Annotated in this window: 160 protein-coding genes, 1 pseudogene and 1 riboswitch; of the genes and pseudogenes, 67 read left to right on the forward strand and 94 right to left on the reverse strand. The window is 61.6% G+C overall.

Going from position 1 to position 166,541, the window contains the following annotated elements; genetic code table 11:
* Positions 1 to 306: 306 nt before the first annotated feature.
* Positions 307 to 873 (reverse strand): recombinase family protein, encoded by a 567-nt coding sequence (locus tag FQP90_RS12645; protein ID WP_144650918.1) that lies wholly within the window; start codon positions 871 to 873, stop codon positions 307 to 309.
* 608 nt (positions 874 to 1,481) lie between these two features.
* Here FQP90_RS12645 and FQP90_RS12650 point away from each other — a divergent pair.
* Together FQP90_RS12650 and FQP90_RS23440 are read left to right on the forward strand one after the other, a co-directional pair.
* Positions 1,482 to 1,823 (forward strand): response regulator transcription factor, encoded by a 342-nt coding sequence (locus FQP90_RS12650; protein WP_280115975.1) that lies wholly within the window; start codon positions 1,482 to 1,484, stop codon positions 1,821 to 1,823.
* A 601-nt stretch (positions 1,824 to 2,424) separates the two neighbouring features.
* The gene (locus FQP90_RS23440) at positions 2,425 to 3,054 is read left to right on the forward strand and encodes a hypothetical protein (protein WP_208760001.1); all 630 of its coding nucleotides are present in this window, start codon (positions 2,425 to 2,427) and stop codon (positions 3,052 to 3,054) included.
* Positions 3,055 to 3,367: 313 nt separating this feature from the next.
* Here FQP90_RS23440 and FQP90_RS12660 read toward each other — a convergent pair whose 3' ends face one another.
* The 6 genes from FQP90_RS12660 to FQP90_RS12685 form a co-directional block, all read right to left on the reverse strand.
* On the reverse strand, positions 3,368 to 4,519 hold the full coding sequence (locus FQP90_RS12660; protein WP_144650924.1) for an ROK family protein: 1,152 nt from the start codon (positions 4,517 to 4,519) through the stop codon (positions 3,368 to 3,370).
* Between the two features lie 195 nt (positions 4,520 to 4,714).
* Positions 4,715 to 5,644 carry an ABC transporter substrate-binding protein gene (locus FQP90_RS12665; protein ID WP_144650927.1) on the reverse strand — a complete coding sequence of 310 codons (930 nt, stop codon included), beginning with the start codon at positions 5,642 to 5,644 and terminating at the stop codon, positions 4,715 to 4,717.
* An 85-nt stretch (positions 5,645 to 5,729) separates the two neighbouring features.
* Positions 5,730 to 7,085, reverse strand: coding sequence for an aspartate aminotransferase family protein (locus FQP90_RS12670; RefSeq protein ID WP_144650930.1), 1,356 nt, complete (start codon positions 7,083 to 7,085; stop codon positions 5,730 to 5,732).
* A gap of 29 nt (positions 7,086 to 7,114) precedes the next feature.
* Complete coding sequence (locus tag FQP90_RS12675; protein WP_144650933.1) at positions 7,115 to 8,254, reverse strand: phosphotransferase; 1,140 nt, start codon at positions 8,252 to 8,254, stop codon at positions 7,115 to 7,117.
* Positions 8,255 to 8,283: 29 nt separating this feature from the next.
* A complete protein-coding gene (gene solA, locus FQP90_RS12680) occupies positions 8,284 to 9,432 on the reverse strand; it encodes an N-methyl-L-tryptophan oxidase (protein WP_144650936.1) in 1,149 nt (382 codons plus the stop codon).
* A 48-nt stretch (positions 9,433 to 9,480) separates the two neighbouring features.
* Positions 9,481 to 10,155: a haloacid dehalogenase type II gene (locus FQP90_RS12685; protein ID WP_144650939.1), complete on the reverse strand. Its 675-nt coding sequence runs from the start codon at positions 10,153 to 10,155 to the stop codon at positions 9,481 to 9,483.
* 1,037 nt (positions 10,156 to 11,192) lie between these two features.
* Between FQP90_RS12685 and FQP90_RS12690 the strand changes: the two genes are divergently transcribed.
* From FQP90_RS12690 to FQP90_RS12700, 4 genes are all read left to right on the forward strand, one after another.
* Positions 11,193 to 12,470, forward strand: coding sequence for an MFS transporter (locus FQP90_RS12690; protein ID WP_144650942.1), 1,278 nt, complete (start codon positions 11,193 to 11,195; stop codon positions 12,468 to 12,470).
* Complete coding sequence (locus FQP90_RS12695) at positions 12,439 to 12,816, forward strand: ArsR/SmtB family transcription factor (RefSeq protein WP_144650945.1); 378 nt, start codon at positions 12,439 to 12,441, stop codon at positions 12,814 to 12,816. Before FQP90_RS12690 ends, FQP90_RS12695 begins: the two co-directional genes overlap by 32 nt.
* A gap of 46 nt (positions 12,817 to 12,862) precedes the next feature.
* A complete protein-coding gene (locus FQP90_RS23310) occupies positions 12,863 to 13,009 on the forward strand; it encodes a hypothetical protein (RefSeq protein WP_167510478.1) in 147 nt (48 codons plus the stop codon).
* 515 nt (positions 13,010 to 13,524) lie between these two features.
* On the forward strand, positions 13,525 to 14,775 hold the full coding sequence (locus FQP90_RS12700) for an Nramp family divalent metal transporter (RefSeq protein WP_144650948.1): 1,251 nt from the start codon (positions 13,525 to 13,527) through the stop codon (positions 14,773 to 14,775).
* A 16-nt stretch (positions 14,776 to 14,791) separates the two neighbouring features.
* Here FQP90_RS12700 and FQP90_RS23835 read toward each other — a convergent pair whose 3' ends face one another.
* The 9 genes from FQP90_RS23835 to FQP90_RS12730 all read right to left on the reverse strand — a co-directional run bounded on the left by FQP90_RS23835 (position 14,792) and on the right by FQP90_RS12730 (position 18,554).
* Positions 14,792 to 14,995 carry a FeoA family protein gene (locus tag FQP90_RS23835; protein ID WP_306439410.1) on the reverse strand — a complete coding sequence of 68 codons (204 nt, stop codon included), beginning with the start codon at positions 14,993 to 14,995 and terminating at the stop codon, positions 14,792 to 14,794.
* The gene (locus FQP90_RS23870) at positions 14,907 to 15,197 is read right to left on the reverse strand and encodes a hypothetical protein (RefSeq protein WP_368666120.1); all 291 of its coding nucleotides are present in this window, start codon (positions 15,195 to 15,197) and stop codon (positions 14,907 to 14,909) included. The genes FQP90_RS23835 and FQP90_RS23870 overlap by 89 nt, the downstream gene beginning before the upstream one ends.
* Positions 15,107 to 15,466 carry a metal-dependent transcriptional regulator gene (locus FQP90_RS23840; protein WP_306439411.1) on the reverse strand — a complete coding sequence of 120 codons (360 nt, stop codon included), beginning with the start codon at positions 15,464 to 15,466 and terminating at the stop codon, positions 15,107 to 15,109. Before FQP90_RS23840 ends, FQP90_RS23870 begins: the two co-directional genes overlap by 91 nt.
* Before the next feature lie 9 nt (positions 15,467 to 15,475).
* Positions 15,476 to 16,099 (reverse strand): copper resistance CopC family protein, encoded by a 624-nt coding sequence (locus tag FQP90_RS12710; protein WP_244296754.1) that lies wholly within the window; start codon positions 16,097 to 16,099, stop codon positions 15,476 to 15,478.
* A gap of 25 nt (positions 16,100 to 16,124) precedes the next feature.
* The gene (locus FQP90_RS12715; RefSeq protein WP_144650954.1) at positions 16,125 to 16,823 is read right to left on the reverse strand and encodes a DsbA family protein; all 699 of its coding nucleotides are present in this window, start codon (positions 16,821 to 16,823) and stop codon (positions 16,125 to 16,127) included.
* Positions 16,823 to 16,993 carry a hypothetical protein gene (locus tag FQP90_RS24000; protein WP_439898653.1) on the reverse strand — a complete coding sequence of 57 codons (171 nt, stop codon included), beginning with the start codon at positions 16,991 to 16,993 and terminating at the stop codon, positions 16,823 to 16,825. Before FQP90_RS24000 ends, FQP90_RS12715 begins: the two co-directional genes overlap by 1 nt.
* Positions 16,994 to 17,101: 108 nt before the next feature.
* Complete coding sequence (locus tag FQP90_RS24005) at positions 17,102 to 17,359, reverse strand: cation transporter (RefSeq protein WP_439898654.1); 258 nt, start codon at positions 17,357 to 17,359, stop codon at positions 17,102 to 17,104.
* A 50-nt stretch (positions 17,360 to 17,409) separates the two neighbouring features.
* Positions 17,410 to 18,231, reverse strand: a complete 822-nt coding sequence (locus FQP90_RS12725; RefSeq protein WP_144650956.1) for a cation diffusion facilitator family transporter — start codon at positions 18,229 to 18,231, stop codon at positions 17,410 to 17,412.
* On the reverse strand, positions 18,228 to 18,554 hold the full coding sequence (locus FQP90_RS12730; RefSeq protein WP_144650959.1) for an ArsR/SmtB family transcription factor: 327 nt from the start codon (positions 18,552 to 18,554) through the stop codon (positions 18,228 to 18,230). Before FQP90_RS12730 ends, FQP90_RS12725 begins: the two co-directional genes overlap by 4 nt.
* Before the next feature lie 735 nt (positions 18,555 to 19,289).
* Here FQP90_RS12730 and FQP90_RS12735 point away from each other — a divergent pair.
* The 6 genes from FQP90_RS12735 (at position 19,290) to FQP90_RS12760 (ending at position 24,272) form a co-directional block, all read left to right on the forward strand.
* A complete protein-coding gene (locus FQP90_RS12735; RefSeq protein ID WP_144650962.1) occupies positions 19,290 to 19,499 on the forward strand; it encodes a heavy-metal-associated domain-containing protein in 210 nt (69 codons plus the stop codon).
* Positions 19,496 to 20,467 (forward strand): heavy-metal-associated domain-containing protein, encoded by a 972-nt coding sequence (locus FQP90_RS12740; protein ID WP_208760002.1) that lies wholly within the window; start codon positions 19,496 to 19,498, stop codon positions 20,465 to 20,467. Before FQP90_RS12735 ends, FQP90_RS12740 begins: the two co-directional genes overlap by 4 nt.
* 64 nt (positions 20,468 to 20,531) lie before the next feature.
* Positions 20,532 to 22,850 carry a heavy metal translocating P-type ATPase gene (locus FQP90_RS12745; protein WP_144650964.1) on the forward strand — a complete coding sequence of 773 codons (2,319 nt, stop codon included), beginning with the start codon at positions 20,532 to 20,534 and terminating at the stop codon, positions 22,848 to 22,850.
* Positions 22,851 to 22,964: 114 nt separating this feature from the next.
* On the forward strand, positions 22,965 to 23,240 hold the full coding sequence (locus FQP90_RS12750; protein WP_144650967.1) for a hypothetical protein: 276 nt from the start codon (positions 22,965 to 22,967) through the stop codon (positions 23,238 to 23,240).
* A gap of 130 nt (positions 23,241 to 23,370) precedes the next feature.
* Positions 23,371 to 23,637 (forward strand): YHS domain-containing protein, encoded by a 267-nt coding sequence (locus tag FQP90_RS12755; protein WP_144650970.1) that lies wholly within the window; start codon positions 23,371 to 23,373, stop codon positions 23,635 to 23,637.
* Between the two features lie 305 nt (positions 23,638 to 23,942).
* On the forward strand, positions 23,943 to 24,272 hold the full coding sequence (locus tag FQP90_RS12760; RefSeq protein ID WP_144650973.1) for a metal-sensitive transcriptional regulator: 330 nt from the start codon (positions 23,943 to 23,945) through the stop codon (positions 24,270 to 24,272).
* Between the two features lie 1,025 nt (positions 24,273 to 25,297).
* Here FQP90_RS12760 and FQP90_RS12765 read toward each other — a convergent pair.
* The 3 genes from FQP90_RS12765 to FQP90_RS12775 are packed head-to-tail and all read right to left on the reverse strand — an operon-like array spanning position 25,298 to position 30,327.
* Entirely contained in the window at positions 25,298 to 27,112 is a 1,815-nt protein-coding gene (locus tag FQP90_RS12765; RefSeq protein ID WP_144650976.1) for an ABC transporter permease subunit, read from the reverse strand.
* Between the two features lie 9 nt (positions 27,113 to 27,121).
* Complete coding sequence (locus FQP90_RS12770) at positions 27,122 to 28,621, reverse strand: ABC transporter substrate-binding protein (RefSeq protein ID WP_144650979.1); 1,500 nt, start codon at positions 28,619 to 28,621, stop codon at positions 27,122 to 27,124.
* 26 nt (positions 28,622 to 28,647) lie between these two features.
* Positions 28,648 to 30,327: an ATP-binding cassette domain-containing protein gene (locus FQP90_RS12775; protein ID WP_144650982.1), complete on the reverse strand. Its 1,680-nt coding sequence runs from the start codon at positions 30,325 to 30,327 to the stop codon at positions 28,648 to 28,650.
* 313 nt (positions 30,328 to 30,640) lie between these two features.
* Here FQP90_RS12775 and FQP90_RS12780 point away from each other — a divergent pair, with 313 nt between their 5' ends.
* Positions 30,641 to 31,897 (forward strand): MFS transporter, encoded by a 1,257-nt coding sequence (locus tag FQP90_RS12780; protein WP_244296769.1) that lies wholly within the window; start codon positions 30,641 to 30,643, stop codon positions 31,895 to 31,897.
* Positions 31,894 to 32,301 carry an ArsR/SmtB family transcription factor gene (locus FQP90_RS12785; RefSeq protein ID WP_244296755.1) on the forward strand — a complete coding sequence of 136 codons (408 nt, stop codon included), beginning with the start codon at positions 31,894 to 31,896 and terminating at the stop codon, positions 32,299 to 32,301. The genes FQP90_RS12780 and FQP90_RS12785 overlap by 4 nt, the downstream gene beginning before the upstream one ends.
* A 34-nt stretch (positions 32,302 to 32,335) precedes the next feature.
* On the opposite strand, the gene FQP90_RS12790 is transcribed toward FQP90_RS12785, so the two are convergent.
* From FQP90_RS12790 to FQP90_RS12800, 3 genes are all read right to left on the reverse strand, one after another.
* The gene (locus FQP90_RS12790) at positions 32,336 to 33,055 is read right to left on the reverse strand and encodes a GntR family transcriptional regulator (RefSeq protein ID WP_167510479.1); all 720 of its coding nucleotides are present in this window, start codon (positions 33,053 to 33,055) and stop codon (positions 32,336 to 32,338) included.
* Between the two features lie 320 nt (positions 33,056 to 33,375).
* Positions 33,376 to 34,026 (reverse strand): GntR family transcriptional regulator, encoded by a 651-nt coding sequence (locus FQP90_RS12795; RefSeq protein WP_144650991.1) that lies wholly within the window; start codon positions 34,024 to 34,026, stop codon positions 33,376 to 33,378.
* Between the two features lie 210 nt (positions 34,027 to 34,236).
* Positions 34,237 to 35,340 (reverse strand): cation diffusion facilitator family transporter, encoded by a 1,104-nt coding sequence (locus FQP90_RS12800; RefSeq protein ID WP_144650994.1) that lies wholly within the window; start codon positions 35,338 to 35,340, stop codon positions 34,237 to 34,239.
* Positions 35,341 to 36,031: 691 nt separating this feature from the next.
* On the opposite strand from FQP90_RS12800, the gene FQP90_RS12805 reads away from it, so the two are divergent.
* Positions 36,032 to 36,178 carry a recombinase family protein gene (locus FQP90_RS12805; protein ID WP_280115976.1) on the forward strand — a complete coding sequence of 49 codons (147 nt, stop codon included), beginning with the start codon at positions 36,032 to 36,034 and terminating at the stop codon, positions 36,176 to 36,178.
* A gap of 36 nt (positions 36,179 to 36,214) precedes the next feature.
* On the opposite strand, the gene FQP90_RS12810 is transcribed toward FQP90_RS12805, so the two are convergent.
* A complete protein-coding gene (locus FQP90_RS12810; protein WP_144650997.1) occupies positions 36,215 to 36,634 on the reverse strand; it encodes a hypothetical protein in 420 nt (139 codons plus the stop codon).
* Positions 36,635 to 36,968: 334 nt separating this feature from the next.
* The gene (locus FQP90_RS12815; protein WP_144651000.1) at positions 36,969 to 37,547 is read right to left on the reverse strand and encodes a recombinase family protein; all 579 of its coding nucleotides are present in this window, start codon (positions 37,545 to 37,547) and stop codon (positions 36,969 to 36,971) included.
* Between the two features lie 344 nt (positions 37,548 to 37,891).
* On the opposite strand from FQP90_RS12815, the gene FQP90_RS12820 reads away from it, so the two are divergent.
* The 5 genes from FQP90_RS12820 (at position 37,892) to FQP90_RS12840 (ending at position 40,712) form a co-directional block, all read left to right on the forward strand.
* On the forward strand, positions 37,892 to 38,488 hold the full coding sequence (locus FQP90_RS12820) for an RNA polymerase sigma factor (protein WP_144651004.1): 597 nt from the start codon (positions 37,892 to 37,894) through the stop codon (positions 38,486 to 38,488).
* Positions 38,485 to 39,225, forward strand: coding sequence for a peptidase M56 family protein (locus FQP90_RS12825; RefSeq protein WP_144651007.1), 741 nt, complete (start codon positions 38,485 to 38,487; stop codon positions 39,223 to 39,225). The genes FQP90_RS12820 and FQP90_RS12825 overlap by 4 nt, the downstream gene beginning before the upstream one ends.
* 151 nt (positions 39,226 to 39,376) lie before the next feature.
* Positions 39,377 to 39,799, forward strand: coding sequence for a hypothetical protein (locus FQP90_RS12830; RefSeq protein WP_144651010.1), 423 nt, complete (start codon positions 39,377 to 39,379; stop codon positions 39,797 to 39,799).
* 7 nt (positions 39,800 to 39,806) lie between these two features.
* Entirely contained in the window at positions 39,807 to 40,280 is a 474-nt protein-coding gene (locus FQP90_RS12835; RefSeq protein ID WP_244296756.1) for a hypothetical protein, read from the forward strand.
* A gap of 225 nt (positions 40,281 to 40,505) precedes the next feature.
* Positions 40,506 to 40,712, forward strand: coding sequence for a hypothetical protein (locus FQP90_RS12840; RefSeq protein ID WP_244296757.1), 207 nt, complete (start codon positions 40,506 to 40,508; stop codon positions 40,710 to 40,712).
* Positions 40,713 to 40,738: 26 nt separating this feature from the next.
* Here the strand turns inward: FQP90_RS12840 and FQP90_RS12845 are convergent, their stop codons facing one another.
* Both FQP90_RS12845 and FQP90_RS12850 read right to left on the reverse strand, forming a co-directional pair.
* Entirely contained in the window at positions 40,739 to 41,380 is a 642-nt protein-coding gene (locus FQP90_RS12845; protein WP_144651012.1) for a PIN domain-containing protein, read from the reverse strand.
* Positions 41,381 to 41,418: 38 nt separating this feature from the next.
* On the reverse strand, positions 41,419 to 41,877 hold the full coding sequence (locus FQP90_RS12850; protein ID WP_144651015.1) for a helix-turn-helix domain-containing protein: 459 nt from the start codon (positions 41,875 to 41,877) through the stop codon (positions 41,419 to 41,421).
* A gap of 503 nt (positions 41,878 to 42,380) precedes the next feature.
* Here FQP90_RS12850 and FQP90_RS12855 point away from each other — a divergent pair.
* Complete coding sequence (locus FQP90_RS12855; RefSeq protein WP_144651018.1) at positions 42,381 to 43,838, forward strand: FRG domain-containing protein; 1,458 nt, start codon at positions 42,381 to 42,383, stop codon at positions 43,836 to 43,838.
* A 422-nt stretch (positions 43,839 to 44,260) separates the two neighbouring features.
* On the opposite strand, the gene FQP90_RS12860 is transcribed toward FQP90_RS12855, so the two are convergent.
* From FQP90_RS12860 to FQP90_RS12880, 4 genes are all read right to left on the reverse strand, one after another.
* The gene (locus FQP90_RS12860) at positions 44,261 to 45,547 is read right to left on the reverse strand and encodes an AlbA family DNA-binding domain-containing protein (protein ID WP_167510480.1); all 1,287 of its coding nucleotides are present in this window, start codon (positions 45,545 to 45,547) and stop codon (positions 44,261 to 44,263) included.
* A gap of 526 nt (positions 45,548 to 46,073) precedes the next feature.
* Positions 46,074 to 46,844 carry a ParA family protein gene (locus FQP90_RS12870; RefSeq protein WP_144651028.1) on the reverse strand — a complete coding sequence of 257 codons (771 nt, stop codon included), beginning with the start codon at positions 46,842 to 46,844 and terminating at the stop codon, positions 46,074 to 46,076.
* A gap of 1,149 nt (positions 46,845 to 47,993) precedes the next feature.
* On the reverse strand, positions 47,994 to 49,919 hold the full coding sequence (locus FQP90_RS12875) for a MarR family transcriptional regulator (RefSeq protein WP_144651031.1): 1,926 nt from the start codon (positions 49,917 to 49,919) through the stop codon (positions 47,994 to 47,996).
* Between the two features lie 111 nt (positions 49,920 to 50,030).
* Positions 50,031 to 50,264, reverse strand: a complete 234-nt coding sequence (locus FQP90_RS12880) for a hypothetical protein (RefSeq protein WP_144651034.1) — start codon at positions 50,262 to 50,264, stop codon at positions 50,031 to 50,033.
* Between the two features lie 629 nt (positions 50,265 to 50,893).
* Here FQP90_RS12880 and FQP90_RS12885 point away from each other — a divergent pair.
* Genes FQP90_RS12885 through FQP90_RS12895 form a run of 3 tightly spaced genes read left to right on the forward strand, consistent with a single transcriptional unit; the run spans position 50,894 to position 52,707 of the window.
* Positions 50,894 to 51,343: a hypothetical protein gene (locus FQP90_RS12885; protein ID WP_144651037.1), complete on the forward strand. Its 450-nt coding sequence runs from the start codon at positions 50,894 to 50,896 to the stop codon at positions 51,341 to 51,343.
* Positions 51,340 to 51,786, forward strand: a complete 447-nt coding sequence (locus FQP90_RS12890; RefSeq protein ID WP_144651040.1) for a hypothetical protein — start codon at positions 51,340 to 51,342, stop codon at positions 51,784 to 51,786. The genes FQP90_RS12885 and FQP90_RS12890 overlap by 4 nt, the downstream gene beginning before the upstream one ends.
* Positions 51,787 to 51,792: 6 nt before the next feature.
* A complete protein-coding gene (locus FQP90_RS12895) occupies positions 51,793 to 52,707 on the forward strand; it encodes a hypothetical protein (RefSeq protein ID WP_244296758.1) in 915 nt (304 codons plus the stop codon).
* Here the strand turns inward: FQP90_RS12895 and FQP90_RS12900 are convergent.
* Both FQP90_RS12900 and FQP90_RS12905 read right to left on the reverse strand, forming a co-directional pair.
* Positions 52,704 to 53,855 carry an alpha/beta hydrolase family protein gene (locus FQP90_RS12900; protein ID WP_144651043.1) on the reverse strand — a complete coding sequence of 384 codons (1,152 nt, stop codon included), beginning with the start codon at positions 53,853 to 53,855 and terminating at the stop codon, positions 52,704 to 52,706. The two genes, FQP90_RS12895 and FQP90_RS12900, sit on opposite strands and share 4 nt — an antisense overlap.
* Before the next feature lie 187 nt (positions 53,856 to 54,042).
* Entirely contained in the window at positions 54,043 to 54,378 is a 336-nt protein-coding gene (locus FQP90_RS12905) for a winged helix-turn-helix domain-containing protein (protein WP_144651045.1), read from the reverse strand.
* 366 nt (positions 54,379 to 54,744) lie between these two features.
* Between FQP90_RS12905 and FQP90_RS12910 the strand changes: the two genes are divergently transcribed.
* The 10 genes from FQP90_RS12910 to FQP90_RS12955 are packed head-to-tail and all read left to right on the forward strand — an operon-like array spanning position 54,745 to position 65,919.
* A complete protein-coding gene (locus FQP90_RS12910; RefSeq protein ID WP_144651048.1) occupies positions 54,745 to 55,818 on the forward strand; it encodes a M23 family metallopeptidase in 1,074 nt (357 codons plus the stop codon).
* Complete coding sequence (locus tag FQP90_RS12915; protein ID WP_144651051.1) at positions 55,818 to 56,351, forward strand: hypothetical protein; 534 nt, start codon at positions 55,818 to 55,820, stop codon at positions 56,349 to 56,351. Before FQP90_RS12910 ends, FQP90_RS12915 begins: the two co-directional genes overlap by 1 nt.
* A 41-nt stretch (positions 56,352 to 56,392) precedes the next feature.
* On the forward strand, positions 56,393 to 57,574 hold the full coding sequence (locus FQP90_RS12920) for a MinD/ParA family ATP-binding protein (RefSeq protein ID WP_144651054.1): 1,182 nt from the start codon (positions 56,393 to 56,395) through the stop codon (positions 57,572 to 57,574).
* A gap of 13 nt (positions 57,575 to 57,587) precedes the next feature.
* Positions 57,588 to 57,932 carry a hypothetical protein gene (locus tag FQP90_RS12925; protein WP_144651057.1) on the forward strand — a complete coding sequence of 115 codons (345 nt, stop codon included), beginning with the start codon at positions 57,588 to 57,590 and terminating at the stop codon, positions 57,930 to 57,932.
* 3 nt (positions 57,933 to 57,935) lie between these two features.
* Positions 57,936 to 58,718 (forward strand): hypothetical protein, encoded by a 783-nt coding sequence (locus FQP90_RS12930; protein WP_144651060.1) that lies wholly within the window; start codon positions 57,936 to 57,938, stop codon positions 58,716 to 58,718.
* Positions 58,699 to 60,594: a hypothetical protein gene (locus FQP90_RS12935; protein ID WP_244296759.1), complete on the forward strand. Its 1,896-nt coding sequence runs from the start codon at positions 58,699 to 58,701 to the stop codon at positions 60,592 to 60,594. The genes FQP90_RS12930 and FQP90_RS12935 overlap by 20 nt, the downstream gene beginning before the upstream one ends.
* A 27-nt stretch (positions 60,595 to 60,621) precedes the next feature.
* Positions 60,622 to 62,184 (forward strand): hypothetical protein, encoded by a 1,563-nt coding sequence (locus tag FQP90_RS12940; RefSeq protein WP_144651062.1) that lies wholly within the window; start codon positions 60,622 to 60,624, stop codon positions 62,182 to 62,184.
* Positions 62,181 to 63,821 (forward strand): ATP-binding protein, encoded by a 1,641-nt coding sequence (locus FQP90_RS12945; protein ID WP_144651065.1) that lies wholly within the window; start codon positions 62,181 to 62,183, stop codon positions 63,819 to 63,821. The genes FQP90_RS12940 and FQP90_RS12945 overlap by 4 nt, the downstream gene beginning before the upstream one ends.
* A complete protein-coding gene (locus FQP90_RS12950; RefSeq protein WP_144651068.1) occupies positions 63,818 to 65,542 on the forward strand; it encodes a type IV secretory system conjugative DNA transfer family protein in 1,725 nt (574 codons plus the stop codon). Before FQP90_RS12945 ends, FQP90_RS12950 begins: the two co-directional genes overlap by 4 nt.
* A complete protein-coding gene (locus FQP90_RS12955) occupies positions 65,539 to 65,919 on the forward strand; it encodes a DUF4913 domain-containing protein (protein WP_144651071.1) in 381 nt (126 codons plus the stop codon). Before FQP90_RS12950 ends, FQP90_RS12955 begins: the two co-directional genes overlap by 4 nt.
* A gap of 73 nt (positions 65,920 to 65,992) precedes the next feature.
* On the opposite strand, the gene FQP90_RS12960 is transcribed toward FQP90_RS12955, so the two are convergent.
* The 4 genes from FQP90_RS12960 to FQP90_RS12975 all read right to left on the reverse strand — a co-directional run bounded on the left by FQP90_RS12960 (position 65,993) and on the right by FQP90_RS12975 (position 68,960).
* Positions 65,993 to 67,018: a DUF808 domain-containing protein gene (locus tag FQP90_RS12960; RefSeq protein ID WP_144651074.1), complete on the reverse strand. Its 1,026-nt coding sequence runs from the start codon at positions 67,016 to 67,018 to the stop codon at positions 65,993 to 65,995.
* A 138-nt stretch (positions 67,019 to 67,156) separates the two neighbouring features.
* The gene (locus tag FQP90_RS12965; RefSeq protein WP_144651076.1) at positions 67,157 to 67,600 is read right to left on the reverse strand and encodes an SRPBCC family protein; all 444 of its coding nucleotides are present in this window, start codon (positions 67,598 to 67,600) and stop codon (positions 67,157 to 67,159) included.
* Positions 67,597 to 68,259, reverse strand: a complete 663-nt coding sequence (locus tag FQP90_RS12970) for a hypothetical protein (RefSeq protein ID WP_144651079.1) — start codon at positions 68,257 to 68,259, stop codon at positions 67,597 to 67,599. The genes FQP90_RS12965 and FQP90_RS12970 overlap by 4 nt, the downstream gene beginning before the upstream one ends.
* A complete protein-coding gene (locus FQP90_RS12975) occupies positions 68,256 to 68,960 on the reverse strand; it encodes a hypothetical protein (protein WP_144651082.1) in 705 nt (234 codons plus the stop codon). The genes FQP90_RS12970 and FQP90_RS12975 overlap by 4 nt, the downstream gene beginning before the upstream one ends.
* A 57-nt stretch (positions 68,961 to 69,017) precedes the next feature.
* Here FQP90_RS12975 and FQP90_RS12980 point away from each other — a divergent pair, with 57 nt between their 5' ends.
* The 7 genes from FQP90_RS12980 (at position 69,018) to FQP90_RS13010 (ending at position 75,833) form a co-directional block, all read left to right on the forward strand.
* Positions 69,018 to 69,659 (forward strand): TetR/AcrR family transcriptional regulator, encoded by a 642-nt coding sequence (locus FQP90_RS12980; RefSeq protein ID WP_144651085.1) that lies wholly within the window; start codon positions 69,018 to 69,020, stop codon positions 69,657 to 69,659.
* A gap of 660 nt (positions 69,660 to 70,319) precedes the next feature.
* Positions 70,320 to 71,681 carry a hemolysin family protein gene (locus tag FQP90_RS12985; protein ID WP_144651088.1) on the forward strand — a complete coding sequence of 454 codons (1,362 nt, stop codon included), beginning with the start codon at positions 70,320 to 70,322 and terminating at the stop codon, positions 71,679 to 71,681.
* Entirely contained in the window at positions 71,674 to 72,714 is a 1,041-nt protein-coding gene (locus tag FQP90_RS12990) for a hemolysin family protein (RefSeq protein WP_144651091.1), read from the forward strand. Before FQP90_RS12985 ends, FQP90_RS12990 begins: the two co-directional genes overlap by 8 nt.
* A gap of 265 nt (positions 72,715 to 72,979) precedes the next feature.
* On the forward strand, positions 72,980 to 73,255 hold the full coding sequence (locus FQP90_RS12995) for a hypothetical protein (RefSeq protein ID WP_144651095.1): 276 nt from the start codon (positions 72,980 to 72,982) through the stop codon (positions 73,253 to 73,255).
* Positions 73,256 to 73,265: 10 nt separating this feature from the next.
* The gene (locus FQP90_RS13000) at positions 73,266 to 73,532 is read left to right on the forward strand and encodes a hypothetical protein (protein ID WP_144651097.1); all 267 of its coding nucleotides are present in this window, start codon (positions 73,266 to 73,268) and stop codon (positions 73,530 to 73,532) included.
* A 92-nt stretch (positions 73,533 to 73,624) separates the two neighbouring features.
* Entirely contained in the window at positions 73,625 to 74,794 is a 1,170-nt protein-coding gene (locus FQP90_RS13005; RefSeq protein WP_144651100.1) for an ATP-binding protein, read from the forward strand.
* A complete protein-coding gene (locus FQP90_RS13010) occupies positions 74,787 to 75,833 on the forward strand; it encodes a PD40 domain-containing protein (RefSeq protein WP_144651103.1) in 1,047 nt (348 codons plus the stop codon). The genes FQP90_RS13005 and FQP90_RS13010 overlap by 8 nt, the downstream gene beginning before the upstream one ends.
* 62 nt (positions 75,834 to 75,895) lie before the next feature.
* Here FQP90_RS13010 and FQP90_RS13015 read toward each other — a convergent pair whose 3' ends face one another.
* On the reverse strand, positions 75,896 to 80,800 hold the full coding sequence (locus FQP90_RS13015; RefSeq protein WP_144651106.1) for a DUF4082 domain-containing protein: 4,905 nt from the start codon (positions 80,798 to 80,800) through the stop codon (positions 75,896 to 75,898).
* Positions 80,801 to 81,252: 452 nt separating this feature from the next.
* Between FQP90_RS13015 and FQP90_RS13020 the strand changes: the two genes are divergently transcribed.
* From FQP90_RS13020 to FQP90_RS13035, 4 genes are all read left to right on the forward strand, one after another.
* A complete protein-coding gene (locus FQP90_RS13020) occupies positions 81,253 to 81,639 on the forward strand; it encodes an ArsR/SmtB family transcription factor (RefSeq protein ID WP_144651109.1) in 387 nt (128 codons plus the stop codon).
* Positions 81,636 to 83,588 (forward strand): heavy metal translocating P-type ATPase, encoded by a 1,953-nt coding sequence (locus FQP90_RS13025; protein ID WP_144651112.1) that lies wholly within the window; start codon positions 81,636 to 81,638, stop codon positions 83,586 to 83,588. Before FQP90_RS13020 ends, FQP90_RS13025 begins: the two co-directional genes overlap by 4 nt.
* Positions 83,585 to 84,097, forward strand: coding sequence for a signal peptidase II (gene lspA, locus FQP90_RS13030; protein ID WP_144651116.1), 513 nt, complete (start codon positions 83,585 to 83,587; stop codon positions 84,095 to 84,097). Before FQP90_RS13025 ends, lspA (FQP90_RS13030) begins: the two co-directional genes overlap by 4 nt.
* Before the next feature lie 431 nt (positions 84,098 to 84,528).
* Positions 84,529 to 84,972 (forward strand): hypothetical protein, encoded by a 444-nt coding sequence (locus FQP90_RS13035; protein WP_167510481.1) that lies wholly within the window; start codon positions 84,529 to 84,531, stop codon positions 84,970 to 84,972.
* An 81-nt stretch (positions 84,973 to 85,053) separates the two neighbouring features.
* Here FQP90_RS13035 and FQP90_RS13040 read toward each other — a convergent pair whose 3' ends face one another.
* From FQP90_RS13040 to FQP90_RS13065, 6 genes are all read right to left on the reverse strand, one after another.
* The gene (locus FQP90_RS13040; protein ID WP_144651119.1) at positions 85,054 to 85,668 is read right to left on the reverse strand and encodes a copper resistance CopC family protein; all 615 of its coding nucleotides are present in this window, start codon (positions 85,666 to 85,668) and stop codon (positions 85,054 to 85,056) included.
* 74 nt (positions 85,669 to 85,742) lie between these two features.
* A complete protein-coding gene (locus tag FQP90_RS13045; RefSeq protein ID WP_208760003.1) occupies positions 85,743 to 86,351 on the reverse strand; it encodes a hypothetical protein in 609 nt (202 codons plus the stop codon).
* Positions 86,352 to 86,452: 101 nt separating this feature from the next.
* The gene (locus FQP90_RS13050; RefSeq protein WP_144651122.1) at positions 86,453 to 87,142 is read right to left on the reverse strand and encodes a DsbA family protein; all 690 of its coding nucleotides are present in this window, start codon (positions 87,140 to 87,142) and stop codon (positions 86,453 to 86,455) included.
* Positions 87,142 to 88,059 carry a cation diffusion facilitator family transporter gene (locus tag FQP90_RS13055; RefSeq protein ID WP_144651125.1) on the reverse strand — a complete coding sequence of 306 codons (918 nt, stop codon included), beginning with the start codon at positions 88,057 to 88,059 and terminating at the stop codon, positions 87,142 to 87,144. Before FQP90_RS13055 ends, FQP90_RS13050 begins: the two co-directional genes overlap by 1 nt.
* Positions 88,056 to 88,433 carry an ArsR/SmtB family transcription factor gene (locus FQP90_RS13060; protein ID WP_144651127.1) on the reverse strand — a complete coding sequence of 126 codons (378 nt, stop codon included), beginning with the start codon at positions 88,431 to 88,433 and terminating at the stop codon, positions 88,056 to 88,058. The genes FQP90_RS13055 and FQP90_RS13060 overlap by 4 nt, the downstream gene beginning before the upstream one ends.
* A 70-nt stretch (positions 88,434 to 88,503) precedes the next feature.
* Entirely contained in the window at positions 88,504 to 90,600 is a 2,097-nt protein-coding gene (locus tag FQP90_RS13065) for a cytochrome c oxidase assembly protein (RefSeq protein WP_144651130.1), read from the reverse strand.
* Positions 90,601 to 90,814: 214 nt separating this feature from the next.
* On the opposite strand from FQP90_RS13065, the gene FQP90_RS13070 reads away from it, so the two are divergent.
* The 5 genes from FQP90_RS13070 to FQP90_RS13090 all read left to right on the forward strand — a co-directional run bounded on the left by FQP90_RS13070 (position 90,815) and on the right by FQP90_RS13090 (position 96,117).
* Positions 90,815 to 91,240 carry an ArsR/SmtB family transcription factor gene (locus tag FQP90_RS13070; protein WP_144651133.1) on the forward strand — a complete coding sequence of 142 codons (426 nt, stop codon included), beginning with the start codon at positions 90,815 to 90,817 and terminating at the stop codon, positions 91,238 to 91,240.
* Positions 91,241 to 91,285: 45 nt separating this feature from the next.
* On the forward strand, positions 91,286 to 92,254 hold the full coding sequence (locus tag FQP90_RS13075) for a cytochrome c oxidase assembly protein (protein ID WP_144651136.1): 969 nt from the start codon (positions 91,286 to 91,288) through the stop codon (positions 92,252 to 92,254).
* Entirely contained in the window at positions 92,251 to 93,882 is a 1,632-nt protein-coding gene (resB, locus tag FQP90_RS13080; RefSeq protein WP_144651139.1) for a cytochrome c biogenesis protein ResB, read from the forward strand. The genes FQP90_RS13075 and resB overlap by 4 nt, the downstream gene beginning before the upstream one ends.
* Positions 93,872 to 94,729, forward strand: a complete 858-nt coding sequence (locus tag FQP90_RS13085; protein WP_144651142.1) for an SURF1 family cytochrome oxidase biogenesis protein — start codon at positions 93,872 to 93,874, stop codon at positions 94,727 to 94,729. The genes resB and FQP90_RS13085 overlap by 11 nt, the downstream gene beginning before the upstream one ends.
* Before the next feature lie 389 nt (positions 94,730 to 95,118).
* Positions 95,119 to 95,292: riboswitch (cyclic di-AMP (ydaO/yuaA leader) on the forward strand.
* Positions 95,293 to 95,295: 3 nt separating this feature from the next.
* Positions 95,296 to 96,117, forward strand: coding sequence for a M23 family metallopeptidase (locus tag FQP90_RS13090; protein ID WP_144651145.1), 822 nt, complete (start codon positions 95,296 to 95,298; stop codon positions 96,115 to 96,117).
* A gap of 31 nt (positions 96,118 to 96,148) precedes the next feature.
* On the opposite strand, the gene FQP90_RS13095 is transcribed toward FQP90_RS13090, so the two are convergent.
* The 9 genes from FQP90_RS13095 to FQP90_RS13130 all read right to left on the reverse strand — a co-directional run bounded on the left by FQP90_RS13095 (position 96,149) and on the right by FQP90_RS13130 (position 103,286).
* The gene (locus tag FQP90_RS13095) at positions 96,149 to 97,579 is read right to left on the reverse strand and encodes a TrkH family potassium uptake protein (protein ID WP_144651148.1); all 1,431 of its coding nucleotides are present in this window, start codon (positions 97,577 to 97,579) and stop codon (positions 96,149 to 96,151) included.
* A gap of 123 nt (positions 97,580 to 97,702) precedes the next feature.
* Positions 97,703 to 98,359, reverse strand: coding sequence for a vitamin K epoxide reductase family protein (locus FQP90_RS13100; RefSeq protein WP_144651151.1), 657 nt, complete (start codon positions 98,357 to 98,359; stop codon positions 97,703 to 97,705).
* Positions 98,360 to 98,403: 44 nt separating this feature from the next.
* Complete coding sequence (locus FQP90_RS13105; protein WP_144651154.1) at positions 98,404 to 99,015, reverse strand: TlpA family protein disulfide reductase; 612 nt, start codon at positions 99,013 to 99,015, stop codon at positions 98,404 to 98,406.
* A 43-nt stretch (positions 99,016 to 99,058) separates the two neighbouring features.
* The gene (locus FQP90_RS13110) at positions 99,059 to 99,808 is read right to left on the reverse strand and encodes a cytochrome c biogenesis CcdA family protein (RefSeq protein ID WP_144651157.1); all 750 of its coding nucleotides are present in this window, start codon (positions 99,806 to 99,808) and stop codon (positions 99,059 to 99,061) included.
* Positions 99,809 to 99,811: 3 nt separating this feature from the next.
* Positions 99,812 to 100,309 (reverse strand): signal peptidase II, encoded by a 498-nt coding sequence (gene lspA / locus FQP90_RS13115; RefSeq protein WP_144651160.1) that lies wholly within the window; start codon positions 100,307 to 100,309, stop codon positions 99,812 to 99,814.
* Complete coding sequence (locus FQP90_RS23315; RefSeq protein ID WP_167510482.1) at positions 100,306 to 100,458, reverse strand: hypothetical protein; 153 nt, start codon at positions 100,456 to 100,458, stop codon at positions 100,306 to 100,308. Before FQP90_RS23315 ends, lspA (FQP90_RS13115) begins: the two co-directional genes overlap by 4 nt.
* 3 nt (positions 100,459 to 100,461) lie before the next feature.
* Entirely contained in the window at positions 100,462 to 100,851 is a 390-nt protein-coding gene (locus FQP90_RS13120; RefSeq protein WP_244296760.1) for an ArsR/SmtB family transcription factor, read from the reverse strand.
* Between the two features lie 75 nt (positions 100,852 to 100,926).
* Positions 100,927 to 102,162: a ZIP family metal transporter gene (locus FQP90_RS13125; RefSeq protein WP_144651163.1), complete on the reverse strand. Its 1,236-nt coding sequence runs from the start codon at positions 102,160 to 102,162 to the stop codon at positions 100,927 to 100,929.
* Positions 102,159 to 103,286: a multicopper oxidase domain-containing protein gene (locus FQP90_RS13130; RefSeq protein WP_244296761.1), complete on the reverse strand. Its 1,128-nt coding sequence runs from the start codon at positions 103,284 to 103,286 to the stop codon at positions 102,159 to 102,161. Before FQP90_RS13130 ends, FQP90_RS13125 begins: the two co-directional genes overlap by 4 nt.
* A gap of 82 nt (positions 103,287 to 103,368) precedes the next feature.
* Here FQP90_RS13130 and FQP90_RS13135 point away from each other — a divergent pair, with 82 nt between their 5' ends.
* Positions 103,369 to 104,043: a metal-dependent transcriptional regulator gene (locus FQP90_RS13135; protein ID WP_144651166.1), complete on the forward strand. Its 675-nt coding sequence runs from the start codon at positions 103,369 to 103,371 to the stop codon at positions 104,041 to 104,043.
* A gap of 193 nt (positions 104,044 to 104,236) precedes the next feature.
* Here FQP90_RS13135 and FQP90_RS13140 read toward each other — a convergent pair whose 3' ends face one another.
* The 5 genes from FQP90_RS13140 to FQP90_RS13160 form a co-directional block, all read right to left on the reverse strand.
* Positions 104,237 to 105,112, reverse strand: a complete 876-nt coding sequence (locus FQP90_RS13140) for a F510_1955 family glycosylhydrolase (RefSeq protein WP_144651168.1) — start codon at positions 105,110 to 105,112, stop codon at positions 104,237 to 104,239.
* A gap of 85 nt (positions 105,113 to 105,197) precedes the next feature.
* Complete coding sequence (locus tag FQP90_RS13145; protein WP_144651172.1) at positions 105,198 to 105,815, reverse strand: DUF305 domain-containing protein; 618 nt, start codon at positions 105,813 to 105,815, stop codon at positions 105,198 to 105,200.
* Positions 105,816 to 105,963: 148 nt separating this feature from the next.
* The gene (locus FQP90_RS13150) at positions 105,964 to 106,458 is read right to left on the reverse strand and encodes a DUF6153 family protein (protein ID WP_144651175.1); all 495 of its coding nucleotides are present in this window, start codon (positions 106,456 to 106,458) and stop codon (positions 105,964 to 105,966) included.
* Positions 106,459 to 106,554: 96 nt separating this feature from the next.
* The gene (locus FQP90_RS13155; protein WP_144651178.1) at positions 106,555 to 108,711 is read right to left on the reverse strand and encodes a copper-translocating P-type ATPase; all 2,157 of its coding nucleotides are present in this window, start codon (positions 108,709 to 108,711) and stop codon (positions 106,555 to 106,557) included.
* Positions 108,712 to 108,774: 63 nt separating this feature from the next.
* Positions 108,775 to 108,990, reverse strand: coding sequence for a heavy-metal-associated domain-containing protein (locus FQP90_RS13160; protein WP_144651181.1), 216 nt, complete (start codon positions 108,988 to 108,990; stop codon positions 108,775 to 108,777).
* Between the two features lie 323 nt (positions 108,991 to 109,313).
* On the opposite strand from FQP90_RS13160, the gene FQP90_RS23320 reads away from it, so the two are divergent.
* The 3 genes from FQP90_RS23320 to FQP90_RS13170 all read left to right on the forward strand — a co-directional run bounded on the left by FQP90_RS23320 (position 109,314) and on the right by FQP90_RS13170 (position 111,581).
* The gene (locus FQP90_RS23320) at positions 109,314 to 109,463 is read left to right on the forward strand and encodes a hypothetical protein (protein ID WP_167510483.1); all 150 of its coding nucleotides are present in this window, start codon (positions 109,314 to 109,316) and stop codon (positions 109,461 to 109,463) included.
* Between the two features lie 548 nt (positions 109,464 to 110,011).
* Entirely contained in the window at positions 110,012 to 110,887 is an 876-nt protein-coding gene (locus tag FQP90_RS13165) for a sulfite exporter TauE/SafE family protein (protein ID WP_144651184.1), read from the forward strand.
* Between the two features lie 118 nt (positions 110,888 to 111,005).
* Positions 111,006 to 111,581, forward strand: coding sequence for a hypothetical protein (locus tag FQP90_RS13170; protein WP_167510484.1), 576 nt, complete (start codon positions 111,006 to 111,008; stop codon positions 111,579 to 111,581).
* Between the two features lie 108 nt (positions 111,582 to 111,689).
* Here FQP90_RS13170 and FQP90_RS13175 read toward each other — a convergent pair whose 3' ends face one another.
* A complete protein-coding gene (locus FQP90_RS13175; RefSeq protein ID WP_144651187.1) occupies positions 111,690 to 112,028 on the reverse strand; it encodes a hypothetical protein in 339 nt (112 codons plus the stop codon).
* A 237-nt stretch (positions 112,029 to 112,265) separates the two neighbouring features.
* The gene (mobF, locus tag FQP90_RS13180; protein WP_144651190.1) at positions 112,266 to 116,678 is read right to left on the reverse strand and encodes a MobF family relaxase; all 4,413 of its coding nucleotides are present in this window, start codon (positions 116,676 to 116,678) and stop codon (positions 112,266 to 112,268) included.
* A gap of 404 nt (positions 116,679 to 117,082) precedes the next feature.
* On the opposite strand from mobF, the gene FQP90_RS13185 reads away from it, so the two are divergent.
* The 4 genes from FQP90_RS13185 (at position 117,083) to FQP90_RS13205 (ending at position 121,019) form a co-directional block, all read left to right on the forward strand.
* Complete coding sequence (locus FQP90_RS13185; protein WP_144651193.1) at positions 117,083 to 117,517, forward strand: hypothetical protein; 435 nt, start codon at positions 117,083 to 117,085, stop codon at positions 117,515 to 117,517.
* 159 nt (positions 117,518 to 117,676) lie between these two features.
* A complete protein-coding gene (locus tag FQP90_RS23655; RefSeq protein ID WP_244296762.1) occupies positions 117,677 to 118,039 on the forward strand; it encodes a cupin domain-containing protein in 363 nt (120 codons plus the stop codon).
* Between the two features lie 402 nt (positions 118,040 to 118,441).
* Positions 118,442 to 119,938, forward strand: coding sequence for a CoA-acylating methylmalonate-semialdehyde dehydrogenase (locus tag FQP90_RS13200; protein WP_144651274.1), 1,497 nt, complete (start codon positions 118,442 to 118,444; stop codon positions 119,936 to 119,938).
* Between the two features lie 37 nt (positions 119,939 to 119,975).
* Complete coding sequence (locus FQP90_RS13205) at positions 119,976 to 121,019, forward strand: NAD(P)-dependent alcohol dehydrogenase (protein WP_144651195.1); 1,044 nt, start codon at positions 119,976 to 119,978, stop codon at positions 121,017 to 121,019.
* A gap of 540 nt (positions 121,020 to 121,559) precedes the next feature.
* Here the strand turns inward: FQP90_RS13205 and FQP90_RS13210 are convergent.
* The 6 genes from FQP90_RS13210 to FQP90_RS13230 form a co-directional block, all read right to left on the reverse strand.
* Positions 121,560 to 122,414 carry an MFS transporter gene (locus FQP90_RS13210; RefSeq protein WP_280115974.1) on the reverse strand — a complete coding sequence of 285 codons (855 nt, stop codon included), beginning with the start codon at positions 122,412 to 122,414 and terminating at the stop codon, positions 121,560 to 121,562.
* A gap of 76 nt (positions 122,415 to 122,490) precedes the next feature.
* A complete protein-coding gene (locus tag FQP90_RS23775; protein ID WP_306439412.1) occupies positions 122,491 to 122,790 on the reverse strand; it encodes an MFS transporter in 300 nt (99 codons plus the stop codon).
* A 562-nt stretch (positions 122,791 to 123,352) separates the two neighbouring features.
* Entirely contained in the window at positions 123,353 to 124,714 is a 1,362-nt protein-coding gene (locus FQP90_RS13215; protein ID WP_208760004.1) for an aspartate aminotransferase family protein, read from the reverse strand.
* Positions 124,715 to 124,740: 26 nt separating this feature from the next.
* Positions 124,741 to 125,886, reverse strand: coding sequence for a phosphotransferase (locus FQP90_RS13220; RefSeq protein WP_144651197.1), 1,146 nt, complete (start codon positions 125,884 to 125,886; stop codon positions 124,741 to 124,743).
* Between the two features lie 185 nt (positions 125,887 to 126,071).
* Positions 126,072 to 126,743, reverse strand: a complete 672-nt coding sequence (locus FQP90_RS13225) for a GntR family transcriptional regulator (RefSeq protein ID WP_144651200.1) — start codon at positions 126,741 to 126,743, stop codon at positions 126,072 to 126,074.
* A gap of 131 nt (positions 126,744 to 126,874) precedes the next feature.
* The gene (locus FQP90_RS13230; protein ID WP_439898655.1) at positions 126,875 to 128,356 is read right to left on the reverse strand and encodes an ABC transporter substrate-binding protein; all 1,482 of its coding nucleotides are present in this window, start codon (positions 128,354 to 128,356) and stop codon (positions 126,875 to 126,877) included.
* Between the two features lie 410 nt (positions 128,357 to 128,766).
* On the opposite strand from FQP90_RS13230, the gene istA reads away from it, so the two are divergent.
* Together istA and istB are read left to right on the forward strand one after the other, a co-directional pair.
* Complete coding sequence (gene istA / locus FQP90_RS13235) at positions 128,767 to 130,443, forward strand: IS21 family transposase (protein WP_011691636.1); 1,677 nt, start codon at positions 128,767 to 128,769, stop codon at positions 130,441 to 130,443.
* Entirely contained in the window at positions 130,440 to 131,255 is an 816-nt protein-coding gene (gene istB, locus FQP90_RS13240; RefSeq protein WP_011691635.1) for an IS21-like element helper ATPase IstB, read from the forward strand. The genes istA and istB overlap by 4 nt, the downstream gene beginning before the upstream one ends.
* 52 nt (positions 131,256 to 131,307) lie before the next feature.
* On the opposite strand, the gene merA is transcribed toward istB, so the two are convergent.
* Positions 131,308 to 132,750 carry a mercury(II) reductase gene (gene merA / locus FQP90_RS13245; RefSeq protein ID WP_011691634.1) on the reverse strand — a complete coding sequence of 481 codons (1,443 nt, stop codon included), beginning with the start codon at positions 132,748 to 132,750 and terminating at the stop codon, positions 131,308 to 131,310.
* A gap of 172 nt (positions 132,751 to 132,922) precedes the next feature.
* Here merA and FQP90_RS13250 point away from each other — a divergent pair, with 172 nt between their 5' ends.
* A complete protein-coding gene (locus FQP90_RS13250; protein ID WP_031216440.1) occupies positions 132,923 to 133,312 on the forward strand; it encodes a heavy metal-responsive transcriptional regulator in 390 nt (129 codons plus the stop codon).
* 512 nt (positions 133,313 to 133,824) lie between these two features.
* On the opposite strand, the gene solA (FQP90_RS13255) is transcribed toward FQP90_RS13250, so the two are convergent.
* The 11 genes from solA (FQP90_RS13255) to FQP90_RS13305 all read right to left on the reverse strand — a co-directional run bounded on the left by solA (FQP90_RS13255) (position 133,825) and on the right by FQP90_RS13305 (position 145,585).
* Positions 133,825 to 134,952, reverse strand: coding sequence for an N-methyl-L-tryptophan oxidase (gene solA / locus FQP90_RS13255; protein WP_144651205.1), 1,128 nt, complete (start codon positions 134,950 to 134,952; stop codon positions 133,825 to 133,827).
* Between the two features lie 2 nt (positions 134,953 to 134,954).
* On the reverse strand, positions 134,955 to 135,722 hold the full coding sequence (locus FQP90_RS13260; RefSeq protein WP_144651207.1) for an amino acid ABC transporter ATP-binding protein: 768 nt from the start codon (positions 135,720 to 135,722) through the stop codon (positions 134,955 to 134,957).
* Positions 135,719 to 136,615 (reverse strand): amino acid ABC transporter permease, encoded by an 897-nt coding sequence (locus tag FQP90_RS13265; RefSeq protein WP_144651209.1) that lies wholly within the window; start codon positions 136,613 to 136,615, stop codon positions 135,719 to 135,721. The genes FQP90_RS13260 and FQP90_RS13265 overlap by 4 nt, the downstream gene beginning before the upstream one ends.
* A 44-nt stretch (positions 136,616 to 136,659) precedes the next feature.
* On the reverse strand, positions 136,660 to 137,583 hold the full coding sequence (locus FQP90_RS13270) for an ABC transporter substrate-binding protein (RefSeq protein WP_144651211.1): 924 nt from the start codon (positions 137,581 to 137,583) through the stop codon (positions 136,660 to 136,662).
* Positions 137,584 to 138,261: 678 nt separating this feature from the next.
* Positions 138,262 to 138,924 (reverse strand): GntR family transcriptional regulator, encoded by a 663-nt coding sequence (locus FQP90_RS13275; RefSeq protein WP_144651213.1) that lies wholly within the window; start codon positions 138,922 to 138,924, stop codon positions 138,262 to 138,264.
* Positions 138,925 to 139,042: 118 nt separating this feature from the next.
* Positions 139,043 to 140,449: an NAD(P)/FAD-dependent oxidoreductase gene (locus FQP90_RS13280; RefSeq protein WP_208760005.1), complete on the reverse strand. Its 1,407-nt coding sequence runs from the start codon at positions 140,447 to 140,449 to the stop codon at positions 139,043 to 139,045.
* Between the two features lie 30 nt (positions 140,450 to 140,479).
* Positions 140,480 to 141,214 (reverse strand): SDR family NAD(P)-dependent oxidoreductase, encoded by a 735-nt coding sequence (locus FQP90_RS13285; RefSeq protein WP_144651215.1) that lies wholly within the window; start codon positions 141,212 to 141,214, stop codon positions 140,480 to 140,482.
* 50 nt (positions 141,215 to 141,264) lie between these two features.
* Positions 141,265 to 142,371 carry an alanine racemase gene (locus tag FQP90_RS13290; protein ID WP_144651217.1) on the reverse strand — a complete coding sequence of 369 codons (1,107 nt, stop codon included), beginning with the start codon at positions 142,369 to 142,371 and terminating at the stop codon, positions 141,265 to 141,267.
* Between the two features lie 113 nt (positions 142,372 to 142,484).
* Positions 142,485 to 142,973, reverse strand: coding sequence for a RidA family protein (locus tag FQP90_RS13295; protein ID WP_144651219.1), 489 nt, complete (start codon positions 142,971 to 142,973; stop codon positions 142,485 to 142,487).
* Between the two features lie 42 nt (positions 142,974 to 143,015).
* Positions 143,016 to 143,702, reverse strand: a complete 687-nt coding sequence (locus tag FQP90_RS13300) for a haloacid dehalogenase type II (RefSeq protein WP_144651221.1) — start codon at positions 143,700 to 143,702, stop codon at positions 143,016 to 143,018.
* 395 nt (positions 143,703 to 144,097) lie between these two features.
* Positions 144,098 to 145,585 carry an NAD-dependent succinate-semialdehyde dehydrogenase gene (locus tag FQP90_RS13305; protein WP_144651223.1) on the reverse strand — a complete coding sequence of 496 codons (1,488 nt, stop codon included), beginning with the start codon at positions 145,583 to 145,585 and terminating at the stop codon, positions 144,098 to 144,100.
* 488 nt (positions 145,586 to 146,073) lie between these two features.
* Between FQP90_RS13305 and FQP90_RS13310 the strand changes: the two genes are divergently transcribed.
* Complete coding sequence (locus FQP90_RS13310; protein WP_244296763.1) at positions 146,074 to 147,183, forward strand: AAA family ATPase; 1,110 nt, start codon at positions 146,074 to 146,076, stop codon at positions 147,181 to 147,183.
* Between the two features lie 204 nt (positions 147,184 to 147,387).
* On the opposite strand, the gene FQP90_RS13315 is transcribed toward FQP90_RS13310, so the two are convergent.
* From FQP90_RS13315 to FQP90_RS13345, 8 genes and pseudogenes are all read right to left on the reverse strand, one after another.
* A complete protein-coding gene (locus tag FQP90_RS13315; protein WP_144651227.1) occupies positions 147,388 to 148,272 on the reverse strand; it encodes a sugar transferase in 885 nt (294 codons plus the stop codon).
* 977 nt (positions 148,273 to 149,249) lie between these two features.
* The gene (locus FQP90_RS13320; protein ID WP_144651229.1) at positions 149,250 to 151,937 is read right to left on the reverse strand and encodes an ATP-dependent DNA helicase; all 2,688 of its coding nucleotides are present in this window, start codon (positions 151,935 to 151,937) and stop codon (positions 149,250 to 149,252) included.
* Positions 151,938 to 152,188: 251 nt separating this feature from the next.
* Positions 152,189 to 152,812: an ImmA/IrrE family metallo-endopeptidase gene (locus tag FQP90_RS23660; RefSeq protein ID WP_244296764.1), complete on the reverse strand. Its 624-nt coding sequence runs from the start codon at positions 152,810 to 152,812 to the stop codon at positions 152,189 to 152,191.
* 303 nt (positions 152,813 to 153,115) lie between these two features.
* A pseudogene (locus FQP90_RS23875) lies at positions 153,116 to 153,355 on the reverse strand (helix-turn-helix domain-containing protein); the annotation flags it as partial.
* The gene (locus tag FQP90_RS13330; RefSeq protein WP_144651231.1) at positions 153,355 to 154,179 is read right to left on the reverse strand and encodes a hypothetical protein; all 825 of its coding nucleotides are present in this window, start codon (positions 154,177 to 154,179) and stop codon (positions 153,355 to 153,357) included. The pseudogene FQP90_RS23875 and the gene FQP90_RS13330, both read right to left, overlap by 1 nt.
* Before the next feature lie 562 nt (positions 154,180 to 154,741).
* Positions 154,742 to 154,996, reverse strand: a complete 255-nt coding sequence (locus FQP90_RS13335) for a ParB family protein (protein WP_144651233.1) — start codon at positions 154,994 to 154,996, stop codon at positions 154,742 to 154,744.
* A complete protein-coding gene (locus FQP90_RS13340; protein WP_144651235.1) occupies positions 154,993 to 155,211 on the reverse strand; it encodes a hypothetical protein in 219 nt (72 codons plus the stop codon). The genes FQP90_RS13335 and FQP90_RS13340 overlap by 4 nt, the downstream gene beginning before the upstream one ends.
* A 72-nt stretch (positions 155,212 to 155,283) precedes the next feature.
* On the reverse strand, positions 155,284 to 155,772 hold the full coding sequence (locus FQP90_RS13345; RefSeq protein WP_244296765.1) for a single-stranded DNA-binding protein: 489 nt from the start codon (positions 155,770 to 155,772) through the stop codon (positions 155,284 to 155,286).
* Between the two features lie 126 nt (positions 155,773 to 155,898).
* Here FQP90_RS13345 and FQP90_RS13350 point away from each other — a divergent pair, with 126 nt between their 5' ends.
* The 4 genes from FQP90_RS13350 to FQP90_RS13365 all read left to right on the forward strand — a co-directional run bounded on the left by FQP90_RS13350 (position 155,899) and on the right by FQP90_RS13365 (position 159,425).
* Positions 155,899 to 156,987, forward strand: coding sequence for a tyrosine-type recombinase/integrase (locus tag FQP90_RS13350; RefSeq protein WP_244296766.1), 1,089 nt, complete (start codon positions 155,899 to 155,901; stop codon positions 156,985 to 156,987).
* Between the two features lie 22 nt (positions 156,988 to 157,009).
* Positions 157,010 to 157,309 carry a helix-turn-helix domain-containing protein gene (locus FQP90_RS13355; RefSeq protein ID WP_244296767.1) on the forward strand — a complete coding sequence of 100 codons (300 nt, stop codon included), beginning with the start codon at positions 157,010 to 157,012 and terminating at the stop codon, positions 157,307 to 157,309.
* Between the two features lie 398 nt (positions 157,310 to 157,707).
* The gene (locus FQP90_RS13360) at positions 157,708 to 158,994 is read left to right on the forward strand and encodes a hypothetical protein (RefSeq protein WP_144651239.1); all 1,287 of its coding nucleotides are present in this window, start codon (positions 157,708 to 157,710) and stop codon (positions 158,992 to 158,994) included.
* Positions 158,991 to 159,425: a response regulator transcription factor gene (locus FQP90_RS13365; RefSeq protein ID WP_144651241.1), complete on the forward strand. Its 435-nt coding sequence runs from the start codon at positions 158,991 to 158,993 to the stop codon at positions 159,423 to 159,425. The genes FQP90_RS13360 and FQP90_RS13365 overlap by 4 nt, the downstream gene beginning before the upstream one ends.
* 147 nt (positions 159,426 to 159,572) lie before the next feature.
* Here FQP90_RS13365 and FQP90_RS13370 read toward each other — a convergent pair whose 3' ends face one another.
* From FQP90_RS13370 to FQP90_RS13400, 7 genes are all read right to left on the reverse strand, one after another.
* Entirely contained in the window at positions 159,573 to 159,848 is a 276-nt protein-coding gene (locus FQP90_RS13370; protein ID WP_144651243.1) for a hypothetical protein, read from the reverse strand.
* Positions 159,849 to 159,913: 65 nt separating this feature from the next.
* Entirely contained in the window at positions 159,914 to 160,189 is a 276-nt protein-coding gene (locus FQP90_RS13375) for a ParB family protein (protein ID WP_244296768.1), read from the reverse strand.
* On the reverse strand, positions 160,176 to 160,958 hold the full coding sequence (locus FQP90_RS13380; protein ID WP_144651244.1) for a single-stranded DNA-binding protein: 783 nt from the start codon (positions 160,956 to 160,958) through the stop codon (positions 160,176 to 160,178). The genes FQP90_RS13375 and FQP90_RS13380 overlap by 14 nt, the downstream gene beginning before the upstream one ends.
* Positions 160,959 to 160,963: 5 nt before the next feature.
* Complete coding sequence (locus FQP90_RS13385) at positions 160,964 to 161,230, reverse strand: glutaredoxin family protein (protein WP_144651246.1); 267 nt, start codon at positions 161,228 to 161,230, stop codon at positions 160,964 to 160,966.
* 438 nt (positions 161,231 to 161,668) lie between these two features.
* Positions 161,669 to 162,010 carry a hypothetical protein gene (locus FQP90_RS13390; RefSeq protein WP_144651248.1) on the reverse strand — a complete coding sequence of 114 codons (342 nt, stop codon included), beginning with the start codon at positions 162,008 to 162,010 and terminating at the stop codon, positions 161,669 to 161,671.
* A gap of 272 nt (positions 162,011 to 162,282) precedes the next feature.
* Positions 162,283 to 163,617, reverse strand: a complete 1,335-nt coding sequence (locus tag FQP90_RS13395) for a ParB/RepB/Spo0J family partition protein (protein ID WP_144651250.1) — start codon at positions 163,615 to 163,617, stop codon at positions 162,283 to 162,285.
* Between the two features lie 253 nt (positions 163,618 to 163,870).
* Entirely contained in the window at positions 163,871 to 164,167 is a 297-nt protein-coding gene (locus FQP90_RS13400) for a hypothetical protein (RefSeq protein ID WP_144651252.1), read from the reverse strand.
* A gap of 315 nt (positions 164,168 to 164,482) precedes the next feature.
* On the opposite strand from FQP90_RS13400, the gene FQP90_RS13405 reads away from it, so the two are divergent.
* Positions 164,483 to 164,710, forward strand: coding sequence for a hypothetical protein (locus FQP90_RS13405; RefSeq protein ID WP_144651254.1), 228 nt, complete (start codon positions 164,483 to 164,485; stop codon positions 164,708 to 164,710).
* Positions 164,711 to 165,003: 293 nt separating this feature from the next.
* Here the strand turns inward: FQP90_RS13405 and FQP90_RS23325 are convergent, their stop codons facing one another.
* Together FQP90_RS23325 and FQP90_RS13410 are read right to left on the reverse strand one after the other, a co-directional pair.
* Positions 165,004 to 165,150 carry a hypothetical protein gene (locus tag FQP90_RS23325; RefSeq protein ID WP_167510488.1) on the reverse strand — a complete coding sequence of 49 codons (147 nt, stop codon included), beginning with the start codon at positions 165,148 to 165,150 and terminating at the stop codon, positions 165,004 to 165,006.
* A 184-nt stretch (positions 165,151 to 165,334) separates the two neighbouring features.
* A complete protein-coding gene (locus FQP90_RS13410; protein WP_167510489.1) occupies positions 165,335 to 166,354 on the reverse strand; it encodes a DUF4192 domain-containing protein in 1,020 nt (339 codons plus the stop codon).
* Between the last annotated feature and the right edge of the window lie 187 nt (positions 166,355 to 166,541).

The raw sequence follows: 166,541 nt of genomic DNA on the forward strand, positions 1-166,541 counted from the left end.
CCTCTCCCCCGCCGTTGTTTTGGCTGCTGGCGAAGCTTGCGGAGCTGTGCCCGACGGAGGCCTGTCTACCCTTGGGCAAGGGTCGGGAAATTCCCGGAGGAAATCAGCGACGCAGGAGCGCCGGAGGGAATTTCACGGCACGCAGGCCCCGACGAAGGAGGGGCTAGACGGGCCGGAGCGGGCACGTACAATCCGAAGGACAGCAGCCAAAAACAAGAAAGACGCTTCTACAGCCCGAGCGCAGCGAGGACCGATTCCCGGTGCGGGCTGCCGCACCGTCAGGCTCCCACATCTGGGATGGGTTGGTCAGCTGCCGCCGGTACCAGGGCTCAGATGCCGGTAGATGGTTCCGCGGGAGACGCCGAGCGTCCCAGCGATTTCCTGGACCGTATAGATCCTTTCGTCGTACATTGACCGGGCCTGCTTGGCTTTTGTCGGGGTCATCTTGACCCCGCCTCCGCCCGTGCGACCTCTTGCCCGCGCAGCCGCCAAGCCGTCCTGGGTTCGCTCCACGATGAGGTCGTGCTCGAACTCAGCGATCGCGGCGAGAAGATGGAAGAACAGCCTGCCACCAGGTGTGGTCGTGTCGATGCCTTGGGAGATGGCCTTCAATCCAACCCCATGGTCTTGGAGCCACTCGGCAACGTCTTTGAGGTTCCTTACAGACCGGCCGAGACGGCCGAGCTTGGTCACGATGAGGGTGTCACCCGGACGGAGATACTCCAGAGCCGCATCAAGTGAAGCCCTCCTGGCCAGCACACCTGAAGCCTGGTCGATGAACATCTTCTCGCAGCCGGCGGCTACCAGCGCGTCTGTCTGGCTGTCGGGGTTTTGATCCCGTGTGGAGACCCGTGCGTATCCGACCTTGGCCACGGCGACAATGTATCGCGAACGTCCGTGGCAGAACATAGCTCCGGACACTGGCCATGGAACACAACACCCCGGACGGCGATGCGGTCCGGGGTGTTGTGTTGTGAACGGCCGTTCCCGGTACGGGTGAATTTGGTCGACTGCTACGCTTTGGATGTCCCGCCGGATTCTCTGGTTGCCCCAATTTGCCCGCGGGATACTCAAATCCTCGACAGCCCAGCCCTCCCGGGTTCTAAGCAGTCCAGGCCAGAGGACGGCGTCTTCAAGAGCTCGTCATTTCGCCCCTCTGGAGCGTGCGGCCCTTAACGCCGCGCTACCATTCGTAGTCATTGGAGTCGCTCTCGTGGTCCTTCGGAGCGATCCGGCGCATCTGCGAATCCGCAACGTTTGACTTCCACAACAAACATCGGCGGTGGTACTTCGGTTGCCGCCGCCGATGTCTTCCAGCCCTACACCACGGTGCTCTGTGCTAGCGACCAACGGGCGGGGACAGAAGTAACCGTCGACTCGGGCCACGGATAAATGACATACTCACCGCAAGCCGGTACTCGTAAAATAGGTGGCTACTCCGGGAGAGCGACGCCAAATGAAGTCGCGGCACCTGCCTGGTCATCGAAGATGACCAGGACATCCAGAACCTGCTGGTTCTGATCCTCAACTTGGCCGGATTCAACGTCCAGGCCGAGGCCGCGGGCAACGGTGGCCTCCTCGCTGCGCAGAAGCTGACCCCATCCCTGATCACCCTGGATCTGGGTTTCCCCGACCAGGACGGACACGATGTGGCCGTGCAGATCCGGAAGCTGACGCAGGCACCCCTCGTGGTGATCACCGCCTTCGCGGATTCCGATGCTGAACTTGCGAGCATGCCCTCCGGTGCCACCGCTTACCTGGCCAAACCCTTCCGAGCGGCCCGGCTTCGCGAGCTCATTGACCAGCTCTTCTCACCACAATGACGCAGCTTGGAACGAGTTGCTCTCGGGCGATCCCTGCCGTGGTGGTCGGAAAGGACAGCCACAAAAACGGCAAGACTCCTTGAGCCGGCGTGACTCACAAAAACTGACGTGCCTGGCGGCACTGTCATACCGTCGATCTGGTCGCCGGTTCAAGGTCCGTCAAAGAATGTCGAGCCAGGCGGCCATGACTTCATAGGAGCCTGATTCGACCAGTCCCATGACCGTTTTATCTGCCCACCTGGCCCGCGCCCCATTCATGAGCCATTGATCTCGGCTGAGGGGCAACTTACATCTTGGCAAACGAAACAATCCGAGCCATCGCCGGTATCGACACCCACGCCGACACACACCATGTGGCCGTCATCAACTAACATGGCAAACCCATCGCGGACAAGGAATTCCTGGCCGTGGGATCCGGATGCCGGAAGATCGTAGACTTCATCACCAGCCACGGAACGGTCACCGCTGTGGGCTTCGGGGAACAGGATCCTATGGGGCCGAGCTCGCCAGGACCTTGCGCGCGGTGAGGGTCTTTGTGTGCTGGAGGTGAACCGCGCGAACCGGGCGGCGCGCCGGCTGATGGGCAAGTCCGATCCTTTGGATGCCTATCAGGCAGCTCAATCGGTACTCGACGGCCGGGCGAAATCGGTTCCCCAAGGCCAAGGACGGTCCCGTTGAATGCCTGCGAATCCTGCGTGCGGGGCGCACTTCGGCATTGAAGGCCCGCACCGCAGCCATCAATCAGATCAAAGGGCTCCTGGTTTCGGCCCCGGACAAACTCCGAGCAAAATACCGGGGGCTCGGAACCTCAGCGCTGATCACTGCCCTGCAGCGCACCCGTCCTTCGGGGCATTTGGCTGACTCCGTGTTTGTGTGCCTGCTGACGTTGAAAGCCCTGGCCGCCCGCTGCCAGTCTCTCTCCGCAGAAATCGCCACCGCCGACGCCGAGCTCCAGGAAATCATCGACACTTACGCGCCGATGATCTGTGACTTACCGGCGTCGGCACCGAAGTTGCCAGTCAGCTGCTGGTCGGGGTCGCCCCCATACCCGCGTCCTCGGGCAAAACCACCCGCCACCGCCTCAGCAGAGGCGGCGACCGCAACGCCAACCACCCTCCATTTGGTCGTCCTGGTCCACATGGCGTCGCGCCCGCGGACCAAGGACTACGTGGCCAAACGCACCGCCGTAGGCAAGGGCAAACGGGAAATCATGCGCTGCCTCAAACGCTAAGCCGCCGCGAAATCTTCCGACAAATCACCAACCCCCAAGCGGCACCAGACACACCGACCTGCGCCACGCGCACCAAACTCAGCGTCACTATTACGACCGCTGCCCGCGAACTTGGCCTTTGGCCTTCCGTCATATCGCGACTGGAGCGCGGCATCATCTGTAGAGACGACCTCGCGTCGACCTATCGTCAATGGCTGACCGAGCAAGAAACTGAGTCAACGAAGCTTTCTCAGCAGATGGCCGGCAGCGGCTGGCATGGATAAGTGACGCGGGTGCGCCGATGGTGTGAGGAAGATGCTTTACTTCTTGCCTACTACGGGCTTTGGCTCTCGCGACGGGCCTCGAGCATCGATTCCCGGAGCCGGGAATGGGCCAGGGCCAGTCCGGCCTGCGCCGCTCCCCGGGCCACCGATAGTCCGATCACTTGGGGCACGACCCTGATCTCCGGGACGGTGGGAAGGCTTTGTGCCAGTCGGCTGCGTGCCTCGGAAAGGACTTCGTCCACGAGCGGACTCAGGCGACCCACAAAATAGACGGACTCCGGGTCCAGCGTAACGGCAACGGCACCGACTGCGGTCACGATCGCTGTCGTAAATGCTTCCATCACTTCCGCGCGGGACGCCTTTTCCTGCGGCTGTGACCAGAGCGCTTCGACGCCTTCCAGGTCCAGTCCCCGTCCTTGTGCGAATTGGAGGATGCCCGTTGTGCTCAGCAGTCCGTCGAGGGTCTCGTTGCCAACGCCGGAGAAGAGGACACCACCCAGATCACCGAAGGCAGGGCTCCGCCCTTTGGCGATCTCATGATCAGTACAACCAGCGAAGCTCAGCACCGTACTGAGCATGAACAAAGCAGCATTTCCTATGCTCGCATCATCCTTCAGGATCCCCCGTAATGATGCGTTTGCATCGCTCTCAACGGTCACGGGAGCCTTCAACCGTTCTTCAATGGCACTCTGGAGACGTGAATCCAGGAAAATCTTCCTTGATTCTGGTGTCCCGGACCGGGTCGTGCCATTCAGGACACGGCCGGGCAACGCGGCGACGATTTGGCGCAATGGCCCCTCTGCGGAATCACTGGTCTCCACAATCAAGTCCACCAGCCATTCGGCAGTGGTTCCAACATCGCCCCCCTCGAGGCTGGGGACAATTATGTGCCTGACCTCGCGACCTCTCAGGTCAGTTACGAGGACGCACGTGGTTCGCGTCCCGAAAGCGATACCGACAATGTGCCCCGCCGCGCCGGGGACATCCAGAAACGTGGAGGGCCGGCCACGGCGCACAACGGCATCGACTCCCTGCTCAACGAGGAAACCGTCAAAAAGAAGCTCTTCCACCTTCCGGGACACCGTCGCCTGACTCAAACGTGTCATTTCGATCAGCTTGGTGCGCGTCAAGGGCGCCTCTGAAAGGACCGCATCAAGGACCGAAGCCTTGGTGTAGTCACGTGCCGTGGGGATGCTGCTCATTTCACAACCTTAGTGAGAGTTCAGACCTAACCCGGGACGTGAGGAGCTGTCCAGTATTCGTTGATGGGGTTAATGGCTTTTTCGTTGCGCGTTCGTCGGCAATCGCTGGTTTCGGCCAACGGCCAGTACGCCCCGGCAGGGCAACAACCTGCCGGGGCGTACGGGTCATTTGGGGCGTCGGCGCGCCCACTGGTCCTAGCGGATGGTGGCTTCGGTGATGGCGGATTCGCCCAGGCCCCAGTACTCCAGGGATTCCTTGTATTCCGACGTTTCCAGCACGGACTGGATGGCCTTCTGCAGCGCCGGTGTCAGCGGTGATCCTTTCTTTAGGCCCATAGCGACGCTGGTGTTCGTGCGGGTATCCATCCTCGGCTGCAGGATGTTGAAGTGGCCGGGCTGCTGGTCGTTGGCCCAGGCCAGGGCGCTGGCGTCGTAGAAGACCCCGTCGATCCGCTTGGAGTCCAGTTGGGTCAGGGCCTCCTGGACGTTGGGCAGTGTGATGGCGTTGATGGCAGGCTGGCCCTTTTCCTCGCAGGTCCATTTCGACACGTTCGGCAAATGTTTGAGCTGCTGGGTGGAGCCCTTGGTCACGCCAATGTTCTTCCCGCACAGGGTTTCGTTGGTGAGTTTGAGCGGGTTGTCCTTGGCTACCGCCACGGCCGAGCCGCCCTTGAGGTAATTGATCATGTCCAGGACCTTCAGCCGGTCTTCGGTGGCGGACATGGTGGTGGCGGTGAAGTCGTACCGGCCGCCGTCGATACCGGGAATGATCGTGTCGAACGCCGTGTTCTCGAACTTCAGCTTCAGGCCCAGCTTCTTGGCCACCAGGCGGGCGAGGTCAGGGTTCACCCCGATCGGGGTGGTGTTGTCCTCCGCGAGGAACGTCATCGGCGGGGACCTCAGATCCATCGCCACCGTGATTTCGCCCTTGACCTTGTAGGACTCGGGCAGCAGCGCCACCGCGGCTGGGTCCGGCTGGATGCCTTCTGAAATGTCACGGGTGTTCTGCGTCTTCGGGATGTCCGCGTCCTGGGTGCTCGTTGCTGCCGTGCCGCCACAGGCAGTCAGGGCCAGCAGGACCGCAAGCCCTGCAGCCGCGGCCTGGATTCTGTTTCTGGTCTTCATGGTGCCACCCTTCAATGGGTTCCGCGGATGTAATCCGAAGAATGAGTGAGCTTGTTCAACAGGATTCCACCGGGCCCATTCGGGCCTAGCGCAGTGCCTTGAAGGCGCGGCCCATTGCTTCGAGCAGGCGATCAGCATCGTTGCTGGAGAAGGGCATTGGGGGGCGGAGTTTCAGGACGTTGCCCTGGGCGCCGCAGGCGGAGATGAGGATCCGGTCTTCCCGGAGGACGTTCACGATTCCGGCAGCGGCTTCCCCGTCGGGTGTGAGTGTGGATTGGTCCGTGACGAGGTCGACTCCGATAAAGAAGCCGCTGCCGCGGACTTCTGCGACCTGGTCAAGGCCCTGGCTGAGGTCTTTCAGCCCGGTGATAATTTTTTCGCCGACCTTGTGGGCGTTTTCTATGAGTGATTCCTCGCGGATCACGTCCAGGACGGCCTGAGCTGCCGCGATGGCTACTGAGTTTCCGCCGAAGGTGTTGAAGTAGCGGATGTTCTTCCCAAACTCCAACAGCAGTTCGGGCTTGAAGATTGCTGCCGCTACGGGGATGCCGTTGCCCATGGGTTTGCCTATGGTCGCGATGTCCGGGACGATTCCGTGGCGTTGGAAGCCCCACCATGCCTCGCCGGTGCGGCCGAAGCCCGGCTGGACTTCATCGGCGATGTACAGGCCGCCCACAGCATGGATTTCCTCAACGATGGGACCCAGGAAGCCTGCAGGGCCGGTGAAGACACCGTCGGAGGAGAAGATGCTGTCGGCGATGAAGGCCGCCACTCCGATGCCGTGCCGGTGTAGATCGGCAATGGCGGCACGCACCTGGTTCCGCAGGTGATCCTCCAGGGACCCTTGATCCAATGGGTATCGCAGGGAGTCCGGGGGGTCGATGACCCGCACGTTCGCGCCCAGGGGCACGCCGATGCCCAGGGACGGTGAGAAGGACGCTACTTCGGTTGTTAGTCCGTGGTACGCGCCGGAGGTGACGATGATGCCCTGGTTTCCGGTGGCGTATTTGGCGACGCGCATGGCGAGGTCGTTGGCTTCGGATCCGGTGCAGGTGAACATGACGTTGCCCAGCTCGGCTGGGAACGTGGAGAGGAGCTGCTCGGAGTATTTGAGGATGGATTCCTGGACGTAACGGGTGTTGGTGTTCAGCGTCTGCATCTGTTCGTGGACGGCGGCGATGACACGCGGGTGTGCGTGCCCGACAGAGGGGACGTTGTTGTAAACGTCGAGATAGTCATTTCCATCGCGGTCAAACAGTGTCACGCCCTTGCCGCGGACGATTTCCAGGGGGGTGTCATAGAAGAGCCGGTAACTCGGTCCCAGGCTTTGGTCCCGGCGCCGGATGTTCTTCTGCATATGTTCCGGGAGTTCATCGAGGCGGTTGGGATCAAAGCCATTGATCATGGCTCTGGATGGCTTGCGGATTTGGGAAGTGTCCATGGTTTCTCCTTGAAGGCTGTGAGTCTGGTTCAGGATGTGAAAGGAAGTCTTGGTGCAGGGGCGGCGGCCGTGGCGGCGAGCCGGTCCCAGTCAGGCTTGGAGTGGGAGATCAGATAATCGCGCCGTTGCGGCAACTGGCTTGCCCGCCATTGCGTGATCAGGGCTCGCAGGAGCAGCCGGGCCTGCGCTGAGACGATCAGGGCTTCCAGCTCGTGGTGGGGCAGCGGGCGGATGTTCCGGTAGCCCTCCATGACGTGCAGGGCCTGTTTCCAGGGGCTGGCCGGGTCTGCTCCCAGAAGGTTGGCCATGGTGACGCCGGTGTCGAAGATCACGGGTGTCCGCACGACATCGCCGAAGTCGATAATCCCTGTCACGTAGTCCGACCTGTCCGGATCTACAAGGATGTTGAAGGGACTGAAATCCCCGTGGACGACCTGAGAGGTCAGGGTGTCCAGAAGCGGAACTACAATATCGTCGAACCGGTCGAAAATTTCCTCGGCCAGGGAGCGTTTTTGCTGTGCGTCTACATGGTCAAGAAGCGGCCGCATCCGGTGAAAGTGCTTCAGGTCCCACAGGAGCAAACGGTCGGCACGCGGATGATCGAAGTCCTGTAAGGCAAGGCCCAGACGGGCAAGGCTCGAGCCCACCAATTGGAGCTGACCGGCTGACGCCTCGTGAGTGGCCAGCAAATGTCCAGGCATGAATCGCATCACCCGAAGTACCCGGTCAAAGGGCCCTTCAGGTGCCGGGATGAGGACCTGAGGATCTCCGCCGAGGCTCCTGACTAGACGCTGGACCGGAAGTTCAGGGGCAGTCCGCTCCAAATGGACCATGCATGCCGTCTGAAGCTGGACGATAGCCGGATCCTCATCCGATGGTGACACTTTCACCAGATAGGTTTCACCTCCGTTCCGGAGACGGAAAGTCTCGTCCTTTTCGGTGGGAATCCGGATCAGCTTCCCCTTCAGGCCGTAGAACTGCTCAAGGAGCACCAGAACAGTGGAGTCAGCGAGCTGGGACTGCTCTGCCAGCAGTCCACTCTCCAATGCGATTGCCTCAATAAACTCTGCGTCGCTCTTGGCGCCCGAGGCTGCCTGAGCGCGGCTGGTGACCCCTATGGTCTGTGCCGGTCCAGTTCGAAGTGCGGTGGGGTCAAAGGAGGGGCCCATCTCACCCTTTCAATGGTTGAAGGAGATACTCAGGAGGCCGGCCGTCGTAGGTTGAAGCGCTCGGGCCGGACGAAGTCCAGGCCCTCGAAGGATCGTTTGCCGAGGGCTTCGTGCGCGGCGATCTCGCCGAATCCGGTGGCGTTCTTGAAACCACCTCCGGAGAAGCCTGTGGCGCAGTAGATCCTGCTCGATTCTTTGAGCCTGCCGAGTAGGGGGTGGCCGTCCGTGGTGAAAAGTTCCGGAAAGGCGTCCGATCGGACGATGCTCGGGAACAGGCCGGGGAAGAACTCCGTGACGGTTTCGATGGTCTCGCTAGTTTCCCCCGGAGTCAGTTCCCTGGGCACGGCGTCCGGGTCCCGTATTGGTCCGCCGCGGCCGTCCAGGGTTGCCTTGACGGTGACCCCGTCCACGGCGGGCGCACCATACATCGAGCGGTCCTCGTGGATCCGGATGAAGACGGGGAACTTCTCGGGGCTGAATCCGGGCCCGTCTTTCGCGACGAACCAGGACAGGAAGACGCGCTTGGTCTGCGTTGCTGCCTTCAGGTAGTCGGGCATCAGCCGCTGGGACCAACCGCCGGAGGAGACGATGACGTTCTCGAAGGTCCAGCACCGTTCGCCGGAGGTGATGACAACGCCGTCAGCGGTTTCGGTGATGTCATCGATCGGGGTCTTGGTGTGGATTGTCGCGCCGTTTGCCTGGGCGGCCGCGACCGCCGCAGTGACGGCACGGTCGGTGCGCAGGGCACCAGCGTGCGGGTCATAGACGGCAATGTCGTCCCGGCGGAGGTTGTGCTGTGGATAGCGTTCGGCCATTTCCTCGCGGCTGAGGATTGCGTGCTCGGCCCCGTTCATGCGGGTGGTTTCCAGCAGCGCCGAGAGGTAGGAGCCGTTAGCTGCTCCGATCGAAATCCCGCCGCAGCGGGTCAGGATGTTCTGGCCGGTTTCGGCTTCGAGTTCAGCCCAGAGGCTGCGGGAGCGTTCCAGAATGGGGTAGTAGTCAGGGATTCCGCGGTAAAGCATGCGGAACAGGCGGGTGTCCCCGCCCGCGGCGCTCCGGCCGTGGGCGGGAGACGCGGCTTCGAACCCGGTGACGGAGCCGGACAGGCGCGACGCCTGCCACAATGCCATGCTCCCGATGCTGCCCAGGCCGATCACGGCGAGTTTGCCATCGGTCATCTGAATCACCTTTTCATCTTCAAAGACGCTTCGCCTCAGGAACCGGGTTTAGAGACCGAGGTGCTTGTTGATCTCGTCCAGGGACTTAACAGAGTTGTAGTCGTACCCCCCGGTAATCGGGTCATACCCACGGTCCAGCACCCAGAGGTTACGGAAGCCCATGTCGTGCATCGGATGCATGTCGTACCGCGTGTGCGAGGCGATGTGCAGGAAGTCCTCCGGCTTGGCGTTCAGGGTATCAAGCATGTACTCGAAGGCCTGGTAGCGAGGCTTGTAGGCCTGGGCCTGCTCAGCGGTCAACACGGCGTGGAAGTCAGCGCCGAGCTTGGGAATGCTGATCTCCAGGAAGCTGTCGTCGGCGTTAGACAGAGCCACCAGCTTGTAATTGTCGCCCATGAGCTTCAGCGGAGCCGGCACGTCATCGTGGGCACCAAAGCTGCGTACAGCGTCAGCGAAGTCTGCGCCCGCACCAGGGGTCGGGCCAATGCCAAAAAACTTGCATACCCGGTCAAAGGAATTCTGGAGGATCTGCTCGTAGGGCTTGTAGTCGCCACAGACCTCGTCAAACCGGTAGCCGCGGAACACCTTCTTGAACGCAGGCCACTGCTCTTCAGGCAAACGGCCCGCAAGTAGCCGGCGGGTTGTGGAATCAGTGTCCCAGTTGATCAGTGTGCCGTAGATATCAAAAGAGATGTACTTCGGCCGGAGGTTCGTGTCTGCCATGATTCGTCCGTTCATAGTGGTGTTGGGGGAGGGAGGGGGCCTCGGTCGTTTGTCAGCCATTTACATTCGTTTGGCCGAGAGGGGATATTTTGATTCCCTATGAATCTAAATCCCCAGACTGTCAATTGTCAACGATTTTCTTTGGTGATGTTTTGGTAGGCTCCACCTGTTGCACCGGAGTTACCTCATATCGATCGGGAGCAAGCAGGTTTTATGGCTCGCGATCTAGCAGTCCCGACCTACCGCAACGAAGGTTCCTGCGGCCCCGGCTGGCCCCTGTTCTCTGAACTTCCAGGGTGCAGGAAGAGAAGTAGCCTCGGTGGTGCGGATAAGGAACCTGTACCGCGCTGCCATTTTCAATTTGACGCCTATAAGAGCATCGTCGTAGACACATCAGGGCCAGGGTGTCCGAAGCTTTGCGACGGCGCGCCCTGGACCCAACTGCCGGCCATGAAGCGAAGCGGAATGGACGCCTAAAGGGGTGCGAGCCCTGCGAGCATGCTTGTTCTCTGAGTGTTGTCAGAGGGGGTTGGTACGGTGGCCAGGCCCCGCCTGGTTTCCTCAATGCCAGGCGGGACACTTGTGTCAGAGGCTAGTGGTGGGTAGTGGGGCTGAGAGACTTTCTGAGCAGGCGCCGCACGACGGCGGGCTCTTCCGACCTGGAGGCGTCGTGGGTTGAGCTGCGGGAGACCGTCGACGAGTCCAAGGTGACGAACGTTCAAAGGGTGTTATTTCGCTGGGAAGCCTAAATGCGGCGCCTGGAGTCCGGGGAAACCCTGTACAACGCCGAGAATCGCCCAGGAACTCCCGCCGGCAATCTTGGCCCGACTCACCGGCCTGAGCACCAGCAATGCCATCAAATGGGCCGAACTGGTAGCAGCAAGCAACAGCCGCTACGCAGCTTCCCTCATCTCAGAACGACGGCTGACGCCTGCCCGCTCATCCGGCCACCGCATTGCCCGGGAAACCGATCCACACTATCTTTAAGTGCATACACGTGCACATATGCACTTGGCGCGGATGAGACGGGGTTTTCGATGTTGTCAGTATTGCGGGACCGAACCTACCGGAGGCTGTTTTCCGCCCAGGTCGTGGCCTTGATCGGGACGGGCCTGTTGACGGTCGCGTTGGGGTTGTTGGCGTTTGATCTGGCCGGCAGCAATGCCGGTGCGGTGATGGGGACGGCGCTGACCATCAAGATGCTGGCCTATGTGGGATTCGCTCCCGTCATCAACGCTTTGGTGGCGCGGCTGCCGAAGAAGCCGGTGCTGATCGCTGCGGACTTGGTCAGGGCAGCCATGGCTTTGTGCTTGCCGTTCATCACGGAAGCCTGGCAGATCTACGTGGTGATCTTCCTGCTGCAGTCGGCCTCCGCGACGTTCACTCCCGCTTTTCAGTCCCTGATCCCCACGGTGCTCAAGAAGGAACGGGACTACACCCATGCCCTGTCCTTGTCCCGGCTGGCCTATGACATGGAAGCCTTGGTCAGCCCCGCAGCCGCGGCGTTGTTGCTGACACTGGTCAGTTACAACAACCTGTTCCTGGGCACCGTGTTCGGGTTCCTGTTCTCGGCCACGATGGTCGCCGCCACCACCCTGCCCAAGACCGCCGACGACATCGGGACTTCGGGATCGCTCTGGCACCGCACCACCTTGGGCGCCCGGATCTTCTGGAAGAACCGCCGCCTGCGGTCCCTGCTCGCCTTAAACCTGGTGGTCGCCGCGCCGACGGCGTTGGTGCTCGTCAACTCGGTGGTTTACGTCCGCGACGTTCTCCACCGGCCAGCGACCGATCTTGCCCTGGCTTTGGCCTGTTTCGGGGTCGGGTCCATGATCGTGGCCATCACTGCGCCGCGGGTGCTGGAACGGTTCGGGGACCGGGCCGTGATGCTCACTGGCGCGGCACTGATCCCGGTAGCCCTCGCTGGGGCAGCGGCAGTCACGTTCCTTGCGACACCGGAGTCCGGTTTGTGGTGGCTGCTGGGGCTGTGGTTCCTGCTCGGCGCCAGCAATTCCACCATCCTGACCCCGTCTTCGCGATTGTTGCGGGATGCTTCCACCGAGGCGACCAGGCCGTATGTTTTCACCGCCCAGTTCTCCCTCTCCCACGCCTGCTACATCATCGCCTACCCGCTGGCCGGGTGGCTTGGAGCAGCCGCAGGTTTGGGCTGGGCAGCGGCGGCGCTGACAATTCTTGCGATACTAGGCAGTGCAGGTGCATTCCTGTCCTGGCCCCGGCAAGACCTCACGCCGGTCGGGGAACCCGTCACGAAGGAGCCAAACGTTGAGCAGCCAACCGAGCAGCCCGTTCCCTGACGCTCCCGAGACGCCCTCGCTGTTCCACCCGGTCACCCCCGGACCGGAACTGCTGGAGAGCGCTGCCGGTACCTTGCGGATGCTGGCAGAACCAACCCGTCTGCACCTGCTCTGGCAACTCGCCCAAGGCCCGAAGTCCGTTACCGAACTCGTCAACGAAGCACTCGTTCCCCGGACGGTGGTCAGCCAGCATCTGGCCAAGCTCCGGCTCAGCGGACTGGTCAATACCCGCAAGGACGGACGGCACGTGATCTACTCCCTGCACGACGGCCACCTGCTGCGCCTGATCCAGGAGACCATCAACCACGCCGATCACCAGATCACCGGCGAACCCACCCACGACTAACCTCCACAGGGCACTCCCGCTTCAGCACACTGCGAAAGGCAGTATCATGCACCGAGGCGCGCCCCTGCGCGCCTGCCTGATCAGCGCCGCGACTCTTGGCTTGGCCGCGGCCGCGCACACCGCTGCCGGAGGGAACCTGCCCGAGATACCGGTCCTGGTCCTGCTCGCGGTCCTGGCCCTCGCACCGTCTTGATCTGCTCATAACGAGTAGGCCCAGGCAAATAGCGGTCGTTATCGTCGTGAAACGGTACCGCCACCGCCATAGAATGAACGCCATTGGCCCAGTGATCAGGCCGATGTCGGGGAGCCGAGTCTGTTTACTCATAGATTTTTGCTGCAAGAAAGCATCTGGCCGAAGAGCTCCCAAGAGGGCGCCTCGGAAGCGCAGCGAAGGCCCGATTCCTGGTGGAGCGCAGCGGAACGTGGCTTTGGGACGGGTTGTGCCCACTGGGGGCAGGTCTAGCCCTCCGCACAGCTCAAGGCTGTCCCCTATTGGCGTGCAAGCCGTCCTAGCTCGCCTCGGCGGTACTGGCGGACCTCCATGTAGCTTTCCTGCGAATAGCCTGGTCGTTCCTAATCTCACGCCGCAGGATTAGCCGGTGCTTCAGGCCACAAGCCTCAGAAATGGGCTTACCGAAAAAATATTTTTCGGTATGCCTAACTTTCAGTTATCCTCGTATCAGACCGCCCCAAAGACGAGGATCAACGATGGCCGCACCCACACTCCAAACACAACCCAGCACCGGCAAAGTCTGGTCACGGCTGTTGCTGCTCGGCCCGGCCTTCGTGGCCGCCATCGCCTATGTGGATCCCGGGAACGTGGCCGCGAACCTGACCGCGGGCGCCAACTACGGCTACCTGCTGGTGTGGGTTCTGGTCGTAGCCAATGCCATGGCGGTCCTTGTCCAGTACCAGTCAGCGAAGCTGGGCCTCGCCACCGGGTTGAGCCTTCCGGAGATTCTCGGCAAACGGCTCGGGAGGAGACGACGTCGCCTGTACTGGGCGCAGGCTGAGATCGTTGCCGGGGCAACGGACATGGCAGAGGTCATCGGCGGCGCCGTTGCCCTGAACCTGTTGTTCGGCCTTCCCCTGCTCGCCGGTGGCCTGATCATTGGAGTCGCGTCCATGGTGCTGCTCGCACTGCAAACCCACCGTGGGCAGAGATCCTTTGAGTACGCGATCCTGGTGCTACTGGGGATTATCGCTGTCGGGTTCGTGTCCGGGTTGTTCGTCAACCCGCCTGACGGCGGGGCCGCTTTGGGTGGTCTTATTCCCCGCTTTGAGGGCACAGACACGGTCCTGTTGGCAGCGAGCATGCTCGGCGCCACGGTGATGCCGCACGCGATCTACCTGCACTCGGCCCTTGCCCGGGACCGTCACGGGTTCTCCGAGGACCCGGCCGTACGGACGAGGCTGATCCGGGCGACCCGGTTCGACGTCGTCGGCGCTCTGCTGCTGGCAGGTGTCGTGAACATTTCGATGCTGCTGCTGGCCGCTTCGAGCCTCCGCGGCATCGAGGGAACAGACACGATCGCAGGCGCTCATGCTGCCGTCACTTCGGCCCTCGGTCCGGCCCTCGGCGTCATTTTCGCCATCGGGTTGCTGGCCTCGGGCCTGGCGTCGACGTCGGTGGGCTGCTATGCCGGTGCGACCATCATGGGCGGGCTGTTGAAGATCCGGATCCCGCTGCTGACCCGCCGGGTGATCACGCTGATCCCGGCCCTGATCATCCTCGGCGCCGGTCTCGAGCCGACGCTCGCGCTGGTGTTGAGCCAGGTGCTGCTCAGTTTCGGCATCCCGTTTGCCCTGATCCCGTTGATCCGGCTGACGGGCAAGCGGGAGGTCATGGGCATCCACACCGATGGCAAGGCTCTGAAGATCGCGGGATGGACGAGTGCGACGCTGATCGTGGGCCTGAACATCGTGCTGATCACCCTAACGCTCAGCGGCCAATCCTGACACCATTCAGGCAGAATCACACCCTGGACGCTGGTTTGTTTTCGACCCACAGGGCATCGGCTGCATCGTCGCCGAGAGTGAGATCTTCGGTTGCTCCGTTGACGTGGACTGTCGTTCCGGTGCTGAACGCCTTACGGTCCCGCACGGCGAGCCACGCCCCGTGATCGGCGAAGTATCGCAGCATCTCGGCGCTGCCATCGGAAACCCGGCGAACGACCATGTCCTGCCCCCTTCGGTGGCGCTGAGCCTAACGGCATCCAGGGATTCCATGCGCTGCCCGGGGGTCGGGATCGAATCGCCATGGGGATCATGCAAAGGATGGCCGAGGAGCTCATCGATCCGTGTGAAGGTACCCGATACCGCGATTCCAGGACTTCGGCTTCGTGATGGACTTCGTCCCAGCGGTAGCCAAGATGCTCCACGAGGAACGTCTCCAGCAGTCGGTGCCTGCTCCTTGCCCTGCCGCGGTAAGTTCGACACGGCCGTAGCGGGCGTGGGTCAGCAGTCCCTGCGTTGCGTATTTGCGGATTCCTTCGGAGGCCGTGGACGCAGTGACACCCAGTCGTTCAGCGATCAGGCCAACAGTGATTGGATCATCGGACCACTCCTTTGCAGACCAGATCAGCTTCACGTAGTCCTGCGCGACCGCTGTTAGGTCTGAGGCCCGCACGGCAGGGGCCTGGCTGCTCACGGTCATTCCTTATCGTTCGTTCCGGCGGGACCTCTGGGAGAAGAAGAACCCGGCGACAACGATCAGGACTACGGCCGCGACTGTGGGGCCATTGCTGTCATCCGGGCGGACCCTCTCTGCTGCGGCTAGCTGTGTGGCCGTCGTCGTTGGTGTGGCCGCTGCTGTCTGGCCCGGCTGGGCTGTTGCCGTGACCGCGGGGGTGGGGTCCTGGACGGTGAAAGAGTAGCTTCCTTCGATGGGGTGCCCGTCGGAGGACACTGCCCGCCAGAGCACTGTATAGGGGCCGTTCGCACCCTTGATGACAGTCGTGGACAGAGTCGCGCCGGACACTGTGACCTTGCCGTCGCTGATCGTTGCGCCCGTGCTGTCGCTGATCGTTGCGCCCGTGCTGTCGGTGACCTTGATAACGGACGTGGTAAGGCTCGCGGCGTCGGTGGGAGGCTCCGACAAGGTCAGGGAGACCGTGGCTGGTGCGGCGGTGACGGTGGTGTCTTTCGCCGGCGTGGTGGAGGTCAAGGAGTCGTGGGCCTGCGCGGGCGCTGCAGCAAGAGCCGGGAACGTGGCAGCTGCTACCAAGGCGAGGGCGAGGCGGACCCGGCGGGCCTTGCCGGCGGTCCTGGTGGGGTTATTCACGGTGGCTCCAGTAGCTAGTGGTGGTCTATTTTGCGGCGTCATCGAGGAGCTGGCGGAACTGCTCCTCGGTATTGAGGGCGAGCTTTTTGCCGTCAAGGAAGAACGTCGGGGTGCCTGCGACGCCAAGGGCGGTGCCATCAGAGACATCCTTGCGGATTCGTTCCTTGGTCTTTTCGTCAGCGATGTCCGCGTCGTAACGGGCCATGTCCAGACCGAGGTCCTGGGCGTAACCGCGGAACACGGCAGCCTGGGAGTCCTGCTTTTCGCCCCATTTGGCCTGGGTCTCGAACATCACGGCGACCATCTGTTCGTACTTGCCCTGCTGGGCCGCGGCTTCGACGGCCAGGGCGGAGGTGCCGGAATTGCGGTGTCCGGGCAGCGGGAAGTAGCGGTGCACGAACGTGATCCGGTCCCCGTATTCCTTCTTCAGTTGCTCCACCAGCGGGTTGGCCGCCCGGCAGGCCTCGCACTCAAAGTCGAGGAACTCCACGAGCTGGGCTTTCTCGGTGACCGGGGCCGTGATGCGGTGGCTGTCGTCACGGACCAGCTGTCCCCCGTCCGCCGGTGCGACCACCGGGGCGGGGGCTGGTTTGGGGGCCGCGAACACGGCGAACCAGATGGCCCCGGTCGCAACGACGGCAGCGATCAGGATCCATATGACGATGCGGACCTTCTTGGCGGTATCGGCGGCGGGCCGTTGGGGTTTGGGTGGTGCCTGTGTCATCAGTGGTGGATGCTTTCCTGGTCGCGGTGGGCGGCGGGTTCGATCTGGAAGGTGGAGTATTCGATGCTAACGTCGAAGTGTTCGCGAACCTTGGTCAGGTCCCGGCCCGAGGCGAGTACGAGCAGCCCGACGGCGTTGCCAGCCAGGCCGATGATGCCGAACCACAGCATCGTGGAGCCGCCGACTTCCGGGGGCTCGAAGAGCCTGCGGATGCCTTCGACGATGACGAAGCCGCCAACGCCCAGCAGGAGGGCTGCCTGCCCGGCCGCGGCGATGATCTATGCGCGTTTGTAGCCCCAGGTGCGTTTCAGCATCGCGGGTTTCAAGGCCAGGGACGCGGCAATCAGCGCGATGAGCAGCCCTGCCGAGTCGGTGAACATGTGCCCGGCATCGGCCAGCAGCGCCAAGCTGCCCGTCAGGGCCGCGCCGATGATCTCGGCAACCATCACCGTGAACGTGATCGCGAAGACAACAATGAGTTTGCCGCGCTGGCTGAGAGCGTCCGCGGCGCCGTGGGAGTGGTTGTGCCGGCTCATCGGGATTGCCTTTTAGAGCAGGCGGGAGCCTTGCGACAGGTCCGCACGGCTCAGTCTTCCCGGCGGGTCAGGGTGCGCGGGTGTGCCCTATCTGTGTCGGACTGGCATCCAGCGCAGCAGGCGTCCCCGTTTGCCTCGGTCTTGGCGGCAGGTGCGGCGAGGAGCTGAATATGGGTGGTTTTGCCTTGCTCAGCCGGTGCGCAGCAATCGTCCGTTTCCGTCCCGTGGCTTTCAGTGCCTGCTCCGGGAACGGTGCAGCACACGTCACCGCGCCAGGCGTTGATCCCCTCACGGACCGCGATCGCTGCGATAACCAGTGCGGCGCCGGCGTCAGCCCACCACCATCCCAAGGTACTGTTCAGAACTAGGCCAACCAGCAACACAGCTGACAGGTAGGTGCACAGCAGCGTCTGCTTGGAATCCGCCACGGCGGTTTTGGAGCCGAGCTCGCGTCCCGCTCGGCGCTGGGCCCAGGACAGCACCGGCATGATCGCAAGGCTCAGTGCCGCGATGATGATTCCGGGGGTGGAGTGCTGGGCTTCTCCCCCACCTGTCAAGGACCGGAGAACATCGATCGTGACGAACGCGGCCAAGGCGAAGAAGGAGATGGCGATGATCCGCAGCGTCAGGTGCTCACGGCGTTCAGGGTCCTTCGCCGAAAACTGCCAGGACAACGCAGCGGCCGAGGCCACTTCGACAACAGAGTCCAGGCCGAACCCGATCAGGGCCGAAGAGTCCGCGACGCCGCCAGCCCACAGGGCCACGACCGCTTCGATGACGTTGTAAGTGATGGTCGCGGCCGCGAACAGGCGAATGCGCCGCATCAGGACAAGCCGGCGCACCGGCGCAGGAGCCTGCAGGGTAGCACTCATACCAGGCACGTCCCGTCCGGGGCGCAGCAATTAGGGTCAACCGCCAGAACCACGCCAATCAGGTTCTTGATGGCATGGCCCAACCGCGCATCAGCGAGTTCATACCGAGTTCGTCGCCCATCCGGGACCGCAATCACAAGCCCACAACCACGCAGACAGGTCAGGTGGTTGGACATTCTCTGCCGGGACACCCCGATCGAATCCGCCAAATCGGACGGGTATGACGGTGCCTCCGTAAGAGCCAGAAGAACCTGGGCCCTGGTCGGATCCGAGACCGCATAGCCAAAACGTGCCAGCACCGGGGCGTGGGTGAGAGTTTCCATAACCAAACAGTACAGAGATCGATGTATTCACGCAATTCTGTACCAGATGCCGGCCTTCCCCCGCAAGCAACGCTGTAGTTGCTTCAGCGCTCCTCCTCGCGACTGCATGTCCAACCAGCCCCGACGTGGCTTGTTGACTCTCGACGTAATCACGGCCTCGTAAGTGGCAGGCCCGCCGAGTGTTCAGCAACGCGTGTCCAACTTCGTGCTGGTTTTCCTTGCGACGGGTCCCTGCAGCTGATCCAAGGTTTCCACCCTGCGTCGCCGAGGGTGCGGTACGCGATGTGAAGCTACGCTTCAGGTCCTGCGCCAGTGTTGATGTCGCGTTGCTCCAGAACGGTGATGAGGCTTTTCGGCTGCAGTGGTGAATCTGTCGGGTGCCGGTCGGAGGTCCTCCGGCCAGGCGCTGACAGCTATAGGTTCGGCGCACATGATGCCGCTTCCAGGGCGCGGGGGCCGGCTGGGCGGCATTAAGCGCGGTTTGCCGCTGATTCGGCCGGCCCGAGCGCTGTCGGCGATCACGACGATTTCGGCCCAGCTCGTGGACCAGGGCTACAGCCGCCAGCCGCCAGACCGAGCGCACCCACGCCGGCTTCCCATCTGCATTTACCCCGCCTCTCAAAATTTGGAAATCTAGCGACTGGACACTACTAGACGGCTATACCCCCTAGGGGTATAGTTGCCCAAATATACCAATACCCCCTATGGGTATATTGGCAAGTTGAGGAGATATCAATGAGCACCAGAACGTACCGGGTGTCGGGGATGACATGCGGGCATTGCGAGTTGTCTATCCGTGAAGCGGTGGGCCAGATGGCAGGCGTCCAAGCTATCGACGTGAGTGCCAAAACCGGCACGCTCGTCGTAACGAGCCATGCTGAGCTGGATGACGCGGTTGTCGCGGCTGTCGATGAAGCAGGCTACGGGGCGGTGCCTGTTTCGTGAGGGTTCCCGTAAAGCTTGGTCTTTTTGGTGCGGGGCTTGCTGCGCTGTTCGCGGCTTCATTTGCTACGGCTGCCGTGGTGGTCCCCGTACAGGCCGGGGGCGCTTCTCCGCCGTCAACTGCTGAGCAGGTCGTGGACAACAGCGTCGTTCAAAAGACTGCAGCGGTGACCGGGCTGTCGATGGAGCAGGACGGGTTCGTCCTGAAGGTCGTCACTTCTCCCGGCACAACAGCCCAGGCGGGGTCGCTTTCACTTACTATCGCTGATTCCGGCGGCGAGACCGTCACCGATTTTCAGGCTTCCCATGACAAGAAGCTGCACCTGATTGTGGTTCGCACGGACGGCACCGAGTTCCGTCATGTCCACCCCACGATGGATGGCCGGGGCGTATGGTCGCTGCCTTGGGAGTGGAAGACCGCCGGGACGTACCGGATTTATGCGGACATCGTACCGGCAGCAACCGGCCAGAACATCACCCTTACCCGCCTGGTCCAGGCGGGTGGAGAGTTCACCCCCGCCCAGCCGGGGCCGGTCTCCTCAGCGGACGACGTGGGCGGCTTTGAGGTGGCACTCACCGGCACGTTGAGTGCCAGCGAACAGGCCATGCTTAAGGTCACGGTGACCCGTGACGGCAAGCCGGTCACCACACTGGAGCCGTACCTGGGCTCATACGGGCACCTTGTAGCCCTGCGCGAAGGGGACCTGGCCTACCTTCACGTGCACCCCCAAGGTCAGGAACCCCGGCCCGGCACTGTTTCCGGTCCCGACGTGGAGTTCATGACCGAGGCGCCGACGCCGGGTCGTTACCTGCTCTATCTGGACTTCCAGGTAGAGGGAAAGGTCCACACCGCGGAATTTGTCCTCGACGCCAGCGGAGCCGTTGCCGCTCAGCCAGAGGCTCCGCGCGAAAGCGCCGGGCCCACCCAATCCGCAGAACCAGGTAAATCCGCCGAGCATTCCGGCCACTGACCACGACACAGACACGCCCCTGGCCGCACCCATGACCAAGAAGCGAAATTCAAGAAGGGACCCCATGTCTGCATCATCGTCCCCGCCGCAAGGGCCGGGCAACATTATCGAACTCGAGATCGGAGGGATGACTTGTGCCTCGTGCGCGATGCGGATCGAGAGGAAGCTAAATAGGCTCGACGGCGTAGTCGCGACCGTGAACTACGCCACCGAAAAGGCGAAGGTCACGGCCCCTGCCGGCTTGGACGCCCGTGCGCTGATCGCCGAGGTTGAAAAGAGCGGTTACTCAGCGGCGCTGCCCGCCGCGGAACCGGCACGGCAGGCCAACGGCGATGCGGGGCAGCCCGACATGGAACTCCAATCGCTGCGGAACCGGCTGTTCGCGTCCATCGCACTGTCCGTGCCGGTCATTGCGATGGCGATGATCCCGGCGCTTCAGTTCAATTACTGGCAATGGGCGTCCCTGACGCTGGCGGCCCCGGTAATCGTGTGGGCGGCATGGCCATTCCACAAGGCGGCCTGGACGAACCTGCGACACGGCGCGGCGACCATGGACACGCTGGTCTCTGTCGGCACGTCGGCTGCCCTTCTGTGGTCGATTTTCGCGCTGTTCTTCGGAACCGCCGGGACGCCGGGAATGACGCACGGGTTCTCGTTGACCATCAGCCACTCTGACGGAGCAGGGAACATCTACCTGGAAGTCGCCGCGGGCGTCACCATGTTCATTTTGGCCGGGCGTTACTTCGAAAAGCGCTCCAAGCGCCAAGCCGGGGCGGCGCTGCGTGCACTACTGGAGCTGGGCGCCAAGGAGGTAGCGGTTCTACGCGACGGGACCGAAACGCGGATCCCGGTCGAACAGCTCGCCGTCGGTGACGCGTTCGTCATCCGCCCCGGCGAGAAAATTGCCACTGATGGAGTGATTGTCTCAGGCAACTCGGCGGTGGATGCGAGCATGCTCACCGGCGAATCAGTTCCGGTCGAAGTCGAAGTGGGCGACGCCGTGACCGGAGGGACCGTCAACGCCGACGGCCGTCTGGTCGTGCGCGCCACCCGGGTCGGTTCGGACACACAGCTGGCACTGATGGCCAGACTCGTGGAGGAGGCACAAACGGGCAAGGCCGAGGTCCAGCGCCTTGCCGACAAGGTCTCCGGGATTTTCGTGCCAATCGTCCTCGGCGTCGCCGTCGCCGTGCTTGGAGCCTGGATCGGTGCCGGCTCCCCGGTCAGCGCCAGTTTCACGGCCGCCGTCGCGGTCCTCATCATCGCTTGCCCCTGCGCCCTCGGACTCGCAACACCAACCGCGCTCCTGGTCGGCACCGGTCGGGGAGCCCAACTGGGCATCCTGATCAAGGGACCGGAAATACTCGAGTCCACCCGCAAGGTCGATACGATCGTTCTTGACAAGACCGGAACCGTCACGACCGGCAAGATGACCCTGCTCGACGTGTTCACCGCAGATGGAACGTCCCACGCGGACGTGCTGCGGCTGGCTGGAGCCTTGGAGGATGCCTCCGAACATCCGATTGCCCAGGCGATCGCCAAAGGCGCAACGCAGCGGATCGGCGCCCTTCCGGTGCCGGAGTCATTCACGAACCTCGAAGGCAAGGGCGTCCAGGGCATCGTCGAAGGGCACGCCGTGCTCGTGGGGCGTGAGAGCCTGCTGGCGGATTGGTCCCAGCACCTCCCTGGACCGCTCGCCCACGCCAAGGCCACGGCCGAATCTGCAGGCAAGACCGCAGTCGCGGTGGGCTGGGATGGCCAAGCCCGCGGCGTGCTCGTCGTCGCTGACGCGGTCAAGGCCACCAGCGCCGAGGCCATCGCCCAGTTTAAGGAACTTGGGTTGACGCCGGTGCTCCTGACTGGTGACAACCGGACGGTTGCCGAGCAGATAGCCGCCGAGGTCGGAATCACCGAAGTCTTTGCCGAAGTGATGCCCAAAGACAAAGTCGACCTCGTCGCCCGCCTGCAGTCCGAAGGCAGGGTCGTTGCCATGGTCGGCGACGGCGTCAACGACGCCGCGGCCCTCGCCCAAGCCAACCTTGGCCTGGCGATGGGAACCGGGACGGACGTAGCGATCGAAGCCGCGGACATCACGCTTGTTCGCGGGGACCTCCGCTCGGCAGCCGATGCCATCCGGCTCTCCCGCAAAACCTTGGGGACAATCAAGACGAACCTGTTCTGGGCCTTCGCCTACAATGTCGCGGCCATTCCGCTGGCCGCGTTGGGACTGCTGAACCCAATGCTCGCGGGAGCCGCCATGGCCTTCTCCAGCGTGTTCGTGGTCAGCAACAGCCTCCGCCTCCGGTCCTTCAAATCCAAGGCCGGCACCACGGGACCCACCGCGGCGCCCAGGACTCCCGTTCGGCAGCTGCAGGACGCCTAAGCAAAATCGTGGCGAACCCGCCCCACCATATAGTCCGGCGGATCCCGGCGACGTAACAAACGAGTACCCACCTCGACCAACGAATCACAGCTAAACAACCACTAAGGAGAAACCATGTGCACCAACCACAACCACGATGAGGCCACAGACACCCCGGGCACTGCCCCGGACCGCGCCGATTCCCCACACCACACCCACGCCGCCCGGCCGGACCGGGATCCCAGCGACCTGGCCGAATGCCCCGTCATGCCAGGGAACATGGTCAGTAAATCTGAAGCCGATGCAGATGGCATGTACCGGGACTACAACGGCACCCGACACTACCTTTGCTGCGACACCTGCGTCGCCCTCTTTGACTCCGACCCCGCAACGTACGCCAAGGCGGCCTAACCGACAACGGTCACACCCGGACAGTGTGCCGGGAGGCGCTCGATCGCACTCCAGGTCTCTGTGCGGCCACTTGAGACATACCCCGCGCATGACACATACACTCCCCCGTTCCTGAAAGGAAACCTATTCCATGAGCAGCAGCTGTTGCAGCACTAACGCCCGCGACAACGACCAGACCCGCCCCGCGGCCATGCCGCCGCAGGCCGGGCACCTCCTCAACCCCCGCAGCGATGATCTCGCCGAATGCCCCGTCATGACCGGCCGGCAAGTCGTCAAAGCCGATGCCGAAGCCACCGGCCTCTTCCGTGACTACGAAGGTAACCGCTACTGGTTCTGCTGCGCCGGATGCGGTCCGCTCTTCGACTCCGACCCGGCCCGGTACGCCACACTCGCGTGAATACTCCGGGGTGGTGCCGGGCTTCGACCGGCACCATCCTGGCATCAAGGACCCTGTTGGGCCCGATAGCTCCCCGCCTTGCCGGTCATCACCCGCACCCCACCATCATCGGGGGAAACTGTTCGCGGACCACCGGCAGTCCCCTGTGTTTGGCGTGCTCTTGCCGCTGAAGGCACGACGTGCTGTGGCCTCTGTTGCTGCCCGGCTCGGCACTGGACCTCGGCGCTCTTCTGCCCGATGAAGTGCTAAAGCGCTGACTCTGCAACCATCGATACAGAAGCGCTAACAACAAAAACAAGGACATCATGGAAACCGCAACATCCGCCGAGGACGCAGCCGAAGAGTGCCAGACCGCGCACGGCTACATCGGTGACAAAAGCAAATACCTCGCCCGCCTCAAACGCATCGAAGGCCAGGCTCGCGGCGTCCATCGCATGATCGATGAGGACACATACTGCATCGACATCCTCACGCAGATCTCGGCACTCACCAAAGCACTCGAAGGCGTCGCTCTCGGTCTCCTCGATGACCATCTCAAGCACTGCGTCATCGACGCCGCGAAGCTCGGCGGCGAAGAAGCAGATGTCAAGATCAAGGAAGCATCCGACGCCATCGCCCGGCTCGTACGGTCCTGAATAGTTTGCCCCGGATTCCTTCCGTCGGCAGGGGCCGTGAATGGGGCATGCCTCGTAGAGCGCCGGAGTGCCGATCAGCGCCTCCAGCAACGGGGCGGCAAAGCCCGTGGGTGGCATGGGCTTTGCGTGCCAGGGGCAACCGGTCCGTCCGCAGCCGAGCATGCTCAATCAGCAGGGGCCATCGAGGTCTGGCTACCAACATTCCCAGGAGACCCCGCACGTGGAAACACAGCAGGCACACCGCAGTGGGCTGTGGGGGGGTACTGGGGGCTCCGGGATAGCGCCGCGGGAACGCTCCGCCAGCGGGGCACGGGCCGCGCCGCAGGAGCGCGACGTTCCATGACACGGGACTGCGGTGCCGACAGGCTGCCAGGTCTCGGGCATTGCCAGGGGACGCACCTGCCGCAGGGCCCCTGCCCTCCGGATACACAGCTATCTGAGTGGACGCAAGGCCCATCGCCGGCGGCGGGGCCGAGCAAGAATTTTCAACCTCCGGGTAATCGTTCCACGTGAGCCGATGAGCGGACCCGGGGGTCCGGTAGGCAAGCATCTGAAGAAGGCCCTTCACTCAGTGTCTCCCCCTCCCGGTTTGCCCGCCAGGGCCAGGGTGCCGCGTGAACGTGCGCGGCAGAAAATCCCTGACCGTAAGCGAAACGGCATATGACGAAGACCTCCGAAACGAAAATGGTCCATTTGGCAGGCCACTCACGCTTCGGAGGTCTTCTTTCCCCTCCGTTCCTCCCCACATCAACAACACTGACGTTGGGAGATCCGAAACCTAGTCCGTTTCCGGTCCGGTACAGAATTGGCAGTTGTCTTCGCAGCCGGACCTCTGAGACACGGTCCGCTGTGTCGAAATGCTGTTTTCCATTACTTTCCACCTCTCGTACTGCGGCACTGTCCGGCAACAAAGCCGTTCACGTACCCTTGCTTGCTGATGTCTGCCCTTTTGAAGGGGTCGTTCGTGATGATTCTGGTCTCGGTTTCTTCGCCCGGATCCGGGTACACCATGCGTGGTCGTGGAGCTACCGGGTGGCTCGTTTCCGCTTGAGCCAGCCTCTGGTGTCGACGGAGAGGCTGGATAGGGAGACAGCGAGGATGGACAGGAGTACGAGGGCCAAGCCGGGCACGAGGACTACCAGTGGTGACCGTTCCACGTAGGGCATGCCTTCGGAGAGAATCAAACCCCATTCAGGGTGGGGTGGCTGTGGTCCGAGGCCCAGGAATCCCAGGAGGGCGAGTGCCAGGGCAATACCCGGCAGACGCAGCATGGCGTGCCGGAACACTGGCCCGAAGACACCGGGAAGCACGTAGCGCAGCATGACCCGGATGGGGCCGACTCCGAGGACGGGGGCAATTTTGACGTGCGACTGGGCTTTGACTTCGGTGACCAGGGCCGCGGTGTGCGCGGCCAAGGGTGCCCAGCTGACGGCTGCTACGGCGACGGCGGCTCCGAGGGTGGAGGTTCCCATGATGGAGGAGACGATGATGCCGGCAATGATTGGTGGTGCGGCGTTCGTGATCTCGATGGGTCCGGTTGCCAGGTTGGGGAACATCCCAATGGCCAGACCGAGCAGAAGACACAGTACGGCTACGAGGAGTGCGATTCCGATCGTTGACACGGCGCCGTGCGAGATGCGCGCCAGCACGTCACGGCCGCTGGAGTCCGCCCCCAGCGGGATGGCCAGCGAGGGGAGCGCGAGGCGTCCGTGCGTGGTTGCGAACGGATCCCGCGGTAAACCTGCCAGAACAATGACCAGCAGCAGGCCCAACGCCGATGCTGGAACGATCCACGCGCTCCGCCGGCTCGCCGCGGCGGGAACAGACGTCGGGACTGACTTGGCGCGAAGGGCCGGCCCAAGGATCAGTTTGCGGACCATGCCGGCCCCGACACCCAGGACCGCTGCGAGGACCATCAAGATGATGACACCGGTCTGCAGGGTCGGCATGTCCTGAGACCTGGCCGCGGCGAGGGTTGCCCGGCCGATTCCGGGTATGGCATAGACCTGCTCAACGGCAATGGCTCCGCCGGTAAGCCCTACTAACACCAGTCCGATCGGTGAGGTGATCGAGGGCAGGCTGCGCCTGGAGACAGCCAGTGCGATGCGCAGCTGGGAGAAGCCGGACACGGACCAGGTCGCCACCCAGCGTTCAGTGAAGGTCGCTGAGAGTGCGTCGGAGAAGAGCCTGCCAAGGTAGCCGCCTCCCGGCAGTCCCAGTGCAAGGGCAGGCAGGACCACATAGGAGAGGCCGTTCCAGCCGTAAGGAGGGAACATTTTGAGAATGACGGCTCCGAAGACCAGCAGCAGGGCCGCGAGGAGGAACTCGGGCATGGAGGTGAATGCTGCTGCGAGGGCACCGGAGGTCCGGTCGTTGCGTCCGTTGAGCCCCCGGCGGAAGGTTGGAATGCTCAGCAGTAGCGCCACGGTGACGGCGACGACCAAGGAGAAAGCCATCAGGGTCAAGGAGACGGACAAGGCCTCAAGCATGCCGGGCAGAACGGGCTTGCCGTCTGTCCAGGAGTTTCCCCAGTCGCCCACAAAGACGCCGCTGAGCCAGTTCCAGAACATGACGAGGGGTCCGTCGGCGAGCCCGAGTTCCTCCCGGATTGAGTTCAGCGCCTCCGGGGTGGGCTCCATCTCCGAATAGCGGGAACGCAGGATGGAGAGGGCTATGTCGCGGTTGGAGAGCGCAGGCAGGATGCCAAGCATGAAAACGATGAGACCAAAGGTCAGTAGCCTGGAAGCACCAGGGATCCATGCAGGGATTCTGCGATCGCCGTGGCCGTTGCGCCGGCTACGGCGAAGCGCGGGAGTGACACTGACTGGTACTGCAGCCATGACGGTCCCTTATTCCTTGGTGGTTTCTGCGGTGATCAGGCCGCGCTCACGCGGGTCCAGGACCAGGTTGGAGACAGTCTTCGCCTTGCCCAGAAGCACGCGTTCGTGCAGCACGGGAAGGGCAGCGTCCTTCTTCAGGATCAGCGCTTCTGCGGCCATAATGGCCTCCCTCCGCTTCTCGCCAAGCTCGCTTGCGGACGCGGCACTGATGACTGCATCGATCTCCGGGTCGCACACCTGGGAGATGTTGAAGGAACCCTTGCAGGAGTAGTCACTGGTCAGGTACGTAGCGGGGTCCCCGGTGTCCTGAACCGTCGCCCTGGACAGGAGGACCATGTCGAAGACCCCGGCCATCATGTCTTTCTCCATGTTGGCGTATTCGCGCACGTCCTGCTCCACGACAAATCCGGCGGCCTCAAGCTGCTGCTCCAGCAGGACTGCGGCCTCGGGCAGTTCGGGACGGGCCGTATACGTTGCCAGGGTGATCTTCTGCCCTGCCGGGGCCGCGGGTCGTGCGATGGAATCCACGTCTCCGCGGATCTCCGCAGCCCACTTCAGTGCCGGCCCCAGCAGGCCTTTGGACTCATCGGCCCGTCCCTCATACACGTTCTGCACGATGCTGGCCCTGTCAATCGCGGCGCGGGCAGCGGCCCGGAGGGCAGGATCAGCGAAGGCGCCCTTTTCGTTGTTCAGGTACAGCGTGCTGGTGCGGGGCATCGGCACCTCGTTCACCAGATCCTGCGGGAGCAAGGAGACCTGGGAGACCGGGAGGGCTTCGACGATATCGGCGGTTCCTGTGCGTAGTGCTGCCGCTCGCGCCGCGCCGTCCGGAACATAAGATACGTCAATGCCGGAAAGTTTCGCCTTTTCGCCCCAATAGTCCTCGAAACGGTCCAGGGCGGCAGAAGATGAGCCGTTGGTGGTGACGATCTTGAAAGGACCGGTGCCCGTGCCCACCGGCGTAACCGTCCCGTCAGGCAAATACGCCGCGGCGGAGAGGATGGACAGCTGCGGGCTGGTGAGCCTGTTCATCATGAGGGGGTCGGGGGTGCCGGTAGTGATCGTTACCTCACGATCACCGGTAGCCTCAAATTTCACCTCCAGCCCGGTCAGGACGCGCAGCTTAGGCGAGGCATTCAGCGCTTTGTTCAGTGAGGTGACGACGCTCTCAGCCGTGAGCGGGGTTCCGTCGTGGAACTTGACGCCTTCGCGGAGGGTGAGGACCCATTTGAGGTCCCCATCCTTCTTCCATTCCGTGGCCAGCAGGGGCTGGGCCTCGCCGTTGTCATCGAGGACGGTCAGGGTTTCGGCCGCGCTCCAGCGTGAGAGCTTGAAGGCGTCCTCGGAGTACGGGCTCAGGTTGGCCATTGGAGCGGCGAGCATGGCCAGGCTGACACGATTGGAGGAGGCTTGTGCTGATGTGCCTTCCCCTGCGAAACATCCGGTCAGGGTCAGGGCGGCTCCCATTGTAAGGGCGCCTGCGGTAAGGAGGTGGCGGGTGCGGGGCATGAATGAACGCATTCTGGGGGTACCTTTCAATTGGCAAGCGTTGCGAGTGTGGGACCGTCCGCCGCGCCGGGGTTCTCCGGTGCAGGCAGTACGGGGATGGCTCCGACAAGTTCACGGGTGCGGGGGTGCTGCGGGTTGGCCAGCAGGGCCAGGGTGGCGCGGTCTTCGATGACTGCGCCGTCATGCATGACCACTGTCCGGTGACAGAGGCTGGCGACCATGGACAGGTCGTGGGAAACGATGAGGAGCCCGGTGCCGCGTTCCTCGGCAATCGAGCGGAGGAGTTCGATGACTTGTTCGCGCATGGGAAGGTCGAGGCCGGAGACGGGTTCGTCGGCGAGCAGGAAATCGGGTCGGGTGGCGATGGCCCTGGCGAGGGCAACGCGTTGGGCCTGCCCTCCGGATAGTTCGCTGGCGCGTCGGTCCAGGTATTCCGGGCCGAGCCCAACTGACTCCAAGGCTTCCCGCACGGCTTGCTTGCGATCAACGTCAACGTTCAACCGGATCAGCGGCTCGGCTACCAGATCCTTGACGGTCATTCGGGGGTCAAGGGATCCGGCCGGATCCTGGGGCACATACTGCACACGGCGGCGGTACCAGCGCAGTTCCTTCAACGGTCCCGGCTCTACCTCACTGCCGGCGCAGCGGACGGAACCGGTATCGCTGCTTTCCAATGCCAGCATCAGGCGCAGCAAGGTGGTCTTGCCCGAGCCGGACACACCGACGATGCCGACCCGTTCGCCTGCGTCGATCTTCAGGCTTGTCTGCCCGAGCGCGACGCGCTCGACCCTTTTCGCGAAGCGATGTTGCCGTGGCATTTGATAGGACCGGCTGACACGGTCAATGTCGAAGAATGCGGGCTCCGCGTTGGTACCGGATACAACCGCGTTCGAATCTACGGCTTCAGTGGAGGCAGAAAATTCCTGCAGGTAGGGTGCGATGGTCGCTGCCCGGGCTGCCCGGATGAGATTCCGGGAATATGGGTCACGGGGGTTTGCCAGAACATCGCGGAGCAGGCCCTCCTCGACGATCCGACCGTCGCGGAGGACTACGGCGTCGGTACACAGTTCCGATGCCACCGCGAAATCGTGGGTGATGAACAGCAAGGCCGGAGACTTCTCGCCGGCGGTGAACTTGTTCAGCACTTTGAGGACCTTTGCCTGTGTCACGACATCCAGCGCGGTCGTCGGTTCATCGGCCACCATCAGCCGTGTGTTGCACGCCAGGGCCAGGGCGATACAGACGCGCTGCCGTTGGCCTCCTGACAGCTCTGAGGGGTAGGCAGTAATCAGCGTCGACGGGTCAGGCAACCCCACTGCCTCGGCCAGCTCAAGCGCTGCAGCACGGGCGTCCGTGGCGTCGAGGCCACGATGCCTGCGGAGTGGCACAACCATCTGGTCCACCAACCGGACCAATGGATTGAGCGCCACTGCCGAATCCTGAAAGATCATAGCTACCCGGGCGTTCTCGGGACGTTTGGGGGCCGGGACGCCGAGGACTTCATGGCCGTTGATCCGGATGCTTCCGGTCGCAACCGCATTCGAAGGCAACCGCCCAAGGACAGCGCTTGCCGTCATGGACTTACCGGAGCCGGATGCACCCAGCAGACAAAGCCGCTGGCCCGCTAGGACCTTGAAACTGAGCCCGTCCACGATGGTCTTGCCGCGGATGGCAATCCGCAAGTTGGAGATTTCTAGACTTGCCACGTCGAACCCTTCGTTAGGGATAAAAGCGTGACGCGCATCACGGGCGCGCCCTTTGCAGCGAGCTTAGGACCGCCGGTGTAGTATTGTCAACAATCCGACGATAAAGATTTTTGATTACTTTATTCTGCCCCTTCCAACGAGCCCTGACTGGAGACTAAGGGCGGGCCTCCGCGCGGTGCATTCGCCACTGCCCCTGCCGCAATCTCTCCATTTACTGCTGCCGTACTGACACGTGACTCCTGGACGGCGCATATTGCCGGTCTACAGAAATTCATTAGTTGCGTATTTACGCAACTAATGTGATTCTGTGAGTATGCTCACCACATTGAGGAATTCCCGCTTTCGGCGCCTGCTCGTTTCCCACGTCCTCGCCCTCTTGGGAACCGGTCTGGCGACCATCGCTCTTGGCTTTGTGGCCTTCGACCTGGCTGGTGATCAGTCCGGATCCGTGCTCGGAACGGTTCTCGCCATCAAGATGCTCTGCTTCATGGTGGTCGCACCGCTCGCGGCGGCAGTTCTGGTCCGTTTCCAGCCCCGCACTGTGATGGTTGGCTCGGACGTGCTGCGGGCCGCCGTCGCCCTTGGGCTCCCCTTCGTGTCCAACGTCTGGCACGTCTACGCCCTCATCGTGGTGCTGTACATCGCATCGGCCGTCTTCACTCCGACGTTCCAGGCGACCATTCCACGGGTGCTCCCCGATGATCGGGACTATGGGAACGCTCTCGCCCTGTCCAGACTGGCCTACGACGTTGAGGCGTTGATGTCCCCGGTGCTGACCGGGATATTGCTTCTGGTCATTCCGACCCAGCACCTGTTTTTCGGCACCGCCCTGGGCTTCGCCGCGTCTGCGCTGCTCATCGGTTCGCTAGTGCTTCCAAAGGCCCTGCCCTCGGAGAGCCGCGATGCACCTTTCATGAAGCGCCTGACCCTGGGCAGCAGGCTGTTGTTCGCCACGCCTGCCCTGCGGGGAATTTTTGCCCTTCAACTGGCTCTTGCGGGCAGCGGGAGTTTTGTCATGGTTCAAACGGTGGCAATCGTCCGGGGTCCGCTGGGTGCGGATGCAACGGCTGTCGCTCTCGCATTGGGGGCGATGGGCGCAGGATCAATCTGCGGCGCACTCAGCTCACCGGCGCTTGTGGCGCGCTTGGGTACCCGTCGTGTCCTGCTCGCTGCAGGGGTTTTGGTGAGCTTGCCGCCCTTTGGTGTGCCGTTGGCGCTTTCGATCGACGGCGCTTCAGGCCTGGCCGTGCTGGCGGCTCTGTGGTTTGTCCTGGGGATCGGCTACGCCGGCGTCCTGACGCCTGTTGGTCAGGTGATCCGCGCTGCGATCCCCGAGCCTGAGCTCCCTGCGGTCTTCGCCGCCCAGTTCTCGTTGGCCCACGGATGGTGGCTCCTCTGCTACCCCCTGGCCGGTTGGCTCGGCGCCCTGACGTCACTCGGAACGGCTGCCGTTGTCCTCGCTGGCATCTCCCTGGTGGCCGCCCTCGCGGCGTCATTCATCTGGAGAGATATGACGCGGGGGCACTTGGTCGGCGATGATGACAGAATGACCGAGGACGCCCGCCCGTGAGCCACGCCAAAAAACCATCGGCAGTCGATACACAGACCATGGCCGAATCCACGCCGTTGGCGGAGGTTTCGTTGCCGTCGGATGCCGATCTCGATGGAGCGGCGGAGCTGGCCCGCCTCGTTGCTGACAGGACACGTCTGGCGATCCTTGCGCTGCTGGCCCAACGTGAACTGTCCGTTGGCGAAATTGCCCAGAAACTGCAGCGCCCCATGGCCTCCGTTTCGCAGCATCTGGCAAAGCTGCGCATCGGCCGCCTGGTCAGTTCACGGAGGGCCGGGACCACTATCTACTGCGCACTGGCCAACGAACACGTCGGTGCCCTGGTGACCAATATTTTGGAACAGAGTGAGCATACGCTCTATGACCGGCCTCCCCACCATGAGGGGCCCCATCAGGCTGGTTGAAGAACCACTGCCGTCAGGGCTGGAGTGGGGCCCGTCACTGGGCTGTGGCCGCTACCGGCCCGTGGTGGTCCCGGGATCGCGCTTCGAGAGTTCCTGCCAGATGATCTTCCGCGCCTGAGAGGTGGCGGTGGAAGGCTGCGTGGATTTCGTTCATTGAACCGGCGGCAATCAGTTTTGCCATGGCCATGTGATCATGGCTCAAGGTGCTCGGTGTCGGGTATGCCCGTTCCGGGTTGATCATGCAGATCAGGGATTCGGTGGCCAGGGTGGTGTAGGCGCGCAGTAAGCGGGAATTGCCAACGCTGGCAACAAGCGTGGTGTGGAAGTCTAGGTCCAGGCGGGAGACCCGAGCCCAATCCCCCGTCGCAATGGCGGCCGGGAGCTGCGAGGCGATTTTGACCAGCGCGTCGGATACCTCCTGGCGTCGTTGCGCTGTTTGGGCAGTAATGATTTCCGCGGCGCCGATCTCCAGCATTTCCCGGACACCATAGATCTCATCAACGTCTTCGTCGGTCAATTCGATCACGAAGACGCCCCGGTTAGGCCTGCTGATCAGCAGACCCTCCTGACATAGACGGTTCAGTGCCTCCCGGACGGGTCCGCGGGAGACACTGAGTTGGCTCGAGAGGAGGGCCTCATTGATCTGCTCCCCGGGTACGAAATAACCTTCCACGATCCGGTCGCGAAGCTGATCCGCGATTATCTCGGCGGTCGATTTTGGCGTGATGGCAGAAAGGCCTACTTCTTTCTTCATCTCGTCTCCCATCCCTTTTCTTCGCCCCCGGCCCCGGTTTCCGCGGACCGACGAGTGGCACCAATAGTTCAGAAGCCATCAACCCCAAGGCTACCGCCCGTCGCCGCATCCGAATCATTGACCCGACAAGGCTCCAGAGGATTCGGCGTGCCAGTCCCCCGTACGCCTCCGTTCCCAACCTTAAGGCTTTACCCTGCTGAAATATTCCACCACCGAACGACCGGCATTCAGATGCCGCCGTGTCGGCTTTACGTATTAGCCTCCCAACGGCCGGGGAGCCTGGGAACATGACGACTTGAAGACGGGAGATCTGATGGTCTTCAGGGCGCAGAGAGATGCTTGCGAAGGACAGAGCGGACCTCATCCATGGAACCAGAGGCAATCATCCCCGCAATCGCCAGGTGGTCATCCCTCCAAGCACCTGGTGTCGGGTAGGACCCTTCGAGGTCCCTCATGCATATCAGTGACTCAGCGGCCAGAGTGGTATAGGCGCGGAACAACCGCGAGTTCCCGGCCTCCGCGACGAGCTTCGTATGGAATCGAAGATCCAAACGGCAGATGCTCGCCCAGTCCCGGGCAGCCGTAGCCTCGGGCAGCAACATAGCAATCTTCACCAACCGGGCAGAGACTTCCTGTCTCCGTTTGGCCGACCGGGACGTGATGGTCTCTGCGGCAGTGAGCTCCAATAGTTCTCGGGTCCGGTAGATCTCGCCTACGTCATCCTTCGTCAGCTCGATCATGAACAGGCCACGATTGCGTTTGCCCGTAAGTAGCCCCTCCTGGCTCAGACGCTGAAGCGCTTCCCGCAACGGCGTCCGGGAAAGGTTCAGCTGGCTCGCCAGGTGCACCTCATTGACCTGTTCCCCCGGCGTGAAGTGACCAGTCAGGATCAACTCGCGAACCTTGTCCGCGATTTCCGCCGAGCCCGTCGATTCAGGCGTGATTGCCGGCAGTCTTTTTACTCTCTCCATGTCCTATCCTCCTACCAACGCAGGCGGTATGGGCCCGGTCTGCGGGAGCGGTTTCTGCTTGTCACGACCTTGTCGGTGGTTAGCTCCCGAGAAACTGGGCCCACCGGGCAAATGGGTCGCCCCGGCCGCTGTGCCCCGCTGACGGATCCCGTCTGAGGGAACAGGTGATGGGGAAGCCTCCTTCGGGAAAGATTGGTGGGGCGCGTCACCTCAGGCATGTACTGCCTGCTCATGGGAGACGTGGTCCTGAGACTCAATCTGCAGGGTGCTGTGGCTGGTGTCGAAGTGTTCCCCGAGGCAAGCGAGGAGTTCATCAAGCAGAGGTTCGGAGCCGTTTGAGGCAATCGTGTCGTCATCCACGACAACATGGGCGGAGAAAACGGGGACACCCGAAGTAATGGTCCACGCGTGCATGTCGTGGACATCCAGCACGCCGGGGACGCTGAGGAGGTGCGCACGCGTTTCCTCCAGATCCATGTCCTTCGGAGTCGCCTCCATCAGCACATGCACAACGTCTTTGAGAAGGCTCCACGCCCTAGGCAGGATCAACAAGGCAATGGCGATCGAAGCGATCTGGTCCGCCAACATCCAACCCGTGAGCCAGATGATGATGCCGGCGATGATGACGGCTACCGAGCCCAGGAGGTCACCCAGAACCTCCAGGTACGCGCCGCGCACGTTGAGGCTTTCCTTCTGGCCGGACTGAAGAATCAGCAGTGAGACAAGGTTAGCTACCGCACCGATGATCGCCGCGAACAGCATCGGCCCGGCTTCCACCTCAACTTCCGTGCCTAGGCGTTTGACCGCCTCTACGAAGATCATGATGGCGATCGCAGCAATCGCGATGCCGTTAATGAGCGCGGCGAGAACTTCGATGCGCTGATACCCGAAGGTCCTCTTGGCGGTGGCCTTTCTCGTCGCGATAACACTGGCGATCAGGGCGATGAAGACCCCCGTGGCGTCGGTGAGCATGTGACCTGCGTCGGCCAGCAGTGCCAGGGAGTTGGAGATCATCGCTCCTACCACCTGAATCAAGAAGATTGACGCAGTGATGCAGAGGACGATGATCAGTTTCTTGCGGTGCTTCCCGGTGGCCGTGGTGTGGTCTCCCAGACCGTGGCTGTGGCCATGGTGTCCGTGGCCATCCTCCTTGACCTTCGGGGCTCGATGGCCGGCACTGAAAGCCCACCCATGATCGTGGTCCCCGTGATCATGGTCGTGACCGTGGTCAGCGTGGCCGTCGTTGTTGTCAGTCCCGGAAGGCGTCTTGCGTCCCTGGGGCTCTGGAATCGAATTTTTTCGAGATGAAGTCATACGGGAAAGATAGCACCATCGTAAGATTGTTGACAATCCTCATGAACCTATTTCTCATGTTCGTTGCCGAAGAGTGCACAAGCTCGAGTGCATGCGCCTTAGGCGTCATTGATGTGCCCAAGGACCGCGTCCCAGCCCGCGTACGCGAACTCGATACCCTTCTTCTGCAAGTCGGCCGCTCCTCTTCTGGTTCAGCAGAATCCACAGAACCCCTGCAATAGGTTCGGCCCGCTCCGGCTCTTGCCATCCGGGCCGGCAGCGTGCCATCCAGACACTCGATGCCGCCGTCCCTGGGTGGCTGGACGGAATCACGCTCAACGTCGAACGTCACTGGCAAACGGGCCAGTGAATTCGTCGAATGGGTCAAAGAGAACGGCAGACAACCGCACCGGAGCTCCTGGGATAGCAATGAACGGACGCGGTCTGATTGCATCGCGCGTCAAAAAGTACACGCGAAGAAGATCGAATACCCGACCCGAATCAGGGAGCTGGATGCCCTCCTACCCGGATCGGACCGAACTTCTTAACTCCCATGCGCATTGACGACTGGTGGTGCTACCTATCGGTGTACTCACCATTGCATCTGAACCTCAGTGAATCTGCGTAATCTTGTTGTCCCGCATGTCATTCCAAAAAACGGGCCACAATCGGCTGTCACAGAGGCGACTTTCGGTACGGTTCGAGCACGGAAATCGGATATGCGCGGGTCTCCACGGTTAAACAGGATCTCAGCCGGCAATTGGACGCCTTAGCCGCGGCAGGCATCACGAAAATCTTTTCCGACAAGAAGTCCGGGGCGACCAGGAACCACCGGCGACGGCCAGATCAGCTACGTTGAGGCCGAGGGAGTGGCGTGTTCCTCCTCTGCGCCGGTCTAATCTTTCCCGAACTGTTGAATTTTGAGGAACAAGCGCCCCATTAGTTCTGTCAGAGCTGCATCAACGTATGGAACGAACGGTGGGTCGACGTACCAATCTGCGTCGCCGAACGGGAACCAACTGGGCGGCGGTTCGGTTCCTTCGGGGATCGTTCCGCTTCTTCCTGCGTTTCCGAAGTGGAAGACTACGATTCCTCTATCGTCTGCCGTGCGAAAGGTCATCCAGTTTGAGACGGGCGCTCCGGCTGGATGGTCCAGGAGCGTCCTGTATTTCCTTGCCTTCTCCAGGACACTGCACGATTCCTCAAACTCTGGCTCGAGCTCAGCGAAGTGTTTCAGGAACTTCTCCATGCTTCGGACGGGAGGATGACCGAAGACCTCAGGAAACAGGACGACTACGCCTGCAAGCTTCGACACGGTATTATAGACGGATTGGTAAAGCTCTCGTACAGGTCGTAGATCATGTGCTGGGCCTCTCCAGTCGGAACGAGTGGAGGCGTCTGCGGCTGCCAGGCTCCCACAGCCTTCGTGACCTGGACACGCTTTTTTGCGATCCGGTGTGCGGATTCCATGTAGTTCCGTATCGACTGACGTTGCTTCGCATTCAGGCGTAGCTGAGACAGTGCCTCTTCCCATGCCTGGATATACCGCCCGTTCAACAGAGCAAGCTCTGACTCGGCCTTAACTTTTTGCGGCGCTGGAAAATCGCTCAAGGGTGTCTCCTCCGGTTGCTGCTCTGCGTCGGTGGACGTCATGCGTTCATGCTCAAGTAACGGTAGACGGTCGCGCGACTGGCGCCGATGATCTTTCCGATGTCCGATGGCTTCAGCCCGCGGTCCCTCAGTTCACGTGCCTTCCTGACCTTCTCGTGGTCAGTAGTAACCTCTCGACGGCCAGCCATGCGTCCGTTTGCGGCTGCTGCCGCCATGCCGGCCTTGGTGCGCTCGGAGAGTTGGTCTCGTTCGAGCTGGGCGAAGGCGGAGATCATGGTGACCATCGCCTGGGCCATCGCTCCCCCGACCTCGCTGGCCGGGTCAGTGGCGATGCCATCCCTGAGGGAACGGAACTTGATGCCCCGGGATTTGAAGGCATCAAGGAGCTCGAGCAAGTTGCGGGTGTTGCGTCCCAACCGGTCCAGCTTCCACACCACGACTTCATCTCCTGGACCGAGACGGTCCAGCATCCGGTCCAGCTCTGGACGGCTCACCCTGGTCCCGCTTATCCCTTGATCTTTATAGATACGCTCGCACCCAGCAGCTTCCAGTTCGCGGATCTGCAGATCGGTATTTTGGTCGGCCAGGCTGACGCGGGCGTATCCGAGGCGTGCCATACTTCTCCGTCTTATCAAAGGATATATTTTAATGTTTTGAGAATACCTCAGTGAGACACTTTGTTTGGACAGGCGAGGCCTCAGAAATCTGCGGGTTGAGATCGCCTTCGATGTCTAGCTCAAGGGTTCTTATCAAAGGATCCATTGATGAGATGGCCAAGAGAGTGCGACAAGTTGCGGAACTCCGCCGGGCATCGCTCAGTTCCTCGAGAGGTTTTACGGACATGCTTTGGGCCGCCGACCCCTGACGATTCGTGGGCCGCATGAATGGCGCGTTCGTCCTGCTCCCAGAAAAAACATTCTCCAATGTGTAACCATCCGTGGTGTCCCGGACAATACAGGGCATGGAGAACGTTCAGCTGGGGGATGACGTCCTGTGGGCGGACAGCTTGAAGGGTGACGCCGAGGCGTTCGGTCATTTATACGACCGGCACCGCGGTCGCGTCTTCCGTCACGCTTATCGCTTGGCCGGCGGACGGCACGACGCCGAAGATGCCACGGCGGCGGCTTTCCTTGAGTTATGGCGCCGCAGGGACCGCGTAAGGCTGATTGAGGGGTCGATCCTCCCGTGGCTGCTGGTGACGACGACAAACACTGCTAGGAATCTTCAGCGCGCAAAGGTCCGTCACCGGAAGCTCTTGGACGCAATTCCCCGGCGCGCTGAGGCCGAAGCGGAACTGGATCCCGCCCATTTGCACCACGACCTTTCGTTGAATGACGAGGTCGCGCAGGCTTTGGCTGTCTTGAAACCATTGGACCTGCGGCTGTTCAGCCTTGTCGTGTTCGAAGAGTTGCCTCTGCCGGCCGCAGCTGAAGCGGTGGGGATTTCCCCGGGGGCGGCCAAAGTCCGCATGCATCGTGCCCGCCAGAAACTGAAGGCTGCACTGCCCCGGTCGTTCCATCACGTTCACTCGCCAGCATTGAAAGGAGATCCGTCATGAACGACGTTCGCATTGATCCGCAGTTCGACCAGGCGCTCCGTGAGGTACTTCTTGCTCAGGTTCGAACCAGCTCAAAACCACAGAACCAGAAGCGGCGGTGGCTGTTGTTCGCCGGCGCTTTGGCTGGCGCAGGAATGCTGGGCGGCGTAGGCGCCGCTGCTGCGGGATTCTTTACCCTTCCCGGGGTCCCCACAACCACTGTCCTGTCCTCCCCATCGACTGCCGCTTACAGCGGCACAGCAACAGCTGACCTTGGGCCTGCTCCGGAAGGGGCGACAGGTATCGAAGTCGAACTGACCTGCCTCACCGTCGGTAAGTTCACTTTCCCGGATGGTGCCAATCTCACCTGTTCTTCGGCTGATCTGGGAACACACGGTGCCTGGTCAAAGTACGTCGTGCCCTTAGGTCCTTCAATACAAGGGGTCACCATCATGACCGATTCAGGAAACAGGTGGCAGATCAGTGCCAAGTACATCTCGCAAGTTGCCACCGAGTGGGAAGTCAACGCAAAGGGTGAGACCTATGGCGTTGAGGTGCCAGGGCGTGGAACCCCCGATTTGCTGGCAGTCATTGCAACCAACGGGGCAAAGGGCTACGCCTACTCGGATCAGATGAAAGGTACTGATCCGGCGGATCCAGAGGAAGCGGCCAAGAACCTTGCTAAACCGCAAAGGGAAATTCCGGTTTTCCTCAGTGATGGCACCACACAAGTAGGCGTGTTCATGGCACAAGGCTGATAAGAAATATTTGCATTATTTGATAGCCATTCCGAAGCCCTCGCTTTAGAAAAAAAATCCTTTCAATATCAATTAGGTGGGGGCAATGGAACATTCTGGCATAACTCGCAACAATCACTCTTCTGCGCGATTTCGCAAGCGTGTAATAGTAATGGTTACAACTTTTATTGCCGCTTTCGCCGTCATGTTTGGCGCCCAATCGGCCTTGGCGTACGGGGCGGTGTACGGCCAGATCAACAACTACTACGTGGCAGGCCACTGGTACGACTCGTATCCCATTATCTACACAGAGCCTCAGTCGTACGCTGTGGCCGGCACCATGAGTTCATTCTCCGGTGGGGGTACGTACACCGGATGGGCTGGAGCCAGGGGTCGCTTGTTTACCCAAGATAACTATCTGAGCTGCGAAGGACTAAATATGTACAATCCCTCCCCAGGGACTGTAGCCAATGCCAATTCGTGCAGTCGATACCAATCCTATAACTGGTACAGCTGGGGTGTTGCCCGGGGCTGGACCGGCAGTGGATACAACGACTTCTACACATTCAAGTCGGTTCTTCAAGGAAATTGGTAGGGAAATCATGAAAATTCTGAAAATGTCCAAGCGTGGCTATGTGGTTGCCGTCAGTTTGTGTGCGGTTCTGGGACTGGGAGCCGGCGCGTCCGTGGCTACCGCGGCTGGTGGCTTAGCCCCCTCCAACTTGGCTTCCGAAACAAAGCCGGCACCGGAGTACCCGAGGAACGCTAACGGCAACACCTACGGGTTCGCCATAGATTCCGTATCGCCAGAAACTGAGCCCGATCTCATCGCAGCCCTCACGACCGACGGCAAACGAGGCTACGTTTCGAAAGCCGAGCTGGATGTCGCCAACGGCACCGCAGCTTCACGAGAGTTCAGGACTCCCGAAGACGCCGTGAAGTGGACGGAAACCGAGGGTCGAGCCGACCGGTCGATACCCGTTTACGAATCCGACGGTAAAACGGTGATCGGAGAGTTCACCGTGGCGGGTTCGGACACTCAAAAGGCCAACCAGGCACTGACCGAACTTCGTTGAACGAAATGTATTGGGGGTGGCGGGTGTGGATTTCCTTCATACCCCGCCATGGGTATGAGCACTCGACGCCGCTCCGAGTTCCGGTGCTCGCACCCAAGCCGATTCGTTGCCTTGGCTGCGCGTATATCTTGGGAACCGATCCATTGCTGAGATAACTCCTGGATGGACCCTCGGCGAGATCAGCGTTACTACCTCGCTGCTGTAGAGCTTGAAGGCGATAAGGCTATGGCATTCCTCACCGAAGCCTGCGCACTGGTTCGAACGGGACGCCTGGTGGGAACGGCTCCGGACCGCCGCGGTAGAGGTGGGAATATCGTGGATATTGAATTCTGGAGAGCCCAAGTGCGCCTCAGCGCCAACTCGGCTCTGCGGCCCCTCCTGCTGTACCACGACCCTGCAGCTCCTGGCTGCATGCTGGAATCCATCTGGTGATGCGAGGTCAGCGTTCCGGGGAGTAGTCAGCTTGGAACCGAAGCGTCTTCTTCGGACTCCATGGGTTCATGTGGTGCGAGGATCTTCATATCCATGTGCTGCAAGTGCTCTCTCACTCTGGCAGCAAACTTCGGCGCTTCGGCCTTTTTCAGACGAAGGGGGAGATCGACGCCTTCATCTGAAGAGCACTTCTGGTGGTAGTAGCGTAGCTGTGATTCGGTCACAGCCCGGACTGCCTGCGGGGCCGCGTCATCAACGAGAACCAAGAAGTCGTCCGGTTCATAGATTTCGTACGGCAGATCATCGCTGTAGGGAAAGTCTTTGCCGTTCTTGGTGACAAGTATGTCCACAGCTCCGTGAACGGCGGCGGCGTGGACGTGGGCGTCTCCGATATCGGGATATGTCAACGCCGTATCGATCTGGTAGCCGGTGATCTGACCACCAGTGAACGCCGCCTCGAACTGCCGGCGAAGGCCGCCTATCTGCTTCTCAGACCACAAAGGGTTGTTTTTCCGGAGGTGATACAGGGTTTCTACCATGATGTCCTCGGTCCACACGACTGTGAATAGACTTGGCGCCTCGCACTGCAGAAGGCCGATCCAGTCGCGCAGCGTCCGGGAGTAGAGGATGTTTGCGTCCAACAGGACGATGGTGACCGCCGAGCTCATGAACTGCACTTTACAGCTTCGGCGGTCACCAGTCCGGTTTAGTCTTCGGCTCCCAGTTCGTCTTCAAGAGCACGAAGTCCGTCGAGGCCCTGGCGACGCATCGCTGCCCTGGCATCCCTGTACTTATGAACATCCTCAGTCAGTACGCGGGTGTGTGATCCGACCTTGTGCGCAGGCAGTTCATTCTTGCTGATCAACTGCATCAGAGTCGGGCGGGAAATTCCAAGCATCTTGGCCGCAGTGGTTGTGGTCAGCTCTTTGGGAAGCGTACCGATCGTCACGGTCGCACCCCGACCCATAGCCTCCACAACCTTGCCCAAGAGCGCAGTCAACTCCGCTGGCGCTTCCACAGATTCTCCTGCGGCATTTTTAAGTGACAGGCTAAGCGACTCGTTGGTCTTTTCACGCAGCCTTGCAACAAGTTCCCGCGCTTGAGCGCTCTCTTGTTCCGTTGTGGCGACGACTGTCTTTTCAGTTCTATCCAATAGTGCGGACATGATTCGCCTCCCTCGGCGTACTTTCCATAACTTTCCCTTAGACTAGGACACTTTCACTTATAAGTGCAAGTGAGTGTGAGTAACTGAACACCCGCAAGCGCAGGGCTGTTGGCGAGGAGGGCCTTTACCACAACTCTATCTACGCTCTTTTTCGTGAGCCTGTGCCAGAAGGTCCGCTTCACATGCCAAACCCGCGCACGAAGCTCTCCGCGCAGGCATGGGCACGGGTATGCGATTCTGCCTCACGAACTCCCCCGCCTGGTGCACAAGAGGCACTTCAAAGTGACAGGACTTAGTGAGACAACGATCTAGGGAAGGACTACCGAGATTCAACGCTTCCGGCGCGAGTGCCAGGCGTCCTGCAGGCATAGGCTGCATGCCTCATAAACCTTTAGTTTATTGAGACACTCCTCGCTCGAAGTGAACGTCCGAGACGCTCGAAATACTCGCCGGACACTACGAATGGATTATCAGGCGAGCAAACCAACCATTAGGGTCAAGCTGTGAATGACGACGACCTGATCCCAGGGGACGACATAGAGCCAGAGGACGACGGGCACCAGGACGACACTGACGCGGAGGACAACACGGACGCAGAGCCCCCTTCTGCGGTAAGCCGCACCTCGGTGCCTTCCTCTGGACTCAATGCACTCAACTCCTATTTTGGCAGTGACTACTTCAAGAGCATTGCTGGCTTCGACGAGCTGTTCAAACCAGGCGGAGCCTGGAACGCGATGTTCGGTAACGCAACAAAGGGACTCGTCACACCAGAGCTACTCGAGACATTCAGCCGGTTAAATATTGGCGAGGGGACGACGCAGAGGTTACTGGAGGAGTTCGGGTCAATACCGTTCGCATCCATATCCAAGAATCTCGCCGCCGGGGCAGCACTCAACTACCCCAGCTACAGGCCCTCACTAACGAAGGGTGGCACCGCGTACTCTCCGGAGATGAACAGCCCGGCTGACTACTTCAGTCCTTGGGAAGGAGTGATCGGAAATTTCGCCGATCTGCAGGTGGCAGTCACGACAATCCTCAACCACCACCAAGGGACAACGTTTCTGTGGAGGGGGCAGCAGAACGCGGAATGGCCTCTACACAGCTCACTTTTCCGCGCAGTGTGGAAGGCGAAGGGAGTACGGGATCCCGGCCGGCGTCACAGAAGTAGCGAACCCTTCCCTACTGATCAGGACCTTCAAAAGGCTGAAACCCGCATTCTGGCCGCCATCAGGGAGCATTGGAGGTTCGACGACACCAGCGCTCTCTCGACGTTTGCCCGGTTGCAGCACTTCGGTGCCCCTACGCGGCTGCTCGATGTGTCGCGTAACCCTCTAATCGCGGCATGGTTCGCTACTGAAGAACATGCTGAGGCCGAGATCGAGGAAGCCGACGCACGCATCTTCGCGCTTGCAACCACACGGGTGGCCGCTACTCCGGAGCAACGTCATAGGGACTTCGAAGCAAGCCGAATCGACCTCGAAACCGCTGCCCTCTTCAAACCCTTTTGGGATGTAGACGGGAACGCTGACGGGATAGAGGACAGCGGGTTCGGGGAATGGGGCACGGGCCGGATACGGCGTTTCTGGATACCGCCGCACTACGAAGCCCGTATCGCGGCGCAGAATGCAGCCTTTATCCTCGACGGCGTCCCCGTCGATTCCCCTGACCTCGAAAAGTACTACCCGAAGGGCCGCGGGCACACAGGGTCATGGCGGCTGGCTGATCGCCTTGCCGCTTCCTCCATCAGCGTTCGCTTCTCTAAACCTCGCCCTGGAGCGGGCTCGAACATTGCAAAGACGATGCCACCTAGCTATACCTTCCGCATCACAGCCGAGGCTAAACGTCAGATCAGAATGGAACTCGAAGACCGGTACTCATACAACAAATCCACGATTTACCCTGATATTCAAGGTGCGGCCCAAGCAATCAGGAACGATCCAGACATCTTCAAAGATCTATAGAGGCCAGAGAGTTCACCAACGCCCGCTCCGTGCCCCGGTCTAACGCAGGACTGACCATGAGATCGGGCAGCCGATTCGAGTTCTCGGAGAACGCCAACGGCGCGGTATGTTGTCGCGGCTTGCGGGGACGATCCCGAAAGACGTGCTTACCTTGAAAGGTCACTTACCCCCAGAACGGACATCAGAAACGGCCGTTCCCCTCTTTTGACCAAGTTTGATATCGCGCTCGAGTTCTGACCGAGCCGGTGGAGGCAATTCGCCTATTCCAGCGCGTTGGCGCTACAGAGGTCAATAGCGGTCGTTTTTGATGAGTCGGTCGGAACGGCCACCCCCATCAGTTAATCCTGGGAAACGCCGAGTAGCTCCTGCCGTCGTTTTCGCATTAGGAGAGACTCGCAGCTTAGGTTTGGGACCGGAGGCCCCTAGCGGATGGACCCTCCGTCAAGGTTGCTTTCCTGTATGCCTTGGAGAAGATCGAGTGTCACGCCAGTCCAGCCGAACTGCTCAAACAGTTCTTTTGCCGCGCCCGCAGCCAAGGGACGAGTGCCGGAGACCACCACTTCATCGGTGATAAGGATTTCATCGCTTGTCCAGCTATTCGAGGAGTATGTGTAGTCCTGGTGGAACCCTCCGCGACGTGGATCGGCTACAACGAGCTTCATGTTCGCGACATTTACTGCCTCGAAACGGACGACCAGAGGCTCGGCAATGGCCAGCCTACTCTTTAGCCGTGACGCAAACTCAAGGGCCTCGGTGAAGTGCAAAACGGCGAACCAGACTGGGATGTTCCCTGACGTCTCCGCGTCGCCACCAAAAGAATCCCAGTCATTGGGCCAGTCCCCTACCGCCCTGAAATCGGCGAAAAGGCCGCTGGTGTAAAACCGCCATCCTTCGGTGTGATGCATCGAGGACGATTCCTCGCCGATGAAGTCCTCACCGTTCCGCGGGTCGTTCACGTAGGGAAAGGGCCAGCCCCGTAGCCTCACGGCTGAGTCCAACGCGGACGACTTCAGTTCGCGACGGGGGATCTTGCGGGCATCGAAGGACTGCGGGTAGATCAGATGCCTGAAGTGGGCCACGGAGGTGACATGGTTCAGTTCAGCTGCAGCGGTCGCAGCATCGATCTGCTCCTGAAACTTTTCCTTATCCGTCGGGGCGCCTGTCCAAAGCACACCCGCGCCAACAGCGGTTTCCCTGAACCGTCTAAGACCCTTTTGAGTCGCGAGATCGAGTACTTCCCTCATCTCGTTGTGCGTGTGGTAAATAGAGCTTTCGGGCTTGCGGAGGGAACGCGTGTATAGCTGCCCCAGCACCAAGACGCCAGGGTACTCCTTCACACAAAGAGATGGGATTTCACTGAATTCGCCCACTTCAACTACAACGACAGGTTTCCCATTCGGATGCTCCCTAACCTCAAGACGGAGGATCAAAGGCGGATCGCAATAGCGGTTGAGTTGGTCGGCCACAGCATCCAAGTTGGTCCACTGATCCAACTGCTCCTGGCTTAAACCCGGGCTGTCGGCGGGGCTACGGTCATTGATGCCGAGCACAATGTTCCCGCCATCACGCTGGTTCGCCAACGCGAGGCCGGCCCTGGCCACGAGTGCAACATATGACTTGTCTGAGAGGCTTCCGCCGGCCTTAAACTCAACATTTCTCGTTTCATGACCGACGGCAATGACAGCCGCGAGCTCTTCATTACTCAACATGAGACGCAGTCTATTCACCATTTATCGACGCGTCCCGCCCATGGTCCGGATCCGTGAGCGTTTCGCCACCCACACCTGGATTCCCATGCATTGCCTGTCACAGGGAACCTTTGCCCGGTTGCGCTCAGATTTCCAGCGGAAGACTTCAACTCAGCCGGAGCAAGAACAAATATGTCCAGATAGATTTATTAGCGACGAAGCCTCTCCCGCAAGGCCTCGTCCAGTAGATCCGTAATGGTGATTCCGTACTTCGTCGAATATGCGTCCAATTCGTCACGAAGGCTAATCTCTATCTTCGATGAGAATGGTTCCATCCGGCGCTTACCTCTCGGCCGTCCAGGGCCGGGACGCCTTGGTTCGAGATCAGCGTGGGCCGACTCCGTCTGGACGTTTGCTTGCGCAGCGGTGACCGGAGAAGCCTCCCCCTGTTCCACAGTTTCGGTTCGTTTCTCCGCAGAAGTTAGAACTTCCACGACGTCGGCGACTGGTGCTTTGCGAATCGACGATTTGCGCTCCAAGGCCATAATTAGTTCACCCCATCCAAGTAGCGCGCATGCGCAACAAATTTTTCAGTCATGATTGCCGCGCCCCGGCCGGCGAGCTTCGTGAGCGGCGAGCGTGTACTGACGGAGTCCTGCATCGCCGTTCGGAGAGGAAGATGAGGCTCCCTTACGTCAACGCCGTAGGTGCTCTCTAGCTCTCCGATTTGGAAGGAGTGTTCGGACGTGAGGGGTGAACTCGTCTTATTGATGATGATGCCCAGGAATTCCAGCTGAGGATTCAAGTGCGGAAGCGACCTGACCTTCTTCACCGTGTCGAGGAACTCCGTCACGCCCTTCACGGAGAAGGCCGCTGGTTCAGTGACCGCAAGTACACGGTCAGCCCAAATGAGTCCGTTCAACGTCAGTCGCCCAAGGGCTGGTGGAAGATCTATGAGGATGTGGTCGTATTGTTGAAGCTCGTCCGCCCCATACGCTGCGGTCTTGAGTCGCATCTCGGGCGTTAGCAGAGCTTCCGACTCAAGTCGCGCCAGGGACTCAGAACTTGGGATCAGGTCAATACCCGGCCATGTAGTTTGCGTGATGGCTTGCCCGAGGGTCCCAGCCTCTCCCCCGTACAGCACATCGAAGACGTCAAACTCGCCAGCCCCTTCGAGGGCTTCCGTTACATTGGATTGTGGGTCGAGGTCAATTACCAACACGCGCTTTCCAATCAGACGCAAGCCGGTGGCCAGGCCGAGTGTCACTGACGTCTTGCCCACACCGCCCTTGCGGTTACCTATGGCCGTAATTCTCATACTGGTCCTCCAAAGCCCGCCGGATATTGATGGAGATCCATCAATACATCAGTCATTCAATCCAGACATCAATCTATCAAGCAATCAATACATCACGCAATCCATCAATACATCAAACAATCTTTCTGTCATGACATAATTATTTATTGACTAGCACTGTTTCGCCCACCTACCCAAGACCCGGGGGGCGTTGAGGAGCTGCACCTCGCCCCCCTCTTGGGCGAATGATCAGTTCGAACCAAAAAGACCGAAGCCCCTGAAACGGCACCTCTGTCGGCTTCCTATGGGCTCAAAATAGTGCGGTGTCAACGAAACTTGACAGCGAAGGGCGAAAGTATCAATCAATCTTTCTGTCATGACAGAATTATTTAATCGAAGATCACTACTACTTGTGAGCTCCAGCTACATCTCAAGGGCGGAGGCCTCAGTAGCCACGGTTCCTGGGAACGGAACAACATGTCGTAAGCCTCTGTCGCCTACAACCCGTAAAGTGGGGGATCGTCAACAAAACCTGACAGATAGGAAGACGGATGGAATGGGATCTGGGAGACGGATTCCACTGCGGACGGCTTGGGGTTGTTTTGAACGATGGGCGGCTGGGGTCCAACCACGAACATGACGAAATGATCAGCGTCCAAGGAATCACTGGTCGACACAAACGAGACCCGCACAGGCCGGGCTATGAGCTGGTGATGGAAGCCGCGGCCGCAGGTTGGCAAGGTACCTGCGAATGCGGCTGGACTGGTAGACAGTGGCAGCGCGTCCTGGGGGTAGGCAGAACCGACATGGCTAGATATCGAGCAAAAGCACTGATTGGATCACCAGCTATACCGCCATTGTCGGTAGAAGAATCCATCCTGAGCGAATGGCAGAAACACGTGCAGGCTTGGGCACTCCAAATGGCTGCTCGCAGTTATGACCGGGCAGCTGCCCGTCTGCACGAGGCTGTCAACGCTGCACGGGATTCCGGTCTGACATGGGCCGATATAGGCGCAGAAACTGGAATGTCACGCCAAGCAGCTCATCAACGATGGAACCGAGCTGGATAATCCTCCTCAGAAGGAGCTGCACGACCAATACAAACCAATGGCGTTCTGCCGCCGCCTGCCTAACGATTTCGTCGTCTGAGACCTGTGATCTCGATCCGGATTACATCGCTCTGGTGAAGGCCATATCAGCTAGGGTCCATTCGTCAGGTGGTCCTTCGTAGGCTTCCCATGGGTAATCTTCAGTGGGGGATAGGAGTTCCGCTACTGTATTCACATTTCTCGAAAGCCACTCGCGCCATATGACCCGCTCGATGCGGTACCTCTGTAGCTGGCCTGCTATAGACTCGAGCACTCCAAAGTATTCAGCGAGTTCCTGGAGGGACGTCGACGCGATAACTCTCCAGCATCTCCCACCGTTCCTTGACACCATGTTCCAGGCGGCCAAGATCTCAAGACCCTCACTCACAGCGGTCCTGGACAGCTTTGTCTGACTCACCAACTCCGTGGTGGTCAATCCGGGGGTGCGCTCCAGTGCTTCGTAAACAAACGCTGCCGGCAGGCCCAGTTCCCTGAAGACGGGTCTGAGCGCATGGATCTTTCCCTTTCGCCAAGACAGATCTTCGGCGCCTGACCGAAGGCCTTCAGGAATCGTCAACATGTACAGGTCGCCTTTAGTCCCTCGTCCGCGCTCCACCAAGGTCACCAGAGGATCCTTTTCAGAACGGAGAGCCCTCAGGTGGGAGCCTACGGTTGTGTGGTCAAGACCTGTCGCCACGGCGATTGACCGATCACCGAACTCAACGAACCGAGAAGCCGTCATGTGAGCGGCTGCCCCGAGAGCTCTTAGAACCACACGCCGAGCCAAGCCACTGCGGGAGCTAGCGTATGCGGGCTCTCTTAGTCGCAGTGCGTTTTGCCAAGTCCGCAGGTAGCGGTGCTCACTGTTGGCATCTAAGTTAGGCGCGGATCCTAGTGGGGGCTGTGTATTTGGCTGGCTTGTGGGGGATCTACGTGCATTGTTATTCCCTGCCTCTTTGATCTGGTTTTTTCGCAGGTAGGTGATCGCGTTTTTCCAGTCTCGCTTCAGGGACGGAAGCCTGTGGATGGAAGGGTAGCGGGCATAGAAAGACGCGAGTCCGGGCCAAACACCCTGGAGGACTCGCCGTTCTACATCGATGAGTTTCATGCCCGCGGCGGCCGCCGCTGTCAGGACTGCCTGACGTGCTTCTGAATCTGAGGCGTACCGGTTCGCGTCGTACAGGCCTGATAGCGCCATCTGCTGCATAGGCCTGGACATCCGACCGGCCATTGGCGGTACTTCAAAAGCTTCGCTGTCTGCCGCCAGTGGCTGCTCCAGTCTCAGCCCCCGTACGCCGGCGATTTCGTCCTTTAGGTCTGCACGAATTGTTGCCCATACTTGTTCCTTGTTTGGGCGTCTCGCAACGTCGTAGGCCATGCTGAGGCTCATGGCGAGTTCCTGATACCCGCCACGCTTGTGCGGTGACCCAGGGGTTCGCATGCAGCCGTGAAGCATGTTCTGGTGCGGCGTCTTGTCCAATGTGCGGTATCGGGTGCCTAATGCCTCGACAACATCGCGTGCTTCAGAAAAGGCAATCCGTTTTTCCAGTGGTATGTATACGTGCCGTCCGCCATTGGGCGAATGATCTTCAATCCACCGAGCCCCACAGCTGTGCAACCACGTTTGAAGAGATTTCACATCGGCTTCTACCCAGTCGATGCCCGCAATCGACGAGTCGAAGTCAAGGAAGATTGCCGAGCAGCTGCCGTCTTTGCCGAAGATCCGGACGGCCGCAGGAAAAGTGGGGAGGGCCTCAGTCAGAGCTCGTTCGTGCTTCTGGGGGTAGGTCTTACCGCCGTCCCGGGAGAGGCGAATGCGGGGTTGACCTGCGAGAAGAGGCGTCAGCGCAGCCCACACCTGAGCGGCGTTGGAGGTCTGGGATGGCTCCTGAGACACGCCAGTAGCGTCGGCTGCTGGCAGCACGAGAGCGTGCTGTTGTACGATGATTTTGTTCCTGTTCAGGGAATGACGAAGGGCCGATCCTGCCAGATCGGTTTTGCTACACAAATGAAGGCCTGTTAAGGACTTCCATACGATTTACGATCTGTCTGCCGGCAAGCTATCCGGATCGTGAATCTTCAGCTTCGAAGGCCCGCTAATGGCGGGCCTTCCTTGTATCTACGAGGCCATACGGATCGGGAGTTCATCCTGCTGAGCGAACTGACCCAGCAAAGCCAAATCTTCGCGCAAGGACCGGTCGACTGCAGAGGCAACATAGTCGGTGACAGTCATGCCTTTTGCGGCGGCGATCATGTGAACGTCCTCCGCGGTCTTGGCCGGCGTGCGGAAGCCAATGTATTTGCGGAGGCCCTTGCTGGGCCGACCGCCTCCACGATTGATTACTGCGCTCATTGTCAGGTCCTTTGAATCTCGCACAACCAAGGGTTGCAGCTGGTTCATCGTTGGTGCCACGTGCAGTCGATCGAATTTCTGTTTACAGCTATCGACTGACTCGAACCTAGCACCGCGCCGAGTCTCATCGGGGGATTTGTTTACAGAAAACGGCCCTGCGTGTCGCCGCCCTCTGCTTGTGAAGCTGATGGCGGGCTTCAGCCTTGGTGCGGGTGAACGTCCGGTCCGTCTATTCACGCACATACGCCCGGCGGCCAGCCAGCCGGGGCGGGGAAAGAAAACATGACTGGGCGGGGCTCCATGCAACAGCGTTGGGGGTGCCCGCGGCAGCCGTCCCTTGAGTTCAAGCCACGCCATCCTTTCGTTCCCCACGACGAGCGTCCGCCGAAACCCGGTTTTCAGTGAACCTGGTAGGTGCCCGTACGGGTTCCGGCGGCATCGACTTGAATTCCCCCAAGAAACTCAAGTACGCGACAGCCTACATACATGCTCCGCACATGCACAACTCAGTTGTTACTCATGGCCTATACGCTATGAATGACATCGGGTAAAGTTTTGTGTCGGCTGTCCGCCTGCTCTATATAGCGGTCGCATCGCAAGCAGCTGACCTTGGCTGAAGGAGCTTTGAGATGGCAAATGGGGGTCGTAGCGTGTTCCTTACGCAACAGCAGAAGAAGGAGCGCCTGGCGGATCGTATGGGCATCCTGGTGGATATCTGGGAGTCCGACAACAACGCGGCGCTTACGTACAATCACGTGGAGGAAGCACTTTCTGCCAACGGGATCCATCTGTCGCGGACACGGTGGTCATATTTGATCAATGGCACTGGCAGCCTGGTGACCGATCAGGGACTTCTGAGGGGCATCGCAGAGTTCGTTTTTGGTGTGCCGGCCAGCTATCTTGTTGATCTCAACAGTGAGACTCCTCCCGAGGTGGAAGCGCGGATGGACTTCCTTGTGCAGATGCGCAAGCTCAAGGTGAAGAACTTCGCCGCGAGGAACCTGGGCGCGACGTCGCCGGAAACACTGAGGATGATCACGAGGATTATCGACTCGTCGATGAACGGTGAGGATGAATGACTCTCCCACCTGTACAGGACAAGGTTCGGGAGTTGTGCGGTGACGGCACGACGTCGATGAAGGAAGTCGTCGAACGCCTGACCGTGATCTGCGAGAAGCCGATCAATCTGATCGAGTACAACGAGTCCTGGGGTTCCCTGACGGCGTTCAAGGCCGAATTTGAGGATCGCATCAACGTGTATTTCCCCCCGCAGAAGTCCCAGCAGTACAAGCTTCATTGCATCTATCACGAGCTCGGACACATCTACCTGGAGAGCCTTCAGGTTGCCCTTGCCCTGCCGGATCTCTCTGGAGAGATGCTGAGGGAAACCGCGGACGCGATTAGCATCACCTGCCGGTCGGTTCCGAATCACCCTGTCGAACGGTGGGTTGAGGATTTCGCGTTCGAGATGTCGAAGAAGACGCGTTCACGCAGCTCGTCCGATCTTGATCCTTTCCTCTGATAAACCATGAAACTGTTGCTCTTTGGGCTGCTGAGCGCCCTATGCCTCCTTCGGATCCCCTCGGTGGTCAAGGTCGCGGAATCCCGGGCCTCGTGGGTGGCATCGATCTTCGGGCTCGCGGCACTCTATGTTTTGGGAACGGTTACACCGTTGGAGGATATTGACCGCTACCTCGGTGGCATCAATGTGACGAACCTGCTCCAGGCCGTCTTCGCGCTCCTGGCAATCTTCTTCTTCAATGACAGCGTGCGGCGTCTGGCGAACGTACCCATAGTCAGATGGACCTATTACGCGCCGTTGCTGAGCATTCCCATCATGGTTGCCAGCTTCAGCCTGATTCAGGACAAAGCTCCAACGGCCGCGGACTTCATCGATACCCGCATGGACCAGCTCGCTACCGCCGTGTACAGCGGCATATACATGCTCGCGCTGTTGTTCACCGTCCTCAGGATCATCTACATGCTTCGGCACAAAGCCAAGGGACTGTACGCCACATTCTCAGCGGGCCTGCTGGTGGTTGCGGCCGCCGTTTCGTGCCACATCACATACGTGGTGCTGTTCTATTTCTCGCCCTGGGACGCCCTAGCCCGGGATATCGGTGCCTGGTTTGACCGCCTTTTCTATGTAGGCCTTTCAGTGACCGCCGCGGGATGGTTGATTCTCTTCCTGTCGAAGCAGCTGCCCAGATTGCATCTCTGGATGATCGATGCTCTGTGGCTGACCGCTTTGAGGATGCGCGTCCGCGCCGATCGGTCACGAGTCAGTCCGGCCTGGGATCTCTTCAATGAAACGCTCGAAAACGGCGTCTACAAAAGCCTCATTGTGCTGCACAACTACGAGCGGGTGAACTTGATGGACTTTCCGGACTCTGTTCAAGGCAGGATCAGCCACATCGAAGCCAAGCTCGACGCGCGGACCTAGCTCTGATCGGTCAAGATCGTGTTCCTGACCCAACTGGTCAGTTCGTTGGTGAAGGTAGAAGGCGAGGCGTTCCACTCCTGGGTGTGGTGTGCCTCGGGTAGTGAGATCAAGGTGACGGTGGCCGGATTCGCGCGTTGGAACGCGGCCGAGATCTCCCAAGGAACCTCTTGATCAGCGGTCGAGTGCAAGACCAGGGTAGGGACATCCACCCTGTTGGCTACGTCCACCCAATCGAGCGCATCGAAATCAATCGGTTCTTCCAGCCCGAGCATCCTCGCGAACACGGGGGCACCCAACAGGCGCATAACAAGGCCGGCACCAACCGCCGGCACCCGGGCCCGCACTGCTCCTGCTGTAATGGCTTTCCGCCAGCTGGTGACGGGACCTACCAGGACGAGCCCGACGATCCTGTCCCGGTGGGCGCTGCGCTCTGCCGTGAGCAGGGCCATGGTCCCACCCATGGACCAGCCGGAGAGTATGACGCGCTTGGCTCCATGAGCAACGGCATAGGACACGGCACTTTCCACGTCACGCCATTCCGTTTGCCCCAAGTGACTCGATTCCGCCTGGGGCGGGCTGACCTCGACGTCACTGCGAAATGTGGGAACCAGAGATGTGAATCCTAAGGAGCTGAATGCATGGACATCTCGGAACATGATCGAGCGGTCCGTCCAGCTGCCATGGATATGGATTACCCACACGTCCTGATTTGCGGCCTCAAATAGCCATGCCGGCGCCGCACCGTACTCGGTGGGGACATCCACCTCTTGATAGTGACCGCGGACGGCAGCGGGCTCGAAGAAAACGTCGGGGGTCCAATCGACGATTGGGCCCAGACCACCCGGCGTGGAGCTTGACTGATCGAGCAGCCTTTCTACGAATTTTTGTTCCTCGTCGATCCGGGTGACCTCACCGACTCGCGTGTATTTGGCCGTCACGGGGTCGAACACGCCGAAGTCACCTGGGGCTTTGGTGTAGTCGTCCAAGTCAATGCGGACGCGACGTCCGCCGTCCACCATCTCTGCCCGGCGGTAGTCCTTTGGGCCTCGCTTGACGATTTTCCGGGCCATGACGACGGCGAACCCGGATAGCCCTGCGGCCGGCACAAGGAACGCCAAGCAGCTCAGGATGCGCCGTTTCGTCAGCATTGGGTCTTCGTCCTCCAAGGCGGATCAAGGGGAAATGGGACCCAGACATCGTAACGTCCCTTACTGCCTGGTGACGGCGTAAATCATGCTCACTACAGGCGTTGCACATGTTCACTACAGGCATGTAACGTGCTTAGTGAAACAAGAAGGTATTGCTATTTGACAAGGCTTGTTATGACTGCGGCGTTCATCTACCGCGGAGGTAGTTGACATAGGCAGGAAGCATCTCGAACTCCACGGCATCAATATTGGCCTCGTACTTCACGCGCTTGCCATGCCGTTGACCTGCGGGGAAGTCGGCCGTGACGGCACCGGAAGCTTCGAGGGCTTCCAGGTGGTGTTGAAGACTGGGTCGGGTCAGCTTCCTGTTGTCGTCCAGGACAATCCCCTTGAGGATTTCGCCGGTGGTGCAGGGGCCGTTCTGATGCAGGTAACGCAGTATGGCCGCGTGGGCCCGATTTCCGAGAACTTCGATGGCTGCCTCAACCTCCTGCGGATGATTGGGCTGGATGAGGCGCGGCATGCGTCTATCTTGCCCGATTATTCGGATAGCTCTGAGTCGCAGATTCAAGTGTATCGCTAAATGATCAACTTTGAGCTACAGTCAAATTGTAGGCCTTATTCGAAAGAAGGAGGCGCAACGTCCTTCGGAAGGGGATCCTGCCGAAGGACGAGATGCGTCTCATGCTGACGATGTGACAAGCATCTTGGTTGGAGCGAGAGAAGAATGGCACGCCAGCGTCGACTTGATTGTCAGTAGCTGGCAGTAGATAAGAAGCGATGCCCATGGGGGAGGGACAGGTTTTGAAGAACATGCTGCCGTTCGGTACACAGCGGCCGTTGAACGCGTCACTGCCTAACTGCCGCAGGTACGTTCGGTGGTGAAGCGATGACCGCCCGCAAAGTCATTACCGGCGCATCGATCGTTGCGCTGCTAACCGTTGGCCTTGTCACTGTTGTCCTGGATGACAGTGATCCGGCGCAGGCGGCATCATCGTGCGCGGCACCTGCGGGCGTAGCTGTTGGTCCTGCCCCTGCGGGGGGAGTGGCTGGCTTTGATGCTGAGCAGATGAAGAACGCCCAGGCGATCATGAACGCGGCCAAATCCCTGGGATTGCCCGTGGCAGCGCAGCTGATCGGGATCCAAACCGCAATCGGTGAATCCACACTCCGCGTCGTTGACTACGGGGACGGGGCAGGCCCGGATTCCCGTGGGCTGTTCCAGCAGCGTGCCAACGGCGCGTGGGGTTCCTATGCGGACCGGATGGACCCCACCATTTCGGCGACGAATTTCTTCAAAGCCCTCCAGCGTGTGGAGGGCTGGGAAACCCTCGAGCCGACAGTCGCCATTCACAGGGCACAGCGCAACGCGGACCCGAACCACTACACGAAGTTCCGTGCCCAGGCCACGGAGGTCTTCAAAGCCCTGGGTGGGGAGTCCGGCGCTGCGGTGGACCCGTCCGGTGTCTGCCCGGCTGAGGGCAACCAGGTTGTGGGGGATTTGGCCGGTAAGTGGGTCAAGCCCATGGAAGGGGCGATCAACAGCAGTGGCTACGGTCCCCGTCCGGCCCCGCCCGGCACTGCCGGGGGTGTGCTGGCGAACTTCCACTACGGCATTGACTTCGTTCATCCCGGAGGGCCGGGAACGATCGTGGCCCTGACGGATATGAAGATCGTCAAGGTCCGCAATCTTGACGGCCTGTTCGGCACCGGTGTGACCGGCCAAACCGTTGACGGGAAGCTCACCATCGGCATGTACCACATGGAGGCTGGCTCGGTGAAGGTCAAGGAAGGCGACACCGTGGCCGCCGGAACAGCGCTGGGCACCGAAGGCGCGACAGGCAACGTCACCGGCCGCCACCTCCACATGGAGTTCTTCGCCGGCGCCTTGCCCAACCCTATGGTTCCGATCGATCCCACCATCGACCCGACCCCGATCATGAAAGAGAAAGGCATTCTCTGATGCGCAAGCACCTCGCACTCACAGCCGCACTTGCCGCCGCGCTCTCCCTGAGTGCCTGCGCCGGAAACGCGGGCACCGAACCGGCAGCCGATTCGACCCCCACTGTGAACACCGGACAGGCCGGCCAGGCGAGCCACCATGCCGACGATGGCCACGACCACGGCGCCGATGAGCACTACGGGGTCCCTGAAGTGACCTGGGACGCCGGCGCGGAGAAAGCGGTCAAGGCCACCGCAGCCAAGGTCATGGGCCTGTTCGCCCGCCCCGATGTTCCGGAGACAACCTGGTTCGCTGACCTGGCCCCGCATCTGGCGCCAGAGTACGCCGAGGATGCGAAGTACATCGACCCGGCCCGGGTGCCCATCCGGAAGATCACGGACGGACCAGCGATCAGCCGGGAGGCCGGCAACCCGATGACTGTCACGGCAACGTTCTCCACCGATGCGGGCCGCTGGACGATGCTCCTGCACCGCTCCGGGCAGCAGCAGCCTTGGCTGGTAACAGCCATATCCCCGCAAGACCCGACCTCATGAACCCAAAGACAGAACCTGAAACGAGCGAGAGGAACCATCCGATGAGCACGAACTGGCAAGGAAGCGAACGGAAGAGCCGCGCACCCATCAGCCTGACCGACGCCGAACCCGAAGCAATCACAACCGACCCGGCCACGATCATCCACGCCGTACCGGACGCCGAACCGGACGCAGAGGAAACGAAGCCTGAGACGGTGGTGGATCACCGCGAAGCACCTTTGGTCAGCGGCCGCCGCAGCGCCGCTGTGCTCCGTAAGGAGAACGTGAACGACCAGCTGCCGCCGGCCACCGGATGGCAGGCATTCCTGCGGGCAGTCAGCTTCGGTCTGATCAGCCCCAAGGTAGGCGCGGCCGAGCTGGCACGCCGGGCGGACCTGTCCGCGATCCAGCGTGTGTACTCCCGTCCAATGCAGATCATGGTCGCCCAGCCCCTGGGCGGGGTGGGCAAGACGATGTGCAGCGTCGGCTTGGGCTCCACGTTCGGGATCCACTCCGGCCAGCAGACGCTGGTGTGGGACAACAACGAGATGATGGGCACCGCCGGCGTCCGGACCAATGCGAACGACTCCACCCGCACCGTGTGGGATCTGCTGAACGTGCTGGAGTCCTTCGAGACCGTCACCGCCCGTAAGGGTGAACTGTCCTACTACACCCGCCACCAGGGCAACAACCAGTTCTCCGTCCTGGTCGCGGACGAAGACGCGGACCGGATGAAGTCCATTGGTGCAGAGGAATTCAACCGCATCCACACCGTGGTGAGCCGTTTCTACGACACCATCATCGTGGACACCGGGAACAACACCCGCTCAGCGAACTGGCTTGCCTCGATCGAGGTCACCGACCAGCTGGTGATTCCTACAACGCTGAAGCGCAACGCTGTCGTCTCCGCGCTGCGGATGATCGAACAGCTCGAATCCATGTCCGAACGCACCGGCAACCCGCACTACAAAGACCTGGTGACCAACGCCGTCGTGCTGGTCACCCAGGGCGGCGGGGCTAAAGTCTCCGCAGCCGAGCAGGCAGAGCTTCGCGAGAATCTTGCCTCCGCGGTACGGGTGCTGATCGACATCCCGTACGACGGGGCGCTGGATACCGGCTCAATCATCGACTGGCAGCTCGTCGGTGACCCGGCCCGCCGCGCCTTCGAACGTGCATCCGCGGAAATCGCTGAAGGCCTCTTGGCCGTTGACCGCGCCACCTCCACCAAAACCACCAACCGATAAGGAACCGAGAATCATGTTCAAGACCATTGGCAACGAAATCATCATCCGCACAGCCGTGCCCCTGATCGACAACCCTCTGGATGGCGTAACACCCAGCATTGACGTTCTCGGCGTGAAATTCACCGGAGCTGTTCAAATGGTCCTCGGCGCACTCTGGGCGCTTGCCCTGATCCTCCTGGCTGGCATGTTCATCTGGAACCTCATGAAGTGGGGAATCGCCCGCAACCGCGGCCACTCCGATGACATCGAAGACGGCGCAGCAGGGGCCAAGAAGACCGGTATCGCCTTCGGTGCCGCAGCTGGCGCAAGCGTCATCATCGGCGGCATTCTCGCACTCGCCACGGCAGCAGGAGCCTAACCCATGCGGAAGCACTGGAAACTCCTCACAGCATTGGGGGCGGTGATCCTAGTTATCGCTGTGGCCGTCGTCCTGCTGAACCCACCAGCACCGGCAGCCAAACCGGATGATCCCGGTTCCCTGCAGGCATCCGGGAAGTTCGGGTTCCCCGTCTCCGGGATCAGGATCGGCGAGGGCGGGACTAAAACAGCCAGCGACGGAAAAACCATCACTGGCTACAACGGCAGCTGTGACTCAGCCGCCCAAGCAGCCGCCAACTACACCCACCTCATCAAAGACCTGAAACTTGATACGTGGGCACAGCAAAAGAAGACCCTCACTGAGGTAGGCAAGCCGGGTCCTTGGTTCGAGAGGATTACCTCTTCGAACAACGTCCTCGCCGAAGCGAAGAGTCCGGTTCCTGGGTCCTTCGAAGGTGGGTGGTACTCGCGCACTGATGTGGCTGCTGGTGGCTTGTACCGGGTTGCCAGCTGCGACGAGAAGAAGAAAGCCGTAGTCCAGGTGTTTACTGGAGCCGTTTCCGCCAGAGTCAACAAGGCCGCGAACGGTGCCTTCCAAACTGTCACGTTTGAGCTGGTCTGGGATGGTGACTGGAAGATTTCCGACGCTGCAATTGTGCAAAGCGGCCAGGATTTCGAGGGCCGGGTCAAGGACAGCGGCCCTATGAGCGTTGGCACCAACATGGAGGACGAGGCCACACCGGTTCTGCGGGACGATCTGGTCAATGCCTTCTTCAAGGACATTAGCCGTGAGGGGTGGGTTGAGTATGCGAACGCTAAGCGTTAGCAGGACGATCCGCCTGGTCGCCGTCTTTCTGGCGTTGTTCCTCAGCTTCGGTGTCGTCTTCGCCGGTCCTGCACAGGCAGCGGACGAAGTGAGCAAGTCGGAGAAGTTGAACGCGGACCAGCTCAAGCGCCTTGCTGGGCTGCCGGAGGACCAGCGAATAAAGATCAAAGACCGGCTAAACCAGGAACTCGGCAAGTCAGCCTGCGCCGATCCGTGGTTTTTCGGAGCCATGGGTGGCAGCAACTGTGAAAACGTTGCGGCCAAAGCGTTCGGTACCTTCCTGACCACGCCCGAGAAGTCCCTGGACTACGACGGCAGTAACACGGTTCCATTCTGCGCGGCGCTGTCCGGAGCTGGTGCGCCGGCATCAGCTACCGCGTGGTGCGCCCAAGGGTCCGTGTTTAACGAATTCGCTCCCATTGCCGGCGTGGTGATGCGGACGGCCATCTCGGCGATGCCGGGCGGTCAGGTCGTCCTGGGCACGGTCGATACCGTGGCGTTCATCGCTAACGCGAAGGACGGGTTTGAGAAGTTCGCAAACACCGTTAAGGCCGAGGGCGTGAAGTCCACCAACGAGGTGTTGAACAACCTGTTGAAGGTCTCCGTGTTCGAGATTGATGACGGCTTCCGCGCGACGTGGGCGGTGTTCGCCGGGATCGGGATCCTGATCATGGGGCTGGTGTATTTCAAGCTCTGGAAAGACGTCGCTAACGAAGAGATCGATATGGACTCCGCCCGGACGTCGCTACTCTGGTACGGGCCGTTGTCCATGATCCTGGTGCTGTTCGGTCCTCCGATCGGCTACGTGATCAACGGATGGATGAGCGGTGTCACTGAAGGGATCACCTTCTGGACTTCCAGCAGGGTCACGGACTTCGGGGTCGCCATTTCCCGGTTCGCTTCCTACGAGTCCAGCGGCGCTTTCGGTCCCTTGGCGGCGGTCCTGCTGTTCGGTCTGCTGTTCATCGCAGCGTGGGCCATGCTCGGGTTGCTCGCCTTGCAGCCGCTCGCCCTGTACTTGCTGGGACTGGGCGTCGCGATCATGGTCGGATTCTTGATCCACCCGAAGTACCGCGAACGCGTAGGCAAGGTCGGCGCTCTGTGGCTCGGGATTTCCCTGTCGAAACCGTTGCTGCTTCTGCTCATGGGTGCAGTGTTCAGCTACATCGCCTCACGTCCGGCGTTCGTCGGTGAGGGCGTGGACGATGGCATGGTGAACGCGACGTCGGTGTTCCTGGCCGCGGCCGCGATGTGCCTTTTGGCTTTCGCGCTGCCGCTGCTTTACAAGTACGTGCCGATCCTGCCGTCATCCTCAAGCAATCTGGGTGAGGGCCGTCAGTCCGTCGCCGGGGCGGCCATGGTCGCCGGCGCCGGGGCAGCGATCTCCTCCGCGATCCGGCAGAAGCGAACCGCCCAGGTTCAGTCCGGCACCCCCGGCGGCCGGAACGGGATTACCCCCGGTGGTGATCCAGGGTCGAACGGCTTGACCGGGCAGGCAACGCCTTCAGAAGGTCAGGGCACGTCAGGATCAGGACTTGGTTCCCAAGGAGCCGGGGTTTCTGGCCGCCGCAGTGCAGCTTCCCGGGTTCCCAACGAACAAGGCACATCTACAGGTCAGAGTGGTCAGGGCCAGCCGGAGACCCGCACGATCGGGGAGCTGCAAAAAGCCGACCGCGCCGGAACCGGCGGAGCAAAGACAGCACAAGCTCTGAAAACCGGTGCCGGGGCAATGGGCCGGGGATCCGCAAAAGTCGCAGCCGGTGGCGCGACGGCGTTCCTGCTGGCAGGCAGGGAAGCGGCACGTCAAGCCTCCATGCGCGGCCAGCGCTCTGCCCGTTCGATGGCACCGGATACCGACCACATCAGTGGCCGGTAAGAGAAGTACGGCAAGGAGTAGGTAGTCATGGGAAGAATGGTTGTTGTCGGCGGTGAGGTTCAGAGCCGTGGCCTGTTCGGGGGAAACCGGACGGCACCGGAATGGATCGGCCTATCGGTGGCCATCGGTACCGCGTTGTTGATCGTCCTAGCCGGCGGCAGCAGCGTGGTGGCCCTGATCCTCGCCGCGGTGCTGGTCCTGGCAGGGGTCATCCTGACCACGCCCAACAAGCTTTCCGGTCACCGCTCCCTGGGTGCTCTTTTCGTGGAGGTCCGGCACAAGAAGGTCCGGGCCAAGAACAAGTCCCTGGTCTACGTTCCGGTCAAGGACCGTCCGCAGACGCGGATGGTCAAAGCGGGGAAGAAGGACCGGGAACGGGCCGACGAGAACGGTCTGATCGAAGTCCCGGTCCGGCACAAGGACAACGCCCCTCTCATGGTGGGCACTGTCCGTCACTTCGCCATCGACACCCCGGAAGGGCAGCTGGTCATCTTCCGGCATCAGGGCAAGGTCAAGAAGTCCTACTACACGGCCACGGTGGAGGTCATGGGCTCGTCCTCCGGTATCCGGGAGGAGTACCGGAAGGAATCGGGCCACGTTGCCCGTGGCCAGTACCTCGCCCGGCTGGCCCGCCGTCAATCCCTCGTCACCCATATCCAGACGCTGGCCCGGGCAGTACCGATGGACTCGGCCGATCACTTGCTGTGGGTCAAACGGCGGGTCGCGCAGAACGTTCCGCGGATCCTGTTGGAGTCCTACGGCGAGTTGTGCGAGACGACCCGTTCACGCTCGGAACAGCACCGCACCTATGAGACGTTCCGGATCCCCGGCTCCGCCGCCCTGTATCGCCGCGCGGAAGCCTACGGGTCAGGGGACGAAGGGATTGGTCAGGCGATCTATCAGGAAATCCGTTCCGCCATGGCCCAGGCGTCGATGATGGGTTCGATCACGAACTCCAGGCCCCTTGGCCCTGAGGCCATGGCCGCGCTGCTGCGTCACTTGCAGGACCCGGACTTCGACATTGACGACTACGACGGTGCCAACCTGATGGACTGCTGGCAGCATCTGGACGGCGCAGCGTCTCCCATTTCGCTGGTGGTCAATGATCACTGGCACATCCGTACCGGCTACGTGCCGGCCTCGGCGTTCAGTCCCGCACCAATCCCGGTCGAGGCGTTGGAAGCGATCATCAGCGGCATCCAGCCAGCAGTGGTGCATTCGGTGTCCATGGTCATGGAACTTGAAGATGCCCGCAGTGCCCGGTCCAAGGCCCGCTCGGATGCAGCCATGGACAGGGCCACGAGCAATAAGGTCAGCAAGTCCGGTGTCGTGACCGACGGCACCGAAGAAGTGTTGATGGGTGCCTCCCACCAGCGACTTTTGGATCTGAAGCCCGGCTCCGGCCACCACGGCGCGGCCTACGGGCTGTATATCTCCTTCGCGGTGGAAGACGCGAACGAGATCCTGTCCACCACCGACATTGTTGAGGCAGCTGCTTCCGATGCCGGTATCGAGTTCATTGACTGGTTGGACCACCGCAACGACCTTGCCCTGATCACCACCATGCCGTTCACGAGGGGAATCCGATGAGCACCACGAACGAGACCAAACGTCTCAGCCTGCCTTGGGCTCTGGCCAGCAAGTCCAAGCGGACGCTCAGGGCACAGGCCCGCGTCGGGAAGCTGGAGCTCGAAGCAGCTGCAGCCGATACCGCTGCCGAAGGTTTGCGGCGCAACAAGCCGTTGAGCAAGCGTGCGGTGAAGAAGGCCGAGAAGAAGGAAGCAAGGGAGCGTGAGGTCCTTGAGGCCAAAGCGAACGCCAAGACACGGTGGCATCATGAACGTAAGTGGGCTTTCGCGTCGAAGCTGGGGTTCTACGACCCGGCAGCGCCGGGCATCGCGTCATCAACACGGCAGATGGAGTTCTCGCATATGGCGATTGCCTCCCCGCCGACCTCGCACCGCGGCCTGGTGTTCGGCGTCGATGCCGGGTCGGGGTGGATGATCGTCCATGACCCGTTCACGGCTTACGGTGACACCCTCGAATCCCCGAACGTCTGCTACATCGGTGACCTCGGGCAGGGGAAGTCCTCGGCCATGAAAACCTGGGGCGTGCTGCGTCAGCTGATCCTCGGCCGCCGCGTCGTCGTGATTGATAAGAAGTACCAGAAGGACGTCGGCGGCGGCGAGTACACACCGCTTGCGCGGAAGCTCGGCGTTGCTCCGGTCCGGTTCAGCATCGGTGGTGGCGGATCCCGGATCAACATCCTCGATCCCCGTATTGCTGCCCGATTGAACGAGGAAACCCACGACAGCGCCGAAGCGTTCCGCACCCCGGCCGGTCAGTCGATGCTGGTCCGTGCAGTCATGGAAGAAGCCCTCCGCCGGCCGATGACGCCCAAGGAAGGCAAAGCGGTCCGTATGGCGCACCGGCAGGCGTTGACAGATGCGAAAAGGGCCGGGGAAGTCGCCCACATCGGGCACGTCCTCAAAGCCCTCTACGCACCCAGCGAAGATGCCGCGAAGGCCACGAACCTGACGGTGGAAGAGCTGCGCGAATGGGGGCAGGATCCGGCCTTCGAGCTTGAACGCATGATCGAGGATGACCTGGCCGGTCTGATCGACGGGGAGACCAGCGCGGATATCCAGCTCAACGCCGGCCTGACGGTGTTCGACGTGTCGCTACTCCCGGAAGACGGCCCGGCGCTGCCGATCGTCATGACGATCATCAACACCTGGCTGGCGAACACCCTCTACCGGCAGGAAGAAGCAGTCCCGACGGTGCTGCTGATTGAAGAGGCTTGGCACACTGTTCAAGGGTCGGTGGCCACGGTGACCAGGCGCAACACCAAGCTCTCGCGTGCGCTGTCCCTGTCGTGCCAGTTCGCGTTCCACCACATCTCCGACATCCCGCAGGACAGTCCGGCGATCTCCATGCTTAAGGAGTGCGGCACGGTCCTGTTGTACAAGCAGCAAAAGAGCGCTGACGCGTTGGCCTGTGAAGAGATGTTCACGCTCCCGGTCGGGACTGCCGAGGTGATCACGAAGCTGGTCAAGGGAACGTGCCTGTTCAAAATTGACCAATACGATCCCTTCGAAGCCATCCACGTCCGCAGCCCGTTGGAAGTCGAGCTGACCGATACGGACGGGGCCATGAAGTCCACTTCCACGATCGCGTTCACCGAAGAATCCATCACCGACGAAGCCATGGAGGTCATCCCGGCATGAGCAAGCAAACGTCAACAGACACTTTGATGAAGCTGAGCCTTGCCGGCCTCGTTGTCGGACTGGCGGCTATCGCCTGGGTCGCGGCTTTCCTCGGTGAGTTCCTAACTCCCACGGGAATGCCGTGGACGAACTTCACGGAGTTGGTGGCGCGGTTCAAGGAGGGCACCTTCGCCTGGCCAGCAGCCGCAACGTGGATTGCGATCGTCTTGGCGATTATGGCTCTCTTCGGGATAGCTCTCCTGGCCGCCAGCCGTGGCGGCGCGGGCAGCGCAGCGCAACGTGAGCTGGGCGGCCGACTCGCAACCGGCGCCAAGCTCGCCCCCCTGATGGAGAAAGAGCGGAAGAAGGACGCCAAACAGCTGCACCCGAAAGCGGTGGATCTAGCTCCTGGACAAGTGCTGGGCCAGACTGCTGCCGGGAAACCTGCCGTTCTCTATCAGGGCTGGCGGGATCTGGGGGTGTGCATCATGGGACCTGGATCCGGTAAGACGTCCTGTTTGGTGGTTCCTCGTCTGGCAGCGGCTCCCGGCGCGGCATTGATGACGTCGAATAAGGTTGACGGCGTTGCACAGGTCATCGCTGCCCGCCACCAGTTAGGAACGGTGTGGTTGTGGGATCCCGGCAAGATTTACCGGCAATCCGACAAACCGGACTTCATTTTCAGCCCTCTGTGGGAAGTGAAGGGCACTGAGGACGCCATGCGTTTGGCTTCGTGGATCATCACAGCTTCGTTGAAGAACAATCCACGTACCGAGAGCGAAGCGGCCGAGGACGCCCAGTTCGGCCCTTCCGGGGAGTCTTGCCTGGCCTGGACGCTGCTGGCAGCGGCTCTGACCGGGAAGGCCCTGGGAGATGTCCATGAGTGGATTTCCAAAGGATCGTTCGAGAAAGTCAGCAACATCCTTGCTGACGAGTACCCTCGCCCTGCTTCTGAGATGAGGGGCTTCGACAAGTGGCCTGACCGTACACGGGGGTCCTTGGTGGCCACCACGCAGCGCATGTGCCGAGACCTGGTGCACGACGCAATTCTGGCGTGGACCACTCCCACGCCGGGTATCAGGAACTTCGACACAGCCAAGTTCATGGAGGGACGTCAGACCATGATCCTCCTGTCCGAACGTGGCCCCGGCGGTGCCGGTGCTGTTCTCACGGCGATGATCAAAGCCATCTGCAACGCCGCCGTCCGCAAAACCCCTGGCGAAGCACGGCTGACCATCCCCTTGGTCGGCGAGCTGGACGAAGTGGCCAACATCGTTCCTTGGCCTACGCTTCCGCAGGATTTCAGCCACTACGGCTCCCGTGGCCTCTGCTTCACCCTTTACCTGCAGGGTTGGTCCCAGGGCTGCGGCGAATGGGGCACCAAAGGCATGCAGACATTGTGGCAAATGTCCGGTGCCCGGTTTGTTGGCAGCAACGAGGAAACCGATTGGACTGAAGGCCTGTCCAAGGCGATCGGCACCTACCAACGTAAGGAAAAGGATTCCGACAGGAAGGAACGTCTGCCGAAGGTCAGTGTGCAGGATTTCGCCGAGCTGGCAAAGTTCTCCGGGATCCTCAGCAGCAGCGTCGCCCCGGCCACCCTGCTGCGGCTCACCCCCTGGCACAAGAACAAGGAACTGAGCAAGACCATTGAGGCCGGCATGGCGGCCGCGGCCGCCATGGCCAAGGGCGAACCTCAGCCGGCCACGGATCCCGTTCCTGAAAAGCAGGTCGCAGCATGAGCGAAACAGCTGGTGAAGCCCCGGAGCTGAGCGAGCAGGAACTGATCAATAACTTCGTGGACTGGGTTGAGGCCTTCATCCACGACATCGAAGCTGTCACCGACGACGAGAACACCCGGTACTGGTGCCCACAGTGGTGGAACCACCCCGAAGCCGTCACAAGGCTCCGTGCCCTGTACGAGGAGTACGTGCGGGCCGAGGAGGAAAACACGCTCTCCGGCTGGTTCGTCTACCACTGGGACGCTCACGCCAAGACGCTCTTCTCTGCCACAGGCCCGTTCGAACTGTGCCGGGAAGGGCACCGCTTCTTCAGCCGCCAGGACACGTATACCCCGCGCTTGGTGACAGAGGCTGTGCCCAACGGCTGGTCACCCTGACACGTTTACCAAGCCGGCAGGGAGGGCCGCTGATGTTGCTCAGGCGGACCGCAAAACCCTCTTTGGATGCGACCTAGGAGGCGGGATCGGCGTTGCGTTTCGTCGGCTGATGGCCGTCGATGGCGGCGCCAACGTCGCCGTCTTCGCGTCTGTCCTTCTTCTTGCCAATCGGCAGCACTTTTAGCAGCGGGTGCAGGATAGCCATGACGACGAGGCCCCATACGGCTCCGAGGACGGCTGAGCACAGCGTGTTCACGAGCCAGGCCAGAAAGCCGCCCACGACCGGAATTCCGGCGAAGGGTGTCTCGAGGACATGGACCAGGTCGTAGGGTGCGTGCCAGCCGAGGTCGTATGTCCCTTGCAGCATGATGTGGCCGCCAACCCAAAGCATGGCGATCGTGCCGACGAGCGTGATCACTGCCAGTACGGCGGGCATCCCCTTGACCAGCAGCTGGCCGAAGCGCTTGGAACCTGCGGAGTCCTTGGTGGTCAGGTGCAGGCCGATGTCGTCCATCTTGACGATGAGTGCGACTGCACCGTACACGAGGACAGTGATCACGAACGCCACAACGACCAGGATGAGTGCCCGGACCCATAGAGACTCATCGGCCACTTCATTCATGGCGATGACCATGATCTCGCAGGACAGGATGAAGTCCGTGGTGATGGCGCCCTTGGTCACCTTGGCCTCGGCTTCGGGACCGCGGTCGATGGCCGGTGCGTTCTCGGTCGCGGCGTGGTGGCCGCGCAGCTTGTGCCAGACCTTTTCGGTGCCTTCGTAGCAGAGGTAGGTGCCGCCCAGCATGAGAATGAACGGAATAACACCAGGGATGAAGGCGCTGACGAGTAGCAGCGCCGGCAGGATGATCACCAGTTTGTTTCGGAGCGAGCCCCAGAAGATCCGCTTGATCATCGGCAGTTCGCGTGACGGGTCCGCCCCGGACACGTACTGCGGAGTGACAGCGGCGTCGTCGATAACCACGCCGGCGGCTTTGGCCCCGGCCTTGGCGGCTCCGGCGGCGATGTCGTCCACCGAGGCAGCCGCTATGCGGGCCAGAGCTGCGACGTCGTCCAACAGCGCGACGAGACCCCCGCTCAAAGAACGACCCCGCGCTGCTCAAGGACGGACGGCTGGCCGTGGATGCCTCGGCCGTGGCGCGTGATTGTCATGATCGGAGTATATGGTGGCAGGCCTCTCATGGAGGGGGCTGGCGTCTAATTCGGGCCAATCAAGGCCTTAGGAGTGTTCCATGAGTATCTTGAGGGTGGCCAGGGCTTTCTTGTCGTCTCGCTTGAAGATCACTGTCAGAAGGGGCACGGCATACCGGGCCAGACCGGTCACCTGGAAGTCCACGGTGCTGACGAGTCGACAGGTGTCGGGACCTGTGGGTTCCACCAGGTAACTGGCGACTCCGGTCATCCTGCCCGATGGGATTTCGAAGGCGACGAAACGGCCAGGGTCGTAAGCGATGAAGCGGTTACGGGCGGTGACCTTCATTCCTGCGAATCTGCGAGTTAGTTCATGCTCCGTTCCAACGCCTATGGGGCCCGGCGTAATGCGTCTTACCTCATCGATGCCGCTCTGCCATCGGGGGGCGTTTGTGTGGTCTGAGACGAAGTCGAACACCTTTGATGCCGGGGCCATCAACTCGGTGCGCGTTTCCAGTTGGAGGCGTCTCATGAGGCGGCCTTTCCCAGGGGCGGCCGCACGCCATCGCGGGCGAGTCCGGTCGAGCGGAGCGGGACGAGCGGGTCCCCGGCCGTCACCACGGGCCGATGCGGGATCGACGAGGCGAGTGCCAGTACAGTCACGAACGACACGACCAGGACGGCAACCCACGCCCCGCGAGGCTCCGTCAAGGCCAGCGCTTGGCCAGCGATTCCAGGTCCGGCCAGTGCGAGGGCCGCGAGGAGAGCTGCGCTGGTGATGCCACAGGCCAGCCTGCTCCAGAGCGGACCCCGGTGCGATAGGGCGTAGCCTCCACCGATGGCCATCAGTGCCACGGCGATTGCTCCTCCGCCCAGGCCCTGGGTGAGAAGGGCGGGAACCGCGCCGGGCAGAAGCATCGGGGCCACTGCAAACGCCAATGGCGCCAACGCCAGCCAGCGCCAATGCTGTCGTCCGCCGGTCCGTCGAAGTGCTTCTGCCCAGCCCAGGAGTCCGCCTGCAAAGGCGCCGGGAAGGATGAGTGCGCCGAATGTCCCCCACCAATCAACAGTGGACGCCGGACCGGCGAGCTCTGCCATGTAACCGCGGAAACCTGCGGCCCAGGCAATCCCGCCCGTCGTCCCCAATGCGGTAAGAGTTACTGCTGGTCTGACAAAGAAATGCATGTTCATGGGTTCCTCACTCTGTTGTGCGAGGGGCGCGCCAGGGTGGCGGGTCGCCTGCCGTGTTGCGTGTTCATCCCCCTCCGCAGGGGTTCCCCGGGATCTCTCATCAGCACCCATCCAAGAGACGCGAAAAGAAGCATCCAGCCGGCGATGGCGAATCTGGCGCCGATGAATGACCAGGCCAGCACGGGCAGCATGGGCACATAAACCCAGATACCCAGCGCGAGCGGGATCCAACGCTGCCAGCCCTGCCAGATTTTGGTCCGGAGAACGGCATCGCCTTCCGCCACAAGGGCCGCACCGAGGAGGAGGCTGAAGACGCCATAGGCCGCGCCGAGGAGAATCACGACGGGCGAGTCCGTGGGTGCGGCAGCTGCGACGATGGCGGCAAGTTCCGTCACGGCGAAACCTGCCATGGAGACGACGGCGACAGGATGTCCGATGCGTGCCAGCCTGCCGCGACCCAGCGCTCCTGTTCTTTGGAGTGCCATCAGTCCGAGCAAGAGGGCTACATGTTGAAGGGCAAACCACACCTGAACGACGGTGAACGCGGCACTATCAAGAGGATAGCTCCACTGAGTTTCAGGGACCGACGGGTTAACGAAGACCTTGTAGACACCTAAGGCTGCCCCCAAAAGTCCGGCAGAAAAGCAGGCCAGGCCTGCGGTCCGGATGGCGAGGAAGTGGTAGCGGTTCTGGGTGGTCATGACACGGTCCTTGTCTTGAATCTCGCTAGGGTCATGCTCTAGTGAGATACTCTAAATATGAACCCGGACACAGCACGCGTCAAGAGCATCCGCAGGAAGAAGGCAGACGCCACGAGGCGCAAGCTCGTCGTGGCAGCGCACCAGGAATTTATCGCCCGGGGATTCGCGGGGGCGACCATGGCCGGCATCGCGGCCCGCGCGGGAGTGGCTTCGCAGACCATCTACTTCGTCTTCCATACCAAAGCCGAACTCATCAGCGCCGTAATTGACGCTGCGGTCCTGGGCGATGGGGATCCCCGCCCGCCGCAGTCCCAACCGTGGTGGACAGCGATGAAGGAGGAGCCAGACGCTGCTGAGGCTTTGCGGATTTTCATTCGTGGCGCAGGTCCGCTTTTTGCACGCGCGGCGGCCATTTCGGAGGTTCTTCGCGCAGCTGCTTTGACCGACGACGAAGTGCGTCAAACGCACGACTATCATGAAAACCTTCGCCGGGAAGGGTTCAGTCAGGTCCTGGAGATACTGGCGGGCAAGGGCTCGCTCCGGTCCGGCTGGCCCATCGGTCAGCTCACTGATGCGTTCATGACCGTGTATGGCGACAGCACGTACCACCAGCTCGCAGACGAGCGAGGTTGGAGCCACGACCAGATCATGGCGTGGCTCTGCGACGTCCTTCCACGCATGCTGCTGACCGAAAGCTGAATGGAGTTTTACGCCCGACCTTCTAATCCGATAGCGCTCGAACATGCCCACGGATCCGCCGCGACACCCTTCTGCTCGAACGCCGTTCGAGTACAAACGCTTGAACCCTTGGCTGGAAGGATTCATCCGCGCCCGGATCGGCGCGGATCGCTTTCTCGCGACTGACCATGCCGAGATGACACGATGGGATCATGCCGATTGCCAAGTCTGTGTTAATTGGTCAGGGTTGGAACTCCGGTGCTCCTGCCGTGGCCATTCCCTGAGACGGGAGAAACTTTCACGCCCGCGGCGCCGAACCCTCTGACATGTGCCGCAGATGTGTGCTAGGGGTCGCGTCGGTCCCACGCTCGTCAGCCTGAGCTTCGCACCCAGTCGTTTGAATCCGAAAGCAACGGAACATCGTTGAAGATGCATCCATAACGATATGAGCTGCGCGGACGCTAGCTGCATCACCCCAAACCACCGGATAAGTCGCCATCAGGCACCGGGCACTGTTTGGGCATTGGCTGGCAGGCGCCTCTTGCCTAATGCGCACGCAAGGAGGAGTGGATTGGGCACCCGGTAGAATTGAGTGCACTATGGATGACCCTCCTTCACATATGCCCAGGCCCCTCGATCTTTTGACTGATTCTCCGGTCACCAAGGGAGAGGGGCGCCCGAATGTATGAATGGATCATGTTGGGTGTCGGCCTTGTCCTGACGGTCGGTACCGGATTCTTCGTTGCTTCAGAGTTCGCGCTGGTCAATCTTGACCGCAGCGAGCTTGAGGCCCGGCAAAGCCGTGGCGAGAAGCGCCTCGCGCCCACCATCAAGGCGCTTAAAATAACGTCAACGCATCTGTCAGGCGCCCAGCTCGGCATTACACTTACCACGCTGTTGACAGGCTATACGTTTGAACCCGCCATCAGCAGCATGCTCAGGGGCCCGCTTCTCTCCATGGGATTGCCGGAAGCCCTCGTGCAGGGTGTCGGCGCGGTGGCCGGCATCTTCCTGGCCACGGTATTCTCGATGGTCATCGGCGAGCTCGTGCCCAAGAACTTTGCACTGGCGTTGCCGTTGGCGACTGCGAAGGTCGTGGTTCCGTTCCAGACGATGTTCACTGCCGTGTTCAAACCGGTCATCGTGCTTTTCAACAACACTGCGAACAAAATCATTCGCTCTTTTGGCATCGAGCCCAAGGAAGAGCTCTCCGGGGCCCGCAGTGCCGAGGAGCTCAGCTCTCTGGTCCGCCGCTCAGCTTTGGAAGGTTCGCTGGATCTTGACCACGCGGTCCTGCTGCACCGCACGCTGCGCTTTGCGGGACACTCTGCGGCTGACGTCATGACACCGCGGGTCAGGATGGCCGCAGTGCACGTTGATGAGACAGCAGACGACATCCTGAGCCTTGCAACGGCCACTGGTTACTCCCGCTTCCCGGTCATCGGTGAAGACCGCGACGACGTTCTAGGGGTCCTGCACGTAAAGCAGGCCTTCGCTGTTTCCCTGGCGGACCGCAACACCATCACGGCTTCCGCTCTCATGTTCGAGCCGCTCCGTGTTCCTGAGTCCATGGGCGTTGACACCCTGCTTCCGATCCTGCGCAAACAGGGCCTGCAAGTGGCCATCGTCGCGGACGAGCACGGCGGAACGGCAGGAATCGTCACCCTCGAGGATCTGGTGGAAGAAATCGTCGGGGAACTCGAAGACGAGCACGACCGGGCACGCGTAGGCGTAGTCAGAACCGGCCGCTCCATCACCTTCGACGCTTCCCTGCGGCCGGACGAGTTGCTTGACCGGACCGGCGTCGTGGTTCCGGACGGCGAGGAATACGACACCCTTGCCGGCTTTGTCACCGACCAGCTGGACCGCATCCCTGAACTTGGCGATGAGGTTGCTGTTGGTGGTGGAAGCTTGCGCGTTGAACGCGTCGTCGGTACCCACGTGGAGCGGTTGCGCTTCACACCGGATGAGCCCGGGGAAGCCCCCAAGAGCGCCCACGACCGCATCGTTGACAACCTCACGCCGGAGTTAACCCATGAGTGAATACCTTCCCGGCATCATCTGGCTCATCGTGCTGCTGGTCGTCAACGCCTTCTTCGTCGGCGCCGAATTTGCCGTCATCTCCGCCCGCCGGTCACAGATTGAACCCAAGGCCGAGGCCGGCAGCAAGGCCGCGAAAACCACGCTGTGGGCCATGGAACACGCGACGCTGATGCTCGCGACCAGCCAGCTGGGCATCACCGTATGTTCCCTGGTGATCCTGAACGTATCCGAACCAGCCATCCACCACCTGCTGGAGATCCCGCTGGGCCTGACCAGCCTCTCCGCGGAAGCGGTCGGCATCATTGCCTTCGTAGCAGCCCTGTTACTGGTGACCTTCCTCCACGTTGTGCTGGGCGAAATGGTCCCGAAAAACATCTCGTTCTCCGTTCCAACCCGTGCCGCACTGATCCTCGCCCCGCCCCTGGTGCTGGTCTCCAAAATCGTCAGGCCGGTGATCTGGACCCTCAATGGGATCGCTAACTCCATCCTCCGCCTCTTCAAGGTCGAGCCGAAGGACGAGGCAACCAGCGCCTACACCCTGGATGAAGTGGCTAACATTGTGGAGCAATCCACCCGTGACGGCGTGCTCAGCGACACCACCGGCACCCTCACGGCGGCATTCGAGTTCACCGCCAAAAAGGTAGAGGACGTTGAGGTACCCATCGATAAGATGGTGCTCCTGCCGGCTTCGGCGACGCCAGGCGATATCCAGCGCGCGGTGGCAGAACACGGCTACTCCCGCTACATCCTCACCGATGACGACGGCAACCCCTCCGGTTACCTGCACCTGAAAGACGTCATGGACCTGACGTCCGGAGAGAACTTCACCACGCCAGTACCGGCCAAGAGGATCCGCCGCCTCGCCTCAGCATTCAGCGGCAGTGACCTTGAAGACGCCCTGGCCACGATGCGCCGCAGCGGCTCCCACGTTGCCCGGGTCTTCGACGCGGAGGGCAACACCACCGGCGTGCTGTTCCTGGAAGACATCATCGAAGAACTCGTCGGCGAAGTACAGGACGCCACCAGCGCCTGAAAACCAAGGGAAGCCCTGACCGGGACCGAACGGGCGGGGTTTTCTAGTCTTTCCCTGCTGCGCATCAGGCTGCTCATCTTCCTGGCCTTCGATACCGTCCTTGGCATCGCCAGGAACTGACGCCAGATAATTGAGGCCCGCACGAATTAGTCGGTGCATGGCCGGGACATGAGCATCTGGTCTTGCCACCTGCAGCGTACAGTGCCAAGGTCTAACTAATGTTCCTCCATGCTCCACACAACAGGGCTTAGGCCAAGGGGTTGCTATGAATCAATGGTTTCTTCCATCGGGCGGGATTTTGAGCAATTACATTGCTCCGGGACAGACCGTCCGCCATTCTTTCTGGTGGGAAGATCGCGCGTTTGGTCCTGCCATCATGGCTGTCGCCATGCCACCTTCAATCGTGGTCTCGACCGGCGGGGTGACGACACTCAGCAACGGATTCAGCCAAAGTCGTGATCGTCTCACTTACTTCGCTGATCTGCGAGCAGAAGCTGCGTACGGGGCCAGCTATCGTCTCCTCATTACAGCGCTGCGCTAAGGGGCCCACCATGGAATGCACGGTCATTAGCGACGAGCGCGGCATGATTATCGCCATCGGCCCGGCCCCGGGCCCGGTGGAATCCTCCGATGGAGATGGGCCAGCGCTCTGGCACGAGCTCCTGCCCCTTGAAGGACAAACCAGCCAGGTTGTGGACGTATCCGATGATTTGCTCAACGATCCGGAGCAGCTAGCGAACCTGCATCAAACCCACCGTCTTCGCGGTGGCAAATTGGAAGCTGTTGACGGTCTGACCACGGGCCAGGCTTCCGAGTAATTCGAGAGGATGCAGGTCATAACGCCATCACGTTACATCCAGGAGTATAAGGCCATATCCAAAAAGCTGGATACTGGTTTATAGTTTTTGATATGGAAAGCGCTTTGAATCCTTACTCGCCCGGTTCAGGTCGACGGCCTTTCGAGCTGGTCGGGCGCCAGAGCGAGGTCGATGCCTTCGATTTGCTGCTGGCCAAGACCCGTCAGCGAAGACCGGACCGGGGGATCGTCCTGCACGGGCTGCGGGGGGTGGGCAAAACGGTCCTGTTGAACGAGTTCCGCCGGCAGGCCGAGCATGCAGAGTTCATGGTTGTCTTCCTCGAGGGCAGGGACGCCGAGGGGGGTCCCGAAGCCGTACGGGCCAAACTCGCCCGGAACCTGCTGCAAGCAGGGCGGAAGCTGAACCGCCGCGGCGCCGGGGAGCGGCTCTTGGCAGCCCTTGGCAGCATCGCATCCTTCTCCGCGAAACTGGGCGTGACCGGGATCGATATCGGAGTGAACCTCAATCACGGCCGCGCTGACTCCGGATCGATCGAAGTGGATCTGGAAGAACTGATTGAGGACCTCTGTCTGGCACTGGCGGAGAAGCGCTCGGGTCTGATCTTCATCATTGATGAAATGCAGGACCTGGACGACGGACTCATCGCCGCACTCCTCAGCGCCCAGCACCTGGCCGGGCAACGTGAATGGCCTTTCTATATCGCAGGGGCTGGCCTACCCAACCTCCCCTCGGTACTGAGTGAAGCGCGCTCCTACGCCGAAAGGATCTTCAATTACCGCAGCATCGGAGCGCTGTCCAGGGAGGCCGCCGAGGCGGCCCTGGTCGCCCCGGCCCAACGCTATGGGGCATCATTCGTACCCGATGCCAAAGACCTCCTTCTGAGCGCATCGGGCGCGTACCCGTACTTCCTGCAGGAATACGGTTACGCGGCCTGGGAAACAGCCCCGGAGAAGACCGTAACCTTCGACGACGCCAAAATCGCGGTGGAAATCGGACGCGCGCAGCTGGACCAAGGATTCTTCCCCTCACGCTGGAAACGCGCTTCCAAGGCAGAGAAGGACTTCCTCCGCCTGATGGCCGTCGACGGTGATGAAGGATCCGGCACAGCTGAACTTGCTGAACGGGCGCACAAGAAGCAAAGCTCCATGACCATGACCCGCGCATCGTTGATCGACAAGGGGATCATCTACGCACCTGCCCTGGGTGTTGTGGCGTTCACCGTGCCAGGAATGGCTGACTACGTCAAACGCCTCCATGAATAGGACGAACGCAGGAACCGGCACCGCTCCGGGCGGGAGGTTGCGGTGGGGAATTCTCCTGGCGGTTACCGCGCTGGTCCTTGCCGGAGCCGGGATCTACGCGGTGGGAGCCTATCAGCGCTTCGAGGAGAGCCGCGCGGCCGCCTCATCCGTGGAGGTCGCTGCAGGTCAACCTCTCCCTGAGGTTCCTTTCGTCCTGTTCAGGAACACTGCCGGCGGGCAGGGGTATGGCAATGCAGCAACGGTGCCGCTTTCGGCTCCCGGTGGCACGCGTGCGGTCAGTGGGCAGGCGTGCGAGCGGGTCTATGGCACTGCCGCTATGGTGGTCTGTCTCAAGTCCAACCGTGGGTTGGTGACGACTTACGAAGCGGCCGTCCTGAACCGTGACTGGCAGCAGGAGCGGGCGTGGCCTGTCCCCGGCATTCCGAGCAGGACACGCATGAGCCCTGACGGTTCCGTGATCGCCACCACGGTGTTCGTCTCGGGCCACTCATACACGCAAGCCGGGTTCTCCACAGCAACCGAAATCACTGTGCCCGACGGCGGTACGGGAAACCTCGAAGACTTCGCCCTCATCGTGAACGGCGAACGGCTGCTGGCCAGCGACCGGAACATCTGGGGAGTCACGTTCGCACCGGACCAGAGCGGTGTCTTCTATGCCACCGCAGCATCGTCCGGGCGTATCTGGCTCGTCCGGGGAAGCCTGACAGACAAGACCCTCACGGCCATTCGTGACAACGTCGAATGCCCCTCCATTTCGCCTGACGGCACCCGGATCGCGTATAAGAAGAACATCGGCGGGCCGCTCACCGCTCACTGGAACGTCGCCTTTCTTGACTTGGCAACGGGCGCGGAAACTGTGCTCTCGGAAAAGCGCAGCGTCGATGACCAGATCGAATGGTTGGACGATCAGAACCTGCTCTATGGTCTGGCCGACGAGGATACCGAAGGTGATAGCAACATCTGGAAGCTGCCAACCGATCCTGCGTCCCAGCCGAGCCTCTTCATCGAACACGCGTGGTCGCCGAGTGTGGTTCGCTGACGTCCGGCACAGGAACTCGGGGAGCGGCCGGACGACAGCAGACTAAATAGCCGCCCCACGCGTCAGCAGGTTCCCAGTAGTCCGCACAGCAGCCCGCCCGACCCTGTCGGGCTCGGCGATGGACTGGGTGACGGGCTCGGCGAGGAACTGACGGAAGAACTTGGCGAGGGAGTCGCCGTGGCGCTTCCGGATGGGGCCGGCGTTGCGGTCGGGGTGGGCGTCGCTTGTGCCGGTGCGGTGGTGGCCGAGTAGAGGACGTCGACGAAGTAGTTCGTGGAGTTCCAGGAGTTCGTTGGTGCAGCGCCGCCGGTGCCGTACCGGTAGCGGCCGTTGTCAGGGCCGGTGGCGGTGAAGACCCCACTGACCCACGTTTGGGCGAAGAACGCCGGCGTGTAGGCGTAGCGGCCGTTGGGGGCCAGATAGGACACGATGTACGTTTCCCCCGGGGTTACGGCTACCGGGGAGGACAGCATCGCCGTTTGCCAGCCGGTCGCTGTTTCGTTCGCGAATGTCACCTGGGCTAGCCGCGTTCCTGCGGCGTTCCACAAGGAGCCAATGTGGGTTCCGGTATTTCCGGTTCCCTTGTAGAACCGGATGCCGGTGACATTGCCGGTTTCGGAGACCGTGAACTTTGTTCCCAGTTCAACCGATGACGCATCATCGGAGGCTGCTGTCTGGGGTTGGAGGTCGCCGAAGATGGAGGATTGCTGGGCATCAGGGTCGGCTGTGGTGAATTGCCAGGTGGTGGCCGGCAGCGTCTGGCCCTGTTGGGATTCGAGGTTGCCGACGCTGACGGAGATGGCTGTGTTGGCCGGCAGGGGAGCCGCCGGGGTGAAGGTCAGGGTGCGGCCGTCCGGGGACAGGGCAGCGCTGCCGGCAACAGGTGCCTCGTTCGCCGCCAGCGCGAACGAGGCACCCGGCTTAATGGCGGACGAGAGCGTAAGCGTTGGTTTGACGTCGACGGGAACGCCCGTGGCGTCGGGTGCAGGGGACCGGTCGGTGATCGTCAGCGGGGGCACCGCGGCCATGAACACCAGGTCCACCAGATAGCTTGCCGTGGAGGGCGAACTGGGAAAGTCATTGTTGTAGGCGAACGCTCCGGAATCTGGTGCTGTCCGCAGCGGTCCGCTGGTGAAGCCTTCGCCGAATCCGCCGGCGGTGTAGGAGTAGCTGCCGGCAGGGGACTTGTAAGCCACCACGTACTCGGTGTTGGCGTCAATGTTCACCGGCTGACTGAACATTGCTGTTTGCCAGCCGGAGCTGGACTCGTTGGTGAAAGTGACGGTGGCCAGAAGCTGCCCGCCGGCCGTGTACACCGAGCCGGTGTGTGTTCCGGTGTTGCCGGCGGCCTTGTAGAACCGGACGCCGGTGACCTGACCTGCAGTGTCGCTGGCGAACCGGACACCCAGGGATAACGGCACGCCGTCGTTGGCGTCGGGCGTGCCCGGCGTCACGGTGTCCTGGTACAGCGTGCAGGGGCACATCCCCGGTGTCCTGGGGGCGGGGACGGTGCTGAACGTCCATGAGGCGTTGCTCAGTGGTTGCCGGGACACCGCGGTCGCCGTGACGGTGGCCGTGTACGAAGTCCCGGCCGCCAGTGGCCCGGCCGGAGTAAACGTGACCTTCCGTGTTTGGGGGTCGTAGCTGGTGGAACCGGCCACGGTCGTTCCGCCGGCGTCTTTTACCGCCAGGTTGACGCTGGAGGCTTCGGCCGGTTCGGACAGGACCGCGCTGACGGCGGCATCGAGCGGAACGCTGGACGCGCCGGGAAGCGGGGAGTGGGCTGACGGGGTGAACGCAGGCGGTGGAACCGTCACGATGACGTCCACGAGGTAGCTGGCGTTCGAACGTGATCCGGGGAAGTCACCGCTGTACGTGTACGCACCGGCGTCCGAAGCCGTTCGCAATGGTCCGACGCTCATGCCGGATCCGAAACCGTTGGAAGTGGCGGAATAGGTCCCGGTAAGTGACTTGTAGGACACAATGTAGTCCGTGGTCGCGGCCATCGGGACCGGTTGGCTGAACATCGCCGTCTGCCACCCCGAGGCGCTCTCATTGGTAAAGGTAACGGTTGCCAGTTGCTGTCCGGCCGCCGTGTACAGGGCACCGTTGTGGGTGCCGGTGTTGCCGGCCGACTTGTAGAAACGCATGCCCACTACTTCACCGGCTGAAACACTGGAGAACCGGACGCCCAGCGTCAACGGAACACCGTCCTGAATCTCAGCGATGCCGGGCGTGACGGAGTCGTCAAAGAGGCTGCACGGGCAGGACCCGGGAACCGGCAGTGTCGCCGCGGTCGTGAAGGACCAGGTTCCACCGGCTGTGACCGGACCGCCCAGGGTGTCCGCCCCGGCGAGGGTGGCCGTGTACTGCGTACTGAACGCCAGGGCGCTCGTCGGCGTAAAGGTCGCCCGCCGCGTGGCGGGGTCGTACGCTGTCGTGCCGGGCACTGGTCCGTCGGGGGACTGCAGGGTCAGCTGGATGCTGGAGGCAGTGACGGGTTTGGAGAACACCGCACTGACCTTGGTGTCCACGGAGACGCTGGAGGAGGACGGGAACGGGGTGTGCCCGGACACCGTCATGGGCGTGGTATCGGCTGTGCCGAACAAGGCGTCGACGAAGTAGTTTCCCCCGTTGTAGCTCGACGTCGGGAACCCGGAGGAGGTGGCATAGACACCGGCAGGCTCGGCCCCGAAACCGCCCGCCACCGTCAAGGGCGCGGCGGCAGAACCAAAGCTCGCCCATTGAAAGTTCTGGATGGAGTAGCGGCCGTTCGGAGTCCAATAAGAGACTGTGTATTTCTGCCCCGCGGCCACGGGAACGGCCTGGCTGAACAGTACGGACTGCCAGCCGGAGGGTGTCTCGTTGGTGAACGTCGCCGTGGCCAGCCGTTCCCCGGAGGAACTCCATAGAGACCCGGTATGCGTACCGGTGTTGGCAGCGCTCTTGTAGAAGCGCACCCCGGTGATGAAACCGTCCACCGTGGGGGTGAAGCGCAGGCCCATTTCATAACTGCCGCCGTCGCCGGAATCCTGCACAGCCGGTGCGGTCTGGCCAAAGACGCTGTAGGGTCCGCTCAAGACCAGGCTCCTGCTGGCGGCGGGCCCTATGTTGGCACTGTCATCAATGGCCCGGGCCTGGATGGTGGCAGTATCGAAGCCTTTCTGGATATAGGTGTACGTCCAATTTTGTTTGCCCACGGCGGGGTGCCACGTGCCGCCGCCGTCGGTTGAAACCTCCACGCCGGCCACCACCCCGCCCGTATCGGCCGCGGTTCCCGTGACGGTCACACTGGTCCCATGGGGCACAGCGGCGCCATTGGCCGGGGCAGTGATGGCGGTTGTGGGCGCGGTCCGGTCCGTGCTCGCGACGGCGACGGTCAGCCCGGCGGCACGAGTGGCAGGCTGGGCCCCCATATCGGCCAGAAGATTGACCTGGGCCTGCCGCATCCGCGGATCTGCCGGCGCGCCCTCGCCGTCATGCACGTCATCCAAGCCCCAGGTCCACTGGACGCTGCCCGCTGAGAAGACCAGCGCGCCACTGGCGGCGCGGTATAGGGTCACGTGGTGGGTCGTTGTGCCGGGCAGGACGGTATTGCCGAAGTCCTGAAGATACTGCGGCACCTCGCCCACGGTGGTGGACAACCGGATCAACCCCGGTGGGCGGAACCCGTTGTCCAGGTCTTCGTCGGACTCATACCCTACCGTGTGGGGCGCCAGTGCCGCAGAGGATCCGGCCGGCAACGAGGTGAGGGACGTATTGCGCCACAGTCTGGTTTTGCCTTCCTCCGAATCGACGGTCACCGGTAAGTCGGAGTAGTTGGACATATAGATGGTTCCTGTCAGCCCGTTCTCGGGCAGCCCACCACCATTGGTCTGGGCGGCGAACCGCGGATCCCGCCAGGTGCCGGTCCATTCCGAGCTGGGGTCGATCTTTTCGTTGGCCCAGGTCTCCTTGTAGGAGGTCAGCGTCCGTCCCGTGCCACCATCCACCGGGGAGGGTTCGAACCGGGTGCGCCAGTAGCCCTCGTTGCCGGAGAGGAACTGCAGATTCACCCCTGCATCGCGGGCGGCGGTGATGTTGGCGCGCTGGGGGCCGGACCAGTATTCGTCGTGCCCGACGGAGAGGAAGACCTTGTGGTTCAGCAGTTGTGAGCCGTTGCGGTCGGTATCGAGGCCGCTGATGTAGCTGACGTCGTAGCCGTTCTGCTCCAGGAAACGCACCATCGGGTATTCGTTGGAGAAGTAGAAGTCCCGCCCACCGGGCCCGCCGCGGGTGGCTACCGGTCGGTTGTAGCTGACCTTGTAGGCACGGCCGTTCGTGCCTTGGTAGAAGTCCGAGCCACCGTAGGAGTTATAGGCCTGCCAGGAGGGATCGGAGGTCTGGAAGAGAACATCGGACCGGCTGCCATCGGAACGCACGATGAAGGTGATGTGGCTTTGCCCGCCGGTATCGGGCCTGGTCAGAAGGGCGACATAGACACCTGAAACCGCGGTCGCGGGAACCTGCCACGTTGCGGACACCGCCCAGGTCCCGCAGTCGTACAGCCCTGTGGTGAGGTCAGTGAGGCATTGGGGCTGGTTTTGACGAACCACCGACGGTGTCACGTCAGCGATCTTGCGGGCTCCGGCGCCGCCGTACCAGCCTGTGCGGTAGACCGCGATCGTGTAGCTGGGCGCGGACGTGTCAATTTTGAAGCGGATCGGCTGGCCCGCATTGACGCTGATCTCGGTCGAAAAGCCTTGGATGCTGTCATCGCCCGGCCCGGAAATGTCCCACTCCGAGGGCGGACTTCCGACCTTGGAGTTTTCACAGACAACAGGATTCACCACCGGGTCGCAGGGCCCCGCCGCAAGGGCCGCCGCGGGGGCCGTAAGAGGCAGCAGGGCTGCCATCATGGCAATCACCAAGGACGCAATGAAGCCCTTCAAGGGTGATTGCGGCCGGGAGGCTGAATGACCGGGCATCGAAGCTCCTGGGAGTGGTACGCCTGTTGCGAGTATGGATCCGTGCTTGCCACACGGTCCCTGCTTGCCGCTCCCCAGCCAGGGTCAAACCAAAAATCTTCAGTTATGAAACACCCGGGTCCTGAACTTGGACCGGCCATGAAGAAGAACCAGACCGGACCACCATCGACCTTGTAGACCAAGAGGTCGAAGCACATCATCAAGTAACCCTTGGCAGGAGTGTAGGGGCGCCGCGTGCGCGCGGCAAGACTTCCCGCCTACCAGGGCCGGATTTCCTCGCACCGTCTTTCCTCGCACCGTCATCCCAACGCGGTCTTCTCCGGCCCAGGACAGGCAACGCTTCGCCCCAGCGCTAGCCTCATCAGGGCCGGCACACTGGGACTTGCCACCTCCCAGGGCGGTTTCGAAGATTCGAGGACTGCAGCATCCAATATTTCCGCTATCATCGTTTTATGACGATTGATGATGCGTTCTTACGTGATCCGTGCGCCGCGTTGGACCCCGCGGCTGCCCTGTTCCATTCCCTCAGTGATCCGACCCGCTTGAGTATCGTGAAGCGGATGGCCGGGGGAGAGGTCCGGGTTGGTGACCTGACCGGGGAGCTGGGTCTGGCCCAATCCACGGTATCTGCCCATGTGGCGTGCTTGCGTGACTGTGGCCTGGTGCAGGGTCGCACGCAGGGCCGCAGCGTCTATTACTCGCTTTCCCGTCCGGAGCTGATGGACATGCTCGCCCAGGCCGAGATCCTGCTGGCAGCTACCGGCAATGCGGTTAGCCTCTGCCCGAACTATGGCATTGGCAGCACCGGCACGGCCCCTACGACGGAGGTGGCCCGATGAGTGACGCCTGCTGCGGTGACGTGAAGCCCGGCGCTGACGAACAGGAAGAGGGGGAGGAGGCCGGAGGTTTCTGGCAGGTCCGCGAGGTCCGGGCGGCAGCCGTTTCCGGTGTCCTGCTTCTGGCGGCGTGGATTGCGTCGCTGACCGACGCGCCGCAGTGGCTGACACTTCCGCTGGAGATCGCCGCGCTGCTGGTGGCCGCCTGGACGTTCGTTCCGTCCACCCTCCGCCGCCTCCTTAAGGGCAAAATCGGCGTAGGCACGCTGATGACGATTGCGGCAGTCGGTGCGGTCGCTCTGGGCCAGTACGAGGAAGCGGCCATGCTGGCCTTCCTCTACGCCATCTCTGAAGGCCTTGAGGAATACTCGCTGGCGAAAACCCGCCGCGGCCTGCGGGCCCTGCTGGACCTGGTGCCTGCTGAGGCGACCGTGCTTCGCAGCGGCGCGGAAGTCACGATTGATCCCGCTGAGCTGGTGCTGGGGGACCGGATGGTCGTCCGGCCCGGAGAACGCCTGGCTACTGATGGGCGGATCATCACCGGGCGAACCTCTTTGGACACGTCTGCGCTGACCGGTGAGTCCGTGCCGGTGGAGGTGGGGCCCGGCAGTGAGGTCTGGGCCGGTTCGATCAACGGCACCGGCCCGCTCGAGGTCGAAGTGACCAGCACGGCCGAGAATAACTCGCTGGCCAGGATCGTGCACATCGTCGAAGCTGAGCAGTCCCGAAAAGGCCCGGGCCAGCGGCTGGCCGACTCCATCGCCAGCAAGCTTGTCCCGGGGATCCTTATCGCCGCGGTCCTGATCATCGGGTTCGGCTTCATCGTTGGTGAACCGCTGCTGTGGTTCGAACGCGCCCTGGTTGTCCTTGTTGCTGCCTCTCCCTGCGCTCTGGCCATTTCCGTGCCCGTCACGGTTGTCGCATCCGTCGGTGCCGCGAGCCGGATCGGCGTGCTTATCAAGGGCGGCGGAGCACTGGAAACCCTCGGCAGGATCCGCACCATCGCGCTGGACAAGACCGGAACCCTGACCCGGAACAAACCTGCCGTGATCGACGTCGCCACCGCCCGAACGTCCACCAAAGAGCAGGTTCTGGCCCTCGCGGCCGGCTTGGAGGCCCGTAGCGAACACCCGCTCGCCCGCGCCATCCTCGCCGCGGCTTCCGCCCGGGCGGCCGTGACTGATGTGGACGCCGTCCCCGGTGCAGGCCTGACAGGCGCGCTCGAGGGCAGGACGGTGCGTCTCGGCAGGCCCGGCTGGATCGACGCCAGCTCCTTGTCAGCCGAGGTCGAGCGGATGCAACAGGCCGGCGCGACCGCCGTCCTGATCGAAGACGACGGACAGGTCATCGGCGCCATCGCGGTCCGCGACGAGCTGCGCCCCGAGGCCCGGGACGTCATCGCCCGCCTCACTGCCTCCGGCTACACCACCGCCATGCTTACCGGCGACAACACGATCACCGCCCACGCCTTGGGCAAGGAAGCGGGCATCACCGAGGTCCATGCCGATCTGCGCCCCGAAGACAAGGCAGACATCATCCGCACCCTCCAGGGCCGCGCCCCGACCGCGATGGTCGGCGACGGCGTCAACGACGCCCCCGCACTGGCGACCGCCGACACCGGCATCGCCATGGGAGCCATGGGCACCGACGTTGCGATCGAAACCGCCGATATCGCCCTCATGGGTGAGGACCTGAACCACCTTCCCCAGGTCCTCGATCACGCCCGCCGCACCCGGTCCATCATGCTTCAGAACGTCGGACTGTCCCTGGCTCTGATCGCGGTGCTTATCCCGCTGGCGCTGGTCGGTGCGCTCGGTCTGGCCGCTGTGGTCCTGATCCATGAACTGGCCGAAATCGTCGTGATCGCCAACGGCGTCCGAGCCGGCCGGATCAGCCGCAGAACCGTGCTCAAGACCGCCCGGCCGGCCCCGGCCCTGGAACCGGCATCATGAGCACGGAACCCACATCAACGACCAAGGCCCCCGCGGGCCGGACGTCACGGCGGATCCGGGTCCTGCTGGTTGTTGTGGCGGCCGCCCTGGCCGCCGCCGATCTTATCGTCAAGGCTGTGGCCGAGACCGTTCTCTCTGCGGGGGCAACCAATGATCTCGGGCCGATCAACATCAAGCTGGTCTACAACCGCGGTGTCGCTTTCAGTATGGGCGCGGGCTTGCCGGCCTGGGCCGTCATCGCAGGCACGGGGGTGATCCTGGCCGCCCTGCTCTGGTTCCTGCTCGCCGCAGCGCCCGGCATGTCCCTGCTCTCCCGGGCAGGGGCGGCCCTGTTGCTTGGAGGAGCCGCCGGAAACTTCATCGACCGGCTCGACGGGCAGGGGGTGGTGGACTACCTCCACACCGGGTGGTTCCCCACCTTCAACCTCGCCGATGTATTCGTCACCACCGGCGTAGCGGTTCTGGTCCTCGGGGTTGTCCTTTCCCCGAGGGCGCGACCGGAGGACTAGGCGCTGGCCGTTCCATCCGGGGCCGGCGACGGCTGTTCATGGCCGGGCGTTTCAATGCCGGGCGGTTCGGCCAGCACCAAGACTACCCCGGGCAGCGGCATCAGTGAAGGGCGGGTGGCCTGGTTATCGCGCGTATGAACACATGTTCATACGCTGTTGCTAGAATCAGTCTCTGATATTCTCCGCAGCAGCTGTGAGGCTTCTCCGCGCCAATGGTCCTGGCCTAATGTGCTAGCGCTCCAAGAGTCCCGTGGTGGTCGTCGATGTTGCTGACTGCCGCTTCAGCCGTCATTGGGGGTTCAGGTACTGGGGGAATATCCAGGCGGGACTGCCCCGCCTGCCCTATCTCGGTGCACCGCTTACTGTGCACCCGGTCCCGCCGCTGCTACGAATGATCCCGCAGTACCACTCTTCAAGGAGCCACCGAACCAATGCTTTCAAACCCCGACGCAAGCCGGTCCGCGGCTCCTGCGGACGCCGGCAAGATGCCCCTCGGCGCCCGTCGACTCGTGCTCATCGGAGGACTGTGCATTCCGGTGGGGCTGGTTGCTGGCCCATATCTCTTTGGCCTTCAGCTGGTTGCCGTGGCGGGTGTCGTGGCTGTCGCCATTGCCCTGTCTTATCGGCGGGGCCAGTCCTGGTTTTCGCGCTGGTCCTGGCTGACAACGGCAGCCGGTGCGCTGTGGGTGACCGCAACGGTGGTCTACTGGCTGAGCATTGTGGCTGCTGTGGACGGTTCGTCGTCACCGTCCAGTCTTCCGACGGTGCTGTTCTACCTTGGTATGGCGGCCTTGACGGTCATGGTTTTTGGCACCATCGCGGGTTGGACCTCACGTTTGTTGTCCGACCGACGCTCCGTGGCCGCGGCACAGTAGCGTCCCGGGCCCGTCGGCTCCAGGCACGGTGACCCGGAGCCGACGGGCGAGGCGGAATGTCCGCTGGGTTCGCCGATTCCGCTACGCTCCCGAGATCTTTTCCCTGCGCTTGCGTGCAATGAAGAAGACAGCGGCTACGACAGCCAGGATCGCGGCCGCAATGCCAACGGCCATGGGTGCGTTGTCATCGTTGGGTTTAATCTGCTCCGGCGCCGTTTGCGCCGCCGCTGCGGCGGCGCTGGAGGCAGTGCTCACGGCCGGGGTTGGCGTCGCAGATGGTGTGGCAGTAACGGCTTGGGCGGGATCCTGGACGGTGAAGGAGTAGTTTCCTTCGATGGGGTGCCCATCGGAGGAAACCGTCCGCCAGAGGACCTTGTATGTCCCATTGCTCCCGCCGGCTATGGCCGTGGAGATGGTAGGGCCGTCTACGGTGACCTTGCCATCACTGAGTGTCTTGCCCGTCTCATCGGTGACGGTGATGACGCTGAGATTGAGCTGCGTGGCATCCATGGGCGGCTCCGAGAGCGTCAGGGAAACGATACCCGGGGCTGTGGTGACGGTGGCGTCCTTGGCCGGCACGGTGGATTCCAGGGCGTCGTGGGCCATTGCCGGCGCCGCGGCGAAGGCCGGGATGAGAATGGCCGCGGCGAGAGCCAGGCGGATGCGGACGCGTCGCTTATTGTTACGGGGATTCATGGGACTCTGCGATTCTGCTCGTTGAGAAGGGTTCAATGTGCTCGGTACGCGCCGGTGACACCCTAAGCCAATGCCTACAGTGTGGCGGCGGAAAGGGTCCGGGGAGGCCCCCGGGCCGGTGGCCGTGCCCGCTCGTTCCTTCGCAGATGAACGGTTTCCGTGGCTGTGACCGGCATGCAGGGATAGGCCCGGGGTTCGGATGGTTTGAGCAAGTCCAACAGGGGCCGCAGCCAGGCGGCCAAGGCCCACAAAGCCGACTCGCCCCGCGCCATCAGAAGAGCCGTGGCGAGGATTGCGGCCACATGCATTCCGAGCATCCCGGGGCTGACATCCGCGCTCAGATGCTCATGCCGGGCAACCCCGCCACCGTTGCCCGGGCCGGCTGCCGTTCCAGAGTGGTGGGCCAAGCCGGGCCTGGGCGTGCCGGCGCCTGCCAAGGCTGAGAACGCCAGGTGCAAAGCACTCTGGGATACACCCAGGTATACGGCCAGAAGGGGTGCCGTCATCTTTCTGCCGGCCATCAATATCGCCGACAGGGCAATAACGGCGGTCAGCGCTGTCATGACCGGGAAAGCCGGCAGGTCACCTCCGGCCAGCGAATGTGCCGCTGCGGCCAGCGCAAGGACCATGACCGCCACCGCAGCGGCCCGGGGAATACGGAACGGTGCACGCGCAGCAGTCAATCGCACACCGTTCCTTTCAAGGGATGGATTCGTTTTTACGTTACGAAGAAGCCTGTGGCAGGGCAACGCCCGAGGCGAAGCATGCTGTCCGGGACAGCCTGCTACTTGGCGGCGTCCGCGAGCAGTTGCCGGAATTGTTCTTTGGTCTCAAGAGTGAGCATCTTCCCGTTGAGGAAGAACGTCGGTGTGCCCTTGACGCCCAGCGCGGTGCCATCCGCGATGTCCTTCTTGATCCGTTCCTTGGTCTTGTCATCGGCCACGGCCGCGTCGTAGGCGGTCAGGTCCAGTCCAAGTTCTTCAGCGAAGGTGCGGAACAGAGGCGCCTGGGACTCGGTCTTCTCGCCCCATTGCGGCTGGGTTTCGAACATTTTGGCGTACATCTGCTCGTATTTGCCCTGCTGGGCTGCGGCTTCGACGGCAAGGGCGGCGGTGGCTGAATTACGGTGCGCGGGCAACGGGAAGTAGCGGTTGACGAAGGTGATCCGGTCGCCGAATTCCTTCTTCAATTCCTCGACCACCGGTTGGGCGGCAAGGCACGCTTCGCATTCGAAGTCCAGGAACTCAACGAGCTGGGCCTTTTCGGTGGCCGGGGAGGTCACGCGGTGGCTGTCTTCACGGACCAGTTGGGCTTCCGCGACCGGCGTCGGGGCGGCGGGGGCGGGCTTGTTCAGCGTGAAGACGGTGTACCAGATCACGCCGACAGCGACGAGGACGGCCAGCAGGACCCAGATGAAAACCCGGGCTTTCTTCGCGGTGTCCATGGGCGGGGGAGGGGTTTGGGTTTTGCTCATCAGTGGTGAATGCTTTCCTGGTCGCGGTGGGCGGCTGGTTCTATCTGGAAGGTGGAGTGCTCGACGCTGATGTCGAAGTGCTGGGCCACGCAGCCCTGCAGGTCCGCCAGGATCGTGGCGGCATGCCCGTCGGTCATGCAGCTGTCCTCCACTGTGACGTGGGCGGAGAGTACCGGTGTTCCGGAGGCCACCAGCGTGGCGTGGAGGTCGTGGACGTCGATGACGTGGGGCAGCGCCAGGATGTGCTCGCGAACCTTGGCCAGGTCCAATCCCTTGGGGGTGGATTCCATGAGCACGTTCACGGTGTCGCGGAGCAGTTTAAGGGTGCGCGGGATGATCAGGACGCCGATGAGTAACGACACAAGCGCGTCGGCCTGAAGCCAGCCGGTCACGGCGATGATGATGGCCGCCGCAATGACGGCCACGGACCCGAGGGCGTCATTGAGCACCTCCAGGAAAGCCGCCTTCATGTTGAAGTTGTGGTTCCGTCCGGAAGCGAGAATAACGAGGCCAATAGCGTTGCCGGCCAGGCCGATGATGCCGAACCAGAGCATCGTGGACTCCCCGATTTCCGGGGGTTCGAAGAACCGGCGGATGCCTTCAACGATGACAAAGCCGCCGACCGCGAGCAGCAGCGCTGCTTGTCCGGCGGCGGCGATGATTTCGGCACGTTTGTAACCCCAGGTGCGCTTCAGGGTGGCTGGTTTCAACGCCAATGATGCGGCGATGAGCGCTATCAGCAGCCCTGCCGAGTCGGTGAACATGTGGCCGGCGTCTGCCAGCAGCGCCAGGCTGCCGGTCAGTACGGAGCCGATGATCTCGGCGATCATGACCGTGAAGGTGATGGCAAAGACGGTGATGAGCTTGCCGCGGCGTGCCGATGCCGCGGCGGCGTGGTCGTGCTTGTGGCCACTCATGAGCGGACCTCCAGGGTGTCGGGCGAAGCCAGTGAGCCAGAAGTGGTGTCCTGGACGCAATCGGGTTCGGCGCAGCCGCAGATCGTATCGACTGTCAGGATGGTGCCGAGCAGGTCCTCCAGGGCGTGCGCCAGTTTGGCGTCGGAAAGTTCGTAGCGGACACGCCTTCCGTCCGGTTCCGCGGCGACCAGTCCGCAGTCACGCAGGCAGCCCAGGTGGTTGGACAGGATCTGGCGGCTGACGCCAATGCTGTCGGCCAGATCCGACGGAAACGCCGGTCCGTCTTTGAGCTGCAGCAGGATCGCGGCCCGGGTGGGGTCCGCGAGGGCTTTACCGAAGCGGGCCAGGACGTCAATCGTGGAAAGTATGCGCATACCAGCAATGATACAGAAATCGGTGGATTCAGAATATCCTGAACTTATTGGTGGTGCGGGACTGTCTGGACTAGGCCTGGCCACCGCGGCCCCTTGTGTCGCGTTCCTCAAGTCGGGCGAGCATGGCGTTGTAGGCGTCCAGGTCCGCATCGTTGGTGCGCGCGGCCGCCCGGTCGCTGCGCCGCGTTTCGCGGGCATCGGAGCGTGACCACATGACGGCCACGCCGATGGCGATCAGCAAGGTCGGGACCTCGCCAATACCCCAGGTGATGGCGCCGGCCATTTGCTGGTCCTCCAAGGGCGGTGCCCCCCACTCGCGGCCCAGCTCCGTGAACCACTCCGGCTGGATCAGGGTGGTCGAGCCCATCAGGGTGACGCCAAAGAACGCGTGGAAGGCCATGGTGGCCAGAAGCAGCAGCAGCCGCAGCGGATACGGTGCCCGGCGCGGGATGGGGTCGGTGCCGATCATTGACAGAACGAACAGGTAGCCGGTGATCACGAAATGGACTGTCATGAGTTCGTGCCCGGCGTGTTCCCTGAGGGCAAATCCGAAAGCATCGGAGTAGTAGAACAGGACGATGGAACCGGCGAAATTGGCGGCAACGAAAAGGGGATGCGTCACGATGGCGGCCACCCTTGAATGAACCAGCGCCATGATCCACTCGCGTGGTCCACGGGAACCGTCAGTCCGCGGCTTGAGCGCCCTGAGCGCCAGCGTGACCGGGGCTCCGAGGACGAGGAACACCGGCACGACCATGGTCAGGGCCATGTGATCGAGCATGTGGGCACTGAAAAGTATCCGCCCGTACACTGACGGGCCGCCGGAAGTGAAAAACACCAGCGCCGCCAACCCAACGAGCCAGGCCACGCTGCGTATCCACGGCCAACTGTCCCCGCGGCGGCGCAGACGCTGCGCCGCCCGCAGATACAGGTAGGCGGCGAAGAGGGCGAAGGCGATCCACAGCCAGTCCGGTCGCCACATGGTGAACCAGCGCTCGGGGGTCAGTTCCGGTGGCAGGAGGTATCCGGTGAGAACCTCCGCGGGGGTCAAGGCGGGACGGATGTCCTCCCCGGCTGGTGTCGGTGTGCGGCTCAGCGCAGCGGCCAGGCCGCTGACGGCACCCATGATCAGCAACTCGACCACGATGAAGCGCCACAGCAGCACGGTGGCCTGCCCGTTCCCGGACTTCACGCTCAAGGCTGGAATCAGCCGCTTCCGGTGCAGGAATCCGATGGCTCCCAAGGCAATGGCGGCCACCGTTTTTGCCATGAGCAGGATGCCGTACGGAGAGGCCAGACCTGCGGGGATCTCGATGCGGATCGTGGCATTGATGATGCCCGAGGCGACCACGAGGACAAAGGCAAAACCTGCCAGGGTGGAGAACCGCCCGAGGACTGCCGCGGTGTCTTTGCCCAAGGCTGTCCCGGCAACGCCCAAGGCAATGAGCCCACCGAACCACAGGCACACTCCGACCAGGTGCAGGCCCAGGGAGTTGATGGCCTGTTCGTGGTCGCTTCCACCAGCCGCGTGGCCGATCAGCATCACCGGCAACAGGCCTGACAGGGCCAGCAACGCGGCGGCGCCCAGGCCTGCGCTGGATCGGACACCGAAGGTCAGGGTGGCAACGACCGAGGAGATGATGACGACCCACAGCCAGGCCGCCCCGTTGGGAAGCTCCGTAATGTAGGAGGTCAGTTGCGCGGCGAATTCGGGGCTGCCCGAGACGGGCACGCCGGCGATGTCGGAGAAGCTGAACACCAATACTGCCAGGGCCGAAAGGGTCCACGTCAGGCTCGCCACCGAGGCCAGCACCATGATCCGGCTGAACGCCGGGTGCTCATCGGCGGCAGCGATTTGCGCCGCCGTCACCGCGGACCCGGCCCGTCCCGCATTTTTTCGGCCCCGCAGGACCGGCGGCACGATGAACGCCGCAAAAACCAGCGCACCGATGGTCGCCGCGGCCGCTATGTTCTGCAGGGTCTGGGCGACGCCATAACCCCACCGGACCAAAGCGCCAGGATCGCGGGTCTCGGCAGGCAGGGTTCCCCTGCCATACGCTGTGGCCACCAGCACAACGACCACGGCGATCACACCGGCCACAGCGAACCAGCGCAGTTTCGGCGATACGGCCGTGCTGCCGCCGGCAGCGGGGGCTTTCAAAGCCACAATGGTTCCTTAACACAGGTCCGGACCTGACTCCTCCAAGGCTTCGGGGGCAGGCAGCGCCGGTGCATTCCAGCGCCATTCAAGATTATCTGTAGAGTTGTTCAGACGTTAATCGGTGGATGCCCCCGAGCCCCGCCAGGGTCTCCCGAGGCGCCCACACTGGCACGCCACAAGGCAAATGCGACGCATTAGCAAGTAAAGGTAGTCTTGATGAATGACCGGAACAGCACAGGCACTGCCGACATCGCCCGGCCAGCCGGGCAGCGAATGCGCCATTCGTTTGGTCGACGCCGAGAAGGTGGAGGCCGTCAGGTCACGGATGCCCGCCGAGTCGGACGTGACGGATCTCGCGGTGATCTTCGGGCTGCTCTCGGACCCGGGACGGGTAAGGATCCTCATCGCCCTGCTCGAAGGGGAGATGTGCGTGTGCGATCTAGCCGCCACCACGGGGCTGAGCGAATCCGGCGTCTCCCATGCGCTGCGGCTGCTGCGCGGCCCGCGCGTGGTGCAGGTCCGTCGTGCCGGACGGATGGCCTATTACTCACTGGCCGACTCCCACGTGCGCATGCTGCTGGATCTGGGCCTCACGCACGTCGGACACGCCGGACAGGACCGACTGACAATGGTCAGCAACAACTAACACCGGCCCCTGGCTTAACCGTCTCGGCCGGACGGCGGTACTGACATGGGCGACCCTGGAGTCGAGGGCCCGGTCTGGCTTCCCTCGCTGCCACCGTCATTGGGCGAGTACCTTGCACCGAACCTCCAGCCTGTTCCGCTGATCCCGGCCTTGACGCTGCTCGCGGCGGTTCTGTACCTCGCCGGCGCGATCAGCCTTTGGCGGCAGGGCCGGCACTGGTCTCCGGTGCGCACAGCTTCCTTCTTGTTCGGCTGCCTGGCCATCATTGTCGTCATGGGAGCGGGCATCGAAGGTTACGGCCTCCGGATGTTCTCCATTTTCATGTTCCAGCAGCTGACCCTGATGATGGCCGTCCCACCGTTGCTTGTCATAGGATCCCCCGGCACGTTGCTGCTACGGGCCACCCCGCACGGCCGGTTCGGCCGGCCGGTCCTCAAAGTTGCCATTTGGGGCCTGCGCTCCCGCTGGGGACGGCTGGCCATCCATCCGGCTTTCATGGTGCCGCTGTTCCTGCTGAGCTTCTATGGGGTCTACTTCTCCGGGCTCGCGGACCTGCTGCTACCAAACTGGTACGGGCACCTCGGGCTGGAACTGCTGTTCCTAGCCGCCGGCATCCTGTTCACGGTCCCGCTGATTTCCGCGGATCCGCTGCCGACCCGGCAAACACACTTCGGCCGGATGCTGGACATTTTCGCGGAGATGCCCTTGCACGCCTTCTTCGGGGTTGTCATCATGATGGCCACTGCCCCAATGGTGCAGTTCTTCGCCACGCCGCCGGAAAGCTGGAACGTGGACCCGATGGCTGACCAAGGCCTGGCCGGAGGATTGGCATGGTCCTATGGAGAACTGCCGGGCGTGCTGCTGCTGATGTTCATCCTGGTGCGGTGGCAGCGGGACGAGGCCCGGGGGTGGGCCAAAGCGGACCGGACGGCAGCCGTGGCAGGGGACCCGGACCTGGACGCCTACAACGAATACCTGCGCCAACTGGCCAACCGTCCGGTGCGCCGCCGATGACAAAGCATCCCACTCCCGCACCGGCCCGCACCGATGAGAACACACCCCCCACTCCGCCCCCTCTGGGAGCCGTTGGCATGCTGCGCTGGGCCTGGCGCCAGCTGACCAGCATGCGCACAGCGCTGTTCCTGCTGCTGCTGCTGGCCATCGCCGCAGTACCGGGATCACTCTTTCCACAGCGTCCAGCCAACCCCTCGATCGTCACCCAATACATCAAGAACCGCCCGGATTACGGCCCGGTCCTGGATGCGCTGCAGCTCTTCGATGTCTATTCCTCGGCCTGGTTCTCGGCCATCTACATCCTGCTGTTCATCTCCCTGATCGGCTGTGTCGTTCCGAGGGCCCGCGCCCACTACAAAGCCATGCGTTCGCACCCCCCGCGTACCCCGAAGCGGCTCTCCCGGCTGCCGGAGTACGGAACCCTGGAGCTGCCGGCGGACGCCGGTATCCCCGCTGCGACCGCCATTGCGGACGCAGCCGCTGTGCTGAAGAAGCGCGGTTACCGGGTCCAGGTCAGGGACGAGGAAAAAGCACTGCCGTCCCTGGGTGCAGAGCGCGGCTTCCTGAAGGAAGCCGGCAACCTGGTGTTCCACACCTCGCTGATCGGCGTCCTCATCTGTTTGGCCATTGGCGGACTGTTCGGGTTTCGGGGACAGAAGATCCTGATCGAAGGCGACACCTTCGTCAACACGCTCGTGGGCTATGACAACTTCGCGCCGGGAACCAACTTCCAGTCCTCGTGGTTGGAGCCGTTTACGATCACGTTGGACACGTTCGCGGTCCGTTTCGACAGGGAGTCCAGCAGACAGTTCGGCCAGCCCATCGATTTCACCGCCCAGCTGAGAACCCGGGATGCAGCCGACGCGGCCCAGGAACCCCGGACGCTGAAGGTCAATGACCCTGTCTACTTCGGGGAGGTGGGCGTCTTTTTGGTCGGCAACGGCTACGCCCCGGTCATCACGGTCCGGGACGGCAACGGCGAGACGGCCTTCAGTGGCCCGGTCGTGGCCATCCCGAACGACGGGGTCTACACATCAACGGTCGTCGTCAAGGTTCCGGATGCCCGCCCGGCGCAACTGGGTTTCGTGGGATTCTTTCTGCCCTCCGCCATCAAGAACGATGAAGGGGTCGCCTACAGCTTCGACCCGGATCCACTGAACCCCCAACTGAACCTGAACTCCTACTACGGGGACCTGGGCCTGGACACCGGGGTGCCGCAGAACGTCTACAACCTGGACGTGAAGGGATTGACCCAGCTCAACGGGCGGGAACTGCCCGCCAAAGGCATCACACTGGCTCCCGGTGGCACGTACACGCTGCCCGAGGGCAAGGGAAGCATCAGCTTCGACGGCCTCAAACGCTACATCGGTGTGGACATCCGCAGCACTCCCGGGCAGACCGGCGTTCTGGTCTTCTCGTTGATGGCCGTCGCGGGCCTGATGGCCTCGCTGTACGTGAACCGCCGCAGGGTCTGGGTCCGTGCCGGTACCCACGACGACGGACGGACGATGGTCGAATTCGGTCTTCTGGCCCGCGGCGAAGATCACCGCCTGGCCGCCGAAGCGACGACCATCCGCGAACTGCTGGTCGGGCAGTGGCAGCTTCAGGAGGAATCCCGTGGCGTATAGGTTCCTTCTGTCGTGGCGTTGGGCCGGTTTCCTGATGGGGGCAGTACTCTTCGCCGCAGCCTGTATTGGACTGGGGAACTGGCAGATGGATCGTCGGAACCAGGCCGTGACCGAGATCCGCAGGGTCCAGGAGAACTACGACAAACCTCCCATGCCGTTCAAGGACGCCCGTACATACTTCGACGTCGCTGACCCCGATGCGAAGTGGACCACGGTATCTGTGACCGGCCGTTACCTTGCGCAGGACCAGAGAATCGTCAGGAACCGGCCCAACAATTCCGCCGCCGGATACGAAGTGCTGGTCCCGTTCCGGTTAAGCTCCGGTGAGACGATCGCGATCAACAGAGGATGGCTGCCGATAGGCAACGACCGGCCCGGATACCCCGACGCCGTGCCCGGCCCGCCGACCGGAGAGATTTCGGCGGTCGTCCGGATCAAGCCGTCCGAACCCGATCTTGGCCGTGACGCGCCCGTGGGCCAGCTGGCCAGCATTGACCTGTCCAATTACGGGAGGCAACTGGATTACCCGCTCATGACGGGCAGCTACGGGGTGATGGCCTCGGAGTCCCCACCACCGTCCGTGGCCCCCCAGCAGCTCGCGGCTCCGGCCGTCAAGGAAGGGTCGAACCTGTCCTATGCCCTGCAGTGGATCACCTTCGGAATTATGGCGTTCGTCGGCTTCGGATACATGGCACGGCAACAGGCTCGGATCGGGCGCGAGGAACGCGACATGCCGGACGACACGGCGGACCCGGCTGAAGCCGTACAGCAGCCCCGACCACCGTCCCGGCTCAAGCGCTCCGGCTCCGAAGAAGAAGATGCTCTTCTGGACTCCATGGGACTCTAACCCGTTCGGCCATGGGCCCCAGCGGCTGGTGTCCGGGCCTATCCGCTGCCGCAAAAAGGAAGCGCGTCCTGCGAGGAAACCTCTCGATCCTGCGGCTGGGTCCGAATTGCTCTCCGGAACCGGGGCAGTCGACACGCGGGATCCGTGGGCGGCACGCCCCGGGGCCGGAACCATCCCGGGGTGGGGTTCGTTGATGCCAATAGCTGCTCACCTGAAGATATGCCCAGATGATTGTTTGGCCTGGGCTGTCAGAAGCACTGTCGGGCCGGATGACGGCGCCCGCCGCTGCTCGCCGTGTCACGAAATTGTAACGATGACTCTTTGCGGCTACTATTAGTTCAGGTTTTTCTGTACTAAAACCCTTGATGCCGCACGCTCAGCCCCGCCGGTGGCATCAAACGACTATCCCTTTTCACGGCGGGGGTGGAGGACCCAGAATCGGCAGCCAGCCTGCCTTGGGGTGAAGCCGCGACGTCGGTGGTCAGGTGGCCGCCGGGGTGCGGCCGGGCATTTTCCTTGGCCCGAACCCGACAGCTAACTTCGCAGGCGAACCGAAAGGATCCCCCTTGACTTCCTCATCCCCCCATGGCCGGCGCCGAAAACCGGCCTCCGGTCTCTTGTCCCGTACGGCCGCCCCGACGACTCCCCGCGCTACACCGCAGCACCGGGGCATGCCGGCTGCCGGGCCGGGCCGGGGTCGGCGCAAACAGGTTACGGCTGCCGCCACGCTGAGCGTCGCCGCGATGTTGACCGCCGCACTCACCGCAGCCCATGCCGGCCCGGCCCCCACCGGCACCGGCCCGGCCGTGCAAGCCGCAGCGACAACAGCTACCGTCGCACCGGTTCAGGCCTCCGCCGGGGCGTCCATCAGCTATGAACGGCCGGCTGTCACCACCGAGCAGGCGCCGTTGCCCGTGCAGGCCAAGACCCAGGTTGCCGCCTCGGGCGCGGCGGCTCCGAAGGTTGCTGCTGCCGCGGCTGCTGCACCCGCTGCTGCCTCTAGCCGGCTCGGCGCGCCGCTGGCCAACATGTCGGTCACTTCGCCGTTCGGTATCCGCTCCAGCCCGATCAGCGGCTCCGGGGAACTGCACACCGGGCTGGATCTCGTGGCCGCGTGCCAGACCGCGGTGTTCGCCGCCGGAGCTGGAACGGTCGTGGAGGCCGGTTGGTCTCCCTATGGTGGCGGAAACAGGATTGTGGTGGACCACGGTAACGGTTTGAAGAGTACTTATAACCATCTGGCGTCCATCGAAACCTCCGTCGGGGCGACCGTGGCCGCCGGCCAGCGGCTTGCCGCGGCCGGGACCACCGGAGCCTCCACGGGCTGCCACCTGCATTTCGAGGTGCTCCTGAACGGTCAGACTGTGAACCCGCAGGGCTGGATGTGACCCGGAGGGCGGCACCTCACCTCGGGGGCGGCTAGCCTATGATTGGTCGCTCTTCGGGGTAGTGGTACAGCTGGCTGCGCTGCCGCAGGGCCAGTGCAGCGGCCAGGGTGACGGTGCCTACACGGCCGGCGAACATCAGCGCCGATAGCACGTACACCCCAGTTGGCGGCAGTTCGGCACTGAGGTTGGTGCTCAGTCCCACGGTGGCGAAAGCGGAAATCGTTTCGAACAGCACCCGGTCAAGGGAGGCGCCACTGATCTGTAGGAGCAGAAAGGCCGCGACGGACACGAGGGTGGCGCCGGCGACGATCACGGAGATGGCCACCCGCATGGTGCCCTGGGGAATGGTGCGCCCGTAAACCTTCACGTCCGCATCGCCACGGGCTTCGGCCACGATGGCCAGGAACATGACGGCGATGGTGGTCACCTTGATGCCTCCCGCGGTGGAGGCCGAGCCACCCCCGGCGAACATGAGCGCGTCGGTGAGAAGCATCGTTGTGGATTCCATCTGGTTTTGGTCTACCAGGTTGAACCCGCCCGAGCGGGTCATGACGGAAGCGAAGAGCGAATGGATGACCTTCTCGCCCGCCCCTAAGTTGCCGATGGTCCGGGCGTTGTCCCACTCCATGACGGCCCACAAGACCGCGCCTGCCGCGAGCAGGATCAGGGAGACCTGGATGGTGAGTTTGGTGTGGAGGTTCCACTTCTTCCAGTTGAGCCCGTTCTGCTGGAGCACCATGACCACGGGAAAGCCGAGGCTGCCCAGGAAAACGCCCAGCATCAGCGGAAACAGGATCCAAAGGTCGGTCTCGTAAGGGACGATCCCGTCCGAGTGGGGCGTGAACCCTGCGTTGTTGAATGCTGAGATGGAATAGAAGACGCCGTGCCATACGGCTTGCCAGAACGGCTCGCCAAGGACCAAGAAGCGGGGAATCAGGGCAAGGGCCAGCGCCGCTTCGATGACCACCGACGTCACGATGACGATCCGCAGGAGCGTACCGACTTCCCCGAGCCTTCCGGCGTTGTTCATGGCTTCCTGGGCGATGAGCTTGCCGCGCACACCCAGGCGCTTGCTGACCATGAGTGCCAACAGCGACGCGAGCGTCAACGTACCCAAACCTCCGACGAAGATGCCCACCAGGATGACGAGCTGCCCGAAGAAGGACCAATGCGTGGCGGTGGACACCACGGTCAGGCCGGTGACGCAAACGCTGGAAACGGCAGTGAACATGGCTTGGTGCAAGGGCGTTGACTCACCGGATGCGGAGGGCGCCGGCAGGGACAGCAAGCCGGTAAAGAGCAGAATCACCACTACGAAGGCGCTGAAGGCGAGGCGGGCCGGGGAGGTGTTGGCGATGTTGTCGATGAGGTCGCGCAGACCGGTCAGGATTCCCGCTCCCTCCCGGTCCGGCTGGCCGGGCCCGCGGGTGGCGGGCTTCGGCCTTGACTGGTTCAGGGCCATGGGCATTCCTCACTTGGCGGGCCGATAAAGGTTTGGGGCGGTCCTCGTCCGACAGATCGGGCCGCCCGCGGAGCGAGGCATCCAGCGCGGCAGCAGACTTCGGCCGCACTCCCGGGTCCTTGCTTAGAAACCGGAGGTGCCGATGAACACGTTAAGGAAGGCAAAGAAGATGGTCGCGGCCACGGCCACATAGAGCAGGGCCGTGATGATCCAGCCGGACTCGGCGACAATGCGCGCGGCTCTGGCGGGCACCTTGATGATTCCGTGTGTGAGGTTCCGGGCCGTGACCCAGACGAAGAGGGGAATCATTGCGGCCCAGACGATCATGCAGAAGGGGCAGAGGATGTGGATCGAGTACAGGGCCTGGGACCACAGCCACACGACAAAGGCAAAACCAAGCGTGACCCCGGCCTGGAGCCCTGCCCAGTACCAGGGCGCGAAGGTGGCCCCGGAGAGCAACGCCATGCCGGTGGTGATGATGACAGCGAACGCCACGATCCCGATGAACATGTTGGGAAAGCCGAACACCGAACTCTGCCAGGTCTGCATGACCTGGCCGCAGGAAATCCAGGGATTGATGTCGCAGACCGTTTGGTAACCGGGGTCTTTGAGTACTTCGAGTTTCTCCAGTACCAAGGCCCCGGAGGCCAGCCAGCCGGTGACCCCGGTGATGAGCAGGAGCCAGCCCAGAGGCCGGTCGCGGGTCAACCGGGGGAACTGCGGCTGCGCGGTGGAGCCGGCATTTTTCATGGTCCCGGTGGGTGCTGGGGTGCTGGTCATGGGGAGGGCTTCCTTGGGGTTGGATTCATGGCCGGGCTTTCTGTTCAGGATCCGGCCGCGGCTGAGGTGATCAATGCTTTCAGGGTTCCTTTTTGGGAGACCCCGAGGATCCGGGCACTGACGCGCCCTTCTGTGTCGAGCACGAGGGTGGTGGGTACCGCGCGGGGCGGGACGTACTCGGTCATTGCCAGCAGAACGCCGCCATCACTGTCATCAAAGCTGGGGTATTGCACGTTGAAGGTCCGTTCAAAGGCTTCTGAGGTTGCGGCGTCGTCGCGGACGTTGACCCCGTAGAACAGCACGCCTTTGTCCTTGAATTCGGTGTGGAGGGCGGCCAGGTCCGGCGCCTCGACCCGGCACGGTGCGCAGGCTGCATACCAGAAATTGAGGACCACGACCTTCCCGGCCCAGTCCTGGGCAGAAATTCTCTCGCCGTTGAAGAGCCGGCCTTCCAGGGAGACCCGGGCGCCGCGTGACTCGGGTGGGTATTCGTTCACGGACCCGTCGCCAGCGATGTAGTTCTTGTCGTCTCCGGCCTTTGCCTGCTCGGCCAGATCGTCCCGGCTTGCACAGCCGGCAAGGGTGATCAGTGCCCCGCCCAGAGCCAGGATGGTGCGGCGGCGGGCTCCCTGGTGCGCTTGTGGTTGACTGCTCATTGGTTGTCCTTGCTGTTCGTATCAGAGTTCCGGGGGGACGTGCCTAGACGGGCATCAGGAACGTTCCGGCGAGGTTTTGCAGTTGGTAGATCCATTGCACCCACAAGCCGGACACCATCAGCACGCCGAGGATGATAAGCATGACGGCGCCGCCGATGTTCACGGCCCTGATGTGCTTGCGCACCACGGTCAGGACCTTTGACACCCAGTTCAGGCCCAGAGCCACGAGGACGAAGGGGACGCCCAGTCCAAGGCAGTAGACAAAGGCCAGCAAGGCCCCGCGCCAGGCGCTCCCGGCGGTGACGCTCAGGCTGAGGACGGCGCTGAGCGTCGGTCCCATGCAGGGGGTCCAGCCCAGGCCGAATACGATTCCGAGCAGCGGGGCACCGGTAAGCCCGTTGCGGCCGGGGATCTGGAACTTCCGGGTTTGTTGGAGCCAGGAAAACCGTCCGAGCAGCACCAGCCCCATGAGGATGACCACGATCCCCAGGCCCCTCATGAGGGGGTCCTGCCAACGGATCAGCCAGGCCCCGATGGCTCCGAAAGCCGCCCCGTACAGGGTGAACACGGCACCAAAGCCCAGAATAAACAGTGCAACGCCGGCCAGGACACGTCGTCTGTTCCGCGGTTGGGTAGGGTCCGTAAGCCCGGAGACGAAGCCGAGGTAGCCGGGAACCAACGGAAGAATGCAGGGCGACAGGAAGGACACCAGGCCTGCCACGGCCGCCAGGGGCAGTGCCAGCACCAAGGCGCCGGAGGTCACGGTCGATGCAAAGTACTCACCTATGTCCACCGGTCAGCGCCCTTCTTCTTTAAGGGCCTGGGCAGGGGTGCGGACGGATCCGAGCACCAGCAGGCCGACTCCACCGGTGACGAAGACGTCGGCAAGGTTGAAGGTCGGGAACCATCCGGTGTGCAGGAAGTCAACGACCCCTGCCCCGTCCATCCGGTCCACCAGGTTCCCGACGGCGCCGCCGAGCAGCAGGACCGCTCCCGCCCGGGAGATCCGGTTGAATCCGGGAGCCACCCGGTACAGGTAAACAGCCAGCGCCGTCACGATCGCCGCCGTCGCGGCGACGACAATCCACGGGGACAAGGTGGCGCCGAGGCTGAACGCGACACCAGTGTTGTACGCCAATCGGACATTGAGCGGACCGAAGTCCAGGAACTGCCCCTGCCCCATCGTCAGGACCACGGCGGATTTGACCAGCAAGTCAACCAGCGCCAGACCAGCGACCGCCAGTGCCATCGCCGCACGGAACGGGAGCACGGCCTTGGTTTCCTTGCCCCTCATGCCTCCTGACCCGACCCGCGCACAGCTGCCAGCAACGATCCCAAAGCCGGCAGCCCTGCCATGTTCCCAGCAGAAGAGTACATACGGCAGCTCAGCGCCTGGACACCGTCCGGGCGGCCCTCAATGACCCGAAGTTCAGAGTCGATCATGACCTAGCCGTTCCTCGAGTGTGAAACCACGGACGGCCGGCCCGGGGCGGTTTCGAGCGGGATGGGCAGGGCAGGCATTCCTCCGCCGGGAGCGCAGCAGGTTGGGTCCACAGCCAAGACGACGCCCAGAAGGTCAGTGATGGCATGGCCCAGCCTGGCATCGGCCAGCTCGTACCGCATCCGGCGTCCGTCCGGGACTGCCACTACCAAACCGCAGCCGCGAAGGCAGGTCAGATGGTTGGACATACTCTGCCGTGAAACCGACAGCGAGTCGGCGAGGCCGGACGGGTAGCCCGGCGCTTCGGAGAGGGCCAGCAGGATTCTGGCCCTGGTGGGATCCGAGACCGCGTAGCCGAACCGCGCGAGCACCGGGGCGTGCGTGAGGGTTTCCATGCCTTCAAAATTACATTCATCGATGTATCCACGCAATTATGTACTTTTGGCAGGGTGAAGCCCCATGCGTCACTGTCAGGCCTGAACGAGCAGGCCCGTGCCGAACATGATGCCGAGGCCCAGGATGATGCCGGCGCTGCCCAGAGGAGTGAGTATCTTGCCTGTGTGGTCCTTCATCATCGGCAGGATCTTGAGCGCGACCTGGGCGACGGCTCCCGCTCCAAGCCCCAGGAGGAAAGCCGAGAGCGCGGGCTGGTTGATGGTGGCTCCAATGAGTGCACCGGCGATGGCGGGTGCTCCGGCGATCAGGCCCAGCACCGCGAGCCGGCCCAGGCGTGCGGGTTCCTTGGCAAGCGGTGTAACGATGGCGAGGCCTTCGGTGGTGTTGTGGATGGCGAAGCCGACAATCAGGGTGGCCCCGAGGGCCAGGGAACCTACGGCATACGCGGAGCCGATGGCCAATCCTTCACCGAGGTTGTGCAGACCGATGCCGATGGCGATGAGCAGAGCCAACCGGCGTGGAGGCAGGGCGGCGGGTTCTGCGGTGCTGCCGAGGCTCTGGTGTCGGCGCATCCAGGCGTCGGTGCCTTCGAGCACCAGATACGCAACGAGGGCACCGAGGAACACCACCAAGGGTCCGCCAAACGCACCGCTCCCGGTGACGAGTTCCATGCCTTCGAGCGTGGCGTCGAGGGCGAGGAAGGCGAGCAGGCCGACGGTCACGCCGAGCAGGAGTCTGATCCAGGAGGCGGAGGAGCGGCGGATAAAAGGCATCCAAAGCATGCCCAGGGCCACGGGGATCACGCCGACGTAGATGCCGAGCAGGGTCATTAGCCCGAAGAACGAGGTGCCGCGTTCAGGGCTGAGCGCTGCTGCGTCGACGGCGATCGGGATCTTGCCGCCGATCGCAGTGACGAGGGCGATCTCGTAGGGATCCCCGTCTACCCAGTGGTAGCTGATGGTCAGCGTCGTGGTTTCCAGCGGGGCCAGGGTTTCGCGGGTCTGGGTGAAGGCTGCGTAATAGTCCGAGACGTTCACTTGGGCGATCGCGACCGGGTCCGGGCCCTCGTTGCGTGCGGTGATCTGGATTTGGCCCGGCAGGAACCGGACGTCTTCGACGGCAACTTCTTCCTTGGGTGGGATGCCCTCGGAGAGCTTCGCCAACCCCGGTCCGTTCAGCAGGGAGAATACGGCCATCAGGACGGCAATCAGGACCAGCGGTCCGAGACCGAGCAGCCAGCCGGGCGCCGAGGGGCGGCGGCCGTGCGGCGGCGTGGGTGCCGTTGTCGTGGTTTTCTCTTCAATGCTCATGCCGGGGTCACCTCGAAGAAGCCCATCCAGCCGAGTTCGGCGAACTCGGTTTTGTGGGCGTGGAACATGAATTTGCCCGGGTAGGGGAACCGGATTTCAACGATGCCGCGTTGGCCCTGCACCTGGGAGATGGTGTCCGTGAATTCGCTTGGCGTGAGCATGGTGCCGGTGGGGTAGTAGTGGAAGAAGTTTCCGTGGACGTGGAAGGAGTTGATGGGGTCGTATTCAAGCACGTTGATCAGGTGGATGCGTACCAAAGCGTTCTGTTTGACCCGGACGGGGTAGTCCATGAAATGGAAGGGCAGACCGTTGACGGAGTAGAACTCGTTATCGTCTCCGCCGTCGGTGTTGTAGCCGTTCATCACCATGACCATTTCGTCATCCGCCTTCGGACGCCCGTCCTTGGGTTCGATGATGAACCCGCCGTAGAGTCCCTTGGCGATGTGCGGCGCCAAGGGTGACTGGTGGCAGTGGTAGAGGTGCGTGCCGAACGGGGTGGCATCGAACTCGTACGTGAAGCTTTGCCCCGGGGCGATCGAGCCGGCGCCGATGCCGGGCGTGCCGTCCATCTCCGCGCGGTGGACCCCGTGGAAGTGCATGGTGTGCGGGTGCGCGCCGGCATTGGTGAAGTGGATGCGCAGCAGGTCCCCTTCCCGCGCCCAGAGTGTGGGCCCGGGGATCCGCCCGTTGTAGCTCCATCCCGGAAAGGTCACTCCGGGGGCTATTTCGAAGTCCTTATCCACGGCCACGATGTCCCACTCCCGTAGCGTCCGTCCGTCCGGCAGGGTGCTGGTCTTCCCCTTGTCGAAGTCCCGCAGGATGGCGGTGGGGTCGATCCCGGCCCGGCCGACCGGGACGGATCCGCCTGCGAAGCCGGCGTGGCCGGCGTGGCTCATGGAGGTGGCGTCATCCGCGGGAGCAGCAGTGGCCGCGGCCGCGCCGCCGGTGGATGCTCGAGGGGTGGTGTTTTGGGCGGGTGTGCCGTGGCCCGAGTGCGGTCCTGCGCCGTTGGCCGGGGCCTCAAGGGGTGCAAGTGACGAGAAGGCCGGCACTGCGGCGAGGGCTGCGGCGCCGGAGATCATTGACCGACGGCTTAGCAGCTTCTCCAGACTAAATTTCGGCACACCGACTCCTAGATTTCAACGCTGAAAACAATATTGTTCGCTAAGCCTAACATTCTGGAAGTCCGCAAAGTAGTATGAAGCAATGCTCGTAACCGACTTGTCCAACTCAGCCCAGGACTACTTAAAACTGATCTGGACCGCCACGGAATGGTCCGCAACCCCCATTACCGTCAGCTCCATAGCAGGGCGCCTGGGGGTTCGGCCTCCCACGGTATCGGACGGAATCAAGAAACTAGCCGCACAGAACCTGGTCACCCACGCCCCGTACGGCAGCATCGAGCTAACGGCCGAGGGCCGCAAACACGCCGTCGCCATGGTGCGCAGGCATCGTCTCCTGGAGACCTTCCTCGTGCAGTCTCTCGGTTACGGCTGGGACGAGGTCCACGAGGAGGCCGAAATCCTTGAACACGCCGTGTCGGACAAGCTCATCGAACGCATCGATCAGTGTCTGGGCCACCCCACCCGTGATCCGCACGGCGACCCGATACCCTCGCCCGGGGGGCAGCAGCACCAGCCAACCGGAACCCAACTCTCGGTCGCAGAGGCAGGCAGCACCGTGACGGTGACTCGTATTTCCGATGCTGACCCCGAACTGCTGCGCTACTTCACCGAACTGGGTCTTACGCCGGATACGCAGCTATCCATTCAGGAGCACCGACGATTCGCGGATCTCACTACGATCCGTCTCCGTGGCCAGGAACAGAACATCGACCTGGGGGCCTCGGCGTCGGAGGCGATCTGGGTCGTAGCTGTCTAGGCCTGCCCGGGCCGGCCCTGCGGGAAGCTTCATCCTGCCGGTCCGTTGTCCCTCCGACGTCGAGCGTTCCCTGCGGGGCCGCCGTGTAGCTCGCGGGGCCACGATGGCGCGGGAACCACACACCGCCACAGATATGGCCCCTGCGCCACTCAAAACGCGGCCCTGGCAGGGTTTCCTCCGCGGCCCAAACGCGTCAGGTCTCGTCGGCGGGAAGGAAACTGGTGCCACCGTCCCTGGAAACGACGATCCCGTCCGGCGTTACTGCCCAGATCCTGAGGTTCCCGTCGGCGCCTTTGAGGGCCGCTATGGCCAGAACTTCACTGTCGATCATGCCGTTCTTGGTCCACGACTTGCCGGCGTCGGCCGAAGAGTAGGTGGTCCCGTCGGGGGCGACCCCGGCCGCTTCGTCCGGGGTGGCGAAGGCGGCGTACTGGATCAGCGGCCCGGTCTTGTCCAGGGTCCAGGTCGCTCCGCCGTCACTTGAGCGCTGGATACCCGCGGTGGTGGTGCCCAGCACCGTGTCGCTGTCGGGGTGGCCGGCCAGGACGGCTGGGGCGAACATGGCGCCCACGGTGTTCCAGGTCTTCCCGTCGGGGCTGCTGCGCAATTGCCCGTCGAACGCGACGATCCCGGATCTTGTGGTGGTCATGGCGTGGAAGTCGGATTCGCCTTGGCGTGAGAGCTTCTCCCACGTGGTCCCTCCGTCGGTGGACTTGATCAGTCCGAGGGGGTTGGGCAGGTCAGAGCCCGGGCCCGGGTGGCCGGAGGCGTAGAAGACTCCGTCGTTACCGACGGTGAAACCCATCAGGTCGTTCGTGCCGCCGATCTTGCTGGCGGGCTGTTTCGTGACGTCGAACAGCCCGTCGTGGGTGGCCAACAGCACCTGGCTGGTGTCCCCGTTGACGGTCAGTCCGTGGACATGGCTGCTGGGCAGGGGCTTATCCGTCCCGATGGAGGGGGTTGTGGAAGCCTGTGGGCTGGCCGGGGTGCAGGCGGCCAAGGCGAGGAGGACTGCGGCGCCGGCGGCGAGGGTTCTGATTCGCTTGGCAGCGGTGGTCATGGATTGCATGGGAAGCTCCAGGTTGGGGTGAAGACGGGTGTGCGGAGGGCGCCGGCCCCATCGTTGGGAGAAAGGCCGGCGCCGCTGTGGCGGGTTAGAGGGTGGCCAGCAGGGTCTGCATTTCCTGGATCTCGGTTTCCTGGGCGCTGACGATGTCCTTGCTGAGTTGGACAGCTGCGGTGTCCTTGCCGTCCGTGGTTTCTGTCTTGGCCATGGTCACGGCACCTTGGTGGTGGGCGATCATTTGGGTCAGGAACAGCTTCGCGGCCTCAACGCCCTGGGCGGCTTCGAGCTTTGTCATGTCTTCGGCGCCCATCATGCCGTCCATGCTGTGCCCGGTGGGCATCTGGGTGGGTTCGCCCCAGCCTTTCAACCAGCCGGTCATTTTTTCGATCTCCGGTCCCTGTGCGTCCTTGATCCGGGTGGCCAAGGCTGTGACTTCGGCGGGGATGTCCTGTTTCTTGAGGATCATGTCGCTCATCTCCACAGCTTGGGTGTGGTGCGGGATCATCATCTGGGCGAACGTCACGTCAGCGGAGTTATGGTCCGATGCCGTGGCAGGGCTTGATGCGCTGGCGGAGCTGCTGCCGTGGTCCATGCCCGGCGTGGATGTCCCGGAGGAACTGGAACCACCGGCGGCGCCGCAGCCGGCCAAGGCGACCACTGCGGCCACGGCAGTAGCTGCAAGGGGCAAAAACTTCTTCGTGTTCATGAAATCAAGTCCTTCGTAAGAATTTAGGGGACGCAAAGGCGCCCGCACTAAGGGTGGTGGGTGCATCAGCTACGCGCGGGTCAGCCACTACAAGGGCTGGAGGGCGTGAGGAAGAACGGCCTGGGCTGGGCCCGGGCCGGCGGAACGGTTACGTTCTGCTGATGGATAACTCACCCGGTGAAGGACCGACTGGACGGTAGGACCAGGGGACACGAGCCGTGAAGGTCGGAACTGCGGACTGCTCCGTGGTGGAGACCGTATCATCCGGCGCGGGCGCAGTCAGGCCACCGGCGCTGACCGTGGGGATGCAGGACGTGCTCATGGAGTGCTGGCTTGAGCAGTTCCCGGAGCAGGAGCACTGCGCCGGGGAGGCTGCACCGTTCGACACGGACAGCTCTTGGAGCGCGGCGGGCTCCGGCGATGAGACCAGGTGGCTCGCGTGCCCGGATGCGTCGATTCCGGATGTAGACGAACCCGTTCCGGTCGTTTCCGTCATGTCTGCGGAAGCCATTGCGCTGGAGTGTACTGATTGGGTGCCGGTCATGACGTGCATGCCCAGAATTCCGGTGATGAGAGCGAGGATACCGGCTATAAGGGAGGCCGTGAGTAGGGCGGAGCCGGTGATGGCGCGTTGTGCGGCCATGGTGGTCCTCCTCCCTGTGCTTGGTGTTTCTAGGCTAGCGGCACCGGTGCCCTACCCCGGGTGGGGATAGCGTGCCGGTGCCGGTTCACTGTTGGTTCAACGAACTTGCGAGGGGTTCAGTTTCACCCGGCGGAGCAGTTGGGCGTTGAGGGCGACAACGATCGTGGACACTGACATCAGGACTGCTCCGGCTGCCGGGGACAGGACGATCCCGGCGAAGGCCAGCACACCCGCTGCCAAGGGCACCGCGATGACGTTGTATCCGGTGGCCCACACGAGGTTCTGCCACATTTTCGCGTAGCTTGCCCTGGACAGGTCAACCATGGACATCACCGCCCGTGGGTCGTTACCAGCCAGGATCACTCCGGCTGACTCCATGGCCACATCAGTTCCGGCTCCGATGGCGATGCCGACCTCCGCTCGGGCCAGCGCGGGAGAGTCGTTGACCCCGTCACCGACCATTGCCACCTTCATTCCCCGTGCCTGCAGGTCCGCGACTTTCTTGTCTTTATCTGCCGGAAGGACTTCAGCGAAGACCTCATCGATGTTCAGCTCCGCGCCCACCGCGTTCGCTACCTGGGTGGCGTCACCGGTGATCATCGCGACTTTCACGCCCCGGCTCTGCAGGGCTGCTACCGCCTGTCGGGACTCGGGCCGGATGGCGTCCTCAAGACTGACGGCACCCAGGACGCGATCACCGTCGATGACATGAAGCACCGCAGCGCCGCGTTTCATCCACTCCAGGGTTGAAGCGGCCAGGGATTCGGGCTCGGAGAGCCCGAGTTCGCGCAGCAGAGCCGGACCGCCCACTTGGACGGTGCGACCCTCAACGGTGGCGCGCACCCCCCGGCCTGTCATGGATGTGAAACCCTCGGCGTTGGGCAGTTGGAGTCCCTTGTGGTGTGCTGCCCGGACGATGGCACGGGCCACGGGGTGTTCACTGTCGGATTCGACTGCTGCGGCCAGGGCCAGCAGATCATCGGTGTGGCCGCCCTCGGTGGTGGCCGCGTTGCTGACTTCAGGTTCTCCCCTGGTCAGGGTGCCGGTCTTGTCAAACAGCACGACGTCGACGGTGCGCATCCGTTCCAGTGCGATCCGGTTCTTGATCAGCACCCCTGCCCGAGCGGCCTGCTCGGTGGAAATGGCGATCACCAGCGGAATTGCCAGGCCTAGCGCGTGCGGGCAGGCGATGACCAGCACCGTGACGGTGCGGGTCACGGCTTCGGGCAGGCTTCCCAACAGGGTCCAGGCGATGAATGTGATGATCCCTGCGATGGTGGCGAAGTAGAACAGGAACGCCGCGGCACGGTCCGCGAGGGCCTGGGCTTTGGAGGACGAAGCCTGGGCTTCGGCCACCAGACGCTGAATGCCTGCCAGGGCAGTGTCGTCCCCGACCGCGGTCACGGTAACCCGGACGGTGTTGTCCGTGGCCACAGTTCCTGCCACGACGGGATCCCCGACACCCCTGAGTACTGTCTTGGACTCGCCGGTGATCATGGATTCGTCGACCTCTGCCTGCCCGTCCACGATGGTGCCGTCGGCGGGCATCCGTGCCCCGGATCGGACCAGGACCTTGTCCCCGGTCCGAAGTTCGGAGACGGAGACGATTTCCACGCCGGTGCCGGTGATACGTTCGGCTTCATCGGGCAACAGTGCGGCCAAGGCGTCGAGGGCGCCTTGGGCCGAGCCGAGGGCGCGCATTTCGATCCAGTGGCCCAGCAACATGATGGCCACCAGCAGCGCCAGCTCCCACCAGAAGTCCAGATCGAAGTTTCCGATCCGCAGGCTGGTCGCCCAGGACGCCGCGAACGCGACCGTGATGGCCATACTGATCAGCAGCATCATGCCCGGCTGCCGGGACTTCAGCTCGTTCAGACCGCCCTTGAGGAAGGGCATGCCTCCATAGAGGAAAATCACCGTGCCCAGGACGGGCGGGATCCATGCCGAGCCCGGGAACTCCGGCGGCATATACCCCAGGAGATGCCCAAACATGGGGCTGAAGTAGACAACAGGGACTGACAGGGCCAAGGTCAGCCAGAACCTGTCCTTGAACATTGCCGTGCTGTGCCCGGCGTGCTGGCCGTGGCTGTGCACGGCATGATCGTCCCGGTCTTCGTGGCCCTGTGCGTGGTTGTGGTGCTGATGGGCCGCTGGCTCCGGCCCATCCACGTTGCGTGAAGGGATGGTTGTACCGCCCCGGTCCGCTTCACGGACCGGTAACGGGTGGCTGTGATGATGGTTGTGCTCTGCCATGGTGCACTCCTCCAGTTACGGCCGCGGCATCGCACATGGCGGCGCAGGCCGAGTGGGTTCGAACTAGCTGGTCAGGCTGTATCCAGCCGACGCGACTGCGTCGCGGACCGCGGAGAGCCCCGCGGGTCCGGCAACAGTCAGGCGGGAGATTCCGCCGGGGACGAGTGCAACGGTTGCCGTGTCAACGCCGTCGAGGGCAGCGACTGCCTTTTCAACGCTGGCCACGCAGCCGCCACATGTCAGGCCCTCAATGGCGTACTCCACACCGGCGGTGTTCATGCCGGGAGTCTTGCCGGCACCGGTCGAGCAGCAACTACAACCGGACCCGGTGGACGTCAATGGCAGTTCGGTACGTGATGGTGTTTGCATGTCAGTTCCATTCATTGCAGAAGATGCGATGGGTGCTGTGGTTGAACGGCAGTAAAGAGGGACCCCAAAAGTCCTCCGCGACAGACCACTCACTGACAACACGATCAATATACCCCCGGGGGGTATATCGCGCAAGGCTGGTGCAAACTCGTCGTCAGGCATGGGACATGAAGTCTCTTGAGACATCCGTCGTGGAAAGCCATTCTTGAAGCAGCAAACCCTAGGAGACCGCAATGGATCGCACTCACTCCGGCATGGGATCGTCCGTGACCCCGTCAGGGCTGCTCGCGGCCCTGACCCACATCGACACCGTTGGCTTCCACGGCATCGCCACCGTATTGACCGGGGCAGAACCAAAAATAGACCCAATCTGGGCCCCCTGATCCGCAATGCCGGCATCGCGGCCTCAATAACTGCCTGGCCTGAGGAACTGCAGCCCGCCGCAGACTGGTTCATTGCGGCGACCCAACAGCTGATCCCCGTTCTGGAACAACGCGACACCGCCTCCGTCGCAGAGCCAGCAAGAGAACTCCACATTGCGTACCACGCACTCAGTGACGCCGGCTGGACCTACCTTGCCTCAACTACCGGTATCCCGGGTGGCGGGAACGGCCACCGGCATGGTGACCAGCACGAACATCATTAATTGCGAGGCGGCACCGGGGAGGACTCCCGCTGCAGGCGGGCGAAGCCCGGACCGCTGGAAAGCGAATGTAGCGACCGGTTTCCACCCCCCACGTGCAGTCCTGCCCGGATCCCCTGACTCACCCCGATATCAGCAACGCTGATGCCGCGACCGTACCGCAGCTGACGCAAAGGAACTGCCCCGACGCGGTTGCTCTCCCGGAGCCAACCATGAAGCATTGCCGCTGGCCGCGGTCCCATGGAGCCGCGCCCTTCAGGCAGCGCATGAAGTGATACTTTTCGACTCATGAAAAGCGCAGTTCGGCCGTTGTCGTTCCAGGGACCGGCACGAGAACAGTCCGTGGCCCTGGTTTTCCTCGCCGGTGCCATCATCGGGGTGTTGGGCGGCATGATCGGATTGGGCGGCGCCGAGTTCCGGCTGCCGCTGCTGATCGGGGTCTTCGGCTTCGCAGCGTTGCAGGCAATCATCATGAACAAAGCCATGAGCCTGATCGTCGTCATCACAGCATTACCGGCCAGGCTCTTCGCCATCCCGATCGGGGATCTTTCCCCCTACTGGTTTATCGTCCTTAACCTACTGGCTGGAAGCCTCATCGGCGCCTGGATCGGCGCGCACTGGGCCACCAGACTGAAATCAAAAACCCTCTACAGGGTGATCGGGGCGCTGTTGGCGCTCATCGCAGCGCTGCTTTTCTGCACACATTTCTTCGCCGTGGACCCACTCACCGTCGCGGACGCCCCCAGAATCATCGCAGGCGTCGCCGCCGGAGTCATCATCGGGGTCGTGGCAGCCCTCATGGGAGTCGCCGGCGGGGAGCTGCTCATCCCTACGATCGTGCTGCTCTTTGGCACCGACATCAAAATCGCAGGCAGCCTCTCCCTTGCCGTTTCACTGCCCACCATGCTCGTGGCCTTCGCCCGCTTCAGCCGGGACAAGAGCTTCTCCGTCCTCGGACAGAACAAGCGCTTCCTCGTAACCATGACCCTAGGCTCCATTACCGGAACCATCATCGGCGGACTCCTGCTCGGAGTTATCCCATCCCTGGTCCTCCTCCCACTGCTCGTTGCGCTCCTGCTCCTGTCGTCCGTCAAAGTCTGGAACCATGACTCAAGGACGCAAGCCTATTTCTGTGGAAGCTTCACTTCTACTCCCGTGGTTTGAACGCCGATAACCGTGATTATGACAAGTAAAGTTGCTTAAGCTGAAACGCTTGGCAACTTTGGTTGCTATCAGGCATACTGATCACTGTAGCAACCGGAGGCCGATGAAAGGAAGCGCGATGGGCTGGTTCACCGAGGGCAGCGACCACGAGGGCTATGTTGTCTGCGTCTTCGCCGACGGTATGTACGGCTCCGGCGGAAAGCACATGCAGATCAGCCTGATGAACCCGGACGGCACGACCATCTGGGAAATCGACGACCCGGACAGCCCGGCCTGGCGCCCGCCATCGCAGGTGGTCGGTTGGAAAGTCGCCTGCAGCTGCGAACCGTTCAAGAAGCACGTCATTCTGGACACGCTGTGGACCCGAGTCTGGGACCCCGCCGAAGAAGACCTCACCCGCCATCACATCTACGTCGGGGATCCTTCCAGTGATGACGCCACCTACGTCAGCGACCGGGAAGACCTGGAACCGCTGTTCCTGGCTCAATGGCATTCCCATATCGCCCCAGACCTACATCTCCACACCATCCAGACCCTGGGTGAGCAACTCAAGAAGATCGAGATCCAGCTCAATGAGGCCGTCGCCGCAGCCCGGTCCGACGGCATCTCCTGGGACAAGATCGGCAGAGCATTTGGGATCACCCGGCAAGGAGCCCAAAAGCGATGGGATGCAAGCGAACACCCTTCTTCCTGAACCTCGGCGGCATCATCCAGTGACCCTGACCAGAACGGTTATTTGGGAGGCAGGGCTACGGGCTACAGTGGCCGCGACTTGGCGTCGTTAGTCGGGCGTCGCCCGCAGCTACCATTCTCTGGACGTTTTCAACGTGGGTGAGTCCGGGGCCGCAACATGCGGCTTGAATCGATGGTCCCTGTAAGACCGCTGGGGCACTAATCTCCTGCCCGCTTGGGCTTTGGTGACCAGCAGCTCTATCTCCTTAACATCTTCGGCCCTCATCCCCAGTTCGAGGCATCGGTCGGCGATATGTTTAGAGGAAACTCCTGCCCACCTGTGGGGCATGTTCATCAGATCCGCCTTGAGCATGGCCACTTCGTTCCACTTGAGGTGGTTTTGGTATCCGGCTGCCATTTCCGCCAAATATTCGAGGATTCCATCAATCCCGTTCGGTAGTTTATTCACGGCTTTAACCTACGGGCAGGGACTGACAACATAGACCGAAAACCGCTGGCCTCCGCGCACACAACCCGCTACAGGCCGGCGCTTCCCGGCGCCGGAATTGGCGAAGCCCCGGTCAAATAGCGGTTGACCGAAGCTTCGGTTGCATTATGCCCACCCAAAGCTTGAGGTTGGCTGTGAGGACCGCCGACCACCACGGGTACGTCCGCCACCACGGCAGGTGTCTTGCGATGCCTGCGGCTAGAGTTCGCGGCCCTGATCGCGCTGGTCTTGGCGGGCCTGGGCCGCTGCCCGTTCGGCCTGCTGTTTGGCGGCGTCTTTCTGCTCGGCCGTTTCCTGGGTTTGCGGCTGGGACTGCTGCTGCGCCGCGAGCCGTGCGGCGTTCCGCTCGGCCGTGATTTTCTCCAGACGGCTGCGCAGGCGTGGCTTTTCCGTCTGGGCTGGGGTGATTGCCGTTGGCTCCTGGGCGTTGGCTTCCCGGTCCGCGTCGGTTGCGCGCTGCGCGGGCGCTTCAGGGGCGTGGGTGTCCTTGCTGTCCTCGACCGCCCGCAGAGCATCAAGCGTCCGGTCCTGGTCGGTGGTGTGTTCGGGCAGGGCGTGTGAGCGCTTGGAGACGGTCACTGCCTGGTCGTGGAGTTGCTGGCCGATCTCGTCGTTTCTGAACCGCTCTGGCACTGGTGTGGCCTCCGTTTCGGGAACGTTGTAGCGGGCGCGGAGCATTTCGATGCTTGCCGCGGTGTCGCGCCATTGCTGGGCGGCGTCGGGGCGTGCCGGGACGGGTCCGAGTTTCTGTGCCCATTCCGGTGGCATGGCCGCCAGAAGGTGGCCGCGTTCGTCGAACCTTGCGGCGAGGACTTCGCGTCGGGCTGCGAGTTCTTCCTTCCACGGCTGGGGCAGGTACGGGCTTGTCGCCGCGCGTGACGGTGCGAGCCATTCGGGCAACCTGTCCGGCGCCTGCACAGCAGTGGCGGGGCGTGGTGTGAGGGTGCGCAGGCGTTCCTCAGCCCGGGCGCGGGCGGCGATCGTTTCGTGTCCCCATGCACGTTGAGTGTGGGCACCGGCGGCGGGGTTCTGCCCGTAGGCGCTGCGGCCGCCGCGTTCGGCTGTTTCGGCGGTGCGCCGGGATTCTTTGAGTTGTTGGTTGCGGATCCTGTGTTCGTCCTGGAGTGCTCGCAGTTGCTGGTGGGCGCGGCGGGCTTGTGCCGGGTCGTTGATGGAAGTGGTTTCCCGTGCGGTGAAGCGGGTGGTGAAGATCCGTCGTTCAAGTTCGGCGTCGGTGAGCTTGCCGTGTCGGCGGTTGGTCCAGTGGTCGGCTGGTTTCGGGCCGTGGACTGCAGCTGCTTCGCGGGCGGCACGGGCACCGGCCTCGGCTTCTGCGCGGAGGGTGGCCAGCTGCTCATCGGCGAGTCCCTGCAGGGGGCGTTCCCCTGCTTGGGTGATCAGTTCGGGGGCTTTGTCCATGATCTTTTCCACGCGCCAGGCGAGCACGGCGGAGAGGTCATCGGCGGTCTCGAACTCGCGTTGGCCGGCTGCGGTGCGCAGCAGCCCGGCAGGGTCCCAGCCGCCCTGTTCGGCCTTGGCCAGATGCGTGGCCACCGCTCCCCAGGACTCGGCCTCGATGAACTTCTCAGCGTCCGGTCCGAGGATCTGCCGTGCCATGGCCGCCATGCGCAGCGTGTTGGCTTCCTCGGTGACGTAGCGGTACTGATCGGCAAGGGTCAGGGGTGAGTTGATGCGTTCGTATTCGGTGGCCATGGCCTCGTGTGCGGAGGAATCCTGGCTGTGGTTCCCGGCGATAGCGGCCAGAACACTGTCCCGGTCCTGGCCTTCCTCGACGGCGACGAACAGCACGTTCTCATCCCGGCCACGGGTCGCGGCGACGTAGGCGTTCTCACGGGTGGTGGAGGCATCGAGAATGGGGATACCGGCATCGCGGGTCATGCCCTGGGCGCGGTGGGTGGTCACGGCGTAGCCAAGGTGGACGTGCTCTGAGACGTACTCGGCGGGGAGCCGGATCGTCCCGCCGTGCTCGAGGTGACTGACTGACAGGGACCCATCCGCATGGGCTTCTTCCACGGTCCAGAGATCACCGTTCTTTACGACGTCCCGGCCACGCTTGACCTTCATCTGGGAGTCGTTCAGACGGGTCACTACGTGGTCCCCGGCCCATGCGTGGGAGCCGTCGCGCAGCTGCACGGAAGTTCCGGTGCCGGCGACCTCGCCGGTCTCGATCCTGTAGGCCTGGGCGCGTTCGGAGAGACGTTGGGAGCTTTCATTGGTCGGCGCCATCATCACCGCGGCGTCGCCCTGATTCAGGCGGCTCTGCCACAACCCGAAGGCCAACCCTTCCACGGTTTCGATGCTTCCAGCCTGGACGCGTCCGTTGTCCTTGTACCAAGCGAACGGATCAGCCTCATGCTCGGTGGGCGTACGCAGAAGCAAGGACGCTTCCGCTTCTTCGGGGCTGTGGAACCGGTGAATGGTCTCCAGTTCCGTTGCGCCAACTTCGTTGATCAGCAACCGCAGCGCGCCACCTGCTTGGACGGCTGAGAGCTGCCGGTCATCTCCGATGAGCCGGACAAGTCCGCCGCGGGCCTCCACTGCCCGTACGACGTCGGCGAGTTTGCCGGTGCCCTGCATACCGGCTTCATCAACGATCACGAGGGTGCCGGGAGTGACTTTGAACGCCTCGTTGGGGCTGAGCAGGAACTTGTCCGTCGTCGCCGCGGTGATGCCCAGCTGTTCGCCCAGGTTCGCTGCCGCCACAGCGGACGGTGCAAGGCCGATGACCCTGCCGCCGGCGTGGGTGATCGCGGCCCGGACCAAGCCCATGGAACTGGATTTACCGGTACCGGCGGCACCGATGCCCACGGCCAGGAGCTTCGATGATGTAGCGAATTCGCGTGCCAGTTCGATCTGTCCGGCGTCCAGCGGGTGGGACTTTTCGCCGGTGGCCACGGCGAGGTTGTAGGCGTCCACGGCGGCGTCGAAGTCCTGCATGGATGCTGCCGGGATGACGTCCTGCTTACCGGCCCGCAGCAACAGGTTTTCGTCTTCGAGGATCTTCGTGGAGGTGTACCGGGTATCGGTGCGGTGGTTGAAGTCAGCCGTTCCGGCGTTTCTCGTGAGTGCCTCGAACCGGCCGTGAACCTGGTCCGGGGTGATGCGCACGGATGCCGTGCTGAGGCTGTGGGAGACCACTTGTTCCACGGTCCCTGCCGGGACAGGTCCGTGTTCGACGGCGTATTCGCGTGCCCAACGGTTGGCCTCGGCCATGACGTTCTGCGCAGTCCAGGTGGAGCGCTTGTCAGAAACGGCCGCGACGATCTGACGCGCCGTCGCGTCAATATCAATGTCGGCAGCCACGGGACGCAGTGTCCGGGAACGGGCACCGGTGATGCGGGTCAGGTCCTTCTCCGTGAACAGAGTGCCGGCTTCCTGCCGCCATGCCTTGGCCTGCTCGGCGAGAGTCTTGGGCTTCTCTTTGTCGGGCCGGGTGTCCAGTGTTGCGGCCTGCGCGAGCTTGATCAGGGCGGCTTGGTCGGGGCTGTGGCCGTGCTGTTCTTCGTACGCCTGGCGCAGTTCGGTCAGGCTCGAACGGATCCCAGCGCTGCGCTTGGAAAAGAGCGCATTCAGTTCCCGCGGAACGGACGCTACTTCCATGACGGGCTGCTTGGAGCCGTTGACCGTGCGGGCTTCGAACTGAACACCGTGCTCTTCAAGGTAGGCCTGAATCTGGGTGTTGTAGTGCTCCGAGACGGCCACGGCAGAGCGGTGAAGCAGCTTGCCGTCGATGGTCTTCCAGTTACCTTGAAGGTCCTGGACCTTGTTGGAGACCACAAGGTGGGTGTGCAGGTTCGGATCCCCGAGACGGGAATCGTGGTGCCGGAATGCCGTCGCCGTCAGTCCACCTTTGACGGAGGTCTGGGCAATGCCGTTGGTACCCAACCGGGTAGCCAAGGCGTGGGTTTCCAGATACTCCACGGACTTCTTCAATGCCGCTTGGTGGGCTTCTTCGACCAGACGGCGGGTGTCGGTATCGCCAAGAGCCCACAGAACGGAGATGCTTTTCACGGGGGTAAAGGTCAGGTCGTACCCGGCCACGGCGTTCTGCTGGGGCCGCAACTGGGCGGTGATGTACTTGCCCAGTTCCTCCTTGGAAGCCGGCGGGCGTCCGTGTCCCTCACGGAACATCACCGCCCCTGCTGTGGCCCGTATGCGGTGCCGTTCGGCTGCCGTGGGCTTGCGGCCCTGCATGCGTTCGAAGTCGCTCTCGCGGACGCTGATGGCCTGTGACAGGGCGTTGTCCTTGGGGCCGTAGTCGTAGTAACGGCGGCCCAGTTTCGCCTCGGCTTGGGCGGCTTTCTCGGCCGCTTTGGCAGAGAGACCGTCAGCCATCTTGGCAGCCAGCATGGCTTCGTATTCGGGGTGCCGGCCCTGCCCGAAAAGGTTGGCCATTTGGGCTTCGGTGACGGGCCCCGAGACGCCGAGCGCTTCGGCTCCGCGGCCGAGCCACTGGCCCGGCGGAAGGCCCTGGACGGTGTAGTAGTCGCCCAACTGGCGGTCGCCTGCGCGCAGCTCATCACCGCTGGCGGTCTCCTGTGTGTAGTACAGGTAACCGGTGCCAGCACTGAGAACGTGCAGCGACATCATGCCCCGATTCTAGCGGAATCGACCTCATTTATTCGAAATGCAAGAGGTGTGACTGAATTTGGTGTTTTGAGCTTGATGCGAGCTAGCGAGTATCGGTTCGAAAAACGTCGGATTGAGTCCATCAGGATTGATGCGAGTATCCATATGAAAAGCGGCAGCTTTGATTGTTGATACTCGCTGGCAGGGGTTATGCACAGCTCGATAAGGAACAGAGGTTCCATGCCTGCCCAGGGCAAGTTGTGTCTAACTCCTGCCAGCGCACACAAACCGACCGGGCCGCCCCGCCCGGCCCTTCCAGATCGAACACGCGTTGGCTTCTAACCGCTAGGTTTCCGGTTGGCCAAGTGCCTTCTGCAAGAATGGGGACCGGAGACAGAAAACCGACCACACCAAAGGGGGCCGTGATGGCTGGCAAGACACGCAACACGATGATCGTTCAGGCACGCCGGAAGACCGAGGAGTTGGCCGCGAAACGGCGCGAACGCGAAGCGACGCTTCAGTCGCTGGCTACCGACTACCATGCCGCAACGATGATGGCCGAAGCCGGGGTGGAAGAAGCCGAACGGCAGGCAGCAGAACTGATCGCCACGGCAAAGAAGAACGCGGCTGCGGCTATTGATGACGCGAAGGAAACTGTTCGCAAGATGCTCGCCACCGGCGAGACCAGGCAGGGCATCGCCGAGCTCCTGGACGTCAGCGTTTCCTACGTCCGCAGCATCAACGTAGCCACACCGAAAAAGGCCAAGGCTGGGGCCGATGCTGCGACTGCCGAGGTCCAGGATTCAGAAGAGAGTGGGAGCGTCGGGGTCGTGTCCGGACATGAGGGGTCGGATCACTGACTCATCCCACCCGTGGTCTTTGAGCGCATCACGGAGCTGCCGCGACTGAGCGGTGAAGTTAGCGCGACCGACGCCGCGCCAACGCCACGAATGGGCGTTGGCGTGGCGTCTCTTTTGTGACCGGTCAATCAGGTTCTCCGCTTGTGTGCCAGGAACCAGGTGACTGTCAGGTCCGCCCGTCGCTCGGACACAGATCGGGATATCGCAGGAGTGCAGGAGCTTGGTGACAGGGTCCAGTTGTTCACCGGTCAGCAACAGATGAGCGAAGCGCTGTGGACGGACAGCCTGTTGACCTGTCGGGGTCTTGATCCAGTACCGGCCATAACCGTCATCGCCGACCGCACCGGTCCACAGCCAGCAGTCATTCTAAGTGGCACGGCGACCATCGTCGAAGAGGACGGAACCAGTTTCGAGGTCGGCCCCGGAACGTTGTTCGTCACGCCGGCAGGGTGGACGGGCACGTGGACGGTCCATGAAACCCTCAGGAAAATGTGGGTAGTGACAGACCTTCCCCAGGACTAGAAACCAAACGAGGGGCCTATCGCGGAATGATTTTTGAGCCCCTCGTCTCCTGACTACCATGACTGGAGTTGACTTCAGGCGGGAACTCCAGCTGATTTGGCATGAATCGGTCTGGGTCCTTTTCGCATCATTCACTCTCGTAGAGGCTTGTCGGGAGCGAAGATTTCCGTCGACATCGGAAGTAACCCCCTGTTTCCCGGCTCTTGATACGGCATCCACAAGGGTCTTATCTATCGTCGTCATCCCACGAGATACGCCTGAAAAGGTGCAGTTGGCAACACGGCCTAATGCAGAGAACCTTTGGAGAAGAAGGCTTCCCAACTCACTCCGGTCAAGCATACGGCTCACCCCCGCGCCCCGAACTCTGATCTTGCAAAGGACTTACCCTTGAGCACGTTAGTTATGAACCAAGCTATCAACCACTTCATTGACGGCGCTGAGACCACCGGTGAGGGCGACCGCACCCAGCCGGTGTACAACCCGGCGACCGGCCAGGTTTCGGCGGAACTGCGCCTGGCCAACGAAGCCGATTTGAATACCACCGTGGCTGCGGCGAAGAAGGCCGCGGAGTCCTGGGGCGATATTTCCCTGGCCAAGCGCACCGGGGTGTTGTTCAAGTTCCGTGAGCTCGTCGCCGCGCATGTGGACGAACTCGCCGAGCTGATCACCGCCGAGCACGGCAAGGTCCTCTCCGATGCGAAGGGCGAGATCGGCCGTGGCCTGGAGGTCATCGAGTTCGCCTGTGGCATCCCGCAGCTGCTCAAGGGCGATTACTCGGACCAGGTCTCTACCGGCATCGATGTGTTCTCCTTCCGTGAACCCCTGGGCGTCGTGGCCGGTATCACCCCGTTCAACTTCCCGGTGATGGTGCCGTTGTGGATGGCCCCGATGGCTATCGCGACCGGTAACGCGTTCATCCTCAAGCCTTCCGAGCGTGACCCGTCCGCGCCGATGCTGCTGGCCAAGCTCTGGAAGCAGGCCGGCCTGCCCGATGGCGTGTTCCAGGTCCTGCACGGCGGCAAGGAAACCGTCGACGGGCTCCTGACCCACCCGGACGTGGATGGGATCTCCTTTGTTGGTTCCACCCCGATCGCCCAATACGTCCACGAGACCGCCACCAAGCACGGCAAAAGGGTCCAGGCCCTGGGCGGGGCGAAGAACCACGCGATCGTGATGCCCGACGCGGACCTGGACAACGCCGCCGACCACCTTGCCGCCGCCGCGTTCGGCTCCGCCGGGGAGCGCTGCATGGCCATCTCCGTCGCCGTCGCCGTGGGGGACGCAGCGGAGCTGATCGTGAAAAAGGTTCAAGAACGCGCCCTGGCCATCAAGGTCAAGAACGGCACCGAACCCGACGCCGAGATGGGCCCGGTCATCACCCCGGCCTCCAAGGAACGCATCCTCCGGATCGTCACCGAAGCCGAAACCGCCGGAGCGGCCATGGTCGTGGACGGCCGCGACCTGGTGGTCCCCGGCCACGAAGACGGCTTCTGGGTGGGCCCCACCGTGATCGATCACGTGAGCACCGAAATGACCGCCTACACCGAGGAAATCTTCGGGCCCGTCCTGGTAGTGGTCCGCGTCGCGGACTTGGAGGAGGGCATCGCCCTGATCAACTCCAACCCCTACGGCAACGGCACCGCGATCTTCACCTCCTCCGGAGCGAACGCCCGCAAGTTCCAGCGCTCGGTGACCGTGGGCATGGTCGGCATCAACGTGCCCCTGCCCGTCCCGGTGGCCTACCACTCCTTCGGTGGATGGAAGAACTCCCTCTTCGGCGACAAGCACATCTACGGCCCCGAAGGCGTCTCCTTCTACACCCGCGGCAAAGTCATCACCTCACGCTGGCCCGAACCCACCCACGCCTCCGGCGCCTCCTACAACTTCCCCTCCAACTAGATCCCCACTTAGCCCGATACTGAAAGACGCCACCGGTATGCCCACCATCGCCAAGGCCTATGTAGCTTCTTCTCCGACATCGGGCCTTGAGCCTGGCACCGTGGAACGGCGGGATCCCGGTGACTTTGATGTGTTGATCGCCATCAAATACACCGGGATCTGCCATTCCGACATCCACGCTGCCCGCGGCGACTGGGCAGGGGTTCAGTTCCCTCTGGTGGTCGGTCACGAGATCGCCGGCGTGGTGACGGCCGTCGGCCGGAAGGTCACCCGCCACGTGGTGGGGGACAGGGTTGGGGTCGGTTGCTTTGTTGATTCCTGCAGGGAATGCGCCAACTGCCGTCAGGGCGAGGAACAATACTGTTTGCAAGGCTCTACCAGCACCTATAACTCGTTCGGCCGTGACGGCCTCCCCACTGCCGGTGGTTACAGCACCAGCATCGTGGTCGATGAGAACTACGTCCTGAACATCCCCGAGGGCATTTCCCTCCAGGCTGCGGCACCCCTGATGTGTGCGGGTATCACCATGTACTCGCCGCTGCGTCACTGGCGGGCAGGGCCAAGGAAACGCGTCGCCATCATCGGCATGGGCGGACTCGGCCACATCGGCGTCAAGATCGCCGTCGCGATGGGAGCCGAGGTAACAGTCCTCAGCCAGACACTGAAGAAGCAGGAGGACGCCTTCCGGCTCGGCGCCCAACAGTACTACGCAACATCCGAACCCGAAACGTTCGAATACCTCAAAGGCCGGCTCGATCTGATCATCAACACCGTCTCCGCGGACATCGACGTGGACGCCTACCTCTCCCTGCTCGCCCTTGGCGGCACCATGGTCCTGGTAGGCCTGCCCTCGAAACCATTGAGCCAACGCGCCTGGTCCCTCATCGGAATGCGACGCACCCTCACCGGCTCCAAAATGGGAGGCATCCGCCAAACCCAGGAAATGCTGGAGTTCTGCGCCGCAAAAGGCCTCGGAGCAGACGTGGAAGTCATCCCGGCCCACCAGATCAACCAAGCCTTCGAACGGGTCCTGGCCAGCGACGTCCGGTACCGCTTCGTCATAGACGCGGCAACACTCTGAGAAAACGCCAGCGTTTCTTCCTATTCTGCCTTCGACGGTGCTCGTCGCCTGTCTGAAACCTTGGACTGGCCTCGAGCGGACGAGGTTCGGGGGAGAATACTGGCTACGTGCCAGCAGGGGCACAGACTGATGCGCGCAAGCGCGTCAGTCTGTGCCCGGTCCTGAAGATATGAGCAGCGGCATCATTTCGGCCCAACAGTGGGCCTAGCTTAGTCATTGACCCTAAAGCATCAGGAGCGCGGCGCACCTCAATCGACGCTCCCGTTTGTCGTCGCCCCATTACACCGGAGTAGGCCATCTCCATGTTGGGGGCCGCAAGGGTAAGATTTCAATACCGTCGCGCAGGCGAAGTGGTCGGTTACCGCCACTGACCTGATCGCAGGAACGTGAGACGTAATGCGGTCCTGGAGGTCAACGGACAACTGCGAAGCCGCCGGAACGAAGGCAACGCGGTACACCGAAGTCGCGGTGCGACCGCGACCACCCAACATCCTCTGGCTGTTGGTTCATGCGTAGAAGGTTCGGGTCAGGCATCCGCAATTACGCGACTCGGTGACCACGGTCTGGGGCTGTCTTTGATCCAACGGCATGGGCGGGGGATTTGGGGACGAAGAGTCGAAAAAATACAGCTGAAATTGCCGCAAAGAGGGTCAGCAGAAGCCAGGGAGCGACGGCAGTTGTTGATGGAGTGGTGGCGAGTTCGTAGAGCGGGGCCAGCATGGCATTCCCGAAGACGACTGCCAGTCCGCCGGCGCTGGCCAGCAGCCCATAAAATGCGCCTGTAGGACGGCCCGCGGAGAACTCCAGGACCAGCCCCATCGCCATGGGCAAAACGCACATGTTTCCGAGGGCAATGCCGGTGACCAGCAGAACGGCAGGTAGAACTGGGAGAGCCGATGGCGCGGGGAACACGGACATTACCGCAAGCGCAGCGAATCCTAAGGACTGAAGGGAAAAACCAAGGGGAAGCGCTATTTTGGGCCCAGCGTGTCGCATCCATCTGGCAATCGGCCATTGGAGGGTAATGGTCAGGACGGATGCATAGGCAAAGACCACCGCCAGGGCATGCACCCCTGCTCCGCTGTGTTCGAGCTCTATCGGGAGGCCGAAATACAGTTGGTTGGCTGCCAGCAGGTTGATGCTAAAGAAGGCGGCAAACCCCAGGAATTTCTTTTCCTTGAGGCAGGACCCAAGGCCCGGCGGCCTGGTATCGCTCGGCGTACTTGCTTTGGCTCTGCTGGCACGGGGCTGGGTTCTTGGTAGAAAAAGCCAAAAGACCACAGCCATCAGTGCAAAGACACCGGCGCCTACCACCAAGGAGGTGTCAAAGCCCGTGTTGAGGAGCAAGGATCCCAGAAGTGGACCGACGACTGTACCTACTTCACCGCAAACCACAAGCAACGCAAAGAGCGTGGAACCTTGGCTTTTCTGAGGGGCAGCGGAAATGCTCCCGTCGGCTAACTTTACCGGATCATCCTGTTGTCTTTGACCCCTCCGCAGCAGTTGCTACGAGACTCTGCATTGCAGGGGAAAACAGTGCGCCGCCTATGCCCGTGACGACCGCCCCGAAAAGAAACATAGGAAAGTCTGCCGCCCAAGCAAGGAGAAGAAACCCTGAAATTCTCACCAAACAGCCTGTGATCATTGACTCCCTCGCCCCCCAATGGTCAGCAAGCGCTCCGCCAAGCAGAAACAGGCCCTGTTGGACAAACGTTCGCGCGCCAAGGACGATCCCTATCGCCATCGCGCTGAGACCGAAGTCGTTCCGCATGGCAACAGCCAGGAAAGGGCACCACTGAATAGAATCCGATGTTGAAAATGAGCTGACTCGCCAGGAGCAACTGGGGAGCGGCTTCTACTCGGTGTCTACGTCGAGCGGCGAACTGAGTGGTGGATCTGTGTCTGATCTTCCGGATCACCTGTTGCTCGCGAACATACCGAGCTCAAGCTTGGGCAGAAGGGCTTCCGAAGATGTTGTCAGCGTACTAGGACCACGGTGGCTGGCTCGTGGCACGTACTGGACTGAGCGGGTCAAATCCATCATGGGCAGATAGGGAGCATTGTGAATCCGTGGGGCAGTCTTGTAGATAGATATTCCTAATCTTATCAAGACTCATTCGCAATAGCGATGAGTTGTCATACTTCGTCTCGCACCTATGGCCAGCAGCGAACGGGCGACGGAAGTCGGTCTCGCCCTCTCCGCGCGAACTGGAGAGGACTACCGCTATTCGAGCTTTGTGCTTCCGGACAGGGAACTAGTTGTTCGGGGGTGCCTTCGCAGTGGAAAGCACCCCCATAACAGCTAATCGTTCGTAGGCCTCGAGTCCGACGCCTTAGTGAAGCCTGCGGAGGGACCTGTCCAGCGCTTCGATCAAGCGATCAGCATCATTCATCGAGAACGACATCGGCGGCCGCAACTTGAGTACGTTGCCCTGGGCTCCGGAAGCGGAAATGAGGATTCGTTCCTCGCGCAGCTCGTTCACGATGCGTGCTGCAGTATCACCATCAGGGGTCAGGGAAGAGGCGTCAGTCACTATGTCGACGCCGACGAACAAGCCGCTTCCACGGGTTTCGGCTACCTGTTCCAGGCCCTGGGTGAGTTGCCGCAATTCCGTTTGGATCTTGACTCCCACCTTGAGGGAATTTTTCATCAGTGACTCGTCGCGGATTACATCCAGGACCGCCTGTGCGGCGGCTATGGCTACGGAATTCCCTCCGAATGTGTTGAAGTAACGAATATTCTTGCCGAACTCAACCAGCAGCTCAGGCTTGAAAACAGCAGCTGCGATAGGGATCCCGTTACCCATGGGCTTGCCCATCGTCACAATGTCGGGGACAATCCCGTGGCGTTGGAAGCCCCACCATTCCTCACCTGTGCGGCCAAAGCCTGGCTGAACTTCGTCCGCTATGTAGAGTCCTCCGGCGGCGTGAACTTCCTCAATGATCGGTCGAAGGAATCCTGCCGGTCCTGCGAATATTCCATCCGATGAGAAGATGCTGTCGGCGATGAAGGCAGCGAGTCCAATTCCGTGACGCTGCAGGTCCGCGATGGCAGCGCGTACCTGGGTCCGAAGATGGTCGTCCAACGTACTTTGGTCCGATGAATAGCGTAGGGCGTCCGGGGCGTCGATTACCCGCACGTTGGCGCCAAGGGGGACGCCTGCGCCCAAGGACGGTGAGAACGAGGCTACTTCGGCAGTCAGTCCGTGGTACGCGCCGGCGGTGACGATGACGCCTTGATTTCCCGTTGCATATTTGGCGACGCGCATGGCCAAATCGTTGGCTTCGGACCCTGTGCAAGTGAACATGACATGGCCAAGTTGAGCAGGGAGCGTGGATAGGAGCTGTTCGGAGTAATTGAGGATGGATTCCTGTACGTACCGGGTGTTGGTGTTCAGGGTTTGCATTTGTTGGTGGACAGCATCAATGACACGGGGGTGCGCGTGGCCGACAGACGGGACGTTGTTGTAAACGTCGAGATACTCATTTCCTTCCCGGTCAAACAGCGTGACACCCTTGCCTCGGACGATTTCCAGCGGCTTGTCGTAGAAGAGGCGATATCCGGGTCCGAGGCTGCGGTCCCGGCGCCGGATGTTTTCCTGCATTGGGGCCGGAAGCTCATCGATACGGGAGGGGTCAAAGCCGTTGACCATAGGCTTGGATGGCCTGCGTGTCATTTGTGAGGGGTTGTCCATGGTTGCTCCTGGGGAGTTGATCGGTTTCAGGGTGTGAGGCGCAAGTTTGCCGGCGCTGCTGCCGTGGAGGCGAGTCGGTCCCAGTCCGATTTTGAGTGGGAGAGGAGATAATCGCGCCTCTGAGGCAATTGGCTTGCCCGCCACTGCGTTATCAACGCTCGTAGTAGAAGACGTGCCGACGCCGATGCCGTCAGGGCCTCCCACTCCTGGATAGGGAGTGACCGGATGCTCCGAAATCCATCCATAACATGAAGTGCACGTTCCCACGGGCTATGCGGTTCTGTCCCGAGTTGGTTTGCCATGGCGACGCTCAAGTCAAAGATAACCGGGGTTCGAACAGCGTCACCGAAGTCGATTATTCCGGTGACGTAGTCCGGCACCTGAGGGTCGACTAGCACGTTAAAGGGGCTGAAATCACCGTGAATTACCTGCGTCGTCAGGCTACCGAGGAGTGGGACCACTTTTTCATCGAACTGGTCGAAGACGTCTTCGGCCACGGAGCGCTTGTCCTTGTCATGGACAAATTCCAGCAAGGGCCGCATGCGGTGAAAGTGCTTCAGGTCCCACATGAGCAAACGGTCGTCATGGGAGTGCTCGAAGTCCTGCAACGCAAGGCCAAGACGGGCCAGACTTGATCCGTACGACCGTAGTTGACCACCGGTCGGCGTGTGATTGCCCAATAGGTTTCCAGGCATGAAGCGCATGACTCGAAGTACCTGGTCGTGGGGCCCGTTCACCGACGGTAAAAGGACTTCAGGATCGCCACGACGGCTTTTAACGAGGCGTTGGACTGGAAGTTCCGGGGATGCACGTTCCAGATGCTCCATGCAGGCTGTCTGAAAATGAACGATGAGCGGATCCTCATCCGGTGACGACAATTTGACCAGATAGGTGTTGTTTCCTTCTTGGAGGCGGAAGGTCTCGTCCTTTTCGGTGGGAATCCGCGTGAGCTTACCTGTGAGTCCGTAGAGCCCGGCAAGGAGGTCCAGGATGGCAGGATCCGGTCTGGGAGTCTGCTCCACTAGTAGTCCACTTTCTGATGCGACCGCATCGAAAAATTCAGAGTCGGTTCTGACATCCATGTCGTTGGCTCCTGCCTCTAGTGGTGAGTAAGCGATCAGGTGCCGTAGGCGAGATCCATCCTGTGCGTTCGGACTGTCGGGGGAAGACAAACCAAGACACGCTTGCTCTACTGTTCAACAGTAGAAATTATGGCATGCTTTTCCTTCCGCGCCAATGCCGCGATGAGTGGTGGGGAGGTTCCCCAGAACGTGATGGAGGTGGGGAGGCGGAACCCAACGGTCTCCACCGCCCTCAAGAACTAAACTCGCTGTGTCAGCGGGGTAAGGGGCTGGAGCTACACTGGATGCCGGTTTGCGATGATCTGCCTAATGGCATCGCGGTATTCAACGATGGTGTCCGAAACGACCTTCTCAGCGAGGACAGGATCACGGGTCTCCAAAGCGGCGATGATTCTTTGATGCTCAGCTTCGAGGGCGTCCGGATCCTCATACTCGTGCTTGACAGTTGAAAGCACGTACATGAAATATCTTAGTTCGGTCACCAACTGTTGGTAGAAGGCCGAGAGTTTCCTGCTTCCCAGGAGGCCGACGATGGCGCTGTGTATTGCAAGGTCTTTTTCGACGATCCTAAAGGCATCCCCACTGCGTAAAGCCACCCGGAAGTCTTCCATGGCCTTATGCACGTCAGCCAAAGACGTTTTTTCAGAGATGCTCCGTGCAGCCGTCGTCTCCAAGTAGAACCGCGCAGTATACACGTCCATGATTTCGGAATCAGTCGGATCCCATACGATGGCGCCGTGATTTGGACGGTGGCGAACGAGGCCGCCTGCTTGAACGATCCGGACGGCTTCGCGAACCGTGTTCCTCGAAAGCTGCAGATTATCAGCGAGGACGCTCTCCCTGAGACGCTCACCCGGCTTCAGCCTTCCGTCCAGAATCATGGCTGTGAGGCCATCAGCGACTTGTTGGACGGTGGAGGAGTGCACAATCTCGATCTGTCGGACCATGAGACCATGTTACAGGTTAGTAAACTTTAGGGCAGTTGATCATGTCGCCTCGCCTGTCGGCGCACAGCGACAGCAGGGGCCCGTCCGCCCGCCCGCACCGCGGGAAGGCATCGGAAGGATGAGGCCAGCTGCTACGAACCTGATTTCGCGGTTTGCGCTGTGAGCACGTAGCGGGAAAGGGGATCCTGTGCGTACGACAAGACGTTGCTGCGGACGGCGTCTGTGGCTTGTTGGTTGACGAGCCATGCGTTGACTGCCTGGGAATCGAGGATCTCGCCTGCCCTGGCGTAGAGCCTGTAACGGTCCTCGGTGTTGGAGGTGCGGGCCGCCTCCGTGATGACGTCATCGTAGTCTTTGTTGCAGAAGTGGCTGAGGTTGTACGTGCCCTTACAGGTGTAGTCGGCCGTCAGAAAGCCAATGGGATCAGCGATATCGATGAGCCTGTTCCGCTGACTGAGGAGCATGTCGTAGTTGCCGGCCAGGACCTCAGCCTCTGCCGCGACGGATTCCTTTGACTGGATACTGACCGGGACGCCAATGTTCTTCAGGTTGTCCTGGATCACGGTAGCGACGTCGGCGAACTCAGCGCGCTCCACGATTGCAATGATTTCCAAAGGGCGGCCGGCGGTGTAACCCGCGTCGGCCAGCAGCTTCTTCGCTTCCTCGAAGTTCTGCTTGGGCGTAACCGTGTTGCCTGAAGCCCACGGTTCGGTAGATGCGAAAGGTCCGGTTGAGGGGAGTGCTGCGCCCTCGTACACGCTGGCAGCCAAGGCGTCCAGGTCCAGTGCCGAGCGAACGGCCTTTCGGAAATCGACATTGTTGAATGGAGCCCGGCCATTGTTCATATAAAGTGTGGCCGTGCGTGGCGAGTCAGCATTTAGAACAGAGACTTCGGGGGCGTTCTCCAGGGACGATACCGCGGAGGCTGGGATGGAAAGAGAAATATCCGCTTCGCCTGTTTGCACCTGAGTCGCGCGGGTAGCACCATCGGTGACAAAGCGGACCTCAGCCCCGGCAAGTTGCACGTCCCCGCCCCAGTAGCTCTCGTTGCGGTCCAGGGTCAGGGACTGCTTGGCCTTCTCCGAGACTGGCACAAACGGCCCTGTGCAGTGGCCAAAAGGGCTGACGGTCTCGCCCTGATAGGCGGCCGGAGCAAGGATTCCGGTATTGACACTTGCCAAGCGGAAAGGCACCAGCGGGCTGTCCACCGGAGTCGTCACACGGACTGTCTTCTCGTCCCTTGTTTCTACACTGCTGATGGCACTCGGACCGAACGCCCTGGCAGGCACCTTAGCCCTAAGAACAGAGTTTAGAGAAGCCGCCACGGCTTCTGCGGTGAGGCCGGTGCCGTCCTGGAACTTCACACCATCACGGATGGTGAAATCCCATTCAAGGGGCGAAACCTGCTTCCATTCTGTGGCCAGGAAGGGAACGACCTTGCCCTGGGCATGGTCGTACTTCGTCAAGGTCTCCAAGCAGCCCGACAGCGACAGGATGTACGCGGCGTCCGACTCCAGCGCCCAGTTGGCTACAGGTGCCCGGAAGTTGTCCACGACTATGCGCTGGTTGGTATCGGCAACTTTATTGGCCGCAGAAGGCCTCTCGTCGCTCAAACCACAAGAAGTAAGTGTCAGAAGGGCGGCAAGCCCTATAGCTGAAAGTCGGTAAGGATGCTGCAAAAGAACCGCCTAGGAAAGGTGCCCGAAGGGGAGGGGACTAAATGGGGATTAATTAGGATAGCCTACCCTAATTAATAACGATTGTCGGGCAGGAGATGACCTCGGGAGATCCGAAAAATGGGAGTCCTCCCTAATTCTCTGCAGCGTTTGACCAGTGGGACATTGGAACGCACCTGGCCGTCCACGCGAACACCCTTGCTGAGTATGACAGTCTGATCGGAGCCCACTAGGACGGCCCGAACGGTACCCACCAGCCGGACATGCCGAACCTAATGACGGCTTGAATGGTACCCACCTGTGAACGTTGATCCATCCAGTGTTGGATCGACGACGGGAGGGCCGGGATGGGGTCAAGAGTGGAGTTGTTCGCGCAGATTCGGAGGGATGCCCGGGTGGAGGGCGCGTCAATCCGGGAGCTTGCCCGCAGGCACCAGGTGGCGCGGAAAACCGTGCGTAAGGCGTTAAGTTCCCCGGTCCCGCCAGAGCGTAAAACTCCTGTACGGTCCTCGCCGCGGCTTGATCCTTATAAACCGACGATCGACGCCATGCTCGTCGAGGACACGACGGCGCCGAGGAAGCAGCGTCACACTGCCCGGAGGATTCTTGCCCGGCTCATCGAGGAGCATGGAGCGGACGAGTTGTCGTATTCGACGGTGCGTGACTACGTTCGGGTCCGCCGGGCGCAGATCGATGTGGAGGCCGGCCGCCGGGTTGAGGTATTTGTTCCTCAGGAGCACGCCCCGGGCGCGGAAGCGGAAGTGGACTTCGGTGAAGTCTGGATCGTGCTGGACGGGGTAAAGACGAAATGCCACATGTTCATCTTCCGGCTTTCTCACTCCGGCAAAGCCATCCACCGGATTTACCCCACCCAGGCCCAGGAAGCGTTTCTGGAAGGCCACGTCGAGGCGTTCAACGAGATCGGCGGCGTGCCGGTCAAACATATCCGCTATGACAACCTCACCAGTGCCGTCAGGGCCGTGGTGTTCGGTCAGGGGCGGAACCGCCTGGAGAATGACCGGTGGGTGTTGTTTCGCTCGTTCTATGGATTTGATGCCTTTTATTGCCAGCCAGGTCTTGCCGGCGCTCACGAGAAAGGCGGGGTCGAGGGCGAGGTGGGCTGGTTCCGCCGCAACCGGCTGACCCCGATGCCCGTGGCGAGGTCCCTTGATGAGCTCAACGACTGGATCCGGAGCCGGGAGGTTCAAGACGATCAGCGGCGGATTGATGGCAGGATCCGCACTATCGGCCAGGACTTCGCCGCCGAGCGCCCGTTCCTGGCACCGTTGCCGGCCGACGAGTTCGATCCCGGTCTGGTGTTGAACCCGAGAGTGGACCGGTCCTCAATGATTACCGTGCGGATGGTGAAGTACTCGGTGCCAGCACGGTTCATCGGTCGGCGGGTCCGGGTTTCATTGCGGGCATCCGAAGTTGTGGTGTTCGACGGCCGCGCGGTGGCGGCCCGGCACCAGCGGATTATTGCCAAGGGCGGGCAGTCGGTCCAGTTGGACCATTATCTGGAGGTCCTCAAGACCAAGCCCGGCGCTTTGCCTGGTTCCACTGCTTTGGCCAGGGCGCGGGAGTCGGGTGCTTTCACCAGCGCCCATGACGCCTTCTGGTCTGCCTCGCGCAGGGTCAACGGTGATGCCGCGGGGACCCGTGAACTGATTGACGTCCTGCTGCTGCACCGATCGATGGAAGCCGAAGACATCGAGGCAGGGATCACCGCAGCCCTTGGAGTAGGTGCCGTCAGTGCCGACGTCGTGGCGGTTGAAGGCCGCCGACATGCCTCCAGCATCCCTGCTGGTGGGTCCCGTCCTGACCGTCATCGCGGTGCTCATGCTGAAGCGAAAGTGCAACGAGTTGTCAGCCTGACCCAGCGCCGGCTGATGGACCCGGCGGCGGTCATCGCCGGGCTCCCTCCAGACAAGCGGCCGCTCCCGGCGATCAGCGCCTATGACGAGCTGCTGGCCAAACGCACCGAACACTCCGCAGGAACCGCGTCGAAGGAAAACATCTCATGAGCCCCACCGCACCGGCCACCACCATCACCCCAACCCTGCGACGGCGCCGCGGTCTGACTGAGCAGGCCGCGGTCGCGGCCGTGGACCAAGCATGCCGCCGATTGCGCCTGCCCACCATCCGGGCGGTTCTGGACGAAGCTCTGACCGTCGCGGGGAAGGAACAACTCTCTTACCAAGGCTTCCTGGCCGAGCTGCTGCTGGCCGAATGCGATGACCGGGACCGTCGCTCCTCAATCCGACGCGTCAAAGCCGCGAACTTTCCCCGGGATAAATGGCTCGGTGATTTCGATTTCGACGCGAACACGAACATCAACCCCGCTACCATCCATACCCTCGCTACCGGCGAATGGATTCGAAAAGGTGCACCGCTATGCCTGATCGGGGACTCCGGAACCGGCAAATCCCACCTGCTTATCGGGCTGGGCACCGCCGCGGCGGAGAAGGGATACCGGGTCAAATACACTTTGGCCACCCGGCTCGTGAACGAACTCGTCGAAGCCGCCGACGACAAAGTCCTCGCCAAGACCATCGCCAGATACGGCCGAGTGGACCTGCTCTGCATTGACGAGCTCGGCTATATGGAACTGGACCGGCGCGGCGCCGAACTCCTCTTCCAGGTCCTCACCGAACGCGAAGAGAAGAACTCCATCGCCATCGCTTCCAACGAGTCGTTCTCCGGCTGGACCAAGACATTCACCGACCCGCGCCTCTGCGCCGCGATCGTTGACCGGCTGACGTTCAACGGCACCATCATCGAAACCGGCACCGATTCCTACCGCCTCGCCCACAGCCTGACAAGGAACGCGCACTAAAAGGTAGCCGCGGCCGCCCGCCCCACGAACACATAGGTTGTCGTTGACCACTTCATGCCGCGCAACAGGACAGTTTGGAGACGTCAGTAGTGAAGGACTGGGCTGCTATCTTGATGCCTTCGGCCATGGTCAGATAGGGGCTCCAGAGATTCGCGACCTGATCAACGGTCATCCCGGCCTCCAGAATGTAAATCCCTGCGGCGGCGATGTCCCCGGCGTCCTTACCCACGACAGTGATCCCTACAATCCGACCCGTGTCCGCGTCGGCAACGATCTTGATGAAGCCGCGGGTATCACGGTTCACCAGCGCGCGAGGGATAAATTTGAGCGGCAGAACCCGGCACATGCACCGGATCCCTGCCTGGTTCGCTTCCTTGTCCGTCATCCCGACAGCGGCCAGGGCAGGGCTGGTAAACGTGACCCGGGGCAGGTGCCGGTAATCGACCTCACGCCCGGCACCCTCAAAGGCGTTCTCCACCATCAGGGCCCCGTGCGCGGCGGCGACATAAACGAACTCCGGGTGACCCGTCACATCACCCGCGGCCCAGATCCTCGGATTAGTACTGCGAAGGCTCCCGTCGACCAGGACTTCCCCGCGGTCCCCGGTTTCAACGCCGACCATGCAAAGGTTCAAATCCTCCGTGACCGGGCGCCGGCCTGTTGCCATGAGCAGGCGCGCGGCCCTGAATTCCTCGTTTCCTCCTGAGACGGAAGCATCCACGACCACGTCCCCCGACACCTCATCGGTCCGGACCGAGGACGCTGTCGCTCGACGGACGACCCGGATGCCCTCATCGGCGAAGACACCGGCGAGGGCATGCCCGGCTTCAGGCTCTTCGGCCGAGGCGAGCTTGGACCGGACCAGGATGGTCACCTCCGTGCCGAGCCGGGCGAAAAGCTGCGCCTGCTCCAGCGCCACATACCCGCCGCCCACCACCAGCATCGAAGCGGGAACGTCCTGCAGCTCCATCGCACTCGTGGACGTCAGATAATCCACCTCGTCCATTCCCGGCACTTCAGGGATCCAGGGGGTGGAGCCGGTCGCGACCAGGTAGTGTTCCGCGCTGACTGTCTCGGTGGTTCCGCCCGGGGCGGTGATGTTCAAAACCGGTGCGGCTGCGGTTCCGGCGAACACCGCCGTCCCCCGCTGCAGGTTCCATCCATAGCCCGCGGCGAGATCCACATACTTCTCTGACCGCATGGATTCGACCAGTGAGCGCTTCCCGGCGACCAGTTCGGGCATATCCACCGGCTCTGCGGAGGTGCTGATACCGGGGAACCGTCCGGAAGCATCGAGGGCGACATGGCGGGCTTCCGCGGCGGCCAGCAGGGCCTTGGACGGGATGCAGCCCGTGTTCACGCACGTGCCTCCCACAGTGCTGCGCTCCACCATCAACACCCGCTTGCCACGGCTGGTTGCCCGGATGGCCGCAGCGAAAGCAGCCCCGCCGGAACCGATAATGGCCAGGTCATAATCGAAAGATGCTGCCGACACGAGGGACTCCTGAAGATGGAAGGGAAGCAGCCGCCAGCACACCTGTTGCTCAACCGACCGCCATGTGCAGCCTTCAACCGAAGACCAGCTCTGCATCCCATTCTCAACCTTCCCCTACACTGGAATGTCAAGGAATCGCCGTCCTGGCCGCCTGCTAAGAAATGAGTTCATGATGCGTATCGGTGAGGCCGCGGCAGCGGCAGGGATGACAACCAAGACGCTGCGTTTCTACGAGGACAGCGGGCTTCTCCCGGCAGCGAAAAGATCCTCTAACGGCTACCGGGACTACCATGACGACTCCGTGGCCAGGCTCGAATTCATCCGCCGCGGACGGGCCGCAGGCCTCGCCCTGACCCAAATACGCGAAATTCTTAGCCTCCGTGACGCCGGAGAAGCCCCCTGCGCCCACGTCCAAGACCTTCTCTCCAACCAGCTGGCCGAACTGGACCACCAGATTTCTGAACTAATGGCGCTGCGATCCATCGTCGCCGGCCTTCACGCCACTGCCGCGTCCGGGACCGACGCAAGCTGCGATCCCGAACAAATCTGCAGCTACCTCTGACGCACTACTCCGCCAGACGCCAGCTTCCAACAACCGGGACCCCGGGTATCGTCCCAACCCGCGGCAGTGTTTTCACAGACCCAGAAACCACGCCAAGAACCCCTAGACACCCTCACAACATCATCCCCGGACGTCCGACGGGTGGGTACCGTTCGGGCCGTCCTAGTGGGCTCCGATCACGTTGACACAATCACTTGCCGCACTTGAAACGCAGCACGAAGGAAAACACCTAGCGGTAACTACAGTTCTGGTTCGAGAAACCTACAGACCTTTCAGCGCCGACTCCTGAGGTCATGCGCTGGATCGCGGCGAAACTCACCAGCTTGGCCCGAACAGCACCCTGCCTCGCAACCCAGGGCCACAGATGCGTGTGCCCACTGGGGGCAAGGGAGGAAGTCGTGGGCTCGGAGGAGCAGTCCGCCGAAGTGTTTGGGGCGGCCCGGCCTCCTTGGGCCGGGCCGCCCCAAACACAGCATTCCATGATCGGATGGAAGTACTCTGGTGGACGTGCGCTATTTGAACCGTTCGGGCCGGATGAAGTCAAGGCCCTGGAAGGAACGTTTTCCGAGGGCCTCTTCAGCGGCGATTTCACCGTATCCGGTGGCGTTCTTGAACCCGCTTCCGGAGAAGCCGGAAGCACAGTAGATCCGGCTGCCCTCATTAATCCAGCCTAAAAGCGGGGCGTGGTCCTTGGTATAAAGGTCCGGGAACGCATCGGAGCGGACGATGTTCGGGTAAAGGCCGGGGAAGAACTCCGCGACCGTTTCGGTGGTCTCGACGATCTCCGCGGGGGTGAGTTCCCGGGGCACGCTTCCCGCGTCGGGGGTTGGCCGGCCTCGGCCGTCCAGGGTTGCCTTAACGGTCACGCCGTCGACTGCTGGCGCGCCGTACATGGAGCGGTCCTCGTACATCCGGGTGAAGATCGGGAAGCGCTCCGGGGAAAATTCTGCACCGTCGCGGGCGACGAACCAGGTCAGTATGATGCGCTTGGTTTCCGTTGCGCTCTTCAGGTACTCGGGTAAGAGTTCCCGGGACCACCCGCCGGAGGCGACAATGACGTTTTCGAAGGTCCAGGACTGCCCACCAGAGGCAATGACGACCCCTTCCTCGGTTTCGGTGAGGCTGTTGATAGCGGTGTTGCTGTGGACTGTTGCGCCGTTGGCTTTGGCTGCGGCTATGGCTGTGGTGACGGCCCGGTCGGTTCGGAGGGCGCCGGCATTGGGGTCATAGACGGCGATGTCCTCGGGCCGGAGGTTGTGTTGGGGGTAGCGTTCTGCCATCTCCTCGCGGCTGAGAATTTGGTGTTCGGCTCCGTTAATACGAGCCGTTTCGAGAACGCCCGAGACATAGGCCCCGTCCTTTTTGCCGATCGAAAGTCCGCCGCAGCGGGTCAGAATGCTCTGGCCCGTCTCGGCTTCGAGTTGTGCCCATAGTTCGCGGGAGCGTTTCCTGATGGGGTAGTAGGCAGGGTTGCCGCGGTAGACCATGCTGAACAGCCGGGTGTCTCCTCCGACGGCGCTGCGTGCATGGGCGGGGGAGTGTGCTTCGAACCCCACCACGGAGTCGGAGAGCCGGGAAGCTTGCCAGAGGGCCATGCTGCCGATGCTGCCCAGGCCGATGACTGCGAGTTTTCCATCCATGGTTAGAGCACCTGCTTAAGGAAGGCTTGGGTGCGGGGTTCTTTGGGGTTGGTGAGGACTTCGCGGGCGTCGCCGCGTTCTACTACGTTGCCTTCGTCCATGAAGATCAGGGAGTCGGCTACTTCGCGGGCGAAGCCCATTTCGTGGGTGACGACCACCATGGTCATGCCTTTTCTGGCGAGGTCTTGCATGACGTTGAGGACTTCGCCGACTTTTTCGGGGTCCAGGGCGGAGGTGGGTTCGTCGAAGAGGATGATCTCGGGGTTCATGGCCAGAGATCGGGCGATGGCGACGCGTTGTTGTTGCCCGCCGGAGAGTTCGGCCGGGTAACGGTCCCCGAAAGCGCCGAGTCCGACGCTGGTGAGCAGTTCCTGGGCTTGCTTGGCGGATTGTTTCTTGTCGGCACGCTTGACCAGGACCGGTCCGGCCATGACGTTCTCGCGGGCGGTCATGTTGGGGAAGAGGTTGAAGGACTGGAACACCATGCCAACGCGGGTGCGCTGCAGAGCCAGTTGTTTGGGTGGGAGGGCATGGTAGGCGGTGTCGGTTTCGTAGTAGCCGAAGTCGTCGCCGTTGACTTTCAGTATGCCGGAATCGACGGTTTCAAGTCCATTGATGCAGCGCAGAAGGGTGGATTTGCCGGATCCGGAAGGCCCGATGATGCAGCAGATTTCGCCGCTGGCGATGGTGAGGTCGACGTCTTTGAGAACTGTTTTGGGTCCGAAGGACTTCCTGATTTTATGGGCGTGGATGGTCCCGTCAGCGTTCATCGTGCTATCCCTTCGGGTGCGGTGAGGGTGACTTTGCGGGCTCTGCGGGGGACCCGGACGGAGGTGTGTGAGTACTTTTGCTCGAGCTTGGATTGCGGGTAGCTCAGCAGCATGGTCATCACCAAGTACCAGAGGCTGGCGACGATGAGCAGCGGGATGGTCTCGTAGGTGCGGGCGTAGATCAGTTGGGCGCTTTGGAGCAGTTCGGCTACGCCCAGGACGGAGACCAGCGAGGTGCCTTTGAACATGCCGATGACCTGGTTGCCGGTGGCGGGGATGATCGAGGGCATGGCTTGGGGGATGATGACTTTGCGCATTTTCATGGCCCCGCTCATGCCCAGGGAGTCGGCGGCTTCGATTTGGCCTTTGCCGACTGAGGAGAATCCACCGCGGATGATTTCGGCCATGTAGGCCGCTTCGTTCAGGGTCAAGCCCACCAGAGCTGCGGTGATCGGACCCATCAGGGCGTTGGTGTCGATCGCGGTGCCAATGTCTGTGAACGGGATGCCGATGCTCAGGTTCGGGTACAGGGCCGAGAGGTTGAACCAGAAGATCAGCTGGACCAGGACCGGGGTGCCGCGGAAGATCGTGATGTAGACACCGGCCAGGGCTGCGATGGGTTTGATGGTCGAGGCCCTCATGATGGCCAGTCCCAGTCCCAGGAGGGTACCCAGGGCCATGCTGGCCACGGTCAGGAAGATGGTGAGCATCAGCCCGCGCAGGATGGACTCATGGGTGAAGTACTTCGCCACGACATCCCATTTGAAGTTCGGGTTCGTCGCGACCGAACTCAGGATGCCGATACCGACCAGGATGCAGACCACCCAGGAAACGTACTCAAACGTGCTGCGCCGCTTCAACCGCGGCTTCAACGCCGAATCCAACCCGCTCATCACTTTGCTTCTTTCAATAGTCACTTGCTTCATTTGCGACCGCTCTAGTTCAGTTTGGCGTCGGTAATGGCTCCGGACTCCAGCCCCCAGGTCTCGAGGGACTCCTTGTACTCCGGGGTCGCAAGGACAGACTGAACTGCTGCTTGGAAGGCCGGAACCAGCGGCGATCCCTTCTTCAGGCCAATGGCCGTCAGGTCGCTGGAACCGACATTGACCCTGCCGAGCATCGTGAAGGAGCCTGGCTGCTGCTTCTCAGCCCACCCGAGAGAGGTCGTGTCGTACAGGATGCCGTCGATGCGCTTGGAGTGCAGCTGGGTCAGTGCGTCCTGGACGTTGGGCAAAGTCACGGCATTGATGGCTGGCTGTCCCTTTGATGTGCAAGTCTGCTCGCTCAAAGCCGGGAGGCGCTTGAGCTGGCCCGTTGATCCCTGGGTGACTGCGATGTTCTTCCCGCACAGGGTTTCTACGGTGAGGTTGAGCGGGTTGCCTGCGGCCGCCACCACGGACGTGCCGGCCTTGAAGTAGTCGATCATATCGAGGACCTTGAGGCGTTCTTCGGTCTTGGACATGGTGGTGGCAGTGAAATCGAACCTCCCTCCGTCCAGGCCCGGGATGATGGTGTCGAACTTCGTGTCCACGAACTTCAGCTTCAGGTCAAGCTTCTTTGCAATGAGCCTGGCGATATCCGGGTTGAGTCCGATCGGGGTGCTGTTGTCCTCCGCAAGGAACGTCGTGGGCGGGTAGTGCAGATCCATGGCGACCGTGAGTTCACCCTTGTCCTTGAACGACTGCGGCAACAGTGCCATGGCAGCCGAGTCAGGCTGGACACCCTCGGAAATGTCGGTGGTGTTGGCAGTCTTGGCTGCATCAGTTGTCGTCATGCTGGTGGCCGCGCCGCCACAGGCACTTAAAGCCAGCAGAACGGCGATCCCTGCAGCTGCTGTCTGCACTTTATTGATGGTCTTCATAATGCTTCCCTTCCAATGGCTCCAGTCGGGTTAGTCCGCTGGTGCGATGAGGTATTCAGAATCTGTTCAGAACGTCATTGCCGATGAACGAGACGTTTCTTGATGAAGAAAAACGCAGATATGCGTGCTGTGTCCGTCTCGTCTTGCAGGGCGTCGTGTGAGCTGGATCTCACCAACCTCCATTAAAAATGGAACACGAAGCCTGTTCAATTGTCAACAGTTGAACATGAGAAAATGAAGGTAAATTGGCCTACTGTTCAACTGTTGACGATAATGCTATTTTGTTTTTGGAGTGTTACCTGAAGGGTTTCCCTCAAGAGTCCAGGACTATAAAACCGCCAGCCCATTCGCCTGGTCCTCGGCGACTACAACCCCTACCAGTAGCTCCTTCGGTTGAGCCGAATGGCTCACCCGAGGCCCATCCTCTGCTTACGGCAAGGGATGGAATTCCGGCCGCCCCTAGTGGTGCTGAGATGATCGTCAGGAAGAAGGCACGGACCGGGATCTGATGGCGGTATGTGCTGTCTTGACGTAGTGGAACAGCAGAGGTTGCTTGTAGAGGAGCAATTGCTGCGGGAGACGCCACGGCTCCATTGATGTGACCCGGTCCTCCGGACGGAGGCGGTCATGATCGACTTGTGTGGCAAACCTGTATCCCGCTGTACCCCAGGGGCGTATCTACGGTCCCTTGGGTTCTTCTCCACTGAGCGCGTTGTGGAACTGGCTTTCCATCTCCCGGCGGAAGGCGTCGATGTCGCCCGCTAGAGCATGTTCGGCCAATCTTTCGTGCTCCACGGCGATTTCATGGAGGTCGCTGTACGTCGGATGGTCCGCCGCGAAGTAAAGCCGGAGTTTGTTCTCCCATCCGCTCCAAAGACCTTGCAATGCTGCGTTTCCCGAGAATTCGTAGAACAGCCTGTGAAAACGCACGTGAGCGTCGATGCTTGCGGGGATATCGTTGGTGTCCGTGGCGCGGTAAAGTTCCTCGATGGTCTGCTTCAATCGAGGCCGCTCGGGACCACGCAGCGTTGCGGCGGAAAGTTCGGCGGCGTAAGGCTCAACAAGCATTCGAAGCGCCGCGATTTCGGCGACGTCGCGAGCGCTCACCTCAACAACAAATGACCCCTTGAAAGGGATCTTTACGACGAGTCCCTCCTCTTCAAGTCGGGTAAGGGCCTCTCGAAGCGGGGAGCGGCTGATTCCCAGATCGGCAGCAATGTGCGTTTCTCGGAGCTGTTCTCCCGGAGGGACAGTTCCATCCAGGATGGCTGTCCGCAACACACGGTACACACCCTCCGGCGTCGTCGTCCGCTGCTCCTGCCAGATAAACTTTCTGTCCATCAGATCGCCCCTCGTGTCGATTGTCGATTATACCGGCTATTGGCTTCCTAGGGTCTGAAATAAGCATGCCCTCTTCCGGCGCGTTGAAGACGTAGCCGGAAGAGGCCTTGCGACGTGCTTATTCGTGAAGTCCAGCGAGCCTGCTGCCGAATTTGGCCAGCAGTGATGTCTTGGTGGAATTCCGGCGCTCTTCCCACCTGTCTGCAAAGCCAAAGAGGCTGTACATGCTGTGGACCCCCAGCCAGCGAATAGGCTCGGGCTCCCACTTCGGTGCGCGGTACCCAACCCAGGGAAGGGAAGTGCGTTCGGTCTTCTGTTCGAAGGCCAGTTCTACCAACGTCCTGCCGCCCAGGTACGCCGCGGTCACGCCGTGGCCGGCATACCCGGTGGATGACCCGACCCCGGATGCATGGTCCCACTGGACGCCGCCGTTCCAGTCGCGGGTAACGCCCAGAACCCCGGACCAGGCGTGATCCACGTCGAAGTCGATGCCCGGGAAGAACGAGCGGAGTTTGGTGGACAGCAGATCAACCGTGGACTGGGGGGTTGAGCCTGTGCCGCCCGTCCCGGAGCCGTAGCGGTAAGGTTTGCCCCGGCCGCCGATGGCGATGCGCCCGTCAGCTGTTCGTTGCGAATAGATGAAGGTGTGCGCGGAGTCGCTGAGGCATTGCGGGCCGTTCCAGCCGATCTGCTGCCAGGCCTCTTCCGGCAACGGCGTGGTGACGATCATGGAGGAGTTGATGGGTATCAGGCTCCTGCTGCCAAGCAGTGGTCCGGAATAGCCCTCGGTGCAGATAAACGTCTTTGCCGCAGCAACCCGCCCGCTTTCGAGGGTGAGGGTGTTGCCATCGATGCTGCCGACCCGGCTGCCCTCGTAGATGCTCACCCCCATGGAGGTGAGGGTTTCGGCGAGTCCGTAGACAAGTTTTGCTGGGCTAAGTCGGGCGCAGTGCTTGTACACCAGACCGCCGTGGACGGTGGAGATGTTGATTTCTTTCTGGAAGTCTTCACGGCCGATCAGATAGACATCGTCTTCGGTCAAACCGTACTTCCAGTCGGCGTCACGTCGGGCGACCAGCCGGCCAAGCCCGGCCTCCGTGTGGGCTGCGACCAGCGCGCCGCTCTTGTGCTGATCGGCGTCGATGCCTTCGGCGCGCAGGATCTCCAGGACGGCGTCGACGCCGGCGACGAACTCCTGCTGCAGGGCGCGGCTGGCTTCGATGCCTCCCCTGGATGCGCGAGCGAACCTGGCACGGTTTCCTGCGGGCATTGCTGAGAGCCAGCCGCCGTTCCGGCCGGAAGCGCCGTAGCCGATCTGCTCGGCTTCAAAGACGGCGATCTTGAGGGAGGGCTCGAGCTTCTTGGCGAAGTACGCTGCCCATAGTCCGGTGTATCCGCCCCCGACAACAGCCAGGTCTACGGACTGGTCTCCTGCGAAGTGAGGGTAGGCGGGCCGTTTGTTTTCGAGTCCGGCCATCCAGAAGCCGAGGTCTCCGTTTCGGGGTGCTGCCGCGACGGTTGTCATTGTTGATCCTTCTTTGGGTGGAATCGGTGATCAGAAGGCGGTGTATCCGCCGTCAACGGGGAGAACTGCTCCGGTGATGTAGGAGGATTCCTGGGACGCCATGAAGAGAATGGCGTCTGCGATCTCTTCGGGGGTGGCGAGGCGTTGGAGCGGGATCTGGCCTTCACGCTCCCGGCGGTACGCTTCCGGGTCGTCCCTGCGCTGGAACGATGCCTCGATGACAGGGGTCACGGTCAGCCCGGGAGCGACGACGTTGACACGGATGTTCCGTGAGGCCCACTCGATGGCTGCGCCCTTGGCCAGCATGATCAGGCCCCCCTTGGCTGCGGAATAGAGGACTTCATCGGGCTTGCCCACCATCCCGAGCCGTGAGCCCACCAGCACGAACGAACCTCCGGCTGCCGGCATCAAAGGGGCGAAGTGTTTCATCATCAGGAATGAGCTGAGCAGGTTGCTGTGGAGCACGTTCCTCGCGTCCTCGTAGCTCATCTCTGTCAAGGGACCGCTGACCTGCAGGCCGTGGTTGAGGACAACCACATCCACAGTGCCGAAGGACTCTGCAGCCTGGCGGGCCAGGCTTTCGACGAACGCTTCGTCGTTGAGGTCGCCGGGGAAGTACAGGTCCTCGGCTTGGGCGCTGTTGAGTTGTTCCCTGCGGCCGGTCAGCAGCAGACGCGCGCCTTCACGGCGGAAATGCGAGCTCACTGCCTCTCCGATTCCGCTGCTGGCTCCGGTTACCACGGCCGTGGTCTTATCAAGTCTCATGTGGGTCACTCCGTTGTGATGTAGATGCGTGGTGAAGTGCTGGTGATGGATCAGCTGAGGAATCCACGGGCGTCCACTTTCCAGCGCTCCAAGGTACTGCCGGTGCTGTCGGTGACGATCAGCTCTTCAAAGTTGATGACTACCGGGCAGACGTGGTTGGGCACGATCGGAAGCACGGCGCCGATGCCCGGAGTGAAATCGCCCGCGGGCAGTGGGAGGAAGCCGTGGTACTCGTTGAGTTTGGACAGGACGGCCTGAGTGCCAGCCACGGCACCGTAACCGATCTCGGCATTCCCTTCCCGGCTGAGTGCTTTGGTGCCGACGTCGAGGATGACCTGGTCGGGAACCCAATCGCTGACTACCGTGCCGGCGACGAACAATGCGATTTGATCCTCTGTGCAGGCACCAAGTCTGGTGTTGTTGAGATCGTTGAAAACGTATTCGCCGGGACGGATCTCGGTGATGATGCTGCTGGTTGCGTACTCAATGGTGGGTGTGGATCCCGCGCTGACCACATCAGCCATCATGCCTACGGCCTTGAAGCTGCGCACGGCAGCGATGAGCGCAGCTTCCTGGTCCATCGCGGCACGCTTGCGGGCCTCCCGGCCGGAACTGCCGTGGCCCGGGTACGTGAAGACGCCCACCGGAACCAGGCCCTTCCTGCGGGCGGCAACCGCGAGGTCGCCTGCTGCCTCGGGCGGTGCGCCGGAACGGCGGGCACCGCAGTCGACTTCGATCACGACTTCCAGCCGTCCGGCTTCAGAGCCCATCGCGTCAGCAATGGCATCGATTGCCGCAAAATTGTCGACGCCGACCCGTAGCCGGGTGGTGACGGCAAGCTTTCGGATTCGCACGCCTTTGGTCCCTGAAGGCCAGATCGGGTAGGCGATGAAGATGTCATCGAAGCCGGCTGCGGCAAACACCTCGGCCTCTCCCACATTGCCTGCGGTGATTCCGACCGCACCGGCCTTCACCTGGCGGCGGCCAATTTCAACGCACTTGTGTGTCTTGACGTGCGGCCTGACGTCGAGGTTCCGCTCAGTGGCGAAGGCCTGCATGCGATCAATGTTGTCCTGCATCACATCGACCAACACGATGGGTGCGGGGGTGTCAACCTTGGCGACGAGAGTGTCCAGTGCCCGTTGAAGCCGGTTCACGCTTACTCCTCATGTATCTGTGTGTGAAAGTTCGAGGCTGATGGTGCTGATGTCCTCGAAGTGATGTGTTGTTCGGGACCCAGGTGGGCGGGTCCCGAACAACAATGTCGGTCCTAAGAAGCGGCGGTACAGACCATCTGGATCTCGACAGGGGTATTGAGCGGTAGCCCAGCGACTCCGATTGCGGTGCGGGAGTGTCGTCCGTTCTCACCGAGAACCTCGATGAGCAATTCGCTGGCCCCTTCGGCAACCTTTGACTGCAAACCGAAGTCCGGTGCGCTGGCTACGAACACCAGCATCTGCACCACCCGGACAGCGTCAAGGTCTCCCAAGGCCTGGACAGCGGCCGCAAGACAATTCAGTGCGGCATGACGTGCGAGTTCCCTCGCCGCCCCCAACTCGACATCCCGGCCGACAACCCCCTGACCCAGCAGCACGCCGTCCTTGAAGGGCAGTTGGCCGGAAATGTGGATGCTGTCCCCAACTTTGTTGTGGTCCACATAGTAGGCGTTGGCAGACAGGACGGGCAGCTCCAGCCCAAGGTTGGCCAACCTTTCCAAAGCAGTCCCGCCTTGGACTGTTTGAGCCAATGGAACGCTCATGATGCTGCCACCTCACCGTGAATCACCACTTCGCTCCGCTTTCTAGGAATCCGAACGCGGCAGGCCGAACAGGACCGGCAGATCGGCGATGTCCGTAATCCGCTCGTAGTTGAGCCAGTGCTCGTCGTGCTCGAAACCGCGGTCAACGTAGACCTTATTCTCGATGCCCATAATCGCTGCCGAACGGTGGTCATACATCGGGCTGGCAGAGACGTGCACGATCTCGTCCGGGGTGACCCCAAGCTTGTCGAACATGTACTCGAAAGCACCGAGCCGCGGCTTGTACATGCCCATCTGCTCGGCGGTAATGATGACCTCGAACGGTGCCTTGAGGTTAGCCGCAAGGCGCTCGGCGACCGCGGTGTCGCTGTTGGTGATGATGACCAGCGGGACTGCCTCAGCCAAGCGGTTCAACGCCTCGGTGACGCCAGGGTAAGGACCCCACGTGGGGATCCGGTCGTAGACCTCACGGGCATCCTCGGGCCGGAACTCGATGCCTACCTTGCGTGAAGCGCGTGCCATGGAGTCGGCAACGATCTGATGGAAAGGCTTGTACTCGCCAGTGCACTCGTCGATCCGGTACGCCTTGCAGATTCGCAGATATTCATCAGCGACCTCAGCCGGCAACCGCTCGCCCAGGACGTCCCGCATCGTGTCGTTGATCGCAAATTTGATGAGCGTTCCGTTCATGTCGAACGTCACGAACTTTGGCTTGTTTTCGAATACCACGACTTCCTCCAGCTTTTCAATGCTTGTCGATTGTCGACGAGCAGGTGTTTTGTTCTAGATTTTCCGGGTGTAATTGCAATGCCATGCGTCCCGTCGATTGTCGACAATACTAGTGTTGCAGTTGATTGTCAACGGTCTTCAGGCCATTTCGGCCTATGCTTGGTCGCTTGTGCGCACTAGATCAGGCTCCCAAATGTCCAAGACATGGGAGTGTCACGTGGGCCCGCCCGTACCAATCGTCCCTCGCCGCGGTGTTGCCCGAGTTCCGCTGCTGCACGTCATGGCCACGCAGTCATTGGAACGGACGTCAGGTCGGGGTTTTGGCGGTCCTGGTCTCAGCTGCGCAGCTGGGGCCGGTACCTTTTGCTGGCGATATTCAGCGAAACGGGCGGAGATCAGGATGTGGTGCGGCGGGCTACGTTGTAGAAGCGGATATTCTCGTATTCCTCAAGGCCTTCGGCACTGCCTTCGCGTCCGAGCCCGGACTGCTTGATACCTCCGAAAGGAGCGCCGGCGTTGGACGGCACGCCTTGGTTGATTCCCACGATTCCCGTTTCCAATCGGTCTGCGACGTTAAGGGCGCGGTCGATGTTTTCGGTGAAGACGTATCCGGCGAGGCCGAATTCTGTTGCGTTGGCTCGGGTGAGCGCTTCGTCTTCGGTGCTGAACCGTTGGATCGCGGCGATAGGACCGAAGATCTCGGACCGGGCAACGTCGGAGTCTGCGGCGACGTGGTCCAGCACTGTTGGGGCGAAGAAGTTACCTCTCGAGTCGTATCCGTGGCCGCCTGTCAACAGGCTGGCGCCCAGGCCTACGGCATTGTCCGTGTATGCCTGCATCTGGGCTACAGCGCGGTCATCGATCAGGGCACCGAGCCCCGTCTGCTGTCCAAGGCCGCTTCCGATGGCAATTTGCGCGAAGCGTTCGGTGAGCGCCACGGCGAAGTCATCAGCTATACCGTCCTGGACGTAAATGCGATTGGCCCCAATGCAGGACTGCCCGCCGTTGCGCAGCTTCGCGGCGAAGGTACCTTCCACAGCGCGCTGAAGATCAGCGTCATTGAAGACAATGAGAGGTGCATTGCCGCCAAGTTCCATGGAGCTGCGGAGTACATTCTGCGAGGCAAGCTTCAGGAGCTGGCGTCCAACCGGCGTCGACCCAGTAAATGAAACCTTCCGGACCCTGGGGTCGAGCAGGACGGCTTCGCTGAAGGCCCCGGACTTGGAGGTAGTGATGACCTGAATTAGGTCTTCGGGCACACCTGCTTCGATAGCGAGCTGGACGGCAAAGTAGGTCGTCAGGGGAGTGAGGGTCGCGGGCTTGATGACCACCGGGCATCCTGCCGCCAATGCCGGCGCGATTTTCCGGGTGGCCATGGCCAAGGGAAAGTTCCAAGGCGTGATCAGAACCGCCAGACCCACGGGGGATCGGCGGGTCAGCAGGCTAGCGCCTCCGTCAGGGGTGTCCCGGAAGTTCCCTGCCGGGCGCACCGCCTCTTCGGCGTACCAGCGAACGAAGTCGGTACCGTACTTGACCTCTCCGCGGGCCTCAGCCAGGGGCTTGCCCATTTCGCGTGAAATGAGGTGTGCCAGGTCTTCGCTGTGGGCAATGAGCTTGTCATACCAGGCGTGGAGCACGTCAGCTCGCTGACGAAGGCTGCTGCCGGCCCAGTCGGTTCCCGCCGAGTCGGCCTTCCCAACAGCTTCAAGTGCAGCCTCGACATCAGCGTCGGGGACGTGGGCTATGGTCTCGGCTGTGGCAGGGTCTTGGACAGCAATGCCCTGCTCGGGCAGGTTTATCGACTGGATGACTGTATCTGCGTGCCTGATACTTTCCGCGTCCGGCGCAATCAGCGGGGACGCAACGTGAACGTTGGTGGTCATCGGTTCTCTCTTTCGGTTCAGGCTTGTTCGATGGCGGTGACAAGGAGAGCGAGTCCTGGACGCCGGTGATCGAGGGGCGGAGCGTGGATGTGGTTAGGTGCGGGACGTCTGCGCCTAGGAGCATTGCACCCTCCACCTTCGCGATTCCGATAGTCGCCCCCAGAGGCCGGCTAACTGAAGGTGACATGAAGAGTGACGCTGAGTTAGTCAAGCCCGCCGCTCCTGGAATCGCGTCGATTGTCGACAAATTGTGTGACAATGTCGATGTTAAGGTCGAGGTTGTGACACTGTCAATGCTTCATCTCAGCGCCCCATGCCGTTGGTCCCGGATAACAGATCGTGACGCGAAAGACATTTGAATCTCTCCAGCGGCGCTCAAGGTCTGGGATCAACCACGGTGAGCTAGCATGTGGGTTGTTCACCAAATTCACCCCGATATCCAAATTCACCAAATTCACCTAGATTCACCTGAGCCTGGAGAGTGCCGCGTGCCGACGACCGAGAACCCCTTCAGACCCACGGCCGGGGCCACGCCGCCCGAAGTCATCGGCCGTTCCGGGCTTCTGGACGAGTTCGAGTACGGGTTGGATCTTGGCTCGGGCGCGCCGGGATTGCTATCCATCTTCACTGGCGCCCGGGGCATCGGCAAAACGGTCATGCTCGGGGCAGCCCACGCCGTCGCCCGCGAACACGGGTGGGCTGTCATCGCCGAGACTGCCACCGGTACGTTCATGGGCCGTATTGGGGAGAAGATGCGCCGGTTGACCCACGAACTGGCCGACAATCCCGAATCCCGCCGCCGGATCACTGGGTTGTCGATTGCCGGCTTCAGCATCACCTCGCAGCTGACACCCGAACGCCAGGTCGACTGGCGTGAACTGGGAGAAACCCTGCTGACCCTCCTTGACGAACGTGGCACGGGGCTGCTGATCACGGTAGATGAGATCCACGCCGCTGACCGCGCTGAACTCGCTCAACTGGCCGCCAATGTACAACACTTCATCCAGGACCGCCTGCCCATCGCGTTGATTTTCGCGGGACTGCCCTCAGCAGTATCGGACCTCCTGAACGAAGGTGTTGCGACGTTCCTTCGCAGGGCAGACAAGATTGATCTGCACGCCGCTGCCGTCCGCGACGTCGAGAAGTCGTACACCGACACGTTCGCCGCCGCTAACATCAACATCCGGCCTGAGCTGGTTAGTGAGGCAGCAACTGCCACAGGCGGCTACCCGTTCCTGATCCAACTCATCGGCTACTTCCTCTGGCGAGAAGCCGAGAAAAACAACGGACAACTCTCCCGCGACGCAGTCGACAGAGCCATCACTGCCGGTATCCGACGAAACGAACGCGTCGTCATCGAAGCAGCCCTCGCGGCGGCCTCAGCCAAGGACCGTGAATTCCTCCACGCCATGTCCATCGATGACGGACCCTCAGCGACGGCTGACATCATCCGCCGCACAGGATCCCGACCAACCCTCATTGCGAAATACAGAAACCGCCTCCTCGACGCCGGCCTCATCGAATCAACCGAACACGGCAAAGTCGACTACGCCATTCCCGGCCTCAGAGAATACCTACGCAAGAACCCCGACTCCTGACGCATCCTTAGCCCTGCTAAGGGTGCTGTGTGGGTTCCCCCAGTACACTCACCCCGAACATGACGCGGGGCCGCACAACGGAGGCTATCTCAAGCGGATAGTATGACAGGACAAGGGGCATGAAACGGCTCCCCCAACATGACCAGTTGCAGTCCGGAGTGGGCTGGTGACTGTAGAGGCTCGCCTTGGGGGCGCCCCACACGCTTATCGGAAGTCGAACTTTCCATCATCGTGACTGACTCCCCCATTCACTCTATTCCTAAGAGCCTTGTCAGCGGCTTGGATCGTACGAACAAAAATGCCAATGTCACCAACAATGGACCAACTAGAGATGTAAAAGTCATCCAGATCGGTAGGGTCCTGCAGAGGATGATTCGTGCGTCCCTTGAATTGCCAGAGGCCGGTTACACCCGGTCTGATTCGAAGCTCTCTTTCGGATGGGTATGTAATCTCCTCAGCAAAAAGACGAGGGCGGGGTCCCACCATTGACATATCTCCGGAAAGGACATTCCAAAGCTGCGGGATCTCGTCAAGCGAGTACTTTTTCATCCATCGGCCGCATCTTGTAGTTTCCAGGTCCTCGCTTACTTTGTAAAGTGCACCTGATACATTGAGGCCGTCTGCCACAGTAGCCGATTCCGCTCTCATGCTAGTTCTAAACTTGTACATCATAAATGGTTGCCCATGCCTACCGATTCGGAAGTGACCATAAATAACTGGACCAGGTGAGTCCGACTTTACAATGAAAGCAAGAATTAGTGCAATTGGGAAAAAGACTGCGATGAAGAAAATAGCGAGAAAGACGTCCAGCATTCTCTTTATTGCTCGCTGAGCCGTACCAAGTCTTCGTCCAAGCTGCATATCCGTGGCAGCGTCGACTATATCCCGCGAAGTAGCACCAAATAGAAATCCAACACGGCTGCGTGGGCGGAGATTCACTGCCGCCTGAGACCATCGCGACGATATGCCGGCATTCTTAGACATGACTTCGTCACTTGCAAATACGAGACCTGGGCCATCGGACGATCTCGGGTGAGAGAACTCAGCCTCGAGAAACTCTAGATACGCTGCACCTTCAGGATTTTGCATAAGTGCTCCTAGTTGAGCAGTGAGAAAACTAGCAGTCCAATACCGATAACCGTGGTCAGGGCCTGAATTACGAAGATTACTTCAGACCGCAATAGTACGCGAGAGTTAACTTCAACGGCAAGGAGTTTGGCATCTAAAAGATTCTCCTCTACTATCTTGTCCGCCCACCGACCTATTTGACTCGGCGTTGGCCCCATTATCAAACGGCTACTACATAGAACTAAAATGCCGATGGCTGCTGCTCCAGCTACAACCCAAATTACGGGACTTAACCCAGCATTTACTGTCGGGACACTTCGCGACAAGAAACCTGTGAGCAGTGCCGTCGCTGCGATCATGAGACCGGATCGCGTGGCGAAAGCGTCCGCTTGCGCCCGCTGCTCGCTCAGTTGCCGGTCCACCTCTTCGAGTCGTGTCCTAACGGTCATGGATGTCCCTCTAGTCATGGGAATTCGGGCTGGATCACTAGTTGGATCACTATATGACACGCTTGTGTACGGCTCGGCTATTGATGAGCTTCCGTAGCGTGTCTCGAGGCTATCCCGCCGTTGACCCGTCGATATCTGTCTTCATCAAAAATTGGCCAGGGAGCTCAGAAGCGGCGGGACAGCAGCGCCTTGTGAAGGCGAAAAATCATTCATCAATCTGATCAACGCAGCTTTGGGCGCCGCCCAGCTTCTACTTTCCCTGGGCCTGAACTCAAACCCCCGGCGGGGTGGAGCATGATCGGAATCAAGCTACGCCCACATTGGGACGCGAGTTTCCTGAGACGGGAGTCCTCGCAGCTACTTCCACTCCCGTACTTTTAACGCCGATAACGGAGATTATGACAAGTAGAGCAGTGATTATTGCATCCGATGCAGGATCACTCCGCGCCTACTCCTTCACCCGGCGTGGGGATTTTTTATCGACGTCTGACCGATCCTGAACTGTTTCGCGCCCTAATGCTAAGCGAGCGGGTCCCCTGCCCATCATCGCTAGTTGAGACCTCGTCGAGCCCTGAGCAAGGCCACATCCTTACCACTCTTGGTGCGGTTCAGATTGCTGAGAACGGCTCGCTGAGTTTCGGGCGTCCAAAAAATCCTGAGTCCTTCGCAGGTTCGAGTGATGGCGGTGTAGAAGATGCTGTGGGAGATGTCATCCTCGTTTGCGTCAGTTATGACAACCTTGACGGAGTCATACTCAAGGCCCTGTGCTTTGTGGATCGATACGGCGTATGCCACTTGAAACGGTACGGCGGTGTCGGTCGACTCCTGGTCGTCATCAGTGTCCGCTGCTCGATTGACGGTAAAGCGAACAGTGGAATTTCCCACGAATTCAAGGTCAAGTCCGTAAGCGTCGAGTTCAGTGACACTGCGATCGAGCCATATGTCGAATTGGACGTGGTCTTCCTGGACTTGAACGTCGACTATTCTGCCCTTCAGGTTGTTGAAGATGAGGGGTTTGAATCTGTCGGTTTCGTTGAACAGCACTGGGTCGCCCGCCTTATAGATTGTTGCACCCCAAGCAACACCTCTTGCCGGATTCGAACTCTGCAGGAACCGGTTCACGTTGTTGATGCCGTAGAGGCCGTCATAGTTCAAGCAGAGAATGATCTCATCATCGCTCTCGTTGCGAAACAAGGATTGTCCAAGAACAGCCGAGTAGCCGTTTTGTGCTATCGATTCCTCGACGCCGTCCTCTAGATGCCGAACTTTGGACCAGAAGTCCAGGAGTGATTCGCTGTCCGTTCTGTATGGTTTGGTCAGCTCGAAGACCGATTCCTTCGGAACAAACGACCGAATGATGCTGAACCAGTTGCCAAACTGAATTGATTCGATTTGATAGACATCGCCAACGAGAACCAACAACTTGAAGGATGTGTTCTGTAGGACCGCCAGAAGGTCGGAGTTACTGACCGTACTGCACTCGTCAATTACCAATACGTCGTAGTCGGGTTGGATGCCCGCCCGCCAAGTCTGGCTGCGGATTGTGCGGAACTCTGTGTTCTGTGCCGAGACCTTGCGTTGCAGATTGTCCTTGGCGGGGTTCGTATGAGCCAGAAAAAGCTTCTGTTTGTCTCCGAAGTAGTTCGCGATGTAATTGACCATGGTAGATTTGCCCGTCCCGGCAGCACCATAGATCAGGGCTACACGAGACTCGTCGAAGAGGGACTGTAGGGCCGCCTTCTTCACGTCATCGTCGACGTTGAGCTGAGTAGTGCTTAGCCACTTCTCCACGGCATCGCTGTACCCTTCGACCCCTGATTCGGCGTACTCCTGAAGTGTCTCAATGATCGAAACAGTACCGTCCTCGTACTGTCGCATGAACACTTGGCCCTTATCCTGCAGGAGCTTTCGACCTGTGTGCTTGTAATAGACCTTGGAGTTGTATTGGTCCACGAGCTGATTTACGGGGCCGAGGTCCTCCAGTTCTGAGGCGGGCGTGTACAGCATGCCATGTCGTTCGACGTTGTTCTGTACCCTGCGTGCCAGCAATTCGTGAGTGCGCCCAGTGATATCCAGGCTCGCTGCCAGATCGGCAAAGCGCGGATTGTGCTGGCGGGGTGAGGTGCAAAATGGCATCTCATCAAAGGGCTTGCAACTGTAGGAAAGGCGCAGATTGGACAGCAGCTTGCAGGCTTCTGTGTCGAATTGGAGTTTGATCACGCGGTTGTTCATGCTGAGCATCAGGTATCGGAGGACGTTTGTGCCCGGCGATTTTGCTCTGATGATTGCCCGCGCCGTATCCAAGACAGGAAACACCTGCGGCTTCTGTACACGTTGCAGCGTGACGCTTCGAATGTGGTCGTACCTGGCGTCCGGCATGTCCATCAGGTCGACAAGACTGGCCGAGGAGTCGGTCAGGAACCTCATCAGGTTGCGGTATTCAAGGCTGCTGCCGACTTTGGTGGTGTGCCCCAGAATTCTCGCAAAGTTGTCGAACTCACACGGGCGAATCGATACCTCCCACGCCTTGATAATCGTGATCGGCATGGTTTGCCCCAGAACATCGATCGATACCGGTAGTAGGGTTAGGTTCGCCGCGTACTTGTCCGTCATGTCGATGTCAGTGAAGGCGATAATGCGGTCGGATTTGTTCAGCTTGTCGCTGATGTTGGAAAAGGTGACCTCGTAGTAGATGCGTCCCCCGGTGAAGAACGGCCGCACTCTGTTGACGTAGTACCTATTCCTGCTGCCAAGATCAGCGGGAACCGTAGTTGCCGCCTCAATGCGCTCGGCGATCTTCTGATGGTAGATACGCAGAGATGGGTCAAGGTCCACTGGGAACCTCTCGAGGTTCCCGAGAATGTCAACGCCACACTGCTGGTTCAGCAGTGCGCGCGTCCGGAGAAGGTATTCGTAGTACTTCAGCATCAGTCTCTCTGACGCGTCACCTTCGAACGTGTAGTGGGAGGCACTCATCTGGAGCAGTTTGTGGAACCGATGGAGAAAATTGAGCTGCTTCGTCGCGGACCCTATCCAGTCGATGGCGGGCCCTGTGGCATTGTAGTGAAATTCGGCGTCACCGTCTCTGAGGTGAAATCGGACTGCAATCGCCTCGACAAGATTTCTCAGTTGAGACAACAGGTTCTGCGCCAGCAGGCCTCGGTCATGGCCTAGGGCGTCGATGTTGCCAGAGATATTTGCGCCGATGCTTCGAATCTGAGCGTCTACGGTACCCACGGTGTGGCCTTTCAAAATGGATCGTTTTTCTACATTTCTGACGCTCTTGCCACGACGGGTGGGCACGAGTGCCCATGTCCTGGGTGCTGCGCTCCAGCAGCATCGACCCAGGTCATCCACGGCAGGGGGCAGCAGCTGTAGGAAGACTCGCCACTTGTTTGCGGCGTGTAAGCATCAACAGCCGATGACGCGAGCCGGCGCCGGCGACTTGGGAACCCGCTCTTCGGTCAAGCGAAGCCCTGACTACACAGCTAAACTAAACGCAGCTCGGGACGGGCGTCAGTTTGGCCCAGGAGCATGCGAATTCTGGAAGGCTTGCACGACAGTTCTTTCGCCAATGCTGCCATCGATAGTCCGTTCGACTCTGCAACTTCGAAGGCTTTCCGAAGTAGCACAGGTATCTCGCCTGGATACCCGTCGACAGGCTCCACTGCAAACAGGTTCACTTGGCGCAATTGATTCAACCTCTGGAATGCACGTCGATAAGCAGCTTCAGAGACTGTGCCAAGTTCGTGACACCTGTAAACGAGAGACTCGATTGAAACCCCCCATTCTTGGCTAAGTTGTTCAAGCTTGTGAAGGTCTAGCCGCCCGGGTAGCAAAGGTGTGATGGATGCAGCCGGCGTCAGGAACTCAGCTGCGAATTGATCTGCTTCTTTTTCGAGATGCGGGTCTCCTGGGGCTGTATCCGGGTGCATGATCAGGTGGCCCAATTCGTGTGCTGCCGTAAACCTGTGTCGGTTAACGTCTCGAGCCCTGTCCGGCGTCAGGACGACGACGGGGCGTGGCAGTCGCGAAGTCGAAAAGGCATCCACTGTCGGTGTTGCCGTGCCCGCAAACGAGGAGAGCGTCACAATAATTCCATGCTTCTCCATGACCCTGACCATACGAGGAATGCGCCCGGTTCCAAGACCCCATTCCGCCCTTAACATCCGAGCCGCCGCGGCCGGCTCTGTAGCTCCCCGCCCTGGCGCAACTTCGCCAGCACTGAACCCTGGTACCTGCACCGCAGGGAGCTGAACCCGCTTTTCCAGCGCGTGCGCCAATTCCCAAACCTGCTCGGTGAATGCAATCGCTTTGGCTCGTTGGTGAGCGGGCGTGCGTCGAAGGCTACGGAAATGAGCGTCCGAATCTCCTAATCGAGCGTGTGGTCGCCCGATTGCAAAGAAGGGAACAGGCACATCAAGTGCCTCAGCCAGCCCCTGAATGTGATCAGGCCGCGGCTGATGAGTTCCAGCTTCCCAATTACCCAACGAAACAGCGGATACACCAACTTCACTGGCAACGGCGCTTTTTGTAAGCCCGGCCAGACGTCGAGCCTGAACAAGTCGGCCAGGATCAAAGGCAGCTGCCACGGCGACAACACCAGAAATTGCTGATGTTTCGAGAAGCTTATCCGCCCGGACTTGCCGTGGCATTATTCCCCAACCCCACGCTCGGCTGCCGTGTTTTCGTTGGTCGTCTCGCTCACCGGAACCCTAGCCCACGAAGGTCGAGCGACCAGCCCAAAGTCATCATCATCTTCGGTCGAACTGTCAAAGCGACTCGTCTCCCGGCCCACGACAGAGAGGTCGGCGGCCAAAGAATGTGTTGCCGCAGACCCTGCCGAAATCTCAGGAAGAGTCTCCCAGTGAGGCCACGTGATCTCGCCCGTGGCTGCGTTCTTCAGTTCAAGATCGCCCCACCCGATTCCCCACACCCCGGCAGCAGGGTTGCTTGCGTAACCGATCACCACGAGGCGCCCAAAACGCCTTAGTTGACGATCGAGTTCCTCTAATTCTTCGAAGCCACTGGCCAATGCATCGTCATCCACAAACGCATGATCGATAGTTAGCTGCCTAGGCGCAGCTGAAGAATTCAGGCCCAGCAGGGATTGCCGAAGATCCGACACCGGCGCGGCCAACCGGCTGTCTTCACGCCTGTCCTTCCGGTCCGTGGCATAACGGAGCGGAAGGATCGCCACATTGGTCTCCGGTACAACAGCCAAGTCAAACCGCATACCCTGCGGCCGCCGGATCATGACGCCCGGAACTTCCCTGACCTGCGCCACCAGCAATTCATACTGCTTAACTTTGAGCGTGTGCCCATACGTGTCATTCGTGGTCATGTCCGCTGCTACATGTGCAGTTAGAGCCGTTGCGTGCGCTGACCGAATAGCCTCCGGAATCCGCGCCGACAGCTCACCGGCAGCACCGCCAAACGCCTCACGCGCCCAGACTGAAACTTCAAAAGCGCCGTTCACAATCGATGCCCCAATTCATTTAATTGCAGGATGTCACTTCTGAGCTTTACTTTATCCCCGATCTAGGACAAGTTGACCAAAACGTGGAGTCTTGCCCTAATCCTGAGTAAATCTTGAGCTGATCTTGAGCTTCCGGCCAGCACTTCCGCCCAATCGGTTGCGGTGGTCTTCCCCCGTGCCAGCCATGGCTGACGTCTTAAGCGGCAGGGGATTCAACGCTGAGGTACTGGACGCTTTCACCCAAGACCCACCACCCAGCCGACACGAGAAGCGACGTGTACACAGCTAGGGCCCGTACCGAAAGGCACGGACCCTAACTGTGTACAAATCAATTCGTATCGCGCTTCTCTTCGTCCTGATTTAACTGAGGAAACCTGTCCTCCGATAGCTTCCTGCATCTCACAGGGAGCATCAGCTGAGGCCAGATATCGCGCAAAAGACCGGCGTTGAGAAATTCCCTCTGGTCCGCTGCTGTCCCTACACGCAGCACCGCCTGGTACGCCTTCATGACGCCTTCAGGCTGGCCCAGATCACATTCAGCTCGTGGCCCCCAGGACTTCATTTACCGGTCCTCTCTGGCTGCCGATTCGGCCCGGGTCCGTCTCCCTGGACGGAGTTCGCCTGCTTCGACTCCCGGCCATTTCCGGCCGTCGTTGTACTTGCGCTGCAGACGCCGCAGCTCCCGGCGTGCGGCTGCTTCAACGAAGTCCGTGATCGAGGCGTACCCCTCCAGCGGCCCGACGGCTTGAACCACTGCCCTGATTTGTTTCAGGTCCTCTTCGGTGAAGTAGGGCCCCTTCTTCTCGCTCGGTTTCATTGTTCCTCGGAGCCGAACATGCGCCGGTCCAATGCCTCGCCTATTCGTCTGGACACGGCCAGGGCCTTGGTTGAATCCTCGTGCATTCGATGCGCGACCGTTGCCACTTCCCCGGCGAAGGCTCGGGCAATTTTCAGGTCACGGTTCGGCCAGGTTGCTAGCTCTTCATCGGTAGCTTTTTCTGCTGCCTGGAACACTTTCGTTGGACTCGTCACGATCAGAGCCTTTGCTTATTGGGTGAGGCGGCATCGGGGCCAGCGTAGTGGCCGGCCCCGACAGTTGGTGGTTTAGAAGGGGGGTTCGGAGTCGGGTCCGTTGCCCCAGGAGCCGGAGTTGGTTTGCGAGTTTGCGGCCCATGGGTCGTCCTGCTGGTTGGTCGCTCCGCCGGCGCCCTGGTTACCGAACCCGCCGCCGTTTCCTGCGCCCTGGTTGTCGCTACGCTGGGTGCGGTTCACTTTCGCATTTGCGTAACGCAAGCTCGGGCCTATCTCGTCTACCTCAAGCTCAATGACGGTGCGCTTTTCGCCCTCTTTGGTCTCGTAAGACCGGGACTTCAACCTACCCGATACGATCACGCGCGTGCCCTTGGTCAGGGACTCGGCGACGTTCTCAGCTGCTTCCCGCCACACACTGGCACGGAGGAAAAGCGTCTCCCCGTCCTTCCACTCGTTGGACTGACGATCGAAGGTCCTGGGCGTTGAAGCGATCGTGAAATTCGCTACCGCCGATCCCGATGTCGCAACTGTCGTGTGTTCGATTTGTCTCCCCTTCCCCAACACAGGCTAGGCACCTTCAACCCCGCGGTTACGGGCGCCGTAGTCTCGTCATGAAGTTTCTTCAGGATTCCTGAAGGATATAAGGTTTCTCTGACATTATTTCGTTCTGACCGAAGTGAGGCACCCGTGGTTCAGCTTGCGGTCGTTCGCCCCGCCATGGCCAGGCAGTCCAAGTCTCCTCAAGAACTCGATGATTTCGAGCAAGAGCTTGTGGATCAGTTCGCACTGGCCGCAGCAGCTACTGGAATCAGCGACGAGCACATCACACAAGGGCGATCGGTGATCTTCGCGTTCCTGCGGCATCTGGGTGACTATCTATGGACTGCCCAACCCGGTGATGTCGACCGATTCTTGAACCACGAGCGGAAAACCAAGGGCCTGGCCAAGAGCACGGTGCACGGAAAGGCCGGCACGCTCGCACGACTCTTCGACTTCCTCATCAGCCGGTACCAAGGCGAGATCCATGAAATCACGGGGCATCTGGTGGTGCAGCCAGTTGACGACTTCAACCGGCCAGCCAAAGCCGACTACAGCGGCATGATCCGCGTCCCACCGTCGGCTTTTGAAGTAGATGCGCTGTTTGCCGGCTGGCGCGAGTCACTGCCCGAAACCCGTAAGTATTTGCCGGCCGCGAGAGACTATCTCGTGGCATCTCTCTGGCGGCGGGTTGGCCTCAGGATCAACGAAACAGTCATGCTGGATATCCGTGACTGGCGCCCAGACCTGGGCGAGCAGGGAAAGTTGCATGTCCGCTTCGGTAAGGGCAGCATGGGCCGCGGACCCAAGCCCCGGATGGTGCCGGCCATCAACGGGGTCGACGGACTGATGCACTGGTGGCTGACCGACGTTCGCCACCAGTTCGGAGACGACTGGCAAGATCCTGACGCTCCCCTGTTCCCAAGCGAACGCCGCGATCCTGACCTTGGCCGGAACCGCAGAGCGGGAGACGACACGCTAAGGACCGGTTTCGCTAACGCAGTCGGTCTCTGGCTTCCGGACTGGTCCGGACGACTCACGCCTCACGGGATGCGACACTTTTGCGCCTCCTCGATGTATGAACGGGGAATGGACCTCAAAGCCATCCAGGATCTGCTCGGGCATGAGTGGCTGTCCACGACAACCCGCTACATCCATGTCCACGATAATCATGTTGAAGCTGCATGGGCTGTGGCGAACGAACGCATCGCGCTGCGATGGGGAACCGGAAAGAGGTGAACGAGTGCGCTGGAATCTGCGTATGAAAGCCGCCGAACGCGGTGTCTGGAAGTCGACCGAATTGCGTCGCAGGCTCGCCGAAGCCGGGCTTGAGATCAGTGCAGGAAAGATGTCCGCGCTGTGGACCGGCACCCCGACGTCGATCCGGTTGGATGATCTTGACATCATTTGCCATGTCCTCGATTGCGAACCGAACGAACTGCTGATCAGGGAGCCGGACGCTGTAGCCGCCCGTAGGCCACCCAAGGAAAAGCTCACTGCCGTCGGTGGCCCGGCCATCACTCCGCGTCTGGGACGCAATCGGACCCTGCCACCAGCGTGAGCGCGCCAAGAACATGCCCTGAATGCGGGGGCCGGCCGGTAGCAACAGCGCGTGATTCCTGCTGTTATCAGTGCATGCCGAGCGGCCCGTTCGCACCCCCACCGTGCCGCAAGTGCGGCTCTACTGAGCTGTACTATTCCGGCGGCCTCTGCCAGCGCTGTCACCGCTTCGCGCCCCAGATAATAGACAGTTGCTTGGACTGCTTAGGCTGGGGCGTCACCCGTCATTCCGGCTGGATCTGCCAAGGATGCAGAGGGTGGCGCCGGCGATTCAAGACGGTGGCACCGTGCCAGTCCTGCCACAATGAAAAGGCCTTGAACCCCGATGGGTTTTGCCGCCTGTGTTGGCGCAATTCGGTCGGCACCCGTCCACACGGGACCGGACCAAGCATCCCTGAAATGAATCAGCATGGCCAGCAGCTGCACTTCGTGGGACTGGTCTGGCGGCAACGCCGGGCCGACTCCCTCCCGGATCTGAAGCCATTGAAGCACCGGCCCTATCCAGTGGCGCACGAGCAGCTGACCCTGATGCACGTGCCCAGGGACCTCTCTGGCTTCAGCGCGGAGCCACTCGATCCGCATTTTGCGCGCCTCCTGGACGACGCTGCCAGGGAACACGCACGCAGGCACGGATGGAGCAAAACGCGAACCGTGACGACCCGCCAAGGACTTAGGATTCTGGCGAGCATCCAAGACACCCCCGGCGCGCTCATCAAGGCCAGCGACGTAGAGCTCCTGAACGCGGCCGCTTTCAACCGACAGCCAATCCTGGACGTGCTCAAGGCAGCAGGACTACTGCAGGATGACCGACTGCCATCAATCGTGGCCTGGTTCGGCAGAAAGGCAACTGGTCTCCCGGAGGCCATGGCAGCTGAACTTGAGATCTGGTTCAACGTCATGCTCCACGGCAGCACAAAAGAGCCACGAGCAAAGGCGAAGGCACTCGCCACGATCAAAGCCCGGGTCCGCTCCGCTGCCCCCGCTGCAATGTTCTGGGCAGCCAATGGCCGTGAATCCCTCCGCGAAATAACACGCGAGGACATCGATGAGGCCCTGCCAGATCAGGGCAGCGAACGCGCACTGACCGGCACGGCACTGCGTTCACTGTTCCGCATCCTGAAAGCTAGGCGGCTGGTTTTCACGAACCCGACAACACATACCAAGACGGGACGGCCTGAATCACGCATTCCACTTCCCATCAATGAAGGCCCGATGCGCGCCGCACTCGGCTCCGACAACCCAGCCAGGACTGCGTTGGCCACGCTCATCGGATTCCATGCCCTTCGCAACGAGGAAGTCCGCGCACTGCAGCTCACAGCTGTTCGCGACGGAAAGATTCACTTACCAGACCGGCGAATCACCATGGCACCCGCCGTGCGAGAAAGCCTGACTGCGTGGCTGGATTACCGCACAGCAAAATGGCCGGAAACCCTGAACCCCCACCTGTTCATCAGCAAGCAGAGCGCCGTTCGAACCACCCAAGTCAGCAACGTATGGGTGATCGAAACCCTGGGAATGTCACCTCAGGCACTTCGCGAAGACCGAATCCTGTACGAAGCCCAAACGACAAATGACATCCGCCGTCTATGCGACCTCTTCGGGCTGAGCGTCAAAGGCGCCGAACGCTATCTCTACCAGCGACACGACAGTCATAGACTTGCCGAAAGACGGCAAGGGGGGACATGAGTTCACACGGTGTTTGCCTCGTTATCGAGGATGACGAGGATATCGGCGGCTTGCTTGAGGTGATTCTCGCAGCCTCTGGCTTTGAGGTCCGCGTCGAAGAAACCGGCAGAGCTGGTTTGTCGGCGGCAGCAGACCTCGAGCCGGCGCTCATCACCCTCGACCTGGGCCTTCCGGATCTGGACGGAAGGGACGTTGCGCGGAAACTCCGAGAGATTTCCGATGCCCCGATTCTGATGATCACGGCCCACACGCACCCCGGTGATGAACTCGACGGCATGGCAGCCGGCGCTAGCGCCTACCTGACCAAACCTTTTCGCCCGGCCCAGCTCAGAGCACTCGTCCAGGAACTATGCCCACAGCCGCCGCAGGACGTTCGGCCCGAATGGCATGTAGCGGAAGGGCGGGCAAAGACCCGGCGCGGGGACAGGTGAGTCTGCCAACGATCTCTGGCCCCGGATGACGGTTAGTTCTGGCCCCACACCCCGTTGGCCGCCTAGCACTGGCGCAATATGAGTGCACGGTTAAAGGACATCGGCGGTGGCAACCGAAGTTGCCACCGCCGATAATTGTTGTTGATCTCAAGCTTTCCGGAGGCGCTGACGCCTCCGGGCCGCTCCGAAGACCGCTAGAGCGACTCCGAGGACCACGAATGCCAGCGCGGCATAAAGGGCTGCGCGTTCCAGAGGGGCGAAGCCTACGAGCTTCTTGAAGACGTCAGGACTGACGTCTGGGGCAAGATCCTCAACATACATGTAGCGTCCAATAGCGGACGTCAGGAGAGTCAGAGCCGTTACGACGCCAACTCCAGAGAGTATGAGGCCGGAAATGACGAGAGATTTTGCGCGGTTAATCAAGCTTCTGCCTACTTTCGCTGCTGAATCGGACACTCGCCTCCGTCAGAAGGAATCGGTCCCGGATTTCACTTCCTGCGCCCGTCCTCATGGCGGGCCGTCTCCTCCTTGGTTCGGCGCCCTGGCCGCAACCCTCCTGAGGGCACGCCAATCCACTTCTTTCCGCCGTTGTATTTGCGCTGGACCCTCCGGAGCTCCCGCCGGACGGCTGCTTCTACGAGGTCGTTGACTGAGGCGTATCCCTCCTCCATACCAACAGCCTTAAGGGCCGCACGTATCTGCTCCGCGTCATCGCGGGTGAATTTGGCACTGATCGAGGTGTCATCGCGTTTAGCCCGCAGCACGGGAGTCTTCCGGCTGCGTGGAAGGGGCTTCTTGACTGCCACGCGGCGCCCGGTTAATTCGGGCTCGGGCATAGCGCAGGCTGGCACCGATCTCATCGACCTCAAGCTCGATCACGGTGCGCTTCTCCCCTTCCTTGGTCTCGAAGGAGCGGGACTTCAGCCGTCCGGAGGCAATGATCCTGGAACCCTTGGTTAAGGAGGCTGCGACGTTCTCAGCCATATCCCGCCAAGCACTCGCGCGGAGGAACAATGTCTCACCGTCCTTCCATTCGTTTGAGGCAGAATCGAAGGTACGGGGCGTCGAGGCAATGGTGAAGTTCGCGACCGGAGTACCTTCAGTTTTACCGAACTCACGGGAAACCGGGGTGAACCGCAACTCGGGGTCCGATGTCAGGTTTCCAATGACAGTAATGGTGGTTTCGCCGGCCATGGTTAGTCCTTTTCCTCGTGCGCTGTTGGTGTTCTCGGCGTGTGTGCTGGTTTCGTTCTGAGGTTCGGTGCCACCCGGTTTGTCGTGGGTGAGGTCGTTGGGCTGGTGCTGGTCTGCGGTATGTTCGTCCCAGAGCCCGCCCTCCCCTATCGGGGCCGTGCTGATCGCGGCAAGGTAGCGATCATCGTCAACGCTGTAGGGGTTGGCGTAGTAGCCGGCGTATGGGTCCTGCTGGTCGGGATAGATCCTGCCGCTGGGATTGGTTTGCCGGAACAAGTCCACCTCCAACGGGATCCGCGGGCTGATTTTGAACCCGTCCACCGGGTGCGGAGTGGTCATGGTCCTCACGCTGCCTTGTGGGTCATGGCCGCTTGGACGAGCTTGTCGCGACGCAGTCCGGACCAGTGGTCCTGGTCATCGGAGTTGTTCACGATGACGGGTGCCTGGGAGTAGCCCAGCTCTGCGGTGATGTACTCCAGCGCTGCCGACACTTCGGTGATGTCCACGGGCGTGTAGGTGATGCCTTTGGAATCGAAGTACTCCATGGTGCGGTCGCAGTTCGGGCAACCGGGCTTCGTGTAAACCGTGTAATCGGTGATTGAGGAAGTCATTTTCAGTCCTGCGTTTCGTATCAGTTTTGGTTAGGTTCGTCTGGCTGACTTGCTACTATTATTCTAGCTTTTATCCAATTGGATTTAAAGGCTTTTGCCCCTATTTCTAGGGGTTTTTGGCCTGTTTTTGGTAGTGACTTTCTGGTGCTGTGGGTGTCTGGTGAGTTTGGGATGATTGCGGGTAGTAGCCCGTCGGTACTCCCCCGGCTTCATTAGGAGCAGCCTTGGGCCTGAGGTTCTTGTGCCTGCGTCCGGTGCTTCCGCTTGTCACAATGGGTGGTTCCGGCTGAGAGCAACTGTTGCGCTGCGGGTGGGGGCCGGCGGCGGATTGTCTTGTCCCATGGGAAAGGTTCCCGGTTTTGCTGGTTAAACAAAACAGGACCGGCGCGGGCCGGTCCTGTTTCGCTCTCCTCGGACAAAGGAAATCTGTGGCTCAGTCTAACGGACTCTTCCGGTGTTCCCCGGCTGGTTTTCGCTGAGTTTGCCGCGCCCCGTCCCCCACAGGACTAGGCCGATGACGAGCGCGATTCCGCCAATAATCAGTCCCCAACCCATGTGTCCCAGGACGATGAAGCTGGTGATAGGCGTGGCGAGGGCCAGCGCAAAAGCGAGGTCCATGGATTTGGGAAACCTCCGCCGGCAGAGCGCCGCGACCACGAGGTATACCGCAGCAAGCGCGGTGCTGACCAGCACCATAGACAGCAACGATGAATCAGGGGCGCCGGTGAAAGTGCTGTTCATAACCTCGGTGATGGGGTTAGGCATTTGTGGGTTGGTCATTCTGTTCCTGTCCTTCGATGCTGTCCCCAGCCTAGGCGGGGCACTGACAATGAGCTACTTGGTGATAGTGAAGGGACCACGGTGAATATGACGGCGCGGTACCTGGTGGGTGTGTGCCTGGCGGCGCTCAATGGCGGCCCGTCGCTGGTGAGTGGCTTCTGTGGTTCGCCCTGGGCGGCGGACCGCCCGACTTTGGGAGGTTCCCGGCCCTGCTCGTGCCGAGTGGCCGGGGGCCTTGCCGGGCGGTGGGGGTTCCGCCCGGCAAGGGGTTCTTATGCCGCTTCTTCCTCGGCGGGTTTGCCGCTGTCGATGATGATCTGCTCAACCTCGCTCGCGGTGTAACCCCAAAGGACCAATTGGTTCAGGTAGTCCCGGTGGCTTTGGTACGGGGACCGCCATGAGTCCTTGGCGATGGTCTTTTCGTATCCGGCGCAGACCAGCGCGATCAGGGAGAACTCGGGCCGTGCCGTGGACTTGGCCACGTGATCCTTCAGCGGGTTCCACGACCATGACTTCTCACCGTCAGTCTTCGCGCTAACCATTTCCGCTGCCACTTGTGCGTCATAACCAGCGGTTTCGGAGTGATGCGTGAGCGCGTGGATGGTGAAGTACTGCCAGCCCTTCGGTGCCTGCTTCTTCGTCAGCAGGGTTTTGACGAAATCCCGGCGCACGGTGGTGGCCGATTCCATGGCTTTGTTGTTGGCGATCAAAGTTTTCCGTTCGGCTTTCTGGTCCTCGGTCATCGGACCTGTCTGGGCCGATGAGGAGAAGCTGTAACGGTCCTTGAAGCCGAGTTTCTTCCATCCGACGATCACCGGCACAGTGGAGCATTCGCCCTTGTAGTCCTGCTCGATGTAAACGGCGTTTGAGTCCTCTTCGGTGGCGTGTTCTCCGTCTGAGCGTTTTAAGGAGCTGACACGGGCCGTTTCGTCGTCGTGGTAGCCGGGCTTCTCAACGATGGTCGCCCCGGTAGCTTCGACTTCAGCGGTAAACGCTGCTAGAGCAGCAGCGTGAGCGCGTGCGTCCCGGAGTTGCTGGGCGACGTGGAGCAGCTGATCCGGTTCGTCTGCAACGACCGATTCCAGTTCGGCGGTGGCTTCCTCGTCCCCTTCAAACTCGGCCATCACGAGGGCTTCCTCGATGGTGTGCCCCTTGCCCAGGGCGGCGGTTCCGGCCTTGGATGCTTTGGCTTTCAAGGCACCTTCGACGACAGCCTTCTTGCGACTGAGCTGCTCGGCGATCTTGTCAGCCGGGATACCGAACAGGGACAGCTGGTGGTAGGCGTCGGCTTCGTCGGCCTCTGTCATCGCCGTGCGGTGAATGTTCTCCACCACCTGCGAGACGATGCGCTCTGCGTCCGCTGCGGATGCGGTGATCATCACCGGGATCAGGGGGCATTGGGCCTTGACCGCACCAAGGGTACGGCGCTGGCCCATCCGCACATGCACGGTGCCGTCCTCGTTGCGGTGGGCGATGACCGGTTCGATGACGCCGTGTTCTTTGATGCTGGCGATGAACTCCGGGGTCAGGGCCGCGTCTTTGCGGACGTTGATGTCCACGATCAGGGTGGTGGGGTCGAGCATTTCCAGCGTGGGTGCTGCGTTCATGGTGTTGGTCCTTCTTGTCCGAGAAGTTGGGTGGGTGGGGCGACCAATGGTGACCGGCCAGCTTCCCGTCTCCCCCGATGCTTCTATGTCTTGTCAAGCGTCGGAAATGGGGTGGGCTGACTAACGGACTTCCCCGTCGCCTCATTGTTTTGTTGGGGGTGGGGCGCTCGCGGTGAGTGGCCAGCTCCCCTCTCCCCCGCCGTTGTTTTGGCTGCTGGCGAAGCTTGCGGAGCTGTGCCCGACGGAGGCCTGTCTACCCTTGGGCAAGGGTCGGGAAATTCCCGGAGGAAATCAGCGACGCAGGAGCGCCGGAGGAAATCAGCGACGCAGGAGCGCCGGAGGGAATTTCACGGCACGCAGGCCCCGACGAAGGAGGGGCTAGACGGGCCGGAGCGGGCACGTACAATCCGAAGGACAGCAGCCAAAACGTCGCAGACGAGGACAGGGCCAGGGTGTGCAGGAGCTCTGCGACGGCATGCCCTGGACCCAACAGCCGGCCACGGAGCGAAGCGGAGTGGACGCCCAGACGGGTGCGAGCTCTGGCGAGCATGCACTACTTTCTCAGGTCGTGATGGCCCAGGTACCTGGGCCATCACGACGAGGGAATCTATAGTTGTGCTCATAAAAGGGGGAACCATGGAGTTGTTTGGTGTAGTCATTGCGGCAGGATTGTTGATCGTTGCGTCGATCGCGCTTTACCTGTTGAGGCGGACGAAGCAGAGGCCTGCAGATTCAGATCCGGAGTCGGAACGTGCACTCCGGGATTTCCACCGTGGAAAGACCCTTGGTCACTCCCATTACGCCGGGCTGGACAACACGGGCCACTGGAGGTAGCCGGGCCGGGTATAAACCGGGAAACTGAGGCATGACTGATCCGGCACCTCTGCCCGGAACCGGCCGGGCTCATCGCGGTCTAAGGTGGTTCCGCTTCCTGGCGGTGCTGTTCACCATTGCCGCAGCTGCCTCGCTCGTACTGGTGGCCATCGATTTGTTCATTGGACGGCCTGCAGCAGGGGATCTGTTTATCACCGGGCTAAACGCCTTGGCCGCCGTGGTGCTCTGGCGCGAGTTGGCCAAACAAGCAGGCGAATGACTGTTGGCGTGACGGTTTCCGCCGCGGTGTAGCCCCATCCATTGAAATTTGCCCGGAAGCGACTACCGATGCATCCAGGCGAAGCGTATGACCGTGGGACCTCCCGGCCCCCGGGGGCTCGGGGCGTTCGGCGCAGTGGCGGTCCGCCGCCGGCAACCAACCACGAGATCCGCCACCATAGCGGACCGCCCCGTCCTGAGATGGCGGAAGAGCCGGCACCATTATGGTGCCGACTCCTCCTGTTTTCCCTCAGCAAAAGGAAATTCGTGGTGCAGCGTCATCGCTGCAGGGGTTTAGAAGTCTTGTGGGGCGTTCTCCCAAGAGAGGTCCACGACGCTGGCATTCGGTTCCGCGCTGAGCAGGCTCAGTTCAAGGATATCCTCGGCGTGGGTGTTGCCTGAGGGCGCATCTTCCTCGGTGAGGACGAAGTCGTGGCTCATGTGGCTGCTCCCTGGCATTCGTGGACAGTGTGGTTCTTCCACTGTAGCCCGACGGCACGGTCCCATGCGTTTGCCGTGTTGCTTCGCCCGCGTCAGCGTTGATCGGCGGCCGGAGGAGCGCCAGCGGGGGAGGCCGCCGACGCACCGGTGGGCCGGAACCGTTGCCGGTCCCGGCCCGTCAGGGTTAGGGCTTCTTGTAGCCTGTGGCCTCGTCGGCGGCGACTGGGGCGATCCTGCCGTTGCCGATGATTTCTTCCATAAGTTCAGCGAGCCGGTACCCGGGTACGTCCTCCAACGCGGCGGTGAAGTGCTTCGCTGCGACAGAGGATTGACCCTTGAGGTAGTAGAGCCAGCCGATCACGGTCAGCAGTGGCGCCCGGTACCCCTCAGGCGCTGCGGTGATCAGTTCCCGGGCCGCGTCCTCGGCCCGGTCCACCCTGGCCCAATCCGGGGCGATGCCGTCACCAAGGAGCAGATATCCGCTGCCGTCGGCGTCGATTCGTTCGGGTTCGATCACGTTACACATCAGGGTGTCCCGCAGGCTCGGGAATTGGAAGCATGCCAGCAGCTGTACTGCGGTTTCCGGGCCGACCGGTCGGCCCTGTTCGATGGTCTGGTTCCACAGTTCGCTGCCGTTGATCTCCTCGCTGTACTGCAGCACATGCCCTGCGTGTTCGATCTGTTCGGCGGTGTCGGAAGGCCCGTTGAACGTGGGGTAGGTGGTGCCGGGGGCGTCTTTGTAGCTGCTGCCACGGAAGATCATTTCGGCGTTCAAGTGCCCGTCCGTGATCGAGTCCAAGGATTCGATGGGGCAGCACCGGAGATCATCGCAGAGCAGGTTCTTCCAGTGCTCTGAAGTGACCAGCCATGCATCTTTCAGCGGCAGCCCGGCGGCGTCGAGGGTTTCGACGATCGCCTCTACGTGCTCGTTGAACGGGCGGGGCGTACCGTCAGCGGCGGGCTGGTCGGTGTAGACGGCCAGCACGGCGGCGTTCGCCACTGTGTCGAGTGCAAGGTAGTCGGCCATGGCCCGGGAGAAACCCTTTGGGTTGGTGTCCGTGGGGGCGTCGACACGAAGTGTCGCGCGGAGCGTATTCCCGCGCATGGTGATGAACACGAAGGATTCCCGGGGCGCGAAACCGAGAGTGTGAGGGACGAAGCTGAGAATGTCGGCCGGGCTGCTGATGCGGAGTTCGTTGGTCAAGATTCAAGTCCTTTGCTGAGGATTCGGCGGGTGGGGCGCTCGTGGTGAGTGGCCAGCTCTCCTCTCCCCCGCCGTTGTTTTGGCTGCTGGCGAAGCTTGCGGAGCTGTGCCCGACGGAGGCCTGTCTACCCTTGGGCAAGGGTCGGGAAATTCCCGGAGGAAATCAGCGACGCAGGAGCGCCGGAGG

It is taken from the genome of Paenarthrobacter nitroguajacolicus (genome assembly GCF_007786235.1).
Lineage (GTDB): Bacteria > Actinomycetota > Actinomycetes > Actinomycetales > Micrococcaceae > Arthrobacter > Arthrobacter nitroguajacolicus_A.

Bases quoted from the DNA above. Each gene is read 5' to 3' on its own strand.
- FQP90_RS13070 (WP_144651133.1), top strand. From the start codon at position 90,815: ATGACCGGAACAGCACAGGCACTGCCGACATCGCCCGGCCAGCCGGGC.
- FQP90_RS12845 (WP_144651012.1), bottom strand. From the start codon at position 41,380: ATGAGCTCGGCGGTCACCATCGTCCTGTTGGACGCAAACATCCTCTAC.
- FQP90_RS13120 (WP_244296760.1), bottom strand. From the start codon at position 100,851: ATGGAAACCCTCACGCACGCCCCGGTGCTCGCGCGGTTCGGCTACGCG.
- resB (WP_144651139.1), top strand. From the start codon at position 92,251: ATGACAAAGCATCCCACTCCCGCACCGGCCCGCACCGATGAGAACACA.
- lspA (WP_144651116.1), top strand. From the start codon at position 83,585: ATGAGCACGGAACCCACATCAACGACCAAGGCCCCCGCGGGCCGGACG.
- FQP90_RS12760 (WP_144650973.1), top strand. From the start codon at position 23,943: ATGGAAACCGCAACATCCGCCGAGGACGCAGCCGAAGAGTGCCAGACC.
- FQP90_RS13055 (WP_144651125.1), bottom strand. From the start codon at position 88,059: ATGAGTGGCCACAAGCACGACCACGCCGCCGCGGCATCGGCACGCCGC.
- FQP90_RS13015 (WP_144651106.1), bottom strand. From the start codon at position 80,800: ATGCCCGGTCATTCAGCCTCCCGGCCGCAATCACCCTTGAAGGGCTTC.
- FQP90_RS13275 (WP_144651213.1), bottom strand. From the start codon at position 138,924: ATGGACAGAAAGTTTATCTGGCAGGAGCAGCGGACGACGACGCCGGAG.
- FQP90_RS23320 (WP_167510483.1), top strand. From the start codon at position 109,314: ATGGATCGCACTCACTCCGGCATGGGATCGTCCGTGACCCCGTCAGGG.
- FQP90_RS13250 (WP_031216440.1), top strand. From the start codon at position 132,923: ATGCGTATCGGTGAGGCCGCGGCAGCGGCAGGGATGACAACCAAGACG.
- FQP90_RS12735 (WP_144650962.1), top strand. From the start codon at position 19,290: ATGAGCACCAGAACGTACCGGGTGTCGGGGATGACATGCGGGCATTGC.
- FQP90_RS12950 (WP_144651068.1), top strand. From the start codon at position 63,818: ATGAGCAAGCAAACGTCAACAGACACTTTGATGAAGCTGAGCCTTGCC.
- FQP90_RS13135 (WP_144651166.1), top strand. From the start codon at position 103,369: ATGCTCGTAACCGACTTGTCCAACTCAGCCCAGGACTACTTAAAACTG.
- FQP90_RS12895 (WP_244296758.1), top strand. From the start codon at position 51,793: ATGAAACTGTTGCTCTTTGGGCTGCTGAGCGCCCTATGCCTCCTTCGG.
- FQP90_RS12660 (WP_144650924.1), bottom strand. From the start codon at position 4,519: ATGAGCAGCATCCCCACGGCACGTGACTACACCAAGGCTTCGGTCCTT.
- FQP90_RS13165 (WP_144651184.1), top strand. From the start codon at position 110,012: ATGAAAAGCGCAGTTCGGCCGTTGTCGTTCCAGGGACCGGCACGAGAA.
- FQP90_RS12835 (WP_244296756.1), top strand. From the start codon at position 39,807: ATGAAAATTCTGAAAATGTCCAAGCGTGGCTATGTGGTTGCCGTCAGT.
- istA (WP_011691636.1), top strand. From the start codon at position 128,767: ATGGGGTCAAGAGTGGAGTTGTTCGCGCAGATTCGGAGGGATGCCCGG.
- FQP90_RS13365 (WP_144651241.1), top strand. From the start codon at position 158,991: ATGAGTTCACACGGTGTTTGCCTCGTTATCGAGGATGACGAGGATATC.
- FQP90_RS13225 (WP_144651200.1), bottom strand. From the start codon at position 126,743: ATGGTCCGACAGATCGAGATTGTGCACTCCTCCACCGTCCAACAAGTC.
- FQP90_RS12995 (WP_144651095.1), top strand. From the start codon at position 72,980: ATGAATCAATGGTTTCTTCCATCGGGCGGGATTTTGAGCAATTACATT.
- FQP90_RS13140 (WP_144651168.1), bottom strand. From the start codon at position 105,112: ATGCAATCCATGACCACCGCTGCCAAGCGAATCAGAACCCTCGCCGCC.
- FQP90_RS12850 (WP_144651015.1), bottom strand. From the start codon at position 41,877: ATGTCCGCACTATTGGATAGAACTGAAAAGACAGTCGTCGCCACAACG.
- FQP90_RS13035 (WP_167510481.1), top strand. From the start codon at position 84,529: ATGCTTTCAAACCCCGACGCAAGCCGGTCCGCGGCTCCTGCGGACGCC.
- FQP90_RS12890 (WP_144651040.1), top strand. From the start codon at position 51,340: ATGACTCTCCCACCTGTACAGGACAAGGTTCGGGAGTTGTGCGGTGAC.
- FQP90_RS12980 (WP_144651085.1), top strand. From the start codon at position 69,018: ATGAACCCGGACACAGCACGCGTCAAGAGCATCCGCAGGAAGAAGGCA.
- FQP90_RS13295 (WP_144651219.1), bottom strand. From the start codon at position 142,973: ATGAGCGTTCCATTGGCTCAAACAGTCCAAGGCGGGACTGCTTTGGAA.
- FQP90_RS13395 (WP_144651250.1), bottom strand. From the start codon at position 163,617: ATGAACGCAGCACCCACGCTGGAAATGCTCGACCCCACCACCCTGATC.
- FQP90_RS12915 (WP_144651051.1), top strand. From the start codon at position 55,818: ATGCGCAAGCACCTCGCACTCACAGCCGCACTTGCCGCCGCGCTCTCC.
- FQP90_RS12790 (WP_167510479.1), bottom strand. From the start codon at position 33,055: ATGAAGAAAGAAGTAGGCCTTTCTGCCATCACGCCAAAATCGACCGCC.
- FQP90_RS13010 (WP_144651103.1), top strand. From the start codon at position 74,787: ATGAATAGGACGAACGCAGGAACCGGCACCGCTCCGGGCGGGAGGTTG.
- FQP90_RS13105 (WP_144651154.1), bottom strand. From the start codon at position 99,015: ATGAGCAGTCAACCACAAGCGCACCAGGGAGCCCGCCGCCGCACCATC.
- FQP90_RS13150 (WP_144651175.1), bottom strand. From the start codon at position 106,458: ATGGCCGCACAACGCGCCATCACCGGCTCCGCCCTACTCACGGCCTCC.
- FQP90_RS13100 (WP_144651151.1), bottom strand. From the start codon at position 98,359: ATGACCAGCACCCCAGCACCCACCGGGACCATGAAAAATGCCGGCTCC.
- FQP90_RS12830 (WP_144651010.1), top strand. From the start codon at position 39,377: ATGGTTACAACTTTTATTGCCGCTTTCGCCGTCATGTTTGGCGCCCAA.
- FQP90_RS12755 (WP_144650970.1), top strand. From the start codon at position 23,371: ATGAGCAGCAGCTGTTGCAGCACTAACGCCCGCGACAACGACCAGACC.
- FQP90_RS12670 (WP_144650930.1), bottom strand. From the start codon at position 7,085: ATGGACACTTCCCAAATCCGCAAGCCATCCAGAGCCATGATCAATGGC.
- FQP90_RS12985 (WP_144651088.1), top strand. From the start codon at position 70,320: ATGTATGAATGGATCATGTTGGGTGTCGGCCTTGTCCTGACGGTCGGT.
- FQP90_RS13280 (WP_208760005.1), bottom strand. From the start codon at position 140,449: ATGACAACCGTCGCGGCAGCACCCCGAAACGGAGACCTCGGCTTCTGG.
- FQP90_RS13215 (WP_208760004.1), bottom strand. From the start codon at position 124,714: ATGGACAACCCCTCACAAATGACACGCAGGCCATCCAAGCCTATGGTC.
- FQP90_RS23325 (WP_167510488.1), bottom strand. From the start codon at position 165,150: ATGAGCCACGACTTCGTCCTCACCGAGGAAGATGCGCCCTCAGGCAAC.
- FQP90_RS12955 (WP_144651071.1), top strand. From the start codon at position 65,539: ATGAGCGAAACAGCTGGTGAAGCCCCGGAGCTGAGCGAGCAGGAACTG.
- FQP90_RS12905 (WP_144651045.1), bottom strand. From the start codon at position 54,378: ATGCCGCGCCTCATCCAGCCCAATCATCCGCAGGAGGTTGAGGCAGCC.
- FQP90_RS23310 (WP_167510478.1), top strand. From the start codon at position 12,863: ATGCACCGAGGCGCGCCCCTGCGCGCCTGCCTGATCAGCGCCGCGACT.
- FQP90_RS12715 (WP_144650954.1), bottom strand. From the start codon at position 16,823: ATGACACAGGCACCACCCAAACCCCAACGGCCCGCCGCCGATACCGCC.
- FQP90_RS13040 (WP_144651119.1), bottom strand. From the start codon at position 85,668: ATGAATCCCCGTAACAATAAGCGACGCGTCCGCATCCGCCTGGCTCTC.
- FQP90_RS12745 (WP_144650964.1), top strand. From the start codon at position 20,532: ATGTCTGCATCATCGTCCCCGCCGCAAGGGCCGGGCAACATTATCGAA.
- FQP90_RS13315 (WP_144651227.1), bottom strand. From the start codon at position 148,272: ATGCAAAATCCTGAAGGTGCAGCGTATCTAGAGTTTCTCGAGGCTGAG.
- FQP90_RS12910 (WP_144651048.1), top strand. From the start codon at position 54,745: ATGACCGCCCGCAAAGTCATTACCGGCGCATCGATCGTTGCGCTGCTA.
- FQP90_RS13205 (WP_144651195.1), top strand. From the start codon at position 119,976: ATGCCCACCATCGCCAAGGCCTATGTAGCTTCTTCTCCGACATCGGGC.
- FQP90_RS13020 (WP_144651109.1), top strand. From the start codon at position 81,253: ATGACGATTGATGATGCGTTCTTACGTGATCCGTGCGCCGCGTTGGAC.
- FQP90_RS13160 (WP_144651181.1), bottom strand. From the start codon at position 108,990: ATGAACACCGCCGGTGTGGAGTACGCCATTGAGGGCCTGACATGTGGC.
- FQP90_RS24000 (WP_439898653.1), bottom strand. From the start codon at position 16,993: ATGCTGTGGTTCGGCATCATCGGCCTGGCTGGCAACGCCGTCGGGCTG.
- FQP90_RS12820 (WP_144651004.1), top strand. From the start codon at position 37,892: ATGGAGAACGTTCAGCTGGGGGATGACGTCCTGTGGGCGGACAGCTTG.
- FQP90_RS13265 (WP_144651209.1), bottom strand. From the start codon at position 136,615: ATGAGCGGGTTGGATTCGGCGTTGAAGCCGCGGTTGAAGCGGCGCAGC.
- FQP90_RS13095 (WP_144651148.1), bottom strand. From the start codon at position 97,579: ATGGCCCTGAACCAGTCAAGGCCGAAGCCCGCCACCCGCGGGCCCGGC.
- FQP90_RS12990 (WP_144651091.1), top strand. From the start codon at position 71,674: ATGAGTGAATACCTTCCCGGCATCATCTGGCTCATCGTGCTGCTGGTC.
- FQP90_RS12965 (WP_144651076.1), bottom strand. From the start codon at position 67,600: ATGAGACGCCTCCAACTGGAAACGCGCACCGAGTTGATGGCCCCGGCA.
- FQP90_RS12770 (WP_144650979.1), bottom strand. From the start codon at position 28,621: ATGCCCCGCACCCGCCACCTCCTTACCGCAGGCGCCCTTACAATGGGA.
- FQP90_RS13360 (WP_144651239.1), top strand. From the start codon at position 157,708: ATGAATCAGCATGGCCAGCAGCTGCACTTCGTGGGACTGGTCTGGCGG.
- FQP90_RS23775 (WP_306439412.1), bottom strand. From the start codon at position 122,790: ATGCGGAACGACTTCGGTCTCAGCGCGATGGCGATAGGGATCGTCCTT.
- FQP90_RS12725 (WP_144650956.1), bottom strand. From the start codon at position 18,231: ATGAGTGCTACCCTGCAGGCTCCTGCGCCGGTGCGCCGGCTTGTCCTG.
- FQP90_RS12730 (WP_144650959.1), bottom strand. From the start codon at position 18,554: ATGGAAACTCTCACCCACGCCCCGGTGCTGGCACGTTTTGGCTATGCG.
- FQP90_RS13200 (WP_144651274.1), top strand. From the start codon at position 118,442: ATGAACCAAGCTATCAACCACTTCATTGACGGCGCTGAGACCACCGGT.
- FQP90_RS12825 (WP_144651007.1), top strand. From the start codon at position 38,485: ATGAACGACGTTCGCATTGATCCGCAGTTCGACCAGGCGCTCCGTGAG.
- FQP90_RS12675 (WP_144650933.1), bottom strand. From the start codon at position 8,254: ATGGGCCCCTCCTTTGACCCCACCGCACTTCGAACTGGACCGGCACAG.
- lspA (WP_144651160.1), bottom strand. From the start codon at position 100,309: ATGAGGGGCAAGGAAACCAAGGCCGTGCTCCCGTTCCGTGCGGCGATG.
- FQP90_RS23315 (WP_167510482.1), bottom strand. From the start codon at position 100,458: ATGATCGACTCTGAACTTCGGGTCATTGAGGGCCGCCCGGACGGTGTC.
- FQP90_RS12690 (WP_144650942.1), top strand. From the start codon at position 11,193: ATGTTGTCAGTATTGCGGGACCGAACCTACCGGAGGCTGTTTTCCGCC.
- FQP90_RS12840 (WP_244296757.1), top strand. From the start codon at position 40,506: ATGGCATTCCTCACCGAAGCCTGCGCACTGGTTCGAACGGGACGCCTG.
- FQP90_RS13270 (WP_144651211.1), bottom strand. From the start codon at position 137,583: ATGAAGACCATCAATAAAGTGCAGACAGCAGCTGCAGGGATCGCCGTT.
- FQP90_RS12975 (WP_144651082.1), bottom strand. From the start codon at position 68,960: ATGACCACCCAGAACCGCTACCACTTCCTCGCCATCCGGACCGCAGGC.
- FQP90_RS12815 (WP_144651000.1), bottom strand. From the start codon at position 37,547: ATGGCACGCCTCGGATACGCCCGCGTCAGCCTGGCCGACCAAAATACC.
- mobF (WP_144651190.1), bottom strand. From the start codon at position 116,678: ATGATGTCGCTGCACGTTCTCAGTGCTGGCACCGGTTACCTGTACTAC.
- FQP90_RS12900 (WP_144651043.1), bottom strand. From the start codon at position 53,855: ATGCTGACGAAACGGCGCATCCTGAGCTGCTTGGCGTTCCTTGTGCCG.
- FQP90_RS12885 (WP_144651037.1), top strand. From the start codon at position 50,894: ATGGCAAATGGGGGTCGTAGCGTGTTCCTTACGCAACAGCAGAAGAAG.
- FQP90_RS12685 (WP_144650939.1), bottom strand. From the start codon at position 10,155: ATGGCAGACACGAACCTCCGGCCGAAGTACATCTCTTTTGATATCTAC.
- FQP90_RS13355 (WP_244296767.1), top strand. From the start codon at position 157,010: ATGAAAGCCGCCGAACGCGGTGTCTGGAAGTCGACCGAATTGCGTCGC.
- FQP90_RS12665 (WP_144650927.1), bottom strand. From the start codon at position 5,644: ATGAAGACCAGAAACAGAATCCAGGCCGCGGCTGCAGGGCTTGCGGTC.
- FQP90_RS12800 (WP_144650994.1), bottom strand. From the start codon at position 35,340: ATGACTTCATCTCGAAAAAATTCGATTCCAGAGCCCCAGGGACGCAAG.
- FQP90_RS13000 (WP_144651097.1), top strand. From the start codon at position 73,266: ATGGAATGCACGGTCATTAGCGACGAGCGCGGCATGATTATCGCCATC.
- solA (WP_144650936.1), bottom strand. From the start codon at position 9,432: ATGACCGATGGCAAACTCGCCGTGATCGGCCTGGGCAGCATCGGGAGC.
- FQP90_RS12920 (WP_144651054.1), top strand. From the start codon at position 56,393: ATGAGCACGAACTGGCAAGGAAGCGAACGGAAGAGCCGCGCACCCATC.
- FQP90_RS23440 (WP_208760001.1), top strand. From the start codon at position 2,425: ATGCCTATCAGGCAGCTCAATCGGTACTCGACGGCCGGGCGAAATCGG.
- FQP90_RS12765 (WP_144650976.1), bottom strand. From the start codon at position 27,112: ATGGCTGCAGTACCAGTCAGTGTCACTCCCGCGCTTCGCCGTAGCCGG.
- FQP90_RS12925 (WP_144651057.1), top strand. From the start codon at position 57,588: ATGTTCAAGACCATTGGCAACGAAATCATCATCCGCACAGCCGTGCCC.
- istB (WP_011691635.1), top strand. From the start codon at position 130,440: ATGAGCCCCACCGCACCGGCCACCACCATCACCCCAACCCTGCGACGG.
- FQP90_RS12940 (WP_144651062.1), top strand. From the start codon at position 60,622: ATGGGAAGAATGGTTGTTGTCGGCGGTGAGGTTCAGAGCCGTGGCCTG.
- FQP90_RS13285 (WP_144651215.1), bottom strand. From the start codon at position 141,214: ATGAGACTTGATAAGACCACGGCCGTGGTAACCGGAGCCAGCAGCGGA.
- FQP90_RS12945 (WP_144651065.1), top strand. From the start codon at position 62,181: ATGAGCACCACGAACGAGACCAAACGTCTCAGCCTGCCTTGGGCTCTG.
- FQP90_RS12970 (WP_144651079.1), bottom strand. From the start codon at position 68,259: ATGAACATGCATTTCTTTGTCAGACCAGCAGTAACTCTTACCGCATTG.
- FQP90_RS13025 (WP_144651112.1), top strand. From the start codon at position 81,636: ATGAGTGACGCCTGCTGCGGTGACGTGAAGCCCGGCGCTGACGAACAG.
- FQP90_RS13005 (WP_144651100.1), top strand. From the start codon at position 73,625: ATGGAAAGCGCTTTGAATCCTTACTCGCCCGGTTCAGGTCGACGGCCT.
- FQP90_RS13335 (WP_144651233.1), bottom strand. From the start codon at position 154,996: ATGAAACCGAGCGAGAAGAAGGGGCCCTACTTCACCGAAGAGGACCTG.
- FQP90_RS13125 (WP_144651163.1), bottom strand. From the start codon at position 102,162: ATGAGCATTGAAGAGAAAACCACGACAACGGCACCCACGCCGCCGCAC.
- FQP90_RS13060 (WP_144651127.1), bottom strand. From the start codon at position 88,433: ATGCGCATACTTTCCACGATTGACGTCCTGGCCCGCTTCGGTAAAGCC.
- FQP90_RS13145 (WP_144651172.1), bottom strand. From the start codon at position 105,815: ATGAACACGAAGAAGTTTTTGCCCCTTGCAGCTACTGCCGTGGCCGCA.
- FQP90_RS13260 (WP_144651207.1), bottom strand. From the start codon at position 135,722: ATGAACGCTGACGGGACCATCCACGCCCATAAAATCAGGAAGTCCTTC.
- FQP90_RS13075 (WP_144651136.1), top strand. From the start codon at position 91,286: ATGGGCGACCCTGGAGTCGAGGGCCCGGTCTGGCTTCCCTCGCTGCCA.
- FQP90_RS13390 (WP_144651248.1), bottom strand. From the start codon at position 162,010: ATGACCAACCCACAAATGCCTAACCCCATCACCGAGGTTATGAACAGC.
- FQP90_RS13170 (WP_167510484.1), top strand. From the start codon at position 111,006: ATGGGCTGGTTCACCGAGGGCAGCGACCACGAGGGCTATGTTGTCTGC.
- FQP90_RS12930 (WP_144651060.1), top strand. From the start codon at position 57,936: ATGCGGAAGCACTGGAAACTCCTCACAGCATTGGGGGCGGTGATCCTA.
- solA (WP_144651205.1), bottom strand. From the start codon at position 134,952: ATGGATGGAAAACTCGCAGTCATCGGCCTGGGCAGCATCGGCAGCATG.
- FQP90_RS13305 (WP_144651223.1), bottom strand. From the start codon at position 145,585: ATGACCACCAACGTTCACGTTGCGTCCCCGCTGATTGCGCCGGACGCG.
- FQP90_RS13185 (WP_144651193.1), top strand. From the start codon at position 117,083: ATGGCTGGCAAGACACGCAACACGATGATCGTTCAGGCACGCCGGAAG.
- FQP90_RS12860 (WP_167510480.1), bottom strand. From the start codon at position 45,547: ATGTTGAGTAATGAAGAGCTCGCGGCTGTCATTGCCGTCGGTCATGAA.
- FQP90_RS13380 (WP_144651244.1), bottom strand. From the start codon at position 160,958: ATGACCACTCCGCACCCGGTGGACGGGTTCAAAATCAGCCCGCGGATC.
- FQP90_RS12795 (WP_144650991.1), bottom strand. From the start codon at position 34,026: ATGGAGAGAGTAAAAAGACTGCCGGCAATCACGCCTGAATCGACGGGC.
- FQP90_RS13385 (WP_144651246.1), bottom strand. From the start codon at position 161,230: ATGACTTCCTCAATCACCGATTACACGGTTTACACGAAGCCCGGTTGC.
- FQP90_RS12870 (WP_144651028.1), bottom strand. From the start codon at position 46,844: ATGAGAATTACGGCCATAGGTAACCGCAAGGGCGGTGTGGGCAAGACG.
- FQP90_RS24005 (WP_439898654.1), bottom strand. From the start codon at position 17,359: ATGAGCCGGCACAACCACTCCCACGGCGCCGCGGACGCTCTCAGCCAG.
- FQP90_RS12780 (WP_244296769.1), top strand. From the start codon at position 30,641: ATGCTCACCACATTGAGGAATTCCCGCTTTCGGCGCCTGCTCGTTTCC.
- FQP90_RS13050 (WP_144651122.1), bottom strand. From the start codon at position 87,142: ATGAGCAAAACCCAAACCCCTCCCCCGCCCATGGACACCGCGAAGAAA.
- FQP90_RS12750 (WP_144650967.1), top strand. From the start codon at position 22,965: ATGTGCACCAACCACAACCACGATGAGGCCACAGACACCCCGGGCACT.
- FQP90_RS13155 (WP_144651178.1), bottom strand. From the start codon at position 108,711: ATGGCAGAGCACAACCATCATCACAGCCACCCGTTACCGGTCCGTGAA.
- FQP90_RS12880 (WP_144651034.1), bottom strand. From the start codon at position 50,264: ATGAGCGCAGTAATCAATCGTGGAGGCGGTCGGCCCAGCAAGGGCCTC.
- FQP90_RS12700 (WP_144650948.1), top strand. From the start codon at position 13,525: ATGGCCGCACCCACACTCCAAACACAACCCAGCACCGGCAAAGTCTGG.
- FQP90_RS12935 (WP_244296759.1), top strand. From the start codon at position 58,699: ATGCGAACGCTAAGCGTTAGCAGGACGATCCGCCTGGTCGCCGTCTTT.
- FQP90_RS13405 (WP_144651254.1), top strand. From the start codon at position 164,483: ATGACTGATCCGGCACCTCTGCCCGGAACCGGCCGGGCTCATCGCGGT.
- FQP90_RS13400 (WP_144651252.1), bottom strand. From the start codon at position 164,167: ATGCTCGCCAGAGCTCGCACCCGTCTGGGCGTCCACTCCGCTTCGCTC.
- FQP90_RS23660 (WP_244296764.1), bottom strand. From the start codon at position 152,812: ATGGAGAAGCATGGAATTATTGTGACGCTCTCCTCGTTTGCGGGCACG.
- FQP90_RS23835 (WP_306439410.1), bottom strand. From the start codon at position 14,995: ATGGTCGTTCGCCGGGTTTCCGATGGCAGCGCCGAGATGCTGCGATAC.